The 226222-nt window shown below is 62.9% G+C and carries 217 protein-coding genes and 3 tRNA genes (2 of these 220 running past the window's edge); 83 read left to right on the forward strand and 137 right to left on the reverse strand.

Features of this window, described 5'->3' with window-relative positions:
• Nucleotides 1–1092, forward strand: partial view of a M13-type metalloendopeptidase gene (locus FAX90_RS01180; RefSeq protein ID WP_144094770.1) — the 3' portion only. It extends 807 nt beyond the left edge of the window; 1092 of the gene's 1899 nt are visible here — the last part of the coding sequence; its start codon lies off the left edge, out of view; the stop codon is at nt 1090–1092.
• On the opposite strand, the gene ribH is transcribed toward FAX90_RS01180, so the two are convergent.
• The 8 genes from ribH to FAX90_RS01220 form a co-directional block, all read right to left on the reverse strand.
• Nucleotides 1089–1511 carry a 6,7-dimethyl-8-ribityllumazine synthase gene (ribH, locus tag FAX90_RS01185; RefSeq protein WP_144094772.1) on the reverse strand — a complete coding sequence of 141 codons (423 nt, stop codon included), beginning with the start codon at nt 1509–1511 and terminating at the stop codon, nt 1089–1091. The two genes, FAX90_RS01180 and ribH, sit on opposite strands and share 4 nt — an antisense overlap.
• A gap of 24 nt (nt 1512–1535) precedes the next feature.
• Nucleotides 1536–2825: a 3,4-dihydroxy-2-butanone-4-phosphate synthase gene (gene ribB, locus FAX90_RS01190; protein ID WP_205700602.1), complete on the reverse strand. Its 1290-nt coding sequence runs from the start codon at nt 2823–2825 to the stop codon at nt 1536–1538.
• Between the two features lie 276 nt (nt 2826–3101).
• Nucleotides 3102–5396 carry an EAL domain-containing protein gene (locus FAX90_RS01195; protein WP_144094776.1) on the reverse strand — a complete coding sequence of 765 codons (2295 nt, stop codon included), beginning with the start codon at nt 5394–5396 and terminating at the stop codon, nt 3102–3104.
• A 99-nt stretch (nt 5397–5495) separates the two neighbouring features.
• Nucleotides 5496–6149, reverse strand: coding sequence for an OmpA family protein (locus FAX90_RS01200; protein ID WP_144094777.1), 654 nt, complete (start codon nt 6147–6149; stop codon nt 5496–5498).
• Nucleotides 6146–8008: a cation:proton antiporter gene (locus FAX90_RS01205; protein ID WP_144094779.1), complete on the reverse strand. Its 1863-nt coding sequence runs from the start codon at nt 8006–8008 to the stop codon at nt 6146–6148. The genes FAX90_RS01200 and FAX90_RS01205 overlap by 4 nt, the downstream gene beginning before the upstream one ends.
• A gap of 129 nt (nt 8009–8137) precedes the next feature.
• Nucleotides 8138–9604 (reverse strand): aldehyde dehydrogenase, encoded by a 1467-nt coding sequence (locus FAX90_RS01210; protein ID WP_144094781.1) that lies wholly within the window; start codon nt 9602–9604, stop codon nt 8138–8140.
• An 8-nt stretch (nt 9605–9612) separates the two neighbouring features.
• On the reverse strand, nt 9613–10941 hold the full coding sequence (locus FAX90_RS01215) for a type I glutamate--ammonia ligase (RefSeq protein WP_144094783.1): 1329 nt from the start codon (nt 10939–10941) through the stop codon (nt 9613–9615).
• Nucleotides 10938–12203, reverse strand: a complete 1266-nt coding sequence (locus tag FAX90_RS01220; protein WP_144094785.1) for a cytochrome P450 — start codon at nt 12201–12203, stop codon at nt 10938–10940. The genes FAX90_RS01215 and FAX90_RS01220 overlap by 4 nt, the downstream gene beginning before the upstream one ends.
• 196 nt (nt 12204–12399) lie before the next feature.
• Here FAX90_RS01220 and FAX90_RS01225 point away from each other — a divergent pair, with 196 nt between their 5' ends.
• Nucleotides 12400–13257, forward strand: a complete 858-nt coding sequence (locus FAX90_RS01225; protein ID WP_144094787.1) for a 3,4-dihydroxyphenylacetate 2,3-dioxygenase — start codon at nt 12400–12402, stop codon at nt 13255–13257.
• A 57-nt stretch (nt 13258–13314) separates the two neighbouring features.
• Here the strand turns inward: FAX90_RS01225 and FAX90_RS01230 are convergent, their stop codons facing one another.
• Together FAX90_RS01230 and qhpR are read right to left on the reverse strand one after the other, a co-directional pair.
• Nucleotides 13315–14151 carry a type 1 glutamine amidotransferase gene (locus FAX90_RS01230; protein WP_144094790.1) on the reverse strand — a complete coding sequence of 279 codons (837 nt, stop codon included), beginning with the start codon at nt 14149–14151 and terminating at the stop codon, nt 13315–13317.
• Nucleotides 14152–14175: 24 nt separating this feature from the next.
• On the reverse strand, nt 14176–15186 hold the full coding sequence (gene qhpR, locus FAX90_RS01235) for an AraC-like transcriptional regulator QhpR (RefSeq protein ID WP_144094792.1): 1011 nt from the start codon (nt 15184–15186) through the stop codon (nt 14176–14178).
• A gap of 250 nt (nt 15187–15436) precedes the next feature.
• Here qhpR and FAX90_RS01240 point away from each other — a divergent pair, with 250 nt between their 5' ends.
• The 3 genes from FAX90_RS01240 (at nt 15437) to FAX90_RS01250 (ending at nt 20648) form a co-directional block, all read left to right on the forward strand.
• Nucleotides 15437–16858 carry an NAD-dependent succinate-semialdehyde dehydrogenase gene (locus FAX90_RS01240; RefSeq protein ID WP_144094794.1) on the forward strand — a complete coding sequence of 474 codons (1422 nt, stop codon included), beginning with the start codon at nt 15437–15439 and terminating at the stop codon, nt 16856–16858.
• Nucleotides 16855–18147, forward strand: coding sequence for a 4-aminobutyrate--2-oxoglutarate transaminase (gene gabT, locus FAX90_RS01245; protein ID WP_144094795.1), 1293 nt, complete (start codon nt 16855–16857; stop codon nt 18145–18147). Before FAX90_RS01240 ends, gabT begins: the two co-directional genes overlap by 4 nt.
• 119 nt (nt 18148–18266) lie before the next feature.
• The gene (locus FAX90_RS01250) at nt 18267–20648 is read left to right on the forward strand and encodes a TonB-dependent receptor (protein WP_240704659.1); all 2382 of its coding nucleotides are present in this window, start codon (nt 18267–18269) and stop codon (nt 20646–20648) included.
• A 190-nt stretch (nt 20649–20838) separates the two neighbouring features.
• Here FAX90_RS01250 and FAX90_RS01255 read toward each other — a convergent pair whose 3' ends face one another.
• From FAX90_RS01255 to FAX90_RS01275, 5 genes are read right to left on the reverse strand one after another with little or no spacing between them, the layout of a single operon-like run.
• Nucleotides 20839–22497, reverse strand: coding sequence for an arylsulfatase (locus FAX90_RS01255; protein ID WP_144094797.1), 1659 nt, complete (start codon nt 22495–22497; stop codon nt 20839–20841).
• A complete protein-coding gene (locus FAX90_RS01260) occupies nt 22494–23507 on the reverse strand; it encodes an AraC family transcriptional regulator (protein ID WP_144094799.1) in 1014 nt (337 codons plus the stop codon). Before FAX90_RS01260 ends, FAX90_RS01255 begins: the two co-directional genes overlap by 4 nt.
• A 40-nt stretch (nt 23508–23547) precedes the next feature.
• Entirely contained in the window at nt 23548–23865 is a 318-nt protein-coding gene (locus FAX90_RS01265) for a 2Fe-2S iron-sulfur cluster-binding protein (RefSeq protein ID WP_144094801.1), read from the reverse strand.
• Nucleotides 23862–25271 (reverse strand): aldehyde dehydrogenase family protein, encoded by a 1410-nt coding sequence (locus FAX90_RS01270; protein ID WP_205700603.1) that lies wholly within the window; start codon nt 25269–25271, stop codon nt 23862–23864. The genes FAX90_RS01265 and FAX90_RS01270 overlap by 4 nt, the downstream gene beginning before the upstream one ends.
• Before the next feature lie 4 nt (nt 25272–25275).
• Entirely contained in the window at nt 25276–26160 is an 885-nt protein-coding gene (locus FAX90_RS01275; protein ID WP_144094803.1) for a fumarylacetoacetate hydrolase family protein, read from the reverse strand.
• A gap of 134 nt (nt 26161–26294) precedes the next feature.
• Here FAX90_RS01275 and FAX90_RS01280 point away from each other — a divergent pair, with 134 nt between their 5' ends.
• Both FAX90_RS01280 and FAX90_RS01285 read left to right on the forward strand, forming a co-directional pair.
• The gene (locus tag FAX90_RS01280) at nt 26295–27098 is read left to right on the forward strand and encodes an acetoacetate decarboxylase family protein (protein WP_144094805.1); all 804 of its coding nucleotides are present in this window, start codon (nt 26295–26297) and stop codon (nt 27096–27098) included.
• A gap of 100 nt (nt 27099–27198) precedes the next feature.
• Nucleotides 27199–28371, forward strand: a complete 1173-nt coding sequence (locus FAX90_RS01285; protein WP_144094807.1) for an MFS transporter — start codon at nt 27199–27201, stop codon at nt 28369–28371.
• A gap of 124 nt (nt 28372–28495) precedes the next feature.
• Here FAX90_RS01285 and FAX90_RS01290 read toward each other — a convergent pair.
• From FAX90_RS01290 to FAX90_RS01315, 6 genes are all read right to left on the reverse strand, one after another.
• A tRNA-Lys gene (locus FAX90_RS01290) sits at nt 28496–28571 on the reverse strand.
• A 107-nt stretch (nt 28572–28678) separates the two neighbouring features.
• Nucleotides 28679–29800, reverse strand: coding sequence for a rod shape-determining protein RodA (rodA, locus tag FAX90_RS01295; RefSeq protein ID WP_144094809.1), 1122 nt, complete (start codon nt 29798–29800; stop codon nt 28679–28681).
• Nucleotides 29797–31938: a penicillin-binding protein 2 gene (gene mrdA, locus FAX90_RS01300; protein WP_144094811.1), complete on the reverse strand. Its 2142-nt coding sequence runs from the start codon at nt 31936–31938 to the stop codon at nt 29797–29799. Before mrdA ends, rodA begins: the two co-directional genes overlap by 4 nt.
• Complete coding sequence (gene mreD, locus FAX90_RS01305; protein ID WP_144094813.1) at nt 31938–32495, reverse strand: rod shape-determining protein MreD; 558 nt, start codon at nt 32493–32495, stop codon at nt 31938–31940. The genes mrdA and mreD overlap by 1 nt, the downstream gene beginning before the upstream one ends.
• Complete coding sequence (gene mreC / locus FAX90_RS01310; RefSeq protein ID WP_144094815.1) at nt 32492–33373, reverse strand: rod shape-determining protein MreC; 882 nt, start codon at nt 33371–33373, stop codon at nt 32492–32494. Before mreC ends, mreD begins: the two co-directional genes overlap by 4 nt.
• A gap of 29 nt (nt 33374–33402) precedes the next feature.
• A complete protein-coding gene (locus FAX90_RS01315) occupies nt 33403–34452 on the reverse strand; it encodes a rod shape-determining protein (protein ID WP_144094817.1) in 1050 nt (349 codons plus the stop codon).
• A 168-nt stretch (nt 34453–34620) separates the two neighbouring features.
• Here FAX90_RS01315 and mutL point away from each other — a divergent pair, with 168 nt between their 5' ends.
• Together mutL and FAX90_RS01325 are read left to right on the forward strand one after the other, a co-directional pair.
• A complete protein-coding gene (mutL, locus tag FAX90_RS01320) occupies nt 34621–36474 on the forward strand; it encodes a DNA mismatch repair endonuclease MutL (RefSeq protein ID WP_144094819.1) in 1854 nt (617 codons plus the stop codon).
• Between the two features lie 29 nt (nt 36475–36503).
• The gene (locus FAX90_RS01325; protein WP_144094821.1) at nt 36504–36998 is read left to right on the forward strand and encodes a hypothetical protein; all 495 of its coding nucleotides are present in this window, start codon (nt 36504–36506) and stop codon (nt 36996–36998) included.
• A gap of 1 nt (nt 36999) precedes the next feature.
• Here FAX90_RS01325 and FAX90_RS01330 read toward each other — a convergent pair whose 3' ends face one another.
• From FAX90_RS01330 to FAX90_RS01340, 3 genes are all read right to left on the reverse strand, one after another.
• Nucleotides 37000–37455 (reverse strand): MaoC family dehydratase, encoded by a 456-nt coding sequence (locus FAX90_RS01330; RefSeq protein WP_144094823.1) that lies wholly within the window; start codon nt 37453–37455, stop codon nt 37000–37002.
• A 44-nt stretch (nt 37456–37499) separates the two neighbouring features.
• The gene (locus FAX90_RS01335) at nt 37500–38300 is read right to left on the reverse strand and encodes a DUF1206 domain-containing protein (RefSeq protein WP_144094825.1); all 801 of its coding nucleotides are present in this window, start codon (nt 38298–38300) and stop codon (nt 37500–37502) included.
• A 64-nt stretch (nt 38301–38364) separates the two neighbouring features.
• Nucleotides 38365–39117, reverse strand: a complete 753-nt coding sequence (locus FAX90_RS01340; RefSeq protein WP_240704660.1) for a glutaredoxin — start codon at nt 39115–39117, stop codon at nt 38365–38367.
• Between the two features lie 24 nt (nt 39118–39141).
• Between FAX90_RS01340 and FAX90_RS01345 the strand changes: the two genes are divergently transcribed.
• Nucleotides 39142–39567 carry a MerR family transcriptional regulator gene (locus FAX90_RS01345; RefSeq protein WP_144094827.1) on the forward strand — a complete coding sequence of 142 codons (426 nt, stop codon included), beginning with the start codon at nt 39142–39144 and terminating at the stop codon, nt 39565–39567.
• A 6-nt stretch (nt 39568–39573) separates the two neighbouring features.
• Here FAX90_RS01345 and ychF read toward each other — a convergent pair whose 3' ends face one another.
• The 8 genes from ychF to FAX90_RS01385 form a co-directional block, all read right to left on the reverse strand.
• Nucleotides 39574–40674, reverse strand: a complete 1101-nt coding sequence (gene ychF, locus FAX90_RS01350; RefSeq protein WP_144094829.1) for a redox-regulated ATPase YchF — start codon at nt 40672–40674, stop codon at nt 39574–39576.
• A gap of 100 nt (nt 40675–40774) precedes the next feature.
• On the reverse strand, nt 40775–41344 hold the full coding sequence (gene pth / locus FAX90_RS01355; protein WP_144094831.1) for an aminoacyl-tRNA hydrolase: 570 nt from the start codon (nt 41342–41344) through the stop codon (nt 40775–40777).
• Between the two features lie 115 nt (nt 41345–41459).
• On the reverse strand, nt 41460–42122 hold the full coding sequence (locus tag FAX90_RS01360; RefSeq protein WP_144094833.1) for a 50S ribosomal protein L25/general stress protein Ctc: 663 nt from the start codon (nt 42120–42122) through the stop codon (nt 41460–41462).
• Nucleotides 42123–42246: 124 nt separating this feature from the next.
• Nucleotides 42247–43119, reverse strand: coding sequence for a TraB/GumN family protein (locus FAX90_RS01365; RefSeq protein WP_144094835.1), 873 nt, complete (start codon nt 43117–43119; stop codon nt 42247–42249).
• A 13-nt stretch (nt 43120–43132) separates the two neighbouring features.
• On the reverse strand, nt 43133–44038 hold the full coding sequence (locus tag FAX90_RS01370) for a TraB/GumN family protein (RefSeq protein WP_144094837.1): 906 nt from the start codon (nt 44036–44038) through the stop codon (nt 43133–43135).
• 61 nt (nt 44039–44099) lie between these two features.
• Nucleotides 44100–44744 carry a hypothetical protein gene (locus FAX90_RS01375; protein ID WP_144094839.1) on the reverse strand — a complete coding sequence of 215 codons (645 nt, stop codon included), beginning with the start codon at nt 44742–44744 and terminating at the stop codon, nt 44100–44102.
• Nucleotides 44731–44928, reverse strand: coding sequence for a helix-turn-helix transcriptional regulator (locus tag FAX90_RS01380; protein ID WP_144094841.1), 198 nt, complete (start codon nt 44926–44928; stop codon nt 44731–44733). Before FAX90_RS01380 ends, FAX90_RS01375 begins: the two co-directional genes overlap by 14 nt.
• Nucleotides 44925–45341, reverse strand: coding sequence for a hypothetical protein (locus FAX90_RS01385; protein WP_205700604.1), 417 nt, complete (start codon nt 45339–45341; stop codon nt 44925–44927). Before FAX90_RS01385 ends, FAX90_RS01380 begins: the two co-directional genes overlap by 4 nt.
• Nucleotides 45342–45510: 169 nt before the next feature.
• Between FAX90_RS01385 and FAX90_RS01390 the strand changes: the two genes are divergently transcribed.
• The 3 genes from FAX90_RS01390 to ppdK all read left to right on the forward strand — a co-directional run bounded on the left by FAX90_RS01390 (nt 45511) and on the right by ppdK (nt 51318).
• Nucleotides 45511–46410, forward strand: a complete 900-nt coding sequence (locus tag FAX90_RS01390; RefSeq protein ID WP_144094845.1) for a glycine--tRNA ligase subunit alpha — start codon at nt 45511–45513, stop codon at nt 46408–46410.
• Nucleotides 46407–48545 carry a glycine--tRNA ligase subunit beta gene (glyS, locus tag FAX90_RS01395; protein ID WP_144094846.1) on the forward strand — a complete coding sequence of 713 codons (2139 nt, stop codon included), beginning with the start codon at nt 46407–46409 and terminating at the stop codon, nt 48543–48545. Before FAX90_RS01390 ends, glyS begins: the two co-directional genes overlap by 4 nt.
• A gap of 106 nt (nt 48546–48651) precedes the next feature.
• Complete coding sequence (ppdK, locus tag FAX90_RS01400; RefSeq protein WP_144094849.1) at nt 48652–51318, forward strand: pyruvate, phosphate dikinase; 2667 nt, start codon at nt 48652–48654, stop codon at nt 51316–51318.
• A 34-nt stretch (nt 51319–51352) separates the two neighbouring features.
• Here the strand turns inward: ppdK and FAX90_RS01405 are convergent, their stop codons facing one another.
• Nucleotides 51353–52075 (reverse strand): methyltransferase domain-containing protein, encoded by a 723-nt coding sequence (locus FAX90_RS01405; RefSeq protein WP_240704661.1) that lies wholly within the window; start codon nt 52073–52075, stop codon nt 51353–51355.
• Nucleotides 52076–52215: 140 nt separating this feature from the next.
• Here FAX90_RS01405 and FAX90_RS01410 point away from each other — a divergent pair, with 140 nt between their 5' ends.
• The 4 genes from FAX90_RS01410 to FAX90_RS01425 all read left to right on the forward strand — a co-directional run bounded on the left by FAX90_RS01410 (nt 52216) and on the right by FAX90_RS01425 (nt 55939).
• The gene (locus FAX90_RS01410; protein ID WP_144094853.1) at nt 52216–53019 is read left to right on the forward strand and encodes a ComF family protein; all 804 of its coding nucleotides are present in this window, start codon (nt 52216–52218) and stop codon (nt 53017–53019) included.
• Between the two features lie 305 nt (nt 53020–53324).
• Entirely contained in the window at nt 53325–53690 is a 366-nt protein-coding gene (hisI, locus tag FAX90_RS01415) for a phosphoribosyl-AMP cyclohydrolase (RefSeq protein WP_144094855.1), read from the forward strand.
• 31 nt (nt 53691–53721) lie between these two features.
• Nucleotides 53722–54132, forward strand: a complete 411-nt coding sequence (locus FAX90_RS01420; protein ID WP_144094858.1) for a MerR family transcriptional regulator — start codon at nt 53722–53724, stop codon at nt 54130–54132.
• Between the two features lies 1 nt (nt 54133).
• Nucleotides 54134–55939 (forward strand): acyl-CoA dehydrogenase C-terminal domain-containing protein, encoded by a 1806-nt coding sequence (locus FAX90_RS01425; RefSeq protein ID WP_144094860.1) that lies wholly within the window; start codon nt 54134–54136, stop codon nt 55937–55939.
• A gap of 16 nt (nt 55940–55955) precedes the next feature.
• Here the strand turns inward: FAX90_RS01425 and cysK are convergent, their stop codons facing one another.
• From cysK to FAX90_RS01440, 3 genes are read right to left on the reverse strand one after another with little or no spacing between them, the layout of a single operon-like run.
• Nucleotides 55956–56873 carry a cysteine synthase A gene (gene cysK / locus FAX90_RS01430; RefSeq protein ID WP_144094862.1) on the reverse strand — a complete coding sequence of 306 codons (918 nt, stop codon included), beginning with the start codon at nt 56871–56873 and terminating at the stop codon, nt 55956–55958.
• Between the two features lie 33 nt (nt 56874–56906).
• A complete protein-coding gene (locus FAX90_RS01435) occupies nt 56907–58190 on the reverse strand; it encodes an MFS transporter (RefSeq protein ID WP_240704662.1) in 1284 nt (427 codons plus the stop codon).
• A 1-nt stretch (nt 58191) separates the two neighbouring features.
• Nucleotides 58192–58842 (reverse strand): carbonic anhydrase, encoded by a 651-nt coding sequence (locus FAX90_RS01440; protein ID WP_144094864.1) that lies wholly within the window; start codon nt 58840–58842, stop codon nt 58192–58194.
• Between the two features lie 57 nt (nt 58843–58899).
• On the opposite strand from FAX90_RS01440, the gene lipA reads away from it, so the two are divergent.
• Together lipA and FAX90_RS01450 are read left to right on the forward strand one after the other, a co-directional pair.
• Nucleotides 58900–59850 carry a lipoyl synthase gene (lipA, locus tag FAX90_RS01445; RefSeq protein WP_144094866.1) on the forward strand — a complete coding sequence of 317 codons (951 nt, stop codon included), beginning with the start codon at nt 58900–58902 and terminating at the stop codon, nt 59848–59850.
• Nucleotides 59851–59862: 12 nt separating this feature from the next.
• Nucleotides 59863–60306: a type II toxin-antitoxin system RatA family toxin gene (locus FAX90_RS01450; protein ID WP_144094868.1), complete on the forward strand. Its 444-nt coding sequence runs from the start codon at nt 59863–59865 to the stop codon at nt 60304–60306.
• 16 nt (nt 60307–60322) lie between these two features.
• On the opposite strand, the gene FAX90_RS01455 is transcribed toward FAX90_RS01450, so the two are convergent.
• Both FAX90_RS01455 and FAX90_RS01460 read right to left on the reverse strand, forming a co-directional pair.
• On the reverse strand, nt 60323–60832 hold the full coding sequence (locus FAX90_RS01455) for a CinA family protein (RefSeq protein ID WP_144094870.1): 510 nt from the start codon (nt 60830–60832) through the stop codon (nt 60323–60325).
• A 45-nt stretch (nt 60833–60877) separates the two neighbouring features.
• A complete protein-coding gene (locus tag FAX90_RS01460) occupies nt 60878–62047 on the reverse strand; it encodes a bifunctional 2-C-methyl-D-erythritol 4-phosphate cytidylyltransferase/2-C-methyl-D-erythritol 2,4-cyclodiphosphate synthase (protein ID WP_240704663.1) in 1170 nt (389 codons plus the stop codon).
• A gap of 109 nt (nt 62048–62156) precedes the next feature.
• Between FAX90_RS01460 and dusB the strand changes: the two genes are divergently transcribed.
• From dusB to hflX, 7 genes are all read left to right on the forward strand, one after another.
• Entirely contained in the window at nt 62157–63182 is a 1026-nt protein-coding gene (dusB, locus tag FAX90_RS01465) for a tRNA dihydrouridine synthase DusB (protein ID WP_144094872.1), read from the forward strand.
• Complete coding sequence (locus FAX90_RS01470) at nt 63179–64300, forward strand: two-component system sensor histidine kinase NtrB (protein ID WP_240704664.1); 1122 nt, start codon at nt 63179–63181, stop codon at nt 64298–64300. The genes dusB and FAX90_RS01470 overlap by 4 nt, the downstream gene beginning before the upstream one ends.
• A complete protein-coding gene (locus FAX90_RS01475) occupies nt 64297–65745 on the forward strand; it encodes a sigma 54-interacting transcriptional regulator (protein WP_144094873.1) in 1449 nt (482 codons plus the stop codon). The genes FAX90_RS01470 and FAX90_RS01475 overlap by 4 nt, the downstream gene beginning before the upstream one ends.
• Nucleotides 65746–65817: 72 nt before the next feature.
• Complete coding sequence (locus tag FAX90_RS01480) at nt 65818–68088, forward strand: sensor histidine kinase (protein WP_144094875.1); 2271 nt, start codon at nt 65818–65820, stop codon at nt 68086–68088.
• 22 nt (nt 68089–68110) lie between these two features.
• The gene (ntrX, locus tag FAX90_RS01485; RefSeq protein ID WP_144094877.1) at nt 68111–69490 is read left to right on the forward strand and encodes a nitrogen assimilation response regulator NtrX; all 1380 of its coding nucleotides are present in this window, start codon (nt 68111–68113) and stop codon (nt 69488–69490) included.
• 138 nt (nt 69491–69628) lie between these two features.
• Entirely contained in the window at nt 69629–70189 is a 561-nt protein-coding gene (gene hfq / locus FAX90_RS01490) for an RNA chaperone Hfq (protein WP_144094879.1), read from the forward strand.
• Nucleotides 70190–70202: 13 nt separating this feature from the next.
• The gene (gene hflX, locus FAX90_RS01495; RefSeq protein WP_144094881.1) at nt 70203–71519 is read left to right on the forward strand and encodes a GTPase HflX; all 1317 of its coding nucleotides are present in this window, start codon (nt 70203–70205) and stop codon (nt 71517–71519) included.
• On the opposite strand, the gene mazG is transcribed toward hflX, so the two are convergent.
• From mazG to FAX90_RS01535, 9 genes are all read right to left on the reverse strand, one after another.
• Nucleotides 71508–72305, reverse strand: a complete 798-nt coding sequence (mazG, locus tag FAX90_RS01500; protein ID WP_420810953.1) for a nucleoside triphosphate pyrophosphohydrolase — start codon at nt 72303–72305, stop codon at nt 71508–71510. The two genes, hflX and mazG, sit on opposite strands and share 12 nt — an antisense overlap.
• Nucleotides 72306–72427: 122 nt before the next feature.
• The gene (locus tag FAX90_RS16480; RefSeq protein ID WP_170234817.1) at nt 72428–72601 is read right to left on the reverse strand and encodes a hypothetical protein; all 174 of its coding nucleotides are present in this window, start codon (nt 72599–72601) and stop codon (nt 72428–72430) included.
• Nucleotides 72598–73365 carry an MBL fold metallo-hydrolase gene (locus FAX90_RS01505; protein WP_144094885.1) on the reverse strand — a complete coding sequence of 256 codons (768 nt, stop codon included), beginning with the start codon at nt 73363–73365 and terminating at the stop codon, nt 72598–72600. Before FAX90_RS01505 ends, FAX90_RS16480 begins: the two co-directional genes overlap by 4 nt.
• Nucleotides 73362–74138: a TatD family hydrolase gene (locus FAX90_RS01510; protein ID WP_144094887.1), complete on the reverse strand. Its 777-nt coding sequence runs from the start codon at nt 74136–74138 to the stop codon at nt 73362–73364. Before FAX90_RS01510 ends, FAX90_RS01505 begins: the two co-directional genes overlap by 4 nt.
• Nucleotides 74138–75700 carry a methionine--tRNA ligase gene (gene metG, locus FAX90_RS01515; RefSeq protein WP_144094888.1) on the reverse strand — a complete coding sequence of 521 codons (1563 nt, stop codon included), beginning with the start codon at nt 75698–75700 and terminating at the stop codon, nt 74138–74140. The genes FAX90_RS01510 and metG overlap by 1 nt, the downstream gene beginning before the upstream one ends.
• Before the next feature lie 55 nt (nt 75701–75755).
• On the reverse strand, nt 75756–76718 hold the full coding sequence (locus FAX90_RS01520; RefSeq protein WP_144094890.1) for a DNA polymerase III subunit delta': 963 nt from the start codon (nt 76716–76718) through the stop codon (nt 75756–75758).
• Nucleotides 76715–77347 (reverse strand): dTMP kinase, encoded by a 633-nt coding sequence (gene tmk, locus FAX90_RS01525; protein WP_144094892.1) that lies wholly within the window; start codon nt 77345–77347, stop codon nt 76715–76717. Before tmk ends, FAX90_RS01520 begins: the two co-directional genes overlap by 4 nt.
• A gap of 1 nt (nt 77348) precedes the next feature.
• Nucleotides 77349–78554, reverse strand: a complete 1206-nt coding sequence (locus FAX90_RS01530) for a D-alanyl-D-alanine carboxypeptidase family protein (protein ID WP_144094894.1) — start codon at nt 78552–78554, stop codon at nt 77349–77351.
• A 38-nt stretch (nt 78555–78592) separates the two neighbouring features.
• A complete protein-coding gene (locus tag FAX90_RS01535) occupies nt 78593–79633 on the reverse strand; it encodes a lytic murein transglycosylase (RefSeq protein ID WP_144094896.1) in 1041 nt (346 codons plus the stop codon).
• Between the two features lie 106 nt (nt 79634–79739).
• Here FAX90_RS01535 and FAX90_RS01540 point away from each other — a divergent pair.
• Nucleotides 79740–79829, forward strand: a tRNA-Ser gene (locus FAX90_RS01540).
• Nucleotides 79830–79980: 151 nt separating this feature from the next.
• Nucleotides 79981–80172 carry a hypothetical protein gene (locus FAX90_RS01545; protein ID WP_205700605.1) on the forward strand — a complete coding sequence of 64 codons (192 nt, stop codon included), beginning with the start codon at nt 79981–79983 and terminating at the stop codon, nt 80170–80172.
• 173 nt (nt 80173–80345) lie between these two features.
• Here FAX90_RS01545 and FAX90_RS01550 read toward each other — a convergent pair whose 3' ends face one another.
• Nucleotides 80346–80708: a PilZ domain-containing protein gene (locus FAX90_RS01550; protein WP_170234818.1), complete on the reverse strand. Its 363-nt coding sequence runs from the start codon at nt 80706–80708 to the stop codon at nt 80346–80348.
• 189 nt (nt 80709–80897) lie between these two features.
• Between FAX90_RS01550 and FAX90_RS01555 the strand changes: the two genes are divergently transcribed.
• Entirely contained in the window at nt 80898–81533 is a 636-nt protein-coding gene (locus FAX90_RS01555; protein WP_144094902.1) for a hypothetical protein, read from the forward strand.
• Between the two features lie 19 nt (nt 81534–81552).
• On the opposite strand, the gene FAX90_RS01560 is transcribed toward FAX90_RS01555, so the two are convergent.
• The 5 genes from FAX90_RS01560 to FAX90_RS01575 all read right to left on the reverse strand — a co-directional run bounded on the left by FAX90_RS01560 (nt 81553) and on the right by FAX90_RS01575 (nt 85618).
• Nucleotides 81553–82107, reverse strand: coding sequence for a YitT family protein (locus FAX90_RS01560; protein WP_170234819.1), 555 nt, complete (start codon nt 82105–82107; stop codon nt 81553–81555).
• 142 nt (nt 82108–82249) lie between these two features.
• Nucleotides 82250–82417 (reverse strand): hypothetical protein, encoded by a 168-nt coding sequence (locus FAX90_RS16485; protein WP_170234820.1) that lies wholly within the window; start codon nt 82415–82417, stop codon nt 82250–82252.
• Nucleotides 82418–82523: 106 nt separating this feature from the next.
• Nucleotides 82524–83939 carry a dihydrolipoyl dehydrogenase gene (lpdA, locus tag FAX90_RS01565; RefSeq protein ID WP_144094906.1) on the reverse strand — a complete coding sequence of 472 codons (1416 nt, stop codon included), beginning with the start codon at nt 83937–83939 and terminating at the stop codon, nt 82524–82526.
• 3 nt (nt 83940–83942) lie between these two features.
• Nucleotides 83943–84335 (reverse strand): acyl-CoA thioesterase, encoded by a 393-nt coding sequence (locus FAX90_RS01570; protein WP_144094908.1) that lies wholly within the window; start codon nt 84333–84335, stop codon nt 83943–83945.
• Nucleotides 84336–84346: 11 nt separating this feature from the next.
• Nucleotides 84347–85618 (reverse strand): pyruvate dehydrogenase complex dihydrolipoamide acetyltransferase, encoded by a 1272-nt coding sequence (locus FAX90_RS01575; protein ID WP_144094910.1) that lies wholly within the window; start codon nt 85616–85618, stop codon nt 84347–84349.
• 161 nt (nt 85619–85779) lie between these two features.
• Here FAX90_RS01575 and FAX90_RS01580 point away from each other — a divergent pair, with 161 nt between their 5' ends.
• Nucleotides 85780–86235 carry a universal stress protein gene (locus tag FAX90_RS01580; protein ID WP_144094911.1) on the forward strand — a complete coding sequence of 152 codons (456 nt, stop codon included), beginning with the start codon at nt 85780–85782 and terminating at the stop codon, nt 86233–86235.
• A gap of 4 nt (nt 86236–86239) precedes the next feature.
• Here FAX90_RS01580 and FAX90_RS01585 read toward each other — a convergent pair whose 3' ends face one another.
• A complete protein-coding gene (locus FAX90_RS01585) occupies nt 86240–88510 on the reverse strand; it encodes a ribonuclease R family protein (protein ID WP_144096786.1) in 2271 nt (756 codons plus the stop codon).
• A gap of 167 nt (nt 88511–88677) precedes the next feature.
• Between FAX90_RS01585 and FAX90_RS01590 the strand changes: the two genes are divergently transcribed.
• The gene (locus tag FAX90_RS01590; protein WP_144094913.1) at nt 88678–90708 is read left to right on the forward strand and encodes a M3 family metallopeptidase; all 2031 of its coding nucleotides are present in this window, start codon (nt 88678–88680) and stop codon (nt 90706–90708) included.
• Between the two features lie 4 nt (nt 90709–90712).
• Complete coding sequence (locus FAX90_RS01595) at nt 90713–91939, forward strand: VOC family protein (RefSeq protein ID WP_144094915.1); 1227 nt, start codon at nt 90713–90715, stop codon at nt 91937–91939.
• Nucleotides 91940–91948: 9 nt separating this feature from the next.
• Here FAX90_RS01595 and proS read toward each other — a convergent pair whose 3' ends face one another.
• The 7 genes from proS to radA form a co-directional block, all read right to left on the reverse strand.
• A complete protein-coding gene (gene proS, locus FAX90_RS01600) occupies nt 91949–93493 on the reverse strand; it encodes a proline--tRNA ligase (RefSeq protein ID WP_240704665.1) in 1545 nt (514 codons plus the stop codon).
• A gap of 127 nt (nt 93494–93620) precedes the next feature.
• Entirely contained in the window at nt 93621–94190 is a 570-nt protein-coding gene (gene phaR / locus FAX90_RS01605) for a polyhydroxyalkanoate synthesis repressor PhaR (RefSeq protein WP_144094919.1), read from the reverse strand.
• 88 nt (nt 94191–94278) lie between these two features.
• A complete protein-coding gene (gene alr / locus FAX90_RS01610) occupies nt 94279–95328 on the reverse strand; it encodes an alanine racemase (RefSeq protein WP_144094921.1) in 1050 nt (349 codons plus the stop codon).
• Nucleotides 95328–96974: an MFS transporter gene (locus FAX90_RS01615; protein ID WP_144094923.1), complete on the reverse strand. Its 1647-nt coding sequence runs from the start codon at nt 96972–96974 to the stop codon at nt 95328–95330. Before FAX90_RS01615 ends, alr begins: the two co-directional genes overlap by 1 nt.
• 87 nt (nt 96975–97061) lie before the next feature.
• Nucleotides 97062–97478 (reverse strand): iron-sulfur cluster assembly scaffold protein, encoded by a 417-nt coding sequence (locus tag FAX90_RS01620; RefSeq protein ID WP_144094925.1) that lies wholly within the window; start codon nt 97476–97478, stop codon nt 97062–97064.
• Nucleotides 97475–98005: a CvpA family protein gene (locus FAX90_RS01625; protein ID WP_144094927.1), complete on the reverse strand. Its 531-nt coding sequence runs from the start codon at nt 98003–98005 to the stop codon at nt 97475–97477. The genes FAX90_RS01620 and FAX90_RS01625 overlap by 4 nt, the downstream gene beginning before the upstream one ends.
• A 9-nt stretch (nt 98006–98014) precedes the next feature.
• Nucleotides 98015–99391 carry a DNA repair protein RadA gene (gene radA / locus FAX90_RS01630; RefSeq protein WP_144094928.1) on the reverse strand — a complete coding sequence of 459 codons (1377 nt, stop codon included), beginning with the start codon at nt 99389–99391 and terminating at the stop codon, nt 98015–98017.
• Nucleotides 99392–99486: 95 nt separating this feature from the next.
• Between radA and FAX90_RS01635 the strand changes: the two genes are divergently transcribed.
• Entirely contained in the window at nt 99487–101793 is a 2307-nt protein-coding gene (locus tag FAX90_RS01635) for a patatin-like protein (RefSeq protein ID WP_144094930.1), read from the forward strand.
• On the opposite strand, the gene dnaJ is transcribed toward FAX90_RS01635, so the two are convergent.
• Together dnaJ and dnaK are read right to left on the reverse strand one after the other, a co-directional pair.
• A complete protein-coding gene (dnaJ, locus tag FAX90_RS01640; RefSeq protein ID WP_144094932.1) occupies nt 101790–102908 on the reverse strand; it encodes a molecular chaperone DnaJ in 1119 nt (372 codons plus the stop codon). The genes FAX90_RS01635 and dnaJ overlap by 4 nt on opposite strands.
• A 211-nt stretch (nt 102909–103119) precedes the next feature.
• A complete protein-coding gene (gene dnaK, locus FAX90_RS01645) occupies nt 103120–105033 on the reverse strand; it encodes a molecular chaperone DnaK (RefSeq protein ID WP_144094934.1) in 1914 nt (637 codons plus the stop codon).
• A gap of 224 nt (nt 105034–105257) precedes the next feature.
• Here dnaK and FAX90_RS01650 point away from each other — a divergent pair, with 224 nt between their 5' ends.
• On the forward strand, nt 105258–105734 hold the full coding sequence (locus FAX90_RS01650; RefSeq protein WP_170234821.1) for a copper chaperone PCu(A)C: 477 nt from the start codon (nt 105258–105260) through the stop codon (nt 105732–105734).
• A gap of 5 nt (nt 105735–105739) precedes the next feature.
• Entirely contained in the window at nt 105740–106234 is a 495-nt protein-coding gene (locus FAX90_RS01655; RefSeq protein ID WP_144094938.1) for a vgr related protein, read from the forward strand.
• Between the two features lie 58 nt (nt 106235–106292).
• Here the strand turns inward: FAX90_RS01655 and FAX90_RS01660 are convergent, their stop codons facing one another.
• The 3 genes from FAX90_RS01660 to hrcA form a co-directional block, all read right to left on the reverse strand.
• Complete coding sequence (locus tag FAX90_RS01660; RefSeq protein WP_144094940.1) at nt 106293–106586, reverse strand: YMGG-like glycine zipper-containing protein; 294 nt, start codon at nt 106584–106586, stop codon at nt 106293–106295.
• A gap of 97 nt (nt 106587–106683) precedes the next feature.
• Entirely contained in the window at nt 106684–107256 is a 573-nt protein-coding gene (gene grpE / locus FAX90_RS01665; protein WP_144094942.1) for a nucleotide exchange factor GrpE, read from the reverse strand.
• A 56-nt stretch (nt 107257–107312) separates the two neighbouring features.
• Nucleotides 107313–108374: a heat-inducible transcriptional repressor HrcA gene (gene hrcA / locus FAX90_RS01670; RefSeq protein ID WP_144094944.1), complete on the reverse strand. Its 1062-nt coding sequence runs from the start codon at nt 108372–108374 to the stop codon at nt 107313–107315.
• Between the two features lie 93 nt (nt 108375–108467).
• On the opposite strand from hrcA, the gene rph reads away from it, so the two are divergent.
• Complete coding sequence (gene rph / locus FAX90_RS01675; protein WP_144094946.1) at nt 108468–109193, forward strand: ribonuclease PH; 726 nt, start codon at nt 108468–108470, stop codon at nt 109191–109193.
• Nucleotides 109190–109825, forward strand: coding sequence for an RdgB/HAM1 family non-canonical purine NTP pyrophosphatase (gene rdgB / locus FAX90_RS01680; protein WP_144094948.1), 636 nt, complete (start codon nt 109190–109192; stop codon nt 109823–109825). The genes rph and rdgB overlap by 4 nt, the downstream gene beginning before the upstream one ends.
• Here rdgB and FAX90_RS01685 read toward each other — a convergent pair.
• Entirely contained in the window at nt 109822–110376 is a 555-nt protein-coding gene (locus tag FAX90_RS01685; RefSeq protein ID WP_144094949.1) for a CAP domain-containing protein, read from the reverse strand. The genes rdgB and FAX90_RS01685 overlap by 4 nt on opposite strands.
• Nucleotides 110377–110424: 48 nt before the next feature.
• On the opposite strand from FAX90_RS01685, the gene hemW reads away from it, so the two are divergent.
• Both hemW and FAX90_RS01695 read left to right on the forward strand, forming a co-directional pair.
• Nucleotides 110425–111579: a radical SAM family heme chaperone HemW gene (hemW, locus tag FAX90_RS01690; protein ID WP_144094951.1), complete on the forward strand. Its 1155-nt coding sequence runs from the start codon at nt 110425–110427 to the stop codon at nt 111577–111579.
• Nucleotides 111576–112499, forward strand: coding sequence for a tyrosine recombinase XerC (locus tag FAX90_RS01695; protein WP_144094953.1), 924 nt, complete (start codon nt 111576–111578; stop codon nt 112497–112499). Before hemW ends, FAX90_RS01695 begins: the two co-directional genes overlap by 4 nt.
• On the opposite strand, the gene FAX90_RS01700 is transcribed toward FAX90_RS01695, so the two are convergent.
• The 4 genes from FAX90_RS01700 to rsmI are packed head-to-tail and all read right to left on the reverse strand — an operon-like array spanning nt 112500 to nt 115386.
• Nucleotides 112500–113120, reverse strand: coding sequence for a DedA family protein (locus tag FAX90_RS01700; protein WP_144094955.1), 621 nt, complete (start codon nt 113118–113120; stop codon nt 112500–112502).
• A 52-nt stretch (nt 113121–113172) separates the two neighbouring features.
• Nucleotides 113173–114156: a glutathione synthase gene (gene gshB / locus FAX90_RS01705; protein ID WP_276612103.1), complete on the reverse strand. Its 984-nt coding sequence runs from the start codon at nt 114154–114156 to the stop codon at nt 113173–113175.
• 22 nt (nt 114157–114178) lie between these two features.
• On the reverse strand, nt 114179–114544 hold the full coding sequence (locus tag FAX90_RS01710) for a YraN family protein (RefSeq protein ID WP_144094957.1): 366 nt from the start codon (nt 114542–114544) through the stop codon (nt 114179–114181).
• A complete protein-coding gene (rsmI, locus tag FAX90_RS01715) occupies nt 114541–115386 on the reverse strand; it encodes a 16S rRNA (cytidine(1402)-2'-O)-methyltransferase (RefSeq protein ID WP_205700606.1) in 846 nt (281 codons plus the stop codon). Before rsmI ends, FAX90_RS01710 begins: the two co-directional genes overlap by 4 nt.
• A gap of 40 nt (nt 115387–115426) precedes the next feature.
• Between rsmI and FAX90_RS01720 the strand changes: the two genes are divergently transcribed.
• From FAX90_RS01720 to ygiD, 7 genes are all read left to right on the forward strand, one after another.
• Nucleotides 115427–116593 carry a penicillin-binding protein activator gene (locus tag FAX90_RS01720; protein ID WP_240704666.1) on the forward strand — a complete coding sequence of 389 codons (1167 nt, stop codon included), beginning with the start codon at nt 115427–115429 and terminating at the stop codon, nt 116591–116593.
• Nucleotides 116594–116679: 86 nt separating this feature from the next.
• Nucleotides 116680–118689, forward strand: a complete 2010-nt coding sequence (parE, locus tag FAX90_RS01725) for a DNA topoisomerase IV subunit B (protein ID WP_144094961.1) — start codon at nt 116680–116682, stop codon at nt 118687–118689.
• An 83-nt stretch (nt 118690–118772) separates the two neighbouring features.
• Complete coding sequence (locus tag FAX90_RS01730; RefSeq protein ID WP_144094963.1) at nt 118773–119624, forward strand: AAA family ATPase; 852 nt, start codon at nt 118773–118775, stop codon at nt 119622–119624.
• Complete coding sequence (locus FAX90_RS01735; protein WP_144094965.1) at nt 119621–120661, forward strand: hypothetical protein; 1041 nt, start codon at nt 119621–119623, stop codon at nt 120659–120661. Before FAX90_RS01730 ends, FAX90_RS01735 begins: the two co-directional genes overlap by 4 nt.
• Before the next feature lie 30 nt (nt 120662–120691).
• Nucleotides 120692–121873, forward strand: a complete 1182-nt coding sequence (locus FAX90_RS01740) for a vWA domain-containing protein (protein ID WP_144094967.1) — start codon at nt 120692–120694, stop codon at nt 121871–121873.
• Nucleotides 121870–122520 carry an immunity protein Imm33 domain-containing protein gene (locus FAX90_RS01745; protein WP_144094969.1) on the forward strand — a complete coding sequence of 217 codons (651 nt, stop codon included), beginning with the start codon at nt 121870–121872 and terminating at the stop codon, nt 122518–122520. Before FAX90_RS01740 ends, FAX90_RS01745 begins: the two co-directional genes overlap by 4 nt.
• Before the next feature lie 52 nt (nt 122521–122572).
• On the forward strand, nt 122573–123364 hold the full coding sequence (gene ygiD / locus FAX90_RS01750) for a 4,5-DOPA-extradiol-dioxygenase (RefSeq protein WP_170234822.1): 792 nt from the start codon (nt 122573–122575) through the stop codon (nt 123362–123364).
• Here the strand turns inward: ygiD and FAX90_RS01755 are convergent.
• Both FAX90_RS01755 and FAX90_RS01760 read right to left on the reverse strand, forming a co-directional pair.
• Nucleotides 123361–124557 carry an exo-beta-N-acetylmuramidase NamZ family protein gene (locus tag FAX90_RS01755; RefSeq protein WP_144094973.1) on the reverse strand — a complete coding sequence of 399 codons (1197 nt, stop codon included), beginning with the start codon at nt 124555–124557 and terminating at the stop codon, nt 123361–123363. The genes ygiD and FAX90_RS01755 overlap by 4 nt on opposite strands.
• Nucleotides 124554–125084 carry a DOMON-like domain-containing protein gene (locus FAX90_RS01760; RefSeq protein WP_144094975.1) on the reverse strand — a complete coding sequence of 177 codons (531 nt, stop codon included), beginning with the start codon at nt 125082–125084 and terminating at the stop codon, nt 124554–124556. The genes FAX90_RS01755 and FAX90_RS01760 overlap by 4 nt, the downstream gene beginning before the upstream one ends.
• Before the next feature lie 93 nt (nt 125085–125177).
• Between FAX90_RS01760 and tyrS the strand changes: the two genes are divergently transcribed.
• The 3 genes from tyrS to FAX90_RS01775 all read left to right on the forward strand — a co-directional run bounded on the left by tyrS (nt 125178) and on the right by FAX90_RS01775 (nt 127651).
• Nucleotides 125178–126407, forward strand: a complete 1230-nt coding sequence (gene tyrS / locus FAX90_RS01765; protein WP_144094977.1) for a tyrosine--tRNA ligase — start codon at nt 125178–125180, stop codon at nt 126405–126407.
• A 112-nt stretch (nt 126408–126519) separates the two neighbouring features.
• Complete coding sequence (locus FAX90_RS01770; protein WP_144096789.1) at nt 126520–126870, forward strand: PilZ domain-containing protein; 351 nt, start codon at nt 126520–126522, stop codon at nt 126868–126870.
• 61 nt (nt 126871–126931) lie between these two features.
• Nucleotides 126932–127651, forward strand: a complete 720-nt coding sequence (locus FAX90_RS01775) for an NYN domain-containing protein (protein ID WP_144094979.1) — start codon at nt 126932–126934, stop codon at nt 127649–127651.
• Nucleotides 127652–127728: 77 nt separating this feature from the next.
• Here FAX90_RS01775 and FAX90_RS01780 read toward each other — a convergent pair whose 3' ends face one another.
• Complete coding sequence (locus tag FAX90_RS01780; RefSeq protein ID WP_144094981.1) at nt 127729–128964, reverse strand: tetratricopeptide repeat protein; 1236 nt, start codon at nt 128962–128964, stop codon at nt 127729–127731.
• Between the two features lie 407 nt (nt 128965–129371).
• Between FAX90_RS01780 and gyrA the strand changes: the two genes are divergently transcribed.
• Complete coding sequence (gyrA, locus tag FAX90_RS01785; RefSeq protein ID WP_240704783.1) at nt 129372–132071, forward strand: DNA gyrase subunit A; 2700 nt, start codon at nt 129372–129374, stop codon at nt 132069–132071.
• A gap of 9 nt (nt 132072–132080) precedes the next feature.
• Here gyrA and FAX90_RS01790 read toward each other — a convergent pair whose 3' ends face one another.
• A complete protein-coding gene (locus FAX90_RS01790; protein WP_170234823.1) occupies nt 132081–132800 on the reverse strand; it encodes a lysoplasmalogenase family protein in 720 nt (239 codons plus the stop codon).
• A gap of 36 nt (nt 132801–132836) precedes the next feature.
• Between FAX90_RS01790 and trmFO the strand changes: the two genes are divergently transcribed.
• Nucleotides 132837–134213, forward strand: coding sequence for a methylenetetrahydrofolate--tRNA-(uracil(54)-C(5))-methyltransferase (FADH(2)-oxidizing) TrmFO (gene trmFO, locus FAX90_RS01795; RefSeq protein WP_144094986.1), 1377 nt, complete (start codon nt 132837–132839; stop codon nt 134211–134213).
• A gap of 6 nt (nt 134214–134219) precedes the next feature.
• Here the strand turns inward: trmFO and FAX90_RS01800 are convergent, their stop codons facing one another.
• Together FAX90_RS01800 and FAX90_RS01805 are read right to left on the reverse strand one after the other, a co-directional pair.
• Nucleotides 134220–134690 (reverse strand): EF-hand domain-containing protein, encoded by a 471-nt coding sequence (locus tag FAX90_RS01800; protein ID WP_144094988.1) that lies wholly within the window; start codon nt 134688–134690, stop codon nt 134220–134222.
• Between the two features lie 71 nt (nt 134691–134761).
• Nucleotides 134762–135436 (reverse strand): hypothetical protein, encoded by a 675-nt coding sequence (locus FAX90_RS01805; RefSeq protein WP_144094990.1) that lies wholly within the window; start codon nt 135434–135436, stop codon nt 134762–134764.
• Nucleotides 135437–135565: 129 nt separating this feature from the next.
• Between FAX90_RS01805 and FAX90_RS01810 the strand changes: the two genes are divergently transcribed.
• Genes FAX90_RS01810 through FAX90_RS01820 form a run of 3 tightly spaced genes read left to right on the forward strand, consistent with a single transcriptional unit; the run spans nt 135566 to nt 138030 of the window.
• The gene (locus FAX90_RS01810; RefSeq protein ID WP_144094992.1) at nt 135566–137044 is read left to right on the forward strand and encodes a pilus assembly protein TadG-related protein; all 1479 of its coding nucleotides are present in this window, start codon (nt 135566–135568) and stop codon (nt 137042–137044) included.
• A gap of 9 nt (nt 137045–137053) precedes the next feature.
• On the forward strand, nt 137054–137545 hold the full coding sequence (locus tag FAX90_RS01815) for a TadE/TadG family type IV pilus assembly protein (RefSeq protein WP_144094994.1): 492 nt from the start codon (nt 137054–137056) through the stop codon (nt 137543–137545).
• A 2-nt stretch (nt 137546–137547) separates the two neighbouring features.
• Nucleotides 137548–138030 (forward strand): TadE/TadG family type IV pilus assembly protein, encoded by a 483-nt coding sequence (locus FAX90_RS01820; RefSeq protein WP_144094996.1) that lies wholly within the window; start codon nt 137548–137550, stop codon nt 138028–138030.
• A 73-nt stretch (nt 138031–138103) separates the two neighbouring features.
• Here FAX90_RS01820 and FAX90_RS01825 read toward each other — a convergent pair whose 3' ends face one another.
• The 3 genes from FAX90_RS01825 to FAX90_RS01835 form a co-directional block, all read right to left on the reverse strand.
• Nucleotides 138104–139468 (reverse strand): pyruvate dehydrogenase complex E1 component subunit beta, encoded by a 1365-nt coding sequence (locus tag FAX90_RS01825; RefSeq protein WP_144094998.1) that lies wholly within the window; start codon nt 139466–139468, stop codon nt 138104–138106.
• A complete protein-coding gene (gene pdhA / locus FAX90_RS01830; RefSeq protein ID WP_170234824.1) occupies nt 139468–140553 on the reverse strand; it encodes a pyruvate dehydrogenase (acetyl-transferring) E1 component subunit alpha in 1086 nt (361 codons plus the stop codon). Before pdhA ends, FAX90_RS01825 begins: the two co-directional genes overlap by 1 nt.
• A gap of 123 nt (nt 140554–140676) precedes the next feature.
• Nucleotides 140677–140982 (reverse strand): FtsB family cell division protein, encoded by a 306-nt coding sequence (locus FAX90_RS01835; RefSeq protein ID WP_144095002.1) that lies wholly within the window; start codon nt 140980–140982, stop codon nt 140677–140679.
• 395 nt (nt 140983–141377) lie between these two features.
• Here FAX90_RS01835 and FAX90_RS01840 point away from each other — a divergent pair, with 395 nt between their 5' ends.
• A complete protein-coding gene (locus FAX90_RS01840) occupies nt 141378–143462 on the forward strand; it encodes a M3 family metallopeptidase (RefSeq protein ID WP_144095004.1) in 2085 nt (694 codons plus the stop codon).
• Between the two features lie 47 nt (nt 143463–143509).
• Here FAX90_RS01840 and FAX90_RS01845 read toward each other — a convergent pair whose 3' ends face one another.
• Both FAX90_RS01845 and FAX90_RS01850 read right to left on the reverse strand, forming a co-directional pair.
• A complete protein-coding gene (locus tag FAX90_RS01845) occupies nt 143510–143968 on the reverse strand; it encodes a nuclear transport factor 2 family protein (protein ID WP_144095006.1) in 459 nt (152 codons plus the stop codon).
• A gap of 4 nt (nt 143969–143972) precedes the next feature.
• The gene (locus FAX90_RS01850; RefSeq protein ID WP_170234825.1) at nt 143973–145319 is read right to left on the reverse strand and encodes an aromatic ring-hydroxylating oxygenase subunit alpha; all 1347 of its coding nucleotides are present in this window, start codon (nt 145317–145319) and stop codon (nt 143973–143975) included.
• A gap of 174 nt (nt 145320–145493) precedes the next feature.
• Here FAX90_RS01850 and asd point away from each other — a divergent pair, with 174 nt between their 5' ends.
• The 3 genes from asd to FAX90_RS01865 all read left to right on the forward strand — a co-directional run bounded on the left by asd (nt 145494) and on the right by FAX90_RS01865 (nt 147425).
• Nucleotides 145494–146348 carry an archaetidylserine decarboxylase gene (gene asd, locus FAX90_RS01855; RefSeq protein WP_144095010.1) on the forward strand — a complete coding sequence of 285 codons (855 nt, stop codon included), beginning with the start codon at nt 145494–145496 and terminating at the stop codon, nt 146346–146348.
• A 133-nt stretch (nt 146349–146481) separates the two neighbouring features.
• Nucleotides 146482–146856 (forward strand): cytochrome c, encoded by a 375-nt coding sequence (locus tag FAX90_RS01860; RefSeq protein WP_144095012.1) that lies wholly within the window; start codon nt 146482–146484, stop codon nt 146854–146856.
• A gap of 116 nt (nt 146857–146972) precedes the next feature.
• Entirely contained in the window at nt 146973–147425 is a 453-nt protein-coding gene (locus FAX90_RS01865) for a DUF411 domain-containing protein (protein ID WP_144095014.1), read from the forward strand.
• Nucleotides 147426–147601: 176 nt separating this feature from the next.
• Here FAX90_RS01865 and FAX90_RS01870 read toward each other — a convergent pair whose 3' ends face one another.
• From FAX90_RS01870 to grxC, 6 genes are all read right to left on the reverse strand, one after another.
• A complete protein-coding gene (locus tag FAX90_RS01870) occupies nt 147602–148666 on the reverse strand; it encodes a CHAT domain-containing protein (RefSeq protein ID WP_205700607.1) in 1065 nt (354 codons plus the stop codon).
• A 332-nt stretch (nt 148667–148998) separates the two neighbouring features.
• Nucleotides 148999–149205: a hypothetical protein gene (locus FAX90_RS01875; RefSeq protein WP_144095018.1), complete on the reverse strand. Its 207-nt coding sequence runs from the start codon at nt 149203–149205 to the stop codon at nt 148999–149001.
• Nucleotides 149206–149422: 217 nt separating this feature from the next.
• A tRNA-Arg gene (locus tag FAX90_RS01880) sits at nt 149423–149499 on the reverse strand.
• Between the two features lie 102 nt (nt 149500–149601).
• A complete protein-coding gene (locus FAX90_RS01885; protein WP_144095020.1) occupies nt 149602–150096 on the reverse strand; it encodes a DUF1178 family protein in 495 nt (164 codons plus the stop codon).
• Nucleotides 150096–150953 (reverse strand): carbon-nitrogen hydrolase family protein, encoded by an 858-nt coding sequence (locus FAX90_RS01890; protein ID WP_240704667.1) that lies wholly within the window; start codon nt 150951–150953, stop codon nt 150096–150098. The genes FAX90_RS01885 and FAX90_RS01890 overlap by 1 nt, the downstream gene beginning before the upstream one ends.
• Nucleotides 150943–151215 (reverse strand): glutaredoxin 3, encoded by a 273-nt coding sequence (gene grxC / locus FAX90_RS01895; RefSeq protein ID WP_240704668.1) that lies wholly within the window; start codon nt 151213–151215, stop codon nt 150943–150945. Before grxC ends, FAX90_RS01890 begins: the two co-directional genes overlap by 11 nt.
• A 190-nt stretch (nt 151216–151405) precedes the next feature.
• Here grxC and FAX90_RS01900 point away from each other — a divergent pair, with 190 nt between their 5' ends.
• A complete protein-coding gene (locus FAX90_RS01900) occupies nt 151406–151879 on the forward strand; it encodes an Hsp20 family protein (protein WP_205700608.1) in 474 nt (157 codons plus the stop codon).
• Between the two features lie 197 nt (nt 151880–152076).
• Here FAX90_RS01900 and FAX90_RS01905 read toward each other — a convergent pair whose 3' ends face one another.
• The 4 genes from FAX90_RS01905 to tpiA form a co-directional block, all read right to left on the reverse strand.
• A complete protein-coding gene (locus FAX90_RS01905) occupies nt 152077–152778 on the reverse strand; it encodes a Crp/Fnr family transcriptional regulator (RefSeq protein ID WP_144095026.1) in 702 nt (233 codons plus the stop codon).
• A 149-nt stretch (nt 152779–152927) separates the two neighbouring features.
• A complete protein-coding gene (locus FAX90_RS01910; RefSeq protein WP_144095028.1) occupies nt 152928–154559 on the reverse strand; it encodes a CTP synthase in 1632 nt (543 codons plus the stop codon).
• Between the two features lie 116 nt (nt 154560–154675).
• Nucleotides 154676–155071: a preprotein translocase subunit SecG gene (secG, locus tag FAX90_RS01915; RefSeq protein ID WP_144095030.1), complete on the reverse strand. Its 396-nt coding sequence runs from the start codon at nt 155069–155071 to the stop codon at nt 154676–154678.
• Between the two features lie 96 nt (nt 155072–155167).
• Nucleotides 155168–155911, reverse strand: a complete 744-nt coding sequence (tpiA, locus tag FAX90_RS01920; protein ID WP_144095032.1) for a triose-phosphate isomerase — start codon at nt 155909–155911, stop codon at nt 155168–155170.
• Nucleotides 155912–156104: 193 nt separating this feature from the next.
• Between tpiA and FAX90_RS01925 the strand changes: the two genes are divergently transcribed.
• The 9 genes from FAX90_RS01925 (at nt 156105) to lexA (ending at nt 165375) form a co-directional block, all read left to right on the forward strand.
• The gene (locus tag FAX90_RS01925; protein WP_144095034.1) at nt 156105–158036 is read left to right on the forward strand and encodes a peptidylprolyl isomerase; all 1932 of its coding nucleotides are present in this window, start codon (nt 156105–156107) and stop codon (nt 158034–158036) included.
• A gap of 7 nt (nt 158037–158043) precedes the next feature.
• Nucleotides 158044–159591, forward strand: coding sequence for an anthranilate synthase component I (gene trpE / locus FAX90_RS01930; protein WP_144095036.1), 1548 nt, complete (start codon nt 158044–158046; stop codon nt 159589–159591).
• A gap of 13 nt (nt 159592–159604) precedes the next feature.
• On the forward strand, nt 159605–160564 hold the full coding sequence (gene pip / locus FAX90_RS01935) for a prolyl aminopeptidase (RefSeq protein WP_144095038.1): 960 nt from the start codon (nt 159605–159607) through the stop codon (nt 160562–160564).
• Nucleotides 160561–161160, forward strand: a complete 600-nt coding sequence (locus FAX90_RS01940; protein WP_144095040.1) for an anthranilate synthase component II — start codon at nt 160561–160563, stop codon at nt 161158–161160. Before pip ends, FAX90_RS01940 begins: the two co-directional genes overlap by 4 nt.
• Entirely contained in the window at nt 161157–162122 is a 966-nt protein-coding gene (gene trpD / locus FAX90_RS01945; protein WP_240704669.1) for an anthranilate phosphoribosyltransferase, read from the forward strand. Before FAX90_RS01940 ends, trpD begins: the two co-directional genes overlap by 4 nt.
• Nucleotides 162123–162129: 7 nt before the next feature.
• Nucleotides 162130–162933 (forward strand): indole-3-glycerol phosphate synthase TrpC, encoded by an 804-nt coding sequence (gene trpC, locus FAX90_RS01950; protein ID WP_144095044.1) that lies wholly within the window; start codon nt 162130–162132, stop codon nt 162931–162933.
• Nucleotides 162934–162938: 5 nt separating this feature from the next.
• Nucleotides 162939–163430, forward strand: coding sequence for a cyclic pyranopterin monophosphate synthase MoaC (gene moaC, locus FAX90_RS01955; RefSeq protein ID WP_144095046.1), 492 nt, complete (start codon nt 162939–162941; stop codon nt 163428–163430).
• Nucleotides 163427–164614, forward strand: a complete 1188-nt coding sequence (locus tag FAX90_RS01960) for a molybdopterin molybdotransferase MoeA (RefSeq protein WP_144095048.1) — start codon at nt 163427–163429, stop codon at nt 164612–164614. Before moaC ends, FAX90_RS01960 begins: the two co-directional genes overlap by 4 nt.
• 80 nt (nt 164615–164694) lie before the next feature.
• Nucleotides 164695–165375: a transcriptional repressor LexA gene (lexA, locus tag FAX90_RS01965; protein WP_144095050.1), complete on the forward strand. Its 681-nt coding sequence runs from the start codon at nt 164695–164697 to the stop codon at nt 165373–165375.
• A 16-nt stretch (nt 165376–165391) separates the two neighbouring features.
• Here lexA and FAX90_RS01970 read toward each other — a convergent pair whose 3' ends face one another.
• Nucleotides 165392–167560, reverse strand: a complete 2169-nt coding sequence (locus tag FAX90_RS01970; protein WP_338080227.1) for a ComEC/Rec2 family competence protein — start codon at nt 167558–167560, stop codon at nt 165392–165394.
• Between the two features lie 60 nt (nt 167561–167620).
• Here FAX90_RS01970 and gltX point away from each other — a divergent pair, with 60 nt between their 5' ends.
• Genes gltX through FAX90_RS01985 form a run of 3 tightly spaced genes read left to right on the forward strand, consistent with a single transcriptional unit; the run spans nt 167621 to nt 170655 of the window.
• Nucleotides 167621–169120: a glutamate--tRNA ligase gene (gltX, locus tag FAX90_RS01975; RefSeq protein WP_144095054.1), complete on the forward strand. Its 1500-nt coding sequence runs from the start codon at nt 167621–167623 to the stop codon at nt 169118–169120.
• Nucleotides 169121–169138: 18 nt separating this feature from the next.
• Entirely contained in the window at nt 169139–170425 is a 1287-nt protein-coding gene (locus FAX90_RS01980; protein WP_420810954.1) for a citrate synthase, read from the forward strand.
• A gap of 26 nt (nt 170426–170451) precedes the next feature.
• Nucleotides 170452–170655: a hypothetical protein gene (locus tag FAX90_RS01985; protein WP_144095056.1), complete on the forward strand. Its 204-nt coding sequence runs from the start codon at nt 170452–170454 to the stop codon at nt 170653–170655.
• Here FAX90_RS01985 and FAX90_RS01990 read toward each other — a convergent pair.
• Genes FAX90_RS01990 through FAX90_RS02000 form a run of 3 tightly spaced genes read right to left on the reverse strand, consistent with a single transcriptional unit; the run spans nt 170652 to nt 174199 of the window.
• Nucleotides 170652–171995 carry a sensor histidine kinase gene (locus tag FAX90_RS01990; RefSeq protein ID WP_144095058.1) on the reverse strand — a complete coding sequence of 448 codons (1344 nt, stop codon included), beginning with the start codon at nt 171993–171995 and terminating at the stop codon, nt 170652–170654. The two genes, FAX90_RS01985 and FAX90_RS01990, sit on opposite strands and share 4 nt — an antisense overlap.
• On the reverse strand, nt 171982–172944 hold the full coding sequence (locus FAX90_RS01995) for a hypothetical protein (RefSeq protein WP_144095060.1): 963 nt from the start codon (nt 172942–172944) through the stop codon (nt 171982–171984). The genes FAX90_RS01990 and FAX90_RS01995 overlap by 14 nt, the downstream gene beginning before the upstream one ends.
• A 34-nt stretch (nt 172945–172978) precedes the next feature.
• Nucleotides 172979–174199: a hypothetical protein gene (locus FAX90_RS02000; RefSeq protein WP_144095062.1), complete on the reverse strand. Its 1221-nt coding sequence runs from the start codon at nt 174197–174199 to the stop codon at nt 172979–172981.
• 203 nt (nt 174200–174402) lie between these two features.
• Between FAX90_RS02000 and FAX90_RS02005 the strand changes: the two genes are divergently transcribed.
• Entirely contained in the window at nt 174403–177627 is a 3225-nt protein-coding gene (locus FAX90_RS02005; RefSeq protein ID WP_144095064.1) for a hypothetical protein, read from the forward strand.
• Between the two features lie 11 nt (nt 177628–177638).
• Here the strand turns inward: FAX90_RS02005 and FAX90_RS02010 are convergent, their stop codons facing one another.
• From FAX90_RS02010 to FAX90_RS02120, 25 genes are all read right to left on the reverse strand, one after another.
• Nucleotides 177639–177953 (reverse strand): DUF1467 family protein, encoded by a 315-nt coding sequence (locus tag FAX90_RS02010; RefSeq protein ID WP_144095066.1) that lies wholly within the window; start codon nt 177951–177953, stop codon nt 177639–177641.
• Between the two features lie 11 nt (nt 177954–177964).
• Nucleotides 177965–179614: a ribonuclease J gene (locus tag FAX90_RS02015; RefSeq protein WP_144095067.1), complete on the reverse strand. Its 1650-nt coding sequence runs from the start codon at nt 179612–179614 to the stop codon at nt 177965–177967.
• A complete protein-coding gene (locus tag FAX90_RS02020) occupies nt 179611–180399 on the reverse strand; it encodes a type III pantothenate kinase (protein WP_144095069.1) in 789 nt (262 codons plus the stop codon). The genes FAX90_RS02015 and FAX90_RS02020 overlap by 4 nt, the downstream gene beginning before the upstream one ends.
• 1 nt (nt 180400) lies before the next feature.
• The gene (locus FAX90_RS02025) at nt 180401–181141 is read right to left on the reverse strand and encodes a biotin--[acetyl-CoA-carboxylase] ligase (protein WP_144095072.1); all 741 of its coding nucleotides are present in this window, start codon (nt 181139–181141) and stop codon (nt 180401–180403) included.
• A 12-nt stretch (nt 181142–181153) separates the two neighbouring features.
• Nucleotides 181154–182635 carry an NADH-quinone oxidoreductase subunit NuoN gene (gene nuoN / locus FAX90_RS02030; RefSeq protein WP_144095074.1) on the reverse strand — a complete coding sequence of 494 codons (1482 nt, stop codon included), beginning with the start codon at nt 182633–182635 and terminating at the stop codon, nt 181154–181156.
• Nucleotides 182635–184182, reverse strand: coding sequence for an NADH-quinone oxidoreductase subunit M (locus FAX90_RS02035; protein WP_144095076.1), 1548 nt, complete (start codon nt 184180–184182; stop codon nt 182635–182637). Before FAX90_RS02035 ends, nuoN begins: the two co-directional genes overlap by 1 nt.
• A 21-nt stretch (nt 184183–184203) precedes the next feature.
• Nucleotides 184204–186198 (reverse strand): NADH-quinone oxidoreductase subunit L, encoded by a 1995-nt coding sequence (gene nuoL / locus FAX90_RS02040; protein WP_205700635.1) that lies wholly within the window; start codon nt 186196–186198, stop codon nt 184204–184206.
• Nucleotides 186198–186503: an NADH-quinone oxidoreductase subunit NuoK gene (gene nuoK, locus FAX90_RS02045; protein WP_066762013.1), complete on the reverse strand. Its 306-nt coding sequence runs from the start codon at nt 186501–186503 to the stop codon at nt 186198–186200. Before nuoK ends, nuoL begins: the two co-directional genes overlap by 1 nt.
• The gene (locus FAX90_RS02050) at nt 186500–187117 is read right to left on the reverse strand and encodes an NADH-quinone oxidoreductase subunit J (RefSeq protein ID WP_144095080.1); all 618 of its coding nucleotides are present in this window, start codon (nt 187115–187117) and stop codon (nt 186500–186502) included. The genes nuoK and FAX90_RS02050 overlap by 4 nt, the downstream gene beginning before the upstream one ends.
• Before the next feature lie 24 nt (nt 187118–187141).
• Complete coding sequence (gene nuoI, locus FAX90_RS02055) at nt 187142–187627, reverse strand: NADH-quinone oxidoreductase subunit NuoI (RefSeq protein WP_066762016.1); 486 nt, start codon at nt 187625–187627, stop codon at nt 187142–187144.
• Nucleotides 187624–188667 carry an NADH-quinone oxidoreductase subunit NuoH gene (gene nuoH, locus FAX90_RS02060; RefSeq protein ID WP_144095082.1) on the reverse strand — a complete coding sequence of 348 codons (1044 nt, stop codon included), beginning with the start codon at nt 188665–188667 and terminating at the stop codon, nt 187624–187626. Before nuoH ends, nuoI begins: the two co-directional genes overlap by 4 nt.
• Nucleotides 188664–190685: an NADH-quinone oxidoreductase subunit NuoG gene (nuoG, locus tag FAX90_RS02065; protein WP_144095084.1), complete on the reverse strand. Its 2022-nt coding sequence runs from the start codon at nt 190683–190685 to the stop codon at nt 188664–188666. The genes nuoH and nuoG overlap by 4 nt, the downstream gene beginning before the upstream one ends.
• Nucleotides 190685–191974: an NADH-quinone oxidoreductase subunit NuoF gene (gene nuoF / locus FAX90_RS02070; RefSeq protein WP_205700609.1), complete on the reverse strand. Its 1290-nt coding sequence runs from the start codon at nt 191972–191974 to the stop codon at nt 190685–190687. Before nuoF ends, nuoG begins: the two co-directional genes overlap by 1 nt.
• The gene (locus tag FAX90_RS16490) at nt 191974–192111 is read right to left on the reverse strand and encodes a hypothetical protein (protein WP_170234828.1); all 138 of its coding nucleotides are present in this window, start codon (nt 192109–192111) and stop codon (nt 191974–191976) included. The genes nuoF and FAX90_RS16490 overlap by 1 nt, the downstream gene beginning before the upstream one ends.
• Complete coding sequence (locus FAX90_RS16495; protein ID WP_170234829.1) at nt 192111–192275, reverse strand: hypothetical protein; 165 nt, start codon at nt 192273–192275, stop codon at nt 192111–192113. Before FAX90_RS16495 ends, FAX90_RS16490 begins: the two co-directional genes overlap by 1 nt.
• Nucleotides 192275–192943, reverse strand: coding sequence for a complex I 24 kDa subunit family protein (locus tag FAX90_RS02075; protein WP_144095088.1), 669 nt, complete (start codon nt 192941–192943; stop codon nt 192275–192277). The genes FAX90_RS16495 and FAX90_RS02075 overlap by 1 nt, the downstream gene beginning before the upstream one ends.
• Complete coding sequence (locus tag FAX90_RS02080; RefSeq protein WP_144096792.1) at nt 192943–193266, reverse strand: nuclear transport factor 2 family protein; 324 nt, start codon at nt 193264–193266, stop codon at nt 192943–192945. Before FAX90_RS02080 ends, FAX90_RS02075 begins: the two co-directional genes overlap by 1 nt.
• A 40-nt stretch (nt 193267–193306) precedes the next feature.
• Entirely contained in the window at nt 193307–193531 is a 225-nt protein-coding gene (locus FAX90_RS02085; RefSeq protein ID WP_144095090.1) for a hypothetical protein, read from the reverse strand.
• Nucleotides 193528–194739, reverse strand: a complete 1212-nt coding sequence (locus tag FAX90_RS02090; protein WP_144095092.1) for an NADH-quinone oxidoreductase subunit D — start codon at nt 194737–194739, stop codon at nt 193528–193530. The genes FAX90_RS02085 and FAX90_RS02090 overlap by 4 nt, the downstream gene beginning before the upstream one ends.
• Complete coding sequence (locus FAX90_RS02095) at nt 194736–195278, reverse strand: hypothetical protein (protein WP_144095094.1); 543 nt, start codon at nt 195276–195278, stop codon at nt 194736–194738. The genes FAX90_RS02090 and FAX90_RS02095 overlap by 4 nt, the downstream gene beginning before the upstream one ends.
• Complete coding sequence (locus tag FAX90_RS02100; RefSeq protein WP_144095096.1) at nt 195275–196138, reverse strand: NADH-quinone oxidoreductase subunit C; 864 nt, start codon at nt 196136–196138, stop codon at nt 195275–195277. The genes FAX90_RS02095 and FAX90_RS02100 overlap by 4 nt, the downstream gene beginning before the upstream one ends.
• Nucleotides 196139–196149: 11 nt before the next feature.
• Complete coding sequence (locus FAX90_RS02105) at nt 196150–196716, reverse strand: NuoB/complex I 20 kDa subunit family protein (protein WP_144095098.1); 567 nt, start codon at nt 196714–196716, stop codon at nt 196150–196152.
• Entirely contained in the window at nt 196707–197081 is a 375-nt protein-coding gene (locus FAX90_RS02110; RefSeq protein WP_066762031.1) for an NADH-quinone oxidoreductase subunit A, read from the reverse strand. Before FAX90_RS02110 ends, FAX90_RS02105 begins: the two co-directional genes overlap by 10 nt.
• A 118-nt stretch (nt 197082–197199) precedes the next feature.
• Nucleotides 197200–197955, reverse strand: a complete 756-nt coding sequence (locus FAX90_RS02115) for a prepilin peptidase (RefSeq protein ID WP_144095100.1) — start codon at nt 197953–197955, stop codon at nt 197200–197202.
• Between the two features lie 3 nt (nt 197956–197958).
• On the reverse strand, nt 197959–198435 hold the full coding sequence (locus FAX90_RS02120) for an SH3 domain-containing protein (RefSeq protein ID WP_240704670.1): 477 nt from the start codon (nt 198433–198435) through the stop codon (nt 197959–197961).
• 114 nt (nt 198436–198549) lie between these two features.
• Between FAX90_RS02120 and FAX90_RS02125 the strand changes: the two genes are divergently transcribed.
• Both FAX90_RS02125 and FAX90_RS02130 read left to right on the forward strand, forming a co-directional pair.
• Nucleotides 198550–199581 carry a 2-hydroxyacid dehydrogenase gene (locus tag FAX90_RS02125; RefSeq protein WP_144095102.1) on the forward strand — a complete coding sequence of 344 codons (1032 nt, stop codon included), beginning with the start codon at nt 198550–198552 and terminating at the stop codon, nt 199579–199581.
• 16 nt (nt 199582–199597) lie between these two features.
• Nucleotides 199598–200116, forward strand: a complete 519-nt coding sequence (locus tag FAX90_RS02130; protein WP_144095104.1) for a YkgJ family cysteine cluster protein — start codon at nt 199598–199600, stop codon at nt 200114–200116.
• On the opposite strand, the gene FAX90_RS02135 is transcribed toward FAX90_RS02130, so the two are convergent.
• The 6 genes from FAX90_RS02135 to FAX90_RS02160 form a co-directional block, all read right to left on the reverse strand.
• Entirely contained in the window at nt 200103–201509 is a 1407-nt protein-coding gene (locus FAX90_RS02135; protein ID WP_144095106.1) for an NAD(P)H-dependent flavin oxidoreductase, read from the reverse strand. The genes FAX90_RS02130 and FAX90_RS02135 overlap by 14 nt on opposite strands.
• Nucleotides 201506–202309: a class I SAM-dependent methyltransferase gene (locus FAX90_RS02140; protein ID WP_144095108.1), complete on the reverse strand. Its 804-nt coding sequence runs from the start codon at nt 202307–202309 to the stop codon at nt 201506–201508. Before FAX90_RS02140 ends, FAX90_RS02135 begins: the two co-directional genes overlap by 4 nt.
• Nucleotides 202306–203433 (reverse strand): peptide chain release factor 2, encoded by a 1128-nt coding sequence (gene prfB / locus FAX90_RS02145; protein WP_144095110.1) that lies wholly within the window; start codon nt 203431–203433, stop codon nt 202306–202308. The genes FAX90_RS02140 and prfB overlap by 4 nt, the downstream gene beginning before the upstream one ends.
• Before the next feature lie 120 nt (nt 203434–203553).
• Complete coding sequence (locus FAX90_RS02150; protein WP_144095112.1) at nt 203554–204108, reverse strand: peroxiredoxin; 555 nt, start codon at nt 204106–204108, stop codon at nt 203554–203556.
• 71 nt (nt 204109–204179) lie between these two features.
• Complete coding sequence (locus FAX90_RS02155; RefSeq protein WP_144095114.1) at nt 204180–206693, reverse strand: penicillin-binding protein 1A; 2514 nt, start codon at nt 206691–206693, stop codon at nt 204180–204182.
• Between the two features lie 70 nt (nt 206694–206763).
• Nucleotides 206764–207666, reverse strand: a complete 903-nt coding sequence (locus tag FAX90_RS02160; protein WP_144095116.1) for an N-acetylmuramoyl-L-alanine amidase family protein — start codon at nt 207664–207666, stop codon at nt 206764–206766.
• 623 nt (nt 207667–208289) lie between these two features.
• On the opposite strand from FAX90_RS02160, the gene FAX90_RS02165 reads away from it, so the two are divergent.
• Nucleotides 208290–211043, forward strand: a complete 2754-nt coding sequence (locus tag FAX90_RS02165; RefSeq protein WP_144095118.1) for an Rne/Rng family ribonuclease — start codon at nt 208290–208292, stop codon at nt 211041–211043.
• A gap of 56 nt (nt 211044–211099) precedes the next feature.
• On the opposite strand, the gene FAX90_RS02170 is transcribed toward FAX90_RS02165, so the two are convergent.
• Complete coding sequence (locus FAX90_RS02170) at nt 211100–211816, reverse strand: SDR family NAD(P)-dependent oxidoreductase (protein ID WP_144095120.1); 717 nt, start codon at nt 211814–211816, stop codon at nt 211100–211102.
• A gap of 12 nt (nt 211817–211828) precedes the next feature.
• The gene (locus tag FAX90_RS02175) at nt 211829–212602 is read right to left on the reverse strand and encodes a nucleotidyltransferase family protein (protein ID WP_240704671.1); all 774 of its coding nucleotides are present in this window, start codon (nt 212600–212602) and stop codon (nt 211829–211831) included.
• 119 nt (nt 212603–212721) lie between these two features.
• Between FAX90_RS02175 and FAX90_RS02180 the strand changes: the two genes are divergently transcribed.
• Both FAX90_RS02180 and FAX90_RS02185 read left to right on the forward strand, forming a co-directional pair.
• Nucleotides 212722–213855, forward strand: a complete 1134-nt coding sequence (locus FAX90_RS02180) for a CDP-alcohol phosphatidyltransferase family protein (protein ID WP_144095124.1) — start codon at nt 212722–212724, stop codon at nt 213853–213855.
• Nucleotides 213856–213868: 13 nt separating this feature from the next.
• A complete protein-coding gene (locus tag FAX90_RS02185) occupies nt 213869–214297 on the forward strand; it encodes an HIT family protein (protein ID WP_144095126.1) in 429 nt (142 codons plus the stop codon).
• 7 nt (nt 214298–214304) lie between these two features.
• On the opposite strand, the gene FAX90_RS02190 is transcribed toward FAX90_RS02185, so the two are convergent.
• Complete coding sequence (locus FAX90_RS02190; RefSeq protein ID WP_144095128.1) at nt 214305–215042, reverse strand: phosphocholine cytidylyltransferase family protein; 738 nt, start codon at nt 215040–215042, stop codon at nt 214305–214307.
• A gap of 122 nt (nt 215043–215164) precedes the next feature.
• Between FAX90_RS02190 and FAX90_RS02195 the strand changes: the two genes are divergently transcribed.
• Nucleotides 215165–216511 carry a lipopolysaccharide biosynthesis protein gene (locus tag FAX90_RS02195; protein WP_144095130.1) on the forward strand — a complete coding sequence of 449 codons (1347 nt, stop codon included), beginning with the start codon at nt 215165–215167 and terminating at the stop codon, nt 216509–216511.
• Nucleotides 216512–216519: 8 nt separating this feature from the next.
• Here the strand turns inward: FAX90_RS02195 and FAX90_RS02200 are convergent, their stop codons facing one another.
• Nucleotides 216520–217206: an HAD family hydrolase gene (locus tag FAX90_RS02200; RefSeq protein WP_144095132.1), complete on the reverse strand. Its 687-nt coding sequence runs from the start codon at nt 217204–217206 to the stop codon at nt 216520–216522.
• A 136-nt stretch (nt 217207–217342) separates the two neighbouring features.
• Here FAX90_RS02200 and FAX90_RS02205 point away from each other — a divergent pair, with 136 nt between their 5' ends.
• The 4 genes from FAX90_RS02205 to FAX90_RS02220 all read left to right on the forward strand — a co-directional run bounded on the left by FAX90_RS02205 (nt 217343) and on the right by FAX90_RS02220 (nt 220657).
• Nucleotides 217343–218128, forward strand: a complete 786-nt coding sequence (locus tag FAX90_RS02205) for a succinate dehydrogenase iron-sulfur subunit (RefSeq protein ID WP_144095134.1) — start codon at nt 217343–217345, stop codon at nt 218126–218128.
• Nucleotides 218129–218145: 17 nt separating this feature from the next.
• Nucleotides 218146–218583 carry a PaaI family thioesterase gene (locus tag FAX90_RS02210; RefSeq protein WP_144095136.1) on the forward strand — a complete coding sequence of 146 codons (438 nt, stop codon included), beginning with the start codon at nt 218146–218148 and terminating at the stop codon, nt 218581–218583.
• Nucleotides 218584–218588: 5 nt separating this feature from the next.
• The gene (gene zapE / locus FAX90_RS02215; RefSeq protein WP_144095138.1) at nt 218589–219701 is read left to right on the forward strand and encodes a cell division protein ZapE; all 1113 of its coding nucleotides are present in this window, start codon (nt 218589–218591) and stop codon (nt 219699–219701) included.
• A 251-nt stretch (nt 219702–219952) separates the two neighbouring features.
• Nucleotides 219953–220657: a pirin family protein gene (locus FAX90_RS02220; RefSeq protein WP_144095140.1), complete on the forward strand. Its 705-nt coding sequence runs from the start codon at nt 219953–219955 to the stop codon at nt 220655–220657.
• On the opposite strand, the gene FAX90_RS02225 is transcribed toward FAX90_RS02220, so the two are convergent.
• From FAX90_RS02225 to FAX90_RS02235, 3 genes are all read right to left on the reverse strand, one after another.
• Complete coding sequence (locus FAX90_RS02225; RefSeq protein ID WP_205700610.1) at nt 220654–221097, reverse strand: hypothetical protein; 444 nt, start codon at nt 221095–221097, stop codon at nt 220654–220656. The genes FAX90_RS02220 and FAX90_RS02225 overlap by 4 nt on opposite strands.
• Before the next feature lie 375 nt (nt 221098–221472).
• On the reverse strand, nt 221473–222702 hold the full coding sequence (locus FAX90_RS02230) for a pyridoxal-dependent decarboxylase, exosortase A system-associated (protein ID WP_144095144.1): 1230 nt from the start codon (nt 222700–222702) through the stop codon (nt 221473–221475).
• Nucleotides 222699–224240 (reverse strand): acyl-CoA ligase (AMP-forming), exosortase A system-associated, encoded by a 1542-nt coding sequence (locus tag FAX90_RS02235; protein WP_240704672.1) that lies wholly within the window; start codon nt 224238–224240, stop codon nt 222699–222701. Before FAX90_RS02235 ends, FAX90_RS02230 begins: the two co-directional genes overlap by 4 nt.
• Nucleotides 224241–224303: 63 nt before the next feature.
• Between FAX90_RS02235 and FAX90_RS02240 the strand changes: the two genes are divergently transcribed.
• Nucleotides 224304–224585: an acyl carrier protein gene (locus FAX90_RS02240; RefSeq protein ID WP_144095146.1), complete on the forward strand. Its 282-nt coding sequence runs from the start codon at nt 224304–224306 to the stop codon at nt 224583–224585.
• A gap of 4 nt (nt 224586–224589) precedes the next feature.
• Here FAX90_RS02240 and trxB read toward each other — a convergent pair whose 3' ends face one another.
• From trxB to FAX90_RS02255, 3 genes are all read right to left on the reverse strand, one after another.
• Nucleotides 224590–225552 (reverse strand): thioredoxin-disulfide reductase, encoded by a 963-nt coding sequence (trxB, locus tag FAX90_RS02245; RefSeq protein ID WP_144095148.1) that lies wholly within the window; start codon nt 225550–225552, stop codon nt 224590–224592.
• A gap of 98 nt (nt 225553–225650) precedes the next feature.
• Nucleotides 225651–226091 carry a cupin domain-containing protein gene (locus FAX90_RS02250; RefSeq protein WP_144095150.1) on the reverse strand — a complete coding sequence of 147 codons (441 nt, stop codon included), beginning with the start codon at nt 226089–226091 and terminating at the stop codon, nt 225651–225653.
• Between the two features lie 9 nt (nt 226092–226100).
• A protein-coding gene (locus FAX90_RS02255) for a M23 family metallopeptidase (RefSeq protein ID WP_240704673.1) crosses the window boundary here: on the reverse strand, nt 226101–226222 show its final stretch. 580 nt of this gene lie beyond the right edge of the window; only the last 122 of its 702 coding nucleotides appear in the window; the start codon falls outside the window, past its right edge; its stop codon occupies nt 226101–226103.

The raw sequence follows: 226222 nt of genomic DNA on the forward strand, positions 1-226222 counted from the left end.
GACTGGGACGCATTTCTCGCGGGCGCAGGTCTCAACCGCGCCGACAAGATCGCGGTGCAGTCTGCTGGAGCGGTGAAAGTATCCTCGGCGCTCGTTGCATCCGAACCGATCGACGTCTGGCGCGACTGGCTGTTGTTTCACCGACTGAACCGGCAAGCGGGCCTTTTGCCGAAAGCCGTGTCCGACGCGCATTTCCAGTTCTACGAGCGGGACATCAAGGGCATTCGTGGTCGCCCCTCGCGTGAAAGCGAAGCGGTCTTGCGGGCAGCGAAACTCTACCCCGATGTCCTCGGTCGGCTCTACGTCGAACGCTACGTGCAGGCATCGCAGGTCAAGGACGTGGAGCAGATCGCCGAAGCCGTTCGCGGCGCGATGGGGCAGGCCATCCGCAATAGCGACAACCTCGACGAGGCGAGCGCGGCTAGACTGCTGGAAAAGCTGAAGAGCATTCGTATCTCGGTCGGCTATCCGGACAAGATCGCTCCGGTAAAGCGCCGCGACCTCGAACTGGACCAGGCCTATTCCATTGCGCAAGAGGCGGACCGTGCTCTCTATCTGCAGCAGGCATCGCGTACGGGTACCTCCGCGCGGGCGGGGGAGTGGTGGCTGGCCCCGCATGAGGCGAGCATTCTGACATTGCCGCAGCAGTCGTCGATCCAGATAAGCGCGGCCTTCATACAGCCACCGATCTACAACGCGTCTTCCGATGCGGCCGCCAATTTCGGCGGGATCGGTTCGATCATCGGCCGCGAGATGGCGCGCGTGATAGATCAGCCGGGCGACGACCAGGAGGAATCGGCCGATCTTGCGGGATTACAGGCAGCCCATGGAGCCTACCGCCGATCGCTTGGCGGCAAGGAGCCCGCGGTGATAGAGGGTTTTACCGGCGACCAGCGTTTCTTCATCGCATGGGCGCAGCTGTGGGGCACAAAGTATCCCGAAGGTAGCAGCCTTGAACGTCGCCGGGCGCAGGACGCCCTGCAGGCCCGGGCCAATCTGGTCGAGAACATCGACGCCTGGTATCGCGCGTTCGACGTGCAGCCGGGCTCGCGCATGTACCAGTCCGAAGCAGACCGGCTGAACGCCTTTTAGACCGCGAAGCGCGACTGCAGGTCGAGCAGGGCGAGGGCAGCCTTTGCCGCTTCGCCGCCCTTGTCCTTCTGTGCGGGATCGGCGCGGACGAGCGCTTGTGCTTCGTTTTCGACTGTCAGGATGCCGTTACCGATGGCCACCCCGTCCATGGTCAGCGCCATGATGCCGCGCGCGCTTTCCCCGGCGACGATTTCGAAGTGATAGGTTTCGCCGCGAATGACGACACCGATCGCGACATAACCATCGTACTGTCCGCTTTCCGAAGCCATCGCGATGGACCCCGGCAATTCCAGCGCGCCGGGCACGGTCAGCACGTCTACCGAATGACCTTCTGCCTCAAGCGCGCTGCGGGCGCCGGAGACGAGCATGTCGTTGAGATGTTCGTAGAAACGGGCTTCCACGATGAGAAAGCGGGCCATGTCGGTCTCCGGTAGAAAGTCTGGTCAGTCGATGGGACGTTCGCCCGCGATCGAAAGGCCGTAACCTTCCAGCGCGACGAGCGAGTGGTGCGTGTTGGTCAGCAAGATCATCTCCTGCACGCCCAGTTCGGTAAGGACCTGCGCGCCTACACCATAGTCGCGCAATTCGTCCATGTCGGCCGTGCTCTTTGCCCCGGAATGCATGTCGAGGATGGCCGACCACATGCGCTTGCTGTGGCGATTGATAATGACGACCACGCCCGCGCCTTCATCGGCGATCTGCTTCATGAAGCGCGCCATCAAGCCCGATCGCGACCCTTCCTCGCCAAGCGCATCGCTGAATACGTCAAGCGTATGCATCCGGACCAGAGTCGGCTTGTCAGGGCTGATGTGGCCGAGCGTAAGCGCCAGCGTTTCGTCGCCCGTGGCGGTGTTGTAATAGGCCCGCGCGGTCCACATGCCCCCATACTGGCTTGCGAAACGGGTTTCGGAACGCAGCTCCACGATATGATCGTGCTTGCGGCGATAGGCGATGAGATCGCGGATCGTGCCGATCTTGAGATCATGGCGGCGGGCAAAAGCGATGAGATCGTCCATGCGCGCCATCGTGCCGTCATCGTTCATGATCTCGCAGATCACGCCGGAGGGGTTCAGCCCGGCAAGACGCGAAATGTCGACCGCGGCTTCGGTATGGCCGGCGCGCACCAGGACGCCGCCGTCCCGGGCGACGAGCGGAAAGACATGGCCCGGGGTGACGAGGTCGTCCTTACCCTTCGAGGAATCGATCGCGACGCTGATCGTACGGGCGCGGTCGCTTGCGCTGATGCCGGTTGTGACGCCTTCGCGCGCTTCGATCGAGGTCGTGAATGCGGTTTCGTGGCGGGTGCGGTTGTTGCGGCTCATCAGTTCGAGGCCGAGGTCCTGAACCCGGGACTTGCTGAGTGCGAGGCAGATCAAGCCGCGACCATGCGTTGCCATGAAATTGATCGCCGACGGCGTGGCCATCTGCGCGGGGATGACCAGATCGCCTTCGTTTTCACGGTCTTCGTCGTCGACCAGGATGAACATGCGACCATTACGAGCCTCGTCGATGATCTCTTCCGGCGTGGCGAGAACCGGACGGTCGTCATTGTCGCGCAGGAAAGCATCGAGCTTTGCCAGAGTATCGGACGTGGGGTTCCAGCCGTCTTCGGTGCAGTCGCGCAGCGAGTTGGGATGAAGGCCGGCGGCCCGTGCGATGGCGGAACGCGACATCTGGCCCTTCAATACGAGGGTCCTGATTCGCTCCTGAGTCGTGGTGATCGTGGTCTGCATATCCGCGCTGTCGCACATTAGAATGTGAATGACAACCCGATCAACATTTTAGTGTGAATGCGTTGGAGGATATTAATGGATCACTAGGGGAAACCCGCAGAATTGCTGGCTTTTGGCAATCGTTCAGACCTAATGAAAAAGGCCCCGCCAGAGGGCGAGGCCTTTAGAAATTTGGTTCGTGGATCCTCAGACCCAGTGTTCGAACCAATTCAGACACCAGTCAAACATAATAGGCCTCCGTTCTTGAGGACTACATGTTAACCACAAATTTTAAGGTTAATAAAGGGTTAATTTTGTTGGCTCGTCGACAACCTGGCTTCCGAGCAAGTGTATGAACTGGGTCAGCAACTGCGGTTTGCCCAGCAGATAGCCCTGTCCAAGCTCGCAGCCGAGGTCCAGCATCGTGTTGCGATCGTCTTCGGTTTCGATCCCTTCGACGATGAGCCGCATGTCCGCCATGCTCGTCGTCTTTTCCAGCGCGCCGATGACCATGCGGGCACGGTCGCTATGCTGGGAGAGGATCACGAAACTACGGTCGATCTTGAGTTCATCGCAAGGCAGCGCGACCAGAAGCGACAGGTTCGCTTCGCCGGTCCCGAAGTCGTCTAGCGCGATGTGGTAACCGATCGAACGCAGCTTTTCGAGATTGCGGGCGGCGCGCTCGATGTCGGGGGTGCGGGCGGTTTCGGTGATCTCAATCGTGATGGCGGAGGGGCGTCCGCCGCCCGCAAGGATGTTTTCGTGAACGAACGGGACGAAATCGTCGTCGGCAACCAGCGTGGCGGAGACGTTGACGCTTACACGGATGCCTGTCGACAAGATCCTGTCCGCCGCACGGGCGGCAAGACGCAAAGTGTGCGCGGTCAGCGGCTTGAGGCGGCCAGCACGCTCGATCTGCGGAATGAACTGCGAGGGGCTGATCACCCCGCGTTCCGGGTGGCGCCAACGGACCAGCGCCTCGACCCCGATGATCCGGTTGTCGGCCAAGCGGCATTGCGGCTGAAAGGCGAGGTAAATCTGTTCGCGCTCCATCGCGTCACCGAGCGAGGCGAGCAGTGATAGCTGCCAGTTGGCATCGAAACCGTCCTGCTCGCTCACGTAGGAGATGTGGGTCGGGCGGGATGCAGCGCGGTCTGCGGCGACGATCGTCGCGCTTATCGCTTGCCGCGGTTTGTCGATGGTGCAGTCGAGCAGGCCGAATGCGCAGTTGAAGTCCAGCGTGCGATCACCGGTTACGATCGGCGCGCTGGTCAGGGCAAGCAGTCCTGCGACGTGGCTCTTGGCGTGTTCGAGTTCATCGAACCATGCGAAGTGCCCGGTCGTGTCGGTGTAGATCTGCGTGGAACCACCGATGGAGAGACGCTGGGCGATCTGCTTGACGAAATCGGCGTGATGCGTGCTTTCGAGGCTGGCGAGGATTTCCTCGTAGTTCTCGACCTTGGCGATGATCAGGCGTCCCTTGGAAGCCGTGAAATCGTCTTCGAGCGAGTGGAAATTAGGAAGGCCGGAAAGCCGTTCAACGCCGGCGGCCCGCTCCCGAAGGCCCGAACGCAGGCGCAGGCCGCCATAAACGAAAAGGACACAAAGTCCGGCACCGGAATTGATGATGGGTCCAAAAGGCGCCACGAAAAGAGGCACCGCGATCATCAGTCCGGCAGTGGCGGCATAAGTCTTGCGGCGCATACGACGCGGCAGCAGCGCCGCGATATAGAGCATGATTATCGCGAAGAAGTATCCGATCTCGGTCGGCACGCGGAAGGGGACGCCGCTGATCAGCGTTTCAGCTGCGAGAAGATCGACGAAGATGATTGGAACCCGCCAGTCCCTGGGGACGAGAGCATTTCGCTGCAACGACGTGATGGAGGCAATCACGACCCGTTTGCCGCGTAGCTGGGCCGTCATTTTGGAGCGGCCGGCAAGGTCATCGATCGAGTAGACTTTCAGGTCCGATGCCCGGTGGCGGTAATCGATGGGAAAAACGCCGGGGACATAGTCGACGCCTGAAATGGCGGCACTGAACGAACTCCATCGCTTGCCAGCGACAGTGATCGGCGACTCCGCTTCGCGCACGAAGCCTGTCATCAATTGGCGGTTGGCCTGGGCGGTTTCAGTCACGTCCGGAAATGATGCCCGCCTGTCTACGCGAACTCCGATATAGTTCTCGTCCGCCGTATAGGCGAGCGGCCAGCCAATCGTAACCGGGGTGGACGTGGCGGAAATCGCGTTGGCGAGGGCGGAAATACCCGGGTCGGATTCAGCAAATTGCCCCTCGATGAAGATCGCCTCGGCACCCGCTTTCGAAGCGATCCGAACTGCCTGTGCCTGACGTTCAGCAACCGATTCATCGGAAAAGTTCTGACCGCTACCCGTGTCTATCAGGACGATCTGCCCCGAGATCGGCTCCACCATCATGGCCGAGCCGAACCATCGCGGTGCGTGGTCGATCAGATGGGGCAGGGCGGCCAGACCAAGGATGAACGCGGCAACAGCACTCGCCGCCAGTTGATACAGGCGTACAAGCTCCTGCGAGGAGGCGCGGCGCGCGGAAAGGAGGCGGAGCCCGAACTTCACGCGCGTATCTTTATAGGGAAGTGGTTAACTTTTCGCTGCAAAAGTGACGAGGCGGCTCCTCGTAGCAATGCAAGTTGGATGGTTAACGACGCGCTTACACTATTGGGACGCTGCGTCCTGCGTCTCTGCCGCGTCATCAGATGGTTCGGCACCGGCGTCATCTGACGCTTCGCCGCCGACTTCATCGTCCTGCGGAGGCGGCGCGACCGAGATTTCCACGCGGCGGTTTTTCGCGCGCCCTTCCTCGTCCGGCGTACCGTCGAGCTTGGCGTTAGGCGCGATGGCCAGCATTTCGCCCATCGGCACGATCTTGATCCGTTCAGGGTCGACCCCGGCATCTTCAAGCGCCTGCGCCACTGCTTCGGCACGGCGTTTCGAAGCGCGCAGGTTTGCCTCGTCATGGCCGGAACTGTCGGTGTGGCCCCAGATCGTGATGGCCCCGCCCAATCCGAATTGCTTGGATTCGATCACGGCCTTGATGGCTTCCTTCGCCTCATCAGACAGTTCGCTTCCGCCTTGTGCGAAAGGCACGGTCTGCTCAAACGGTTCGGTCGGCAGCAAGTCCTCGACGATCGGGTCCGGCGTTTCGCGCAGGATGGAGATCGGGGTCTCCGTCGCTTCTGGCAGGGCCGTTTCCGTCGGCTCAGGGTCAGGCTCAGCCGGTGGCTTGCACCCTGCGAGCAGGATGGCTGGCATCGTTGCCACCAGTGCCAGTTTACCGACAGTCCTCATCACGTTCCCCGTTACCTTCATGCAGGTTTGGCCTCCGCCTTGGATTGGCCCCGAGCCTTCTTCTCCTTGCGGGCCTGGACACGTTGCATGTCCGGCTCTTCGGGCGGAGAATAGGACACGACATAGTCGCCGGGCGCAGGGCTGGGCCGCGAGGCGTGCGTGAAGAAGCGCAGTGCCCCTCCGGTCTTCACGACCATCAGGAAGTCCGCCTCGTCCGGAAGCGCGGCGCGGGCGGCATCGAAATTGAACTGTTCGGACAGGCGCGTCTTGCGAAATTCCCAGCCGGCCTGCTGGCGACGGTGCATCTCGTTCATGTCGACGCCCGACTGAAACAGCGAGCGGCCACGGATTGAGGCCGGCAGCGAACGCGGGTCGTCGTGATGGCCCGCTTCGCCAAGCTGGTAGACGGCATCACGGCCGATTTCAGGCGCGAATTCGTTGCAGACGAGCGCATTGTACGCCTCGTTCTCTGTCGCGGCGACAAGGGTCTGGAACTGCGAGAGGTCGAGCGAGTGTTCGGTCGCCTCGGCCAGGATTTCGCCGTGATAGGTTGGCAGTCCCTGCTGCCGCGCGCCGGACAGTCGCCACCAACTGGTGTCGGCGATCGTCACGGGCACTTCCATCTGCTTCAGCTCGCGCGCCAGTGCGATCGACCAGGGCGTCGCGCCGACGAGAAGAATCCCCGGCGTGGTCGATCCGGTAAGCCCCAGCCAGCGTGCCACCGGCGAAATGGTGAAGCCATGCGCGACGATCGTGACGACGCAGACTGCAAAGGACAAGCTGATCAGGATCGTACCGTCGCCATAGCCGAGATCGGACAGGCGCAAGGCAAACAGGCCCGAAATGGCAACCGCGACGATACCGCGCGGTGCGATCCACGCGACGAAGATGCGTTCTTTCCAGGGGATCGAGCTGAAAGCCAGGCTGAGCAGCACGGTCAACGGGCGCACGAGGAAGAGGATCGCTATCAGGAACAGGGTGAATTGCCATTCGAGCGCCCGGAGCGTTTCGAAATTGAGCGAGGCGGAGAGCAGGATGAATATGCCCGAGACGAGCATCACGGCGATGTTCTGTTTGAACGGATGGATGTCCCGCAGGGAATCGACGTTCATGTTGGCGAGCGCAATACCCATGAGGGTAACGGCGACGAGGCCGGTTTCCTGCTGGATCGTGTTCGAGACTACGAAAAGCCCGATCACCATCACCAGAAGGACGGGCGCCTTCAGGAATTCGGGTACCAACCCGCGCGGGAAGCTCCACGCGATGAGCCACGCGGCCGCGTAGCCGAGCACCGCAGCCGCCAATGTCGCGAAGGCCATCTGGGGCAGAACTTCGACAAGGCCCGCGCCATTGGCCGATGCGCGGAAATATTCATAGGCGATGACGGCGCACATCGCGCCGAAGGGGTCGTTTACGATCGCTTCCCATTTCAGGATCGCGGCGGGCCTTTGCGCAACGCTCGACTGGCGCAGGAGCGGCAGGACCACTGTCGGACCGGTGACCACAAGAATACCGGCGAACAGGATCGAGACCGGCCAGACCAGCCCGGCGATGTAATAGCAGGCCAGTGATCCGAAGAACCAGGCGATCGGCACGCCGAATATGACGAGCCGCCAGACCGCGCTGCCGGTCTTTCGCAATTCGCGGAAATCGAGGCTGAGCCCACCTTCGAAGAGGATTATGGCGACCCCGATGGAAATCATCGGTTCCAGCAGTTCGCCGAAAGCATGATGGGGATCCATGATCCCGGTGATGGGTCCGGCGATGAAGCCTGCGGCTAGCATCAGCACGATGGCCGGCCAACCGGTTCGCCAGGCTACCCACTGAGCGCCGATGCCGAGCACGCCGACCAGCGCGATTACGAGAGCCTGTTCTTCCATTACCCCTCAGATGCTGCCACGTGCCGTGCGGTCGTGCAATCGCAACGACCTGACCTGTGCCCAACCTAAATGCCGAGAAGCGATACGGTTCCCGTGCATTCAGGTGTCATCGCGGAGCGAGAGGGGTCGTTAACTGCAATCGCGGACGCTGCCCTCCAGGATTTGCAGGGTCTTGAGATCGGAGTGGAAGTCGAGCGCGTAGTCGCCGCCTTCCCGGCCGATCCCGGAAATACCGATGCCGCCGAAAGGCGCGGTGAGATCGCGGACGAGGAACGTGTTCACCCACACAGTCCCGCCCCGCACCTGACGCCCGACACGTTCTGCCCGTGCCGCGTCACCGGTGTAGATGATGCCCGACAGGCCATAGGCGGTCGAATTGGCCAGAGCCACGCCTTCGTCCTCGGTAGCGAAAGTCTGGAACGTGAGGACCGGCCCGAAGATTTCGCTCTGCACGACTTCGCTGTCGTTGCTTTTCGGTTCGATCAGTGTCGGCTCGATCCAGTTCTGCCCTTCTTTCCAGCGCTTGCCACCGCGAACGATGGTGTCGCCAGCGGCGCGGGCGCGCTCGATAAAGCCCAGCACACGTTCGACGTGGATCGGGTGGATCATCGCCGAAACCGTGGTCGCGGAATCGAAGCTGTCGCCGAGCACGTGCTGATCGGCGTAGTGGTGGAAGCGTTCGAGGAATTTCTCGCGCACGCTTTCCTGCACGATGATGCGCGATCCGGCCATGCAGACCTGGCCGCTGTCGTCATACTGGCCCGCCGCCTTCTTGGCTGCGGCGTCGATGTCGGCGTCTTCGAAGACCAGCAGCGCGCTCTTGCCGCCCAGTTCGGCGGTGAAGGGCACGATGTTTTCCGCCGCGTTCCGGCCGATGATCCGGGCCGTGGGCACCGAGCCGGTAAAGCTGATGCGCTTGATGCGCGGATCGCTGGTGAGCGCATTGCCGATCTCGGCACCGCCCTGAACGATGTTGAACACGCCGGGCGGCATGCCGGATTCGGCGATCAGGTCGGCCAGCACCGATGCCGAAAGCGGCGACCAGTCTGCGGGCTTGAGGATGACGGTATTGCCAGCTGCCAGCGCGGGTGCGCATTTCCATGTCGACAGCATGAAAGGCGCGTTCCACGGGGTGATGATGAGCGCGGGACCGGCGGGCATGCGGATCACCCTGTTGGCGGTGCCCTTGGAGGACCACACGCGCTCTTCATGCTCTGCGGCAAGGTCGGCGTAATTGCGGAAATTGAGCGCACCGCGCGGCACGAGCCGCAGTTGCAGGCTTTCCAGTAGCATCGCCATGTCGAGGCATTCGACCATCGCGATGTCGTTCTTGCGCTCCTCGATCAGGTCGGCCAACCGGTGAAGGTGAGCCGACCGTTCGGCCTGGCACAGGGCTGCCCAGGCAGGGAAGGCTTTGGTCGCCGCTTCGACGGCCTGGTTCGCCGTGTCGGCATCGCCCAAAGAGATATCCGCCAGCTTGCGGTCCCAGTCGAAGGGGCAACGGGTCTCGAAAGTGCGCGGCGACGATACGCGCTTCCCGCCGATGAAATGGTCGGGAGATACGGAAACGCCGCCGATGTCGATACGATCGCGCATGAATGATCCTAGATGTAGTGCAAGTAGTAGGCGATACGCTGCTCATCGCTCATGTCGTTGAGCGTGAGCACCTCCTGCCGCTTGATGCTGACGTAGTTGGCGACGAGATCGGTGCCCAGTGCCTCTGTCAGCGCGGTATCCGCCTCAAGCGCGTCGAGAGCCGATCCCAGATCGTGCGGAGTGTGTATGTCGGTGTTGACGTTTTCCAGTCCGTCCGCCGTTTCCGGTTCGGGAAGGGCATAGCCGTTCTCGACCCCCAGCAGCGCTGCCTGCAACATAGCGGCCATCGCGAAGTACGGGCTGGCCGCGCAATCGGCCATACGATGCTCGATCCGCGCCGCAGGGCCCTGTTCTGCCGAGATACGCACGGTCACCGAGCGATGGTCGATGCCCCAGTTCGCCCAGTATCCCGAAAGGCTGGCCGGTTGCAGGCGGTCATAGGAATTCGTCAGCGGCGCCATGATCGCGGCAAGGGCCGCGTGATGGTGCAGCAGGCCGGCGATCGTCCCCTTCATCGTTTCGGAATAGTTTCCGCTGGCGACATCGGCGGCCAGCACATTGGTGCCGTCCTTGTCCCGGAAGCTGAGGTTGAAATGCATGCCGCTGCCGCTCTTGTCAGCAAAGGGCTTGGGCAGGAACGACAGGAGATAGCCGCGCTTGAACAGCAGTTCGCGGGCCATCTGCCGGAACAGGAAGGCATCGTCCGCCGCTTTCAGCGCATCGGCAAAACGGAGCGTCAGTTCCCATTGCGGTGCATCGAATTCGGCATTGATCGATTCAACCGGGATGTCGCAGGCTTCTGCCGCTGCCCAGATTTCGTCGATAAGGCCCGCGGGATCAGAGAAGGGCCCGGTGCCGTAAACGAAGGCGCCGGGTGACTGATAAGGCCGCCATCCGCCTTCGCCGTCGGGTTCGAAGATATAGGCTTCGAGTTCGACGCCAACCATCGGGTCGAGCCCGCGTTCACGCCACGCCTCGATCGCGCGGATCAGTGCCGACCGGCCGCAGAGTGCGAAGGGCTTGTCTTCGGCATAGACGCGGCCGAGCGCGATGGCGGTACCCGGCTCCCACGACTTGCGCATGTCACTCGCATCGAAGCGCAGTTCCATGTCTGGCAGCCCGTCGAGCAGGCCGCCGCCCGGCGCTGCGACCAGTTGCTTGTCGTAAGTCACGGCATAGGCACCGACGCAGAAGCGGGCGTGGCCCTTTTGCGCTTCGCTCATCGGCACATACTTGCCGCGGGCCAGGTTGAGCTGGTCGGCGAAAAGGATGCGGCAGCGGCGGACATCCTTGTCGGCGCCGGAAACCGGGGCGAACGTGTCGTCGCGCCCGGTCATCGCGGGGTCACCCGGATCGGGAGCTTCTTGATCCCGTGGATGAAGTTGGAGCGCAGATAGCTGTGTTCGGCCGTCTGCTCGATCTTTGCCAGTCGGCGCGCCATTTCCTCCAGCACGATCCTGACTTCCAGCTTTGCCAGCCACATGCCGAGGCAGATGTGCGGACCGCCTTGGCCGAACGAGAGGTGCGGGTTTCGCGGACGGTCTAGCCGGATCTTGTAAGGGTCTTCGATCGCCTCGCCGTCGCGGTTGCCCGACAGGAACCAGAGAACGACCTTGTCCCCTGCGGCAACCTGTTTGCCGTGATATTCGAAATCGCGGGTCGCGGTGCGGCGGAAATGCGATGTGGGGGATGCCCAGCGGATCATCTCGTCCGCCATCGCTTCCCAGCCGGAATGCGCACCGTTCTGCAATGCGGGCAGGAGATATTCGCAATTGGCCAGCGAATGGATCGTCGCCGCGATCGAATAGCGGGTGGTGTCATTCCCGGCCGCGACGAGCAGGCAGAAGAAATTGCGGAATTCGTCGTGGCTCATGCTCGTGCCGTGGCTCGTGGGTTCGAGCACGGTGTTGAGCACGCCGATCTGCTCACCCGCCTCCATCCGCTTCAGCAGGTCGTTGGCGTAATCGAACAGCTCGACCGCAGCGGGCGACCGGAAAGGCAGCATCCGGTATTCGTCGGTATCCACCTTGTCGATGACGAAGTCGGTGTAGTCGGGATCGGCGTTCGAGATCAGGGCATCGCCTTTCTCGACCAGCCATGCCGCGTCGTCGTCGGGAATGCCGATGATCTGCGCCAGCATCTGCATCGGCAGGCGGCGCGCGATCTTGTCGACCGCATCGAATTCGCGGGCATCGAACGCTTCGTCGAGCAGTTCGGTGACGATTTCGCGGATGCGATCCTCGTACTGGGCGACGGTGGATTTTGAAAACGCCTTGCTGACCAGCGCGCGGAAGGCGCGGTGCTGCGGTGCATCGGTTTCCTGGAAGGTCTTGCGAGCCTCGTATTCCTCTTCCGTCTGGTCTTCCATGCGGATGCCGCGCGCCGATGACAGAAGATCGGCCTGGCGGTTGAGGTCGAGCAGGTCGGCGTGACGCGTTACCGACCAGAAGCCGCGATCGGGCCCGTCGAATTCGGTCCAGTGCATCGGGTCTTCCGCGCGCAGCCGGTCGAAAGTCTTGAACGGCGCGCCTTCGTTAAAGGCGTCCTGCGAAGACAGATCGACATATGCGTCGTCGGATCGAGAAAACGGATACGACATCATAACTCCCGCCTATTAAGTCTCTGCTTTGCATGAGCCGGACCAGGGGAGGGGTCATGCGCGGCGTCCCATCGCGGTGTTATGCCGGGGCGGTGCAGCTTACTTGGCAGAACCGGACAAGCTGGCCTGCGCCTATTCATAGGGCGGGGCCGGGCATCTATAGTCGGGCTTCAACAGATGCGAAGGATAAGCAATCATGGGTGAGATCGTCGGTGCCGGAATCGTGGCCCATGCGCCAACCATCATGCTGCCCAGGGAGGTTCGCTATGAACTGAACGAGGGCAAGGAGATCAGCCTCGTGCCCGGCCTGCATCGCCTGCGGGACGAGGTCCTGGACGAAGTGAAGCCGGACACGATCATCGTGCTCGACACGCACTGGCACACGATCGTCGAATTCTGCGTCACCGCGCAGGAGCGGCGCGAGGGAAAGTATACGTCTGACGAACTTCCCCGCGGGATGAGCCAGATACCGTACGACCTGAAAGGCAATCCGCAACTGGCGCATGCCATTGCGGAGCGTGCGACCGAGGCGGGTGTGCGTACCAACGCGATCGAGGATCCGTACCTGCCGGTCCACTACCCAACGGTGAACCTCGCCACTTACCTGAACAAGGGTGAGGAGTGGATTTCGATCAGCCATGCCTATACCGGCGAACCGGAAACCTTCCTTGCCGTGGGCGAGGGACTGGGCCGCGCCATCCGCGAATCCGACCGGCGAGTGGCGATCCTTGCCAGCGGGTCGATGAGCCACCGTTTCTGGCCGTTCCGGCAGATCCCCGACCACGAGGCATCGGATCCGTCGCACATCTCCACGCCCGAAGCGCGTGAAGCCGATCTTGAGCGGATCGCCTGGATGGAAGAGGGCAACCATGCCGCAGTCATCGATACGATGGACGAATACCTGCGCCACCTGCCGGAGGCGCGTTTCGGGCATTACCTGATGATGGCGGGTGCCCTGGGCGGTCGCGACTGGAAGGCGAAGGGTCGGCTCATGTCCGACTACGAAAATGCCACCGGCACCAGCCAGGTCCACGTCTGGTTCGACCAGCCCTGATCTGGAGCGATTGAAGCGGCGTCGGCAGCCTGAGGGCTGGCCGACGCCGCTATGGCATTAGTTCAACACTTCTTCCTCGATCCACGCGATGATCTCGCCATTGCGGCAATGATCGTCGAGAATGTCCCGGTCTATCCCAAGCTGCCATGACAGGGCGAGGTTGTCGGGGTCGGCGTCCAGCGTTTCCAGCTTTGCGACATAGTCGGCAAGATCCTCTTGCGAGGCGAAGAAGCCTTCCTTGACCATGTCGTCGGCATAGAGGGTGTAGAGCTGGATCAGCTGGCGAAGGTCGAATTCGGGATGGTACTGGACGGCCCAGACCACGCTCTTGCCAAGCGGCACCAGTGCAGCCTGAACCTTGCTGTGTATATTCGACGCCAGCAAGGTCGCACCTTCGGGCAGGCGTGTAACTTCGTCGTAATGGATGCAGGGCGCATCGAAGACCGCGGGCTTGTGGCGGAACATCGGGTGTCCCTGGCCCGCGTCGGTCGGCGCGATCTTGCGGCAGATGCCGACTTCGCGGCCGCGCGGATTGTATTCGACGAGCCCGCCCGCTGCCATCACCGCGATCTGCAGGCCCCAGCACGAACCGAAAATGGGCAGGCCGTGATCGGCGGCATCGGCGATCATCGCGATCTGGTTGGTGACTTCGAATTCGGTGTCATAGGCGTGGAGCGCGGATCCGGTGACGACCACTCCATCGTAATCGGTCCAGCCGCGTCCATCGGGAAAGGACCAGTCTTCATCAGCGCCATTGACGATATCCAGCGCGATGTCGGGAAAATGGCTTGCGATCGCCTCGGCATAGATCGTGCTTGAATTGCGTACGCCGAGTTTCGCCGCGCCGGCTCGTTTGGCCGCGGTGTTTCCTTCAAGAAGGACAAGACGGGTCATGATGTGAATTTGCCTTTGTTCGGATCAGTTTACGCGAGTGGCCAGCCGGTTGCGGAAGGCCTGGGGGGATTCGTCGAACCATCGGTGGAATGCACGGGTGAACGTGCTGTGTTCCGAATAGCCGAGGCGCAGGGCGATTTCCGCGATCGGTAATGTGGGCTTGGTCCGGAATTCGAACACCGCCTGCCGCATCCGGCATTCGTCGAGGATCTGCTGAAACGATAGCCCGTCGCTGGCCAGCTTGCGCCGCATCGTGCGGCTCGACATGCCGATTTCGCGGGCGATTTTCTGCTGGTCGATCGCCATCCGGTCCAGATCGCGCAGAACGACGCGGGCCAGTCGCTCGCAAAGCGGGGTATCGCGGTTCTTGCGCACGAGAGAGGCATTGAGCCGGTCAATCGGCGCACTGGCCTGCGGAAATGAAATGGCCTGGTCGAGAAAGCGGACCGGGAACCGCATGGTGTTGGTATCGGCCTCGAAATGGCAGGGGGCGTCGATGGCACGGCTCATCGGTGCGACCAGCTCGGAAGACGGGGTCTCGAACCAGAACTCGGTATGGTCCCAGGCTTCTTCCGATCCCTTGCGCAGGATTTGTGCGACGATACCCAGGCTGAACATCGCGTCCTGGTGGCGCGGCCAGATGTCGGGGTCGAGGATGCGGTAGCTGACGCTGGCATACTCGCCGTCGCACTCCATCCGGATATCGGTATAGTCCTGAAGAAGTTCGTAGAAGGCGACCATCCGCTTGATGGCCGATCCCACCGTGCTGCAGGCGCGGATCGCTGTACCCACGTCTTCGAGCGATCCGAGATCGTAGCGTGTGCCGACCATCCAGGGGATCGAGACGTCGCGCGTCTCGCGCACGATGTTTTCGGAGAAGCTGACAAATTCGCGCAAGGGAATGCGGGAACGGGCTGCGCCGACCTCGTCCGGATCGGGCTGTGCACAGGCGATGGCGGCGGACTCGTGACCGGCTTCGATCAGGTATGAACGCCAGCCCCTCAGGGCAGACCCACTGACGGTGGCTCCTGACATTGTTTCTTCCCCTTTATGCAATGCGCGATGTTCCCTCGCGTCACCATTTGGGTATGCCAGACGTCCTCCTAATAATTGACATTTTGCATCGTTTAATTGTCATTTTGCGATGGCGCGTGGCCATTTTTGAAAGTTTTTGACCGTTCCTGCCAAGAGCGATCGCATCACTCGGCTCAATAGAAACTCGTCGTGACCCACATCGCTCGATCCGGGTCGACGAAGTAATCTTGTCGATGCCGATGGGGCGAATATGCACGAACTGATTGACCGTATTTCCGACGAGCGGGGGGACTTGCCGGTCCGCGATCCCGCCACGGGCAAAACGATTGCCACGGTGCGGACTTACGGCGTTGACGAAGTCGCCGGGATCATCCGCGATGCCGATGTGGCCCGTGGCGCATGGGCTGCCCGAACCGCCAAGGAGCGGGCCCGTGTCCTGCGCGCGTGGTTCGACCTTATCATGGATCGGCAGGAGCAGCTGGCCCGGATCATCACCGCCGAATGCGGCAAGCCGATTGCCGAAGCGCGCGGCGAAGTGGCCTATGGCGCGGCTTTCATCGAATGGTTCGCCGAAGAAGCCAAGCGCGCTTATGGCGAGACGATTCCGACCTTTGCCGACGGCAAGCGGGTTCTGACCATCAAGCAGCCGGTCGGCACCTGTGCCGCGATCACGCCGTGGAACTTTCCCGTCGCGATGATCACCCGCAAAGTGGGCCCGGCCCTGGCTGCTGGGTGCGCAATCGTGCTCAAACCCGCCGAGGCGACACCGCTTTCGGCGCTGGCGCTCGAACTGCTGGCGCGTGAGGCCGGCGTGCCCGAGGCGCTGTTCCGCGTGGTGCCCGCCAGTGAGCCTTCGGCCATCGGCGAGCTGTTCTGCAGCGATCCCTTGATCCGCAAGCTCAGCTTCACCGGATCGACGAGAGTGGGCCAGATTCTGATGGCGCAGTCCGGTCAGAACATCACGCGGTTAAGCCTGGAACTGGGCGGCAATGCCCCTTTCATCGTGTTCGATGATGCTGACATCGATGCCGCGGTCGAAGGTGCCATGGCGTCCAAATACCGCAATGCAGGCCAGACCTGCGTCTGCGCCAACAGGTTCCTCGTCCAAGACGGCATCCATGACGCTTTCGTCGCGAAGCTGACCGAGCGTGTGGCCGCCCTGAAAGTCGCGCCCGGCGCGCAGGAAGGTTCGCAGATCGGGCCGCTTATAAACGCTGCCGGTCGAGAAAAGGTCGCCTCGCTTCTGGATGCGGCCGTGGCGCGCGGCGCGCGGGTCATGACGGGCGGGCATCGATCGGATCTGGGAGAAAATTTCTTCGAGCCGACCGTCCTTGTCGATGTCGCGCCGGATATAGACATCGTCCGCCAGGAAATCTTCGGCCCGGTCGCGCCGGTCATCCGTTTCCGTGACGAGGCCGAGGCGATCCGCATCGCCAACGACACGCCCTATGGCCTTGCCGCCTATTTCTACGCCCGCGACCTGGGCCGAGTGTGGCGCGTCACCGAAGCGCTCGAATACGGGATGGTCGCCGCCAACGACGGCCTTCTTTCCACCGAGGTCGCGCCGTTCGGCGGCATCAAGCAGTCCGGGCTTGGCCGCGAAGGGTCGAGGCATGGCCTCGATGAATATCTCGAACTCAAATACTGTCTTATGGGAGGCCTTTCGGCATGACGACCAATCGCGAACTCTGGGCGCGACGCGAAGCGGCCGTGCCGCGCGGCGTCGCATCGATGCACCCGCGCTTTTTCGAACGCGGCGCGAATGCAGAGGCGTTCGACGCCGAAGGCAATCGCTACATCGATTTCGCCACCGGGATCGCGGTGTGCAACACCGGGCATGGCGATCCGCGCATCACCGACGCCGTCAAGGCGCAGATCGACCGGTTCTCGCACTGTTCGTTCCAGGTGACGCCCTACGAAAGCTACGTCGCGCTTGCCGAACAGCTCAATGCCGTTGCGCCCATCGATGGCGATGCGAAGTCGATCTTCTTCACCACGGGCGCAGAGGCGCTGGAAAACGCGGTGAAGATCGCGCGGGCGGCCACGGGGCGGCGCGGGATCATCACCTTCCAGGGCGGCTATCACGGCCGTACCCTGCTGACACTGGCGATGACCGGCAAGGTCGTGCCGTACAAGGCCAGCTTCGGCCCGATGCCGACCGACGTGTTCCACACGCGGTTCCCGATCGCTTACCATGGCTTTGACGAACAGGCCGCGCTCGACGGACTGAACGCGGTGTTCGCCAGCGCCATCGAGCCGAGCCAGGTCGCCGCCATCGTGCTGGAGCCAGTGCTGGGCGAGGGCGGTTTCTACACTGCGTCCTACGAATTCTTCCGGATGCTGCGGAAGGTCTGCGACACCTACGGCATCCTGCTGATCGCCGATGAGGTCCAGTCGGGCTTCGCCCGGACTGGTGAGATGTTCGCGATGGACTGGGTGCAAAAGGCAACCGGTGTTCGCCCCGACCTGATGACGGTGGCCAAGGCGATGGCCGGCGGATTTCCGATATCGGGGGTGATCGGGCGTGCCGACCTGATGGATGCGCCGGGGCCGGGCGGCCTTGGCGGAACCTATGGCGGGTCGCCGCTGGGCTGTGTCGCGGGGCTGGAAGTGCTCAAGATCATCGAGAGTGACGATCTGTGCGGGCGCGCAAATACGATCGGCGGGCGAATCAAGGACAGGATGCGGTCGCTGCAGCAAGGCGGCATCGCGTCCATCGGCGACATTCGCGGCCCCGGTGCCATGGTGGCGATCGAGCTCGTCCACGACGGCGATCCGAATCGGCCCAACCCTGAATTGACGCGCGAAATCGTGCAGCGCGGCGCGGACAACGGGCTGTTGCTGCTGTCATGTGGCATTCGCGGTAATGTGCTGCGTTTCCTGCCGGCGCTGTCGATGCCCGAAGAGATACTGGACGAAGGGCTGGAACGCCTGTCGCAAGTCATCACGCAGTGCGCCTGAACGCACGCCATTGCCCCTTTGGGGATGGCCGCATCCGCCAAGCGTAACGAGACCGGGTCTGCAATTACATTCGAGAGCCGTTCTGCACGGCCAGTCGGGGCAACCAGGAGGCAAGAAAAATGAGGGATACAGGGATTAAGGCATCGGTTTTGGCGCTGGCGATCGGCACGATCATGGCAACGCCTGCCGTCGCTCAGGAAGCCGGCACGGCGCAGCAGCCCGATGCGGAACAGTCCGGGGTTCTCGGTACGATCGTCGTCACCGCCAGCAAGCGGGAAGAGAACGTACAGGACGTTCCCATCTCGATCTCCGCCTATTCCGGCGACCAGTTGACCGCTTTGGGCGTGACCGACACGACCGGCATCACAGAACAGATCCCGGCGCTGCGTGTGAACCAGTGGTCGCCCAATCTCACCATTTTCTCGCTTCGCGGTGTTTCGCAGAACAACTTCACCGACAACCTCGAAGCGCCCGTCGCGGTCTATTTCGACAATGCCTACATGGCCTCGATCAATGGCGTTAGCGGGCAGATCTACGACATCGCCCGCGTCGAAGTGCTGCGCGGTCCGCAAGGCACCCTGTTCGGCCGCAACGCGACGGGTGGTCTTATCCATTACGTTTCGCGGACGGCGGACGAGGATTCCTGGAACGGCTATGCCGAAGCGAGCTATGCCCGCTTCAACGATCTCTCGGTCGAGGCCGCCGTTGGCGGCGGGTTGACCGAAGGCGTGCGCATCCGCGCGGCCGGTCGTTTCCAGAAGGCCGATGGCTACGTCAAATCGCGCGATGCCATTCCGGGCGTGCTTGAAGGCAGCGGCCAGGATCTGGGCGGCAAGGACGGCTGGGCCGGCCGCGTCACGATGCAGGTCGACGTGGGCGATGATGCGGTCGTGAACCTCTGGTACAAGCATGCAGAGGACAACAACGTCGACACCGGCGGTTACGTCTTCGACAACTGCGATTTCCTCGCCAACGGCTATTGCTCGGTCGACACTGCGGGTCTGGGCAACGGGCAGGGCGGTGTGATCAACGGTATCACCGGCGAACCGGCCTCTCCGTTCGAACATTTCGGCGAACGCCGTGGCTACCTCGATCGCAGCGTCGACATCTACCAGGCCGACCTCGAATGGGACATCGGCTCCGACCTTACGCTGACCTCGATCACCAACTACACCACGCTGGACAAGGCCTATGGCGAAGATGGCGACGCGATTCCGGTCGTGGTCATCAACTTCGACACCTTCAACAAGCACGAGCAGTTCTCGCAGGAACTGCGGCTCAGCGGCGAAACCGATGCCCTGAAGTGGCAGGCGGGCGTCTATTATCTCGACTTCAGCTCCGACGGCTCGATCATCACTCGCGGCGCGCCGGTCCTGGGCTCCGCCATCGAATTCAACGGCAGCGCCGTGGATCCCGCGGTGGCGCAGACCTACAAGATCGATTCGGAGAACTGGTCGGTCTTCGGCCAGGTCGATTTCCTGCTGACCGACCGGCTCACCCTGACGACCGGTGCCCGCTGGTCGCAGGACAACAAGTCGATCGATTACCTTGCTGTCCTGACCGATCCGCAAGTCGCGCCCGATGTCACGATCGCGGCAAGTGACGCGTTCGAGACGATCAATCCCGGCGTCAACGACATCGACTATGGCGACTGGGCGGCACGCGTCGCGCTGAGCTACGAAGCGAACCCCGATCTCCTCCTGTTCACCTCGTGGAACCGGGGCATCAAGGGTGGGAACTGGTCGCTTGGCACCGATGTCGATCCGCTCGACTTCCAGCATGGCCCCGAAACGCTGAACAGCTTCGAGGCCGGCTTCAAGAGTACGCTGGGCAACGGCGCACTGCGCCTCAACGGCACGCTGTTCCACTATATCTACGACGACTATCAGGCCTTCGCACTGACCGGCGGCGTGCCGTTCGTCACCAACAGCGACGCGAAGTCGACCGGCGCGGAACTCGAAGCTTTCTGGTCGCCGTCGCGCAGCTTCGACGCGGTTCTGGGTGCGACCTGGCAGACGTCCAGCGTCGATGAGGTACGCGGTCCGGGCGAACAGTTCGGTCCGGAATTTTTCCCCGGTGCGCCCGATGCGGAATATTGCAGCAACCAGGGCGGGTTCTTCTTCTGCGACTATCCGGACAATTTCATCACGGATGCAGAGTTCCCCAACGCCCCGCGCTTCAGCTTCAACTACCTGCTGCGGTACAATTTCGACATCGCAGACGGCAACACCGCGCTGCAGGTCGACGGGGTGTGGTATGACGACCAGTACCTGGAAGTGACCAACGGCCGCTCGTCGCTTCAGAAAGCGTACAACGTGACCAATGCGTCGATCACTTATACCCACGACGACAGCGGCGCTTCGCTTCAGGCCTGGGTGCGCAATATCTTCGACAAGGAATATCGCGCCTATACCCTCAACCTCGGCATCCTCGGCACGACGTCGTTCTTCGCGCCGCCGACGACTTACGGCCTGACCTTGCGCGTACCGTTTGGTGATTAAGCCTTAGCGATCCAGCCGGAAAGCCCCTTGCACCCATCCCCCCCTTGCGGTGCAAGGGCTTTCCCAAAACGCCGGACGCATCCGCAAGGACGCGGCAGGCGCATGACCCGGGCAAGGCACAGCAGGCCTTGTCCGGGTCAGCTTTTTTTGAACCGGGCCTCGCGGAACTCTCCCGCGCCGGAAGCGAAGATCAGTAACCGGTAACGACGTCGGGCAGGATAATGTTGTGCGTCTGTGCCCAATTGTCCCACTGCGCGACTAGGCGAGCGAGGACGGCCGGTTCACCCGCGGCAAGATCCGTGGTTTCGGCAAGGTCGGTATTGAGGTCGAATAGCTGCCATTGACCCGTGCCATAGGGTGGGGGCAGCAACATCGCCTTCCAGTTCGCCACACGGATCGCCCGCTTCCCGAAAAGCTCCTGCACGAAGGCTTCGCCTGCCGGATGTATCGCGGGGCTCATGCCGGTCAGAACCGGAAGCAGCGATGAACCGCTTGGTCGGTGAAGTTTTCGGTCGGGGAATTTCGCTGGGTCGAACGGTACGCCCGTCCAATCCAGCATCGTTGCAAACAGGTCGGTCACGTGGACGCGGCCATGGTTCAGCCCCGTGCCCGCCACGCCCGGCATGCGGACGATGGCCGGAACGCGGGTGCCGCCCTCTGTCGGAAAGCCCTTGAACAATCGGTACGCGGCGGTCGATGCGCGGGACCAGTCCGGCCCCATCCAGACGTAGGAATTGGGCGCGCCGATGTTTTCCAGCGAATTGTCGCAACATTCCTGCGACCACTGCGCCGCCTCCGGAAATCCGGATCGCATGTCGTGTCCTTCATAACCGTTGTCGGACAGGAACAGGATTAGCGTGTCATCAAGCTGGCCCGTCGCAGCAAGCCGGTCGATCACGCGGCCCAAATGCCGGTCGAGGTCGGATACCATCGCGGCATAGGCCTCCATCCTGCGGGCCTCCCGCGCCTTCTCGTCACCGGGCAGTTCGGACCACGGCACCCCGTGCGGCGCGCGCGGCGCAGCGGTGGCATTCTCGGGGATCACCCCCGCACGCTTGCCCGCGGCCAGTCGGCTGTCGAGCAGGTCGTCATATCCCGTGTCATAGGCGCCGCGGAAGGCATCGATGCTTTCGCGCGGAGCCTGGATCGGCCAGTGCGGGGCGGTATAGGCGAGATAGCCGAAGAAGGGGGCCTGTCGGTCGCCTTCGTCAAGAAACGCCAGGAACTCGTCGGTGAAGTTCTTGGTCGAATAGAAATCGTCGGGCAATTCGGCCACCGGCTTGCCGTCGCGGGCGTAGCGCGCCTTGCCCGGCCCGACCATGGGCATCATGTTGGCAAAATGGCCCGCGCCGCCCTGCAGCATCGTGAAGCTGCGATCGAAGCCCCGCGCCGACGGAACGGTTTCGGGCGTCATGCCCAGATGCCACTTGCCCGCCATGAAAGTGCGATATCCTGCCGTCCGCAGGATTTCCGGCAGCGAGGCGACCGAGAAGTTGAGATAGCCCTCGTATCCGGGCCGCCCCTTTTGATTGGGAGCAAGATCCTCGGCCATGTTGCCAAGGCCGGAGAGGTGATGGTCCACCCCGCTCATCAGCATCGCACGGGTGGGCGAACAGGTCATTCCGGTGTGAAGGTCGCTGAACCACGTTCCCTGCATCGCAAGCCGGTCGAGGTTCGGCGTCGGGATTTCGGAACCGTAGATGCCGAGGTCGGTGAACCCCACGTCGTCGGCCACGATCAACAGCACGTTTTTCGCCCGCCGGGGCGTAAGTGCGTGCGGTGCGCAGGCCGCGGCACTCGCGGCCGCAGCTCCGGCCAGCACCGCGCGGCGCCCCAGTCGGATCGTCATGATTGTTGTCCTTTGCGAAACTGCATCGGTGTTTTTCCCGTCCGTGCCAGGAAAGCGCGCGTGAAGCTGGCGCTTTCGGAATAGCCGGTGGCCAGCGCGATATCGGCTATGCTCCGGCGGCTCTGGCCAAGCAGCCGCTTGGCAACCGTAATACGATGTTCGCCCTTGATCTCGCGCCAGCTGGTATCGTGCTTTTCCAGCCCGCGCTGCAGCGCTGCACGGCTTATGCCTAGGTCGCGGACCGCGTCGTTCAGAAGCAAGGGTCCCGAAACGTCCCTGACTGCGAGCCAGCCCCGCACTGCGGCCACCACATCGCCGCGCGCGACGTCCGATGCCGGTTCGCGGCGGCGCAAGTGGTCCTCGATGATCGGAAAAAGCTCAGCACTAAGCAGGTTTCCGCGCCGGTCGGTCAGTCGCGCGTCGAAACGGATTGCATTGACGGGTTGTTCGAAAAACACGTCGCAGCCGAACAGGTCGCGGTAACGGGCATAGGGCGAGATCATCTCGTGCTCGAACCACACCTCGCGCAGTTCGAAGTCGCCGTTGCAGTAATTGCGGGCGAGGGCGTGTGTGGCGCTGAGCGAGTATTCGGCGTCCTGCCGGCGGCGGCCGATGTTCGGGGCCGTGACGCTGTAGGTCCAGGCGGCGCAATCGCCCTCGATCTCGAACTCGCAGCGCGATCCTTGCTGCATGGCCAGAAGGTGCGCGGCCATCGCCTCAAATGCGCGGCCAAGCGACGGTGCGGCGAGGAACAGGAAGCTGAGTGCGCCCAGGCTGTCCGACCCGGTCAATCGCCCGGCCTGAAGTCCGAAGGCGGGGTTGTCCAGGAACTCGGCCGCCGCTTCGAACAGGGCAAGGAAATCCCTTAGGTCTATCGTTGCTTCGCGGTCTTCGAGGACACTGCGCGCAATGCCGAAACGCTGCAGCAGCGGCTCCGCAGATCGGCCGGTCAGCTCCACGCAATCAAGGATGTGGCGAAGGAACTGTGCTGCGATCTGGGGCCGCTTCATGGGCGCAGGATAAAGTGCCCGCGGCGTTTCGCCAAACGTTTCAGTCCTCGGGCGCAATGGTCACCGTGCAATCTTCGGGCAGGGCCGATACCGGGACCTGACAGGACAGGCGCGAATGTTCGGTCCGGTGGTCGGAACTGTCGAGCAGGTCGTCCTCGTCATCGGACGGCTGGCCCAGCGTCTCGTAGACTTCCGGTGTCAGGAACACGTGGCAGGTCGCGCAGGAACAGCATCCCCCACAAAGCGCCAGAAGTTCATCGACGCCGTTGTCGCGCAAGGCTTCCATCAGGCTCATGTCGCCGTCCGCCTCGATGGTCTGCGTCGAACCGTCGCGCAGGTTTACCTTAAGTGTCGTCATGAATTTGCCTCTACCCCGCCAAAGACGGATTTCACTTCCAGGAATTCCTCCAGCCCATAGACTCCCCATTCGCGCCCATTGCCGCTCATCTTGTAACCGCCAAAGGGTGCCGCGCTGTCCAGTCCCGCGCCATTTACGTGGACCATCCCGGTGCGCAGCGATGCCGCGACCCGGCCTGCCTCGGCGCGGTCGGCGCCCCAGACATATCCGGAAAGCCCGTAGGGGCTGTCGTTGGCGATGGCGATCGCCTGTTCGACGCTGTCGTAAGTCATGATCGCGATGACCGGTCCGAACACTTCCTCGCGGGCGACGGTCATGTCGGGCGTGACCGACGCGAGAACTGTCGGGGCGACCTGATACCCGGTCTGGCCCTCGGCCTTCTCGGGGCCTCCGGCGACCAGCTCCGCGCCTTCGGCAATCGCGCCTTCGATCATGCCGATGACGCGGCCGTACTGAGCCTTATTGGCGATGGGGCCAATGTCGCACGCCTGCGCTGCGGTGCGCGCCGCCGCTTTTGCCTCTTCCAGACGGTCGGCCGGGACAAGCAGGCGCGTACCTGCGTTGCAGCTTTGCCCACTGTTGAACATGCAACCCGAAACGCTGTCCGTGACCGCGCGGTCAAGGTCGGCGTCAGGCAGCACGATGACCGCCGACTTTCCGCCCAGTTCCAGCGAGACCCTTTTTACCGTTTTGGCCGCATTCTCGCCGATCGCGATTCCCGCGCGGGTCGACCCGGTGAAGGACACCATGTCGACCTCGGGATGGCCCGTAAGCGTCGCCCCCATGTCCTCACCCGTGCCGTGGACGAGGTTGAAGACACCCGGAGGAACGCCAGCCTCATCAATGATTTCCGCCAGGATCACGGCGTCTAGCGGGGCCAGTTCACTGGGTTTCAGCACCATGGTGCATCCGGCGGCCAGTGCCGGTGCGACCTTGGTGGCGACCTGGTTCATGGGCCAGTTCCACGGCGTGATGAGGGTGCACACGCCAATCGGCTCGCGCCGGATCAGGGTGGTGCCCATTGCCTGAGAGAATTCGTAGCTTTCCAGAACCCGGATCACTTCGGCAAAATGCTGCGGACCGGACCCGGCCTGTGCCGAACGGGCCAGCGCGGTTGGCGCCCCCATTTCAGCACTGATCGCATCGCCGATCTCGTCCTTGCGCGCGATCAGCCCGGCCAGGATCTTGCGCAGCAGGTCGAGCCGAAGCGCCACCGAACTGTTTGACCAGTCCGGAAACGCGCGCCGTGCTGCAAGGATAGCACGTTCGGCATCGGCGGCACTGCCCAGCGCGATCGGCGCGACCGGGCTGGCGGTTGCCGGATCGACGACTTCGGCCATCCGCGCACTGACCGGATCGGTCCACTGGCCATCGATGTAATATCGGGTCGCATCGGGCAGGGCCATCGGATCAGTCCTTCAGCTTGGATTCGTAGAATTGCGCGCCTTGGCCGCCTGCCGCACGCTTGCCGCGATGTTCCCAGTCGCCGCCCATCGCGGTGGAGATGACCTCTTCGCTTTCGCTGGGCTGCGCGCCGACGTCGTCGCGGATCGGCGTGGGGCCGACGACGATCGTGTTCGACAGACGGCCAAGGCCGTCGACTTCGACGTCCACGACGTCTCCCGGTTGCACGGGGCGGCTGTTGGCCGGCGTGCCCGACAACAGGATGTCGCCCGGCTCCAGCGTTATCGTGCGGGCAATGTCGGCGACGAGGTAGTGCATGTCCCACTCCATGTTCGCCGTCGTGTCTTCCTGCACGACCTTGCCGTTCACATAAGTGCGGATCATCTTGTCGCGGAAATCCCAACCGGTGACGAGGCCCGGCCCGACAGGGCAGAGCGTGTCCGAACCCTTGACCCGCAGCATCGAGCCCGCATCGGTGTCGCGGAAGTCGTGAAGGCCGTAGTCGTTGGCGACCGAGTAACCGAGGATGTAATCGCCCACGTCGGCGGGCGCGACATTGCGGCAGGTCTTGCCGATCACGATGGCGATCTCGCCCTCGTAATTCAGGTACTTGCACCTTTCTGGCCGAACGATGCGGCCCTTGTGCGTATTGAGCGCGGTCAGCGGCTTATGGAAATAGGTCGGCGCGGGCGGCAGCTTGGTGATGAACTCGTCGACCCGGCTGTGGTAGTTCAGATGGACGCAGATGATCTTGCTGGGATTGACGGGCGCAAGGTGCACGGCATCGTCGACACCGATCGATCGCCCGTCCTTGGTCACCAGTTCATCGCCGTGCCTGGTGGTGAGGATCGGGTATCCGTCGAGCAGGATTCGGCGATATTCGGTGGTCATCTGGTAAACTCCGCAAACTTGGTCTGATCCCGTGACTAGCATTGCGTACCGCGACAGGCTTTGGCCATTCCGGCCAAGCTTCGCATGTCGTTTCTTGTCAGTGGGGTTCGACGCAAAACGAGAAAGAGGCGACCATGGCCGAACTCAACGGACTGTTTTATCCCCGCACGCCGACCGGCAAGGCGAGCATCGTGCCGCCGGTTCCGTGGCATTATTCAGGTGAGCTGATTACACTGGAATACCGGACCGACCCGGCCAAGGTCGCCGCGCTGCTGCCCGAAGGTTTCGAACTGGCCGACGAGGATCCCGGCGCGCTTGCCGCGATCTGGGCCGAGTGGCAGTCGACCGGCGACGACCCGGCCCAGCTGCTCGACCCGGTGCGGGTGCAGTACAAGGAGATGTTCATCGTCTGCCGCTGCAAGTACCAGGGCAAGACCTATTCCCGCTGCCTCTACATCTGGGTGGACAAGGAATTCGCGATGCTGCGCGGAATTCACCAGGGCTATCCCAAGAAGCTGGGCAGCATCCAGATGAGCCGCCCCGTCTATGTCGGCAAGGCCGGCCCTCGGCTTGAGCCGGGCGGGACATTCGGCGTCACGCTTGCCGCGTTCGACCGTCGCCTTGCCGAAGGGCGTTTCACCATCCGCGAGGAATGCGACAGCCCCGGCTTCGTGAACGGCCATCCGATGGCGCACAACCGTTGGCTGCCCGCGATCGAGACGGACGGTACGCAAAGCCTGAACGAAGTCGTGACGATGAGCAGCTTCGACGTCGAACTGGGCCGTTGCTTCAAGGGGGACTTCGATCTTTCCTACTTCGACAGCCCGGTCGAGGAACTGCTCGACATCACGCCGGACGAAAAGATCGCCGGTTACTGGCACGAAGTCGGCGCATCCTGGAAGGCGGGTACGACGCTGTCCCGAAACAACCTGGCCTGACCCTATGGCGACGCGCGCGGGGTGAGAGCTTTCCCGACTTGCGCGTCGCCGGATCAGGGCGTGGGGATAAACAGATAAAACATTCATGAAGGAGAGTGGCATGGCGGGATCGGATCGTGCGATTGACGTAAACAGCCCCGGCACGATCGCAGCCGGTATCGTCCTGGGGACGGTCGGCGTCCTGTCCTTCATCGTCCAGCCCGGACTGGTTCAGGGCTACGCCACGTCTTTCGGCATTGGCGAGGATGCCGCGAATTTCCTCGCCTCGGCCGAGGGTTTCGGGATCACCGCCGGGGCGTTCGCATCTGCACTGGCGAGCCGCCAGATCAACTGGCGCTGGATCGTGCTTGCCGCGCTGCTGCTGGCGGGGCTGGGCAATCTGGCTTCGGCGATGCTGAAGTCGCCTGACGCCGTATTCAGCATGGTACGCTTTGTGACGGGGCTAGGCGAGGGCGCGATCATCGCCATCAGCTTTTCCATCGTCGGCCTTACGCGCCGGATAGAACGCAACCTGGCGCTCTACCTCATCCTCTTGCTGACTTACGGCGCATTCGGCCTGATGGCCATGCCGACTGCACTCTCCGCCATTGGCCTGCCGGGCATCTTCGTGGGCTGGGGTATCATCTCGCTCGTCGCGATCCTTGCCGTGCGCGTGATCCCTCGCGGCTCGCATGACCGAGCCGAGCCCAGTCCCACGGCCGCCGACGTCGGATTGCCGATGCTCACGGTAGGGTTTCTGGCCGTGCTGGCCTACAACACCGCGATCGGCATGGCGTGGGCGAACCTGTTCTTCATCGGGCTCGAGGTGCGTAACGATGTCCAGGCCATCGCCAATGCCCTTCTGCTCAGCCAGTTCGTGGCCATCGGCGGTGCACTGATCCCGGTTTTCATGGAATCACGTTTCGGCCGTTGGTTTCCGCTCGTGTCCGGCATCCTGCTGGCCGCCGGAGCCATCGCCTTGCTTTTGGGACGCCCCGATTACGCGATCTTCGTTTTCGCGGTCTGCCTGTTCAACTTCATCTGGAACTTCTTCCTGCCCTTCCTGCTCAGCGCCGTCGGCGACATGAGCACCAAGGAAGTGATGCCGGTTACGATCGCGATCCAGATGCTCGGCCTCGTCGGGCTGGGTCCGTTGCTCGCAGGCACGATTCTCGGCGCTGGCGGCTCGCAGCAGGCGGCGCTGGCTACGGTCGTCGTGCTGCTTCTGCTCAGCCTGGCACTGCTCACCATGGCAGAAACCGCCCGCGGTCGCGCGGCTCGGAATTCGGCCTGACGCACCGATCCTGAACCGTAATTGGTAAGCGCCGAGCGATCGGCGCTGGCCGCTAGAGCATGCGCACGACTTCGCATGCGGCGCAGTCGGCTGCATGATATCAGGCTGTATCCATTTCGAAAAATGGTGGACGCACTAGGGCTCGAACCTAGGACCCGCTGATTAAGAGTCAGCTGCTCTACCAACTGAGCTATGCGTCCACTTCGCCGCTTTTGAGCCGCGAGACGGTGTCTGGCCATTGAGGCCGTCCCCCGTGGGAGCGCCCCAAATAGTCATATGCCTGATTCGTGCAAGGGGTTTTTTGCACTTACTCGAAACTTCCCTTCACATCGCGCTTTCCCCAACGGTCGACCGCCATGATCAGGCCGACACAGATCATGATCGTCATCATCGATGAACCGCCGTGGCTCATGAAGGGAAGGGGGATACCGACGACGGGGGCAAGCCCCATGACCATCATCAGGTTGACCGCGGTATAGAAGAAAATCGTGGCGACAAGACCGGCCGCCATAAGGCGTGAAAACCGGTCCGGCGCGTCGCGCGCAGTGCGCAGGCCCCAGCGCAGCAGCCAGCCGAACACGAACAGCACGAACAGGCCCCCCATGATGCCCCATTCTTCCGCCATCGTTGCGAAGACGAAGTCGGTGTGCGGCTCGGGAAGATAGTTGAGGTGGCTTTGCGTGCCATTGCCGAATCCCTTCCCGAACAGGCCGCCGGACCCGATCGCGATCTTGGACTGGGTAATGTGATACCCCGCGCCCAACGGGTCGCTTTCCGGATCGAGGAAGGTCAGAACGCGCTGTTGCTGATAAGGATGGAGCGCAAAGAAAAACAGCATCGGGACCGCGATTACCCCGGCAACGCCGCAGGTTATGAACCAGATCAGCGGAAGGCCCGCCAGGAACATGACGACGACCGCCCCGAAAACAATGGCAAGGCTGGTGCCGAGATCAGGCTGCATCAGGACCAGGCCGACCGGAACCCCGATAAGCGCACCGGGTATCAGGAGAGAGCGAAACTCGCGCGTCGCGCCGGGGGGAAGCATGTCGTAAAAGCGGGCCAGGATCAGGACGATGCCGGGCTTCATCAGCTCCGACGGTTGCAGCGTCATGAACCCGAGGTTGAGCCAACGCTGGCTGCCGCCGCCGACGAAGCCCATTGCCTCCACCGCCATGAGCAGCAGCACGAGCAGGACGTAGACCGGCACGGCCATCATCTTGATGAAATCGCGGGAAAACTGGGCGATCACCATGGCCATGACAAGGAAGACCAGAAACCGCACGATATGGAGCGCGGACCACGGCATCCAGTGTCCGCCCGCCGCCGAATAGAGCACCGATGCGCCAAAACAGACCAGCAGGAACAGCGGTATGATCACGCTCCAGGGCTGACGGCCGAGCCCGGCGGGAAGGGCGCTGAGCGTGTTCATCGGCGCGGACCGGGCTGATTGAAGGTCGGTGAGGGACTGGCCGATGGCGAGGGGGTCGGACTGGGCGACGGGGTCGGTGTCGGGTTGGGTGCGGGGCTGTCGGCTGCCGCGTTGTCCCCTTCGGGCGATCGGGGGTTTTCCGCCGCGTTCACGGGTTGTGGGGCGGGCGCGCCATCGCCCTGGCTCGTCGCGTTTTCGACTTCGCCGCTTTCAGGCCTGGGCGCGCCGCCGCCATAGGCCTCTTCATAGGCGCGATATTTGCGGGCCAGACGTTCCTGCGCCGTGCCGCCCCACTGCTCTTCATACTGGTGCAGGACTTCGAGCGCCTTTTGCGGATCGAAGAGGTAAGTCATCACGTCGCGCGCCACCGGATAGGCCGAGGACGAACCGGCACCGTGTTCGATCGCAACGGCGCAGGCGTATTTCGGCTTGTCGTAAGGAGCAAAGCAAATGAAGTGGCCATGGTCGCGATATTTCCACGGCACGCCCATGCCGCCGCGGCCATAGGCGAGGCTCACGACTTGCGCCGTGCCGGTCTTGCCGGACAGTTCGATCCCGTCCAGCGGCAACCGCGCGCGGCCCGCCGTGCCCGGCCCGTTGACCACGTCCCACATCGCCTTGCGCACGATTTCGAGATGTTCGTCAGGAATGTCGAGATGGGGGGCAGGGCGCGGGGCCGAGGTCATCAGCAGGCGCGGCTGAAACCGACGCCCGCTGGCGATGCGCGAGGCCATGACAGCCTGTTGTAGCGGGTTCACGAGGAAATACCCCTGGCCGATCGTGGCGTTCACCGTGTCGTAGGCCTGCCATTCCTGGCCATATTTCTTCAGCTTCCACGGCGGATCGGGCACGGTGCCATAGGACTGGCTGGCGACGGGCAGGGGATACTTGTAACCGAGCCCCAATTCGCGGGCCATGTCCGAGATGACCTGCATGCCGACACGCTGGGCCATGGCGTAGAAATAGACGTCGCAGGACTGATATATGCCCTTGGCCATGTTTGTCGTGCCGTGGCCGCGCCTGTTCCAGCAGTTGAACACGCGGTTGCCGACGCGCAGGCCGCCACCGCAGAATACGGTTTCGTCCGGGTCGATCCCCGCCTTCAGAAGGGCAAGGCTGACGAAAGGTTTTACTGTCGAACCGGGCGGGTAGAGGCCGGACAGTACCTTGTTGCGCAAGGGGACGTGATCGTCTTCGGACAGCATTTTCCATTCGACGCGGCCGATGCCGTCGGAAAAGCTGTTGGGATCGAAACTGGGCATCGATGCCATGCACAGAAGGTCGCCGGTTTCCAGGTCCATGACGACGACGGAGCCGGATTCAAGCCCGATACGCCGTGCGGCATAGTCCTGCAGCTTGGCGTTGATCGTCAGTTTGACCGGATCGCCCTGGACATCCTCACGCGTTTCGAGGTCGCGCACGATCTTGCCGTTGGCGGTAACTTCCGCCCGGCGCGCGCCGGGTTCGCCGCGCAATTCGTGCTCGAAGTATTTCTCGACCCCGTCCTTGCCGATTTTGAAACCCGGCGTGATGAGAAGCGGGTTCTTCTCTTCCTCGTACTCCTCGGCAGAGACCGTCCCGACATAGCCGAGCAAGTGCCCGACCGAGGGGCCGGTGGGGTAGTAGCGGGTAAAACCGCGCTGCGGGACGACGCCGGGAAGGTCGGGCAGGCGCACCGAAAGGGCAGCAAACTGTTCCCAGCCCACGCCGGTCGCGACTTCGACGGGTCGGAAGCCCCGCGTACCGTCCATCTTGTCGCGAAGGTCAGTGATGGCCGCGGGCGTCAGTTCGAGCACTTCGCCCAGCACGGCCAGCGTGCGATCCTTGTCGATGACGCGTTCGGGCACGAGGTCGACGCGGAAGTCCGCGCGGTTCGACGCCATAGGGATATTGTTGCGATCGAGGATCCAGCCCCGGCGCGGCGGGATCAGGGTAAGATCGACGCGATTGGATTCAGAGGCGAGATTGTACTTCTCGTTTTCGGCTACGGCGAGATAGCCCATGCGCGCGGCCAGCAGGACGCCGATGCCGCCCTGCACAGAGCCCAGCACGAAGCTGCGCCGGTCGAACCGGTTACGCAGTTCGCCGCTGCTGACCCGCTGAAGCAGGCGCGCACCGCGTTTACGCTTGAAGAGCATCAGCCGAGCACTCGTATCCGGGCAAGTCGCAAGAGATCCAGAATCGCAATCACACGGGTCAGTAACGGAAAGGCGATGAACGAAAGCAGAATCTGCGGAATGATCAGCCCGGGCGCGAATGCCCCACCCGCGATCGAGGCAATAACGTGCGCGAGAAAGAGATAGGAAGCGATCACCACGCTCGCAACCAGCCAGTCCTGCCAGAAACCGCGCCAGCGCAGCCAGCCGTCGATCAATTCCATGCCGATCATGGCGAGGGACCAGAGCAGGATCGCGCTCCCGAAAGGCTGGCCGGAAAAGAGATCGTCGATCAGGCCCAGCGGCGCACCGGCCCAGAGTGGCAGGAGGCCGGGCCGCAACAGGCGCCAGCCCACCAGTAGCATGAAGGACAGCGGCGGCACGACCGGTGCGGACGCGATGACCGGCGACAGCGGAACCAGCGAGGCCAGCGCGATCGTCAGCCACGGCACGATCGTCGCAAGGGTGCGGGACGGTGCGCGGTTGATGCGGCGGGAAAAGAGGCCGGAGCCGGGGAGCCGGTCGCCACCAAGGCTCACGGCGTTGGCCCCTCGGTCGGATCGCGTAGTTCGGTGATCGGCTGCCAGATCGGCTCGACAACGACGAATTCGCTGGCCGCCGGGTCGGACACGATCTGCGCAACCGCGCCATCGCGCGTGACATTGCGAACGATGGCGACCGGCACGTTAGGACGATAGAGCCCGCCCGAACCGGAAGTGACGAAGACATCGCCCTTCTTGAGCGGATTGATGCCGAGATCGATCAGGCGGATGATGAGCGTGCCGTCTGCCTGCCCTTGGGCGAACCCGGAAATGTCACCCCTGACGCGGCGAACCGGCACGACGCTTTCGCCATCGGTGATCAGCAGCACGCGGGCAGTGCGATTGCCGACTTCGAGGACCCGGCCGACAAGCCCCTTGGCCGAACGGACCGGCTGTCCGGGCAAGATCCCGTCCCGCTTGCCTGCACCCAGCAGGGCGAAACGCCGCGTGCTGGTAGAGCTCGAGCCGATCAGGCGCGCGGTGGCAACAGGCGTACCATCGGTTTCGCGCACGTCGAGCAGAGCCTTGAGCCGGGCATTTTCGGACTCGATCGCCTCCGCCTCGGCCAAGCGGGACCGGGCGACCGCGAGTTCTTGTTTCAGCTGCGCGTTCTTGCTCCCTGCCTCGATATAGCCGGAGATGACGTCGATGAAGGTCTTGCCGCCCGAACGCGTCGTGGCCGAAACTTCGCCTGCGGGCGCGGCAAGGTCGTTGGCGGCGGCGCGGGCAAAGGCGAAAGCGGTCGGGTTGAGCAGCGAAACGACAAGCACGACGAAGCCGAGCGCTGCCCCGGCCGAAGCCGCGACATAGCTCGTGAACAGCCCAAGGTGCGCCCTTTTCGAAAAACCCGGACGCCGGTCTTGCGGCGCCGCCATCGCCGTTCCCCTTCAGTTCAGGACAGCCCTCAGGCCGTCATCAGCACGCCGCGGTAGACCGGTTCTTCCAGAGCGCGGCCAGTGCCCAGTGCCACGCACGACAGCGGATCTTCGGCCACGGTGACCGGCAGGCCCGTTTCTTCGCGCAGATATTCGTCGAGGCCCTTGATCAGCGCGCCGCCACCCGTCAGCACGATACCCTGGTCGACGATGTCGGCGGCCAGTTCGGGCGCGGTGTTTTCCAGTGCGATGCGAACCGCTTCGACGATGGCGCCGATCGGTTCGTTAAGCGCCTCAGCTATGTTCGCCTGATTGATCGTGATTTCCTTGGGCACGCCGTTCACCAGGTCGCGGCCGCGGATGTGGATCGTCTCGCCTTCACCGTCTTCCGGGACGGTGGCGACGGCATAGTCCTGCTTGATACGCTCGGCAGTTGCCTCACCGATCAGCAGGTTGTGGTGTCGGCGCACGTAGGAAACGATCGCTTCGTCCATCTTGTCCCCGCCGACGCGAACGCTGGTGGTATAGGCAAGACCGCGCAGAGAAAGAACGGCAACCTCGGTCGTGCCGCCGCCGATGTCGACCACCATCGAGCCGACCGGTTCGGTCACGGGCATGTCGGCGCCGATCGCGGCGGCCATCGGCTCGAGGATCAGGTAGACTTGGCTGGCCCCTGCGTTGCTGGCCGCGTCGCGAATGGCGCGGCGTTCGACCGAGGTGGAGCCCGAAGGCACGCAGATCACGATTTCGGGATAGCGCAGCATCGACTTGCGACCGCCGTGGACCTTGCGGATGAAGTACTTGATCATCTCCTCAGCCACTTCGATGTCGGCGATGACACCGTCGCGCAGCGGGCGGATCGCCTCGATGCTGTCGGGGGTCTTGCCCATCATCATCTTCGCGTCGTCGCCAACGGCCTTCACCTTCTTGATGCCGTTCAGCGTTTCGATTGCGACCACCGAGGGTTCGTTCAGCACGATGCCACGCCCTTCGACATAGACGAGCGTGTTCGCCGTACCGAGGTCGATGGCCATGTTCTGCGAACCGAACTGGAAAAGGCGGGAAAAGAATGAGGACATGATCGGTGTGCGGTCCCTGAAAATTGGCGCCGATTAGCGCATGATGGTTTCGTTGCCGTGTGACTAGCCCAAAAGCATAGCCAGATGGAAAATATTTCGCGGGGATTTGCGGGCTTTTCCACACCGTCCGCCTCGAAAAAGCCGGGCTTCGTCGCTAGACCCGTCCCGATGCCTCAAATTCGCCGTCTTCCCGAAAACCTGGTGAACCGGATTGCTGCCGGCGAAGTGGTCGAACGACCGGCCGCCGCGCTCAAGGAACTGGTCGAAAACGCCATCGATGCGGGGGCTACGCGCGTCGACATCGCGCTCAAACTCGGCGGACTGGACGGGATCGAAGTGACCGACGACGGTTGCGGCATGACGGCCGACGAAATGGCGCTGGCGCTTGAACGCCATGCGACATCCAAATTGCCTGACGAAGCGATCGAACAGGTCACGACCCTGGGTTTTCGCGGAGAGGCGTTGCCTTCCATCGCCAGCGTTGCGCGGCTGTCCATCGAAAGCCGCCCGCGCGGAGCGGATGAGGGGTGGAGACGCGTTGTCGACCACGGGCGCGTGGTGGAAGAAGGGCCTGCCGCCCTGCCGGTGGGAACGCGCATTAGGGTGGATCATGTCTTTGCGAACGTGCCCGCGCGGCGCAAGTTCCTGCGCACGCCGCGCAGCGAATATGCCGCCTGCCATGATGTCGTGCGGCGACTGGCCATGGCGCGGCCCGATGTCGGCTTTTCCTTTTCCAACGATGGCCGCCGTATCGTGCAGGTGCAGCCCGGCGAAGACGTGGCAACCCGCGTATCGCGCCTTGTCGCGCGTGAGCTGGCGGACAATGCGGTCGAGGTGGACGTGCTGCGCGGCCCGGCAGAGGCGCCGATCCGCATGACCGGCATTGCGGGCCTGCCGACCTACAACCGCGGCGTCGCCGATCACCAGTACCTGTTCGTGAACGGACGGCCGGTAAAGGACCGCCTGCTGACCGGCGCGGTGCGCGGGGCCTATTCCGACATGCTGGCGCGCGATCGCCACGCGGTGCTGGCGCTGTTTCTCGACGTTCCGCCCGAAGAGGTCGACGTGAACGTCCACCCGGCCAAGACCGAGGTGCGTTTTCGCGATCCGGCAATGGTGCGCGGGATCATCGTGTCGGGCCTGCGCGACGCGCTGGCCAGTGGTGACAAGCGCAGTGCGCAGACCCCGGATGCAGGCGCGATGGGCGCGTGGATGCGCGAGGGTGATGCGCCGCGCGTTCCCGATGGTGAGAACCTTGCCCGCGACAATCGCAGTGTTTTCGCAGGCCTTGGCTGGCAACAGCGGGAAAGGCCGCAGACCCCACCGGTCTACCGCGAGATGGAAGGGTCCATCCTTTCGGGTCCTGCCACCCTGGATCCCGGATTTGCCCCCCAGGCCCGCGCCGAAGAGGCGCTCGAACAGCCCGGTGATGCCGAACATTTTCCGCTTGGCGCAGCGCGCGGCCAGATCGCGCAGACCTATATCGTGGCAGAGGCCGCGGACGGGCTCGTCATCGTCGATCAGCATGCCGCGCACGAACGGCTGACGCTGGAACGGTTGAAGTCGGCAGGGGCGGAAGAAGGCATCACGCGGTCGCAGGCGCTGCTCCTGCCCGAAGTGGTGGAGATGGAAGAGGCGGACTGCGACCGGATCGAGGAAGCAGCTGAAAAGCTGGGCACTTTCGGTCTTTCCGTTGAACGCTTCGGCCCCGACGCGATGCTGGTCCGCGCCATGCCCGCGGCGCTGAAGCGGGCCGATCCGGGCAAGCTTTTGCAGGACATTGCCGACGATATCGCGCGCAACGGTGATGCCCTGCTGCTGGGCGAAAAGCTCGACCTCGTTCTGGCGACGATGGCCTGTCACGGGTCGGTGAGGGCGGGGCGCACGCTTTCGGTTGCCGAAATGAACGCCCTTCTGCGCGAGATGGAGCGCACGCCCCGTTCAGGGCAGTGCAACCACGGACGTCCGACGTGGGTCAAGTTGTCGATGGACGACGTCGAAAAGCTTTTCGGACGGCACTAGGCCGCGATCGGACGGGGGAGAATATCGAAATGCGCCTGAACCTCGTGATCATCTGCGCCATGGCCGGAACGCTCGCGGCCTGTTCGGATGGATCGGACCCGGCGCAGGACGCCGCCGACGTGGCCGAGATCGAGGCGATGCACGACATGCCCGCGATCGAGCAGATCAGCCCCCAGCACATCCGCTATCCCGATATCGAGAAGAACAACCTTTTCGGTGCCAGCTGCGGCTTTGCGCCGGGCAACAGCATGAAGGTCCTGTTTCTGGCCCAGGACGAACACGGCTATATGAAGCTGGACGACAAGATCGTCACGCTGGCCCCGGACAAAGGCAGCGCCGAACTGCCGTTGACCGGCTTTTCCAAATATGACGGCAAGGAATTTTCGGTCACCATCACGCTCGACGAAAACGGCAAGTCGAGTGAGGGGATCGAGCAGACGAAGTGGCAGGGCCGGATGGTCGTCCGCGATCACAAGGACCGTGTGACTTTCGACAGGGAAGGCCTCGTCGGCTGCGGCGCGTGACCTAGGCCGCGTCGCCGTCCGGTTCGCACCCGACCAGGCCCGCCGATTGCAGCTCCATCACAAGCTCATCGTTCTGATTGAACAGGCGCATCCGGACCACGACGATACCGACGCCCGGCATCGACCGGCTCTTGCGCTTTTCCACGAACGTCCATTCGAGGCTGAGCACGTCGCCGGGATAGACCGGGCGAGGCCAGCGCAGGCCATCGACGCCAAGGCCGCCCTTGCTGTCCGAATTGGAAAGGACATGATCGACGTAAAGCCGCATGGCGATGCTGCACGTCTGCCAGCCACTGATCGAAAGGCGTTCGAACGGGGTGCCGTCGGTGCCTTCGTCCGACAGGTGGAAGGGCTGCGGATCGTACTTGCCGGCGAAGTCGATCGCGTCATCGCGGGTGACTTCAAATGCGCCGGCCCGCATGGTCTGACCGACGACGACGCTTTCGAAATACTGCATCGCCGCCGATTAGACCACGCGGGCCGGTCACTCAATCGATAAGATCAGGCCCGGAAAGAAGGCTTCATACCGGCCGAATCCATTTCCGGAATGATCCGGTACTGCGCAAGGATCAGGCTGAAGATGCCGAACATCAGCAGGCCGACCGCGACCAGCGTGAACCAGATGCCCATGCCCGAAAGCGAGGCGACCGCATCACCCAGCGTTTTCACCTCCTGTCCGCCTGCCGACATGAAACCAGCCTTGAACAGCGACCAGCCGATGATGGCAAAGACGACCGAGCGTGCCAGATAACCGGCGCCGCCAAGCCAGCGGGTGAAATCGGGTGCCTTGGCGCTGATGCGGTGCATGAAGTCGCCGGAGATGCCCTTTTTCGCTTGGAATATGGCGGCAAGGAAGAACGCGATGCCCAGCAGGCCCAGCACGACGCCGCCCAGCGACATCGACAGGATGCCCGACGCCGCTTCCTGAGCGCTGCCGCCCGATGGTTCGGTATTGCTGGTTGCGAACTTGAAGGCCGACCATGCCAATGCAAGGTGTCCGATGGCGCTACCGGCATGGCCCAGGCGCTTGGCGATGCCCTTCTTGTCCGAACCGTTGTTCTCGATATCGAAGAAGGTCGAGGCGAAGCGGAAAAGGGCATAGGCCAGAAGGCCCACGACCATGATCCAAAGGATCACCGTGCCTGCGGGAAAGTCCTCGATCGCGCGGAAGATGCCGTTGGTGCCTTTCCCGATCTTGCCCGCGCTGGTCAGGGCGATAATGCCTAGTACCGAATACAGGATAGCGCGCGAGAGGTATCCCACCCGCACGGCCCAGTTAAACTTTTCTGATTTGTCTACCATTACGGCGTGTCCCCTTTGTCTTGGGTTAGGGAACGGGCGAAGCCGCATTTGGTGCCCAAACAGGTTAGTAGGGGGCAAACAGCATCCATAGCGCCATCGCGATCATGAACAGGTTCTCGGTCAGCGAAACGAAGCCGAGCGGAACGCGGCCCGAACCGCCGACGCAGGCGCACTTCAGCTCCCGCTTCTGGACATAGACGGCGTAATAGACGCTGATCGCGCCGACCGTGCCGATGAACAGGGCGAGCGGGATCGACAGCCATGGGAGCAGGTGGCCGGCCATCAAAATGCCCGCCGTCGCCTCTGCAAAGGGATATATCCTTGCATAGGGCACCCAGCGCCGCGCCAGCAGATCATAGCCCAGGAACATGGTCGCGAACTTGTTCACGTCCTGAAGCTTCAGCATGGCAAGGATCGCCATCGAAAAGGCAACGAACCATTCCGCTGCACGCACCGTCAGCGGCGATCCGAAGACCATCCAGCTGACCGCCAGCGCCAGTCCCGCGGCAATGGCGAATACGGCCAGAACCGGCTGATAACTGACGGCATCGGGGTCCTGAATCTTCAGGCCCAGGTGACGGCGCAGGTCTTCATAGCCGCCGATACGCTCCCCGCCGATGAAGATCTGCGGCGTGGTCTTGACGTCGTGTTGGGTTTTGAATGCCTCTGTCTCTTCCCTCGTGGAGAGGTGGTGATCGTCCACCGTGAAGCCGTGGCTTTGCAAGAGATGCCTCGCCTTCAGGCCGAAGGGACAGATGTGCTTGTCCATCACCATGCGGTAGAGTTTGGCGGTCTTGGGCGTGTCTTGTTTGCTCATGAGGCTAGGTCTACATTGCGTACCATGGTACGGAGTCAACGACAAAACGCGTCATCGCACCGCCCGTTCCGCATTTCGGAACTGGCCGCCGCCGCCGATGTCGGCGTGGAAACTGTGCGTTTCTATCAGCGCAAGGGCTTGATGGACGCGCCGACCGGGGGCGCTACTGGGGGAAGGCACTATGGCGACGATGACGTTCGTCGGTTGCGCTTCATCCGGCAATCTCAGGCGGCAGGCTTCACCTTGCGTGAGATAAAGCGACTGCTCGACCTAGACCGTATCGACGACCGCGCAGAGGCTCGCTCCATGGCGCAGGACCGTATCGCGTCACTGGACACGGAAATTGCCCGCTTGGAAGCGGCGCGGGCATCGCTGAAAAAGCTGGCCAACGAATGCGCGAAGGGCGGGGCGGGGCCTTGCCCTATCCTGTCGGCGTTCGACCCCGCGTGATGCCGGTCAGACGTTGAACTTGAACATCATCACGTCGCCGTCCTTGACGACATATTCCTTGCCTTCCTGACGCAGCTTGCCAGCCTCGCGCGCACCGCTTTCACCGCCGAGCGAGATGTAGTCGTCGTAGGCGATCGTCTCTGCACGAATGAAGCCGCGTTCGAAATCGGTGTGGATTTCACCGGCCGCCTGCGGAGCCTTCGCGCCATCCGGGAAAGTCCAGGCGCGTGCTTCCTTGGGTCCTGCGGTAAAGAAGGTTTTGAGGCCGAGCAGCTCGTACCCTGCGCGGATCACGCGGGCGAGGCCCGATTCCTCAAGTCCCATTTCGGCGAGGAATTCCTTGCGGTCTTCCGGCTCCATCGCGACGATCTCGCTTTCGATCGCGGCAGAGACGACAACGGCCTGCGCGCCTTCTGACTTGGCCTTTTCGAAGACCTTTGCCGAAAGGTCATTGCCGTCCGCGGCGTCTTCCTCGGCCACGTTGCAGACATAAAGCACCGGCTTTGCCGTCAGCAGCTGGGCCTGTGCGAAGACGCGGGCCTCCTCGTCGTCCTTCGGCTCGGTCAGGCGTGCGGGCTTACCCTCGCGCAGCAGTTCGAGTGCCTGTCCCAGGACGCTGGCCGCGATCTTCGATTCCTTGTCGCCGCTCGTCGCACGCTTGGCGGCGGCGGGAACGCGTTTTTCCAGGCTTTCGAGGTCGGCCATCAGCAGTTCGGTCTCGACCACTTCGGCATCGGTCAGCGGGTCGACCTTGTTGGCGACGTGCTGGATGTCATCATCCTCGAAACAGCGCAGAACATGGACGATGGCATCCACCTCGCGGATGTTGCCGAGGAACTGGTTGCCCAGGCCTTCGCCCTTCGACGCGCCTTTGACCAGTCCGGCGATGTCCACGAAGGCAAGCTGGGTCGGAACGATCTTCGCAGACCCTGCAACCCTTGCGATCTCGTCAAGGCGCGCGTCGGGCACACCGACCTGCCCGACGTTCGGTTCGATCGTGCAAAACGGATAGTTCGCCGCCTGCGCCGCCTGTGTTTCGGTCAGCGCGTTGAACAGCGTCGATTTGCCGACATTGGGAAGGCCCACGATGCCGCAACGAAAACCCATGGAATGCTCCGTAAATCTGTTTGGCCGCGCGATAGAGGCAAGCAGGCCGAAAGGCTAGGGGAGAGTTGCCGCAAAGGTGCCATGTCATGGCAGTTGCGGCTTATCCCTGCATCCTTAGCGCAACGTCGTTCATGAAACGCGCGTCGTCGCCCTTGGCCAGCCAGTCAGCCTCTCCTGCCATCGCGCCCAGCATGACGACAAGGTCGTCCATTTCGGCCTTCGCGTAATTGCCCAGGACATGGCCGTGAACGCGGTCTTTCGATCCGGGATGACCGATCCCGATACGCACTCGGCGGAAATCGGGGCCCAGATGCTGGTTGATCGACCGCAGCCCGTTGTGACCGGCAAGCCCGCCACCCATGCGGACCTTCACCTTGAACGGCGCGAGGTCGAGTTCATCGTGGAATACGGTAAGCGCATCTGTGTCGAGCTTGTAGAACCGCATCGCCTCGCCGACGGCGCGGCCGCTTTCGTTCATGAAGGTGCCGGGTTTGAGCAGCAGGATCTTTTCCGTCCCAATCCGGCCTTCCTGAAGCCAGCCGGAAAACTTCTTCTGCACCGGGCCAAAGCCATGCACTTCGGCAATCGTGTCGAGCGCCATGAAGCCGATGTTATGGCGGTTGAGCGCGTATTTCGCGCCGGGATTTCCAAGGCCTACCCAAAGTTGCATGGCTGCCCCCTAGCCAAGGCGGCCGGAAAAGAAAACGGGCCAAAAGAAAACGCCGGCCCCGCGAAGGGACCGGCGTAATTCTTCAAAGCCTGCGTTTGGCAGGGCGAAGGGACGATTACTCGACTTCGCCGTTCTGCTCGGTCGCGGGGACATCGTCCGCTTCGACTTCTTCGCCGCCTTCGGCTGCAGCAGCGCCTTCGGCCTTCTTCAGGGCCGAGGGAGCGACCAGCGTGGCGATGGTGAAATCGCGGTCGGTGATCGCGCTTTCGCTGCCCTTGGGCAGGGTCACTTCGCTGATGTGGATCGAATCGCCCACATCCTTGCCGGTGACGTCGATCTCGATTTCGGTCGGGATCTTGTCCGCTTCGCAGACCAGCTCAAGCTCGTGACGAACGACGTTGAGAACGCCGCCCTTCTTGAGGCCGGGTGCGGCTTCTTCGTTGACGAAGACGACGGGAACCGAAACGTCGACCTTGGCGCCCTTGGCAAGGCGAAGGAAGTCGACGTGGGTCGGACGGTCTGAAACCGGGTGGAACGAAACGTCCTTCGGCAGGGTCTGGACCGGCTTGCCGCCCATGTCGATCATGATGATCGAGTTGGAGAAGTGACCGGTGTTCAGCAGCTTGATGAGAGCACGTTCTTCGACGTGGATCGGCTGCGGTTCTTCCTTGCCGCCGTAGATGACGGCGGGGACGCGACCTTCACGGCGCAGTGCACGGGAGGCTCCCTTGCCTGCCCGCTCGCGCGCCTCGGCCGTCAGGGTAAGCTGATCGCTCATGATTTCTGACCTTCGAAACTGGTTGATACAAGTAACGCTGCCCAGCGCCTCCAGGGATGACCGACAGGGCAAGCGAAGGCGCGCGGCTAAACGCAAACGCGCGCAAAAGCAAGCGCGAAGGCGCCTACTGAATGCGGGTGACCTTCCATCCGCGCGCCTGCAACAGCGCGATAAGGCCGTCATCACCCCCGATGTGCCCCGCGCCAACGGCCACGAACGGCTTTTTGCCGTCCTGCAATTGCCCCACGATCCGACCGATCCATCGGGCATTGCGGCGCGAGAGAAGGGCCGCGCGCAATTCGGGCGAGGCATTGAAGCCCATGTCCATCAGGCCGGCCAGCTTGTCGGCATCGCCCGCGCTCCACGCGTTGGACAGATCGTATGGGCCGATGGTATCCACCTGGTCGACGAACGTTTCCAGAAGGTCCTGCTGCTCATCGCCGCTGAGCTGGTCGAATATGCGCAGCTGTTCCTCGGTCGTCTCGAAGCCGATGATCGGCTTTGTCCAGTCCGCGATCAGGGTCTTGTCGACGCCGAATTCGGGGTCGAGCGTGCTGCGCTGCTGCAACATCGATGACAGGGTGAGAGCGGCAGCCCACGTTTCGACATAATGGAAGTTTTCTTCCGAAGCGCCTGCTTCGTCCAGCACTTCGGCCAGTTCGTCGCGGTATACCGGCGAAACCCGTTCGGACAGCGGCGGCAAGGCCGGATCGACGGCCAGCTGCTGAAAAATCCGCTGGGATTCGCTGGTGTCGAGGTTTTCGATCTCGACCATCAGGACACCGGCATTCGCCAGCGCGTTATCCAGCGTCTCGCCGTGCCATTGGGTGGTGCGGGGAAGGGCGTGGATCGTGCCGAACAGCCAGCCTGCCGGTTCGGCCCCATCGGGGGCATCGGCCGCATCGACCCGCCACAGCGCCGGTTCTGCCGAGCTACCGCAGCCTGCCAGAAGGAGGACGAGCGGAGCAAGCAGCAGGGCGAAGAGGCGGGTCGGCATGCGTCGGATTACCTCAATACTCGATTCGAGTAGCGGTCAGGCCCTTGGCGGACAGCATGGACTGCACGCTGTCGTCGCCCGAAAGGTGGCCTGCGCCAACCGCCACAAAGACGGTGCCGGGTGCCTTCATGCGGGTGTCGATCCACTCTGCCCATGCGGCATTGCGGTTCTTCAGCAGCACTTCGTGAAGCTTGGGCGTGTCTTCCATGCCTTCGTTGAGCAGTTCGGCGGTCGCCGCCGTGTCACCCATGGCCCAAGCCTTTTCCATGTCCGCGAAAGTCTGCTGCATTTCGCCCATGTCGTCGACTCCCGACATCAGGAACGCGACCTGGTCTTCCTGGCTGAGCCCAGTGAAAAAGCCCATCTGCTGTTCGAAGGTTTCGAGGCCGACCATCTGCATCGCGCGTTCGGTCGCCGCTTCCTGAAGGACCTGTTCGGCGCCTGCTTCGGCGGAATAGCCCAGCTGCTGCAGCGGCGCGGTGGCCAGTGTCACGCCGGCAAACCACGGCTGCATCGGTTCAAGCGCCTGCGCCGGAAGCCCGATCGACGATGCCGCGGCTTCGAAACGGGCATATTGATCCGGGGTCAGGACCTTCGAAAGGCCGTTGCCCGGCTTTGCAAGCGCGGCGCTTTGCACGAAGCCTGCCATTTCTTCCGGCGGCGGGGGGAGCATTTCGAGAACAAGCTCATCCGATTTGCCGAATGCCTCGGAAACCGCGTCGTCGAACCAGACCAGGTCGGTCTTCAGCGCATGCATCGTGCCGAACAGGTAGATCGTGGTGTCGTCATCGGACAGGACCCAAAGCGCGGGATCGGCATCGGACCGGTCGAGAACCGCCTCTTCGGCATAAGCGGGCGAACCCAGGCCGAGCAGCGCGGCAAACGGCGCCAGTTTGCGGAACATGGACTTCAAATTCATGGCAACCCTCTTTTGGCTAGAGCGAATATATGGTCGAAGGGGATGAACGAAAAGTGACGGATCAAAAGTATCGCTTCCAGATCCACACGGCGGACCACACCACCATCGTCATTAGGAAGATGGGCATAGCTTCGACCGGGGTGGCCAGCCCGCCCTTGGCGAGCACCCACCACGCTGCGGTCAGGGCGATGTTGCAGTTGAGCGCCACGAGCGCGCCAATCGAATAGGCAGCAGCCTCATGTTCATCGAGCGCGCGGAACCAGACGAGCGTCAGGACCGGGACGACCACCAGCGCACAGACCGCAAGGATCACGGCGACCGTCGGCGAAATGTCGTCACCGGACACCAGGGGGCTGCGACCCGACTCGCCAACGCTGAGCATAATGCCGATCGCCACGCCCAGAGCCAGTGACACCACCGTCAGCATGCGGGCACGCCGCGTGCTTTTGCCGACCGGCTCTGCAAAGATGCCTCGGATCATTCGAAAAGCCTGCCAGAACAGCAAGACGCCGATAACGAGGCATGCCGTGCCGATAAGGCCGGCGCGTATCGACAGGCTGCCCTTTTCCAGCCCTGCCGTGGTTATGCCGGTCACGATGCCGATGCAGAACAGGCCGCCAAGACTTGCGAGCGTGGCAAGGATGGTCTTCGCGACGGGAGAATGGCCGAAACCGTGTTCGGCGGCGGGATCGTTATGCGTTACCATCGTCGAAAATGTCCTCAATCTTCATGTCGAACAGACGGGCGATGCGAAAGGCGAGGGGAAGCGACGGATCGTGCTTTCCGGTCTCGATCGCGTTCACGGCCTGTCGCGATACGTCCAGCCGGGCGCCAAGTTCGGCCTGGCTCCACTGCCGCTCGGCGCGCAGCACTCTCAATCGGTTGTTCACGCCCGTGTCCGCAGCCAGCGCCAGTGGAAAGCGGCATAGAAGGCCAGCAGCGCCAGCGCCGCCTTGTGCAAGCCAAAGCCGTTCGGCGGCGTCGCGTCGAAGGTCGGGCCTGTGATCGACGCGCCAGTCAGGGCGGCAATCAGGTAGGGCAGGAAGAACAGGACGACGACCGCGGCAAAGCAGGCCACAGTGCCCGCGTTGAAAAGGACTTCCATGAATTCGTCAGTGCGGCGGCGCAGCGCGATCGCGACAAGGCTGGCTAACAGCATTCCGACCGACAGCCCTTTCACGAAGTCGGGCCAGCCGAAATCGTAGGCAACGATGTTGAGTAGTGTCGCGAAGCCACCAAGATGCGCGGCGGTCATGAACGCACGAGCACGCCGATCGGTTGAGGAGCGGAAGGGAAGAACCATCGAACAAACTCTTTCTTTGTAAGGTATGCCTGACACAATGTCGCGATTCGCTGACATTGTCAAGATAACCTGACATTACGTCACGATTGCATGACAAGACGCGGTAGCTGTCAGGATTGAGACGCAAGCGCCATTGACGCCCTTGACGCCACGCGTCATTGCCCCGCGCATGACACGCGATCCGACCCGATCCTTTCAGGACATGATCCTCGCCCTCCACGATTTCTGGAGCGCGAAGGGATGCCTCATTCTTCAGCCCTATGACATGCGCATGGGCGCAGGGACCTTCCACCCGGCAACGACGCTGCGCGCGCTTGGCCCCGAACCGTGGAATGCCGCCTTCGTGCAGCCCTGCCGCCGCCCGACCGACGGCCGCTATGGCGAGAACCCGAACCGGCTTCAGCATTATTACCAGTATCAGGTGATCCTGAAGCCGAGCCCGCCTGAGATTCAGGACTGGTATCTCGACAGCCTGCGCGTCATCGGGATCGACCCGTTGAAGCACGACATCCGGTTCGTCGAAGACGACTGGGAAAGCCCGACTCTGGGCGCCTGGGGTCTTGGCTGGGAAGTCTGGTGCGACGGGATGGAAGTGACGCAGTTCACGTACTTCCAGCAGATGGGCGGCTTCGACTGCAAGCCGGTCGCCGGTGAGCTGACGTACGGGCTGGAACGTCTCGCCATGTACATTCAGGGCGTCGACAACGTCTATGACCTTGCCTTCAACCAGCAGGGCGTTTCCTATGGCGACGTTTTCCTTGAAAACGAGCGCCAGATGTCGACCTGGAACTTCGAGGTTGCCGACACCGACGCGCTGTTCGACTTGTTCCGCAAGGCATCGGCAGAGTGCAAGCTTTGCCTCGAAAAGGGCCTGCCGATCCCCGCCTACGAACAGGCGATCGAGGCGAGCCACGTGTTCAATCTTCTTCAGGCGCGCGGCGTGATTTCCGTGCAGGAACGCGCCAGTTACATGGCGCAGGTCCGCGATCTCGCGCGCGGTTCGTGCGAGGCGTACATGGCGAAGTATTCCGACCAGTGGGCCGAAGCTTATCCGGAGTGGGCAGCATGACGGACTTTCTGCTCGAACTGCGCTGCGAGGAAATTCCCGCCCGTATGCAGGCCGGTGCCCGCGCAGATCTGGAACGCCTCTTCCGTGAACAGATGAGCGCGGCGGGCGTCGATCACGGTGCAATCACGGTCTGGTCGACCCCGCGCCGCCTGGCCCTTGTCGTCGCCGACATGCCCGAACGGACCGAGGCAGTCAGCGAAGAGGCCAAGGGGCCGCCCGAGGGCGCGCCGGATCAGGCCATCGACGGCTTCTGCAAGAAGAACGGCGTGACGCGTGACCAGCTGGAAGTGCGCGACGTAAAGGGCCGTGCGACCTATTTCGCGGTGAAGAACATTCCGGGCCGCGACGTGAAGGACGTTCTGGCCGACGCGATCCCCGCGATCGTGCGTGCATTTCCCTGGCCCAAGTCGATGCGCTGGGGCGCTGCTTCGATCAGCACGGAGAGCCTGCGCTGGGTCCGTCCGCTTTCGGGCATCGTGGCGATCCTGGGCGAACAACTGGTCGAGTGTGAAGTCGGCGGCGTTGTCTCGGGCTATGCAACACTGGGCCACAGGTTCCACCATAGCGGCGAGATCACCATCGGCGGGGCCGACGACTATGTCGAAAAGCTGCGTGCCTGCCACGTCGTCGTCGACCACGCAGAACGTCAGGACCTCGTCCGTTCACAGGCCAAGGACGCGGCGAGCGCGGCCGGACTGGTTCTGGTCGAGGACGAAGGACTGGTGATCGAGAACGCAGGGCTTACCGAATGGCCCGCGCCGCTTTTGGGCCGGTTCGACGAAAGCTTCCTCGACGTGCCGCCCGAGGTCATTCAGCTGACCGCGCGCACGAACCAGAAATACTTCGTGTGCAACGACGCGGACGGCAATCTGGCCAACGCCTTCGTCTGTACAGCGAACATCGCGGCGGACGATCCGGCGGTGATCGTGGACGGCAACCGCAAGGTCCTCGCCGCCCGCCTGTCGGACGCGCGCTTCTTCTGGGAAGTCGACCAGAAGACGGCGCTGGCCGAACACGCCAAGAAGCTGGAGCGGATCACCTTCCATGAAAAGCTGGGCACCGTGGCGGACAAGGTCCGGCGCGTTGCCAAGCTGGCCGATTGGCTGGTCTTCGACGCCAAGGCGCCCAACGGCGATCATAAACTCGCCCGTAGGGCAGCGGAGCTTTGCAAGGCCGATCTCGTGACCGAAATGGTCGGGGAATTTCCTGAGCTTCAGGGATTGATGGGCGGCTACTACGCCCGTGCCGAAGGTCTGCCCGACGAAGTCGCGGATGCCATCCGCGACCACTACAAGCCCGCGGGCCTGAACGACGAAGTGCCCACCGCGCCGACGACGGTGGCGGTCGCGCTGGCCGACCGGCTCGACAACCTTCTCAGCTTTTTCAAGATTGGCATTCTGCCGACAGGCTCGAAAGACCCGTTTGCGCTGCGCCGAGCGGCCTTGGGGTATTTGCGACTGGTCCAAGAAAACGGGCTCGAACTTTCGCTCGATACCGTCGTCCATGCCTGGGAAGGCCGCCCGCACGCGGCGCTGGCCGAAAAAATCTCTGAATTCCTGCTCGATCGACTCTCGGTCCAACTGAAGGATCAGGGCGTCCGACACGACTACATCGCCGCATCGCGCGAATGGAAAGGCCGTACCGACTTCCGCGTCGACCGGGTCGAGGCACGCGCACGCTCGCTAGCTGCATTCCTGACCGGCGAAGACGGTGCAAACCTGCTCGCCGGATACAAGCGCGCCGCAAACATCCTGAAAAAGGAAGGCTACGAAGGCACCGACCGCATCGCCAGCACGGGCGAGGAAGACCCGCTCGAAAACGTCGACGATCCGGCCATGCGCGAAATCTACGCCCAGCGTGGCAAGTCCGCCAGCTATGATCGCGAACCTTCCGAACAGGCATTGGTCGACGCGCTCGACCGGGCGGAACCGGCTGCGAACGCGGCAATCGCGGCAGAGGACTTCGGCGCGGCGATGGCTGCACTGGCAACGCTGCGTGCGCCGATCGACGCGTTCTTTGACGACGTGACGGTCAACGATCCGGACCCGGCAAAGCGGTCGGCAAGGCTTGCGCTTCTGGCGCAGTTCGTTGCTGCGGTGCACAAGGTGGCAGACTTTTCCAGAATCGAGGGCTGACTCTTTGCAATTGTAACACTACACGGGCGCCACTGAGGGAGAATTGAACCCGAACGTGTCGTTTTTGCTGCACTGCAGGGTATCGCAACAAGAGGTCAAAGGTATCATGACGCAATATGTCTACACCTTCGGAGGGAACGCGGTTTCGGACGATCCGCGGGCGAAGGACAAGACGGTCACCGGCGGCAAGGGCGCCAATCTGGCCGAAATGGCCTCGATCGGTCTTCCTGTTCCTCCGGGCTTCACGATCACCACCGAAATGTGCGTCAAATACCTTGCCGAAGGCGCGAATTTCGATGACGCGCTGCGCGCCGATGTCGGCTCTGCGCTGGGCCATATCGAACAGACCGTCGGCAAGAAATTCGGCGATGCGGCAGACCCGCTGCTCGTCTCCGTCCGTTCAGGTGCCCGCGTTTCGATGCCCGGCATGATGGACACCGTCCTCAACCTCGGCCTCAACGATGCGACGGTCGTCGGGCTTGCAAGCGTGTCGGGCGACGAACGCTTTGCCTGGGATTCGTACCGCCGCTTCATCCAGATGTATTCCGATGTCGTTCTCGGCCTCGACCACGGCCTGTTCGAGGAAGCTCTCGAAATCGCCAAGGAGGACAAGGGTTACTACAACGATATCGAGCTGACTTCCGATGACTGGAAGGCGCTGGTCGGCGAATACAAGGAAATCGCTGAGCGTGAGCTTGGCCACCCGTTCCCGCAGGACCCGACCGAACAGCTTTGGGGCGCGATCGAGGCGGTCTTCGCCAGCTGGGATTCGGACCGTGCGAAAGTCTATCGCCGGTTGAACGACATCCCGGGCGGCTGGGGCACGGCCGTCAACGTCCAGGCGATGGTCTTCGGCAACATGGGCGATACTTCGGCCACCGGCGTTGCCTTCACTCGCGATCCCGCGACGGGCGAGCGCGCCTATTACGGCGAATACCTGATCAACGCACAGGGCGAAGACGTCGTCGCCGGCATCCGCACGCCGCAGTACCTGACGAAGGCGGCGCGCGAGGCTGCGGGCGCGCAGGCCGAATCGATGGAAGAAGCGATGCCCGATGCCTACGGGCAGCTGGCGAGCGTGTTCGACATGCTCGAAAAGCACTATCGCGACATGCAGGACATCGAATTCACGGTCCAGCAGGGCAAGCTGTGGATGCTGCAGACCCGCAACGGCAAACGCACGGCGAAGGCCGCGCTGAAGATGGCTGTCGACATGGTGAGCGAAGGCCTGATCGACGAGGCGACCGCGATCGCCCGGATCGATCCCATGGCGCTCGACCAGCTTTTGCACCCCACGCTCGATCCCGATGCGCACCGTCATGTCCTGACCGTGGGCCTGCCCGCATCGCCGGGCGCGGCTTCGGGCAAGGTCGTGTTCGATGCCGATACCGCCGAAAACTTGGCCGACCGAGGCGAAGAGGTCATCCTCGTTCGTGTCGAGACGTCGCCTGAAGACATTCACGGCATGCACGCGGCACGGGGCATCCTGACAGCGCGTGGCGGTATGACCAGTCACGCGGCCGTCGTCGCCCGCGGCATGGGCCGTCCCTGCGTATCGGGAGCGTCCGCCCTGTCGATCGACCGCAAGACCAAGACCGCGCGCATCGGTTCGACCGAGATCAAGGAAGGCGATATCCTCACGCTCGACGGCGCTTCGGGCGAAGTCATGCTGGGCGCGGTTCCGACGATCGAACCCGAACTGGTCGGCGATTTCGCAACGCTCATGGAATGGGCCGACGCAAAGCGCCGCATGAAGGTCCGCACGAACGCCGAAACGCCCGCCGACTGCAAGATGGCGCGCCAGTTCGGTGCGGAGGGCATCGGCCTTTGCCGGACCGAGCACATGTTCTTCGACGCGGGCCGGATTTCCAGCGTGCGCCAGATGATCCTGGCCGAAGACAAGAAGGGCCGCGAGGCCGCGCTTGCCAAGCTGCTTCCCGAACAGCGCAGCGACTTCAAGGCGATCTTCACCGAGATGGCGGGGCTTCCCGTCACCATCCGCCTGCTCGACCCGCCGCTGCACGAATTCCTGCCGCAGGGCGATGCCGAGTTCGCGGAGCTGGCCGAAATTACCGGTTACGGCATCGATCACCTGAAGCGCCGTGCGGACGAACTGCACGAGTTCAACCCGATGCTGGGCCATCGTGGCTGCCGCCTTGGCATCACGTTCCCCGAAATCTACGAGATGCAGGCTCAGGCCATTTTCGAAGCGGCTATCGAAGTCGCGGTCGAAAGCGGCGAAGCGCCCGTTCCCGAGGTCATGATCCCGCTGGTCGCAACCAAGCGCGAACTGGCGATCCTCAAGGCACTGGTCGACAAGACCGCTGCCGAGGTGTTCGCGGCCAAGGGACGCACTCTGGACTATCTGGTCGGCACGATGATCGAACTTCCGCGCGCCGCACTGATGGCGGGCGAGATCGCAGAAGAAGGTGCGTTCTTCTCGTTCGGCACCAACGATCTGACGCAGACCACGCTCGGCGTCAGCCGTGACGATGCGGCACGGTTCCTCGGCCCCTACGTCGACAAGGGCATCTATCCGCGCGATCCGTTCGTCACGCTTGATATCGAGGGCGTCGGACAGCTTGTCGAACTGGCGGCAGAGCGCGGCCGGGCTACGCGCCCTGAAATCAAGCTGGGCATCTGCGGCGAACATGGCGGCGACCCGGCGTCTATCGCTTTCTGCGAGAAGGTCGGCCTCGATTACGTATCTGCGTCGCCCTACCGCGTGCCGATTGCCCGCCTGGCCGCTGCGCAGGCGGCGTTGAAAGCCTGACCGAACGGGGCTTCGCTAACCTTGCGGGGCCCGGTTATCCACGCGGCGCTGGGGTCCACCCGCTGAGCGTGACAACTTCGAACCGTTCGCGGATGAGGCCGTCTTCACCGGCTTCGTCCGCGAATGCGTTTCGGGCGCGCTGCAATCCGGCCTTGCTCACGGGCGGCCCCGGATCGGCCAGCACGTTGCCGAGGGCCTGCGCGCGCAAATCGCCGACCAGCTGGTCGAGGCTTTCAAAAGCGACGTCGAACCCCCAGCCATCGACGACGGGACTGGCATAGCCAAGCCGCGTCATCAATTGCCCCGCAGCGCGCACGTCGACTTGAGGATGGATCCGCGGGGCAGGGCGTTCGCCATCGCCCAGGAGCATCGCCTTGCGCAGGGCCGGCAGCGAACCGGCAGCCAGGAAGCTGGCGATCATCAACCCATCGGCGGCAAGCGCGCGGCGCATCAGGATGAGCGCACCGGGCAAATCGTTGACCGTGTCGAGGAGACCCAACGAAGCGATCAGGTCGTAAGGACCGCCGGCAATCGGCTTTTCCTCGTCGATCTCTTCGCCGAAATGCCCGCTCGGGTCCGCGACCTCGACCGTGCTGCCCTGATCGCGCAAATGCGCGGCAAATGCGCCGGTAACATCGCCGATGACCAGCGCGCGATCGAACGTGCGGTTAAGGAAGCCGAGACGGTCGATCGCATCCGCCGCGATTTCACGCGAGATCGTGGAAACCGCATCGCCGCGCTGGCGCAGGGCCGCCATGCGGGCGCGGGAGGCCAGCCGTCGACGGTTTGAAAAGATAACGGGCGGCGAGGGAGGGGTGTCCATGCGCGGACCTGTGCCGTGGATGGGGCAGGGGTGCAAGCTTGCAGCACAGGGGCCGGGCGGGCAATCATGACAAAGTGTCGTTTCGTCAGACCTTTGCGCCGATTCTGGACTTCGTCTATCCGCCGCGCTGCCCTGCTTGCGGCAACGGCATCGCGGGCGGTTCGCCTACGGGTGACGATGCGTTTTGTGCCCCGTGCTGGGGGAAGCTGCAATTACCCGGCCAGCCGTGGTGCGCGACTTGCCAACATCCGTTCGGAGCCGACCATTTCGGTGCCGAGGCGCAATGCGCACGCTGCCTTGCCGACACGCCGATGCATGATGGTATCGCTGCCGCTACGATCTACGGCGATGTCTCTCGAGAAATGGTATTGCACTTCAAGCACGGCGGCAGGATCGCGCTTGCTGGCCCCATGGGCCGGACCATCGCGGCGCGGATCGGGCAGATCGGCGGCGAAAACCCGCTGGTAACGCCGGTTCCCCTTCATCGCTGGCGGCTGTGGAAGCGTGGGTACAACCAGTCGGCGATGCTGGCGAAAGTCGTGGCAGGAACACTGGGGCTGGAATTTCGACCGGACCTGCTGCTGCGCCGCAAGGCTACGCCCAGTCTGGGCGGGCTGGACCCTGGGCAGAGGCGCGATGCGCTGAAAGGGGCCATCGCTTGCAATCCGCGGGTTGAGTTGGCCATTCGCGGCCGTAACATCATCCTTGTCGACGATGTCCTGACCAGCGGCGCGACCAGCGATGCCTGTGTCCGCGTGTTGAAAAAGGCAGGTGCGGATCGCGTTGTAATCGCGTGCTATGCCCGTGTGCGTCACGCACAAGATGTCCCAAAACGCGAAACGCCCGAGACCGTGGGCCTCGGGCGTCCGCGTGACTGACCGGTTAAGCGCTACAGGGATCCCGCCGATCCCGAGCTGCCATCCGGCCCCTCTTTTAGGTGATACCCCCCGGTATCACCGATCCCTGAACGTTGACCGCTTCAGAGGACGTCCTGGACAACGTCTACCGCTCTTTCGAGCGGGTCCGGCTCCCTCAAGCCGTGGGCGCCTTGTGCCCTAGTGATGGGGGTCGTGGAAGGATTCATTGCGTTCGACCATGGAAATTATGCAACGCTGTGCCTATCGTGCAACAGGCGCTATGTGGCGCATATGTCGCTACCTCTTTTCGAATCTTGCGAGGCCCCATGACGACCGATACCGTCGAGACCACTGACCAGTTCAAGCCCCGTTTCGACGAGAAGGGGCTGATCACCGCGGTCTGCGTCGATGCTGATGGCGGACAGGTGCTGATGGTCGCGCACATGAACGAAGACGCGCTGAAATTGACCCGAGATACCGGATTTGCGCATTTCTGGTCGCGTTCGCGGGGCAAGCTTTGGAAGAAGGGCGAGACGTCGGGGCACGTCCTTCGACTGGTGGAGATGCTGGTCGACTGCGATCAGGATTGCCTTGTCCTGCGGGTCGATGCCGCCGGGCCTGCCTGTCACACCAATGCGCCGACCTGTTTCTATCGCCGGGTGACGAGCGAGGGGCTCGAGCGAATCTCTTGACGTTGACGTAAGCGTAAATTAAATCAGCGGCATGACAGATCGTGCCGCCGCCTCCGATGACAGGACATGGACCATTGCCGAATTGTCGGCAGAGTATGGCATCACGGCGCGTGCCCTTCGCTTTTATGAAGAGCAGGGGCTGATCTTCCCCGAGCGTATCGGAACCCAGCGGATCTATTCTGCGCGCGATCATGCACGCCTGCGCTGGATCGAACGCGCCAAGAGCGTCGGGTTCTCGCTCAAGGAAGTGGGCGAGATGCTCGATCTCTACGATCTCGACGACGGACGGACGACGCAGCGCAAGGTGACGCTGGAGCGTTGCCATGAACAGCTCGCGAAGCTCGAACGTCAGAAACAGGACATTGATTGGGCCATGGGCGTGCTTCACGAATTCATCGACAGCGTGAACAGCAGGCTGAACCTGGCCAAGCGAGAGGATTGAAATGCCTACTTATACTGCCCCCGTTCGCGACACGCGCTTCGTGCTGGAAAACGTGATCAACCTGCCTGGCATGGCAGGAAAGCCCGGTTTCGAGGATTTCGACGCCGACATGATCTTGCCGATCCTTGAAGAGGCGGGCCGCTTTTTCGCCGAAGTCGTCGCCCCCACGAACTTTCCTTCCGATCGGCAGGGCTGCACCCGCAACGACGACGGTTCGGTCACCACTCCCGACGGGTTCAAGGAGCTTTACGCCAAAGTGCTCGAATCCGGCTGGACGACGCTGGCGATGCCGGCCGAACACGGCGGGCAGGGGTTGCCTGGCGTTCTGGGTTTTGCCGTCGAGGAATATTTCACCTCCGCCAACATGGCGTTCGCGATGTATTTCGGCCTGACGTCCGGTGCGGTCGAGGCGATCGAGCTGCGCGGGTCGGAAGAACAGCGCGAGCTTTATCTTCCCAAGATGTCGAGCGGCGAATGGTCGGGCACCATGAATCTGACCGAACCGCATTGCGGCACCGACCTTGGCCTGCTGCGCACACGGGCAGAGCCGAACGACGATGGTTCGTACGCGATTACTGGCACCAAGATTTTCATCTCTTCGGGCGAACACGAACTGACGGACAATATCGTCCATCTTGTCCTGGCCCGGACGCCCGATGCGCCGAAGGGGACCAAGGGCATTTCGATGTTCATCGTGCCCAAGTTCATTCCCGATGCCGACGGGAATCCGGGGGAGCGCAATTCGCTTTCCTGCGGTTCGATCGAGGAAAAGATGGGCATTCACGCGAATTCCACCTGCGTGATGAACTACGACGGAGCCAAGGGCTTCCTGATCGGCGAGGAGAACAAGGGCCTTTCCGCCATGTTCATCATGATGAACGCGGCGCGCCTTTGGGTCGGTCTGCAGGGCTTTTCTCAGGCGGAGAACGCTTATCAGAACGGCGCCGCCTATGCGCTGGACCGCCGTCAGGGCAGGGCGTTGACCGGTCCGAAAGATCCGGGCGAAAGCGCGGACATGCTGATCGTGCATCCCGATGTGCGCCGCCTGTTGATGGACGCCCGCGCGCGGACCGAAGGCATGCGAGCGCTGGCCCTGTGGGTCGCGCTGAACGGCGATATCGCCAAGCACGCAACCGGTGAAGACGAACGGCAGGCCGCCGACGACATGGTCCAGCTGCTGACGCCCGTGGTGAAAGCCATCGGTACCGACATCGGCATGCGTGTCGCACAGGACATGCAGCAGGTCTGGGGCGGCCACGGCTACATCGCCGAAAACGGCATGGAGCAGTTCGTCCGCGATGCCCGCATTACGCAGATCTACGAAGGCGCGAACGGCGTTCAGGCGATGGACCTTGTCGGTCGCAAGCTGCCGATGCATGGCGGGCGCGCGATCCAGTCGTTCTTCGCGATGGTCGACAAGGATATCGCCGCAGCTGCGGGCAACGACAAGGTCGCGGAACTTGCGACCGCGCTTGAGAAGGCGAATGGCGAACTGAAGGCTGCATCGATGTGGCTGATGCAGAACGCCGCTGCCAATCCGAACAATGCCGGGTCGGCGGCCTATCACTACATGGAAATTCTGGGCCTGGTTTCGATGGGCTGGATGTGGCTGCGCTCAGCCATGGCCGCATCGGCGGCGCTTTCGGATGGGGCCGAAGACGCAGGCTTCATGGAAGCGAAAATCCTGACTGCCCGTCATTTCGCCGAATCGCACCTGCCCGAAGCGGGCGCGCTACGTCGCAAGCTTCAGGCAGGAGCCGAAACGATCATGGCCATGCCTGCCGAGGCCTTTGCCCGTATGGGCTGAGGCCCGGCAGCGCCGGTCATTCAGGCAGGAAGTCGGGTACCGAAAGGTAACGCTCGCCCGTATCGTAGTTGAAGCCCAGAACGCGTGCCCCAGCGGGCAGGCTTTCCAGCTTCTTCGCGATCGCGGTGAGCGTCGCGCCCGAACTGATCCCGACGAGCAGGCCTTCGGTCGACGCGCACTTGCGCGCCATTTCCTTGGCCTGGGCGGCGTCGACCGGAATGGCTCCGTCGATCGATCGCGTGTGGAGGTTTTCGGGAATGAAGCCCGCGCCGATCCCCTGGATGGGGTGAGGGCCCGGCTGTCCGCCCGAAATGACCGGCGAAAGTTCGGGCTCGACCGCATAGGCCTTCATCTCGGGCCAGGACTTTTTCAGCTCTTCAGCACAGCCGGTCAGGTGGCCGCCGGTGCCAACGCCCGTGATCATGACGTCGATCGGCGTATCGGCGAAATCGGCAAGGATTTCCCTGGCCGTGGTTTCGGCATGAATCTTCGGATTGGCGGCGTTTTCGAACTGCTGCGGCATCCAGCTTCCCGGCATTTCGTCCAGCAATTCCTGCGCCCGCGCCAGCGCGCCCTTCATGCCCAGTTCCCGCGGGGTAAGGTCGAACGTCGCGCCATAGGCCAGCATCAGGCGGCGGCGTTCGATCGACATCGAATCCGGCATGACGAGGATGAGCTTGTAGCCCTTCACCGCGGCGACCATCGCAAGACCGATGCCGGTATTGCCCGATGTCGGTTCGATGATCGTGCCGCCGGGGGAAAGATCGCCGGATGCTTCCGCCGCCTCGACCATGGCCAGGGCGATGCGGTCCTTGATCGACCCGCCTGGATTGGTGCGTTCGGACTTTACCCAGACTTCATGGTCGGGGAACATCCGAGAAAGCCGGATATGCGGCGTATTGCCGATCGTTGCCAGGACACTGTCTGCTTTCATGGATTGGCTCCTATCCCCATGTCCGATACCGGATCATTCGCGATAAACCGGAGCGAACGTGCGAGCGTTCCTGATCTCCGGAAAGGCGAAAGCCCATATAATCGTTACCAATACCGCGCCTGCGCCGCCAAACACAACCGCCCCCGTCGCGCCAAGGATGGCGGCGGCAATGCCGGATTGCAGTTCGCCCAGCTCGTTCGACGCGGAAATCGCCAGGCCGGATAGCGAGGACACGCGGCCGCGCATTTCATCGGGCGTGTTGAGCTGAACCAGCGATCCGCGCACGAAGACCGAGATCATGTCGGCCGCGCCCAAGATGAGCAGCAGGAAGAGGCTGAAGATCAAGTCGTAACTGAACCCGAAGACGGCGGTGGCAACACCATAGACGCCCACGGCCCAGAGCATCTTGACCCCGACGTTGTGTTCCATCGGCTTGACCGCGAGCCAGAGCGCGACAATCCCAGCTCCGGCCGCCGGGGCGGCGCGCATCCAGCCGAGCCCCTCCGGCCCGACTTGCAGGATATCGCGCGCGAAGACCGGCAAGAGCGCGGTTACGCCGCCCAGCAGGACGGCAAACAGGTCGAGCGAGATCGCGCCCAGCAGGAAACGGTCGTGCCAGACAAAGCGGAACCCCTCCGTAATCTGACGGACAGGGTGCTTCTTGCGGTCGACATCGGGCTTTCGCAGCGGTTTAATGAGCAGCACGAGCACCGAGCCAAGGCCGAGCAGCGCGACCGAGACGATATAGGGTAGCGACGGAAACACGGCATAGAGCATGCCGCCCGCCGCCGGACCCAGCACGCTGGCGAATTGCCAGGCAATGGCGTTGGTCGCGATGGCGCGCGGGATCATCGGCGCGGGCACGAGGTTCGGCGCCAGCGAATTCATCGCCGGACCGAAGAATATGCGCGCGACCCCGTGCAGCGCGGCGAGCGAGAATAGCAGCGGCAGGCTTAGGCTCTCGCTCCACGTCGCATAGCCGAGGGCAGCGGCGACGAACGAATCGATCCCCATCGACAGCGCGGCGACCTTGCGCCGGTCGAACCTGTCGGCGACGACACCGGAAATCGGCGTCAGGACGAACAGCGGGATGAACTGGACAAGGCCCAGGATGCCGAGCTGGAACGCGGCAGCGCTTCGGCTCATGCCATAGTCGGAACGCGCAACGTCATAGACCTGCCAGCCCAGCACGACGACCATCGACAGCGTCGCAATGACGCCGGCAAACCGGGTCAGCCAGAATATCCGGTAATCGCGTATCTGGAGCGGATGGCGCGGCAGTGGCACCCCGACCGCGGATTCGGTGGTATCTTCCAAGTCAGGCGACCGGCTGGAAGTTTCCGCTATCCTCGTCGAGCCAGTGGAGCACACCGTCCGAAATCGCGAAGAAGGCACCGCGCAGCCTCAGCTTGCCCTTGCCTTCCTTCACGTTGATGCAGGGGAAGGACCGCAGGTTTTCGATGGAGACACGGACCGCGGCCTGCTCCATCGCGCGTTCGGCCTTGCGCCCTTCGGTGCCATGTTCGGCGGCAACCGATTCGCGCGCCTCGTCCAGAAGGTCGATCCAGTCGGCGATGAAGCCACCCTTGCCGGGTTCTGCGCCCAGCATCTGCTGCGACAGCGCCGCCTGGCAACCGCCGCACATGCCGTGGCCCAGGACGACGATTTCCTCGACCTCCAACACCTGCACCGCAAATTCGAGAGCGGCGGACACGCCGTGATGGCCGGGCGTCGTCTCGAACGGGGGGACCATGGCGGCGACGTTGCGGACCACGAAGATTTCGCCGGGATCGACGTCGAACACCTGCGCGGGATCGACGCGGCTGTCGGAACAGGAAATGACCATGACCTTGGGCGATTGCCCGTCCTTGAGGCGCGCCCAGCGTTCATGCTGAGGATGCCACAGCTTTTCGCGAAAGCGCATATAGCCGGCGTTGAGGGCCTCGAAGGCAGAAGGAGAATCGGTCATGCGTTCCCTTTGCCGCCAAGCATTGCGGCTTGCAAGCGGTGGGCCTATGTGGGGGCCATGAACGAGATACCCGCCGCAGCAGACCTCAAGACCGAACAGCAGGCAGAACGCCGTCGCAAGCCCGACTGGATTCGCGTGAAAGCGCCGACCAGCAAGGGGTATGCGGAAACGCGCCGCCTGATGCGTGACCTGAAGCTCAACACCGTGTGTGAAGAGGCCGCTTGCCCGAACATCGGCGAATGCTGGACCAAGAAGCATGCGACCGTGATGATCCTGGGCGACGTGTGCACGCGTGCCTGCCGCTTCTGCAACGTGAAGACTGGCATGCCGCGCACGGTCGATCCGATGGAGCCGGTGAACGTCGCGACCGCAGCGGCGGAAATGGGCCTTGAGCACATCGTCATCACCTCGGTCGATCGCGACGATCTGCCCGATGGCGGGGCAGGGCACTTCGTCAAGGTGATCGAGGAACTGCGCGCCCGCACTCCGAATACCACGATCGAGATCCTGACGCCGGATTTCCGCGGCAAGATGAAGAAGGCGATCGCCGCAATCGTCGAAGCGCGCCCGGACGTGTTCAATCACAACCTTGAAACCGTGCCGCGCCTTTACCCGACGGTACGTCCCGGTGCGCGTTACTACGCGTCGCTGCGCCTGCTGGAAGAAGTGAAAAACATCGATCCGTCGATCTTCACGAAAAGCGGCATCATGCTGGGCCTTGGCGAACAGCGACTGGAAATCCACCAGGTGATGGATGACATGCGCAGCGCCGACATCGACTTCCTGACGATGGGTCAGTACCTGCAGCCGACGCCGAAGCATCACAAGGTTATCGACTTCGTGACGCCGCAGCAGTTCGATGCGCTGGGTTCGATCGCGCGGGCGAAAGGCTTTCTGCAAGTCGCGTCCAGCCCTCTGACCCGGTCGAGCTATCATGCTGGTGACGACTTTGCCGAAATGCGCGCCGCGCGCGAGGCGAAGCTCGCCAAGGCCGCCGCCCGCAGCTGAGAACCCGAAGCGATGCCGTCCATTCGCGAGAGCCGCGAGCTACCCTATAGTGCCGACCAGATGTTCGCCCTTGTCGCGGATGTCGGTCGCTATGCCGAATTCCTGCCATGGGTCGTGGCGACCCGCGTGCGTTCCGACAGCGACACGGAAATGGTGGCCGACATGATGGTGGGCTTCAAGGCGCTGCGCGAAAAGTTCACGTCGAAGGTCCACAAGGAACGGCCAACGAAGATCGTCGTCGAATATGTCGATGGACCGCTGAGCCGGCTTGAAAACGCATGGCACTTCGAACCGCTTACCGAGACCAGCTGCCGGATCGACTTCTGCGTCGATTTCACGTTTCGCAATTCGGTGTTCGAGGCGCTGGCGGGCCAGTATCTCGACCGCGCCTTTCGCAAGATGGTCGGCGCATTTGAACAGCGTGCACGCGACCTATACGGCCCGCCTGCCGCCTGATGCGGCCCTTCCTCGCCTAGCGGCGGGGCAATAGCAGTTCGAGCGCGCAGATCGCGGCCCGGTGCCGCACTTCGGGCCGCGTCGTGCATTCGAACTTCTTCAACTCTGCATGAGGCTCAGTATCTTCCGCGTCTCTCTTTCGCGCGCGGGCGAAGACGACAGTGCCGACCGGCTTCTTGTCCGTACCGCCATCGGGGCCTGCAATGCCCGTGATTGCCACGGCAAGATCGGCGGACGAATTCGCGATTGCCCCCTGGGCCATCGACCAGGCGACGGCGACCGATACGGCGCCGAACGTTTCGATGAGGTCGGACGGAACGTCGAGCATCTCCATCTTCGCGTCGTTCGAATAGGAAATGAAAGCGCGGTCCAGCACCTGCGAAGAACCGGGAATCTCGGTCAGCGCGGCAGATACGAGCCCGCCGGTGCAGCTTTCCGCGACCACGATCTTCGTGCCCAATTCGCGATGGGCATCGACGACCTTTTGCGCCAGTTCAATGATATCGGTGGGAAGTAGTCCGTTCATGAAATCCGTCAATCTGCTGGTTGGCCGAACACGTGCGTCAAAGCGTCACGCCGATTGTAGCAGGACTTGCGCCTGGGCCGCGATGCCTTCGCCGCGGCCGGTAAAGCCAAGTCGTTCGGTGGTCGTGGCCTTCACGGATACAGAACCAATGTCAACGCCCATCAGTTCCGCAACCCGCGCCCGCATGGCATCGCGGTGAGGCCCGACCTTGGGTTTTTCGCAGATGATGGTGATATCCGCATTGGCGATCGCAAGGCCTGCTTCCCTCACCAGCTTCACCGCGTGCGACAGGAAAATGTGCGATTCGGCACCCTTCCACTGCGGGTCCGAGGGCGGGAAATGCTCGCCGATGTCGCCCATCGCCGCCGCGCCGAGGATCGCATCGGTCAGCGCGTGCAGCGCGACGTCGGCGTCGCTGTGTCCGGAAAGCGTCTGGTTATGCGGGATGTGCACGCCGCAAAGCCACAGGCCATCGCCGTCGACAAGCCGGTGGACGTCGTATCCGCTGCCGATGCGGAAAGCGGGGCGGGCGTGCCGCGCCTCGGCCAATGCGAAGTCGGCGGGGTGGGTCAGCTTTTCCAGCATCGTGTCTCCTTCGACCAATGCCACGTTGCCGCCGATCTGGCGCAGCATCTGGGCATCGTCGGTCGCCTCTTGCGCGGCGGGCCATGCATCGTGAGCCGCGACGATGTCGGCAAATCGAAAGGCCTGCGGCGTCTGCACGCGCCAAAGTCCGTCGCGCGGCACCGTATCGCCCAGCTTATCGCCGCCGCGCGCCAGCGTATCGACAACGGGCAGAACGGGGATCGCACCCGGATCCCTGTCCAGCGCAGCAATCAGGTCGTCGATGACCCGCGCGGGTAGGAAGGGACGGGCCGCGTCGTGGATCAGCACGCGACTGGCGCCGCCATCGCGCGCAATGGCGCAAAGCGCGTTCTGTACAGATTCCCTGCGGCTGGCTCCGCCGGTCACGTTTCGCGGTGCAGGGGCCGGAGCAACGGCCTGCGCCAGCAGTTCTTCCTGTCCTTCGCCGATGACGACAATCACCCGGTCGATCGCAGGGTGCGCCTCGAACGCGCGCACGGCGTGTGCGACGAGGCTTTGGCCCGCAACGTGCCGGAACTGCTTGGGCAAGCCGCCGCCTGCACGTTCCCCCCGTCCGGCAGCGACGATGATCGCGATTGTCTGGTTATCCGAATGCATCGGCGCGGCCATAGCGGCAGGCGCATCGCCAATCCAGTGGCCTCGCGCCCAAGCCTGGGAGGGGCTTGTCCTGCGCCGCGTATTTCTGTAATGGCTGCCCAAATTTTAGGCACATTCGCACATGCAACATCCAAAGCCCCCCAAGCTGGACCCGATCAGCGTCGGTCCGGTCAAAATCGATTCTCCCGTGATCCTTGCGCCCATGACAGGCGTGACAGATCGCCCGTTCCGCACGCTCGTTCGGCGTTTCGGCTCGGGTCTGAACGTGACCGAGATGATCGCAAGCCCGGCGATGATCCGCGAAACGCGCCAATCGATGCAGAAAGCCGACTGGGATCCGTGCGAGGAACCCGTTTCGCTTCAGCTGGCTGGCTGTAATCCGTCCGAGATGGGCGAAGCGGCCAAGCTGAACGAGGATCGCGGCGCGGCGATCATCGACATCAACATGGGCTGCCCGGTAAAAAAGGTCGTGAACGGCGATGCCGGCAGCGCGCTCATGCGCGACCTCCCGCTCGCCGCCAGCTTGATCGAGGCGACGGTCAAGGCCGTTTCGGTCCCCGTGACGGTGAAGATGCGCATGGGCTGGGACCATGCCAGCCTGAACGCACCGGAACTGGCCCATATCGCCGAAGATCTTGGCGCAAAGCTGATCACCGTCCACGGCCGCACCCGTAACCAGATGTACAAGGGCAGCGCCGACTGGGCGTTTGTCCGCAGCGTGAAGGACGCGGTCTCGCTGCCGGTCATCGTCAACGGCGACATCTGCGGTATCGACGACGCGGCCAATGCGCTGGAGCAAAGCGGCGCAGACGGCGTGATGATCGGGCGCGGCGCCTATGGCAAACCGTGGCTTCTGGGACAGGTCATGGACTGGCTGGACGGCAGCGAAGTCCGCCGCGATCCCACGCTTGCCCAACAGTACGACCTGATCGTCGAACACTACGGCATGATGCTGGATCACTATGGCGAGATGACGGGCGTTCGCATGGCCCGCAAGCACCTGGGCTGGTATACCAAGGGTCTGCCCGGATCGGCCGAATTCCGCAACAAGGTCAACTTCGTCGACGATGCGCGCGACGTCGTCGCGATGTTGCGCGATTTCTATGCGCCGTTGATCGAGGGTGAGCCGGAACGGAGGGCGGCTTGATCCTCGCAGGAGGAAACGACGCTCCCGAAGCCGCCCGCCTGATCGCCAGCATGTCACAAGCCGTGATCGTTTTGCGGCCCGGCCTGCGCATCTCTTCGGTGAACGCGGCCGCAGAACAGCTTCTGGGGCAGGGTGCCCGCCGTCTGTCTGGCAAGACGTTGTCCGCAGTTGTCGAGTTCGGCGAAAGCCGCCTGATGGACATGATGGCCGACAGCGACGTGCAGATCAGCGCGCGCGACATCGCTACCAGGATCGGCAAATCCGATGCCGCGCGGCTGAACCTGGCCATCGCGCCGGTGATCGGACATCCCGGCTGGCAGATCCTGACCCTGACCGCCCCGACCGAACTGGACGGTCTTGAAGGCACGGCGACCGAGCGGGAGGACAATACCCTGCGCGCGCCCGAAGTCCTCGCGCATGAGATCAAGAACCCGCTTGCCGGTATCCGCGGTGCCGCTCAGCTGCTCGCCCGCAAGCTGCGCGCCAAGGATCGCTCTTTGGCAGAGCTGATCGCCGATGAGGTGGACCGCATTGCGCAGTTGATCGACCAGATGCAGTCGCTGAGCCGCCGGACGCGCCAACCTGCGCGCCCGCTCAACCTTCACGTTGCGGTGCGCCGCGCGCTTGCCGTGGTGCAGGCCAGCGCGGCGGACCAAGTCCGCATTGTGGAGGAATTCGACCCCTCCTTGCCCGAAGTGATGGCCAACAACGATGCCTTGATGCAGGTCCTCATCAACCTGCTCACCAACGCGAGCGAGGCGTGCTCGGCCATGCCCCGGCCGCGCGTCACCGTTCGCACCCGCTTTGCCAGCGGCATTGCGCTTCATTCGCAAACCCGGCTTTCGCCGCTTCGCCTGCCGATAGAGATTACTGTCTCCGATAACGGCCCCGGCATCGATCCGGCCGTGCGAGAGCATATTTTCGAACCCTTCGTCACGTCGAAAAAGACCGGTCAGGGCCTTGGCCTCGCGCTTGTCCGCAAGCTGGTCCGCGACATGGACGGACGCATCAGCCACGACCGTGACGAAAACGCGGGCATCACCAGCTTCCGCATTCACTTGCCGGTTGCCGAAGTGTCCGCAGCCCCCACCGATACAATCAAAGAGATACAGTCATGAGCCAACCGGTTCTACTCGTCGAAGACGACATTTCCATCGCCATCGTGATCACCGCCGCCCTTGAGGACGAAGGGCTGGAAGTCGTACGCTGCGACACGATCAAGGACAGGGACCGGCTCCTGACGGAACAGGCTTATTCCGTCATGCTTACCGACGTCATCCTGAAGGACGGCGACGGGATTGAGACGATCGGCAGCGTTACCGAAAACTATCCTCAGATGCCGGTCATCATCCTCTCGGCACAGAACACCCTCGATACCGCCGTCCGCGCGACGGAAAGCGGGGCTTTCGAGTATTTCCCCAAACCCTTCGATCTCGATGAACTGGTGCGGGCGGTAAAGCAGGCCATCGGAAGCGGGGCCACGCCGCTGGTCTCTAACGTGAGCGAGGACACGATCGGCCTGCCGTTGGTCGGCCGTTCGCCCGCGATGCAGGCGGTCTATCGCATGATCACGCGGGTCATTCGCAACGATCTTACCGTCCTGATCCTTGGCGAATCCGGCACGGGCAAGGAACTGGTGGCAGAGGCGATCCATCAGCTTGGCGACCGCACGCGCGGGCCTTTCGTGGCGGTAAACACGGCCGCGATCCCGGCAGAGCTTATCGAATCCGAACTGTTCGGTCACGAAAAGGGCGCTTTCACCGGCGCGGTCAGCCGCCATGTCGGCAAGTTCGAACAGGCACAGGGCGGTACTCTTTTCCTCGACGAGATTGGCGACATGCCGATGCAGGCGCAGACCCGGTTGTTGCGCGCGCTTCAATCCGGGATGATCCTGCGCGTCGGCGGGCGCGAGGAAGTGCCGTTCGACGCGCGCATCATCGCCGCCACGAACAAGGACCTTGCCCCGATGATCGAGGAAGGTCGTTTCCGCGAGGACCTGTTCTATCGCCTCAACGTCGTGCCGATCCAGCTTCCGCCGCTGCGCGAACGCGGCGACGACATCAAGGCGCTGGCCCGCCACTTCCTGAATCAGGCAGCCAAGGACGGGCTTCCGTCCCACGCGCTCAGCGATGGCGCGGCTGACCTCCTTTGCAAGCAGCCCTGGCGCGGCAACGTGCGCGAATTGAAGAACTTCATCTTCCGCCTCGCTCTGCTGGCACGCGAAGAGGTGATCGACGAACAGGCGATCCACGCCGCGATGAATGAAACGACGCCGGTCGCCAGCGGTCAGGCCGCGCCCGATGTCGATGCAGGCCCGGCAGGAAAGGACGATCTGGCGACCGCGCTGGGCCGTTGGCTGACCGCAAATGCACCGGAGCAGGGCGAAATCTACGCCAAGGCCATCGCCGCGTTCGAGCGTCCGCTTTTCGAGCACATGCTGTTCGCTACCAACGGTAATCAGCTGCGCGCGGCCCAGATGCTGGGCATCAACCGAAACACACTGCGCAAGCGACTGGTGGAGCTGGAGATCGATCCGGAAGTCTACGCCAACAAGGTCTCGTAAAGCGGCAAGGCGAGGTACAAGTCCCAGAATGCCCTTGCGTTTGCGCAACAGGGGTGTTGTATCTGCGCAACGATGAGCGCGGAAGCATCCGGACAGACCTTCGATACGCCAGAGCGTAAGCCGAATAACGGCTCCGAAGGCGTGGACTGGTCCCGCGTCACCCGCAGGCTGAACCTTTTCTGGCACAAGGCAAACGGCTTCCTCATCCTGGAGGGGCTGCTCGTTATCGTCCTGCTGGTCGTCCTGTTCGGCGGCTGGCTGACGCTGGGCAAGGGGGACACGCGTGGGCAACTGCTCCCGCTGGCCACGACGACCACGCTGCTCGTCGGTACGCTGGTCCCGGCGATGGCCCTGCTCATGCTGGCGGGGCGGCGGCTTGCCCTGCGCCGGGCGCGCAAGCGGATCGGCAGCACCGGGCAGCTTCACGTGCGGCTCGTGTTCTTCTTCTCTCTGATCGCTGCCGTGCCGACCCTGCTGGTCGTGGCGTTCGCATCGTACCTGTTCCAGTCGGGCGTTGAATTCTGGTTTTCAGAACGGTCGCGCGGCCTGCTCGAAGATGCGAACCAGCTTGCCCGCGGCTATTATGAACAGAGCCAGCGCGACATCGGCGACGAAACGGTGGCAATGGCCGGGGACGTGCGCTTCTATCTGAGCCAGGTCTCGATAGCCTCACCCGAATTCGCAGAGGCGTTTACCCGGCAGGTCGTGATCCGCAAGCTCAACGAATCCGCGATCATCGAACGCGGCGAAGATGGTACCGTTCGCACCGCCGCTATCGTGGACCCGGACCAGGAAGCGGGTCCGCAGCGCATCGATGCCAAGACGTTCGACCGGCTGGCGCAGGGCGAATCCGTCGTCGTCACGGCAACCGCTCAGCGGATCGAGGCTGTGACCCCGCTCGACCGCGATCGCGACATCTACCTCTACACCGCGCGAAAGTCAGACCAGGAAGCGCAGGAACAGTGGCAACGCGCGCAAAGCGTGCTGGCCAACTACGACAGCCTGACGCGCAATGCGCGTTCGCTCCAGCTGCAGTTCAATATCGCGCTTATCGGTATTTCGCTGGCGCTTGTCGCGCTGGCGGTCTGGTTCGCCTTGCGCTTTGCCGACCGGCAAGTCGAACCGCTTGCCGCGCTGGTCACCGCGGCGCGCCATGTCGGGGCGGGCGATTTCAGCAAGCGCGTCGACGGGCGCACCGGCAATGACGAAATCGGCCTGCTGAACCGTGCCTTCAACCGGATGACGGAACAGATTTCCGGTCAGACCCGCGCCTTGGTTGAAGCGAACGAACTGCTGGTCGAACGACGCGCCTTTACCGAAGCGGTCCTCGATTCCGCGACTTCGGGCATCATATCGGTCGATGACGACGGTTCGATCCTGCTGATCAACGGCTCTGCCACCGCGATGCTGTTTGAAAACGGGGAAGGGGAGGCAATCGGACGCGGCCTTGGCGAACTGGCTCCTTCGCTCGCCGATCATCTCGAAAGCGGACGCAGCAGCGGCGTGGTTCAGCATACTCGTGGCGGTGATACTCGCACGCTCGCCGTAAAAGCCGCGCGGACACGGCACGGCACCGTCCTGACGTTCGAGGATATCACGCGCCAGCTGCTCGACCAGCGCCGCGCCGCATGGTCCGACGTCGCTCGCCGTATTGCGCACGAAATCAAGAACCCGTTGACGCCGATCCAGTTGGCGACCGAACGACTCGGCCGTCGCTATCGCCGGCAGATCGAAACCGATACCGAACTGTTCGACGAATTGACGCAAACCATTATTCGGCAGGTTGGCGACCTCAGGAAGATGGTCGACGAATTTTCCAGCTTTGCCCGGATGCCCAAGCCCAGCTTCCGCAGCGAGGACGTGTCCGACCTGGTTCGGCAGGCCATGTTCCTGCAGGAAGTCGGCAATCCGGAAATCGGCTATCGCTTCGAGGCCGAGGACGGCGACACGATGATCGCCTGCGATCGCCACCAGGTCGGCCAGGCGATGACCAACGTGCTCAAGAACGCGGCAGAGGCTATCGAAACGCGCAAGTCGCAGGACGGCACGAACTATCGCGGCACGATCAGGGTACGCCTCGCACCGGACCGTGATGGCGTCACGGTCACTGTGACAGACAACGGCATCGGACTGCCCAAGGAAGGCGACCGGATCGTCGAACCCTATATGACTACGCGCGAGAAAGGCACGGGCCTTGGCCTTGCCATCGTACAGAAGATCCTGGGCGAGCATGGCGGCAATATTTCGTTCGAGCCGGCGGAAGAGGGCGGCACGCTCGTCCGCCTGCGTTTCGCCCGCGATCCGCTGAGCGACCTCGCCTCTGAAACAGAGGCCCCACAATGATCACACCAACCGGAGGCGCCCTATGGCACTCGATATCCTGATCGTCGACGACGAACGCGACATTCGCGAACTGGTCGCTGGCGTCCTGTCGGACGAGGGCTACGATTGCCGAACAGCAGGCGATAGCGTGGCCGCCTTGAACGCGATCGACGAGACGCGGCCCAGCCTCGTCCTGCTCGACGTCTGGCTGCATGGCTCACCGATGGACGGGCTCGAAGTGCTCGATGCGATCAAGCAGCGCGAACCGGAACTGCCGGTCATCATCTTCTCGGGCCACGGCAACATCGACACCGCCGTCGCCGCGGTCAGTCGCGGCGCGGTGGATTTCATCGAGAAGCCCTTCGAATCCGAACGCCTGCTCCACATGGTAGAGCGCGCGACCGAGACCGAGCGTCTGCGCCGCGAGAATCAACAGCTGCGCCAAGGCGAAAGCACCTTCGACGAATTCAACGGTGCGTCGACCGCGATCAACCAGGTGCGCGCAACGCTGAAACGCGTGGCGGGCACCGGCAGCCGCGTGCTGATCACGGGCCCCGCCGGTGCTGGCAAGGAAGTCGCCGCCCGGCTCCTCCACCACTGGAGCCCGCGTGCTGACAAGCCCTTCGTCACCATCAATTCCGCGCGCATCACGCCCGAACGCTTCGAACAGGAGCTGTTCGGCGAGGAACAGGACGGAAAGCTGGTGAGGGCAGGGCTCCTCGAAATGGCGGACGGCGGCACGCTGTTCTTCGACGAAGTCGCCGACATGCCCGAATCGACGCAAGCGCGCATCCTGCGCGTCCTGACCGACCAGGCCTTCGTCCGCGTTGGCGGCAATCGCCAGATACGCGTCGACGTGCGCGTGGCGTCGGCCACTTCGCGCGATCTGGAGGAAGAAATCGCGGAACGCCGCTTTCGCGAGGATCTCTATTACCGGCTCAACGTCGTCCCGGTGACGATCCCGTCGCTTTCGGAACGGCGCGGCGACATCCCCGCACTGGTCGACCACTTCTTTGCACGGTTTGCCAGCGGGCAGGGTGTTCCCGCTCCCGAAATCAGCGACGATGCAATGGCCGTCCTGCAAAGCTACGACTGGCCCGGAAACGTCCGGCAATTGCGCAATGTCATCGAACGCACGATCATCTTGGCCCCGCGCGACAGGTTGAGCCGGATCGAGGCCGATATGCTGCCGGCAGAAATCACGCAGGAAGAAACCGGCGAAAGCAGCGGGATTACCGCGATGATGGGCATCCCACTTCGCGAAGCCCGTGAGCAGTTCGAGCGGGAGTACCTGCGTATCCAGATTCGCCGATTTTCGGGGAACATTTCGCGCACCGCCAGCTTTATCGGGATGGAACGGTCGGCGCTGCACCGCAAGCTGAAGTCGCTGGGAATTGCCGATCGTCGCGACGATAACGACTGAATTGCTGCATTTGCGAAATAAGACTTTGCAGACTGGTCCCAAATGATAAACTAGGGCCTGTTCTTCGGTCGATCCGCCCCCGCGGAAAGGCCTGATTGCGGACGGGGAACCCCGCCGCCAACAAAATGGAGGCCAAAATTGGCTGGCAAAACGTTATCTATCAAGACGCCCCCTCCCTCGGCGGCGCCTGAACCTGCACCGGCTCCTGCTCCCGCTCCCAAGGCGGCGCTCAAGGGCAAGAATTTGCAGGATCTTTTCCTGAACCATGTACGCCGCAACAAGACCCCGGTGACGATGTTCCTCGTCAAGGGCGTCAAATTGCAGGGCATCGTGACATGGTTCGACAATTTTTCGATCCTGCTGCGCCGTGACGGACAGTCGCAGCTGGTCTACAAGCACGCGATCAGCACGATCATGCCGACTGCGCCGGTCGATGCCGACCAGTTCGACATCATCGACGATGGCAAGGGCAAGCGTCAGTTGCAGGACGTGTTCCTGTCGTCGGTGCGCGATGCCGAAGTTCAGGTCACGATGTTCCTGATCAACGGCGTCATGCTTCAGGGCCGGATCGCGTCATACGACCTGTTCTGCATGTTGCTGGAACGCGAAGGCTATGTTCAGCTGGCCTACAAGCACGCGGTTTCGACCGTACAACCGGTAACCCACGTCGACCTTTCCGGCGACTGGGACGAGGATTAAGCGAGAAGTTATTCTGGGTGAGGAAATAACCGGGGAGGTCTCACGCGGCGCACGCGCCGTCGTGGTCCTTCCGGACATACGCTCCGCCAACATTGCGGACCCCGAGGCGCGGCTTGAAGAGGGCTGCGGCCTTGCGCTTGCCATCGGGATCGAGGTGGTCGAAAGCTTCATCGTGCCCGTCCGCGACGTGCGTCCGGGTACCCTGTTCGGGTCCGGGCAGATAGAGCGGATCAAGACGACCTGCGACATGGAAGAGGCCGAACTCGTCATCGTCGATGGCGCGCTTTCGGCTATTCAGCAGCGCAATCTTGAAGAAAAGATCGAGCGCAAGGTCATCGACCGGACCGGCTTGATCCTGGAGATCTTCGGCGAACGCGCCGCGACGGCGGAAGGCCGTTTGCAGGTCGAACTCGCGCATCTCGATTACCAGGCCGGGCGTCTCGTGCGCAGCTGGACCCACCTTGAACGTCAGCGCGGCGGTTTCGGCTTCCTGGGTGGTCCGGGTGAAACCCAGATCGAGGCTGACCGGCGCATGATCCGCGATCGCATGGCGCGCCTGCGCCGCGAACTGGAACAGGTGCGCCGCACGCGCGCGCTTCACAGGGCGCGTCGGGGAAGGGCGCCATGGCCGGTGATCGCCCTCGTCGGCTATACCAACGCCGGAAAATCCACCCTTTTCAACCGTGTAACGGGCGCCGACGTCATGGCCGAGGACCTGCTGTTCGCGACGCTCGACCCGACGATGCGGGGCATCACGATGCCGGGTGTCGAAAAGGCGATCCTGTCGGACACGGTGGGCTTCATCTCCGACCTTCCGACGCAGCTTGTCGCAGCCTTCCGCGCAACGCTGGAAGAAGTGACCGGCGCAGATGTCATCGTGCACGTGCGCGACATATCGAGCCCGATGACCGATCTTCAGAAATCGGAAGTCGAACAGGTTCTGGCAGACCTTGACGTCAATACCGAAGAGGAGGGCGCCTTGCGCATTCCCGTGGTCGAGGCGTGGAACAAGTGGGACGTCGTGGACGAGGACCGCAAGGAAGAGCTGCTGGCGATTGCCGAGCATTCGGACATCCCGGTCGTGCCGATTTCTGCCCTGACGGGTTTCGGGGTCGATGATCTGCTCCGCCGCGTGGCCGACATCCTGACCGCATCGGCACGCGTGCATACGTTCAACGTGCCGCTCGGTGACGGCCAGCGGATTGCCTGGCTCCACGCGCATGGCGAAGTCTTGAGCGAACACACGGTAGAGAGTGACAGCGGCGAGCCCGAATTGTCGATCGAGGTCAAACTGGACCCGCGAGAATATGGAAAATTCCTAAGTTTGTGAGGACTTTGCAGATCTTTCTTCAGACTTGACTGCATTCCAAAGGGTGTCTTGTGCCGTCAGGTCGAGCGCCGCGAAATCATCTCCCGATTGAGCCGCCAGCTGCTCCATCCCGGCAAACCGGCGTTCGAACTTGGCATTGGCGGCCCGTAGTGCATCTTCCGCCGCGATGCCGTTCTTGCGAAGCCAGTTCACCATTGCGAACAACATGTCGCCCGCTTCTTCAAGGCGTTCCTCGTCGTTCGTTGCGCATTCAAACTCGGCAATTTCCTCGCGCAATTTGTCGGCAGCGCCGTTCTGATCGGGCCAGTCGAAACCGACGCGCGCGGCGCGCTTTTGCAATTTCTCGGCGCGGAGGAGACCCGGCAGGCCAAGCGCCACGCCGTCCAGGGCACCGTTCTGTGCCTTGTCCTTGCGCTCCGCAGCCTTGATGGCTTCCCATTTTTGACGAACGGCCGCTGTCGATCCATCCTCGGAGCTGCCGAAGATATGCGGGTGGCGGCGCTCCATCTTGTCCGAAATCGCGTTGGCCACGTCGGCAAAATCGAATTGACCCAGTTCCTCGGCCATGCGCGCATGGAACACGACCTGGAGCAATAGGTCGCCTAGCTCGTCCTTCAGGTCCGCCATGTCTTCGCGCGCTATCGCGTCGGCAACCTCGTAGGCTTCCTCGAGTGTGTACGGCGCGATCGTCGCAAATGTCTGGGCCAAGTCCCATTCACAGCCGCCATCGGGATTGCGAAGCTGGGCCATGATGGCGACGAGACGGTCAATTGCGCGGTCCTTCATGGTCATCGCGCTAAGTCATCGAGGCCTCTGATGCAATTGCAGAGACGGGGGAGCGCGGAACCTGAACCGCGCGCCATTGAGCTAATTCGGATAATATATATTATGTTAAGTATGGTGTCGGATCAGGAGAAGCCCAACGCCTTGAAGACCATCGCGATGATCGCAAACAGCGCGACCCACATCGCGATCTGTCGCAGCATCTTCGCGCGAGGAAGATTGTAGGACCGATAGTTCGCCACGACGAGGATCAACCAACCCAGCATGCTGACCAGAGAGACCATCGCCAACGTCGTCATAGCGTCACCATCATCCCATCGTACGCAGGTTCGACATGATCGGGCGTCTCGTCCGCCAAGGTCGCGTAATCCATGCTCTTGTCCAGATGCGTAAGGATCACGCGGCGCGCGCCACACCTCTCTGCAAGCTCTAGTGCCATGCCCAGGTGCGCGTGGGTTGGGTGCGGCTCGCGGCGCAAGCAATCGACGACGAGTATGTCGACATCTTCCATGATGTCCACGAGACCGTCCGTGATCTCGCTGAAATCGGTGGCATAGCCGATGGAATGATCGCCGCTGGAAAAACGGAATGCCGTGCTCTGTGCCGGACCATGCGGGCATTGCGTCCATTCGATGGACATTCCAGCGACAAGCCGCAACCTGTCCAGCGTGTCGACCGTGACGATCGTCGGATAGCCATGCTGACCCGCGAAGACATAGCCGAAACGTTGACGCAGGCGCCTGACCGTCTCGGATGCGGCATAGCCCGGTATCGGTCCGCCGCGTCCGTAACGAAGGACGCGCAGATCATCTATTCCGTGGCAATGATCCGCGTGGTCGTGCGTCCAGAAGACAGCGTCGATTGCCTCGATATCGTTATCCAGCAACTGCTGACGAAGGTCCGTCGACGTATCGACCAGAACCCGTTGGCCATCGTCCGCCTCGACGATGATCGATACGCGGCTGCGCCGGTTCTTCGGATTGTCGGGATCGCAGGCACCCCAGTCGTTTCCGACACGCGGCACACCGGTCGACGTGCCCGAACCAAGAACGAGAAGCCTCACACCTGCGCCTTGCTGAACAGAGCCGCAAAATTCCGGCCGGTTGTCTCGGCCAGTTCGTCCGGCGTTACACCGCGCAAATCCGCGACGAAATTCAGCGTATCGGCCACGAATGCCGGCTCACACGTCTTTCCCCGGTGTGGCACAGGAGCCAGGAACGGAGAGTCGGTTTCCACGAGGATGCGGTCTTCAGGAACGATCTTCGCAGTTTCCTGCAAGTCCTTGGCATTCTTGAATGTTACTATGCCGGAAAGAGAAATACTGAGGCCGAGCGCAAGTACTGCTTCACCGAACGCCTGTGACGCGGTGAAGCAATGGATAAGTGCGGGAAATGCCCCCTTCTCCATCTCCTCGGACAGGATCGCGAGAGTGTCCTCTTCGGCATCACGGGTATGAATGATCAGCGGCAGGCCAGTTTTGCGTGCGACGCCGATGTGCACCCGGAACAGGCTCTTCTGAACCTCGCGATCCGAATGATCGTAGTAGTAATCAAGGCCAGTTTCGCCGATGGCAACGACCTTCGGATGCTCGGTCGCGGCCAGCAGGGCCTCCTCGCCAAGATCCGCGTGATGGTCGGCCTCGTGTGGATGGATGCCGACGCTGGCCCAGACGTCGTCCTCACGCTCGGCCGTGGCGATGATGTCGTCCCACTCGCTCCGCCGTGTGGAGATGTTGAGAAACCCCCTCACCCCGCGTGCCCGCGCAGCGGCCAGCACTTCGCCCTGGCGCTCGACGATGCCCTTGTAATTCAGGTGGCAGTGGGAATCGATCAACATCAGGCGGCGGCTTCTTCGGGCATTTCCAACCTTGGGAACACACCCACCGGCTTTTCGATCCGGAAACTGCTATCGCAAAGCGCGGCAAACCAGTCCGCATCATCGATGGCGGAATAGTCACGCGCGTCAGCTGCGACGCCCATCTGGTCAAGCAGCCGATCGATAGAACCCGGTACGACCGGCCTGACGGCGATGGCAAGATCGTGAACGACCTTGAACAGCGTCATCAACACGCCCTGCATCCGTTCCGGATCGGTCTTGCGCAGGGCCCAGGGCGCCATCTCGTCGACGTATTGGTTGCAGGCGAATACAGCCTTCATCCACGCGTCGAGACCTTCGCTGAAAGCAAGGTCCGCGAAAGACGATTTGAGGCCAGCAATACCCTCGGCCACGTCAGAGAACAGCGCCTCGTCCGCTTCCTCTATCTTCGATGGCATCGAAAGTTCACCGTCCAGATTCTTGAAAATCATGGATAAAGTGCGTTGCGCAAGATTGCCGAAGCTATTGGCCAGTTCCGCATTGGCGCGGGTTACGATCGCTTCGGGCGAATAGGACCCGTCCTGACCGAAAGCGATTTCGCGCATCAGGAAATAGCGGAGCGGATCAACGCCGAACTTGTCGGCCAGATCTACCGGATCGGTGACGTTGCCGAGCGACTTGGATTCCTTTTGCCCACGGTTGAGCAGGAATCCGTGCCCGAATACCTGTTTGGGGAGCGGCACCTTGGCGCTCATCAGGAAGGCTGGCCAGTAGACGGTATGGAACCGCACGATGTCCTTGCCGATCAGGTGCAGGTCCGCCGGCCAGAACTTCGCCATGTCATCGGTTTCGTCCGGATAGCCCAAACCGGTCAGATAGTTCGTGAGCGCATCGACCCACACGTACATGACGTGGTTCTCGGCCCCCGGCACCTTCACGCCCCAATCAAAACTGGTGCGCGAAACCGATAGATCGCGCAGACCGCCCTCGACGAAGCGCATGACTTCGTTCCGGCGGCTTGCCGGGCGAATGAAGTCCGGATTGTCGCGATAGAGCGCGAGAAGCGGTTCCTGATACTTCGAAAGCCTGAAGAACCAGCTTTCCTCCACCGTCCAGTCGACCGGCGTCCCCTGCGGAGAGAGCTTTTCGCCCCCTTCCCCTTCAGTCAGCTCGCTCTCGTCGTAATAGGCTTCGTCACGGATCGAGTACCAACCTTCATACCGGTCAAGGTAAAGATCGCCCGATGACTCCATCGCTTTCCAGATTGCCTCGCTCGCCGAATGGTGACGATCTTCGGTGGTGCGAATGAAGCTATCGTAACTGATGTCAAGAAGGTCGAACAAGTCACGGAAATACTGTGACATTTCATTACAGAGGTCGCGCACGTCGATTCCGAGGTCGCGGGCCTTCTGAGCCATTTTAAGGCCGTGTTCGTCCGTCCCTGTCTGGAAGCGCACTTCGCGGCCCATCGCGCGTTGAAAACGGGCGATCACGTCGGCGGCGATGGTTTCGTAGGCATGGCCGATATGCGGCTTGCCATTGGGATAGTGGATCGCGGTGGTGATGTAATAGGGTTCGGCCATCAGGCCCTGCTTTCGTCAGGCGTTGCGGGAAATTTGCGGCGCTGCAACACGCCGGTCAGCGGCCATCCTTAGGGGCCGCTGCCGCCGCCAGCAAGCCGCCAATTTCGACCACCGCCAACCCGGCATCGAAGTTGGCATAGGGAATCTCCTTGCCAAAGCGGGTCAGGCGCGTGTGCGCTTCGATCAGCCGGGCCTGAAACGGGCGCGAGGCAAGCGCCGCGCTTTCGGCGCAGATCGTGCGCGCCAGTTCGACACTGGCGAGAAGCCTTTCACGATCGGGCCGGGCACCGATCGCCGCCGCCAGGGCGCCGCGGCGGGAAAAGTCGCTGTCGCCTTCCTCTACGATGCGGACAAGTTCGCGCCGGATGGCGGCAAGGTCGTTCTCGATAAACTTGAGCGCCGCACCGGGCGAACCATGGGCCGCGCTGACGGCGGCGGTGCGAGCATCGGCGCTGGCCTGCGGCTCACGCTCGGCGACGATCCGCTCAACCTCGGCATCGGGAAGCGGCTGAAAGCGCAGCGTGCGGCACCGTGATCTGACCGTGGGAAGAAGTCCGCCCGGACGGTGCGAGACCAGCAGGAAAAAGCTTCCCACCGGCGGTTCTTCCAGGCTTTTCAGCAAGGCATTCACGGCAGACTTCTCAAGGTCGTCGGCGGAATCGAAGATGATGGCCCGCTTTGGGCCAAGCGTTGGTCGCGTCGTCAGCCGCCTTTGCATCGCGCGGACCTGATCGACGCTGATACTGCGTTTGGTCGCGTAAGGCTTACCGTCTTCGCGCTTCTTCTCGTCATCCGTGCTGGCGGGAAGACGGCTCAGTACGATGATGTCGGGGTGATGATCGGCCGGCGGTTGTGGCACGCCCGGCTCCGCGACCAGCTCGGCCGCGGCATCCTTCGCGAACCCTGCCTTGCCAAGGCCCGACGGCCCGGTCAGCAGCCACGCGTGGTGCATGCGTCCGCCGTCGATAGCGGCCCGCCATTCCTGCCACTGTACATCGTGCCCGACCAGTCCGCTCATGACTGCGCCGCCATGGCATCCACTGCGGCCAGCACGCGGGCGTGGACGTCCTGTGCCGATCCGTCGGCACCTACGATGGCGAACCGATCCGGGTCGGCGTCGGCAAGCGCCCGGAAACAGGCGCGCACGTCGGCATGATAATCGGTTGTCTTGGCCCCGATGCGGTCCGCCGCGCCCGCATCGCGCGCATCGGCACGGCTTGCCGCCTCTTTCGGATCAAGCTCCAGCAGGATCGTCAGATCGGGAAGCATCCCCTCGCTCCCGATCCGGTGGAGTTCGAGAATGTCGGCATCGCCCAGACCGCCCGCCCCGCCCTGATACGCGCGGCTGGAATCGAGGAACCTGTCGCACAGGACCCAGGTCCCCGCCCCGATCGCGGGACGGATCAGCTTTTCGACATGGTCCGAACGTGCTGCCGCGAACAGGAGTGCTTCGGCACGGTCGCCCCAGTCATGCTCCGGCGAAAGCAGAAGTGCGCGCAGGGCTTCGGCGCCTTTCGTCCCGCCCGGTTCACGCGTGACGACGTGTTCGATCCCGCGTGCTTCGAGAGCCTTTGCAAGCAAGGCGATCTGGGTCGACTTCCCGACCCCTTCCCCGCCTTCGAAAGTGATGAACCGCCCCCGTGCCATGTCAGGTCACCAGAGAGAACAGGCCGTTGCGCAGCCTTTGCCACCAGTTCGCCTCACCCACGGTTTCGGAGGCGACGAGCGGCACCGAGCTCTTGCGGCCATCGGCGGTTTCGATGACGAGGTTGGCGACACGATCGCCCTCTGCGATCGGGGCGAGAGCGGGGCCCTGATAGCGCACGCTGACATGCGCTTTGGGATCGCTGCCTTCGGGTACGGTCACGAAAACGGGACGTTCCGCCTTCAATTCGATCTGCCGCTCCGCTCCGCCCTGCACAGCGACTTTCGCGACAGGCTGGTTCATTCCGTAAAGTTGATGCGCGCGCCAGCCGTCGAAGCCCCATGCAATGAAGTCGCGCGCGATTGCCTTGCGCTCACGCCCGCTTTGCGTTCCGCCGATCACCATGACCAGCCTGCGGCCATCCCGCTCGGCCGATCCGACGAAACCGTATCCTGCCTCGTTCGTGAATCCGGTCTTGAGGCCGTCCGCACCCTCGACAACGCCAAGGATCGGATTGCGGTTCTTCTGCGTGATATCGTTCCAGGTGAACTGCGGGAGGCCGAAATATTGCCGATACTTCTGCGGGTGCTTCGTGATCAGCGCCTTCGCCAGGGTCGCGAGATCGCGGGCACTGGTATAAGTGCGGCCTTCGTCTGGCCAGCCGTTCGGGGTGTTGAAGTGGCTATCGTTCATGCCAAGCTCTTTCGCCTTGGCATTCATGATGTCGGTGAATTTCGCGACGCTGCCTGCTGCACCTTCCGCCAGAACGACGCAACCGTCATTCGCCGAAACGGTGGGTATGGCCCGCAGCAGATCGTCGACCCCGACGCTGGTTCCACGCGCGACGAACATCGACGAACCCTTGCCGCTCCATTCCCGGAACGTTTCGTCCCGAACGGGCATCCGCTGTTCGGGCTGCAATGTGCCATCGTCCAGCATCTCGAACGCGGTGTAGATCGTCATCAGCTTGGTTAGCGAGGCTGGCATGAAGCGCCGATCCGCCTCGCGGCTGAAAAGCACGCGCCCTGATCCCAGGTCGATCATCAGGGCGATGGGCGCGCCATCCATCGACGGTGGAAGCGTTGGGGTGGCACTTTCGGCCGCCGAAACGGCAGAGACTTCGGCCACGGTCCGGACCGGGCTGGCCAGGACAAGGCCCGCCAAGAGCGCGCTGGCTATACGGACGCTGGCCCCGTGGGCGAAGTTCATTGTCAATTCCCGCTAACGGCGCGCACCCGCGTGGGTGTTCAGCGCCGGATTTCGTCTGCCAGAAGGCCTACCGAAAGCGCGTAATAGTTGGAACAGTTGTAGTCGAGTATCACCCGGTAATTGCCGGTGAGAAGATAGGCGGTGCGCCCTTCCCCGTCGGGCTCGAACAGGATGGCCATCGTATCGTCCGCAATCGGCTTCTGAGGCCGGATGCCCATGGCCTTCCATTCCGCCACCGAACGCCACTGGCTATGCCGGGCAAAGACCCGCGGGCAGCGCGGCGAGGTCAGCTGTGTCTTGACGCTGTCGCGGTTGAAACCGGACGGAACATATGCTGGGACGCCCCAGGGTTCTCCCGATCGCCAGCCGGCTGCACGGAAATAGGCGGCGATGGAGGCGAGCGTGTCGGCCCGGCTGTTCCAGATATCGCGTGTTCCGTTGCCATCCCCGTCCTGCGCCACGCGCAGCCAGACGGACGGCAGGAATTGCGGATTGCCGATCGCCCCGGCCCAGCTTCCGACAAGCTGTGAGCGCGCCACGCCGCGGTCGATCATCTTCAACGAGGCGATCAGTTCGTCTTCGAACAGCTCGCGCCTGCGGCCTTCGTAGGCCAGCGTTGCAAGAGAACGGATGGTGTCGAACCCACCCATGAAAGAACCGTAGTTCGTTTCGTGCCCCCAGATCGCGACGAGGATTTCACCCGGCACGCCGTATTCGCGTTCGACCGCCGGAATGATCGACCTGTTCGCCGCATAAGTCCGCTTTCCACCCGCGATGCGGGCCGCATCGACGTGCCTGAGCCGGTAGGGTTCGAACGGCGGCGGCACCGAATTGGGATCGTAAGCCTGAGGCCGGTCGAGTTCGATCACCCGCTGGTTGAGTGTCAGCCCCGAAAGCCCTGAGGCGATGGCACGTTCGGAAACGCCCTCCGCCCTGGCCCTGGACCGCACCTGTTCGAGGTAATTTTCGAAGCCGGACTGTGTGAATACTTGCGCCGATGCCGGGGCGGCGATGCCGACACCCCCTGTAAGCAGTGCAAGCGATTGAAGGATCGGAATGAATCGTCTTGGAAATTTCATGGATGAAGAGTGACACAGTCACGCGCGATTATAAATCCCGAGATGCGATGCATGCATACATAGACGTGACAAAACGAATCTTTGTCGCTAGCGGGCTGTGCGTCGCGGACAGGTGGCCGAGTGGTTTAAGGCAGCGGTCTTGAAAACCGCCGTGCGGGCAACCGTACCGTGGGTTCGAATCCCACCCTGTCCGCCAATTTCCGCGAAATCCGCTAATTCCTGCAGAGGATCACTCGGACCTCATGTTGGGGGAATGCGGAAGGCCGTGGTAATCTGCACCCTGAAAGCAGGTTTGAACGGGGGCGCGTGCTATGGCCAAGGGGAATCTTAAAGGACCGCTCGGTCCCATGATGCTGGCCATGTTGATCGGGCTGGCCGTGTTCATGCTCTTTGCCGTCAATTCACCCGCGATGTCTGCGAAATTCGTACGGCCCGAAGGGTTTTACGACGACATCTTCGGCAAGGTCGGAATGGCCTTGCTTTTCGCAGGCGCGGTGGCGTTCGTGGTTGAAGTCGTTCGCCGTTTTCTAAAGCGGTGATGCCGGCGATGATCGGCTAGAATGGCGACAACCGGCTTCGGCGGAACCGGATATGTGCTGCGACCCAACGAGAAAGGGCGCCAACACCGATGTGTCGACGCCCTTTGAAGCCTTTCGGCCTTTAGAAAAGCAACGGGCGGCAATCCCCACGATGCCGCCCTGCTACCACCCGCTCAGCAGACCGGGCGCAGTTCCGGGCTTTCCAGCCGGATCGGCTCGCGCTTGGCCATGCCCAGAATTGCAGCGTTACGGGCCTTGCGGGTGAGGTCGTCCAGCACATGAGGCTGGAGCGCACGGAGAAAGCGGAGACCAATCCCTTCTCCTGAGCGCATCCAGCGTACCTCTGCCTCGATCGGCCTGGCTTCGCCGATATTCAAAGTGACGATATCGGCGCGGCGAAGCGGAATACGCGTAGCTTCAAGCGAGCATCCGTCCGAGGACAGATCCCTGATCGTGGCACTACGAGCAAGGCCCGGGCCGGTACGGATCCGGCACGGTGCGTTGAGGTTTCGGCGCGTTTCCTGGCGACACTGCATGATATTCCCCCCGGAATTGCATGATTGCTGAATTACGCAGCCCTGATGCCTCGCCACGAACATGGTTTCAATTTCGGTAACCATAAACGCCGCTCGCCTGTCCCGGCACAGCACAGTTTCGGAACGAGTTGATCGACCAGCCGTTCAATCTCGCAACAGGCGGTGGGGGCTCTGCTGAGGAGAATTGCCGTGGAATCCATTAATCCGATAGTCTGGGTCCTGCTGGCGGTCTTTGTGATCGCGGGCCTGATCGTGTGGTACCTCGCCGCGCGCAAGCGTACCGCCCACCTTCGCGACAAGTTCGGCGACGAATACGACCGCACGCTCGACGATGTCGGCCATACCGGCAAGGCCGAAGCGGCGTTGGAAGAACGCGAAAAACGCGTCGCGGCGCTCGATATCCGCCCACTGACCGTTGAAGAACGCGACAAGTTCGCCGCCGAATGGCACGATGTGAAGGCCGTATTCGTGGAAAGCCCGCCCGAAGCGGTGCTTCACGCCGACCGCCTTCTGGCGCGTACGATGAAGACCAAGGGCTTCCCGATGGCCGATTTCGACCGCCGCCACGAAGACCTGACCGTCAATCATGCCGATGAGGCGCGCCACTACCTTGCTGGCCACGAAATCGCCGAGCGTCAGTCGCGCGGCGAGGCTTCGACCGAGGACTTGCGCCAGGCGATGATCCATTACGAGGCGCTGTTCGACAAGCTGGTAGCCGACGTTGGCGAGGGCAGTGTCAGTCGCGCCGATGACATCCACGACACGCGCGGTCCCGTCCGCACCGAAGACGGGGCAGTCACGACGCGGGTCGATCCCGTCCGCTGATCATACTTGATGCGTGCGGTCAGTAGCCGGTGTACCGTCCCGGCTTGTGATAGGCGATGAGAATGCCGCTGACCGCCGCGACGCTGAGTACTGAATAGAGCGCGAGGTCCGAGGGGATCATCAGGATTGCGGTCAGGATGATGGCCGCATCGAGCACGAAGCTTATCCAGCCCACGCTCCACCCGAACTTCTTTTCCATCCAGATCGACAGGATCGTCACGCCGCCCACCCCTGCCTTGTGGCGAAGGATCGCGAGAATTCCCGCGCCCGCCGCAGTGCCCCCGGCAAGTGCACCGAATGCCGGGTGGATCGAGCCGATCTCCATCGAAAAGCGGGTGATGGCCGTGATGATCGAAACAAGCCCGACCGCGACCACTGATTTGATGAAATAGTTGCGTCCCAGCGCATTCCACGCCAGGACGAAGAACGGCATGTTAAAGAGCCAGAAGGCTTGGTCGACGGTAAGCGGGCTGAGATAGGATGCGAGCAGCGCCAGACCGCCCATGCCGGCCGTGACGATACCGCTGGCCTTCATCAGCGTGAGACCGATGGCAAACAGGGTCGATCCCGTCACCAATCCATATACGTCTTCGGCAATGCTGTGGGGTATGGCCTCGGGAAAAGCCGTCTCAGGTACGGTTTTCCCATCTTCGCTAGCGGTCGTCTGCTTTTCCATCGCGCAGCGCTAGACGCTCACGCAAAGCCGGACAAGTCCGTCAGGAAGGGGCTACCGGATGCTCTTCCACGTATTGCACGCCCATTTTCCGGCTGGGCTTGGCCTCGCGCGTGCGCTGACCAATCGTGCGTCGACGCTCAAGCTGCGAAAACGCGGCGCTCTCTCCATGGTTGGGAAGCGTTTCGTGATCGAGAATTTCGAATTCCATCGGCTCTCTCCATCTGTCCCTGACAAGGACGATACTCTGGAAAGAGCGTGAAGTTCCGCCCGCCGCGCCCGGTCGAACCAGGCGTGCGGCAGGCAGAATTTCAGGATCAGATGTGGATCGCGCGCCCGTATGCGGCGAGCACGGATTCGTGCATGGATTCGCTGATCGTCGGGTGCGGGAAGACGGTCTGCATCAGTTCCGCTTCGGTGGTCTCCAGCGTCTTGCCGACGACGAAGCCCTGGATCATCTCCGTCACTTCCGCGCCGATCATGTGTGCACCCAGGAGTTCACCGGTCTTTGCGTCGAACACCGTTTTCACAAAGCCTTCCGGCTCACCCAACGCGATGGCCTTGCCGTTGCCGATGAAGGGGAACGTGCCCGCCTTCACCTTGTAACCGGCTTCCTTCGCTTTCTCCTCGGTCATGCCGACGCTGGCGATCTGCGGGTGGCAATAAGTGCAGCCCGGGATGTTGTTGCGGTCCAGGCCGTGCGGGTGAACGTCCTTGTTGCCCAGTTCCTGCGCAATGGCTTCGGCAGCGCTGACACCTTCATGGCTCGCCTTGTGGGCCAGCCAGGGTCCCGGCGTGCAGTCGCCGATGGCCCACAGGCCCTTGACGCCCGTGCGGCCCAGATCGTCGATCTGGATAAAGCCGCGGTCCATCTTCGCGCCAACGGCTTCGAGGCCGATATTCTCTGTGTTCGGCACGATGCCGACAGCAGAGATGACGTGGCTGAACTCGTGCTCGGCGACTTTGCCGTCCTTGCCCTTGATCTTGGCCTTCACGCCCTTGGCTCCGGCCTCGATTGCCTCGACGCCCGCGCCGGTCATGATGTTCATGCCCTGCTTGGTCAGCGCCTTTTCAAGGAATGCGGACACGTCCTTGTCCTCGACCGGGACGATACGGTCCAGCATCTCGACCACGGTCACGTCTGCGCCCATGTCGTTGTAGAAGCTGGCAAATTCGATGCCGATCGCGCCCGAACCCATGACGAGCAGCTTGGTCGGCATTTCCTTCGGCGTCATCGCGTGGCGATAGGTCCAGATGCGTTCGCCGTCCGCCTTGGCAAAGGGAAGCTCACGCGCACGTGCGCCGGTCGCGACGATAACGTGCTTGGCGCTAATCGTCTCGGTGCCGTCCTTGCCCTTGACCTCGATGCTGGTGGGCGACTTGAGCGTCCCCTCACCCATGTGCACCGTGACCTTGTTCTTCTTCATCAGGTGCGTGACACCCTTGTTCAGCTGCGAGGCGACGCCGCGGCTGCGCTTCACGACGGCATCGAGGTCCGCCTCGATCTTTCCGGCGATCTTCAGGCCATAGTCGCTCGCATGTTCGGCAAAGTGCTTCACTTCGGCCGAACGCAGCAGCGCCTTGGTCGGGATACAGCCCCAGTTGAGGCAGATCCCGCCGAGCAGTTCACGCTCAACAATTGCGGTCTTCAAACCCAGTTGCGAAGCCCGGATGGCCGCGACATAGCCGCCGGGTCCCGAACCGAGGACGATCACGTCATAGCTTGCCGACATCTTTCAAAGCTCCTGCCCAGTCTTCAGCGCCGGGCGGTTCTTGACCGCGCGAGGGCGCCCTGTTTCGTCAATCACCACGAACGTGAATGTGCCGTTGCACACTTCCTTCGTGACTTCGGTGTTACGTTCGCGCGCTATGCCGCGCACCTCGATATTAAGGGAGGTATTCCCCTCCCTTGCGATGGTCGTGTAGATCGACAGCTCGTCCCCCACGTCCATCGCACCGGGAAAGCGAAAGTCCGTCGCCCCGATCACGACCGCAGTGCCATTGGCATGGCGCGAGGCGGTCGAGCCTGCTCCCAATGCCATCTGGCTCATCAGCCAGCCGCCGAACACCCCGCCATAGGGGTTCGTATCGGCTGGCATCGCGGTCACTCGGATGGTTGGCTCGCCCATCCCCTCACTCATCAGGCCAGCAGACCCATCGGCTTTTCGACGAGGTCCTTGAACACCTGCATCAGCTGCGCGCCGTCCGCACCGTCGATGGCGCGGTGGTCGAAGCTGCCGGTGGCCGACATGACCGACGCGATCTGAAGGCTGTCATCGATCACGTAGGGGCGCTTTTCGCCCGCGCCGATGGCCATGATCATGCCCTGCGGCGGGTTGATGACCGCCTCGAACTGCTTGATCCCGTACATACCCATGTTCGACAGGCTGGCCGTGCCGCCCTGGAATTCGTGCGGCTGAAGCTTGCCTTCGCGGGCGCGGGTGGCCAGGTCCTTCATCTCGGTCGAAATCCTGGAAACGGTCTTGTCGCCCGCGTCCGTCACGATCGGCGTGATGAGCCCGGCGGGGATCGACACGGCAACCGAAATGTCGGCCCGGCTGAAGCTGAGCAGCTGATCGCCGGCGAACTGCACGTTGCACGACGGCACCGCCATAAGCGACTTGGCCAGCGCCTTGATCAACAGGTCGTTGACCGAGAGCTTGACCCCGCTGCTGGCGAGGCTGTCGTTCAGTTCGCCGCGCAGTTTCAGCAGCGCGTCGAGGCGGATGTCCACCGTCAGGTAGATGTGCGGGACCTGCTGCTTCGATTCCGTCAGGCGGCGCGCAATGGTCTTGCGCATGCTCGACAGCTTTTCCGAAGTGTGCGGAATGCCGAAGTCCTGCGCCTGTGCGGGTGCAGCAGCCGGGGCCGGAGCCGCGGCCTGTGTGGTCGCAGCAGCGCCGGGCTTTGCGCTTTCGACGTCGGCCTTGATGATGCGTCCGTTCGGGCCGGTGCCCTTGACGGTTGCAAGGTCGATGCCCTTGTCCTGCGCGATACGCTTGGCCAGCGGCGAGGCGATCACGCGACCGCCATCGGACGCCGGCGCGGCGGCGGGCGCCGGGGAAGATGCAGGAGCAGGCGCAGCGGCCTCTGCCTTTTCCTCGGTGGCCTTGGGGGCCGCGGCAGGTGCCGGAGCAGCCGCAGAGGTATCGATGCTGTCGGGGTCTTCGCCTTCCTCAGCCAAAGTGGCGATCACGGTGCCGACCTTCACGCCTTCGGTACCGGCTTCGATAGCAATTGCTGCGACGGTACCTTCATCGATGGATTCGAATTCCATCGTGGCCTTGTCGGTCTCGATCTCGGCGATGATGTCGCCCGGCTCTATCTTGTCGCCCTTCTTCACAAGCCATTTGGCGAGGGTGCCCTCCTCCATCGTCGGGGAGAGAGCCGGCATCTTGAGCTGGATTGCCATCGATTTCCTTATTGGTTTTTGGGCGAGGGATGTTGCGAAGCTTTCTGGGCCAGCTAGGGCCGGTTGGTCAAGACGGGCAACGCGCCTTTTTCTTGCGAAAGGCGAACCTTTCGCCCATCCATCGCTGCACGATCTGAAATCGAGGAGTTATCGCCATCACGATGCGCGTCTACCTTGTGATTATGGACGAAACGCCCGAAGCGCGGGTGGCGCTTCGTTTCGCGTCTCGCCGCGCAGCAAAAACCGGCGGTACGGTCCACATCATCGCGCTCGTTCCCAAGCAGCAGTTCGTCGCTTTCGGCGGCGTTCAGGCCACTATCGAATCAGAGGCCAAGAGCCGTGCCGAAGTGCTGGTCATGGCCGCGGCCGGCAGCCTGCTTCAGGAAAGCGGACGTATGCCCACGATCTCGGTAAAGGTCGGCGACGGTGCGAAAGTGGTGCAGGAATATCTTGTCGAGCACGAGAACATCGCTGCGCTCGTTCTGGGCGCGGCCGCAGAGGGTGCGCCCGGCCCGCTGGTCGCGCACTTTGCCGGAACGCGGGCAGGACAGCTGCCCTGCCCTTTGATGATCGTGCCGGGCGGCCTTACCGAAGAAGAAGTCGACGCGCTGAGCTGACGCGTCAGCGTTTCTTGCCCTGATGCCGGATATTGCCCGGCCTGCCGCGCTTGCCCTTGATATAGCCGGTCTTGTCCTGCCGCTTTGGCCCGCGATTTTGCGGCCTTCCGCCGCGCGGTTCGATACGGCCCTCGAACTCGGGCGGCTCGAACTTGAGCGCGCCGGTAAGCGGGTTCGCCTCGGCCAGACGTAGCTTCATGCGGTCGCCCGAACGGTATGTGGTACCGGTCCGGTCGCCGCGAAGAACCTGCGCCTTCTCGTCATAGAAAAAACGTTCGTCGCCCAGGACCGAGACGGGAACCAGCCCGTCCCCACCGAAACCGATAATCGTCGCGAACAGGCCGAACTTCTGAACGCCGGTGACGCGGGTGTCGAAGACCTCCCCGACACGGCCCGACAGCCAGGCGGCGACATAGCGGTCGATCGTGTCGCGCTCTGCCTCCATTGCCCGCCGTTCGGTCCGGCTGATCGCCTCGGTCACGCGGTCGAGCGACGCGCGGTCGCGATCTGACAGGCCGGATGAGGCGGGGATCGAGTGATCCTTGGGCCGCGGCTGTTCAAGACCATATGCCTCCACCAGCGCGCGGTGGACCAGAAGGTCCGAATAGCGGCGGATGGGCGAGGTGAAGTGCGCGTAGGATCCAAGCGCGAGACCGAAGTGGCCCGCGTTCTTCGGCCCATAATAGGCCTGCGTCTGCGTGCGCAGAACCTGCTCCATTACCAGCGCCTTCTCGGTATCGTCGGCAACGTCCTTCAGCAGGCGGTTGAACAGGCCGGGCGTGATGACCTGTCCCATCGACAGCTTGCGATCCATCGTCGCCAGATAGTCCTTGAGCGCGATCAGTTTTTCACGGCTTGGCGGTTCGTGGATGCGATAGACGACCGGCGCGGCCTTGGCCTCAAGCGCCTTTGCCGCCGCGACGTTGGCCGCGATCATGAAATCCTCGACCACGCGGTGCGCGTCGAGCCGCTCGCGAACCGCGACTTCGGCGATGCGCCCCTGCTCGTCCAGCACGACGCGCCGTTCGGGCAGGTCGAGGTCGAGCGGATCGCGGTCGTCGCGCGCGGAGTTGAGCGCCTTCCAGCAAGCCCACAAGTGCTTGAGGTTGTCGCCAGCATCGCCCGAGTCGATCCGCGCCTGCGCGTCTTCGTAGGCGATGACTTCGCTGATCTGGACGATGGCGCGGGTAAAGCGCCAGTCCTTGATTCGTCCGGTCTTGTCGATGACGAGATGGCACGCCATCGCGGCCCGCGCCTCGCCCTCGCCCAGCGAACAGACGTCGGCGGAAAGGATTTCGGGCAGCATGGGCACGACACGGTCGGGGAAGTAGACCGAGTTGCCCCGCTTTCGCGCCTCGCGGTCGATGGCGCTGCCGGGCCGGACATAGAACGACACGTCGGCAATCGCGACGAGCGCCTTCCATCCGCCCGCATTACCCGGATCGTCGTCCGGCGCGGCCCAGATCGCATCGTCGTGGTCCCGCGCATCGGCCGGGTCGATCGCCACGATGGGCAGCGACCTGAGGTCTTCGCGCTTGTCCTCGCTGAGCGGAAGCTTTGCCGCTACTTCTGCTTCCTCAAGCGAGTCCGAGGCGAATTCGAACGGAATGTCGTACTTGTTGATCGCGATCAGCGAATAGGACTTGGGCGCAAGTGGGTCGCCCAGCACCTGCGTCACTTTCACACCTGCCCGCGGAGAGCGGCCTGCCGCTTCGGCAAGGACGAGCTGGCCCTTCTCGGCCCCGCCAAGGTCCGCGATGGGGAGCGACGAGCGGACCGATTTCTCGATCGGGGCAAGCCAGCCCTTCCCGCTGCCGTCGATCTCAACCACGCCCATCATCGAATCGTGCGTATCGGGCAGCTTCTTCATCGGATGGGCGAGCCAGCCATTGGTCGTCTCTTCCGTCCGCGCCAGCACACGGTCGCCCTTGCGCAGCGCGGGCATCTGCCGCGCCTTGCCGCGGGCCTTGGTTTCCACCATGCGCAGACGCGGTGGCGGTGTCCCACTGTCGGGCTCCCAGTTATCGGGAATGGCGATCGCCTCGCCTTCCTCGATATCGACCACGCGCAGGACCGTTACCGTGGGCACGCCGCCCATCCGGTGGAAAGCGCGGCGGTCGCCGTCGATCAAACCTTCGTCGGCCATGTCCTTGAGCAATCGTTTGAGCGCGATCTTCTCCTGCCCCTTCAGTCCAAAAGCACGCGCGATCTCGCGCTTGCCAGCAGGGGTTTCGGACGACTTGATGAAGTCCATCACCTGCTTCTTGGTGGGCATTCCGGGGGTGCGCTTGGGAGTTTTCGCCATATCCGCCCATGTGGCCATGCCCGCGCCCATGCGCAAGCGCGATCGCTTCATTGCACAGTCAGGCACGGGGCTGTATCTGGTTTCATATTAAACCATCCCCGTGCGACAGAGCACGCTGAGAGAGTAGAAACGCCCTCATGAAGACCCTCATCACCGCAACGCTGATGTCCGCCACGGCCCTGACTGCCCTTCCCGCACAGGCCGGAACAGTGGAAGATTTCCTAGGCGCGCCGATCGCGACGGCCAAGGATGCCGCGGCAATCGATGCCCGGTGCGACATGGTGATGACCGAGCTTGAGCGGCAGTTGGGCGCACTGGAAAACGGCAAGGGTACCGCCAATGTCGCCAACACGCTGAAGCCTTACGACGAGATGATTGCCCTGCTCTATGCAGCGGGCGGAGAATTCGTGGTCTACCGCGAAGTCATGCTCGATGCGGAGCGGCGCGAGGCGGCGGGCAACTGCGAAAGCAAGATCGACAACTTCGATAGCACGATCAAACTGTCTCGCCCGCTTTACGACCGGCTGAAGCTCGTCGACGTCAGCGACGAGGATGCCCAGACCCGATATTACATGGCGGACATCCTGGCGGAGTTCGACCGAAACGGCGTGTCGCTGGATGATGAAGGCCGCGCAAAGGTCGCGCAGATTCAGGAAGAAATCGCGAAGGCCGGGACCGATTTCGACCGCAACATCGCGGAGAGCACCGGTTCCATCAAGGCACTGCCCGCCGAACTGGCCGGTTTGCCGCAAGACTTCATCGATGCCCATCCGGTCGGGCCGGACGGCCTCGTCACGCTGACCACCGCAGGGCCGGACGTAACGCCGGTGCTGGCCTATGCGGAAAACGAGAACCTGCGCGAACGGTTGATGCGGGTCTATTATTCGCGCGCCTATCCCGAAAACCAGGAAGCCCTCAGCCGCCTTATCAATACGCGCGACGAACTGGCAAAGGTGCTCGGCCGGGAGAACTATGCCGCGCTCGCGCTCGAGCCGCGCATGATCGACACTCCGGCCAAGGCCGCCGAACAGATCGAACAGGTCGCCGCCGCGTCCCTGCCCGCAGCACAGGCCGATATCGCACTCAAGAAGGAAGTGCTGGCGGAATTGAAGCCGGACGAGGATCTGGACATCTTCAACACAAGCTACGTCGCGACGCAGGTGCTGAAGGATCGCTACGACCTCGATCCGCAGGAAGTGCGCCAGTACTTTACCTACGACAACGTGCGCGACGGGGTGTTCCAGCTGGTCGAGGACCTGTTCCAGGTCGACATCGTGCCTTGGGAAACCGACGTCTGGCATGAGGACGTGGAGACCTTCGAAATCCGCGATCGGGGTCAGGTAAAGCCGGCCGGGACTGTTCTGGGTCACTTCTACCTCGATTCCCATCCGCGCGACGGGAAATACAGCCATGCCAACCACGTCACCATGCGCGACGGCATGGGAGACAATCCGGCCATGTCGGCGCTTGTCATGAACCTGCCCAAGGGCGGTTACGATACCGGCCTGATGGAGCATGCCGACGTCGAGACGTTCCTCCACGAATTCGGCCACCTCATTCACAACATCCTTGGCGGCGGTCAGCGCTGGTACGGCCAGGCCGGTGTCGCGACGGAACGTGACTTTGTCGAAGCGCCTTCGCAGATGCTGGAAAACTGGGTCTACGACTACGACACGCTAGCGCGGTTCGCGAAGAACGAAGCCGGAGAGACGATCCCCCGCGAGCTGGTCGAGAAGATGAATGCTGCACGGTATTTCGGTCGCGGTCAGTACGAACGCCGTCAGGCCGGATACTCGAATGCCTCGCTGAACTTCTACATGGGCGCCGCGCCTGAGGACTTGTCCAAGGCCTATCGCACCTGGGTCAACGAATATTCGATGCTGCCCTTCCCCGAAGGCACGCACAGCGAGGGACGTTTCGGCCATCTCAACGGATATTCGGCCGGTTACTACACCTATGGCTGGTCGCGCGTGATCGCGGCCGACCTGTTCACTCGCTTCAAGCAGGCGGGCCTGCGCGATCCGCAGACGGCGATGGACTATCGCCTGAAAGTCCTTGGCGCGGGCGGGACAAGGCCTGCCGCCGAACTGGTCGAGGATTTCCTTGGTCGCCCGATCAGCTTTGAGGCCTTTGCCGAAGAAGTGGCGCAAGGCACGAAGAAGGACTGAGCCGATGGCCTTCGTTTCCAGCGACCTTCTGCGCGCCCGGTTCAGCGCGGCGATGTCGGCCATGTACCGCGAGGAAGTGCCGCTCTACGCGACGCTCCTCGACATCGTGGCGGACGTGAATGCGAAGACGGACGCTGACCTGGCAAGCCGGGATGGCGCTCGTCTTGCAGCCGAACGGCATGGCGCGATCCGTGTAGGGACGGCCGCCGAACTGTCGCAGATGCGGCGTTTCTTCGCGGTCATGGGTATGGAGCCGGTGGGATATTACGACCTGTCGCAGGCGGGCGTGCCGGTTCATTCCACCGCGTTCCGCCCGGTCACGAACGAGGCTTTGGCCGCCAATCCGTTTCGCATGTTCTGCTCGCTGCTCAGGCTCGAGCTTATCGAGGATGCCGCGTTGCGCGACCGCGCGGGTGAGGCGTTGGACAGCCGTCAGATCTGTTCCGACCGTCTGCTCGACCTGATCGACAAGGCGGAAAGCGACGGCGGGCTGGCCGACGATGATGCCGCGGCTTTCCTTGCAGAAGGGCTGGAAGTCTTCCGCTGGCATTCGCAGGCGCAAGTTTCCGCAACCGATTACCGCGCAATGAAGGCGCAGCATGGCCTTGTCGCCGACATCGTCTGCTTCAAGGGGCCGCACATCAATCACCTTACGCCGCGCACGCTCGACATCGATGCGGTTCAGGCGGAAATGATTGCGCGTGGGATCGATGCGAAGGACCGGATCGAGGGACCGCCGCGCCGCAAGTGTCCGATCCTTTTGCGGCAGACCAGCTTCAAGGCCCTGTCCGAGGCGGTCACGTTTCAGGACGGCAGCGAAGGCGCGCACACCGCTCGGTTCGGAGAGATCGAACAGCGCGGCGCAGCCCTGACCCCCAGGGGCCGCGACCTTTACGACACATGCCTGAACCGGGCACTGGCCGCTGGCGGCGACTACGAACGCGAACTGGCCGCAGCATTTGCCGATTTCCCCGATGACTGGGAGATGCTGCGCAGCGAAGGGCTCGCCTATTTCCGAGAGGATGAAGGTGGCGTCACGCCGATCGTATGGGAGGATTTCCTACCGGTCAGCGCGGCGGGCATCTTTCAGTCGAACCTTGGCGACGACGCGCGCGACAGCGCGATGGACGGCGGCACGCAAGACGCTTTCGAAGCCTCGCTGGGCCGCAAGGTGCTGGACATGTTCGAACTCTACGCGGCCCAGGCGGAGGGGAGCCCCCTCCCCGCCTGAGGCGCGTGATCAGTAGGCGCGGCCGACGTAGATCGTCTCGACCGCCTCTTCGCCCGTGAAAAAGCAAGGCTTTTCAGGCTTGTCCGCATCCATTGGCGTGTTGCGGATGGTCAGCTTCAGGCTCTTCAACTTTTCGACCACGGCTTCCAGCGCATCGCCGGTCGGCCTTGACCATGCAATCTGGACCCAGCCCGGCTTCTTCGCGCTTTCGCCGAAATGTTCCGCCAGCGCTTCGAACGTTTCGATGTCGTGGCGAATATTCTCGTCCCGGCGCTTCAGTGCTTCTTCGTAAAGTGCCGACTGGATGGATTCGAGCGTCGATGCGGCGCTGAAAATGAAATCGTCACGCTCGGCAAAATCGAAGTCGGGCTTGCCGTCTTCGCGCCACAGGCGATCGCGGCGAAGAACGGCGACTTTGCCGTTTTCCATGTCGCGCGGGCCTACTTCGACGATGATCGGCGCACCCTTGCGGACCCAGTCCCAGCGCTTCTGCGACGACTTGCCGGGGCGGCTGTCGAGCAGGACCCTGACCGGTTCGCGGAAAGCGTCGTGTTCGGCCAGAGCCTTGCGGACGTGTTCGCAATAGGCAAGCACTTCGGCATCGCCTTCCTTTTCGCGCAGCATGGGCACGATCACGATCTGGTGCGGCGCAAGACGCGGCGGCACGCGAAGTCCGTCATCGTCGCCATGCGTCATGATCATGCCGCCGATCATGCGGGTCGACATGCCGAAGCTGGTCGTGTGGCACAGCGTCTGCTGGCCTTCCTTGTCCTGGTACTGGATGTTCGCGGCTTCGGCGAAGCCGGTGCCGAGATAGTGCGAGGTGCCGGCCTGAAGCGCCTTGCCGTCCTGCATCATCGCCTCGATCGAATAAGTCGCGACCGCGCCGGGGAAGCGTTCGTTCTCCGGCTTTTCGCCCGCGATCACCGGCATGGCCATGACGTCTTCGGCAAAGCTGCGATAGATTTCGAGCGACTGAAGCGTATGCTCCAGTGCTTCTTCCTTCGTGGCATGGGCGGTATGCCCTTCCTGCCAAAGGAACTCGCTGGTGCGCAGGAACATGCGCGTGCGCATTTCCCAGCGCACGACGTTAGCCCACTGATTGGTCAGCAGCGGCAGGTCGCGCCACGACTGTATCCAGCGGCTCATCGCCTGTCCGATCACGGTTTCGGAAGTCGGGCGCACGACGAGCGGCTCTTCCAGCTTCGCCTCGGGATCGACGACGAGCGTGCCGTCCTCCGACTTCAAGCGGTGGTGCGTGACGACCGCCATTTCCTTGGCAAAGCCTTCGACGTGTTCGGCTTCCTTGGCGAAGTAGGACAAGGGAATGAAAAGCGGAAAGTAGCAGTTCTGGTGCCCCGTCGCCTTGATCGCATCGTCCAGCACGCGCTGAATCCGTTCCCAGATGCCATAGCCCCACGGCTTGATGACCATACAGCCACGCACGCCCGATTCCTCGGCCATATCGGCCTGAGCGATGACGGCCTGATACCAACCGGCGAAGTCGGCTTCGCGCGTGATGTCGAGAGCATGGCGGATCTTGGAGTTGGACACTGGGGTGTTCTGCCTGAATGCGCGTGTGGAACCGAAACCGGCAAAATGCAGCGGGGCAGCCGAAGCCGCCCCGTCAACCGGACCTTTCGCCCCTATGCGGGGGAAGCCCGTTTGCCAAGAGTTCTTGCTACTTGCCCAGCTTGTCCAGCTGCTTCTGCATCTCTTCCATCTGCTTGCGCAGGGTGTCGATGTCGTCGGTCTTCTTCGCCGGCTCCTCATCAGAGGCATCGCCGGCACCGGGCGTACCGGGACGCGCAGCCATGAAAGCCTCCGTCGCGGCCTGGAACATGGCCATGTTCTGCTGCGCCAGCTTGGCCAGCGGGTTGGTGCCGAGGCTGTCCTCGAGCGCCTTGCGCATCTTGAGCTGGTTGTCGCGGAAATGTTGCATCGACATTTCAAGGTAGTGCGGGATCATCGACTGCATCGAATTGCCGTACATCGAGATCAGGTCGCGCAGGAAACTGACGGGCAGCATTTGCGAGCCGCCCGATTCCTCGTCCATGATGATCTGCGTCAGGATCTGGTGCGTGATGTCCGCACCGCTTTTCGCATCGATAACCTGAAAATCGACGCCGTTACGCGTCATTTCGGCAAGATGATCCAGCGTGATGTAGCTGGACGAATCCGTGTTGTAGAGGCGCCGGTTGGCGTATTTCTTGATGATGATGACATCATCTTTCTTTTCGGACTCAGCCACAGATATCCGTGCCTCCTTTATTGCAGCATGCGTGCCGCGATTATGCTGCAACTGCTATTAGCACACGCACAATATCGGCGGCAACCAATTAGCCGCGCAATCGGGGGCCCGACAACGTAAGCAATTCGTATTGGGTCAGGCCGGTACAGCTCGATGCCTGCGCAAGATCGTACTCGGCATCGACCCAATCTCCCTCGTTCAGGTGCGGCGCGGCCGAGATGTCGATCGCGGTCATGTCCATCGACACGCGGCCAAGCACCGGAAGCACGATTTCCCCGTGGCGAAACGCGCCCTTCCCGCTCCAGGCTCGAAGGTATCCGTCGGCATATCCGATCGACAGGATGGCAATGCGCATGTCGCGTTCGACACGGAAAGTCCCCCCGTATCCCACCGTTTCGCCGGCGGGCACGGTACGGGTCTGGATGATCGCGGCTTGCGGCGTCACAACCTGGCGGATCCTGCCCGCCAGTTCGGGCCGTGCGATCCCGCCGTAAAGCGCAAGTCCGGGGCGGGTCAGGTCGAAGGCGTAATCGGGGCCCAGCGCGATACCTGCGCTGTTGGCAAGGCTGGCCCGGCGATGGGGTATCCTTGCCACGATGTCCCGGAAAGCGGAGAGCTGCCGCGCGCTTTGCGGGCCATCTTCGTCCGCGCAGGACAAGTGCGACATGAGCGTATCGACTTCGAGCGGGTCCAGCGCCGCGTCGCCCAGTTCCTCAGGTCGAAGGCCAAGCCGGTTCATCCCGGTATCGACCATCAGGTCGCACGCACCGCCGCCACTGTTTTGCCAAAGCCGCACCTGGTGCAGACTGTTGAGCACGGGGCGAACCCCCGCCTCCCGCGCGTAAGCGCAATCGGCCGGCGAAGTCGGACCATGCAGGACCGCAATGGAAGAGCCGTCCACATGGCCCAGCACCTCCGGCACTTCGCACCAATGCGCGACGAAAAAGTTGCGGCAGCCGGCATCGAGCAGCGCGGGCATGGCGCGCGAGACGCCGACGCCATAGGCATCGGCCTTAACCGCCGCCCCGGCATCGGCAGAACCCGACAGCGAGTCGAGTGACCGCCAGTTGTCGGCAATCGCGCCGCTGTCGACGCGCAATCGCAAGGCAGGGGGAGGTAGCGCGGGGTCGGAGGGCATCAGGTCGCTGGTTCGCTGTCTTCGAAATCGCGCGGCGGACCGCTTTTCAGGCCCCATGCGCAGATGACCACGGCCATAGCCACGAAGCACCAGGTATACCATAGGCCCGAATAGAAATTGCCCGTCCGCGCAACGATATATGCGGCGATCAGCGGCAGAAATCCGCCGAAATACCCTGCCCCGATATGATAGGGGATCGACATCGAGCTATATCGGATCTTCGGCGGAAACATTTCCGACAAGAGCGCGGCAACAGGGCCGTAGTTCGCCGCCGACAGAATGCCCAGAACGACGATCAGTGCGACGATGCCGACCATGTTCATGTAGGGCGGGGTCTGCTTTTCGAAAGAGTAGCCTTCGTCCTCCAGCTCGCCGCGAATTGCCGAGCGCCGTTCACCAGCATCGGCCCAGTTCACGCCGTCGAAGGATACCGCGCGATCGGCGATGCGCATCGCGACAGCATCGCCTTTCTCCAGTTCATAGCTGATCCCATAACCGGTCAGGACCTCAAGCAACTGGCCGCATTGCGACTGCTTTGCGCCCGTCAGGTCAGAGAACGGGTTGTACGAACAATTCGGCCCGCTCACGCTGACAGGCGCATTGCGCGACGCTTCGGAAAGTCCCGGATTGGCCAGTGCGCCAATGCCCAACATCACCGGAAACAACAGGACAAGGATCGCCGCGTTGCCCCAGACGATGGGAAGCTTTCGTCCGATCCGGTCGGAAAGCTTGCCGAAATATATGTAGAACCCCATCGAAATTACCGCTGCGATGAGAAGGATCAGTTCCACCGCCAGGTCTTCCATTCGCATCGGCCCTTTAAGGAACGACAGCGTCGTGAAGAATGCGGTGTACCAGATCGTTGTCAGGCCCGCCGTCACGCCCAGCGCGACGATGATCCGCTTGAGATTGCCGGGATAGGTGAAGCTTTCAACAAAGGGATTGCCGGCGGTTTCGCCTGCCTCCTTCATGGCCTTGAACACCGGGCTTTCCGACAGTTTCAGCCGCATCCAGAGCGACACCGCCAGCAGCAGCAAAGACAGGAGGAAGGGAATGCGCCAGCCCCAATCGGCGAACACGTCCTCGGGGATAAGCGCGCGGCAGGCCAGCACCACGACGATCGAGAGAACGAACCCGCCGACGACGCTCGCCTGAATGAACGAGGTATAGAATCCGCGCCGGTTGGGCGCCGCATGCTCGGCAACGTAGATGGCCGCCCCGCCGTATTCGCCGCCCAGCGCAAGCCCCTGCAATATGCGCAGGACAATGACGATCGCGGGCGCAAAAAGCCCGATGCTTTCGGCCGACGGCACGAGGCCGACGCCCGCCGTAGCGATGCCCATCAACGTGACGGTGACGAGGAACGTGTACTTGCGCCCCAACTTGTCGCCAAGAAACCCGAAAAGGATCGCTCCAAGCGGCCTGAACCCGAAACCGATGGCGAACCCGGCCCAGACCAGAAGCGTCTGCAGGATCGCATTCTCACCCGGAAAGAACGCCGCGCCGATCAGCCCCGAAAGCGTGCCGTAGATGAAGAAATCATACCATTCGAAAATGGTGCCGACCGAAGAGGCTCCTACGACAAGCCGGACTTCCGATCCGCTCAGATCGCTGGCGTGCCTGTCGGCATCTGCTGCAGTTGTCATGATTTCCCCTCCGGTCCCGTCTTGCGACGAGACTTATGCGGGAGGGATAGCGTTTGCCAAGCGGGAGAAGCGCGCTTTCACCTGTCTTCAGGCAGCCAAGGCCTCGCAAGCAGCGTTCCAGGCGAGCATCATGGCACCGTGCCGTCCCGGGTAATCGACTGCAAGGGCAACGAGTTCCAGCCCCGGCCACTGCGGCATCGAGCCGTTCCCGGCCAGCCAAAGCGACATGGCGTCACGCGCATTGATGATCTGCGAGCCGGTCATGCCCTTGGCAGCGGCGGCGAAAACGGCGGCGCTCGCCTGTCCTATGGCGCAGGCGTGTGATGCCATTCCAACGTTCTCGATCCGGCCATCAGCACCGAGCGCCAGGCCGAGTTCGATCCGGCTTCCGCAGGACGCAGACCGCGCCGAACCGCGCAGCGGCAAGTCCGCGGTCAACGGATAGCCCGCCAGCGAAACCGCGGCGGACAGGACTTCGGGCGTATAGAGCCGGTGCCCGCTCACGCCTCCGCTTCCGGGTCCTGTTCCTCGAACATCTCTTCCTTCCGCTCCGAAACGGTATCGACCAACGCCGCGCTGGCCGCGTTCACGAAAGGATAGGACCGCGCATCCTTCACCCAATCGGGGCGCCCTTCCGCGCTCCACACCGTGTCATACCCCAGGGAGATGATCGAGAAGGTTAGGACCACGAGAATGAAGCCCTTCACCAGCCCGAACCCGAAACCGAGAACCCTGTCGATGAAACCGAGCGCGGAATCGCGCATTTTCGATCCTGCCCAGCGCGCGAAAAGCCGCATGACGATAAGCGGCACGATCAGTAGGATGACAAACGCCAGCAGCGCCGCATTAGTCTGGTTGTCCCGGAAGAACGCCAGGATGATGTCGCTGAGCGGCGCATGGAAAAGGTAGACCGCGACGATCGCCGCAATCCACGCACCAAGCGCCAGTATCTCGTGAACGAAACCGCGTGAAAGTCCGCCCAGCGCGCTGAGCCCGACGATCACCAGGACCGCGATATCAAAGGGTGTCATGACGGGAAGCTATGAACTACCTACAAGCCTGTCCACAAGGTTAAGCAAACTTGCCATGGGGCGGTAGTCGGGGAAATTGTCTTTCCCCTCCTTACCGGCTCCGTTCATCGGACCGGATGCACACTCGAACCCCAGCTTGGCAGCTTCCCGAAGTCGCAGGCCGGCGTGCGCGACGGGCCGGATCTCTCCGGCAAGCGAGACTTCCCCGAACCACACCGATCGCCGCGGCAAGGCCCGGTCGGACAGGGCGGACACGAGTGCCGCGGCAACGGCAAGGTCAGCCGCCGGGTCGGTCAGCCGGTAGCCGCCCGCCACGTTGAGATAGACCTCTGCCGACGAGAAATTGAGCCCGCAGCGCGATTCGAGCACCGCGAGAAGCATGGCCAGCCTGCCATTGTCCCAACCGACCACCGCGCGGCGCGGTGTCGCACCCGATTGCAACCTTACGATCAGGGCCTGTATCTCGACCAGCACCGGCCGCGTCCCTTCCAATGCCGGGAAGACCGCGCTACCGGCCAGTGGCTCATCCCGGCCAGAAAGGAACAGGCTCGACGGGTTCGAAACCTCGGCCAGCCCCTGTCCCTCCATGGCGAAAACGCCGATTTCGTCGACCGCGCCGAACCGGTTCTTGAGCGCGCGAAGAACCCGGTACTGGTGCGACCTTTCGCCCTCGAAGCTCATGACCACGTCGACCATGTGCTCCATCACGCGCGGCCCTGCGATGTTGCCGTCCTTTGTCACGTGACCGACCAGTACGAGCGCGCAATCGCTGGATTTGGCATAGCGGATCAGTTCCAGCGCACAGCCGCGCACCTGGCTGACCGTGCCGGGCGCGCCTTCGATCTGGTCCGAATGCATCGTCTGGATCGAATCGATCACCAGCAGATCGGGCGATTCCATGTTGCCGAGCGTGGTGAGAATGTCCCGAACCGACGTCGCCGATGCGAGCCTGATCGGTGCATCGGCAAGCCCCAGCCGTTCGGCGCGCAGCCGAACCTGCCCTGCCGCTTCCTCTCCGCTTATATAGATGACGCTTCCGCCGCCGCGCGCGATGCTGGCCGCGGTTTGCAAGAGCAGGGTCGATTTGCCGATCCCCGGATCGCCGCCCATCAGCACGGCGCTGCCCGGTACAAGACCGCCGCCCAGCGCTCGGTCAAATTCGGCAAGGCCGGTCTTGCGCCGCACTGGTAGCGGCGTGGGTCCGTCGAGCGAGACGAAATCGATCGCCCTGCCCCCGCCCGACAGGTCATGCTTGGCCGAAAACACCGTCGCTGGTGTCTCTTCCATCAGGGTGTTCCATTCCGCGCAATCGGGGCACTGCCCCTGCCAGCGGTGGCTGACACTGCCGCATGCCTGGCAGACGTATCGACGCTTTGGTTTGGCCATGCCCATCGCCTAACCGGAACATAAAAGGAACGCAATAGCGATTGGCTGGGGAAAAGCGCTTTCCATCCCGCACCTTGCCGTGCCATCCTCACCCGATGCGGGAGAAGGAACTGCGGATCGCGCTTGTCTGTTATGGTGGGGTCAGCCTCGCCGTCTACATGCATGGCGTGACGAAGGAAGTGTTCAAGCTTGCCGCGGCAAGTCAGAAGCACCGGGACGGTCAGCCGAAGCCAACTGGTACCGAAGGCGCCTATTACGGACTGCTCAGCGCTATCGAAAAGCATGGGCAGACGCGGCTGCGCGTCGTGCCCGATATCCTCTCGGGAGCCAGCGCGGGCGGGATGAATGCGATCTTCCTGGGCCAGGCGCTCCTGACCGGGCGGTCGCTCGACCCGCTGACTCACCTGTGGCTGGAATGTGCCGACAGCGACGTGCTGCTCGCGCCAGAGGCCCGGCCCGGACACCGCTTTTCGAAAATCTGGGCGCAGCCGCTCGTCGAATACACCCTGCGCCGTCCGGGGAACGCGGTTTCGCGGACCGTCGCCCCCGAAACCCGTGCGGAAGTGCGGGGAAAGCTTTCGCGCCTCATGCGCAGCCGCTGGTTTGCGCCTCCGTTTTCCGGCCCAGGGTTCTCTCGCCTGATCGATGATGCGCTGGTCGCCATGCAGGCCCAGCCTGCGGGACAGCCATTGATCCCCTTCGGGCATCCCATCGACCTGTTCGTCACGACCACCGATTTTCGCGGTTATCGCGCGCCCTTGCGCGTTCACAGCCCCGCCGATGCCACCGAATCCGAACACCGCCTGCCGATATCTTTCCGAGCCCACGGCGGGGACGAAGTTATGGCCGCTCGCCCCGAACTGGTTCTGGCGGCACGCGCCACAGCAAGTTTTCCCGGTGCCTTTCCGCCCCTGCAGCTGGAGGAAATCGACCAACTGGCGGAAGAGCGCAGCACGGGATGGAGCAATCGGGATCTTTTCCTGCGCCGCATCATGCCGCATCACGTCCATGCCGGAGATCTCGACAGCGTTGCCCTGATCGACGGTGCGGTCCTGGTGGGCGCGCCTTTTGCGGAGGCGATCCGCGCGCTGGATAATCGCCCTGCGCTGCGCGAGGTTGATCGCAGGTTCGTCTACATCGATCCGCATCCTGATTTCCGCATGGCCGAAACGAATAGCGAGACAAGGCCGATCGGCTTTTTCAGCGCGATCTTCGGCGCCTTGTCCTCCATCCCGCGCGAGCAACCGATCCGCGACGACATCGACCGCATCGCCCGCCATTCGGCCGAAGCGGTCAGAGCTCGCAGTATCGTCGATGCCTTGCGCCCTGAGGTTGAGGCAACCATCGACAAGTTGCTGGGTCGCACTCTCTTCCTCGACCGGCCCAACACAGAACGGCTTGGCAAGTGGCGCAGGAAGGCGCAGCAGGCTGCAGCGGAAAAGGCCGGTTACGCCTTTCACGGCTATGCGCAGTCCAAATACGCGCAGATTCTCGACAACCTGACGCATCTCGTGCGCCGCTCGATCGAAAGCGAGCCACCGACGCATGACGCGATCATCGCCAGCCTGACCCGATTCTTCGACGGACAAGGGCTGTCGACGCTGGCCGCGCAAGGTGGCGGCGCAAACGAAGAGGCAATCGCCTTTTTCCGCACGCACGACATCGGCTTTCGCAACCGGCGCCTGCGGCTTCTGGCCAGAAGGCTCGCTCCCGGCGATATCGGAGGGGAACTGGAACCCGAAACGCGCGAAATCGCCCGCGATGCGATCTATCGGGCTTTGTCGCTCTACACCCGCCTGGAACAGCCCGAAGCGCTGGGTCCGGATTTTCCCGCCATCGCGGAAAGTATTATCGACGACCCGGAAACGGTGATCTCGGCGATTGCCGATAGGCGCAATCTTGCGCAAACCGACCCGCAGGTCGATGCGATCCTTGCCGATGGGCTGTCCCCCCTGCCGCGCGAACAGCGTCGCAAGCTGCTGCTCGCGTATCTCGGCTTCCCGTTTTATGACATCGCAACGCTGCCCTTGCTGGGTGCGCGGGGTATGGACGAGTTCGACCCCGTGAAGGTCGACCGTATTTCACCTGAAGACGCCAGTTCGATCAGGAAGGGCGGAGCGGTAGACACACTACGGGGCATCGAGTTCTATAATTTCGGCGCATTTTTCAGCCGTGCCTATCGCGAGAACGACTATCTTTGGGGCCGCCTGCATGGTGCGGAACGCCTGATCGACATCACCGCATCGACACTGGGCGACGAAGGCCCGGTGCCGACTGGTGAAATCATGGCGCTAAAGCGCGAAGCGTTCCTCGGCGTGATCGAGGAGGAGCGTGAGGCAGGTCACCTGAACCGCCACCTGATCTCGCGCATTGAGCGTGAGATTATCGAAAAGCTGGGTTAAAGCTTCGAAAATCCGGCCTTGATGCGTTCGAAAAAGCCCTGCGATTCCGGGCACTGGGCATCGGTCTCGCTCTGCTGGAATTCGCGCAGGAGTTCTTTCTGCTTGGTCGAAAGCTTGCGCGGGGTTTCGACCTTCACTTCGACCACCAGATCGCCGCGGCCACGCCCCTGCAGGACGGGCATGCCGTCACCGCGCTTGCGAAGCTGTTCACCCGACTGGATGCCAGCGGGAATGTTGATCGTGACCCATTCACCGTCGAGCCCTGGAAGACCGACCGTCCCGCCAAGTGCCGCCTTGGTAAACGTGATCGGCACGCGCGTCAGAAGGGTCGTGCCCTCACGTTCGTAGACATCGTGGCGGCGCACGTGGATGAAGATGTAAAGATCGCCCGGAGGCGCGCCCATCGGGCCAGCCTCGCCCTTGCCCGAAAGCCGGATGCGGGTGCCGGTTTCGACACCTGGCGGTATCGTGACTTCCAGCCTTTGCGGCTGATCGACCCGTCCCTCACCGCGGCATGCACGGCACGGTTTTTCGATGATCTCGCCCCGGCCATGACAAGTCGGGCACGGACGCTCGACCATGAAGAAGCCTTGCTGGGCGCGGACTTTGCCGTGGCCCTGACAGGTCGGGCAACGGGACTTGTCGGTACCGGGCTCGGCGCCCGATCCGGAACAGGGCTCGCAAGTCTGCGAAACCTCGATCTCGATTTCAGTGTCCTTGCCATGGAACGCGTCTTCCAACGTGATTTCCATGTCATAGCGCAAGTCCGCACCGCGACGGGGGCGGCCGCCCGCTCCGCCGCCAAAGGCGCTGCCAAAGATCGTCTCGAAGATATCGCCGATGTCGGAAAAGCCGCCGCCGCCACCGCCGCCACCCTGCTGCGCCTGTGCATAGGCGGCATGGCCGTAACGATCATAGGTGGAGCGCTTCTGCGGGTCTTTCAGGCAATCGTAGGCGACGCTGATCGCCTTGAAACGTGCCTCGGATTCCGCGTCACCCGGATTGCGATCGGGGTGATATTTCATCGCGAGCTTGCGATAGGCGGACTTGATCGTCTTGTCGTCCGCCGTGCGCTCGACTTCGAGAAGCTCGTAAAAGTCGACCTCGGTTTCCACTGACTAACCCGTCCTCATGATCTGGAATTCGTTGAATACGCTGCCCTGTCGCAGCTTTGCGGCGTGCGCCCTACGCCCATTGGGTCCGTTCGCGCACATCCTGCTGGTCGTTATATAGATCCGGCCCGCTCTCCCGTTGGTTAACGCTGTTGCGTGTCCCTTGGAAAAAGCGGGCCGGACTAATCACGGTTTCACCGTCGGCCTGTGCCGATCAGTTCTTGTTCTCGCCTTCGTCGACTTCGGAGAACTCGGCATCGACGACTTCTTCGTCGCCGCCTTCGCTGCCCGCTGCCGCACCGTCTGCCGGTGCCGCTTCGGCCTGCTGCTTCTCGTAGATCGCCTGGCCCATCTTCATGGCCTTTTCGGCGAGTTCCTGGCTCTTGGTATTGATCGCATCGGCGTCGTCACCTTCAAGCGCGGTCTTCACTTCAGCAACGGCAGCCTCGATCTCGGACTTGAGCGAAGCGTCGATCGCGTCGCCGTGTTCCTTCAGCTGTTGTTCGGTCGAGTGGACAAGGCTGTCGGCCTGGTTACGCGCCTCGGCACGTTCCTTGCGCTTCTTGTCTTCCTCGGCGAACTTTTCAGCATCCTGCACCATCTGGTCGATGTCGTTGTCGGACAGGCCGCCCGATGCCTGGATGCGGATCTGCTGTTCCTTGCCGGTGCCCTTGTCCTTTGCCGACACATTGACGATGCCGTTGGCGTCGATGTCGAACGTCACCTCGATCTGCGGCACGCCGCGCGGTGCGGGCGGAATGCCAACAAGGTCGAACTGGCCGAGCAGCTTGTTGTCGCTCGCCATTTCGCGCTCGCCCTGAAAGACGCGGATCGTCACGGCCTGCTGATTGTCGTCAGCGGTCGAATAGACCTGGCTCTTCTTGGTCGGGATCGTGGTGTTGCGGTCGATCATCTTGGTCATGATGCCGCCCAGCGTCTCGATGCCCAGCGAAAGCGGGGTCACGTCGAGCAGCAGCACGTCCTTGACGTCGCCCTGAAGCACGCCGGCCTGGATCGCTGCGCCCATGGCGACGACTTCGTCCGGGTTCACACCGGTGTGCGGTTCCTTGCCGAAGAAGTCCTTCACGGCTTCGCGAACCTTGGGCATGCGGGTCATGCCGCCGACGAGAACGACCTCGTCGATTTCCTTGGCCGTCACGCCGGCATCGGCCAACGCCTTCTTCATCGGCTCCTTCGTGCGGGCGATCAGGTGCTCGACCATCTTTTCGAGGTCGGTGCGAGTGATCGTCTTCACAAGGTGCTTCGGACCGTTCTGGTCGGCCGTGATGAAGGGCAGGTTCACTTCGGTCGACTGCGCGCTCGACAGTTCGATCTTGGCCTTTTCAGCGGCTTCCTTCAGGCGCTGCAGGGCAAGCTTGTCGCCGCGAAGGTCGATGCCTTCGTCCTTCTTGAACGCATCGGCGAGGAATTCGACAACCGCAGTGTCGAAGTCTTCACCGCCGAGGAACGTGTCACCGTTCGTCGATTTCACTTCGAACACGCCGTCGCCGATCTCGAGGATCGAGACGTCGAAGGTGCCGCCGCCAAGGTCGTAGACCGCGATGGTCTTGCCGTCTTCCTTGTCGAGACCATAGGCGAGCGCGGCCGCCGTCGGTTCGTTGATGATGCGCAGCACTTCAAGACCCGCGATCTGGCCGGCGTCCTTGGTCGCCTGGCGCTGCGCGTCGTTGAAGTATGCCGGGACCGTGATGACGGCCTGCGAAACGGTTTCGCCGAGGTAGCTTTCAGCCGTTTCCTTCATCTTCTGAAGGATGAACGCGCTGATCTGCGAGGGGGAATATTCCTCTCCGCCAGCCTTGACCCATGCGTCGCCGTTCTTGCCCTTGACGATGTCATAGGGGACCAGCTCCATGTCCTTCTTGGTCATGGGATCGTCGAAACGGCGGCCGATGAGGCGCTTGATCGCGAACAGGGTATTGTCGGGGTTGGTCACGGCCTGGCGCTTGGCCGGCTGGCCGATAAGGCGCTCTCCGTCCTTGGTGAAGGCGGTGATCGAGGGCGTCGTGCGGGCGCCTTCCGAATTCTCGATAACCTTGGGCTTGTCGCCGTCCATCACCGCGACGCAGCTGTTGGTCGTGCCGAGGTCAATGCCGATAACTTTAGCCATCTTGTACTTTCCATCCTTTGTTTGACACCGCGCATTCGGGGCCCCCCTATAGCGGGCAGGCCCGCCGCGCGGCTCGTGACTGCAACGGCGATATAGGGGCGCTTTTCGGTGGCACAAGACCTGTGTCCGTCCTATTTGGGGACCAACTCGAACAGGCTGTGGAACCTTTGAAAATGCGACTGAATACCAAGACCGCACTGCTTTTTGTTACTCTGTGCGCCCCGATGGCCCTGGCCGCATGCGGTTCGGACGCGCCGGAGCCGGTCGAGACCGAAATCGTCGATGTTCCCGCGGCGGCCGATGCGCCCGAAGGTGTGTCGCTGACCGATGCGCAAGTCCGCATGCCCGCCGTATCGGGCCGTCCGGGCGTTGCCTATTTCACCATCGCGTCGGAAACGCCGCGCACCATCGTGGCGGCAAGCGTACTGGGCGCGGGGCGCAGCGAGATCCACGAAACGAACATGGTGGACGGCAAGATGACGATGGCCCCTGTCGAATCGATAGAACTTCAGCCCGGTGAGGCGCTGAACTTTCAGCCGGGCGGCTATCACGTCATGCTGTTCGACATGGACGCCACCATCGCGCCGGGCGGATCGGCAGACGTGACGATCACGTTTGAGGACGGAGACAAGGCATCGATACAGGCCCCCGTGACCGGCGCGGGCGGCATGGACCATTCGGCCATGGAGGACATGAACTGAGCGGAGTGACGAAGCCGGTTCACGCCTGCCCGGCGGGTGCGACGCGAAGCCTGACGGACGGGGAAAAGGCCCTCGTCCGTTCGGTTTTCGGTCATGCCGTCGATGTCGATCCGGTCACGATCCGGCGCAGGCGCTGGTTTCCGTTTCAGCCTGTAAATACCGCGATGGCCCCAATGGGGCACATCCACTTTCCCGCCGAACACGTGCTTTATCACGACGATTTTTCGGCAGGCCCCCTGCAGGCGCAAGGCCTGTTCATTCACGAAATGACGCACGTCTGGCAGGCGCAGGAAAGAGGCCGCTTCTGGCTTCCGCTGATGCGCCACCCGTTCTGCCGCTACGACTATGCCATTCGGCCGGGGCAACCGCTTCGCAAGTACGGCATCGAACAGCAGGCGGAAATCGTGCGCCACGCGTTCCTGTTACGCAACGGCTACGGATTGCGAGGCGCCCCTCCTCTGGAGCAGTTGGAGAGTATACTGCCGTTTACCGGGGCATAGAAAAAGGCGCGGTGCCGAAGCCCCGCGCCTTTATCATAAAGTCCCGTTTACTCGCAGCTCAGTAGCGCGGGTCGACCGGGTAACCGGCGGTTCCGTAGCAATCGTCGTCAAGGCGGCCATCACGGTCATAGCCGTCACAACCGTCGTTCTTGTCGATGAAATAGCCACCGGCGGCACCCGCAGCGGCGCCGACCGCGGCAGCGGTTCCGATATCGGCGCCGGTCACGGCACCCACTGCGGCGCCCGCAGCAGCACCGGCGGCAGCGCCTTCGACGGCATAGTTGTCAGCACAGCCAGCAGTCGCAAGCGCGGCAGCGGCAAGGGCGGGAATGGCAAAAGTCCTGGTCTTCATCGTCACGTCTCCTCTACCCCCGTTCATCGACTCTACGGGGATCGGCGGGCGAAGTTCCGAAAAAGACAGGACTTTTTTGTATCAGCCTGAAAAGCGATCAGGGCTTGCGCGCCACGCCGACCATTGCGGGGCGCAGCAGGCGATCCTTGATCATGTAACCGGCCTGCATTTCCTGAATCACGGTGCCGGGTTCGGCATCGTCGCTGGGAATTTCGACCATGGCCTGATGCTGGTTGGGATCGAGCGGCATGCCCATCGCGGCAATACGGGTAATGCCGTGCTGACCGAACACCTTTTCGATCTCGCGGGCGGTCGCCTCGATCCCGGCGACAAGTCCCTTCATCTTCTCATCCTCGCGCAGATCGGCAGGAATGGCGTCCAGCGCGCGGGAGAGGTTGTCGGAAACCGAAAGGATATCGCGGGCAAAACCGGTCGCGGCATAGGCACGCGCGTCGGCAACGTCCTTTTCCATGCGGCGACGCACGTTCTGCGTTTCCGCGCGGGCATAAAGGACCTGCTGCTTGGCTTCGGCAAGCTCTTCCTCAAGGACGGAGATACGCTCTTCGTCGGCGGCCAGTTCCTCGACCGCGCCGTCATCGTCCAGCATGTCTTCGGGTACGCCCTTAAGTTCGTTTTCAACCGCTTCGTCGCGGGTGCGTTCTTCGCTCATCGCTCTTGATCAGTCCTGTAAGTAATTGAGCCCCGGCCAATTCGGTCCGGCAAAATTCAGCCTGCCCCGGTAAAACGCCCGAGACTGCGACCCAGGCTCCGTGCAGTGAAATCAACCATGGGGACGAGCCGCGCGTAATTCAACCGCGTTGGGCCAATCACCCCTACCACTCCGATGACCCGCCCTTCCCTGTCGCGGTAGGGCGAGGCGATCACCGAAGACCCGGAAAGCGAGAACAGCTTGTTCTCCGAACCGATAAAGATGCGGGCCGAATCGGCATCGCGCGCAGAGGCCAGAAGCGCCGCCACCTGTTCCGAACGCTCGATATCGTCGATCAGCGACCGAACCCGTTCAAGATCCTCGATCGCGGTTTCGTCGAGAAGGTTCGCCTGTCCGCGCACGATAAGAACGGGCCTGCGTGCGGCATCTTCGGTCCAGACCGCCAGCCCGCGTTCGACAAGATCACGCGCCGCCGCGTCGAGCGAGGCGCGTTCATCGGCAAGCTCGCGCTTAACTGCGGCAACCGCCTCGGCCAGCGTCCTGCCGGCCATTTGCGCCGATATGTAGTTACCCGCCTGTTCAAGAGCCGAAGCATCGGTACCCGGCGGCAATTCCAGCACTCGGTTCTCCACCGCCCCGTCCTCTCCGACAAGCACGGCCAGCGCGCGCCCGTTGCCGAGCGGCACGAGGCTCATCTGCGACAGGCTCGGTTCTCTCGCGGGGACCATGACGACACCGGCGCAAGCCGAGAGGCTGGAAAGCATGGCCGAAGTCTTGGCCAGCGCGTCCTCCACAGGCCCTGGCCGAGCAAGCTCACGCTCGATCGCAATGCGCTCTGCCTGGCTCGGCTCTGCAACCTGCATCATGCCGTCGACGAACAGGCGCAGGCCCGATTCGGTCGGCATACGGCCCGCGCTGGTATGCGGGGCGGCCAGAAGGCCCAACCGCTCCAGATCAGCGAGGACCGAGCGGATGGAAGCAGGCGAAAGATTGATGCCGTCCGCCGTCGCCAGTGCCTTCGACCCGACCGGCTGACCCGAATCGAGATAGCCTTCGACCACGAGACGGAAAATCTCGCGGGCACGGCTGTTCATTTCGTTGAGCGGCAAGCTTGGCATATGCCTTATTTAAGCCATCCCCTTGCGGCCTCAACCCCGGCTGGCCTAACGCCGCACGCAATATCTGGATACTTCACAAGGGAATCATCGAAAATGCGCCCATCCGGCCGCGCCGCAGACGAAATGCGGGCGATCACTATCGAGACCGGCTTCACCAAGCACGCCGAAGGTTCGTGCCTGATCAGCTTTGGCGAAACACGCGTGCTTTGCACCGCCAGCATCGAGGAGCGCCTGCCGCCATGGCTGCGCGGCAAGGGCGAAGGCTGGGTCACGGGCGAATACTCGATGCTGCCCCGCGCCACGCACACCCGCGGCAGCCGTGAAGCGGCCAAGGGCAAGCAGTCGGGCCGCACGCAGGAAATTCAGCGCCTGATCGGCCGTTCCCTGCGTGCCGTGACCGATCTCAAGAAGCTTGGCGAACGCCAGATCACGCTCGATTGCGACGTTCTGCAGGCCGACGGCGGTACGCGAACCGCGTCGATCAGCGGCGCATGGGTTGCCCTGCGCCTTGCGGTTCAGGGCCTGCTGGACAGCGGCGCGATCAAGGAAGACCCGCTGACCCGTAAGGTCGCGGCGGTTTCTTGCGGCATCTTCAAGGGCACGCCGGTGCTCGACCTCGATTACGACGAGGATTCGAACGCCGATGCCGATGCGAACTTCGTCCTGATCGAGGGCGGCCAGATTGCCGAAGTGCAGGCCACCGCAGAAGGCGCGACTTATGACGAAGAAGGCCTGCTGCGCCTCCTTCGTCTGGCCCGCACCGGCTGTGACGACATCTTCAAGGCCCAAGACGCCGCAACCCACATCGCGGTTCGATGACCGATAATCCCCGTCTCGGTTCCGGCAAGCTGGTCATCGCTACACATAACGCGGGCAAGCTGAAGGAAATCTCGGCCCTGCTCGCGCCTTATGGCGTCGAATGCATCTCGGCAGGTTCGCTGGGCCTGGCCGAGCCGCCCGAGACGGGGACCACATTCGTCGAAAACGCGCTGATCAAGGCGCGTGCGGCGGCGCAGGCTTCGCAGATCGCCAGCCTTGCCGACGATTCGGGCCTGTCGGTCGCGGCGCTGGACGGACGGCCCGGTGTCTACACCGCCGACTGGGCAGAGCGGCAGTGGTTCGAAGGGACCGCCGGTCGCGACTGGTACATGGCGATGGGCAAAGTCGAAGGGATGCTGGCCGAAAAGGGCGCAGATGCGCCGCGCGATGCGTGGTTCTCGTGCGTTCTGGCAATCGCATGGCCCGATGGGCGCGAAGCGGTCTACGAAGGCCGTGTCGACGGATCGCTCACCTGGCCGCCACGCGGGACGATGGGTTTCGGATACGATCCCGTGTTCGTGCCCAAGGGTCGCGACGTGACCTTTGCCGAACTTCAGCCCGAGGAAAAGCACGCGATGAGCCACCGCGCCGATGCTTTCCGCAAGCTGGTCGCCCAGCAGTTCGGCGCCTAGAGCACCGGCTTGCCGTAAGTGTTGCCTGCGGGCCAATAACGACAGACCAGCCAATCGTTCCCGCCGCCCGGCACGACGGCGCAGCCGACATCGGTCGTCTCGCGCCAGATCACTTGCGTGTAATGCCCTACGTCGCGCCACTGTCCGGTGCGGCTGACGTTCGGGAAATTGCCGCTTCTGAAGTGGCGCTTTTCGTCGATCATGCCTTCGATCATCTCTTCGGCAGAATAGAACCCGGCCCTCCCTGCCCAAAGGTTCTCGCCCGCACCGCCGCGTTCTGCATGGCTGGCATGTACCAGAGAGCGGCCCTTCGATAATTTGCGGGCATAGGCCTGTGCCTCGGCGGCCAGTTTCGGGCTCCACCGCAATTCGGGCACGCCGACGCGGCGGCGTTCGGAATTGTGGGATTCGAGCAGGCGTCCGGCAAAATTGCCGGGGCCGACTTCTTCGACCCAGCCCCGTTCGCGCGACGACGCGACGCCGGCTGCAAATGTCGATATGATGGCGATTGCGCCCGCCACGGCGAGCGTCTTTGCTGTGACCCGTCCCATGGGCTACGATATTGACTCCAGCCGGTTAACAGGCGCTGAAAGGAACCCATGGCGCTCGCGCTCTACATCCACTGGCCCTTCTGTCTGAAGAAATGCCCCTACTGCGACTTCAACAGCCACGTGCGTGCCGAGGTCGATACCGGCATTTGGGAACAGGCGCTTTTGGCCGACATGGCTTTCGAGGCGGAAGTGACCGGGCGGCAGCAGCTCGGCTCGATCTTCTTCGGCGGGGGAACACCTTCACTGATGCCGCCCGCACTGGTCGAAAAGCTTATCCGGCGGGCCAGCGAGCTGTGGGATTTCGCGCCCGATATCGAGATAACGCTTGAGGCCAATCCGTCGAGTGTGGAGGCCGCGCGGTTCGCGGATCTCGCCGTTGCGGGTATCAACCGGACTTCACTCGGCTTGCAAAGTCTTGACGACAAGGCCTTGAAATTCCTTGGACGCCTCCATGATGCCAGCGAAGGCATCGCCGCACTGGAAGTCGCGCAGAACCATTTCGACCGGGTCAGTTTCGACCTGATCTATGCTCGCCCGGAACAGACGATGGCGCAGTGGCAGTCGGAACTGGGAACAGCGCTGGCGTTCGGCACGGGCCACCTTTCGCTCTACCAGCTGACGATCGAGCCGGGGACGCGCTTCGCGACCGATTTCCGGCAAGGGAAATTCCAATTGCCTGACGAGGATCTGGCAAGCGATCTCTATGCCATGACCCGCACCCGCACCAGAACGGCAGGCCTTCCGGCTTACGAGATCAGCAATCACGCAAGACCCGGCGAGGAAAGCCGCCACAACCTCACTTACTGGCATTACGGCGACTACGCGGGGATCGGGCCGGGTGCCCACGGCAGGCGCGGCGGCGTAGCGACGCAGCGCCATCGCAAGCCGGAGAACTACCTGAAAGCCGCGACCGATCAGGGGCACGGCATTTCCGAAGAACGCACGCTCCCCCCGCCTGAGCAGGCTGCCGAAGCGCTGATGATGGGTTTGAGGCTTGCCGAGGGGATCGACGCGCCCGCCCTCGCCCGCCGGTTCGGACTTCGCGAAGGGTCTGTCGTCGATCAGGCCCGCGCCGATCTCTGCACGAAACTGGGCCTGATAGCGCGCGAAGGCGACAGGCTGCGCGTTACCGGGCGCGGCATGGTCGTGCTCGACAGCGTGCTGGCCGAAATCGCCGGACCGGACCTGATGGACACGCCATGACCGGGCCCGACCTCGACTTTCGGGCCGAGCGCATCCTGTCTACATGGCACGGCCATCTTTCGCACAACCTGCGCCGCTCCGAACACACCGTGCGAGCCTATGTCGCGGCGGCGGAGCGGCTGTTGCGGTTCGACGGGGTAGAGCCGGAGTGGCAGCCGCTAGCGGCGTCGGACCAGGCATTGCTGCGCCGTTTCATGGCAGCCCGGCGGGCCGGCGGCCTATCCAACACATCGGCCGCACGGGAGCTTTCGGCCATCAAGAGCTTTTTGAAGTTTTGCCAACAACAAACTGGATCAGAAAGGATTTCCTCGCCGCGCATGCGGGGGCCGCGAGTCAAGAAGGGCATCCCGCGGGCGGTTACTCCTGACGATGCGGTGAACCTTGCCGCGATGGTGGATGAGGACGCGGCCGAGCCATGGATCGGCGCGCGCGACCGGGCGGTACTGCTGCTGCTTTACGGATCAGGGCTACGCATTGCCGAGGCACTGTCGCTGAACGGTGACGCCTTCCCCCTGGGCGACAGGCTGGTCGTGAAAGGCAAGGGCGGGAAAGAGCGGACGGTGCCGATCCTGCCACTCGTGCGCGATGCGGTGGCCGCCTATGTGCAGGCCGCGCCCTATACCCTTAATCCGCACCAGGCGCTGTTCCGTGGCGCGCGTGGCGGGCGGCTGGCGCAAGGCGTTGTTCAGCGCGCAACCGCGCGGGCGCGCAAGGCTCTTGGCCTGCCGCCATCTGCCACGCCCCATGCCCTGCGGCACAGTTTCGCGACGCACCTGCTGGCAGCGGGCGCGGACTTGCGCAGTTTGCAGGAGCTGCTGGGCCATGCCAGCCTCGGCTCTACCCAGATCTATACGAAAGTGGACGCGGCGACCTTGCTCGACGTCTACCGCAATGCGCATCCGCGCGAGGAAGCGGACTGATTACTCCGCCGGTTCGCTTGCGGGCGACTTGGGTTCCCAAGTGATGACGCGGTAAACGTACCAGACAAGGCCGAGGGCGATGAGGCCCAGGACGATATAGCCCAGGACATCCTCAAACCCGGTGATCCAGCCAGCTAACAGCGTCGCACTGCCGATGAGGGCGGCATTCCAGATCGCAGAGCCGAGAAAAGTGAATATCAGGAACCGCCACGTGCCCATGCAGGCCAGTCCGGCCGGCAGCGAGATGATCGTGCGCATCAGCGGCGAAAAACGCAGAAAAAACACGACCCACTGCCCGTGCTTGCGAAAGAAGCGCGAGCTGCGTTCGATATCGCACCATTCGATCGTCAGCCACCGGCCATGTTTCTCGACAAAAGGCTGCAGGCGTTTGTAGCCCAGCTTTTTGCCGAGGTAGAACCACATGTAATTGCCGATGGTCGCACCCAGCGTGCCCCAGATCAGCACCGGCCAGAACGACAGGCGACCGGCGTGCACGCCGATCCCCGCGACGCCCATGATGACTTCGCTGGGAATGGGCGGAAATATGTTTTCCAGTGCCATCAGGAAGGCGATGCCGAGATAGCCGCCGCCTTCGATCAGCCGGATGATGAGATCGTTCATGGTCTTCCAAACGGGTGAGCGCGCAAAAGGCTCCGTCGCCCTGCCCCGAAGGTCAGTCCGCCTGCCGCGCGGCGACCCGGCCCTCGATCGCTTCCCAGATCATGCCGGAGGTGTCTGTGCCGTTGAACTTGTCGATCGCGACAATGCCGGTCGGGCTGGTCACGTTGATCTCGGTCAGCCACTTGCCACCGATGACGTCGATCCCGACGAAGACGAGGCCAAGCTCCTTCAGCTGCGGCCCCATCGCGGCGCAGATTTCCTTCTCGGTCTCTGTCAGGTCCGCCGCTTCGGCATAGCCGCCCTGTGCAAGGTTGGAGCGGAACTCCCCCTCGCCCGGCTTGCGATTGATCGCGCCTGCGACTTCGCCGTCGACCAGCACGATGCGCTTGTCACCCTTGGACACGTCGGGAAGGAAAGGCTGAACCATGAAAGGTTCGGGCCACGTCTGGAGGAACATCTCGACAAGAGCGGACAGGTTCGCCCCGTCTTCGCCCACGCGGAACACCGCCTTGCCGCCATTGCCGTGGAGCGGCTTGATGACGATGCCGCCGTGTTCGGCCATGAAATCGCGCACGTCCTCGATCCGGCGGGTAATCAGCGTGGGCGGCATGAACCGCGCGAAGTCGAGCACGTAGACCTTCTCCGGAGCGTTACGCACCGAGACCGGGTCGTTCACCACCAGAGTTTGATGGCGAATCCGCTCCAGCAGCCAGGTGCCGGTGAGATAGCCGATGTCGAACGGCGGGTCCTGACGCATCAGGATCACGTCGATGTCGCTGCCAAGATCGATCGTGCGATGATCGCCCAGTTCGAAGTGGTCGCCTTCGACGCGCTGGACGGTGACCGGTGCGGCCCATGCCGTGACGCGGCCGCCGCCCTTTCCGTCCGACTTCCAGGCCAGGGTGCGAACGTCGTAATGGAAAAGTTCATGCCCGCGCGCCTGCGCCGAAAGCATCAGGGCAAAGCTCGAATCGCCCCCGATATTGATCGAATCCATCGGGTCCATCTGGACAGCGACGCGCAGCGGTTTGGTCACGGTATCATCCCCAAGTCACCGTTCAGAATTGTCCGGCATTGGCCAGATGGCGTGGCAGGCGGCCCGGCGCAAGGAGAAGGACGTCGATCCTCATGTCGTCGCCGTCCCTCAGGTACTTGTGCGCCTCGGCCTCTGCAGCGGCGCAGACGCGGGCAAGGCGGCGCTGATCGATGGCCGTGTCCAGGTCTTCGGCCCTCGCCCGCCACTTGACCTCCACGAAGATCACCATCGCCCCGCGCCGGGCGATCAGGTCGATCTCACCGGCAGGATTGCGGACGCGCTCGGCGAGGATGCGCCATCCCTTGGCGCGCAGATACATCGCGGCGGTGGCCTCGCCCTTGCGGCCCTGTCTCTCGGCCCTGACGCGTCCTGGCGCGGGACCGGTCATTTCAATTCCATCGCGCGGGCGTAGAGCATCTTGCGGTCGAGCCCATGCGCCTTGGCCAGGCGGGCCGCGGCCTGCGACGGCTTGTGATCGGCCAGTTCGGCCCGTAACAGCGCATCGATGTCGAGATCGGCCTTGCCCTCGTCCTCATCCGGCGGGCCGATCATCAGGACAATCTCGCCTTTTGCGGGCGTTTGCCCGTAATGCTCGGCCAGCTGGGCGGCGGTGCCTGCACGGCATTCCTCGAACTTCTTGGTCAGCTCTCGCGCAACCGCAACCTCGCGCCGGGGCATTGATGCGGCGATGGCCTCAAGGCTGGCGACCAGTCGCGGCGCGGTTTCATAGAACACCAGCGTCGCCTTCAACGGGGCCAGTTCGGCAAGCGTTTCGACGCGCGCCTTTTCCTTTGCGGGGAAGAACCCGGCGAAAAGAAAACGGTCGGTCGGAAGCCCGGAAAGGGTCAGCGCAACGATCAGCGCGCTCGGCCCCGGAACGCTGGTGATCGCGATTCCCCGGTCGCGGGCGTCGCGTACTAGCCGGTATCCCGGATCGGAAATCAGCGGCGTGCCGGCGTCGGAAACAAGCGCGACCGGCTCTTCGGCGGCCATTGCCAAAAGCCTTTCGCGAACGGCATCGTCGGCATGATCGTCATAGCGGATCAGCCGCTTTTTCAGGCCCGCGTGGTGGAGAAGCTTGCCAGTGACGCGGGTATCCTCGCACGCCACCGCGCTGCAACCACCGAGTGTCGCAAGGGCGCGTGCTGTCAAATCCCCTAGATTGCCAATCGGGGTCGCCACTATATACAGGCCGGGTTCAGTCACGGACTTTTCTTGTGCATCAGCCATATCATTACGCATTGCACGGGGTTTTCAGGGAGATGCAAGCATGAACACGCGGACCACCGCCAATCGCAGGGGCATGATCCGCAACGGCGTCGTCGCTTTTACGGCCATGATGCTGGCCGGTTGCGCCGGCGTCATTCCGGATAGCGCGGCCCCGCCGCCACCGCCGACCGACCAGGGACCGACCGCCGGACAGCTTCCGGACCAGGACGAAACCCGTCACCGGATCGCGCTTCTCGTGCCGCAGTCGGGCTCCAACGCGGGCGTGGGGCAAAGCCTTGCTAACGCGACGACGATGGCCCTGCTCGACACCAATACCGCCAATATCCGCATCACGACGTACGACACTGCGACCGGCGCTCGCGCCGCCGCGCAGCGCGCGATCGCGGATGGCAACAGCCTGATCCTCGGCCCGCTGCTGTCCGACAACGTGGAAGCGGTGAAATCCGTGGCCGCACCGGCCCGTGTTCCGATGATCAGCTTCTCCAACAACAAGGATATCGCCGGCGACGGCGTCTACATCATGGGCCAGGTGCCGTCCCAGTCGCTGGAACGGTCGATGACTTATGCCGTGGGTCAGGGGCTGACGACGTTCGGTGCCATCGTGCCGCGCGGCGAATATGGCCGCAGCGCGTCCGACGCGATCATGGACACGGCCCGCGATACCGGCGCCCGCGTTCTGGGGATCGAAACTTACGACCGCGACATGACCTCGCTTTCGGCCGCGATCAGGCGGCTTGCCGAAAAGGGCGACTATCAGGCGATCATCATCGCAGATGGATCGCGCATGGCGGTTCGCGCCGGCCCGCTGATCCGCGACGCCGAACAGGCTGCGAAGATCATCGGCACCGAGCTGTGGAGCGGTGACGAACAGATACCGCAGTCGGCTGCGCTGCGCGGGGCATGGTTCTCGGCGATCAGTGACGGACGCTTCAAGCGGTATTCCGACAGTTATCGCAGCCGGTTCGGCAATGCGCCCTATCGCATCTCGACACTGGGTTATGATGCGGTCCTGCTGACGATCAATATCGCGCGCGACTGGGATGTCGGCACGCGGTTCCCGACCAAGGGGCTGTCGGCAAGCGACGGTTTCGTCGGTCTGGACGGTGCATTCCGCTTTGACGACGGCGTCATCGAACGCGCTTTCGAAGTGCGCGAAGTGACCGGGTCGGGCGTCAAGGTGATCGCCCCCGCGCCGACGAAATTCTGATCGAGCCAGCTGCCTGTTTTCGGTACTGGCGATAACTTGCCCGGCGCGCTTGCCTGACTGGCGCGCCGGGCCCTAGTGTTCCCATTATGTCCGACGACCTTTTCGAGAATGCGCCCGCCGCCTCCGGCGAGGCTTATGACGGCTCCGCGATCGAGGTGCTCGAAGGGCTGGAACCGGTTCGCCGCCGCCCCGGCATGTACATCGGCGGCACCGACGAACGCGCGCTCCACCACCTTGCCGCCGAAGTGCTCGACAACGCGATGGACGAGGCTGTCGCAGGCCACGCCAACCGGATCGAGATTTCGCTCGACGTCGGGCCCGATGGCACCGCCGGCACCGTGACGGTCAGCGACAATGGCCGCGGTATTCCGGTGGACGAGCATCCGAAATATCCCGGTAAGTCCGCACTTGAAGTCATTCTCACCACGCTGCACTCGGGCGGCAAGTTTTCGGGCAAGGCCTATGCCACCAGCGGCGGCCTGCACGGTGTGGGCGTTTCTGTCGTCAACGCGCTGTCCGTCGAAACGCGGGTGGAGGTTGCGCGCAACAAGGAGCTGTTCGCGCAGGTTTTTTCCAAGGGTCTGCCGGTCGGCAAACTGGAAAAGGTCGGTGCTGCGCCCAATCGTCGCGGGACGACCGTCACTTTCACACCCGATACCGAAATCTTCGGCGCGCAGAAGTTCAAGCCCGCGCGTCTGTTCCGCCTCGCCCGATCGAAAGCCTACCTGTTCGCCGGGGTCGAGATCCGCTGGAAATGCGCGCCCGAACTGGCCAGCGACGACGTCCCGGCTGAGGCCGTCTTCCAGTTCCCCGGCGGCCTTGCCGATCACCTGAAGGAACAGGTCGGCAGCCGCGAATGCGTAACAACTGACTTCTTCGCCGGGTCACAGGATTTTCCGGTGGGCGAGGACGGGGCCGAGCAAGGCCGCGTCGAATGGGCGATCGCCTGGCCGCTGTGGTCCGACGGGTCCTATTCCTGGTACTGTAATACCATCCCCACCCCCGATGGCGGCACCCATGAACAGGGCCTTCGCGCCGCGCTGACGAAGGGGCTGCGTTCCTTTGCCGAACTGGTGAACCAGAAAAAGGCCAAGGACATCACGCCCGACGACGTGGTTACGGGTAGCGAGGTGATGCTCTCGCTCTTCATCCGCGATCCGCAATTCCAGTCGCAGACCAAGGACCGCCTGACTTCGCCAGAGGCCGCGCGCATGGTCGAAAACGCAGTCCGCGATCACTTCGACCATTTCCTCACCGACAACATGGAGCGCGGCAAGGCGCTGCTTGGCGCGGTGATGGAGCGGATGGACGAACGCCTGCGCCGCAAGGCCGAGCGTGAGGTCAAGCGCAAGACCGCGACCAACGCAAAGAAATTGCGCCTTCCCGGCAAGCTCACCGATTGTTCGGGAGAAGGTGAAGGCGAGACCGAACTGTTCATCGTCGAAGGCGACAGCGCAGGCGGCAGCGCCAAGCAGGCGCGCAACCGCAAGACCCAGGCGATCCTGCCGATCCGCGGCAAGATCCTGAACGTCGCCTCGGCCAGCGCCGACAAGATCCGCGCCAACCAGGAGATCGCGGACCTGACGCTCGCGCTCGGTTGCGGCATTCGCAAGGACTGCGACGCGGAAAACCTGCGTTACGACCGTATCATCATCATGACCGACGCGGACGTTGACGGCGCGCATATTGCGACGCTTTTGATGACGTTCTTCTTCCGCGAAATGCCGGATATCGTGCGACGCGGACACCTTTTCCTCGCCCAGCCTCCGCTCTACCGCCTGACCGCGGGCAAGGAGAGCCGCTACGCCCGCGACGACGCGCACCGCGCCGAGCTGGAAGAAACGGTGTTCAAGGGCAAGAAAGTCGAAGTCGCCCGCTTCAAGGGCCTGGGCGAAATGAACCCGCAGCAGCTTCGCGAAACGACGATGAGCGTGGAGAGCCGCAGCCTTATTCGCATCACGCTGCCGCAAGAATTCGAACAGCGCGCCAGTGTCAGCCGGCTTGTCGACGAACTGATGGGCCGCAACCCCGAACACCGGTTCAACTTCATCCAGAACCGCGCGAGCGAGATCGATCGCGATCTGATCGACGCCTGAGACCGGCCTGTCCTTGCTGAGCCTTGTCTGGTTGCACTGCACAATCTAGCTTGCAGGCAAACACGCATCGATCAAGGTAGGGCATGGACCAGAAATTCACCGGCACGAAGAATTACGTCGCAACCGATGACCTGAAAGTCGCGGTGAACGCGGCGGTCACATTGCGTCGCCCGCTGCTCGTCAAGGGCGAACCGGGCACGGGCAAGACCGTACTGGCCCACGAAATCGCCAAGGCGACGGGCGCACCCTTGATCGAGTGGAACGTGAAATCGACCACCAAGGCGCAGCAGGGGCTCTACGAATACGACGCGGTTGCCCGCCTGCGCGACGGTCAGCTTGGTGACGAGCGGGTTCACGACATTTCCAACTACATCAGGAAGGGCAAGCTGTGGGAGGCGTTCACGTCGCCCGAACTGCCCGTCCTGTTGATCGACGAGATCGACAAGGCCGACATCGAGTTTCCGAACGACCTGCTTCAGGAACTCGACCGGATGAGCTTCGACGTTTACGAAACCGGGGAGCGGATCACGGCGAAGGAACGCCCGATCGTGGTCATCACCTCGAACAACGAAAAGGAACTGCCCGACGCGTTCCTGCGCCGCTGTTTCTTCCACTACATCAAGTTCCCCGATGCCGACACGATGCGCGAGATCATCGACGTCCACTTCCCCGACATCCAGAAGACGCTCGTCATTAAGGCGATGGAAATCTTCTACGAACTGCGCGAAGTGCCGGGCCTGAAGAAAAAGCCGTCGACGAGCGAGCTTCTCGACTGGCTGAAGCTCCTTCTGGTCGAGGACATGCCGCTCGAAGTCCTGCAGGACCGCGACCCCAGCAAGGCGATCCCGCCGCTCCACGGCGCGCTTTTGAAGAACGAGCAGGACGTCATGATGTTCGAACGCCTCGCCTTCATGGCGCGCAGGCAGGGGCGGTGAGCGTGAAAAACAAAATTCTGTTTGCACTCGCAGCGGTGCTGGTTTCAGCGCCTGCGCTGGCAGAGCCCCGGCAGATCCAGGTAGGTCAAGAGGCATATACGCACGCCGCGACAGGTTTCGTCGCGCCGCCTGACTTGCTGGATTATGCCCGCATCAGAGTTGTCGACTTCGGGGCGAACGAGATCAATCTCCTTGTCCGGTACTGGTCCGAGGCGACGAAGACCGACGTGAGCGTTTACATCTATTCGATGGGCGTCGCCGACGCGAGTATCGAGACGGATCGCGCGATGCAGGCAATTCTGGCTCATGACAGGTATTCGGGCGTAGATGAAGATCATCGTTTGATCACGCGCTTTGGCACGGAAGCGATCGGGCCAGAGAGCGGCTTTCGCATTTCCCTGCCGACGCCCGAAAGCCGATCAACCGCAACGGGCGTCGCGGTGTTCACTGCCGATGAGTGGGTCATAAAGACCCGTATGACCTCCGAAAAGCTATCGGCCGAAGAACTGGATCAAGTGCTCGCAAAATTCGTCGCGGAAATATCCGTGAACGACCCCAAGCGCCGCGCTCCGATGGCACAATTGATAGAGACCTGTCAGGTGGACGCCGACCGCAAGCCGGCAAAGCGCTCCAAGAGCGATGCAACGCAATGGTTGATGGTCACGACGCTATGGAAAACATATCTCGACGCAACGGATGAGGATGAAGGTCCGGCCAAGCGTGAATGGTGTCGCGATACGAATATAAGCCCGCCCCTGTTCGGTTATAAAAACAAATTGAGCGACGAAACGGTTATCGTCTTTGGCGATTCCGGGTTCACCGGTCAGGCCCTTCGGATCAAGACAGCCGAACTTCTCGGTGGAGGCAGGAAATTCTGGCCGATGCTCAGCAACGGTCAGATTACTTATTTCTTTGACCCATTTCGGTCACTTCCCGATCCCGGACAACTTGCTTCCGCCGTGAAGTCCGAAAAACCTAAAGCCAGTTACGCACGCGATCCCGAAGGCAACAGCAATGTCTCTATTCCCGGATCGTAGGACTGCATTCGATGCCAACATGGTTCTGACATGCTCCTGAACTTTCTCGACGAACTGCGCGCCGCAGGTATTCCTGCCAGCCTCAAGGAGCATCTCGTGCTTCTCGAAGCGCTTGAGCGCGAGGTGATCGAGCAGACGCCCGAGGCGTTCTACTACCTGTCCCGCGCAACATTCGTGAAGGACGAAGGCCTGCTCGACCGGTTCGACCAAGTCTTCCAGAAAGTCTTCAAGGGCGTCCTTACCGACTATGGCCAGGAAGCCGTCGACATTCCAGAAGACTGGCTGAAAGCCGTGGCCGAGAAGTTTCTCAGCGCCGAGGAGATGGAGAAGATCAAGTCCCTGGGCGACTGGGATGAGATCATGGAGACGCTGAAAAAGCGGCTTGAGGAGCAGCAGGGACGCCATCAGGGCGGAAACAAGTGGATCGGCACCGGCGGGACCAGTCCTTTTGGCAATGGCGGTTACAACCCCGAAGGCGTGCGGATCGGTGGGGAGAGCCGGCACAAGCGCGCGATCAAGGTGTGGGAAAAGCGCGAGTTCGCGAACCTCGACAATACGAAGGAACTGGGCACCCGCAATATCAAGATGGCGCTGCGCCGCCTGCGCCGGTTCGCGCGTGAGGGTGCGGCGGACGAGCTGGACCTGGACGCCACGATCCGCGGTACGGCGCGGCAGGGTTTCCTCGACATCCACATGCGGCCCGAACGGCACAATGCGGTCAAACTGCTGCTGTTCCTCGATGTCGGCGGTTCGATGGACCCGCATATCAAGCTGTGCGAGGAGTTGTTCAGCGCGGCCAATGCCGAGTTCAAGAACCTGGAATTCTTCTACTTCCACAACTGCCTTTACGAAGGGGTTTGGAAGGACAACCGCCGCCGCTGGGCCGAGCGCACGAAGACCTGGGACGTGCTTCACAAATACGGGCACGACTACAAGATCGTCTTCGTCGGCGATGCGGCGATGAGCCCGTACGAAATCAGCCATCCCGGCGGCAGCGTCGAGCACATGAACGAAGAAGCCGGACATGTCTGGCTTTCGCGGGTAACGCACACTTATCCCGCCTGCGTCTGGTTGAATCCCGAACCGAAACGGCTCTGGGACTACAACCAGTCCAACAAGATGGTCCGCCAGCTGATGAACGACAGGATGTATCCGCTGACGCTGGACGGACTGGATGACGCGATGCGCGAATTGAGCCGGAAGCAGGGATGATCGAGCTTCCCGAAGGAATAGAGCTGGAAGACCCGCGCCCGATCGTGGCCGATGCGCCCTACACCTTCTTCATGCCGTTCGAGGCGGAGCTGGCCGCACTGAAACCGCTCGACGGTATCAAGGCAATTTTCCGTCAGACGGCGGGAGAGCCCAAATATTCCGCCGAACGCATGTGGGTCCTGATCGAGGCTATCGAAGACGGCGACGTCATCGGCACCCTGGACAACGAGCCGGCGGGCATGGACCGCATCAAGCTGGGCGACAGGGTCCGCATCCCCCTCACCCACGCCATCTCTACCGCGTTTCACAAGGACAATCCGCGCCCGCAAGTGCCGGTGCGGCGCGAATACTGGGACCGATGCTTCGTCGACGATTGCGTGCTGGAAGGGCGCAGCCACGTCGATTACCTCTACCGCGAAGTGCCCGACATGACGCGCGAGGGCGACAAGTATCCCGACAGCGGCTGGCGCATCCGCGGGACCGAGGTCGCGGTCGAAGATGACGAGAAGAACGGCCGCGACGCGCACTACATCGCGATCGGCAAGGTGCTGAACGCCGACGACCGCTGGATCGACTTGATCGATGCGCCTTACGACAGCCATTTCGGCTGGCGCGAAGAGGAAAGCTGCTACGTCGAGCTGGAATAGGCACACGATTGTGCCTTCTTGGCCGCGCGTCCGGCCAGACTATATCGGGCGCATGACGAAGCAAGCTGCCCTCTTCATCGGCCACGGTTCACCGATGACCATGATCACCGAAAATGCCGAATGCCGGGGCATGGAAGAACTTGGCCGCCGCCTGCAGAGGCCGGATGCCATCCTCGCCATCACGGCGCATTGGGAAACGCGCGGGGAAACGCGGCTGACGTCCGGCGCGGCGCCGCATACGATCCACGATTTCCGCGGGTTTCCGCAGGAACTCTACGATATGCGCTATGCCGCGCCGGGATCGCCAGACCTTGCCCGACGGGCCGCCGAGCTGATCGGGAAAACGGCGGTGCTGGACGACGATCACGGGTTCGACCACGGCGTTTGGGGCACCCTGATGCCGATGTTTCCCGACGCCGAAATTCCGCTTGTCGCGATGAGTGTCGACATGACTCTGGACGGCGAAGAACACCGCCGGATCGGTGAAAGGCTTGCCCCGCTACGCGATGAAAACGTCCTGATCGTGGGCAGTGGTAACGTGATCCATAACCTGGCGCTATGGCGAGAGGCGAAAGGCACGATGCCCGACTGGGCCGTAGATTTTCGCCGCCGCACCAACACGGCCCTGCTGGAGCGGCAAGATGCCGCGCTCACCCGCTTTGCGCCTGACGACAAGGCGGCGCAGATCGCGATCAACAGCGGTGAGCATTACCTGCCGCTGCTCTACCCGCTGGGTACGCGCCAGCCGGAGGACGATGTCGCCCAGTTCAACGACACGATCGATGGCGCGCTGTCGATGACCTCGGTCATCTGGGGCGATGCCGCGCTGGTCGAAGGTCTTTAGTAGAGCAGCAGCGGCGCGATCTCTTCGCGCCAATTGGCCTCGTCGGCCCCGGCAATCGCCTCCAGGTCGCCCGGCTCGCTCGCCGCGTCGTCGACCCATTCGCGCAAGGCCGCCCCCCCGTTGATCACGTCGATGGCAAGGCGGTCGAACTCGTACTCGTAAGGGAAGTCGCGCCAGATCGGGTAATCGGGATAGAGCCGACGGATCGCCTTGAACGCCAGCGCCTGCAGCCGCCATGGCCGAAAGGCCTGGTGATCGTAGAACGCACCTTCGGCATGGACCATCAGCGCGTTGCAAAGCTGGCCCGCGTGCTTGTGAAAGGTCGGCTCGAAGTGGCATTCGCGCAGCGCGCATCCGGCCAGCCAATGTGGCGCGAAGGCGGTCATCTCCGCCAGCACGGCCTTGGCATCTATGTCGGGCGCGCCGAACAGGATCTCCAGCGGGCGGGTCGTGCCTCTCCCCTCGCTCAGCGTCGCGCCTTCGATCATCACCGTGCCCGCATAGGCGCGCGCCATGTTGACGTTGGCGGCATTGGGACTGGGATTGATCCAGATGCGGCTGTCGGGCCATCCGAACCCTGCGCCTTCCGGCTCCCAACCGTCCATGCCGATCACGCGGTATTCGACGTCGAGACCGAACCGCTTGATAAACCAGTGGCCCATTTCCCCCAGCGTAAGGCCGTGGCGCATCACCATCGGCCCTGCCCCGACAAAGCTTTCCTGCCCCGGCAGCAGCAGCGTGCCTTCGACCGGGCGGCCGGCCGGGTTCGGCCTGTCGAGGACCCAGACTTCCTTGCCCGCCTTCGCCGCCTCTTCCAGCAGGTAGAGCAGCGTGGTCACGAAGGTATAGATGCGGCAGCCCAGGTCCTGCAGGTCGAACAGGAAGACATCGGCCGAAGTCATCATCTGTCCGGTCGGGCGGCGGACTTCGCCATAAAGGCTGAAAACCGGGATGCCGTAGACCGGATCGGTCTCGTCCTCGGTTTCGACCATGTTGTCCTGCTTGTCGCCCTTAAGGCCGTGCTGCGGACCGAAAGCCGAGGTGATATTCACCCCGGCCGCGATCAGCGCGTCGAGCGAATGGGTCAGGTCCGCTGTAACCGAGGCGGGATGGGCGACGAGGGCGACGCGCTTTCCTTCAAGAGGTGCGCGAAGGCTAGCGTCGGCGAGCAGGCGATCGATACCGAATTTCATTTCACCGCTGCTGCTTCAATGGGCAAGGCAAAGCAAGCCGCGTCGTGAAAATCCGGACGATCGGTGGATTGTTCGAGCGCCCAGAACGACTTGGTCCCATCGCTCTCTTCCAGAACCGCGTTCAGTCCCATCGCATCGAACCCGGCCAGATCGCGCGCGCTCAGCGTCACGTTGACCGCCAGCAGCCGGTCACCGGCACGGGCCGAAACTTCGGGCATTGTCGTCGGGTTGAACTCGCTCATCCCCGCCCGATAGCTTTCGAAATCGTAGATCGCCCAGCGGCCCGACGTGGCAAAGTTGTATTCACGGTACGATCCGTCCCCGCGCCTCAGGAACAGTTCGAAGCATGTCGTCTGCCACAATTCGTCCTGACGCCCGCGTCCTGTAAATTCGGGCAGAATCAGGTCGTCGATCCCTTCGACGCGGTACCGCGCCATGGCCATTCCGGGTTTCGGGAAAATCACTTCCGCCTCTACGCTGCGGACGCTGACCGGCGGATGCGCCGGATGGGGGATCAGGGTGTGCATCGCGGCTATCTAGCGCCGGATCGAAGGGGCTGGCAATCGCGCATGTCACAGGTGCTTTGCCTTCTCCACCGCCCGTGCTAGGCGCGCGCCACCATGACCGAATACAAATCCTCCCTGCTCCGCCTTCTCGACGAACGCGGCTACATCCACCAGGTCACCGATGCCGATGCCCTTGACGCGTTGGCCGACAAGCAGATCGTGCCGGGATATATCGGGTTCGATCCCACGGCACCGTCGCTGCACGTGGGCGGGATGGTCCAGATCATGCTGCTGCGCCGCCTGCAACAGGCGGGGCACAAGCCCATTGTCCTGATGGGCGGCGGAACCGGGAAGATCGGCGATCCCAGCTTCAAGGACGAGGCGCGATCCCTTCTCGACGAAGAGCGGATCAAGGCCAATGTCGCCTCCATCCGCACGATTTTCGAACGCTTCCTGACCTTCGGCGACGGCCCGACCGATGCGGTCATGGTCGACAATGCGGACTGGCTGGACGCGCTGGAATACATTCCGTTCCTGCGCGAGGTTGGTCGTCACTTCTCGGTGAACCGGATGCTGAGCTTCGATTCGGTGAAGACCAGGCTCGACCGGGAGCAATCGCTCAGCTTCCTCGAATTCAATTACATGATCCTCCAGGCCTACGATTTCCGCGAACTGGCAAAGCGCATGGGATGCGTGTTGCAGCTCGGCGGATCGGACCAGTGGGGCAATATCGTTAACGGTATCGAGCTTGCCCGCCGCATGGACGGCACCGAGGTCTATGGTGTCACGACACCGCTTCTTGCCACCGCCGATGGCACGAAAATGGGCAAGACGGTCGCGGGCGCGGTCTGGCTGAACGAGGATATGCTGCCGAACTACGATTTCTGGCAGTACTGGCGCAATTGCGACGATCGGGACGTGGGGCGGTTCCTGCGCCTGTTCACCGATGTGCCGCTGGAAGAGATCGCCGAGCTTGAGGCGCTGGAAGGTGCCGCCATCAACGATGCCAAGATCCGTCTTGCCAACGAAGTCACGAGCCTGGTGCGCGGGCCCGAAGCGGCGCAGGCCGCCGAAGCCACGGCCAGGGAGACTTTCGCAGGCGGCGGCCTGGGTGCCGACCTGCCGACGCTGGACCTCCCCGCGGGCGGGATCAGTGTCATGGCGGCGCTGACCGAACTTGGCTTTACCAAGTCCAATGGCGAGGCCAAGCGCAAGGTCGCCGAGGGCGCGGTGAAGCTGGACGATGCGGCCATGACCGATCCGGCGGCGATGATCGCGCCGGACGCGGGCACAACGGCGAAGCTGAGCCTCGGCAAGAAGAAGCACGCTATCCTGAAAGGCTGATCGCACCACTCGCTGGCATGGGCGTCATGCCCGCAAAACATTGCGGTCATTTACCTTTTGTTCGCCATTGCCGGTTACTCTTTGCGGATCGAACGCAATTGGAGTGACGCGGGTGATCGGTGGTGCGCAGCTTTCGGTAACGGACCTTCGCCAGGCAGCTCGCCATCCCGTCGATTATCCCGTGCTTGCAGAGCATCGCCGCATCGGCGACGTCCACATGCGCATCACGAATGTTTCGGCCAATGGCTTCATGGTGGAAAGCGATATTGTTCTCGGCCGCGGGGAACGCGTCATGCTGCGCCTGCCCGAAATCGGCCGGATCGAGGCGCACGTGATATGGGTGTCCGAAGGACGCGCCGGGTTCCAGTTCGAACGCATCCTTCGCCCCGACGCATTTGGCGCGATGGTCGACCAGATGCAGCCACGCGCAAAGCCGAGGCCCCGCCCTCGCAAGGCAAAGTAATACACCGCCCGGATAGCCCACGACTTGTAATCATGGCCGCCAGTCCGCACATCACGCGGCAATGACAGAACAACCATTGCAGAATATCGCGTTGCTTATCGACGCGGACAACACCACCCCTGCCGGGATCGACCCGGTGCTGACGGCGCTGGCAGAGCTTGGGCAGGTCAACATCCGGCGCGCCTATGGGAACTGGGCCAAGCCGAACCTTGCCAAGTGGGCAAAGATCACCAACGAATACGGCATCCGCCCGCAGCAGCAGTTCGACCTGACCAAGGGCAAGAACGCGACCGACATGGCGATGACGATCGACGCGATCGACCTGCTCTATCAGGGCAAGGTCGATGGCTTCGGCATCATGAGCAGCGACAGCGACTTCACGCCGCTTGTGTCGCGCCTGCGCCAGGACGGCTTGCTGGTCTACGGCTTCGGCTGGAAGAACAAGGCACCGCAGGCATTGCAGACCGCCTGCACACGCTTCATCGACATCGATGCCCTGATCCGCGACGACACGGACGACGGCGCGAAGAACGGCACCAAGCCCGAAAGCGAGCCGGTTGACGAAGCGCTCGTCACCCTGCTGGGCAAGGCATGGCGTGCGGCGAACCGATCGGAAGACGGTTTCGCCAAGCTTGGCGAGGTTGGCCAGATCGCGGGCAACCGGTCGAACTTCGACGTGCGCAACTATGGCTACAAGCGGCTCATCGACATGATGGAATCGCTGCCCAACTTCGAGGTACAGCGCCGCGACGGGCAGGCATGGGTAAAACGCCTGCGCTGAAATTCGCTAAGGTACCGGCAAAAGAAAAGGGCGGCCCCGAGAGGCCGCCCTTTTTGTTTTCGTGATGAGCGCGGCGATTAGCCGGCGGTCTTGCTGTCGACGTAGGCGATCCAAAGCTTGGCAAGCGTCGAACGATTGCCGGTCGTGATCTGCTGGAACGTCGACTTGGCTTCGGCGAACTTGCCCTGATCGGCCTGCGCAATGCCAAGCCCCGTCATGGCAGCTGCCTTGTCGGTCACGCCCATCGAGATCGCCTTGTTGTAAAGCGTCTCTGCCTGAGCAGCTTTGCCATAGCCGAGATAGACGTCGGCGATGGCCATCGCCTCGTTGCCGCTTGACGGGTTCTTGGAGTCGGTGTCGATCTCCTTCAGCGTCTGAGCCATGCGGCCCTTGGCCGAATTCAGCTCTTCGCTAACGATAGCGGACGAGCCATCAAGCACGCCGTCGGCAATGCCCATGTCGATGACCGACTTTACTTCCGCCGGACGGCGACGCGAGTCGGCACCCTGCAAATAGGCCATGTACTGCTGACGAACGGTCAGACCGTCGTTACGGGCCATCAGGCGCAGCAGGTCGAGCTCTTCTTCCTTGTTGAAGGGCGAGAGAGCCGAAAGGACCTTGTACGCTTCACCGCGATATTCCGGACGCGGTGAGCTTTCGAGCACGTAAGTCGCCCACTTGAAAGCCTGATCGTTGAGGCCGTTGTTCGCCGCAATCGCAAGGCCGCGGAACGGGGTCGTGTCGGGGATCGGCTGACCGGCGGCGCGGCTCGTCTCCATCGACTTCTCGATCAGGTCGAGAGCCTGCACGAACTGGCCTTCGGCGACGTAAGTTTCAGCGATCAGCGCCGGGACCTGCGGGTCGTTCGGCATCAGCGGCTGTGCCTTCTGAAGGTAGGAACGCGCGGTCGCGTAATCCTTGGCGTTGTAGCCGAGCTGACCGGCGGCAAGGTAGATCTTGCCCACGTTCTCTTCCGGCAGCTTGCCGCTGTCGGCCATCATCTTCACGCCCTGATACTGCAGGGCCTGGTCGCTCGTCTTGGCACCGACGTTATAGATCAGCTGACCGGCGGCGAGCATTTCGTCGGGCGACTTGACCGTAGCGGTAAGTCCGGGCAGCTCCGCTGCAACGGCGGTATCGCCGGCATCGACCTTGGCAGAAATCGGCTGGTAAACGGCGATGAACTCCTTCGAGTACTCTCCGCTGCTACCCTTCTTTTTTGCAGCTTCGGCAGGCGCAGCGACGGCAACCATACCGGTGGCACCCATTGCCAGGGCCACGGCCATCGCAACACGCGAAATCGAACGCTTCATGAAATACTCCTCAACCATCCAGATGCGATACGGCGACCTTTGGGACCGCCAGAACGCGTGAATTTCAATTCCGTGCGGGGCCATGCCGATTTTTGCCAAAAATGGCAACCGGACAGGGGCCTGCACAATTGATATTGGTGATAGGGTACCGCCGCTGAACGCGGATTGAATGGGGTGTTTGCCCACATGCAGCATCGCCTTGTCCGGGCGGGGCCGGAATGTGTGGAAAAAGCGCACTTTACCGGGCGCTAATCCGCCGTTTCGCTAGCCATTGCGCCCCCCCTTCCCTAGGGTGCGGACATACGAAAAATCATAGAGAACAAGAGCCGTCATTCGTGAACGATCTGACTGATACTGCGCCGCTTCCCGGCCAACCCGACATCGAACCGATCGACATCGTCGACGAGATGAAGTCGAGCTATCTCGACTACGCGATGAGCGTCATCGTCAGCCGCGCGCTGCCCGATGTGCGCGACGGTCTGAAACCCGTTCATCGCCGCATCCTTTTCGCCAGCCAGGAAGGCGGCTTCGTCGCCGGACGCCCCTATCGCAAGAGCGCGAAGATCGTCGGCGACGTGATGGGCAACTATCACCCCCACGGCGACAGCGCGATCTACGACGCGCTGGCGCGCATGACGCAGGACTGGTCCATGCGCCTGCCGTTGATCGACGGTCAGGGTAACTTCGGCTCGATGGACCCCGATCCGCCGGCATCGATGCGTTACACCGAAGCGCGCCTTGCCCGCGTCGCCAATTCGCTGCTCGACGACCTCGACAAGGACACCGTCGATTTCGCCGACAACTATGACGGTTCGCGCCGCGAACCCGAAGTGCTGCCCGCACGCTTCCCGAACCTGCTCGTCAACGGCGCAGGCGGCATCGCGGTCGGCATGGCGACGAACATTCCGCCGCACAACCTGGGCGAAGTGATCGACGGCTGCCTTGCCATGATCGAGAACCCGGCCATCACCGTGGACGAGCTGTTCGAGATAATCCCCGGCCCCGACTTCCCGACCGCACCGCTGATCCTGGGCCAGTCTGGCGCGCGCAATGCCTATCGCGAAGGGCGCGGCTCCATCCTGCAGCGCGCCCGTCACAAGATCGAGGAAAAGCGCGGCGACCGCCGGTCCATCGTGCTGACATCGATTCCCTTCCAGGTCGGCAAGTCGAACCTCGTCGAAAAGATCGCCGAAGCCGCCAAGGACAAGCGGATCGAGGGTGTTTCCGACATCCGCGACGAATCCAACCGCGAGGGCGTGCGCGTCGTCGTCGACCTGAAGCGCGATGCCTCGCCCGAGGTCGTGCTCAACCAGATCTGGCGCTACACCCCCGCGCAGTCGAGCTTTCCAGCCAACATGCTGGCGATCCGCGGCGGCCGCCCCGAAGTGCTGAACCTGCGGGACATCCTGCAAAGCTTCATCCACTTCCGCGAAGACGTCATCACCCGCCGCACGAAGTTCGAGCTGAACAAGGCCCGCGAACGCGCGCACATCTTGCTCGGCCTCGTCATCGCGGTCACCAACCTTGATGAAGTGGTCAAGATCATCCGTGGTTCGGCAAGCCCGGCAATCGCACGCGAAAGCCTGCTGTCGCGCGAATGGCCGATGGGCGAAATCGCGCCCTATATCCGCCTTGTCGAAGCGATCGAGGACGACGACGACCTCGACCAGCAGCCGACCTACACGTTGAGCGAGACACAGGTCCGCGCCATCCTCGACCTGCGCCTGCATCGCCTGACGGCCATGGGCCGTGAGGAAATCGGCGAGGAACTGCAGAAGCTGTCCGAAGACATCGCCGGATACCTCGAAATCCTCGGCGACCGGGTGAAGCTGTACCAGGTCATGCAGGACGAGCTGCGCGAAGTGCGCGACGCCTATGCCACCCCGCGCGTCTCCGAGATCGCCCCTGCTTGGGACGGTATCGAGGACGAAGACCTGATCGAGCGGGACGAGATGGTCGTCACCGTCACATTGGGCGGCTATATCAAGCGCACCCCGCTCTCGACTTTCCGTGCCCAGGCCCGTGGCGGCAAGGGCCGCGCCGGCATGGCGACGAAGGAAGAGGACGCGGTTACCAACCTGTTCGTGACCAGCACGCACAACCCGGTCCTGTTCTTCTCCACCGCGGGCAAAGTCTATCGCATGAAGGTCTGGAAACTGCCCGAAGGCGGCCCGACCACGCGCGGTCGCCCGATGGTGAACCTCCTACCGCTTGGCGAGGGTGAAACGATCCAGACCGTGCTACCCTTGCCCGAGGACGAGGAAGAGTGGGGCAACCTGCACGTCATGTTCGCCACCGGCAACGGCACCGTGCGCCGCAATTCGATGGCATCGTTCACGAACGTGCCTTCGAACGGAAAAATCGCAATGCGGTTCGACGACGACAGCGACGACTATCTCGTCGGCGTTCGCCTGCTGACGCCCGATGATGACGTTCTGTTGGCAAGCCGTGAGGGCAAGGCCATCCGCTTTTCTGCCGAAGACGTCCGCGAATTCCAGTCGCGCACCTCTACCGGCGTTCGCGGCATGACGCTGAAGGGTGACGACAAGGTCATCTCGATTTCCGTGTTGAACGGCGCGGAACTTGAACAGCGTGACGAATACCTGCGCGCTGCTCCGTGGAAGGAGAACGAGAGCGAACCCACGCTCGACGCCGAAATCATGACCCGCATGGAAGAGGCGGAGGAATTCATCCTAACCGTCTGCGCCAACGGGTACGGCAAGATGAGCTCCGCCTATGAATATCGCCGCACCGGTCGCGGCGGCCAGGGCATCACCAACATCGACAATATCGCGCGCAACGGCCCGGTCGTTGCCAGCTTCCCTGCCCACAAGGGCGAGCAACTGATGCTTGTCACCGATCAGGCGAAACTGATACGCATGCCGCTCTCTTCACTGCGCGTGATCGGTCGCGGTTCGGCCGGTGTCCGCCTGTTCGACGTGGCAAAGGGTGAACACGTCGTGGGTTGTGCCCGTCTGGACGAGGAAGAAGCCCCCGAGAACGAGGCCGAGGAAGCCATCGTCGAGGAGATCCTCGGTCGTGATGCGGAAGAGACCACGCCCGAAACCACGCAGGACCGCGACGACCCGCCGCCGACCGACGTGTAATGGTCTATATCAGGCTGCGGCGTCGCGCCGCAGCCTGCTGACCACGCCCGTTGCGATCAGAAGCTGGCCCGAATAGTAGAGCGGCCAGACGAGCTTCGTCGCGATCGGGCTATCATGCAAAACCGGTCCCAGCGTTGCGAAAAGCAGCAGGTCGGACACGACGAACAGGACCGCCCCTGCCCCCACCCGGTAACGGGAAAACCGGCTCGTCCATGCCGTCGCGGCCATGATCGCAAGCAGCAACGAGAATCCGGTCGCCAGAAGACGTCCTTCCTCTCCGCGCAGCAGGAACCAGCTGATCACCGGCACCGCGATGACAAGCACGAGAGCCAGAATCTTCTGCGACGTCACCGTGTGATCGCGCCGATTGCGGGCATAGAGCCAGATGCCGAGCAGGAGCGAAAAGCCCATCAGGGTCGCGGCGCTGGCGTATTGAAGCTCGGAAAAACTGTCGGCGACGCCCGCGATCAACAACAACCCCGTCAAGGCATGACCATCGGGACCGAGGTGCCGCTGAAACGCGTATAGTGCGAGCAGGATGAGCGGCAGGCCCTTCCATACGACCTTGAAAAGGCCGGGAATTGCGTGGCTGTCCGCAAAGAACCACCACGAGACCGCACCGATGATGCTGGCGAGCAACCAGGGCCGCCTTTGTGCCAATGCGCGTTTCACGATCTTCGTCTGATGCTCCCCTGCGCCGTCAAACCGGCCTGCGTTGTCTCTTTGCATTTGCATTACCCGATAGGCAATCGCTAACCCGCGCGCATGACACACCAGGTCCACATCATCGGCGGCGGTCTCGCAGGGAGCGAGGCGGCATGGCAGCTTGCGAACAGGGGCGTGAGGGTACGCCTGTCCGAAATGCGCGGGGGCGGTGACACGACGCCCGCACATCAGGGCGACGGGCTGGCCGAACTCGTCTGCTCGAACTCCTTCCGGTCCGACGACGACACGGCGAATGCGGTCGGCCTGCTGCATTACGAGATGCGCCAGTGCAATTCGCTGGTCATGAAAGCGGCGCAAGTGGCGCAAGTTCCTGCAGGGTCGGCGTTGGCCGTCGACCGCGACGTCTTTTCCGAGAACGTCGAAAAGGCGCTGGGCGAACATCCCAATGTCGAAATCGTGCGAGAGAGGATCGACACGCTGCCTTCCGAAGGCATGACGATCGTTGCCACCGGCCCGCTGACCGCGGCCTCTCTCGCCCAGTCGATCGGGACGGCGACCGGCGCGGACAGCCTCGCGTTTTTCGATGCGATCGCGCCGATCGTCTATCGCGATTCGATCAACATGGACATCTGCTGGATCCAGTCGCGCTGGAACAAGCGGACCGAGGCATCGAACGAGGATGGCGACTACATCAACTGCCCCATGAACAAGGATCAGTACCTCGCCTTCTGGCAGGGGCTGATGGACGGCGAGAAGACCGAGTTCAAGGAGTGGGAAGCCGACACACCCTATTTCGATGGCTGCATGCCGATCGAGGTCATGGCATCGCGTGGGGTCGAAACCTTGCGTTTTGGCCCGATGAAACCGGTCGGCCTCGACAATCCGCATGACGTGACGCCCGAATTTCCGCAGGGCCGCTGGCCCTATGCCGTGGTTCAGCTTCGCCAGGACAACAAGCTGGGCACGCTGTGGAACATGGTCGGTTTCCAGACCAAGCTGAAGCACCGGGCGCAGATCGAACTGTTCCGCACGATTCCGGGGCTCGAAAACGCCGAATTCGCGCGGCTTGGCGGTTTGCACCGCAATACGTTCCTCAATTCGCCTACCCTGCTGGACCGTCAGCTTCGCCTGAAAGCCGCGCCGCATATCCGATTTGCCGGACAGATCACGGGCTGCGAAGGCTATGTCGAAAGCTCGGCCATCGGGATGCTGGCGGGCCTGATGGCGGCGAACGAACTGGCCGGTCGCGACTGGACGCCCCTGCCCCGAACGACCGCGCTCGGCGCATTGTTGTCGCACATTACCGGCGATGCGGAGGCAGACAGCTATCAGCCGATGAACGTCAATTTTGGACTGTTCCCGATGCCCGACGACGACGGCGTGAAGAAGAAACAGCGCAAAGCCTATTACACAGAGCGTGCAAAGCGCGACATGGCCGAGTGGCTGGGCACGGCGCGGATTACCGAACCGGCCTGATCCAGATCAGCAGCGGCACTTCGATGCAGGCTGCGCTTTCTTCTTCGGCGCGGTCGTCGCATATTCCGCAGGCGTCAGGCGGCCGTCCCCGTTCCCGTCGGCGCCTTCAAACCGGTTCACGGTGGTTACGGCCCATTCCTCAAACGTCAGCAGGTTGTTGCCGTCGACGTCCAGCTTGCGGAAAGCGCTTACCCGCGTCGAAAGCATTTCGTTACGCGTGATGATGAGATCGCGGTTGATGTCATAACGGGCAAAGCGGCGCTGTTCGTCGTCCATCCTGATCGCGCTGGGCAGGTCCGGCCCCTGCATTTCGCCGACATCGGCCACGGGCAGCGCTTCTGGTTCACGCACTTGCGGCTGCGCGGCCATTTCGGGCGGCGGCAGGCCTTCGACCTCGATGGCGCGGCCCTGCCACCAGAACAGCCCCAGTGCGACAAGCAAAAGCGCGCCGAGCGCGCCCACGACCATGCGATTCATAGATTGCGACCCTCCTGCAGGTTTGGACCCTAACGCACTGACCGTGCAAGAAAAGTTACCGGATCAATCTATCACCGGCCAAGCAGCCCGATCCGCAGGGCAACGGCAAGATCACCCGGCCCGCCGATCCGCCGCCCTTCGGCCAGTGCGCGCTGCGACTGAGCATCCAGCACGACGATCGGGCGCATGACCTTTGTCGCTTTGCCCGAAGGCGCCTCTGCCGAGGCGAGCAGCGCCTCGACACGCGAACGTTCCGTCTCGTCCGAAAGGTTCATCGCGATGTCGGCCAGACCCCAGCGATACGCCGCGCCGCGCGCGCCGTCCGATCCTTTTCCGAAAACCTTGCCAAGTGCCACGACCGCTTCCTCCCGCGCTCCTGCAAGCGATGCGAAAGCAGCGGCATCCAGCGGCGGCTCACCGATCATGGCTTCCCAGCCATCGGCCAGCCTTGCCAGTGCGCCGCGCTCATCATCCCAGGCCGCAAGGGCTGCCAGCAACGGTTCGCCGGCAGGCCAATCCGCGACGGGCCGATGCAGCGTCTCTCGCCACCAGGCGAGCCGCATCTGCGCCAGCATCGGTTCGCGCGCTGTCGCCACGATCGTCGCGAATCGGTGGTCGAGTGTGAAGAACCCGGTCCACAATTGCCGCGCCGCAGCAGGCGCATAGGCTATCGCCAGCCGTGTCGGCGGCGAAAGCTGCGCTTCGGCTTCCTGCCAAAAGGCATGCAAGTCAGGGTCATGGGTCACTAACGTCTCGCTAACCACATCTGTTTAAGGCCCGATTACCAGAATTTACGTAATCTCAACCTGTGTACCCGATCTCTGTCGTGCGCTTACCGCATCGACAGGGCGTAAATTTTGCATGGGAGCCTATTGATGATCCTTCGCCGTTCGGCCAAGAGCGCCAGCCGCTTCCTCAAGCGTTTTCGCCGGGAAACGAGTGCCAATGCCCTGATCCTGACCGCCTTCGGTATGCCGATGGTGATCGGTGGGGGCGGCTTCGCCATCGACTTTGCGCAGTTCTACCTGTGGAAACGCGAACTGCAATACGCAGCCGACCAGGCGGCCATGGCGGCGGCATGGGAACTGGCGGAAAATCCGAACAGCACCGAATACGTGGCGCGCGGCACTACCGAGTTCGACGCGAACGAAGCGGTTACCTCGACTTTCAACACGGCTCCTACGATCGTGAAATCGCACTATGCCGGTGTTTTGAACAACGCGATCACGGTGAACGTGTCCGCGACGAAGCGGCTGCCGTTCACCAGCTATTTCACGAAGAGCGACACGACCGTATCGGTCATGTCCCAGGCCGCCTTCACCGGCGGCGCGACCGTCAGCAACTGCCTCATCGCGACGGAAGAGAGCGATTCGGACGCCATCCGTCTCAACGGTGACGCGGTCTTCACGGCCGAATGCGGTATCCTTGCGATGTCGGATTCGAAAAGGCTTTGCGTTACTTCGTTCGACCTCGACGGCGACTGCATAGACAAGGACGACGGCAGCAGCGGTTGGGAAGGCCGTGATGCCATTGTCGTGAACGGACAGCCGACCATCGACGCAGGCTCGATCACCTCTGCCGGTACGATCGACGACCAGTTGAACGAGATGACGGACGACATCATTCTTGAAAACATTCCGAGGGACCAGCTGCTGGATCCCTTCGCAGGTATCGACGCACCGGTCGACTACGTGACGAACGAAGGCAGCTATACCTGCAAGGCGACCGGCAAGGGCAAGAAGAGCGGCGAAACCGTCGAACTCGGCATTGCGAAGCCCGGGATCTATACCCGCGGCCTCACCGTTGCCTGCGATACCACGTTTCAATCTGGCATTTACGTCATCGATGGCGGCTCGCTGAAGATCAACGGCGATCACCAGGTGATCGGCAACGACGTGATGTTCATTCTGACAGGTGGCGCAAAGCTCGCGCTTGGCGGCAGCTCGACCAACAACTTCGAGAACACAACCGATTTCACCACCGATGGCACTGAAATCAACCTGCAGGGTATCACCTACAATACGCTGATCGGCTATGGAATTCCCGATGCTGAAGCGACCGCCATGGCGGGCATGCTCATTTTCGAAGATCCGACTTCCGAAGGTGCAAACCCTTCCGGCGAAGGTAATGGACACCTCTTCGCCGGTACGAGCAACACCTGGGTCAGCGGCGCGATCTATCTGCCGAAAAGCTCGATCACGATGGCCGGTACCGCGCAAGTCGCGAACATGTGCCTGATGATCGTCGCCAACAAGGTGACGCTGACCGGTACGACCGACATGACTGAATTCTGCCCCTCGGGCCAGAGCCACCAGACGTCGGTCATTTACGGCACTGTCAAGCTGATCGCGTGAGGCAAGAGCATGCTTAGAACCCTTCGCCAGTTCCACCGCGATACTACGGGATCGACGCTGATCGAAACCGCGTTTGTGGCCCCGGCCCTGATCGCGATGACCTTGGGCGGCGTCGAAGTCAGTTCGATGGTCGCGCGCCAGACTGAGATGCAGTCGATCGCGGCAAACGGCATGGAAATCATCCTGGCCGCAGCGCCAGAGGACGATGCCGACGTGGCCCGCACGATCTCGGAACTCAAAACGTACCTTGCCAGCGCAAGCGATCTCACGATCGTCGAAACCGGCAACCAGATCGAACCGGGACAGATCAGCGTCTACAAGCGCTGGCGCTGCGGGAACAACAGTGACCGGCAGGCCACCGAGGGTTGCGCGAATGCGTCGCAGACCCAGAGCGAGTTCCTCGTCATTTACATGAAGGACACTTACTCGCCGATCTGGACCAACTACGGGATCGGCGACGATATGACTTTCGAAGTAAAACGGTCGATCCAGATCGGGTGATCATGATGAAAAAGCACCTCAAGACCCTCCGCACGGACGAAAGCGGGAGCACCATCATCGAGATGGCGGTGCTGATGCCGGTCCTGATCACGATGCTGATCGGCGTTTTCCAGGCCGGCATCTACCTGCAGGCCCAGAACGCGGTGCGCGGCGTGGCCGGTGAGATGAGCCGTTACATGGCGGTCGAAGCGCAGAAGGCCAACTTTCTCACCGACGAGCAGATCGAGACGAAGGCGATGACGGTCGCGGTTTCGGCGCCCTATATGCTGCAGACCAACGACCTGCAGATATTCGTCGAGAACGAGGAAACGCAGAGCATGGACCGCGTGCGCAAGATCGACCTGCACATGATCTATGACGTGCCGAATTTCCTCGGCTTTACCAACGTCCCATTGCTGCAGCTCGAATATACGCGTTCGGTCTTCGTGCCCGGCGCTGACCTGCCCGATCCGACGCCGACGACGACGCCTATAGGCACCGAGTGACCCCTTCATCGGCGTACAAAAGAAAAGGGCCGGCTGCGAAGCCGGCCCTTTCTGTTTGCAGCATGACGGTCGTTCAGCCCGCGTAGCAGACCTTCTTCACCGCCTCGACGATGCGAGGCGTATCGATAAGAGCCGCCTTTTCCAGATTGGCCGCATAGGGTAGCGGGACATCGACATTCGTCACGCGGATAACCGGCGCGTCGAGATCGTCGAAGCCCTGTTCCATGCAGACCGCCGAAATTTCGCTGGCGATCGAGCAAGTCGGCCAGCCTTCTTCGGCCACGACCAGGCGGTTCGTCTTCTTGAGGCTTGCCAGCACCGTGCCGGTGTCGAGCGGGCGCAGCGTGCGCAAGTCGATGACTTCGGCATCGATCCCCTCGCCCGCCAGCTTTTCGGCTGCTTCGAGAGCAAGGCCGACGCCGATCGAGTAGGACACGATCGTCACGTCCGATCCTTCGCGCATGATGCGGGCCTTGCCGATCGGCAGGACGAAATCGTCCATGTCCGGAACGTCGAAGCTCTTGCCGTACATCAGCTCGTTTTCGAGGAAGACCACCGGGTCTTCGCTACGGATCGCGGCCTTCAGCAGGCCCTTGCCGTCCGCCGCGTCATAAGGCGCGATGACGACTAGGCCGGGCACGCTGGCGTACCAGGGGCCATAGTTCTGCGAGTGCTGCGCCGCGACGCGGCTTGCTGCGCCGTTGGGGCCGCGGAACACGACCGGGCAACGCATCTGACCGCCGGACATGTAGTTCGTCTTGGCGGCCGAGTTGATGATGTGGTCGATCGCCTGCATGGCGAAGTTGAACGTCATGAACTCGACGATCGGACGCAGACCGCCCATCGCGGCACCCGTGCCGATACCGGCGAAACCGTATTCGGTGATCGGCGTGTCGATCACGCGCTTGGGGCCGAACTCGTCGAGCAGGCCCTGGGTCACCTTGTAGGCGCCCTGGTACTCGGCGACTTCTTCGCCCATCACGAAAACACGCTCGTCGGCGCGCATTTCCTCGGCCATCGCGTCGCGCAGCGCTTCGCGTACCGTGGTGGAAACCATCTTGGTCCCTTCCGGCAGGTCCGGATCGCGTGCGATCTCGACCTTGGCTGTCGCGGGCTTGGCCGCTTCGGTCGGGGCCTCTTCCTTGGCCTCGGGCTCGCTGGCCGCAGGCGTCGGGGCCGGAGCCGCGACATCGGAACCGTCACCGTCAAGCACGGCGATCACGGTGCCGACCTTCACGTTCTCGGTCCCTTCGGCGATCATGATCTTGCCGACGGTGCCTTCGTCGATGGATTCGAATTCCATCGTAGCCTTGTCGGTTTCGATCTCGGCGATGATGTCACCGGGCGAGATCTCGTCGCCTTCCTTGACCAGCCACTTGGCGAGAGTGCCCTCCTCCATCGTCGGGGAGAGCGCGGGCATCTTGAGTTCGACAGCCATCAGTAGGTTTCCACCAGCACGTCGGTATAAAGTTCGGGCAATTCCGGTTCGGGCGAGTTTTCCGCGAAGTCGGCGGCTTCGCCAACCTTTGCGCGGATATCTTTCTCCATATCCTTGAGCTTCGCCTCGTCGACGCCGCGCTTGATAAGCTCGGCCTTGGCCGCCTCGATCGGGTCATGCTTGTCGCGCATTTCCTTGACCTCGTCGCGGGTGCGATACTTGGCCGGGTCGGACATGGAATGCCCGCGATAGCGATAGGTGTTGAGTTCCATCAGGACCGGACCGCCGCCGCCGCGAACGTGTTCCAGCGCAATTTCGGCCGCGCTGCGAACGGCAAGCACGTCCATGCCATCGACGTCCATGCCCGGAATGCGGAACGCGGTGCCGCGGCGATGGAATTCCGTCTCCGCGCTCGACCGTGCGGTGCTGGTGCCCATGGCGTACTGGTTGTTCTCGATCACGAAAATGATCGGGAGGTTCCACAAGGCAGCCATGTTGAAGGTTTCGTAGACCTGGCCCTGGTTGGCGGCGCCGTCACCGAAATAGGCAAGGCAAACGCCGCCGTCGCCGCGGTACTGATGCGAAAACGCCAGACCTGCGCCCAGCGGCACCTGTGCACCGACGATGCCGTGACCGCCGTAGAAGGCGTGTTCGGTGCTGAACATGTGCATCGAACCGCCCTTGCCGCGCGAAATGCCGGCTTCGCGGCCGGTCAGTTCGGCCATGATGACCTTTGGATCGATACCATAGGCAAGCATGTGCCCGTGATCGCGGTAGCCGGTGATGACCGAGTCCTTGCCCTCTGCAAGAGCGGACTGCAGGCCGACAGCAACAGCTTCCTGGCCGATATAGAGATGGCAAAAACCGCCGATGAGGCCGAGACCATAAAGCTGGCCCGCGCGCTCTTCGAATCGACGGATCAGGAGCATCTGGCGATAGAACTCGACGAGTTCGTCGTCGGTCGCCTGATAGGCACCCTTCTTTTCATAAGCATCCTGCAGTGACCGCAGGGCGAATTCAGGGTCGTCGGTGGGTGACGTTACCGCAGCCTTCTGGCTGCCGCCTTTCGCTTTCCTCGTAGCCAATCGATGTACCTCTATTCTGTCGTCACGCGCGAGGGAGGGTGATGCGCACGATCATTCGCCGTATAGGGGCGAGCCGCCCCTACGCACAAGAGGAGCGCACAATTTAACCTATTTGGAAAAAGGTCAGTCTTCGCGCGAAAGGACGACTTCGTCGGGGTGAGCGACGTTGAGATTGCTGCGCAGCAATTCGCCGACCAGATCGGGATCGGCATGGGCCGGGTCCAGAAGCTCGACACGATTGGCGATCCGGTCACGTTCGGCATGCAGCTCGGCAAGCTCACGCTCCCGCTGATCGAGCATGCGCGAAGATTCGCTCCACGCACGAACGCCTGTGGGACCGACGAGCATCAGCGCGCCCAGAAGGATCAGCGAACCAACCGCGGCCACCCGCCCGAAGCGACGCTTCGGCAGGTGGGGCCTTGCCGCCATTTTGCGGCGCCGGCCAAGCGATGTGAGATCGTTCGCGGACATAGGGTTACCAGAATCACAACCACGGCCACTCCGCAAGCGGAAAACTCCGCTTTTGCGCCGAATGGTGGATAAGTTCGGCCGACCGGTCCCCAGCGTCCGGCGGTCGGGATGCGCCGCTCGTCACAAATTGGTTTCAATTGAAACCAGATTGTGGTTTGAGCGCGCCCGGTCGCTCACTTCGGTTCCCCCAAACACCGGAAATTGCTGACCGTTCCAGCCTGGCCGCGTCCCACCAGCGGCTAACGAAAACGCATGATCGCGGAGAGTTTTCCTTGTACAAACCGGCTTTGCTGATTGGCTCGGCGCTTTGCCTCGCCAGCCTTGGCGCTTGCACCACCACGACGGACACAAACATGGTAACTGCCACCCAAAGCACCACCATCCTCGAAGGTAGCGGCATTTTCGCGCAGCCCTCCAGCCTGCCCTTCCAGGCACCCGACTTCGCCCGGATAAACGATGCCGACTTCAAGCCGGCCATCGAACAGGGCATGGCGATAGAGCGCGCCGAATGGGCCGCGATCGGGGCGAACCCGGCCCCGGCCACGTTCGACAACACCATCGTCGCACTGGAAAAGGCAGGCCGCATGCTGGACCGCGCCCGCGCCGTCTTTTCCGTCAAGACGGGAACGGTAACGAACGACACGCTCGATGCCATCGACGCAGAGCTTTCACCAAGGTTGGCCGCGCACAATGATGCGCTCTACCTCGACGACGCGATCTTTCAGCGGGTCGAGGCCGTTTACAATGCGCGCGACACGTTCGACCTGACGGCAGAGGACCGGGTCCTGTTGCAGCGCACTTACGACGATTTCGTCCATGCAGGGGCCCGGCTGTCACCTGACGCCAAGGTACAACTTCGCGAGATCAATACGGCGCTGTCCTCGCTCAGCACCAAGTTTTCGCAAGTCCTGACCGAGGCGGACCGCCAGCAGGCGCTGGTCGTTGCCGACCGGGCGGCGCTGGCCGGTTTGAGCGAGGCCGAGATCGCCGCTGCCGCGCAGGCTGCGCAGGAACGCGGGCTGAATGGCAAGGAGATCATCACGCTCCAGAACACGACGCAGCAACCCAAGCTCAACGCGCTGACCAATCGCGACACGCGCCGCGAACTGTTCGAAAAGAGCTGGAACCGCACGTCCGACGGCAGTGCCAACGATACGCGAGACATGGTCCGCCAGATCGCCAGCCTGCGCGCCAGGAAAGCCGCGCTGTTCGGCGAGCCCGACTTTGCCAGTTACGAAATGTACGACCGCATGGCCCGCGACCCACAGACCGCGATCGAGTTCATGAAGGGCCTTGCCGGTCCGACCGCCGCAGCGCAGCTGCGCGAAGCGGCCGCGATCAACGATGAAATCGCGGCAGAGGGCAAGAACTTCCCGGTCGAACCATACGACTGGGATTTCTATGCAGAGAAAGTCCGCGCGAAGAAGTTCGACCTCGATGCCGGGCTTATCAAGCCCTACTTCCAGGTCGACCGGGTGCTGGAAGACGGCGTGTTCTTCGCCGCCAACAAGCTTTATGGGCTGACCTTCGAAAAGCGCGACGACATTCCGACCTGGCACCCGACGGTGTCGGTCTACACCGTTTTCGACAAGGACGGGTCGGAACTGGCGCTGTTCTATTTCGACCCGTTCCGCCGCGACAACAAGCGCGGCGGGGCATGGATGTCGAGCTTTGTGTCGCAGTCGCATCTCTATGGCGAAAAGCCAGTGATCTACAACGTGCTCAACATCGCACAGCCTGCCGAGGGTGAACCTGCGCTGGCCACATTCGATGACGTGACAACGATGTTCCACGAATTCGGCCATGCGCTGCACGGCCTGTTCGCCGACCAGAAATATCCTTCGCTGTCGGGCACCGCCGTGGCACGGGATTTCGTCGAATACCCGTCGCAGGCGAACGAGAAGTGGGCGGTGGAGCCGACCGTCCTTGCCAACTATGCCAGGCACTATCAGACGGGCGAGCCGATGCCCGCCGACCTGCTTGCCAAAGTGCGGGAATCGCAGACCTTCAACCAGGGTTATGCGCTGGGCGAGACACTGGCCGCAGCGATGCTGGACATGGACTGGCACACCCTGCCCGATGGCAAAGTGCCGGAAGACGTCAACGGCTTCGAGGCCGCTGCGCTTGCCGCCAATCCGCTGCACACCGACATCGTGCCGCCGCGCTATCGCTCCACCTATTTCCGCCATATCTGGTCCGGCGGCTATTCGGCCGGGTATTACGCGTATCTTTGGACCGAAATGCTTTCGGCCGACACGGGTGAGTGGTTCGACGAACACGGCGGCATGACCCGCGCCAATGGCGATCGTTTCCGCGAAACCGTGCTGTCGCGCGGCGGGACCGTCGATTACGGCGAGGCTTTCCGCGCCATGACCGGCAACGATCCGGAAGTCGAACCGATGCTTCGCCAGCGCGGCCTGCTGGACGAAGCCAACTGAGTTACAGGACAGGGCGGTCCGGCGACTGGGCCGGGCCGCCCTTCCCCTCAGTAATCCATCCGCGCCGAACCCGGTTCACGCGGACTGGTGAGCGGATTGTCGAACAGGGCCCGTTCGGCCAGGGCAGTATCGAAGAAGGCATGCATCTCGATGATCTTGCCGTCTTCGAACCGAAATATTTCGCAATAAGTCTGGTCGTACAGGTCGCCGCTCTTGGTCGGCCCTCCCCCTTCCATGATCGCGACGACGCGCTCGTCGTCGGCGCACATGATCTTCCAGCGCCTTGCGAAAGCTATACCTTCGGGCACCAGCGCACCGTGGACCTTTTCGGCGATCAGGTCGTCGGTCACCATCGCCTTGCCGTCCAGCCTGCCGGAGGCGGGTGTCGTGCCCAGCATGTGGATGACGATCCGATCGTGGTACATCGCCTCTGCCTCAGCCCACTCGCCGTTCTGCATGTGCTGAAAATAGCGGTTCAGAAGATCGATGTTTTCCTGTCGCGACATGAGCTTACTCCTTGACCTTGCCACCGGTTGTAGGTTTGTCCTCGACCGGGTTGGCGGCGATCAGGTCTTTCAGCGATGCGCCGTTGATCAGCGCATCGACATTGCGGTGAAAATGCTCCAGCCGGCGCTCGTCACTGCTCAGGATCGGGGCATCGAAGCCCCTTGAACGCATGCCTTTCTGGACGTGTTCGACAAGATCGACATCCTGCCCCAGCACCTGGTTCACGACCGGATGCGAACGCGCGCCCCATTCCAGCACATCACCGACTTCCTGTTCGCCGCCGCGCACCACGCGGTGTTCGTATGGCGGGACGGTTTCGCCCTCCTGCAAGGGAGCGCACATGATGAAATCGAAATACATCTTTTCCGGATCGCCATCGGGATGCAGGCGATAGCGCATGGCGACGTAGAATTCGGGGAAGAGATTAAAGTGCAGGCTGGGGAACAGCATGAAGTGATAGGCATCGCTAAGCTGCCCGTCGCTCAGGCTGGCATAGGGAAAAACGCTGCTGTCCTGCTGGCCGCGCTTGGCCTGCTGCACCGCGCGGCGCACGTCGGATGCCTTGCCCTCGAACGTTGCGGGATCGATGCCGCTGGCCTGCAACAAGGCCTCCAGCGCGGGGTTCAGCTTGTCGTGTTCGGGATATAGCGTGCTGGGGCTGCCATATTCGTTGTACATGAAGCTGTGAATGCCCAGCAGGCCGATCGGCGCGTCCTCGTTGCCCCAGGCAAGGATTTCAGGGTGCAGCGACTGAAAGTGATAGCTTTCGTTGAACGCGTCGAAAGTCGTCTTCCAGTTACAGGCGAATTCGAACGTCTTGTAATCGACGATCGTCGCCCGCTCCATGTGATAGGGCTCCAGCCACTCGGCAACGGGGCCGAGAAATTCGCGGAGCGGCACCGCGTCCTCGTCCAGCGTGAACCAGATCCAGCCGGCGAAACTCTCGGTCCTGAAACCGCGTAGCGATGTGCAGGCGGCATCGTCGATCTTCGCCGGATCGAACCGTTCACGGTAGGGTACATGGCCCAGCTTGCCGTCCAGATCGTAGACCCAGCCGTGAAACGCACAAGTGAAGTTCCGCGCAAAGGCTGGACCGTCGGCCCCAAGCAGAAGCCGGTTCCCGCGATGCCTGCACACGTTGTAGAAGCCGCGGACCGACCCGTCCCTGCCGCGCGCGAAGATCAGGCTTTCGGGGCCAAGCGAATGAAGGAACAGGTCGCCCTCCTCGGGCAGATCCTCTTCGCGCGGGCCCATGTGCCAGGTGCGGGTCCATACCGCATCCCATTCGGCATCGGCCCGGTCACGCGACCAGTACCACTCAGGGTCGATCCTGAAGCCGCCTTCGCCCATCGCCTGTCCTCTTCCGCATTGTTCTTGTTCGCGCAGGCTAGGCACGAGACGGCGAGGCCTGAAGTAGCGTAAGTGATAGGACCGAGCCGCAGCGAACTTTCGCCGGGCATTGATATCGGGGATAGATCGGTCGCGCATGGCACCAAACCGGGCCGGTCTGCGTTAAGAGGTCATATGTCCGATCGTCTCAAAGTCCTTCTCCAGTATCTCCTGCCCAAGCAAGGCCTGACCACTTTCGCCGGCCGCGTCGCCGGAGCCCGTGGCGGATCGATGACGACGGCGCTGATCCGCACGTTCGTCGGCAAATACGGCGTCGATATGAACGAGGCGGAAAATCCCGATATCGCCAGCTATGCAACGTTCAACGAATTCTTCACTCGCCCCTTGAAGGCGGGCGCCCGGCCGCTGGCCGAGGCCGATTTCGTATGCCCCGTCGACGGCGCGATCAGCCAGTTCGGGGCCATCGACGATCATCATATCTTCCAGGCAAAGGGGCACCGCTTTACCACTGCCGACCTGCTCGGCGGTGACGCGGCGCTTGCGGACCGGTTCCGCCATGGCAGCTTTGCCAACCTCTATCTCTCGCCCAAGGATTACCACCGGCTCCACATGCCGTGCGACGGCACGCTGACGCAGATGATCTATGTGCCCGGCGCGCTGTTCTCGGTTAATCCGACCACCGCGCGCGGCGTGCCCAACCTCTTCGCTCGCAACGAACGCGTAGTCTGCATGTTCAACTCGCCCGAACATGGGGTATTCGCCATGGTCCTCGTCGGCGCGACGATCGTGGGCAGCATGGAAACCGTGTGGCACGGCGTGGTCAATCCGAAACGCACCGGCCGTGTCGCGCATTGGGACTATGCGGACGGCGAAGTCCGCTTGAACAAGGGCGAGGAGATGGGCCGTTTTCTCCTCGGATCGACCATCGTTATGCTGTTCGAACGCGGCACTATCGCGTTCAACAGAGACTGGACCCCGGAACGCCCGGTCAGGCTTGGCGAAATGATGGGCAACGCGCCCGCGTCTTAGCGGCATCTGTCGAGCGGCAAGGCCCCCTTGCCGCGAGCATGACCAAAGTCAAATCGCGCGCCATCCGGATCTGTTATGATCTGTGCTGGCGTCGGCCCCTTGCTGCGCCGCCGCATCCTTGGGGAGGTCCGCCATGTCATTTGCCAGATTGTCAGCCATTCTCACCGCCGGCCTGCTATCCGCATGCACCTACGCGGGAAACGAAGCGCCTTTGCAGAGCCCGGCAATCGCTGCGGCAGGAAGCGAGGAGGCAAAAGTAGCGCGCGGCCTTGCCTTCGTCGATGCGCGGTGCAGCAGTTGCCATGCGGTCCGGCCGGGGGCGGCACCGCCTAACCCGCAGGCCCCCAGCTTCGTAGCCGTCGCGAACGAGATGGATTTCGACCAGGACACCCTTCGCGAATTCTTAACGGACGGCCACGACTTGCCCTTTGCCATGACGATCCTGCTTGAAGAAGACGAAGCAGACATCGCCGCCGCGTACATCATGTCACTGCGTTCGGCGCGGTGACGCACCGTCCGCGAATGGAAGCGCCGTCCAGAGAATTCGCATAAGCCTCAGGGCGGCCCCTCGCGGCCGGTTCGTTGGCATGCTATCGCAGCTCCCGAACGACCCCGGACGAGACGATGAACCCCACAAAACTGAACCGCGCCGCCACCATCGCCACGGCATTCCTGCTCGCTGCCTGCACGACAGCAGCGCAGGCCGCGCCCTACGTGATGTTCCGCGATCCGAACTGCGGATGCTGCCACAAGTGGGCCGAACACGTGCGGCAAGGCATGGATGCAGAAGTGATCGTGCGCGAGGACGTTCCGATGCCTGAGGTAAAGGCAAATCTGGGCGTGCCGAGCGATCTCGTGTCGTGTCATACCATGACGGTCGACGGCTACGTCATCGAGGGTCATGTGCCTTCCCGCGAGATTGAGCGACTGCTCAGCGAACGTCCCAGCGACGTGAAGGGCCTGGCTGTCGCCGGCATGCCGATTGGCTCTCCCGGAATGGAAATGGGCAATCAGCATCAGCCCTATCAGGTCATCGCTTTCGGCGATTTCGGACAACGGGTCTACGCGACGTACTAGGTCGCTGACCTGATATCTGATGCGCCGGACCTGGCAGTAATGGGCGCTCACCTCGTGCGATGCAAAATCGTCGTCGAACGCCACCGTGCATGATCTGGCGAAGGAAGCGCCCTGGCATCCGACTGACAAGGTCTACAGCATGATCGGCAATGCGGCCTCGGATCTTCTCGCGAGCGTCAGTCACCGATGACGATATAAGGTGCCCAGAACGCTGGGTGCGCGAACGCCGTTCCGTCTCTTGCCTCGTCAAGCATCCTGAGCTGCGCCTTCTGCAGGGCGAAAGCAAAATCGCCCCCTGCCGCAGCGGCTTCTACCGCTCCAGCGGTCAACTGCGCCGCCGCATCGTCGCGCACTCGCCAGTGGGACAACATCAGGTTCCGGCTTCCGGCGCTAAGGAATGCGTTGGCAAGACCGGTATAAGCTGGCGCAGTCCCACTGCGGCCCGCAGCGCTGTTGCATGCAGAGAGGATGACAAGGTCCGATCCGAAGTCCAAGGCGGCGATCTCGCTTGCCAAAAGGAAACCATCATCCTCTCCGTCTTCGGCCTCCTCTGGGCGCGACAGGACTAGCGCAGGTTCACGAAGGCCGCCGATCTCGCCGGCTACAAGACCGTGAGTTGCGAAGAGAACGATATCGGCAGGGGTGCGGATCTCATTACGGACCTGTCTCTCGCTCGCCAGCGCGCCTGAAAGGACCCGCGTTTGCGCAGCACGACTGGCCTTGGCAACCGCGGCGATTTCCGCAACCGCGCCGGGCAATGCTGGCAGCACTTCGAGGTCCGCCCCGCTGTAAAGCGCGCCGCGAAAGGCGGGACCGTTGCTATCGATCTCGCTCCCTTGTGCCGGCACGCCGATGCCGAGGAAACTCTCGATGTTCGCGCTCTCGTCACTGCCAGAAAACGCACTCGACGGGGTCAGCGCGGTCGAGAAGGCGTGATGACGCACGGCCCAGTTGATCGCGGCAAAATCGCTGCCATTTTCCGGGCGCGAGGCCAGCAGGACGCTGAAGGGAATGCGCGACAAAGCATCGCTGGTGACGATGGCAACCCTGGACTTGCCGTGCAGCACGGCGCGTATCGCAGGCGGCATGATGAGATCGTGCAGGCTATGTGCGGCCTGTGTGTCGAACTCTCGGCCCAGCGCCGCTGCGCCGTCCAGCGTATCTCGCAAGCGCGCGACAAGTGGGCGGATCGCCGGCCTGCCGCCAGCGGTATCGGCCATGGCGACAGCATCTGACGTCACCACCATGCTGAACAATCGGTGGCGCGAGGGCATGGCGATCAGCACCGCTTCATTGGCGGAAAGACGTTTCTGCAGGCTTTGGACAGTGACTGCCTGAGGGGTGAGCCAGTCGGCATAGTCGGGCCGCGCAGCACTGAGCTCTGCGTGCGCTGCCGCGACTTCGGCTTCGAGACGCGCGATATCCTGCGCGCGGGCCTCGGACTAATCATTGCGTTGGGCGGGAAGGAGCGCCGCCCGCTCCCGGCTCAGCACCCGTAGTCGCGCATTGCCCGATTCCAGCACGTCGACCGCCGCAGCAGCCTTCGCATCGGAGGACAGGCTGGACTTGAGCGTCAGATATTGCCGCGCCTTGGATTCGCATCCCAGCTGGCAAGTTCGAAGGCGCGCAAGGCATCGTCGGCACGGTTCGTGGCGATCGCTGCTTCGGCCAGTCGCATGGCGCTTTCGTAATAGCTTTCCAGATCGGTCCCTAGTTCGAAACTGCGCGCATCTTCGACCATGGCGGAAGTCAGCCGTTCGCGCGCTTCCGCGATCCGCACCCAGCCCTCATCGCCCTGTCCCGCACGGAAAAAGCGTGCGCCGCATTTCGATTGCTTCGGTATGATCTGCGTTTGGGTCGCAACCCAATGGCCGCAATCTTCACTACCGCATCCAAAACCAGACAGTCCGCAATCGCCCCGAAAGCTGCCCAAGGGCGCCTGTTATTATCCGGTTGGGTGAACGCGGAATTCGCAAAACTCTGCGCATCTTTGCAAATGGTGCGCCCGACAGGATTCGAACCTGTGGCCCCCGGATTAGGAATCCGATGCTCTATCCTGCTGAGCTACGGGCGCACTCGAGGCTTCGTTTAGAAGCGCTCTGCCGGGATGACAATGCGCTATGTGACTGGGCGTTAAGTGCCTGGGCGTTAAGTCCCCGACAAAACGCCTGCGTCGTCAGTTGACGACATCGGGCGGTGCGACGGGGAACGGCAAAGGCGCGATCTCGACGCCTTCCTCAAGCAGTTCCTCGACTTCTTCGCCGGTCGCTTCGCCGTGGATGGCCTCGGCCTCCCGCTCGCCATAGTGCATGGCGCGGGCCTCGTCGGCAAAATCGCCGCCGACCCAGCGCGACTTTTCAAGCGCTTCCTTTTGCAAGGTGGCTAGCTTCACCAGTGCCTCGCGCATTTTCGGGGTCACGTTCGCGACCGAAGCGGTCGGCACCATTTCGCCTTCGTCCACGCCGGTTTCTACGCGCATCTCACGCGCGGGCATCTGGTTACCCTTGCGCCCGACAGACGGCGCCATGACCGCTTTCTCCACCTCGGGCGAGCCGCATTCCGGACAGATCAGGAGCCCCGTGTCCTTCTGACGCGCGTAATCGTCCGAGGAGCGAAACCACGCTTCGAAGCGGTGCCCGTTGGGCTGGCAGGAGAGGTCGAAAACAATCATCAGGGCTGCGAATTAGGGATTTTACGGCGATTGGCAAGACTGGGCAACTGTCGGCGCACTTCCTCTATACGGCCAGGATCGATGTCGGCAAAGCCGACGCCCGAAACCTCGCCCATGTCGAGCAGCACTTCACCCCAAGGATCAACGACAAGGCTATGCCCATAAGTCTGCCGCCCGTCCTCATGCGTCCCGACTTGCGCGGTCGCGATCATGTAGGCACTCGCCTCGATCGCACGGGCACGGATCAGCGTTTCCCAATGCGCCTTGCCGGTCGGAACCGTAAACGCCGCAGGCAACGCGATCGCATCGCATCGTTCGTTGCCAAGCGCCTCGAACAATGCGGGAAAACGCAAGTCGTAACAGATCGCAAGGCCAAGCCGGCCAAGCGGAGACTGCACGGTCACCACGCGGTCACCTGCGACATAGGCATTCGATTCGCGCCAGCTTTCGCCCGTCGCAAGGTCGACGTCGAACATATGAATCTTGTCGTATCGGGCGGCGACTTGGCCATCGGCATCGATGAGGAGCGAGCGGTTCGCCCACTTGCCATCCTCACGCTCCACCGCAAGCGAGCCAAGCGCGACCCAGATGCCATGCTCCTTCGCCGCATCGCGAACCCGGTGCAGAACGGGATCGTCGCTCTCGCGGACGATATGGCCCTTCGCGCGGGATCGATCCCGATCCAGCAGCCCGGACATTTCCGGCGTGAACAGCATGCGCGCTCCGCCCGCCGACGCCTTGCCGATCGCATCCACAATCGACTCCGCGTTGGCGGCCGGATCGATGCCGGTAGTCGCCTGGTAAAGCGCGATGCGGGTCGTGCGCTCGTTCACGCCGATACCGTCGTCAAAGGCCAAGCATCGGGTCGAGCTTGCCCGCACGCTCCAGCGCGGCCAGTTCGTCGCTGCCGCCGATGGCCTCATCGTCGATGAAAATCTGCGGCACCGTGCGCGCACCGGGCTTACGCTGCACCATTTCGGCCCGCTTCTCCCTGTCCATCGTCACGTCGTACTCGGTATATTCGACGTCCTTCGATTTCAGCAGGGCGACGGCGCGGTGGCAGTAGGGGCAGCCGAACTGGGTGTAGATCTCGACCTTCGGCTTGTTGTCTTCGGACACGCAATTTCCTTTCGATGACGATGTTCCCGCCCGCTCCGGGGGACTTGAAGCGGACATTACGGCTACCCAGATGTGTGTCGGCGATGCATGCCGCAAGGGTGCAGCGCCAATATCGGATGCGGGCATGCCCGGCGCCTCATGGGCCGGATCAACGCCTGCAGTGAATTGCTTCTCGAGGAGGATTTGCAAGATGAACCGTTTTGATTTTACTCCCTATCGCCGCACCACCGTTGGTTTCGACCGCCTTTTCGACTTGCTCGAAAACAATGCGCGGATGAATTCGGGCGACAATTACCCGCCCTTCAATATCGAGCGCCGCGGCGAAGACAACTATCGCATCACTCTCGCCCTTGCCGGCTTCAAGCCCGAGGATATCGAGATCACCGCGCAACAGAACCTGCTGACCGTGCAGGGCCGCAAGGCCGAGGAAGCCCAGAAGGGCGAATTCCTCCACGTCGGCATCGCCCAGCGCGGGTTTGAGCGCCGTTTCGAACTGGCCGATTTCGTCCTTGTGAAGGATGCCAAGCTGGCCGACGGCCTGCTCGTCATCGATCTTGAGCGGGAAGTGCCCGAAGCGATGAAGCCGAAGAAGATCGCGATCAACGGCGCGAAACAGCTTTCCGTCGTTGAGAGCGAGGATGGCGGCGAAGACAAAGCCGCCTAACTCTTGGTGAAAACACATAAAAAGGGCGCGTCCGGGCAATCCGGACGCGCCCTTTTTAGTATAATTTGATTATTTTATGTAATTTGGGGGCAGGCCGAAGCCCGCCCCCGCGACGTCACCGCCGCATTGCCCCCTAGAATGACCATCCGGGTCGCAGAAAGATAGTCACCCCCGGGAAGCAAACCCTTATAACATTTCTAACATTCTTCCGCGATATCGATAAGAGCATTTCTGTCAACAATTGTTACCTTTCCCTGATTCAGGGAAACAATGTCGCAGTCCGCCCATGCCGAAAGCTGTCGATTGATCTGTTCGCGGCTCATACCGGCAAAGTTGCCAAGCTCCCCCTGGCTGAGCGCCAGTTTGAGCTGGCTTCCGCCCTTTTCATCGCCCTCGCCGATCATAAGGCGCAGCAGGAACCGCGCCAGGCGCGGGCCGGACGTATAGGCGCGCTCTGCCTCGATCGTGAGGTTGGTCTGCCGAAGACGGCGGGCCAGTGCCCGCATGACGCGCAGCGCCAGCGCAGGCTGCTCGGTCATCGCCGCCTCGAACGCAGGGCGATCCAGCCGTAGCGTCTCGCAATCGGTGAAGGCATGAACGCTGGCCGTGCGGTCGCCGCCGTCGATCATCGCGATCTCGCCCAGGATTTCGCCGGCCTCGGCATAGTCGAGCACGATTTCCCGCCCGTTGGCGGCAATCACGCTAACCCGGGCGATGCCCGATACGAGGATGAACAGAGCGTCGCCCTCCTCCCCTTGCGAGAGAATTTCGGCACCGGCCTTGAAGCTGCGCGGACGGGCACGGGCGAGGATATCGGAAAGCTCATCGGCAGAGCAGTCCGCGAACAGGCTTCCGCTCGGCAGAAGGCCGCTCAGTTCGCTTGCGTCTACGGACGACATGATAGTTTCGATAGCCCCGCGCCCTTGCGCGCCGTCCGGGCCATCGTGCCCGGATCCAGCGACCCGCATCACATTAACTTAAGTTAAAGCATGCACCGGGCTATCGGCCGGAAAAGGGGTTTTGACAAGCCCCCTACCCCTTATGCCCATCACATCAGGCGAGATTGTTCCAGAGCGGCACCGATGAAACCGGCGAACAGCGGGTGCGGATCGAACGGACGGCTCTTGTATTCCGGGTGGAACTGCACGCCGACGAACCACGGGTGGTCAGGACGCTCGACGATTTCGGGCAGCAGGCCGTCGGGCGACATTCCGGAGAACATCAGGCCGCCCTCTTCAAGCCGGTCCTTGTAAGCCACGTTCACTTCATAGCGGTGGCGGTGACGTTCCGAAATGTCGGTCGTGCCGTAAAGCGATGCCGCGCGGCTGTTGCCCGACAACTTGGCATCATAGGCGCCAAGACGCATCGTGCCGCCAAGATCGCCGCCGGCTGCACGGGTTTCGAGGCCTTCGGCCGTCATCCACTCGGTAATGATACCGACGACAGGTTCGGAAGATTCGCCGAACTCGCTCGACGAAGCGGCAGCGATGCCGGCGGTGTTACGCGCGCCTTCGATGCAGGCCATCTGCATGCCGAGACAGATGCCAAGGAATGGCACGCCGCGTTCGCGCGCGAAACGCACGCTTTCGATCTTGCCCTCGCTGCCGCGATTGCCGAATCCGCCGGGGACGAGAATGCCGTGCATCGGTTCGAGCTGGGCCAGAATGTCGCTGTCGTCCTGCTCGAACAGTTCGGCGTCGATCCAGTTGATGTTGACCTTCACCCGGTTCGCCATGCCGCCATGGACCAGCGCCTCGTTCAGCGACTTGTAGGCATCGGGCAGGCCGACGTACTTGCCCACGACCGCGATGGTGACTTCGCTTTCGGGGTTTTCGTAGCGGTCGACGATGTCGTGCCAGGTCGTGAGATCGGGCTTGGGAGCTTCGAGGCCGAAGTGGCGCAGCACCTCGTTGTCCAAACCTTCGGCGTGATACTGCAGCGGCACCGCGTAGATCGAGCTTGCGTCAAGCGCGGGGATGACCGCCTCGGCACGCACGTTGCAGAACTGCGCGATCTTGCGGCGCTCCCCATCGGGCAGTGGCTGTTCGCAGCGGCACAGCAGGACGTCGGGCTGAACGCCCAGCGAAGTCAGTTCGCGGACCGAGTGCTGCGTCGGCTTCGTCTTAAGCTCGCCCGCGGCCTTGATGTAGGGGACCAGCGTGACGTGAATCGCGCAAGTATCCTCGCGTGGGAGCTCGTTGCGCAGCTGGCGGATCGCCTCGATGAAGGGCAGCCCCTCGATATCGCCAACCGTGCCGCCGAACTCGCACAGAACGAAGTCCAGCCCGTCGGTGTCGGCCAGCGCGAACTGCTTGATCGCGTCGGTCACGTGCGGGATCACCTGAACCGTCGCGCCCAGATAGTCGCCGCGGCGCTCCTTGGCGATGATCGACTGGTAGATCCGGCCCGATGTGATGTTGTCACCCTGGTGCGCCGAAACGCCGGTGAAACGTTCGTAGTGCCCCAGATCGAGGTCGGTTTCCGCGCCGTCATCGGTCACGAAAACCTCGCCGTGCTGATACGGGCTCATCGTCCCGGGATCGACGTTGAGGTAGGGATCGAACTTGCGGATGCGGACCTTGTACCCGCGCGCCTGCAGCAGCGCTGCAAGACTTGCCGCCATGAGACCTTTGCCGAGCGAGGAGACCACGCCGCCGGTGATAAAAATGTACCGCGCCATGGGAGTCGGGCCTTAATCAATAAAGGTGCATCGCCGCAAGCTAGGCGAGCACCGGTTTGCACAATTGGATGACATTTTTACGCGCGGCCAACCGACCGCGCGACGGCATGCGTGCCTTACTGGCCGACAGCACCCGCAAGCGGATCGTCGCTGGCCGGTGCCGGCGAAGGCGTTTCAGCCGGCTCACTGGGCGTTCTGTCGTTCGCATTGGACGTTCCGGCAAGCGGATCGACATCGAGCGGAACCGTGCGGTCGAGCGAGGTGTCGACGTCGCTGCCCGAGGTCGTATTCACCGAAACGCCGGCAAGCGCGATCGAGAGAACCACGAAAAGCGTTGCCAGAATGGTCGTCGCACGAGTCAGGAAGTCGGCCGCACCGCGCGCCGACATCAGGCCCGACGGGCTGCCGCCAACGCCAAGGCCACCGCCTTCGGAACGCTGCATGAGGACAACCGCCACGAGCCCCGCGCCGACAAGCGCCTGGACCACGGTCAGGAACAGAAAAAGCGACATGACCTGCTAAACTTCCGTCTGGTATCTCTTGAAATCGTCGCCGCCCTTAGACCCATGGCGGGTGCGGCGCAAGGACCGCGACGGTGCGACGTGCAATCAGTCCTGCTCGGCAGCGGCCGCGATGATGGGGACGAAACCGTCCGCAGTCAGGCTTGCCCCGCCGACGAGCGCGCCGCCGACTTCGGCAACGGCGAGCAATTCCTCTGCGTTCTCGCCCTTCACCGAACCGCCGTAAAGGATGCGCACGTCCGCGCCTTCCTCGCCATACTTGTCGGTCAGAACGGTGCGCAGACGCTTATGCATGGCGGCAACGTCGGAAACCTGCGGTACGCGGCCCGTGCCGATGGCCCAGATCGGTTCATAGGCAACCGACAGGCGCTGCGCCGTGTCGGGAAGCGATGCGGCCAGCTGGCGCGCGACGACTTCCTCGGCCTCGCCCGAATCGCGTTCGGCTTCCGATTCGCCGACACACAGGATGACGCCCATGTCGACGGCCTGCGCGGCTTCGGCCTTGGCTTTCACCTGCTCGTTCGTTTCATTGTGATCGGCGCGACGTTCGGAGTGCCCGACGATTACGAAGTCGGCCCCGGCCTCACGCAGCATCGGGGCGGCCAGATCGCCCGTGTGAGCGCCTTTTTCCGCGTGATGACAGTTCTGTGCGCCGACGCCGATGCCGGTCAGCCCCTCGCGCATGGCAGCGATCAGCGTGACCGGCGGCGCGATGGCGACCTCGACCTTGGGCTGGCGCTGGGCGGCGCGATCGATCGCGCGTGCTTCCGACAAAGCGGCACGCATGCCGTTCATCTTCCAATTGCCTACGATGTAATAACGTTGGCTCATGAGCCCCTCTGGTCCTGACCTGCCCTGTTTAGCGAATAGATGCGAAGTGCGCGGCGGCTAGCCGAAGCGGTCCACCGTGTCAAAGCACGAGACGCCGATTGGTTGCAGCCTTGCCTCTAGCCGTTTAGAGCACCGCGCAAACGGGCATCCCCGGCAGGACCGCCCCACTTGATATTTGACAGGCCGGAAAAACATGATCCAAGGTTTTCGCAAGCTTTTTCAATCACCTATCGGCCTTGTGCTCACTCTGGGCTTCGTCGGCCTGATCGCGCTTGCCTTCGCCAGCGCAGATATCACCGGATCGGGCTTCGGCGGCATTGCCGGCGGTGAACGCGTGGCGACCGTCGGTAGCGAACGGATTTCCACAAGTACCTATCGCGAGACGCTGAACGGCGCATACGAACGTGCTCGGGCTGAAAATCCGGGCCTTACGTGGCAGGAATTCCTCGACGGGGGCGCAACCGACGGCGTGCTCGACCAGATGACCGAGCGTCTGGCGGTCTTTGCTTTTGCCAAGGAAAACGGCGTGCGGATCGGCGATTCGCTGATCGGCAGCGAACTGACGCAAATCCCGGCGTTCCAGGGCCCTGACGGCCAGTTCAGCCAGGAAATGTACCAGGCTGCCCTGCAGCAGCGCGGTCTTTCCGAAAAGCTCGTTCGCGAGGATCTTGAGCAGGGCCTTGCCGCCCGCATGATGCTGATCCCGGCGCAGATCGGTTCGCAGTTCCCCGAAAAGATGGCGCGCCAGTATGCGCGCCTGCTCAACGAAACGAGGCATGGATCGGTCGCCTTCGTGCCGTCGTCGATCTTTGCAGCCGACATCAAGGCGACGGACGAGCAGCTTCGCAGCTACCTTTCCGCGAACCGCAGCCGATATTCCCTGCCGGAACGTCGCACGGTCCGTTATGCGATCATCGATCGTAGCGGTCTTTCCGACGTTGCGGCGACCGATGCGGAAATCGCTGACTACTACAAGAACAATCGCGACGAATACGCAGGCTCCGAACAGCGGGTGATGACCCAGCTCGTCCTGCCGACCGAAGCGGCGGCCAATGCCGTGCTGTCCGATCTTTCGAGCCCCGCACAGATGGCGGCCGTCGCTCGTGAAAAAGGCCTCGCGACCACGCAGGTATCGGCCGAGAGCCGCGCCGACCTGTCGGCCAAGACCTCGCCCGCCGTAACGCAGGCCGTCTACGACACGGCCCAAGGCGCGGTAGCCGGGCCGGTTCGCGGTCCGCTGGGCTGGTATCTCATGCGTGTCGATTCGATCACGCGCACGAACGACCGTCCGCTTGCCGCTGTACGCGACGAAATCGCCGGTATCGTGACCGAGGACAAGCGCCGCCAGGCCCTGGCCGAGCTTGCGTCGGAGGCCGAGAACGAGCTAAACAGCGGTGCGAGCCTTCAGGAAGTCGCCAAGTCGCTGAATGCCGAGGTGGCGACGACTGAGGCCCTTCTCGAAAACGGTCAGCCCTTCGATCAGGGCGCCGGCGAAGTGCCCGCACAGGTCCAGCGCGTCGTGCAGAACGTCTTCGCCATGGAACCGGGCAGCGACGCGCAGATCGCCATTGCCGCCGATGGCGAATCCTACATCCTTTACGAACCGGCCGATATCACCCCGTCGGCCCCACCGCCGTTCGACCAGATCAAACCCGCTCTCGAAGCGGCCTACAAGCAGGAGCAGGGTTCGAAAAAGGCCAGCGCCGCTGCGGACAAGGTCCTTGCCGCGATCCGCAAGGGCCAGACCCCGGCCGAGGCCATGAAGCTGATCGATAAGAACACGCCACCCGTCAGCCCCGTCGACATGAGCCGGCAAGAACTTGTCGGTGCGCAGCAGCAGGTTCCCCCGCCGCTCGCCCTGATGTTCTCCATGGCCAAGGGATCGGCCAAGAAACTGGAAGCGCCGCGCGACGCGGGCTGGTTCATCGTCGATCTCGACCGGATCGATACCAAGGACATTGCCAAGGACGATCCGCTGGTCGCGGCGACCGTTCGCCAGCTTGGTCCGGCGGTCGGCGGCGAGATGGGCGAACAGCTTACGCGCGCGATTCAGGCCGATGTCGGCGTGACGAAGAACCAGACCGCGATCGACGCCGTCATCGCCCAGCTCACCGGCAATCGCTGAACCGGTCATGGGGGCACCGACCGCATTGAGTGACGAGGCCGCGCGCGACAGGCTGGCCGAAAGCGAACTGGCAGCAGGCCGCCCCGGCGTGGTCTGGCGCAAGGTCATTGCCGACTGCGACACGCCCGTCGCGGCGGCGGTGAAGCTGATCGAGCCGGGACGCGGCGACTTCCTGCTGGAATCGGTGGAAGGCGGCGAAGTTCGCGGGCGCTACAGCCTTGTCGGGCTGGACCCCGACCTCGTCTATCGCGCACAAGGCACGAAGGCCGAGATCAACCGCCAATGGCGCCGCGACCGCGATGCGTTCGAGGATACCGGAGCCGATCCGCTGACCTCGCTTCGCGCGCTGGTCGAGGAATGCCGGTTCGAAATTCCCGAAGGTCTGCCTGCCGCGCTTGCCTGCCTCGTCGGCTATTTCGGTTACGAGACGATCGGACTGGTCGAAACGATTGGACGCCCTCCGGCAAATCCGCTCGACGTGCCCGATATGCTGTTCACGCGCCCTGCCCTGGTGCTGGTGTTCGACCGGCTTCAGGATGCGCTCTATTGTGTCGCACCGGTGTGGCCGGGGGACGAGGCCGCTGCCAGCGCCGTCGCGAAGGCCCGCGCGCGCGTCGACGAATGCCTTGCGCGGTTGAGCGCGGCACGCCTGCCTGCACAGCCCTATCCCGCAGACGTGCCGGAACCGGCGCTGAACCCGAACCTTGCACCCGGCGCCTACCGCGAAATGGTGCTGAAGGCGAAGGACTACATCACAGCGGGCGACATCTTTCAGGTCGTGCTTGCACAGCGGTTTTCGACGCCGTTCCCGCTGCCGCCGATCGACCTCTACCGCGCGCTGCGCCGCGTGAACCCTTCGCCGTTCCTCTACTTCCTCGACTTGCCCGGCTTTGCATTGACCGGATCGAGCCCGGAAATCCTCGTCCGGGTGCGTAACGACGCAGATGGCACGCCCGAAGTGACGATCCGCCCGATCGCGGGAACCCGCCCGCGCGGCAAGACGCCGGAGGAAGACCGCGCCAATCGCGAAAGCCTGCTGGCAGACCCCAAGGAACGCGCAGAGCACCTGATGCTGCTCGACCTCGGCCGGAACGATGTCGGCCGTGTGGCCAGGGCAGGCACGGTGCGCGTCACCGACAGCTACACGGTCGAAAACTACAGCCACGTCATGCACATCGTATCGAACGTGGTCGGCGCGCTCGATCCCGCGCGCGATGCGATCGATGCTTTGTTCGCGGGCTTCCCGGCCGGGACGGTGAGCGGCGCACCCAAGGTCCGCGCCTGTCAGATCATTGCAGAGCTGGAGCCGGAAACGCGCGGTGCCTATGCAGGCGGCGTCGGCTATTTCTCGCCCGATGGCTCGGTCGACAGCTGCATCGTCCTGCGCACCGCCCTGGTGAAGGACGGGGTGATGCACGTGCAGGCCGGTGCCGGTATCGTCGCCGACAGCGATCCCGAGTACGAACAGCGCGAGTGCGAGGCCAAGGCAGGCGCGCTCGTCGCCGCGGCCCGCGAAGCGCTCCGCGTCTCGCGTGAGCCGGGTTACGGCCAGTAGGACCAACGTGAAGATGACCGAACGACGTACTCTCTACCCCGAAATCGAGCCTTACGAGAGCGGCTGGCTGGACGTGGGCGAAGGGCATTCGATCTATTACGAGCGCGTCGGCACGCCCGGCGCAAAGCCAGCGGTTTTCCTGCACGGCGGCCCCGGCGGCGGCATGTCGCCCAGCCACCGGCGCCAGTGGAATCCCGAGCTTTACGACGTGGTCCTGTTCGACCAGCGCGGTTGCGGGCAGTCGAAGCCTTTTGCCGAGATCGAGAACAACGATACATGGCGCATCGTCGCCGATATCGAGCGTTTGCGCGAAATGTGCGGGCACGAGGCATGGCAGGCTTTTGGCGGCAGTTGGGGTTCGACCCTTGCGCTGGCCTATGCGCAGGAGCACCCAGAACGCGTGACCGAACTTGTCCTGCGCGGGATATTCCTTGCCCGCGAGAAAGAGGACGAGTGGCTTTACGGCCGCGGCGCGAGCGAGATCATGCCCGAACAGTGGGACGCCTTCACCGGACTGATCCCTGAGGAAGAGCGCGACAACCTGGTCGGTGCCTACGAACGCCGCCTCAATAGCGATGACAAGGATGTCGCACTTGCCGCTGCGCGGGAGTGGTCCTTGTGGGAAGCCAATGTCGCGACCCTGCTGCCCAATCCCGACCTGCTCGAAGAATTCGCCGATCCGTCGAAGGCGCTGCCCTTCGCGCGTATCTGCGTGCGTTTTTTCCGCGACCGTTTCTACCTCGAGGAAGGCCAGTTGCTCGCCAACATCGATCGCATCCGGCACATTCCGACCGTGATGGTCCAGGGCCGCTACGATATCTGCACGCCGCCGACTTCGGCCTGGGAAATCAAGAAGGCCTGGCCCGAGGCCGAACTGTGGATCGTGCCCGATGCGGGCCATTCGGCTGGCGAGCCCGGCATTATCGACGGCCTTGTCCGCGCGACCGACATGTTTGCCGGGGGCGCGGCATGATCCTCGTCATCGACAATTACGACAGCTTCACCTGGAACCTCGTCCACTACCTCATGGAAATGGGCGCGAAAGTCGAAGTCGTGCGCAACGACGCGATGACCGCGGCCGAAGCGATCGCGACAGGCGCCGAAGGCTTCCTGCTTTCACCCGGCCCTTGCACACCGAACGAGGCGGGCATCAGCCTCGATCTCGTCGGGGCCTGTGCCGATGCAGGGAAACCGCTGCTGGGCGTTTGCCTTGGCCACCAGTCCATCGGCCAGTATTTCGGCGGCACCGTGGTCCAGGGCGGCTTGATGCACGGCAAGACCAGTCCGGTCGATCATGATGGGACCGGCGTTTTTGCCGGCATCCCCTCGCCCTATCTCGCCACGCGTTACCATTCGCTGGTGGTCGAGGATATTCCGGAAAGCCTTCTGGTAAATGCCACGACGCCGCGACCGGGCGAGGACGGCACCCACGCGATGGGCTTTCGCCACGCCGAACTGCCGATCCACGGCGTGCAGTTTCACCCTGAAAGCATCGCGACCGAACATGGCCACGCGCTGCTCGCCAACTTCCTCAATATCTGCGGCATCGACGCAAGGGTGCCCGCGTGACCTATTCCGCAGCCGAGACCGAGGCGCTGTTCGGGCAAATGCTCGACGGGCTGATGACCGACGATGCCATCGCCGACCTGCTGGTGGAAATGGCCGATCGGGGCGAAACGGCAGAGGAAATCGCCGGGGCCGTGCGCGCGATGCGGGCAAGGATGCTCACCGTTGCCGCACCCGCCAATGCCATCGACGTGTGCGGAACGGGGGGTGACGGGCAGCATAGCCTCAACGTATCGACCGCCGTTGCCTTGGTCGTCGCGGCCTGCGGCGTGCCGGTGGCAAAGCATGGCAATCGCGCGGCGTCCAGCAAGGCGGGCGGCGCGGATACGCTTGAAACGCTGGGCCTCGACCTCGCCCGCGCAGGGATCAGGGCCGAAGAGACGCTGCCCGATCTGGGGATCGCGTTCCTGTTCGCACAGGCGCACCACCCGGCGCTGGCCCGCATCGCTCCGATCCGCAAGGCGCTGGGCCGCCGCACGATCTTCAACCTCACCGGCCCGCTCGCCAATCCGGCCTGCGTGACGCGCCAGCTTGTCGGCGTGCCGCGTCCCGAACTCGTCCCTCTCTATGCAGAGGCGATGCGTTTGCTGGGGACCGAACGTGCGCTGGTCGTGTCGGGCATGGAAGGCCTCGACGAGATGTCGATCGCGGGTCCGACGCGTGTCAAAGCCATCGGCATGGACGTTCCAGCACAGCTTTCCCCTGCCGATGCGGGCCTTCCCTCGCACCCGTTGGAGGCGATCAAGGGCGGCGACCCCGACTACAACGCCGATGCGCTGCGCCGCCTATTGATGGGCGAGACCGGGGCCTATCGCGACGCCGTGGTGCTCAACTCCGCCGCCGCGCTATGGCTGGCGGGAGAGGCGCACGACCTTGCCTCGGGCGCGGAAGAAGCGGGCGAAGTGATCGACAAGGGCCTTGCCAAGGCGCTGCTCGATTGCTGGATCGCGACGGTCAAGGCATGAGGCTGGCATGACGACGGCAAAAAACAAGCTCATCGAAATCTGCGACACCAAGCGCGGCGAAGTCGCCGAACGGAAGACGCGGCTTTCGCTCGCCGATCTCGAAGCGGCGGAACTGGCGCGCGAACCCGTGCGCGGGTTCGAAGCGCGCTTGCGCGAAGCGGCAAGGGACGGCTTTGGCCTGATCGCAGAAATCAAGCGAGCTTCTCCATCGAAAGGATTGATTCGAGAAGATTTCAATCCCGAAGATCACGCACGCGACTATGCCGCAGGTGGTGCGGCATGCCTCTCGGTTTTGACCGATGCGCCCTATTTCCAGGGGCATGAGAATTACCTCCTCGCCGCGCGCAAGGCCTGCACCCTTCCGGTCCTGCGGAAGGACTTCATGGTAGACCCTTGGCAAGTGGCAGAGGCGCGTTCGATCGGAGCGGACGCGATCCTTGTCATCGTCGCCGCACTGGAAGACGCGCAAATGGCCGAGATCGAGGCCGCCGCGATGGAGCGCGGCATGGACGTGCTCGTCGAAGTGCACGACGAGGCGGAGATGGAACGCGCCGCGCGCCTCAAATCGCGCCTCATCGGGGTGAACAACCGCGACTTGCGCACGTTCGTCACCGATATCGCGAATACCGAACGGCTTGCCCCTCTCGCCCCGGACGGCACGCTGCTCGTCGCGGAAAGCGGCATCAATTCGCATGAGGATTGCGAAAGGCTGGCCCGTCACGGCGTGCGCGCCTTTCTCGTCGGAGAAAGCCTGATGCGGCAGGCCAATGTCGAAAACGCGACCCGCAAGCTACTGACCGGAGAGGGTTGAGCGCCATGAGCAGGCTGACCCATCTGGACGATGATGGCGCGGCCCGCATGGTCGATGTCGGCGCGAAACAGGTCACGCGCAGGGTCGCGGCGGCTTCTGGCCGGATCACCATGTCCGCCGAGGCGCTGGGCGCGATCAGGGACGGGCTGGTCAAGAAAGGCGATGTCCTCGCCACGGCGCGGATTGCCGGAATCATGGCGGCAAAGCGGACGGGGGAACTGATCCCGCTGTGTCACCCGCTCGGTCTCGACAGCATTTCGATCGACTTCGCATTTGAGGACGATGCGATCTCGGCTACGGCCATCGCCGCGCTCTCGGCCAAGACCGGCGTGGAAATGGAAGCGATTACAGCAACTTCTGTCGCACTCCTCACAATCTATGACATGGCCAAGGCGATCGACAAGGGCATGGTCATCGGCAATGTGCGCGTCATCGCGAAGGATGGCGGCAAGTCAGGCCGCTGGCGCGCTGCTGGTTTCGAGGACTTTGAACTTTGAGGCCACTCCTCGCGCTCGAAGAGGCGCAAGACCGCCTTCTTGCCCTGGCAAAGCCCGGCGATGTCGAAAGTGTCGCGGTAACTGACGCTCTCGGCCGCTATATTGCCGAGCCCGTCCATGCCGGGAGGACCCAACCGGCGCATCCCTTGTCGGCGATGGACGGCTGGGCACTGCGTCAGGCCGACATGCCCGGCCCCTGGACCGTGACTGGCGAAAGCGCAGCGGGCCACCCTGCCGCGACCGCCATCAGGCCGGGTGAAACCATGCGGATCTCGACAGGTGCGATCTTGCCGGACGGGGCCGACATGGTCCTCGTGCAGGAAGATTGCACGCTCGACGGCAAGACGCTGATTTTCCACGGCAACCCTCCCGCCCCGTTGGGCAAGCACATCCGTCCGCGCGGGCTGGATTTCATGGAAGGCGACGTGGTTCTACCGCCCGGCACCGCGATCACGCCCGCCTCTCTGGCTCTTGCGATCAGCAGCGGGCACGCCCGCCTGCCGGTCCATCGCAGGCCCAGGATCGTCGTGATCGACAGCGGGGACGAATTGGTCTCCGCCGGGCGGCCGCTTGGGCCAGGCCAGATACCGGCCAGCAATGGCCCTATGCTCTGCGCGATGCTGGCCGGCTTGTCCTGCGATGTGACGCTGGCCGGCCCCGTACCGGACCGGCTGGGCGCGATTGTCGCATCCCTTGAACAGGCCTCCGATGCCGACCTGATCGTCACGAGCGGCGGGGCATCGGTGGGCGACCACGACCTCGTCCGCCCCGCGCTCGAAAAAGTCGGCGCAGATCTCGATTTCTGGCGTGTGGCCATGAAGCCGGGCAAACCGATCATGGTCGGCACGCGCGACAGGCAGACGATTATCGGACTACCCGGCAATCCGGTTTCAAGCTTTGTCACGGCTCATCTTTTCGTTCTGCCCTTCGTGCGTGCCCTGCTGGGCGCAGCAGACCCAAAGCCGAGGATTCTGACGGGACGGACCTGCTCCAACCTGCCCGCCACGGCAAAACGAGCAGAGTTTCTGCGCGGGTCGTCAACAGCGCATGGAATCGAGCTTTCGTCCATTCAGGATAGCGGCGCCCTTCTCCCCCTTGCCCGCTCGGATGCCCTGATCGTCCGCGATCCATTCAGCGAAGCCGCAGCGTCGGGCAGCAAGATAAGATATATCCCCATCGGATAGGGTGCCCGCTTGACGGGACTGACTTTGTTTACTAATTGTTCCTCGTTCGTTCACTTATTTTGGCGGATAAGGATCAGGTTATGCTCACCCGCAAGCAACACGAATTGCTCCTGTTCATTCAGCGCAGGCTCGAGGAATCGGGCATCTCGCCCTCTTTTGAGGAGATGAAGGAAGCGCTCGACCTCAAGTCGAAGTCCGGTGTCCACCGGCTGATTTCTGCCTTGGAAGAACGCGGCTTCATTCGCCGCCTGCCCAATCGGGCGCGCGCGCTTGAAATCCTGCGTCAGCCCGATGATGTCAGTGGCAATGCCCGCCCGGCACCGTCCAACGTGGTCGAGATGCCCAAGGCCAAGGCTCCTGCGCCCGCACCTGCCAACGACGTCATCGAAATTCCGCTCCACGGCCGGATCGCGGCCGGTATGCCGATAGAGGCGCTGGAAGATTCGCAGACGCTGCCGGTACCTGCGGCCCTGCTGGGTTCGGGGGAACACTACGCTCTCGAAGTGTCGGGCGATTCCATGGTTGAGGCCGGCATTTTCGACGGCGACTTTGCGCTCGTGCGCAAGACCGACGTCGCCCGCGACGGCGAAATCATCGTGGCGCTTGTTCGCGGAGAAGAAGCGACGCTGAAATACCTTCATCGTGAAGGCAGCATGGTGCGGCTCGATCCGGCAAATTCGGCCTACGAACCGCAGGTCTATGCAGCCAACGAAGTGCAGGTTCAGGGCCGTCTTGCTGGTCTACTGCGCCGCTATCACTAGAGCGTGACGCTCGCCGTTACCAACCGTGAGCGTCCCCGGCGGGGCGGACGTAGCTGACCACTCGCGCATCGACATCGATCGCCGCCCCGCCCCTTCGCGACAACGTCCTACCGTCAAGCTTCAGCCATCGCGGCCGACAGAAATCCGGAAGCGCGTTTTCCGCCACGACGATCTCGCTCGCCGCACAGGCCCGGCGAAGTTCCTCCGATGGCGAATGAACGCGCCCTATGCCTATCAGGATATGGGCATTGCCCGCCTGTCCAATGGGCGCCTTGCAGAATCCCTCATTGCAATGGGCACCTGGCATCTCGCTGATCAAGGGTGGAGACTCCGTCTCAATCGCTGCGCTGTCACGAATACCGGCAAGCTCTCGCAACCTTCCGCCCTCGAACGTGTCGTTGGGCCGCAACCAGTACGTCCGATCCCCGCTGGTCAGGGCCACTTGCCGCCCGCTTCCGGCAACGATCAGGTCGGGCGGAGACAGCGTCGCCAGAGTGGCAAGGCCGACTGCCATGACCGGCAGGCCAAGCAAGCGCCCCTTGCCGTCCCACAGCGCAAGCCAGAGCCCACCCGCGAGTATGGTCATCACGATCCAGACCGGCACCATGGGTGAGATCTTGATCGATCCGGCAGCTTCAGATGTCAGGACCGCAATATCGATTAGGCCACCGGTCGCTATACCCGTCATTGTCCAGAACGGCGCAGCCAGACCCAGCGGTTCCAGCACGAGCGAGAGGCCCAGCAGAGGCATGACGACCAGCGTGGTCAGCGGAATTGCGAAAAGATTCGCCGCCGCCCCGTAAAGCCCCGCCTTGTGAAAATGCATGAGCACCAGCGGAAGCAGGCTCACTTCGATAACCAGTCCGGTCAGGAATAGTAGCAGACCGGCCCTTGCCATCCTGACCGGCCAGGGATGATCCCGTGCGCTCTTGCGAAATCGCACGATCGGCGCGCTGTTGTGCAGGGCCACGATTGCTATGACGGCGGCAAAACTAAGCTGAAAACTCGCTCCGACGACCGCTTCTGGCCAGAATACCATCACCACGATCGCGGCAATCGCCACGAGCCGCATTGATAGCGCCTGACGGCCCAGCGCCATGGCGGCGAGCACCAGCAGGGCCGCAATGCACGCACGCACCGTGGGCAGCGCCGCCCCTGTCAGCAGGGTATACCCGATTCCCGCCATCGCCCCTGCGCCCGATGCCACGAACGGCAGGGGAATGCGCAGCGCCAATGCGGGCCACATTGCGAGGAGGCGCAGGGTTGCAAACCATACGATGGCGATCACCGCGCCCACGTGCAGGCCGCTGATCGACAGAAGGTGCGCCATGCCCGAATTTCGCATGGCCTCGGCATCTTCCGCGCCGATGGACGACCGATCTCCGGTTACCAGAGTCGCCGCGATTCCCGCAGCGCCGGCATCTTCGATCCTTTCGAGGACGAGATCAAGGAGGTCGGATCGCACCCCCCCGTGCCTCCTGACGGCCGGTTTCTCGAAAATCTCCGCTTCGGACATGACCGATCCGGTTGCTGAAATACCGTCGAACCAGGCCGCGCGGGCATAGTCGTAGGATCCCGGCGCCACTGCCCGCGAAGGCGGAATCAGGCGCAATCTCATCCTCGCCAGGGCCCCTGGCGCGAGTTCGGGCAGGTCATACTGTTCGGGTATCGAAACCCGTGCAGTGATGGTCTCGCCCGTCGCCTCGCGGGTCGCGACAAGGATTCGCGCCCGTCTTGGGCCAGAAGCATCTTCGCGTTCGACCACCCGCACGGTCATCTCGCCAACGATAGGGCGCCCAATTGCAGGGGTTCCGATCAGAGTCGAGCGCGCCCAGACAATTAACAGGCCTGCAGCAAGAAACAGAGCCAGGGACACGATGGCTGTCTTGGCGAAAGGATAGGTCTCTTCGTCGAGAAAAAGCAGCGCAAATGCTGCCGCCAAACCACAGAATCCAAGAAAAACAATCCATTGCCAGGTTGATGGCAGGCCAAACCAGGTAAGGATTCCGACCAACATGGCCACGGCCAGCCACGGCATCTTCTCGAACTGGCGCGCTCCGAGGGCCGTTTCAACCCATCGGAGACTGGACAAATCGCGCAACCTTCCCCATTGCCGCACCTGCGAAGGTGGCGGGGCCCGATCCGGTGCCCCATCCGCGACCGGAACGGCGACATCATCTGCCATGTCTAACCGTTCCTTCGTCTGCGGCCACTCCCGGACATTATTGAGAGGAAACAAGGCGATATGGCAAGCGGTTCGGCAGCGGAAGGCAACGGTGCGAATGACGCCCCACGCCCGGTTGTCACCCGTTTCGCGCCTTCGCCCACAGGATTCCTGCACATCGGCGGTGCCCGCACGGCGCTGTTCAACTGGCTCTACGCCCGCCATTTCGGTGGCAAGGCGCTGCTTCGGATCGAGGACACCGACCGTGCCCGCTCGACCCAAGCGGCGATCGACGCGATTCTCGACGGGCTAAGCTGGCTCGGCTTCGACTTTGACGAGGAGCCGGTGCTCCAGTCCGAGCGCGCGCAGCGCCATGCCGAAGTCGCGCACAAGCTGCTCGACGCCGGGCATGCCTACAAGTGCTTCGCCACTGCCGAAGAACTTGAAGCCATGCGGGCGGAACAGCGCGCGAAGAAGCAGCCGATGCGCTATGACGGGCGGTGGCGCGATCGCGATCTGTCCGAAGCGCCGGAGGGTGCGCCTTACGTCGTCCGCCTCAAGACGCAGACCGATGGTGAATCGGTGATCGAGGATGCCGTTCAGGGCCGCGTGAAGGTCAAGAACGCCGAAATCGACGATTATATCCTGCTGCGTTCGGACGGCACGCCGACCTACATGCTCGCGGTCGTGGTCGACGATCACGACATGGGCGTCACGCACGTTATCCGCGGCGACGATCACCTCAACAACGCATTCCGCCAGCTGCCGATCTACAAATCGATGCAGGCGATCGAGGGCGGTTGGGAAGAACCGGTCTATGCGCATATCCCGCTGATCCACGGCGCGGACGGGGCAAAACTTTCCAAGCGCCACGGCGCGATGGGCGTCGATGCCTATCGCGACGAGCTTGGCCTGCTGCCCGAAGCGGTCGTGAATTACCTGCTGCGTCTTGGCTGGGGCCATGGCGACCAGGAATTCTTCACCATCGACGAAGCGATCAAGGTCTTCGACCTGCCCGCCGTCGGCAAGAGCCCTTCGCGCTTCGACTTCAAGAAGCTGGCCAACATGAACGGCCAGTACATTCGCGAGGCAGACGATGCCCGCCTGGCCGAACTTGCCGCGCCGCGCATCGCAAAGCTTGAGCCTGCATTCGACGCGGCACGGCACTTGGCGCTGCTGGTCGAGGCGATGCCCTCGCTCAAGGCGCGTGCCAAGGATCTGGACGAGCTTGCCGCAGGGGCATTGTTCCTGTTCCGGGAGCGTCCGCTTCCCATGGATGAAAAAGCGGAAAAGCTTCTCACCGAAGATGCCCGCGCATTGCTGGGTGAAATATCCGAAAAGTTGAAAGCTGGTTCGGTTTGGACTAGCGAACAGCTCGAAATCGAACTCAAGGCGATGGCGGAAGAGCGCGAGCTCGGGCTCGGCAAGCTGGCACAGCCGCTGCGTGCGGCGCTGACCGGCCAGGCGACATCACCGGGAATTTTCGACGTGCTCGTTCTTCTTGGACGCGACGAGAGCCTGGCGCGTATAGACGCGCAGGCTAACGACGCGACCAAGGCGGACGGTGCGGTGGCCAATTGAACGAATGGAGGCAGACTAGTGGCTGACAACATGGCGAAGCTGAACGCCGGGGGCGGCGAGTACGAATTCCCCGTCAAGAGCGGGACGATCGGCCCCGATGTCGTCGACATCGGCAAGCTTTACGGCAAGTCGGGCATGTTCACGTATGACCCGGGCTTCACCTCGACGGCGAGCTGCGATTCCGGCCTGACCTACATCGATGGCGAGGAAGGCGTTCTTCTGCACCGCGGCTATCCGATCGGGCAGCTGGCCGAAGAATCCAGCTTCATGGAAGTCGCGTACCTCATGCTGAACGGCGAACTGCCCAGCAAGGACGAATACGACAACTTCACTTACACCATCAGCCGCCACACCATGCTGCACGATCAGCTGCGCGGCTTTTACCAGGGCTTCCGCCGCGACGCCCACCCGATGGCTATCATGTGCGGCGTGGTCGGCGCGCTTTCGGCGTTCTACCACGACAGCACCGACATCGCGGACCCCGAGCATCGCAAGATCAGCTCGCACCGCCTGATCGCCAAGATGCCGACCATCGCGGCAATGGCCTACAAGTACTCGATCGGTCAGCCCTTCCTCTACCCGGACAACTCGCTGAGCTACACCGGCAACTTCCTGCGCATGACCTTCGGCGTGCCGGCGGAAGAGTATGAAGTGATCCCGGCCGTCGAAAAGGCGATGGATCGTATCTTCATCCTCCACGCCGACCACGAACAGAACGCATCGACCTCGACCGTGCGTCTTGCAGGGTCCTCGGGCGCCAACCCGTTCGCCTGCATCGCGGCCGGCATTGCCTGCCTGTGGGGTCCGGCACACGGCGGCGCGAACGAGGCGGCGCTGAACATGCTGCAGGAAATTGGCCGTCCCGAACGCATTCCCGAGTACATCGAGCGTGCCAAGAACAAGGACGATCCGTTCCGCCTGATGGGCTTCGGTCACCGCGTCTACAAGAACTACGATCCGCGCGCGACCGTCATGCAAAAGACTGTCCGCGAAGTGTTCGACGCGCTGAAGGTCAACGATCCGGTCTTCGAAGTCGCGCTGCAGCTCGAAGAAATGGCTCTCAACGACGACTATTTCGTCGAAAAGAAGCTGTTCCCGAACGTCGACTTCTATTCGGGTGTCATTCTTTCGGCGATTGGCTTCCCGACCACGATGTTCACCGCGCTCTTCGCCCTTGCCCGTACCGTCGGCTGGGTCGCGCAGTGGAACGAAATGATCTCCGATCCCGGCCAGCGCATCGGTCGTCCGCGTCAGCTCTATACCGGCCCGACGCAGCGCGACTACGTGCCGTTCGACAAGCGCTGAACGGCTGACAGGTAAGGATCAGGGCGATGCCGAAATTCCTATTCAGGGTCTTCGGCGTCGCCCTTTTTCTTTCCGGAATGCTCTGGACCCTTCAGGGCCTGGGCCTCGTGATGTGGCCCGCCGAAAGCTTCATGCTCGGCGAAAGGGAATGGGCCGGTTACGGCCTTATCGCTGCGGCGGTGGGAATATTGCTGCTCTGGCTGACCCGCAGGCGCGGGCCCAGAGACTAAACCGCCGGAAGCGTCAGGGTGCAGCGGTTGCCGCCACCCTCGCCCGCGGACCCTTCCAGATCGCCGCCCATTGCGCGGGCCAGCATGAGGGCGATGTAAAGGCCAAGCCCGCTGCCGCCATCGCCGCTTCGGCCAAGCCGTTCGAACTTGTCGAACATGCGGATAAATTCCTCGGCCGAAAGGCTTTCCCCCTCGTCCGTTACGGACACCACGACATTCAAGCCGTCTCGCGCGATGTCGACTGCGACCTTGCCGCCTTCGGGCCCGTAACTGATCGCGTTGCCGATGATGTTGAGCAGGATCTGCGTCACCCGCTTGCGATCCGCCATGGCGACAGCTCCGTCACTCGACACTTCGAAACGGACCGAACGCGCATCCGCACGCACCTGAAGCAGGCGGCGTACGATATCCGCAACCTCGGACACCATGACCGGTTCGGCCTGGATCGCGATGGTGCCATGTTCGATTGCCTCCGCATCGCCAAGGTCATCGGCCAGTTCGCCCAGGTGGCGACCGGCATTGACCATGTCGTGCGCGTATTCGCGGTATTCGGCCGGAAGCGGCCCTGCCAGCCTGTCGCGGATGGCCTCTGCCTGCCGAATAATGCGCGCGATCGGATTGCGCATGGCGGGCGCCAGTTCGTCGCCCAGCAGGTTGGGCGGAAGGAGATCGGTCTGATCCACCGGTTTCTCACCCTCACCCACAGGACGAAGGAGAAGCTGGAAACCCACGTTCGCCGACGCCAGAAGCAGATGCCATTCGCGCGCGGAACCATCGATGCGCACCGTCATCCCGCTGCGTGCCTGCCAGATCGGCGGCGTGCCTGCGTCGTGACCGGAAAAATCGAACAGGCTGGTCCAGTGCTGGCCGCGCAAGGATCGCGCCTTGCCGACCAGGGGCGCCAGATCGGCAACCTGGCTTTCGACGGCAACGACATGCTGTCCTTCGTCCAGCCAGACGACACCTTCGGCAAGCAGGTTCTCGACCGCAAGGCGCGTCGCCTCTCCATTGCCGCTTCCCGCCGGATGGGTCGTCTGATGCCAGTCTGACAGCCGGATTGCACACCCGTCGCCGTCCGGTTCGACTTCGGCCCAACCTTCGAGGCTGCCCTCGCTGTGACGCATGACCAGCGGGCGACCCAGCTTCATTCCGAAACCGCGCGACTTGCGCACGAGTTCCAGCAGGCCAGGCGCTGCTATCAGTCCGGGAATTTCGCCGCCACAGGCGATCTGCATTTCGGCAAGCGGGCCATCGGCCGACACGAGACGGTCCGCCGCATCGCTGCGCGCGACCAGCGGTTCGACCGCTGCCGTCTCGGTAATGGCTTCAGCCCCTGACATTGTCCGATGCCCCTTGCCCCGTCAGAAGAGCACGGGCGTCACCACCCTGCAAGCGCCCGAAGCCTTCGGGAAGGGTGATTTCAGGGTGGATGGCATAGAACTCGCGCTCGATCTCCCGGTCGCCAAGACCGGCTGCGCGCAGGGACAGGGCAAGACGGGCGAGCTGGCTCTCGCTCGTCGCGACGGCCACCGTATCGCGCGGATCGCCGGTGGCTGCGGCCAGTGCCGAGAGGAATACGGCGACGCCCGCGTGCGTGATCGAAAGCGCGGCAAAGGCCCCTGCCCCCAATGCACCGACAAGGCGATTGGCAAGCGAGATGCGGCAATGCGATTCGTCATAGCTTTCGCGGATCGCATGTTCGGTGTTGCGGGCATGCGCCTCATACGAAAGATCGCCTGCGACCGCGTGGCGCAAGGTTTCCAACAGCGAATGAAGCACTTCGGCCGGAAGTTCGGTCACGGGCAGGCTCATGCGCTGCTGATGCCGGGCAAAGGCTGCCTGAGAGGTGAGCAGGTCCATCGCCAGTGCCGAACTGGTCGGATCGTCCGCGCCAATCAGCGCCTGAAGCAACGGCGAAAGCGCAGGATCGACACCGGCGCGGCGTTGCATGGATTCGGTAAGCTGCCATTCGAGCGCGATCGAGTGAAGGTGATCGACGATCACGGGTTCGTCGATAAGCGCGCCGGACAGAGGCTCTGTAATGGAATTGGCCCACCCTCGCGGATCGGCCTCTCCCGCTGCCTGGGCAAGCTTGTAGCCAACTTGCCGGGCCAGATCTTCGGCGATGGCGCGCACGCGTGCGACGATCGCGTCGCTGAACATGGAACGGTCCTCGGTCGCGATCAGCTGCCTGAGCACGACACCGCGCGCGCCGAGAACGCGGTCACCCCGCTTCAGCTCAACCCGCATAACCGATTGTAGGCCAGTGGCCTTTTCCAGTTCACCCATGCGAACGGACTATCACCTCATGGTTAAAGCCGCGTTATCTCGTCACCTGATTCGCGCGGAAGGTCGCAAAAGCGGCCCATCCGGCCATGACGGCCATCGAAACTGCCATGACGACGGGCGCAGTCCAACCGCCCAGTACGGCCAGCCCCAGTACGAGACAGTGCGTCATCCGGTCCTCGAAGAAGGGCCGTGCATGGGCAACGGGAAAAAGCACCGCGCCAAGCCTGACCAGGCACACGAAAACGGTCGCCACAAACCAAGGGCCGAGCGCGCCCAGCCTTTCGCCCTCGATCCCTCCCGTCAGCGACAGCGCGAGGACGACTAGAAGGAGGATGTCGATCGCAAGGTGGACATAGACCGGCCTGCTATCGGGCATGGCGGCATCGATCCGGCCCTGCCGCTCTGCCTTGTCCAGGATGATCGCACCGCGCACGACCAGCCACGTCACCGCGATGGCAAAAAACGCCGCGGCGAACATCGCGAAACCGGCAAAGGCCACTGCCGCCGCCGCGGGCAGGATCGCGGCCCACCAGACGAGGATCGCCGAACGATCGGCCTCGAACAGGCGGTTGCCGAACTTGCCGACGACAAGTCCCGCGATCTTGGCACCCGGCGTCCGCCCCCGCGCCTCGGACAGGCTGAGCCGCAGGCGGTGCGCCTCGATCGCCTGCCCTTCGCTTTCGCTCCGCACGATGACCCAGCGGCGGTCCTGCAACGCCTGCGGCTCGACGGACCGCTGCGTGACGCCCGCCATCAGCGCAATGCGCAGCAGCGATGATGCTACGTCGCAATCGCGTGGCAACTGGCGCAACCGTTCGGCCAGCGCGCCGGGAATGACGAGCAGACCCGCCCATGCCAGTTCCGCATCGATCCGCTCGAAACCCGCCTCCAGCCCCGCTTCGACCGGCAGCGTTGCGATGCCCGACTGGTTGAGCAGCGGCACGGCAAGGACCGGATCGGCCAGAAGCGCATCGCCGAACACCACCAACTCGTCAGCGGCGGTCACCTCGGAACAGAGCGCCGGGGCATCGGCGATCACCCGTGCCTCCAGCTTCATCTCGCTAGCCCGAGCAACGACGTCGTCGAGCCCGACGGTGCGCCGGTCAGCGAGCAACAGGATCCGCTGCGCGCCTGTGGCTTCGGCCAGTTCCAGCTGCCTTTCGACAACTGCTTCGCCGCCCACGCGCAGGCCCGCGCGCGTCAACAGGCCGTCGACGGCCAGCGGCTCCAGCATGGAAAGTACGGCAATACGCAAAGGTCGTGGTCCCTGGGCCGTCCTGTCGTCGCAGGGCGGCTTTGTCTCGATCAGTTCGATGCCGGTTCATGGATCGCCCCGCGCCGCTCTGCAAGATGGGACTGGGCAATTGTGTCTAACCCTTGGAAATCCGTGGATGAGCCGGGGGAAAACGAACGATTTGCCGCGTGCGCATGCGTTCATTCGGTGTTAGTCATAGCGCCATGACAAAGCGGCGGAACATCGTCCCCTTCGGCGGACAGGGTAGCGAAGAAGAATTCCTGGAAACGACGGCGGCACAAACTGCGCCGGTCGAGGAAGAATACGTGGAAACCGAGGACTGGTACGAAGAACCGGCCAAGGCTCGCAATCTGTCGTGGATCATTCCCGCACTGGGCGTTGTCGCCTTGGTCGCGTGGACCGCGTTCTTCGTCTGGGCCAACATGGCGGCGCTGACTTCCGCTCCCGCGCCCAGCGAATGGACCGCTCTGCTGGCACAGTGGGCCATGCCCGCCGCCCTCGTCGTGACATTGTGGATGCTGGCCATGCGCCACAGCCGGGTCGAGGCGGGCCGTTTCGCTGATGCCGCCGCCAGCCTTCGGGCCGAATCGCTGGCGCTGGAAGACCGGCTCGGCCACGTGAACTCGGAACTCAGCATCGCGCGCGAATTCATCATCGCACAGGGCCGCGATCTCGAAGCGCTGGGCCGCATCGCGAGCGAACGCCTTGGCGAAAGCGCGAACAAGCTCGAAGCGCTCATCTCCGACAATTCGGAACGGGTGGACCGTCTGCAGACGGTCAGCACCGCAGCGCTCGAAAACATGGAAAAGCTGCGCGGTCAGCTTCCCGTCGTCACCAATGCGACCCGCGACCTGACGAACAATATCGGACAGGCGGGCCAGGGCGCGAGCGAGCAGCTTGCACGCCTCTCCGAAGGCTTCAGCAGGATCGGCGAAGCGGGCGAGGCCAGCACGCTGAAAGTCGACGCCATGCGGGAGCGGGTGAACGACGTCCTGAGTGAATTCAATCGCTGTGCCGAACAGCTTGGCCAGATCGCCAAGGACCGCTTCGAAGCACTCGACGCAGAGGGTGCAGCCCTTCGCGAGCGTATGGACGAACAGGAAATCGCCGCCCTTGCCGCCGTTCGCAAGCGCGCGGACGACCTTGAAGGGATGCTCGAAGGCACCCGCGCCAAGCTGGCCGAGGCGGAAGGTTTCGCTCTCAAGTCACTGCGCGAACGCCTCTCCACGCTGGAAAACGATGCCGGCGATCTGGGCGAACGCCTGAAAAGCGGAGAGAGCGGCGCGATCGACAGCTGGCGCGATCGCATCGCCGTCATCGAAAGCGACACGCGCGCCCTCTTCGCGCAGCTCGACAACCATTCGGGCGAAGCGCTCGACGCGGCGGGTGCCCGTGTTGCCGCGCTGTCTTCGGAAATCAGCCGCCTGCACGGCGACCTTCGCCGCCAGGGCGAAACGCTCGATACCCAGATCGAGGAACGCTACGCCAAGAGCGAGGACGCCAATCGCGGCCTGGCAGAGCGTCTCAACGCGCTTGTCGCCGGGCTCGACAGCGAGATCGAGGCCCGCCGCGTTCGCGGTGCACAGGCAAGCCGCGCCCTGGTTGAAGAGCTGGCCTCGACCTTCGCGCAACTCGACAACGGCATTCAGGACCGCATCGCCCGCGGCGAAGAAACGAGCCGCGTTCTGGCCGAAAAGATCGGCGAAGCCCTCGCCCGCCTCGACGAGCAGATCGATGCGCGCACCGAACGGGCGGAACAGCAGAGCCACGCGCTTGCTGCCCGTGTCACCTCGGCGCTTGCGTCCCTCGACGCGGAAATCGCGCAGCGTGCGCAGCGCGGCGAGGAAGCGGGCCGCGCGATGACCACCGGCGTGTCGACCGCCCTCACCACTCTCGACGGCGAAATCGAAATTCGCGAGGAACGGGGCCGCGAGGCAGCATCGCTCATGTCCGAAAGCCTGCGGACCGCACTCGACGCGCTCGATAGCGAGATCGCCCGCCGCCGCAATCACAGCCGCGACGCCGCGCGTGAACTGGCCGAAGGCTATGCCGATGAACTGGCAGAGCTTGACCGCCAGCTTACCGAACGCCGCGAACGTCACGAGGAAGCCGGCCGCGACCTTTCGGGCAAGCTTCAGGACTTGTTGGTCCAGTTCGATGACGAATTCGAAACCCGCCGCGCCCGCCACCTGGAGGCGACCGAGGCACTTGGCCGCCATGCCCAGCGCATTGCCGACCAGCTTGGCGAATACGGATCGCGCATGGACGCGGCCGCCGGTCAGGGCCGCGACGCGGAACAGGCCATCGTCAACGGTCTCAATATCCTGTCAGAAAAGCTTGCCGCAAGCCGCGACGCGCTGGCCGGGACCGACAGTGCCATCGTCGGCCTGACCGACAGTTCAGTCCGCCTGCTCGAACTGATCGAAGCCAGCTCGCGCCACACGCGCGAGGCTCTGCCCGGCGCGCTGTCCGAAGCCGAGGGCCGCCTTGATGACGTATCCGGCCGGATCGAGGCAATGCGCCTCATGCTCAGCCAGGCAGGAGAGCGCGGCGACGAGCTTGGCCGCGCGGTTGACAACACGCGCGAAACAACGCGCTCGGCCCTTACCGAGCTCGAAGGGCTGCATGATACACTCCACGAACGCGGCTCGGCCCACGCCAGCCAGCTTGGCGAATTGCGCGAAACCCTCTCGCAGGCACGCGCCGACAGCGAGGCCATGGCGACTGCGGCGGAAGCCACGCTCAACGGCGCCATCGCACGTCTTGCCGAAGCGAGCCGCGAAGCCGTCGCCAATATCGAGGGTACGTCGTCCGACGCCGTCCGTTCGATCGCGGAAAAGCTCGCCAAGGAAAGCGGCATTGTGGTGACCGAGGCGCTGCGCGAAAGCACGAGCGATGCGCTCGAAGGGCTCGACAGTGCAGTCAGCAAGGCGACCGAAGCGGCGCGCGAGGCCGCAGCAGACCTTCGCGAACAGCTGAGCCGCGTCGACGAGATCACCGGACACCTCGAAGCCCGCATCTCTTCTGCGCGCCAGCGCGCCGAGGAAGACATCGACGACCACTTCGCCCGCCGCGTCGCGCAGATCACCGAGTCGCTGAACTCGACCGCGATCGACATCGACAAGGTGCTGTCGGCCGAAGTCAGTGACGCATCATGGCAGGCCTATCTGAAGGGCGAACGCGGCATCTTCACCCGCCGCGCGGTGCGCCTGATCGATTCCGGCGATGCCCGCCAGATCGTCGAGCATTACGAAGCCGAAGACGAGTTCCGCGAACACGTTAACCGCTACATCCACGATTTCGAAGCGATGCTGCGCAACTTGCTCGCCACGCGGGAAGGCAACTCGCTCGCCGTCACGGTGCTGTCGTCGGACATGGGCAAGCTCTACGTCGCGCTGGCGCAGGCAATTGAACGCCTGCGCCGCTGAGCGCGGGAGTACTAGTCGGCGCCGCCTTCGCGCATCCAGATCTGCTCCTTCACGATCTCCTCGGGAGGTTCCATGAAGTTGATGTCGGAGGCGGTGATCCAACCGTTGACGTAATTGGCGTAGAATATCGCGCACAGCACGGCTGCCAACACGGTGGCACGGATGGCGACCCGGCCCGGGCGAAAGTTGCTCGGCGCGGAATCGGCCTGGCCGGGGATCAATTCCTCACCAGCTTCGCGGTGCGTGCGGATGCCGAACGGCATTACGATGAATGCGCTCATCACCCAGAAAAGCAGGTAGATCGCAAGGACCGAGGTCCACTGCATCGCTCAAACTCCTAGTCGAAATCCTGCACGGTCACTTGCGGGTTCTTGCCCGACCAACGCCGCGCCGCACGCCTTACGGCAAGCCGGACCGCTTCGTGGACCGCTTCGCGATCCTTGGTACGTCCGCCCTTGAGCCTGCCGACGGCCTTTGAGAGATCGTCCTTCGCCTCGGCAAGGAAATCGGCCTCGTCCTCGTCAAGCGGAAGGCCCATGGGCAAAATGATCGGGTCTACCTTGGATCCCGCAGGCGGCAAGGTCACGACGATATGGCCGTTCTGCGAAAGACGCCGACGCTCGGCAATGGTTTCGCCGTCCGCAGGCACGATGATGTCGCCATCAAGGACGAGCCGGCCCGTGCGTGTTTCCCCGATCTTGCCCGGTTTGCCGGGTGCGAGGCGAACGATATCGCCGTTTTTCTGGAAGACCTGCGCCGGAATCCCGGCCTCCGCGCCCACTTTCACTTGCTCGCGCATGTGCCGGACTTCGCCATGGACGGGGACCAGCACTTCGGGGCGCAGCCAGGAATAAAGCGCTTCCAGCTCGGGCCGTCCGGGATGGCCGGACACGTGGATCATTTCCTGCCGGTCGGTCACGATGGTGATCTGCCGGTCGGCAAGCTGGTTCATGATACGCCCGATCTGAAGCTCGTTGCCGGGGATCTGCCTGCTGGAGAAAAGCACGACGTCACCCTTGCTCAGCTCGAGCGGATGCGATTCGGACGCGATGCGCGCAAGCGCCGCACGCGGTTCGCCCTGACCGCCGGTCGCGATGATCAGCACTTCACCGCGCGGCAGGCGCATGGCGGTGTCGAAATCGACGGGTTCGGGAAAGTCCTGCAAATAGCCATTGGCCTTCGCAACCGCGATGATCCGGTCGAGCGAACGTCCGGCCACGCAAAGCTGCCGACCGGAATCCTTAGCCACCTGGCCCAGCGTCTGAAGGCGGGCGACGTTGGACGCGAAGGTCGTCACCAGCACACGCTTGCCGCCGTGTCGCGCGACTTCTGCCTCAAGGGCCGTTCGCACGGCCCCTTCAGACCCCGAAGCCTCCGGATTGAAGACGTTGGTCGAATCGCAAACGAGCGCAAGCACGCCCGCATCGCCGATCTCGGTCAGTTCTTCCGGCGTGCTCGGCTCACCGATCTGCGGATCGTCGTCCAGCTTCCAGTCGCCGGTATGGAAGACGCGGCCATAAGGCGTCTCGATCAACACGGCATTGCCTTCCGCGATCGAATGCGCGAGCGGCAGATAACGGGCCGTAAAAGGCCCTTTTCCACCGGGCGTGAATTCGTCGAGGTGGTCGATCACGTGCAGTTCGACCGCCTCGGTCAGGTCCGCTTCTTCGAGCTTGCGCAGAACCAGTTCTGCGGTGAAAGGCGTGGCATAGAGCGGGACGCCGAGGTCGGCGGCGAAATAGGGCACGGCGCCGATATGATCTTCGTGCGCGTGGGTCAGCACGATGCCGAGCAGGTCGTCGGCCCGCTCTTCAATGAATTCAAGATCGGCAAAGACGAGGTCGACGCCCGGATATCCGGGGTCGGCAAAGCTCATGCCGAGGTCGACCATCAGCCATTTTCCGTCCGCCCCGTAGAGGTTGACGTTCATGCCGATCTCGCCCGATCCGCCGAGCGCGAGGAAAATCAGTTCTTTTTCTGGAGTCATCGCCCGCGTGTAGAGGCCTTTTCGGCCAGAATAGCCAGTCCCTTTAACGTCAGGTCGACATCGATTTCGTCAAATGCGTCGGTATGCCTGTCGAACAGGAGCGCGAGGCCACCGGTCGCAATGACTTTTGCCGGGCGACCGATCTCCGCCTTCAGGCGTGCGACAAGCCCTTCGACCATCGAGATGTAGCCCCAGAAGACACCGATATGCATCTGCGATTCGGTATTGCGGCCGATCAACGTGGTCGTCTCGCCCGGTGCCTCGATGGCGATGCGCGGAAGCTTTGCTGCCGCGCTGACCAGCGCGTCGAGCGAGAGATTGATACCCGGCGCAATGATCCCGCCCTTGTAGGCCCCGTTGAAATCGACGACGTCGAACGTGGTCGCCGTGCCGAAATCGATGACGATCAGGTCTTCAGGATGCCCGTCGTGCGCAGCGATCGTATTGACCGCGCGGTCCGCGCCCAGCGAGGCCGGTTCGTCCACATCGATGGCAATGCCCCAATCTGCTCCGCCCTCACCCGCAAAGATGGGTGCCTTGCCGAAGTACTTCTCGCCCAGCACCTGCAGGTTGTGACGCGCGCGGGGGACAACGGTCGAGACAATCAGGTGATCGACAACGTCGAAGGAAAACCCTTCGAGGGTGAACAGTTGCATCAGCCAGACCGCGTATTCGTCGGCCGTGCGGCGCGCGTCGGTCGCAATGCGCCAGCGGGTGCGTACTTCGCGCCCCTCCATCAGGGCGAAGACGATATTGGTATTTCCGACGTCACACGCCAGCAGCATGTCAGGCTCCCTCTTCGCCGATCAGCGAAACTTCGCCTGCATGAATGGCACGCATGGTCCCGTTGGCCAAGCGCATGAGCAAGGCCCCGTCCTGGTCTATCCCGGCGAATGTCCCGGTCTCGACCACGTCCGTCACGCCGGTATAGCGCACCGCCGCACCGATGTGCGGGCCGCGTATGGTCCAGCGCGAGACCGTCTCTCCAAGACCGGCCTTGCGCCATGTTGACAGTTCGTCCGCCATGGAGCGGGCGAGCTGATCGGCAAAATCGTCCCGATCGACCGATAACCCGTGCGATGCCAGCGAAGCGGTCTTGCGGTCCGGCAAGGCAGGCGCATTGGCAAGGTTCACGCCGATCCCCATGACGACGACATCGCCCGACCGTTCGAGCAGAATGCCCGCGAGCTTCGCGCCATCGAGCAGCACGTCGTTAGGCCACTTGAGCAAAAGCCCTTGCGCATTACCGAGGAACTTCGAAATCGCCTCGTAGAGCGCGACCCCGGCTACCAGCGCCAAGGTCTGAGGTGCAGGGTCGGAACTGCGCAAGTGGACAAGCGTCGAGCCCATGAAATTGCCCGCGCCATCGGACCATTCCCGGCCGAGCCGCCCCCTGCCCTCGCTCTGCCGATCGGTGACCAGCCAGGCGCCTTCTTCCGCCGCTTCGCCAGAGGCAAGACGGCGGAGAAGTTCCGCATTGGTGGAGCCGATCTGCTCGACCCGCTCGATGCGATGGCCGCTGGTCATGCGGCGCGCCCCTTATCCTACGAAGTAGAGGGCGGCGGCTGCCTTGTCGGCAAGCTCGCCCAGCCACGGCGTGAGAAGGTATCCAAGCGGTGAGATGAACAGGCACGCGATAAGCAGCATGACCTTGTGTGCGAGCGCATCGACGCCGCTTTCGCCGCTTTCCGCAACCACGTTGGCCGGTTCATCGAAAAAGACGATCTTCACGACCTTGAGGTAGTAGAAAGCACCGATCACGCTGGCCGCGATACCGATGGCCGCCAAGGCGATAAGATCGGCGTTCACCGCGGCCTGGAAGACCACGAACTTGCCCCAGAAACCGAACAGCGGCGGAATGCCGGCAAGGCTGAACATCACGGCGGCCAGCGCCCATGCCAATGCCGGACGCGTGCGCGAGAGGCCCGCCATGTCGGCGATCACCTCGACCGGGCGGCCTTCGGCATCGCGCAGCATGAGCACGACGACGAAACCGGCAACGCTCATCGCGACGTAGATCGCGAGATAGACGAGCATGGCCGAAGCACCTTCCTGCGTCGCGGCAGCAAGACCGATAAGAAGGAAGCCGACGTTATTGATCGAAGAATAGGCGAGCAGGCGCTTGATGTTGGACTGACCGATCGCACCCAGCGCACCGACCACGATAGACGCGAGCGACACGAAAATCACGATCTGCTGCCATGCATCAACCTGTGTACCGAAGGCACCCAGCGCGACGCGCATGGTAAGCGCCAGTGCAGCAACCTTGGGCGCAGTGGCGAAGAAGGTCGTCACCGGCGTCGGCGCGCCTTCGTAAACGTCAGGCGTCCACATGTGGAACGGCACTGCGCTGATCTTGAAGGCGAGCCCCGCCAGCACGAAGATCAGGCCGAACAGCGCGCCGGTCGCCAGCGTACCATCCATGGCGAGAGCCACGGCGGTGAAGTTGGTCGACCCGGTGAAGCCATAGGTCAGGCTCATACCGAACAGGATAATGCCCGAAGCCAGCGCGCCCAGCACAAAATACTTAAGGCCCGCTTCGGCCGAGCGTTCGTCATTCCGCAGGAACGAGGCAAGGACGTAAGCCGCAAGGCTGTTCAGTTCCAGGCCGATATAGAGCGTCAGAAAGTCGGTGGCCGACACCATCATGTTCATGCCGAGCACGGCGAACAGGATGAGGATCGGATATTCCGCCCGCATCGCGCCGACCTGGCCAAAGAAGCGAGGCGCCACGATCAGGGAGGCGATACCCGAGGCGTAGATGAGCAACTTGGCAAAGGCGGCGAAAGCATCGGCCGTATACTGGCCCATGAAGGCGACGCGTTCCGGCCCCATCAGTCCGCCGCACAGTGCAGGCGCGGCGATGAAGGCGCAGGCGACCAGCGCGGCGACTGCGACGATCGAGATCATGCGCGACGCCTTGTCGCCCATCCACGCGGCACAGAGCAGCAGGACGAGACCGACGACTGTCAGCAGTTCCTCAGCGGCGATCAGCGCCAGCGATTGAGAGAAATCGGTCATCAGTGCGACCCTCCCTCAGCAGCGGCTTCTTCGCCGTGATGCGCCGCGGCAGCCTCCGGATTCGGTTCCGACAAGTGCGCGTCACCGGCAGGGGCAGCCGAGGCGAGACGCTGGTCCAGCCATTCGATATCGGCCCGCATCGGCGCAAGGAAGCTTTCGGGATAGACGCCCATCCACAACACGGCAGCCGCGAGCGGGAGCATCATCGCCCATTCGCGCTTGTCGAGATCAGGCATGGCGGCGGCATCGGCGTTCTTCTGTTCGCCAAAGGCCACACGGCGGTAGAGATAGAGCATGTAGGCAGCGCCAAGGATGATGCCGGTCGTGCCGATCAGCGCGACCCAGCTGGAAATCTGGTAGACGCCCGCAAGCGACAGGAATTCGCCGACGAAACCGCTGGTGCCAGGAAGGCCGATCGAGGCCATCGTGAACAGCAGGAAGAACAGCGAATATTTCGGCATGTTGATCGCGAGACCGCCGTAACGGTCGATCTCGCGGGTGTGCAGCCGGTCGTAGATGACGCCCACAGCAAGGAACAGCGCGCCCGACACGAGGCCATGGCTGAGCATCACGATCATCGAGCCTTCGAGGCCCTGCACGTTGAAGCTGAACAGCGCCATGCAAACGATCGCCATGTGCGCGACCGAGGAATAGGCGATCAGTTTCTTCATGTCATGCTGAACCAGCGCGACCAGCGAGGTGTAAACCACCGCGACCATCGAGAGACCGAACACGAGCCAGGCAAGGTTCGCCGAAGCCTCAGGGAACATCGGCAGGCTGAAGCGGATGAAGCCGTAACCGCCCATCTTCAGCAGGACGCCGGCCAGGATGACCGAACCGGCAGTCGGTGCCTGAACGTGCGCGTCGGGAAGCCAGGTGTGGACCGGCCACATCGGCATCTTCACCGCAAAGCTGGCGAAGAAGGCCAGCCACAGCCAGTTCTGTGCGCCCGCCGGGAAGTCGGTGGCCATCAGCGTCGGAATGTCGGTCGTGCCTGCTTCGCGAACCATCCAGAACATCGCGATCAGCATCAGGACCGAGCCGATGAGCGTGTAGAGGAAGAACTTGTACGAAGCGTAGATGCGGTTGTCGCCGCCCCAGATACCGATGATCAGGTACATCGGGATCAGGCCTGCTTCGAAGAAGATGTAGAACAGGAACAGGTCCTGTGCCGCGAAAACGCCGATCATCAGCGTTTCCATCATCAGGAACGCGGCCATGTACTCGCCGACGCGCTTGGTAACCGAATTCCAGCTGGCTCCGATACAGATCGGCATCAGGAAGACCGAGAGCATGATCAGCATCAACGCGATGCCGTCGATGCCCAGCGCGTAGGAAAAGCCCGCGAAAAGGTCGGCCCGCTCGACAAACTGCCACTGAGCGCCGCCGATGTCGAAACTGGCCCAGAGGACCACACCCAAGGCCAGGTCGACCAGCGTGGCGACGAGCGCGACCATGCGCGCCGTCTGGGCCGGGACGAAGAAACAGATGGCGGCACCGACAAGCGGTACCAGCAGCATCAGCGAGAGGATCGGAAAGCCGTCCATGTCTTTAAACCTGCCCCGCCCTTATCGAACCATGATCCAGCTGATCGCGGCGATCAGCCCGAGCAGCATGACCAGCGCATAGCTGTAGAGATAACCGGTCTGCACGCGTCGTGCGTAGTGAGACCCCTGTGCGACGACCCATGCGGCGCCATCCGGGCCGAACCGGTCGATAGTACCGACATCGCCCCACTTCCAGAACTTGCGGCCCAGCCAGAAGGCAGGCTTCACGAAGATCAGGTCGTAAAGCTCGTCGAAGTACCACTTGTTCTTGAGGAACGTGTACACCCCACCGAACATACCGACGAAACGGGCCGGAGCCTGCGGATCGCGGATGTAGTTGTTCCATGCGATGGCAAGACCGATCAGCATGACCACGCCCGGCGCTACCTTAACCCAGGTATCGACGTTGTGCATCGCGTGGACCAAGTGCTCGTTATAGAAGATCGAGCCGTTCCAGAACGCGGCACTGTCGAGGAAGTAGGGCGACCAGACGAAGCCGGCGAACACCGCGCCAAGCGACAGGATAACAAGCGGCGTCAGCATGACCCACGGGCTTTCGTGCGGGTGATATCCGCCAGTCGTATCGGCGCCCGCCTCTTCCGGCGTCTTGTGGACGGTGTGCTGGATATGCTCGCTCTCGATCCAGCGCGGCTTGCCCCAGAAAGTGAGGAACATCAGGCGCCAGGAATAGAAGCTGGTCAGCAAGGCCGCGACGATGCCCATGAAGAAGGCGAAGCGGCCCATCTCGGTCCCGCTGGCAAAGGCGCTTTCAAGGATCGCGTCCTTCGAGTGGAAGCCCGCGAAACCGGCGTGCAGGAACCAGATACCGACGCCCGTGATTGCCAGCGTACCGGCCATCATGGCCCAGAACGTGATCGGGATGTGCTTACGCAGGCCGCCGTAATAGCGCATGTCCTGTTCGTGGTGCATCGCGTGAATGACCGAACCGGCACCCAGGAACAGCAGCGCCTTGAAGAAAGCGTGCGTGAACAGGTGGAACATCGCCGCGCCATAGGCGCCGACGCCCGCGGCAAAGAACATGTAGCCGAGCTGAGAACAGGTCGAATAGGCGATGACCCGCTTGATGTCGGTCTGCGTCGTGCCGATCGTGGCGGCGAAGAAACAGGTCGCAGCGCCGATGAAAGTCACGAAAGTGAGCGCGGTCTGGCTCGTTTCGAACAGCGGCGACAGGCGGCAGACCATGAACACGCCTGCGGTAACCATCGTCGCCGCGTGGATCAGGGCCGAAACCGGGGTCGGGCCTTCCATCGCGTCGGGAAGCCAGGTGTGCAGGCCCAGCTGCGCCGACTTGCCCATCGCGCCGATGAACAGCAGCAGGCACAGGACCGTCATCGTGTCGACACGCATGCCGAGGAAGCCGATCGTGCTGCCCGCCATTTCGGGCGCGCGGTCGAGAATCTCGGGGATCGAGGTCGTGCCGAACACGAGAAAAACGCCGAAAATGCCCATCATGAAGCCAAGGTCGCCCACGCGGTTGACCACGAAGGCCTTGATCGCGGCGGCGCTCGCGCTCGGCTTCTTGAACCAGAAACCGATGAGCAGGTACGAGGCAAGCCCCACGCCTTCCCAACCGAAGAACATCTGGACGAGATTGTCCGCCGTCACCAGCATGAGCATCGCGAACGTGAACAGCGACAGGTAGGCGAAGAACCGCGGCTGATCCGGGTCTTCGTCCATGTAGCCCCACGAATAGAGGTGGACGAGCGCCGAAACGCTGGTGATCACGACGAGCATGACCGCGGTCAGCGTATCGACACGCAGCGCCCAATCGAAGTTCATGGTGCCCGACTGAACCCATTTCAGCACGGGATCGACATAGGCCGTTTCCGAACCGGTCATGAAACCGATGAAGATCGGCCACGACAGCGCGCAGGAGATGAGCAGCGCGCCGGTCGTCACGATCTTGGCCGGCAGGTTGCCGATCAAGCGATTGCCGAGACCGGCAATGATGGCCGCCAGAAGGGGCGCGAAGACGATGATCTCGATCACTTGGATCAGCCCCTCATGCGATGGATGTCGTCAACCGCGATAGTGCCGCGGCCACGGAAGTAGATGACAAGAATGGCAAGCCCGATCGCGGCCTCGCCAGCAGCGACGGTCAGCACGAACATCGCGAAGACCTGCCCGACGAGATCGCCCAGGAACGCGCTGAACGCGACGAGGTTCAGGTTCACCGAGAGCAGGATCAGCTCGATCGCCATCAGGATGACGATGACGTTCTTGCGGTTGAGGAAGATCCCCAGCACGCCCAGCACGAACAGGATCGAGCTGACGACGACGTAGTGTTCGATACCGATCACAGCGTGACCCCCTTCCCGACTTCCGGCTTCACGTTCACCGTCGCGTCTTCAGCGCGGCGCTTGTTCTGCTTCGACACGTTCTGACCGCGCGTATCCGTCCGTTCACGGTGCGTCAGGACGATCGCGCCGATCATCGCAACCAGCAGGACAAGACCCGCCGCCTCGAACAGGAACAGATATTCGCCATACAGCAGGGCACCGATACTCTCGATGTTGGAACGGCCCGCGATGGTCGCGGCCGTGCCGTCCGCCTCGCCCAGCTTCAACGTACCCGCGCGATAGGCTCCGAAACCCAGCACGAGTTCGGCCAGCAGGACGACGGCAAGCAGGATGCCGAGCGGGAAGTTCTTCACGAACCCTGCGCGCAGTTCGGCAAAGTCGATGTCGAGCATCATGACCACGAACAGGAACAGCACCGCGACCGCGCCAACGTAGACGATGACGAGCAGCATCGCGATGAACTCTGCGCCGACCAGAACCATGAGGCCCGCGGCGTTGAAAAACGCGAGGATCAGCCAGAGCACGGAGTGCACCGGATTGCGGCTCATGATGACCAGAACGGCGCTGGCGATCAGGAGCACTGCGAAGAGATAGAAGGCGATGATATGGATCATGGATAATGTCCCTGCGCGCGGCCCCTAGCGGTAGGGCGCATCGGCTTCAAGGTTCGCGGCGATAGCACGCTCCCACTTGTCCCCGTTCGCCAGCAGTTTCGCCTTGTCGTAAAGCAGTTCTTCGCGCGTTTCGGTCGCATATTCGAAGTTCGGCCCTTCGACGATGGCATCGACCGGGCACGCTTCCTGGCAGAAGCCGCAGAAGATGCACTTGGTCATGTCGATGTCATAGCGCGTGGTACGGCGCGAACCGTCATCGCGCGGCTCGGCCTCGATCGTGATCGCCTGCGCGGGGCACACGGCCTCGCACAGCTTGCACGCGATGCAGCGTTCCTCGCCGTTGGGATACCGGCGCAGCGCGTGTTCACCGCGGAAACGCGGGGACAGCGGGTTCTTCTCGAACGGGTAGTTGATCGTCACCTTGGGCTTGAAGAAATACTTCAGCGTGAGGGCATGCGCCTTCACGAACTCCCAAAGGGTGAACGACTTTACGAGATGGGCGACGCTCATGCGTACCTCGTGAACATAAGCCAACCTGAGATCAGCACGACAAACAGGAGCGAAATCGGCAGGAAAATCTTCCAGCCAAGCCGCATCAGCTGGTCGTAACGGTAACGCGGCACCGTCGCCATGACCCAGCTGAACATGAAGAAGAAGAAGAAGGTCTTCAGAAGGAACCAGATGATGCCCGGCACATAATACAGCGGCGCCCAGTCGATCGGCGGCAGCCAGCCACCGAAGAACAGGATCGTGTTGAGCGAGCACATCAGCAGGATGTTCGCGTATTCACCCAGCCAGAAGAGCGCGAAGCTCATCGAGGAATATTCGGTCTGGTACCCTGCGACGAGTTCCGATTCCGCCTCGGTAAGGTCGAAGGGAACGCGCTGCGTTTCAGCGAGCGAGGAGATGAAGAACATCACCCACATCGGGAACAGCAGGATGTTGAAGACATATCCGTTCACGATGCCGAGGCCGTGGCCCTTCTGGGACATCACGATTTCGGTCAGGTTGAACGATCCTGCGTAAAGGACAACGCAGACCAGGATGAAGCCGATCGAGACTTCGTAGCTGATCATCTGTGCCGATGCGCGCATGGCCGAGAAGAACGGGTACTTCGAGTTCGAAGCCCAGCCCGCCATGACGACGCCGTAAACCGACAACGAAGAGATCGCGAGGATGTAGAGCAGGCCGACATTGATGTCCGCCAGCACGACGCCCGCATCGAAGGGGATCACCGCCCATGCGCCCAGTGCGACCGTGAACGTCACGATCGGGGCAAGGATGAAGATGCCCTTGTTGGCGGCCGACGGAATGATGGTTTCCTGCAGGAAGACCTTCAGACCATCGGCGAACGATTGGAGCAGGCCGAGCGGGCCGACCACGTTGGGCCCGCGCCGCAGGTTGATCGCGGCCCAGACCTTGCGGTCGACATAGATGATCATCGCGACGGCCAGCATCAGCGGCAGGGCAATCAGCAGAATCCCGCAGACCGTGGCGATAAACCAGGCCCACTCGTAATTCATGCCAAGCGATTGGAAGAAAGCAGTCATTCTGCGGCCTCCGCAAGTGGCTCGCCGTGGAGCAATTCTGCCGAGCAGCGCTGCATCGTCGGGCTGGCGCGGCAAATCGCGTTGGTCAGGTAGAAATCGGCAACCGGATAGGCCTCGATAATGCCCGAGGCATCACCGCCGCCTGCCGGGAGCTCGCCGCCCAGATCGGCCAGACCTTCGTTGGCCAGCGCCGGAGTATTGGCAAACATGGCAGCACGAAGCTGGTCAAAGCTGTCGAACCCAACCTTCACGCCAAGCGCATCAGCCAGCGCGCGCAGGATAGTCCAGTCCTCGCGGGCGTCACCCGGTGCGAAGACGGCCTTTTCGCTACGCTGCACGCGGCCCTCGATGTTGACGTAAGTGCCAGCCTTTTCGGTGTAGGCAGCCGCAGGCAGGATGATGTCCGCCGCGTGCGCGCCCTTGTCGCCGTGATGGCCGATGAAGACCTTCAGGGCATCGGGAAACTGGGTGAAGTCCACCTCGTCCGCGCCGAGAGCCAGCAATACCTTCGGTTTCGCCGCCACGAGATCGGCCATGCCGCCCTTCTGCGCGAGGCCGAGCATCAGGCCGCCCATGCGCGAAGCCGAGAAGTGGAGCGAGTTGAACCCGTTCCAGCCTTCACGAACGACGTTCCATTCCTTGGCCAGCGCAAGTGCCTTGCCCAATGCGCCACGGCCCAGCGCCGCACCGCCGACGATGATCGCGGGACGTTCTGCCTTGCCGAATGCGTCGGTGACGTCGGCGGACAGCGAATTCAAGACGCCCAGATCGTTGCCGAGGAACGTTGCGGGATAAGTCGTTTCCCACTCCGGCCCGACGATGAACACCTTCGCGCCGCGCTTCACCGCCTTGCGCAGGCGTACGTTGAGCAGCGGGGCTTCGTGCCGGATCTGGCTGCCCACGATCAGGACCGCGTCCGCGTTCTCGATCTCGGCCAGCGTGGTGTTGAAGTTGACCGCGGCAAGGTTCGACGTGTCGTAGGTCATGCCGGTCTGGCGGCCTTCGATCAGGGTCGACCCCATCGCGCCGAGCAGCGCCTTGGCCGCGAACATCGTTTCGCAGTCGAGCAGGTCGCCATAGACCGCGGCGATGTCTTTTCCTGGCTTTACAGCCTTGATCTTCTTGAACGCCTCGTCCCAGGTCGCGGCCTCAAGCTTGCCTTGTCCATTTTTCTTGGGCTTGCGGATCCAGACCTTGTCGAGACGGCGGCGGGTAAGGCCGTCGACGGCATAGCGCGACTTGTCGGAGAGCCATTCCTCGTTGACGTCGTCATTCACGCGGGGAAGCGCGCGCAGCACTTCGCGGCCGCGGCTGTCGATGCGGATGTTCGCGCCCATCGCGTCCATCACGTCGATGCCGAGCGTCTTCTTCAGCTCCCACGGGCGTGCTTCGAAGGCATAGGGCCGCGAAGTCAGCGCACCGACCGGGCACAGATCGATCACGTTGGCCGAAAGCTCGTGCTTGGCCGCGTGTTCGAGGTACGTCGTGATCTGCATGTTCTCGCCGCGATAAAGCGCGCCGATTTCGTCCACGCCGGCGATCTCTTCGGAGAAACGCACGCAGCGGGTGCAGTGGATGCAGCGCGTCATCGTCGTCTTGATGAGCGGGCCCATGTATTTTTCGGTGACCGCGCGCTTGTTCTCGTCATAGCGCGTCGCGCCGCGGCCATAGGCCATCGACTGGTCCTGCAGGTCGCATTCGCCGCCCTGGTCGCAAATCGGACAGTCGAGCGGATGGTTGATGAGGAGAAACTCCATCACCCCTTCGCGCGCCTTCTTGACCATTTCGCTGTCGGTGCGGATTTCCTGGCCTTCGGTGGCCGGAAGCGCGCACGAAGCCTGCGGCTTAGGCGGTCCGGGCTTCACTTCGACAAGGCACATGCGGCAATTGCCCGCGATGGAAAGCCGTTCATGATAGCAGAAACGCGGGATTTCCTTGCCCGCAAGTTCGCAGGCCTGCAGGACGGTGGCGCCTGCGGGAACTTCGATTTCCTGACCGTCTACCTTAACTGTCGGCATTACTCAGCTGCCTCTGCCATGTTGCCGGCGTCCGCGATGCGGCGCTCAAGTTCGGGGCGGAAGTGGCGGATCAGACCCTGGATCGGCCATGCGGCCGCATCGCCAAGGGCGCAGATCGTGTGCCCTTCGACCTGCTTGGTCACCTGGAACAGCATGTCGATCTCTTCCGGCTGCGCATCACCGACACGCAGGCGTTCCATCATGCGCCACATCCAGCCGGTGCCTTCGCGGCACGGCGTGCACTGGCCGCAGCTCTCGTGCTTGTAGAAGTAGCTGATCCGGCTGATCGCTTTCACGATGTCGGTCGACTTGTCCATGACGATGACCGCCGCGGTGCCAAGACCCGACCCGACCGCCTTCAGGCCGTCGAAGTCCATCGGCGCTTCCATGATCTCGGCCGCGGGAACCAGCGGAACCGACGAGCCGCCGGGAATGACCGCCAGCAGGTTGTCCCAACCGCCGCGAATGCCGCCACAGTGCTTTTCGATGAGTTCCTTGAACGGAATGCTCATCTCTTCCTCGACTACGCAGGGCTTTTCGACGTGCCCGCTGATCTGGAAAAGCTTGGTGCCTTTGTTATTCTCGCGCCCGAAGCTGGAGAACCAGGCCGAACCGCGACGCATGATCGTGGGGGCGACCGCGATCGATTCCACGTTGTTGACCGTCGTCGGGCAGCCATAAAGGCCCGCACCTGCCGGGAACGGCGGCTTGAGGCGAGGCTGGCCCTTCTTGCCCTCGAGGCTCTCGATCATCGCGGTCTCTTCGCCGCAGATGTAGGCGCCCGCGCCGCGATGGACGAAGACGTCGAAATCGTAGCCCGATCCACATGCGTTCTTGCCGATCAGGCCGGCGTCATAAGCCTCCTGCACGGCGGCGAACAGGGTTTCGGCCTCGCGGATGTATTCGCCGCGAATATAGATGTAAGCCGCACGCGCCCGCATCGCGAAACCGGCGACCAGAGCGCCTTCGATCAGCTTGTGCGGATCGTGGCGGATGATCTCGCGGTCCTTGCACGAACCGGGTTCGGATTCGTCGGCGTTGATGACGAGGAAGCTGGGACGACCGTCCTTGCTTTCCTTGGGCATGAACGACCACTTCATGCCCGTGGGGAAGCCCGCACCGCCGCGACCGCGCAGGCCGGAGGCCTTGATCTCGTCGATGATGGCATCCTGCCCCTTGGCCAGAATGTCCTTCGTGTTGTCCCAGTCGCCGCGCGCACGTGCCGCGTCGAGGTTCCACGGCTGATAACCGTAGACGTTGGTAAAGATGCGGTCCTTGTCAGCCAGCATCACAGAACTCCGAATACGAAAATTGCAGCCACGATCAGGATCGCGACAAGCGCCAGCGTTTTAACGACGCCCTTCAGCACCTTCCAGGCGATGAAGACGGCGACGAGCGCCGCGATGATGATCGGCAGCGAGTCCATCAGGAGCGGTCCTTCCGCTTCACCAGGCCAAAGGCGAGGAAAGCCACGCCCACGGCCAGCAGCGTCGCGCCCACCGGGCCGCTGTTACCGGTCGCGTAGAACAGCAGCGCCGCGATCACGAAGAGCGCGCCGGCAAGCACGAAGTTGCGTCCGGTAACCGGCATTACCATTCGCCCCGATAATCGTGGTTGGCATCGACCATCGCGGTAAGCGTGGTCGGACCACCGACGGGTTCGACGGTGTGACGGCCCGGTTCCTGCGTACCGGCCTTGGGCGATTTGCCCGCGGCCAGCGCATCGAGAACGACATCGAGGCGTTCGCCGGTCAGGTCCTCGTAATTGTCGTCGTTGATCTGGACCATCGGAGCGCTGGCGCAGTTGCCCATGCACTCCACCTCGGTCAGCGTCCACAGGCCGTCCTCGGTCGTGTGGCCCTTCTTCATGCCGCGCTTCTTGCACGTTTCCATGACTTCGTCGGACCCACGCAGCCAGCACGGCGTCGTGCCGCAGACCTGCACGTGGAAACGGCCCACGGGCACGAGATTGTACATGGTGTAGAACGTCGCGACCTCGACCACGCGAATGACCGGCATGTCGAGATAGGCGGCCACGTATTCCATGACCGGAATCGGCAACCAGCCTTGCGTATTGGTTTCTTCGCCCACCTGCCGCTGGGCATAGTCCAACAGGGCCATGACGGCCGATTTCTGGCGTCCGTCGGGATAGCGGGCGATGGCCGCCTTCGCCTTTTCCTCCCACGCAGGCGTAAAGGCGAAGCTGCCCCAACGTTCGCGCAGGTCGGCGGTGACGGGTTCGATGTAGCGGTCAGCCATTAGCGGACGAACTCCACACGGGCGCACTTGTCGCCCTCGAAAGTATAGATCGCGACGACGTCAAAAGGCTCGACCAGCGGCGATCCGTCGGTCGAAGGGCCCCGCGTGACGTGTTCGCGGAAAATGACGTAGTTGCCGATCTCCTGCGCATCGCGGATTTCGGCGCGGTTCTGCGGCCAGCGTTCGAAAGCGGCAGCAAGCCCGCTGCGCGTGCCTTCCTTGCCCTCGCGCACAACATCGCCGCGATAGTTCGCCTCGCAGGCGTCGTCGGTCATGTACGAGACGTAAGTGTCCACGTCCTGCGCGTTGTAGGCATCGATCATGGACCGCGCGATCGCGGTGCGGTCGATCAAGACGGCGCTGTCAGCCACGGTCACCTCCGCGCGTATTGGCACGGCGACGCTTCAGCGCCTCCCATTGGACCTGTCCGAACAGGAAAAGCTCAAAACCGGTGATGCCAGCGATCATGTCAGGCAGCCACCGCGCTGTTTCGGCACCGAGATAGAGGCCCACGAAATAGGCCGCGATCAGGATCAGGCCCGTTGCCGAGGCCAGCACGCTGATCTGCTGGGTCGCGTTCAGCCTCACCGGTCACACTCCCCGAACACGACGTCGATCGCGCCAAGGATGGCGGTGGCGTCGGGCAGCATGTGACCCTTGCACATCATGTCCATCGCCTGGAGATGGCTGAACGCGGTGGGGCGGATCTTGCAGCGGTACGGCTTGTTCGAGCCGTCGCTGACCAGGTAGACGCCGAATTCGCCCTTGGGGCTTTCGGTCGCCACGTAGACTTCGCCCGCGGGGACGTGAAAGCCCTCGGTATAAAGCTTGAAGTGGTGGATCAGCGCTTCCATCGAGCTTTTCATCTCGCCCCGCTTGGGCGGGCTGACCTTGCGGTCGGTGCTGGCGATCGGCCCTTCGGGCATCTCGGCCAGGCACTGCTTGATGATCTTGCCCGACTGATAAACTTCCTGAACGCGGACCATGAAACGGTCGTAGCAGTCGGAATTGGTGCCGACCGGAATTTCAAAGTCCATGCGATCGTATACGTCGTAGGGCTGGCTCTTGCGAAGATCCCAAGGGATGCCCGCGGCACGGATCATCGGGCCGGAAAAGCCCCAGGCCAGTGCGTCTTCCTTCGACACGTGCGCGATATCGACGTTGCGCTGCTTGAAGATGCGGTTGCCGGTCACCAGGCTCATCGCATCGCCGAACAGTTCGGGCAGGCGCCCATCGACCCAATCGCCGATGTCGGTCAGCAGCTTCAATGGAACGTCCTGATGAACGCCGCCGGGACGGAACCACGCGCTGTGCATGCGTGCGCCCGATGCGCGCTCGAAGAAATTGAGGCAGTCTTCGCGCAGTTCGAACATCCACAGGTTCGGCGTCATCGCGCCGACGTCCATCACGTGCGAACCCAGGTTCAACATGTGATTGCAGATACGGGTCAGTTCGGCGAACAGCACGCGAAGATACTGCGCACGCTCCGGCACCTCGACGTTCAGCATCTTTTCGATCGCCAGAACGTAGCTGTATTCCTGCGCCAGCGGCGAGCAGTAATCGAGCCGGTCGAAGTACGGCAGCGCCTGAAGATACGTCTTGTACTCGATCAGCTTTTCGGTGCCGCGATGCAGCAGGCCGACGTGCGGATCGACGCGTTCGATGATCTCGCCGTCAAGCTCCATCACCATGCGCAGAACGCCGTGCGCCGCAGGGTGCTGCGGGCCGAAGTTGATCGTGTAGTTGGTGATGACCTCGTCGCCGGTGGTCGGCGACTGTTCGAGCTGCATGGTCATGCCTTGCAGACCCATGTGCCGTTATAGGGATCGCGCTCGCCATCACCGATGTCGACGGTCAGTGTCGCGGCATCGCTGTCTTCGGCCTTGACGACGGTAACCGTCATCCCGGCAAATTCCGCGTCGCCATCACGTGACAACATCGGCGAATTCTTCAGGTAATCGGCGCCATCGTCAAAGGCATAGAGCACGATCGCCGGTACGCCGTTGGGCCGGACCACGCCTGCACCCGCCTTCTCGTTCTCGAGCGGAGCACCGACGGACAGGATGACGGGACCATCTTCCACGGTAAAAGTGCAAAGCCCCGCACCGGTCGTGATATCGGCTATCACCGAACCGTCGTCAGGCTCCAGGGGCAGAAGGTCGATATACGAATACTCGTTCCCGGCATTTGGCTGGGCGTCATCATAGATTTCCTGGTCCGGCGCGACGCTGGTCGCCTCTGCCGCAGGAGTCTCGTCGACGACTGCCGGCTCTTCGGCAGGCTGGTCGCAAGCCGAAACGGCAAGCGCGCAGAGAAGTGCGATACGCAGTTTCATTCGCCTTCCTCCTTCTTCACTTCGGTCGATGCAGGCGTGTCCTGCACTTTGCCCTCGCGGGCCGGACGGTCGGGCCGATCCTCGGTCGCCTCGGGCTCGCCCGGCTTTGCGCCAGCGTCCTTTTCGGCAGGAGCCGGAGCGCTCTGCGTCTTTGCCGCCTTGGCATCGGCCTTGGCGCCCGCGCCGGTCTGTCCGGGCTTTTCCGTCGTCTTGGGCTCGTCCACTTTCGGCGCAGCGGCCTGTTCGGCAGCCTTCTCGTCACCCGGAAGGACGTAGTCGGCCCCTTCCCACGGGCTCATGAAGTCGAAGCTGCGGAAATCCTGGGCCAGTTCGACCGGTTCATAGACGACGCGCTTTTCCTGTTCGGAATAGCGCAGTTCGACATGACCTGTCAGCGGGAAATCCTTGCGGAAGGGATGCCCTTCGAAACCGTAGTCGGTGAGGATGCGGCGAAGATCGTCGTTCCCGGCGAACAGCACGCCGTAAAGGTCGAAGACCTCACGCTCGAGCCAGCCGGCATTCGGCCAGATCGATGTCACGCTCGGCACCGGGGTCGCCTCGTCGGTCGAAACCTTGACGATCAGGCGGTGGTTCTTCGTGACCGAAAGCAGACAATAGCAAACCTCGAACCGCTCTGCCCGGCCCGGATAGTCGACGCCCGCGATTTCCATCAGCTGCTGGTATTCGTGTTCGTCGCGCAGCGTACGCATCACGTCGGCCAGCTGATCGCGAACCACGTTCAGCAGGATTTCGCCATGCTCTTCGTGGATCGAGGCGATCGCAGCGCCCAGCGCGACCTTCATCGCGTCGGCAACGCCGTCGTTGGAGGCATACTTCGGTGCGGAATGGAGAACAGCCATGTCCTTGCCCCTTACCGCGAAACCGTGCCGACGCGGCGAATCTTACGCTGCAACTGCATCACGCCGTAAAGCAGCGCTTCTGCGGTCGGCGGGCAGCCGGGCACATAGATGTCGACCGGCACGATGCGATCGCATCCGCGCACGACCGAGTACGAATAGTGGTAGTAACCGCCGCCGTTCGCGCACGACCCCATCGAGATCACGTATTTCGGATCCGACATCTGGTCGTAAACCTTGCGCAGGGCCGGAGCCATCTTGTTGCACAGGGTTCCGGCCACGATCATCACGTCCGACTGGCGCGGCGAGGCGCGCGGCGCGACGCCGAAACGTTCCATGTCGTAACGCGGCATGTTCACGTGGATCATTTCGACCGCACAGCAGGCAAGCCCGAACGTCATCCACCACAGCGAACCGGTGCGGGCCCACTGAAATAGGTCCTCGGTGCTGGTGACGAGGAAACCCTTGTCGTTCACCTCGGTCTGAAGCGCGTGGAAATAGTCCTGGTCCGGCTGACGGACCTCTCCGGGCTGAGCAGTTGGCATCTGGCCCGCGGGGACGAGCGTTTCGTTCACTCCCATTCCAGGGCTCCCTTTTTCCAGGCGTAGGCAAAGCCGACGACGAGTTCACCCAGAAACACCATCATCGTGATCCAGCCCGGCCATCCGGTAAGATCGAGGCTGACGGCCCAGGGAAACAGGAACGCCGCTTCGAGATCGAAGATGATAAACAGGATGGCGACGAGGTAGAAACGCACGTCGAACTGGCTGCGGGGATCCTCGAACGCGGGGAAGCCGCATTCGTATTCCGAATTTTTCTCGGCATCCGGGTTATGCGTTCCGGTCAGGCGCGAGACGCCCATCGGCAGGAACACGAAGAGGGCCGAGAGGGCCACTGCGACCCCAAGGAACATGAGGATCGGAAGATATTGCGATAGGTCGACCAAGACAGACTCGCTTTAGCTTGTCGCGTTGCGGTTGCGAGAAGCGCCCTAGGCATCTGTCAGGCTACGCGCAAGGGGGACCTTGGCCAAAGTCCCCTTCCGCTTGCATCCGAAACGATTCCTAAAGCGGAAAACCCGCCATTCTGACCGCGATCGCCGCCAGAGCGAGGAACAGCCCCAGCGGCAGGGCAGATTGCGAATCCACCTCTCTTCCCGCGATCTTGAGGACTAGCGCCGCCGCGATTCCCGCAAGCGCGGCAAGGAACAGTGTCGCGATCACCCCCGTCATGCCGAGCCAGAGGCCGATCGCGCCCAGAAGCCAGGGATCGCCTGCGCCCATCCCGTCTTTCCCGCGCAGCCAGCGATAGGCGAGCGCCGGCCCTGCCAGAAGCGCGAAACCAAGCGCGCCGCCCGCCAATTGCGACAACGCCGCCGCCTGCCAGCCCCCTCCCGCGCCGAGGGTGACGAGCACGGCACTGACAGCAAGCAGCGCGACGAATCGCATCGGCAACCAGAAATGGCGCCCGTCCAGAAGCGCGAGGAGCAGGAGCTGCCATCCAAAAACGGCCGTCGCGGCGATCTCCAGCCAGTCCGAACCGAGAGCGACAGCGCCTGCGCCGATGGCAGCCGCGCCGACCTCTGCCAGAATGTGACCGCGATCTATTACCGCGCCGCACGTCCGGCAGCGTCCCTTGCTCAACAGGTAGGAAAAAACGGGAAAAAGATCGCGGACCGACAGGACACGCCCGCAGCCGTCACATTTCGAACGGCCGGTCACGATGCTCTCGCCGCGCGGCAGCCTTAGCGCGACCGCGCCGATGAAGCTTCCGACGAGCAGCCCCAGCCCCGCGCCGCAAAGGACCCACGGCCAGTCCACCGATCAGGGTTCGCCGTCGCCCCAGAGGCTTTCGGCGTTCATCCAGCCCGCCTTCTCGCCGATCGAAACCTTGCACCAACCCGAATCGCAATCGCCTAGCATGACGACGACTCCCGGTTCGGCCCGCCACAACAGTGCCGCGCCCGGTGATGCTTCGGCCCGGATCGGTGAAGGTTCGTCGCCCGTGACGATCGCGCTGCGCTCAAGGCTCAAGAAACGTGAGACGATCCAGCCCCGCGCGCCGTCCGGATCCTCGACCAGACGCCAACCGCTCATCTTGCGAACGACCCTCAGCGGCAGCCCAACGCGCTGATAAACCCATTCGATGGGATAGGCCTCGCTCGGCCCGACGCGCATGTTCGCTTCCTCGGCGCGGAGCGAGACCCAGTAGGGCACCTCGTCCTCTGCATGGGCAGGCGCCGCGGCGAAAGTCATGGCAAGGGCGGCGCAGATCGGGCCGGTAAGGGAAAGACGCGGCATGGACACTCCGGTGCGCGAAAAATCACGGTATGCCCCGCGCATAGCGCCCTGCCCCCGCGACTAGCAAGCTTCGAGCCTTGACCAGCCCCCGCCTGTGGACGTAGCGCATCTGTCATGCCCAATCGCGCCGAACCCAGCCTGTCCAGCTCCGAAACCCGCCGTATCGAGGGCAAGGCCCGCGTCGGGGTCACCCGGCATCTCCTGCCATCCATCGAAATGCGGATGGAAGAATTGTTCGATGCCCGCCTCAACCGGGAAGACCGGCCACTTTCGCGCGACGAGATGGCGGCCTTGATGCAGGACATCGACGTGCTCGTGCCGACGGTCACCGACCATCTCGACGGCGATCTGATCGCCAATGCCGGCCCTTCGCTGAAGCTGATCGCAAATTTCGGCGCGGGCACCGATCACATCGACCTGAAGGCCGCGCGCGCCAAGGGGATCATGATCACCAATACGCCTGGCGTCTTTACCGAAGACACCGCCGACATGACCATCGCGCTGATCATCGGCGTGATGCGCAGGATGCGCGAAGGCACGCGCCTCGTCCGCCGCAAGGAATGGACCGGATGGGCGCCTTCGGCAATGCTGGGCCGCAAGCTGGCCGACAAGGTGCTGGGCATCGTCGGCATGGGCCGCATCGGCCAGGCCGTCGCCCACCGCGCCCGCGCATTCGGCATGACCGTCGTCTATCACAACCGCCACCGCCTTCCCGAAGCTCTGGAAAGGATGCTGGGCGCCGAATACGTGCCGACGCTGGACGGCCTGCTCGAGATGGCCGACATCGTCAGCCTGCACTGTCCGGCAACGAAGTCGACGCACGACCTGATCGATGCACGCCGCATCGCGCTGATGAAGCAGGGTTCGGTCATCATCAACACCGCGCGCGGCGAATTGATCGACTACGAAGCGATGATTGACGCGCTCTGCAAGGGAAAGCTGTTCGGTGCGGGGCTGGATGTCTTTCCGGACGAGCCGAACGTCGACCAGCGCCTGATCGATCATCCCAACGTCATCACCCAGCCACACCTGGGCAGCGCGACCGAGGAAGGCCGCGAAGCATCGGGCGAACGCGTCATCGCGAACATTCGCACCTGGGCCGACGGACACCGGCCACTGGACTGGGTGCTGGAAGGCTGGGCCTGAGCTCGGGGCGGGCCGCGTGGTCCTCGCCGCCGGCCTATGCGCGAACTGCGGCCTGTGCTGCGACGGCAGCCTATTCGGCACGGTTGGAATCGTCGTGGAAGACGCCGACCGGATGCATGATCTGGGCGTCGTCCTGACGCCCTGCGAAGACGACAACTACGATTTCGACCAACCCTGCCCGATGCTGAAGGGCACGCGCTGCACGATTTACGCGCAGCGCCCCGAAACCTGCTCCGACTTCCGCTGCACGACGTTGCGCGAGCTGGATGCCGGAGAGATTGTGCTCGACCAGGCGCAGGATCGCGTGGCCACGGTGCGGCAGATGCTGGCAGACCTGACCCGCCACGATCGCCGCAGCTATCAACAGCTACGTGCGCAGTGGGCCGACGAGAAGCTGGCAGGCGCCGACGCGATGGCGACGGCGCTGCTCAACCTTGGGATGGAAAGCCTCAACCGCTACCTCGACCGGCATTTCCGCCGGGGCGAGGAGCGGGTTTACGCAGACCCGGACGACCTGGAGATCAGTCGCCCGTAAGGATGCGTTCGACCAGTTCCTTCACCGTCGGCGTGTAGCCGTTGGAATAGAACGGGTCCTGCTTGAAGCGATATGCCGCGTGGCCCGCAAAGGCGAGGTTTTCGTCCACCGGACCGCCGTGAGCAATGTCCTGAAGCGTCTTCTGAATGCAGAAGCTGCGCGGGTCGGCAAGGCGTCCCGTGGTGTAATCGTCATGGTCCTTCCACGACGAGAAACCGCAGTGCGACAGACAGCCCATGCAGTCGGCCTGGTCCTTGCGGATGACTTCGCGTTCTTCGGGCGTCACGAAGACCACGGTATCGTCCGGCGTCTTCAGTGCGGTTTCATAGCCTTCTGCGGCCCAGCCACGCGCACGATCGCGATCGTGTTCGGTGACCCAGAAATTCTTGCCCTTCACGCCGACGTCCAGCTGCACCGTGTGATCGCCCGCCTCGACGCGGGAATAGGGGATCTGACGCTCCGACCGCTCCTCAAGATTGCGCAGGAACGGGTTGCGGATGGCCGAGGAGTAGAAGCCCGTCGGCGAGAACTTGTGAAGCAGGACATCGCCCGGTTCCAGATCGCGCAGCGCGTCCTTCCACCCTTGCGGGATCGGGCTTTCCTGCGTCAGCAGCGGGCGCGTGCCGAACTGGAACGCGATCTTGCCCAGTTCGGGATTGTCGATCCAGTTTTCCCACTCGCGCAGGAACCAGACGCCGCCCGCCATGACGATGGCGGTGTCTTCCGAAACGCCTTCCTTGCGCATCGTGGCGCGCAGTTCGGCAACACGGGGGTAGGGGTCCTGCGGCTCACGCGGGTTTTCCGCGTTCGACAGGCCGTTGTGGCCCCCAGCCAGCCACGGATCTTCATAGACGACCGCGGCCATCAGTTCCGGAACCTTGGAATAGGAACGCTTCCACAGCGCGCGGAAAGCGCGGGCCGAGGAGATGATCGGCAGGTAGTGCACGTTGTGATGCTGCGCGATTTCGGCCAGCTTGTAGGGCATGCCTGCGCCGCAGGTTACACCGGTCACAAGGCCCTTGGTCTCTTCAAGAATGCCTTCGAGCACGGCCTGCGCGCCGCCCATTTCCCACAGGACGTTGATGTTGATCGCGCCCTGCCCGTTCGAAAGCTCGTGCGCGCGCTTCACCTGTTCGACGCCGCCGTCGATGGCATAGCGGATCAGCTGTTCGTGCCGTTCCTTGCGCGTCAGCTGTTCGTAGACCTGCGGGACGATTTTGCCTTCGGCGTCGTAGCTGTCGGCGTTCACCGCGCTTACCGTGCCAATGCCGCCTGCCGCCGCCCATGCGCCCGAACTCATGTGGTTCGTCGCGGACACGCCCTTGCCACCCTCGATCAGCGGCCAGACTTCCTTGCCGCCATAATTGATGGGCTGCAACCCCTTGAAACTCATGTGCTTACCGTCCCGGTTTCGGGCGCGCCATCAAGGCGGCCCAGGTGTCTCTCGATATCGCGTCCGGCCGCCACGTCCTGTTGGCAAGCCTCGATATCCTGCGGATCGGGGCGAGGACCCTCGGCCTCGAACCGTGCGTAATAACCGGCCAGTTCAGGCCGGCGGATGAAGGCAGCCAGGCGAAAGCCGACCGCCTCGAATTCACAGAATAGCAGAACCGGCGGGATTCCGTGCGAATCCGTGGGCCGGTCGGTATCGACGACGATCACCTGCCCCTTGTCCTTCAGCGCCGGACGCAGCCGCCACAGGAAGGCATAAGGCTCGGTCACCTCGTGATACATGTGCACGAGGAAGATCCTGTCGAAGCTGTTTTCGGGCAGCTTGGGATCGTCTTCCGATCCGCGCGCAATCGACACGTTGTCGAGCCGTTCGCGCTGAACCCGCGCGCCAAGCCGGTCGAGCACTTCGGGATCAATGTCCTGTGCCAGCACCCGCCCGCGCGGGCCGACGCGTTCGGCAAGGCGGGTTGTGTAATACCCCTCGCCCGCGCCGATATCGGCCACGGTCATGCCCTCGCCGATATTGGCAAGATCCATGACGGTCGCCGCTTCCTTGCGATCGTCGCGCGATCGTTCGGTGGCGGCCTGGTTGCTGATCGTCTCGGACACGGGCCGGTCGGGCTGCGGAAAGTCGCGCGCACTCGCCGCCCGCTGGTCACCGGCGGCCGATATGTCGCACCCGGAAAGGGTGAGAGAGGCCGTCAGGACGAGCGCAGCGGAAAAGGCGCGCGATGCGATCAATCCACGTCTTCCACTTCGACTTCCTCGCCCGTCACGCGCTGCGCCAGGGCCGCGGTGATGAACGGGTCGAGCGCGCCGTCGAGAACGTCGCTGGGGTTGGTCGAGACATGGCCCGTACGCAGGTCCTTCACCTGCTGATACGGCTGTAGCACGTAGGAGCGGATCTGGTGGCCCCAACCGATCTCGGTCTTCGCCTGGTATTCGCCCGAGGCCGCGGCCTCACGCTCTGCCAGTTCCTTTTCGTAGAGCCGCGCCTTCAGCATGTTCATCGCGGTCGCGCGGTTCTTGTGTTGCGAACGGTCGTTCTGGCTGGCCACCACGATGCCGGTGGGCTGGTGCGTGATGCGAACGGCGGAATCGGTCGTGTTGACGTGCTGACCACCCGCGCCCGACGCGCGGTAGGTATCGATCTTGAGGTCGGCCGGATTGATCTCGATCTCGATGTCGTCGTCGATGACCGGATAGACCCAGACCGAGCTGAACGAGGTGTGGCGCCGCGCCGAACTGTCATAGGGGCTGATGCGGACGAGGCGGTGGACACCGCTTTCCGTCTTGGCATAGCCATAGGCGTTCTCGCCCTTGATCAGCAGCGTCGCGGACTTGATACCCGCCTGTTCGCCGGCCTGGTATTCGACCAGCTCGACCTTGTACCCGCGCCGTTCGGCCCAGCGCGAATACATGCGCTGCAGCATTTCGGCCCAGTCCTGGCTTTCCGTGCCGCCGGCCCCGGCATGCACTTCGAGATAAGTGTCGTAGCCGTCCGCTTCGCCCGAAAGCAGCGCGCCCACCTTGTCGCGGTCCGCGCGCGCGACCAGCGAGGCAAGCGTCGCGATACCTTCATTGACGGTATCCTCGTCGCCTTCGGCCTCGCCCAGTTCGACGAATTCGATGGCGTCGGCCATTTCGGCGGAAATCGACTTTACCGCCCCGATCGAGCTTTCGAGGCGGCCACGCTCACGCATGACTTCCTCCGCACCCTTGGGATTGTCCCACAGGGTCGGGTCTTCGACGCGTGCGTTAAGCTCGTCCAGACGGCGCAACGCGGCGTCCCAGTCCAGCGATCGGCGGATGAGTGCAAGAGCCGCTTCGATGCGGTCGATATGGGCCTGCCCTTCGGCACGCATGGTGAATTCTCCGTAAGTCGGCGGTCCGCTTAGCCCAGCGGGTCCGATGTGGAAAGTGGCAGCTGTCGCAAAAGAGCCGTAGCGGTAAAGCTGTCCCCGGCAAGGGAACGAAGCGAAATATCAGCCCTTGCGCTTCAGCGCCTTTACCGCCGCCAGCGTCTTGGCCACGTGTTCGCGCCAGTCCAGGTCCGAATGGACCATGACGATGCGGCCATCGGTCCCGATGACATAGGACGTGCGGTCGGTCAGCCCGGTGGGCACGCCTTCACGCTTCAACGCGACGTCATAGGCACGGATCAGGCCCGGCGTTGCGCGCGCGACGGCAAATTCGTCGCGGCAAGCCTCGGTCGAAAAACGTTTCAGCGTGTCGATGTCATCGTTCGACATCCCCACGACCTGCGCCCCAGCGGCGCGAAAATCGTCCATCGCCTCGGCAAAGGCGTGCGCTTCCAGCGTGCACCCTTGCGTGAAAGCCTTGGGATAGAAGTAGAGTACGACCGGCCCCTTCTTCAGCGCCTCGTCCAGGTTGAAGCGGAAAGCTTTCCCGGCAAGGGCACCCGAAGTCGTGAACAGGGGCGCTTCTGCGCCTTTCTTGAGGGCGGCCTGGGCCGGTGCGGTCATCGTTGCGCCAACGGCGGCAGCCGCGACGACGAGGGAGAGGGCGATTTTCTTCATGCCACCTTCAATGGAGGTTGCCGTGCCGAAAGTCCATTGCCTGACAGTGCGCTGCAACATCGCAGCACGCGTCAGTAGATGCCGCCCTGATCCTCCAGGAAGGTATCGTCGATCCGGCGCGGCCCTCGTGTCTGGACGGCGCGTTCCTCGGTTGCGGCGCGAAGAGCGGCGATCGCGGCGTTGCGGCGTTCCTCCAGCGTCTGGCGATCGAGCGAACGGCGCGGTTCGCTGTCGGGCTTGAACGCTTCCCAGATGATCGCGGGCGTCCATTCGTTCGTCGGCCAGCCGTCAAATACGCGCTTGCCCGAACGGCGGTCGATACGGACCATGCGAATGCCTTCGGGCGCGCGGACCGGCGTCGTCGGCCAGCGGCTCTTCGTTTCCTCGATCAGCTGCTTGATGATGGGACCGGCGGTGTTGCCGCCCTGCACCCAGCCACCAAGGTTCCTCGGCTGGTCGAACCCGACATAGACACCGGCCACCAGATCGGCCGATCCGCCCACAAACCATGCGTTGGTCGGCCCCGAAGTCGTGCCGGTCTTGCCGAAGATCGGCAGTTCGAGACTGCGCAGGCGGACCGCGGTGCCGCGGGTCACGACGCCTTCGAGCATGTGGACGACCTGATAGGCGGTGCCGGGATCGAGCACCTGCTTTCCGGCAGCGGCAAGGCGCGGCATCGGCTTTCCGTCCCAGTCGTCGGCGTTGCACGATTCGCAGCGGCGCTTGTCCGCCCGCCAGATGACCTTGCCGTTGCGGTCCTGCACATAATCGATAACCGACTGGTCGTACTGACGGCCCAGGTTGGCGAGCGCCGAGTAGGCGTTGACCATCTTGGCGACCGTCGTGTCGCCCGCGCCAAGCGCGAAAGACAGGTAGTTCTGGTAATCGCCGATGCCGACGCGGCGGAACGTGTCGGTCACGTTTTCCATGCCTGCATCGTTGGCGATATGGATCGTCATCAGGTTGCGCGACTGTTCAAGGCCCCAGCGCATCGTCTGGTCCCCTGCCCCGCGCGAATTGCCGAAGTTGCGGAAACACTTCTCGCCAAGGCCCGCGCCTTGCCAGACGCAGAACGGTCCGTCGTTGACGAGGGTTGCCGGCGTCATGCCCTGGTCAAGACCTGTCGCATAGACGAACGGCTTGATGGTCGAACCGGGCTGGCGTTCCGCCTGGGTCGCGCGGTTGAACGAGCCGAGGCGGGCATCGAAACCGCCCTGCATGGCCAGTACGCGGCCATTGCGCGGATTTTCTACCACCAGACCGCCCGAAACGGTCGGCACCGTGCGCACCACCCACTCGGACTTGTTCTTGGGCGCGGCGGTAATGACGTCGCCAGCCTTCAGATTGTCGGGAAGGTTGGAAAGCGGATAAGTCTCGCCATCGGTGAAACCGATGCGTGCCGAATTGCCATTGCGTTCCGTTACTACGCCGACTTTCCAGTCCTTGTAATCGATCGACAGGTTGGAGACGATCAGCTGGGTCTGCCAGTTCTCGTCCATGTTGATCTTGGCGATCGCACCGCCCCAGCCTTTGCCGCTGTGATAGCGCATCAGGCCAGCGCGAAGCGCGGCGCGCGCCGCCTTCTGCATTTCCATGTCGAGCGAAGTGCGAACCCACAGCCCCCCAGCATAGACCGAATTTTCCCCGTCCTCGGCGGTTTCGCCGAAACGGTCGATCAGGCGGCGACGGACTTCTTCGACGAAATAGCCGCCGGCAGGATCGTAACTCGCCGAACGACGCGGAACGAGGCCCAGCGGCTTTGCCTTGGCCGCTTCCACCTCGGCGCGGGTCGCCCAGCCATTGTCGACCATCTGCTCAAGCACGTAGTTGCGACGCTCGAGCGCCATGTCGCGGTATTTCTCGCGGCCATAGCGCTCGGGTGCCTTGGGCAGGATGGCGAGAAACGCGGCCTCGCTAAGGTCGAGGTCCGCAACGTCCTTGTCGAAATAGGCGCGGCTTGCCGCCTGTACGCCAAAGCTCTGCCGGCCCAGCGGGATTTCGTTCAGATAAAGCTCGAGAATCTGTTCCTTGGTCAGCACGCCTTCGATGCGGCGGGCAAGAATCATTTCCTTCAGCTTACGGGTGATCGAATATTCGTCACCGACAAGGATGTTCTTTGCGACCTGCTGCGTAATCGTCGAGCCGCCCTTCGCACGCTCACCGGAACCCAGCTTGCTGACATAATCGACGACGGCGCCCGCAAGACCGCCGACATCGACGCCCCCGTGGGTCCAGAACGTCTTGTCCTCGGCAGAGAGGAAAGCGTCCTGCAATTGCTTGGGAAAATCGACATAGCGCAGCTGAACCCGGCGTTCGCGCGCATAGGAATTGACGATCTCGCCATCGATTCCGCGCACCATCGTGGGCAAAGGCGGCTGATAGGTCAGCAGCCTGTCGGCCGAGGGAAGCCCCGCGCCGATTGCGTAATAGGCGCCGATAACGACGACTATTCCCAGGGCAACAAGCCCCGAGAGCCAGCGAAACAGCCGGCTTTCGCGCCAGCGCGTGCGCAGGTTCCCACCCAGCGCGGACATGTCTGCGCGCGCACGGGTCCAGTACGTTTCGAATTGCGATCCAACTGTCATCGACGCCGCCCTAGCACGGTGTTTTGCGATCAGGAAAGACGATTGGCGACAGGGCGTTGAAACTTCGTGTTCAGCGCGGCTGCGCAGCGAGCAGATCAGTAAGGATCGCACGGGCCAGCGCCTCGGCCACGATCTGCCGCGTGGCGGGGTCGGCAAGCCGCTGGGCATCGTCGGGGTTGGTCAGGTAACCGGCCTCGAAAAGAACCGACGGCATTTCGGGGGACCGCAGGACGACGAAGTTGGCCGAACGGCGGAACGGGGCGTGGCGCGGCATCGCACCTTGCGATTCCTCGTCTATCGCCGTTGCAAGCCCAACCGAAGCCAGCGCCGTTTCGCGGCGCATCAGGTCGGCAAGGACGTGCGCCACGTCGTCCGCGCCGTCGGGAAGGTCCAGCCCGCTCGCGCTTTCGTTCGCGATCCGCGCCAGGGCCTGCGCCTCCCTGTCCGACGCGCGTGCGGACAGGACATAGACGTTCGCCCCTTGCGCTTCGGGCACAGGCGCGCTGTCGGCGTGGATCGACACAAAGGCATCCGCGCCGAGCGCCTCGGCAATGCGGGGGCGTTCCTCGAGCGGGAGGAAGCGGTCGTCCTCACGCGTCATGGCGACACGCACGCCGCCAAGGTCCAGCAAGACGTCGCGTACCGCTGTCGCGAGGGCAAGCGCAATGTCCTTTTCCCGCGCGCCGCCAGTGCTGCTGGCCCCCGGATCGAAACCGCCGTGCCCGGGATCGAGCACGACGAGAGGCGCATCCGCCCCTGTCCGGCCGGATACCGCGATGCGGGGCAGCTGAGCCTCCCGCAATGGCGGCAACTCGCGCGAAACAACCGCATCGCCGCCGCCCGGAAAGGCCGCGCCCAGCCCGAAGCCCGACAACGCGCCAACAAGGACCGCACCCGCTATCAACAAGGCGACCCGCCAACCAGCAGGCCCGGTCGTCCCGTCCGTTTCGTCGTTGTTTCCCGCCCGGTCCATCGCCGTTGACTATCGCCGGGCCATGCCGGCAGGCAAGGATCGAGGGCCCTCCATGCTCAGATTGTTGCGCGACCTATTGCTTTTTGTTGCCGCCGCCGATCACTGATGCTAGCGTCGATGACGAACCGGGACAGCGAGGTCCTTTCGGTTTTCAAGCCCTTCCCCGGATGCGCATCTGTTGCGCCGGGGCGGAAGCGGCGCCTTCGGAAGGAGGCAGGAAACCGGGATGCTATCTCGTCTGATGTTCTCCCGGTGTGCCGAGTGGCAGGCCCGTATCACGGCATCGCGCTGATTTCACAGCTGCGTGCCGATCGCAAAGCCGCCCGGATGAATTAGGTAAGTTCTTATGGTCGAAACATCGTCGATTGCAGTGAATAGCCTGCCCACCGGGCCGGCCGCTGCTCTCGCCGTGAGCGCATTTTCGCGCGTCTTCGACTATCCCGACACAAAGATTTCAACTTCGGCAACGCGCATCGCGCGTCCTGCCGTCCTTAACGTAGCTTTCGCGCCGAACGGCGGGCCATGGGCCCGGCCGGATCGGCGCGTTTTCACAAACAGACGCGCAGCACCGGCACAGCGGCCCGCCGCTCCACCCGGCCTATTGCGCGCACGGAGAATAATCGATGTCCACGCGTATGCTAATCGATGCGCGCCACCAGGAAGAAACCAGGGTGGCAGTGCTCAAGGGAAACAGAATTGAAGAGTTCGACTTCGAGTCGGCCGAACACAAGCAGATCAAGGGCAATATCTACCTGGCCAAGGTGACGAGGGTCGAACCCTCTCTCCAGGCCGCTTTCGTCGATTTCGGGGGCAACCGTCACGGTTTCCTCGCCTTTAACGAAATCCACCCCGACTATTACCAGATTCCCAAGGAAGATCGCGAAGCACTGCTGGCTGAAGAAGCCGAGCACGCCGAAGAGGAAGCGCGCCTGCGCGCCGAGGATGACGACGAGGATCACGGGGAAGACGGCGCCGACGAAAACCACGACGACGACGACGATGATCGCCACGACGAATCCGATTCGTTCGCCGAGGAACTGGCCGAAGGCGAAGATGGCCTCGAAGAAGTAGACACTTCCGAAAAGGACCACGTCGCCACGATCGAGGACGGCAACGTCTCTGGCAACGAAGACGACAGCGACGAGACCGAAGACCGTCGCCCGCGTCGCCGCAAGGGTCGCCGCCAGGGCGGAAACCGCGCCCGCGCCGCCGACGAGGCTCGCGCAAAGCGCCTTGCCCTGCGTCGCCGCTACAAGATCCAGGACGTCATTCAGCGCCGTCAGGTCCTGCTCGTGCAGGTCGTCAAGGAAGAACGCGGCAACAAGGGTGCGGCTCTTACCACCTACCTGTCGCTGGCGGGCCGCTACTGCGTGCTCATGCCCAACAGCAGCCACGGCGGCGGCATCAGCCGCAAGATCTCAAGCGCGAGCGACCGCAAGCGCCTGAAGCAGATCGTGTCCGAAATGTCGCTGCCCAAGTCGATGGGCTGCATCGTTCGCACCGCCGGGCTTCAGCGCACGAAGACCGAGATCAAGCGCGATTTCGACTATCTGGCCCGGCTGTGGGACGAGATTCGCGAAAATACCCTCAAATCCAGCGCGCCCAACCTGATCCATTCGGACAGCGACCTGATCAAGCGCGCGATTCGCGACATCTACAACCGCGAGATCGAGGAAGTGATCGTCGAGGGCGAGCAGGGTTACCGCTCGGCCAAGGAATTCATGAAGCTGCTGATGCCGAGCCATGCGCGGCGCGTGAAGCAGTATGCCGACCCCGTGCCGCTGTTCCAGCGCTATGGGGCCGAGGACCAGCTTTCGGCGATGTACGACCCGGTCGTGCAGCTGAAATCGGGTGGCTATCTCGTCATCAACCCGACCGAGGCGCTCGTCTCGATCGACATCAACTCGGGCCGTTCCACCAAGGAACACGGGATCGAGCAGACCGCGCTTTCGACCAACCTCGAAGCGGCCAAGGAAATCGCGCGCCAATTGCGCCTGCGCGACATGGCCGGTCTCGTCGTGATCGACTTCATCGACATGGAGCACAATTCCTCGATCCGTAAGGTCGAGAAGTGCATGAAGGAGTCGCTGAAGAACGACCGCGCCCGCATCCAGGTCGGCCGTATTTCGGGCTTCGGGCTCATGGAAATGAGCCGCCAGCGCCTGCGGACCGGCGTTCTGGAAGCAACCACCCGCGAATGCCCGCACTGCGACGGCACCGGCCTTGTCCGCACGGCATCGAGCGCGGGCCTGTCGGCGCTGCGCCTGATCGAGGACGAGGCGGCCAAGGGCAAGGGTACGACGATCACACTCTATGCCTCGACCGAGGCGGCGATCTACCTGCTCAACTCCAAACGCGCCGATCTGGCCGAGATCGAGGAACGCTACGGCGTCCACGTCGAAGTCATTCCCGAGGGTGAAAACGAAGGCGCGAAGATGCGCGCCGGATCCAGCGGCCCCAAGCCGAAGGATGCGCCCAAGTTCGAAGTCATCCATGACGATGACGACGACGACGATAGCGACGTCGAGGATGAAGACGACAACGATAACGACAGCGACCGCGATGACGAGCGCGGTGATGACGGCGATCAGCCCCGTCGCAAGCGCCGCCGCCGCCGCCGGGGTGGCCGCCGCAACCGCAATCGCAGCCGTGAAGACGGCAGCGACGACGATGGTTCGGACGATAACGGCAGTGACGACGATGACGTCGACGGCGGTGACGACCAGGGCGAAAGCCAGTCCGAAACGGCGGACGACAACACCGATGATGGCGAAGGCGCGCCGAAGAAGCGCCGTCGCCGCCGTCGCGGTGGCAAGAAGCCGGCGGACAATGCCGACGACAACGGCAATGCCGATGGCAATGCGGACGATGGCGAAGAGGCGACAGAAGCTCCTGTCGACGACAAGCCCGAAACCGTGACCGAGGAACCGGCAGCAGAAGCACCTGCGGAACCGGCACCCGCCGAAGCGGAAGCAGAGGAAAAGCCCAAGAAGCGCCGCACGCGTCGCAAGAAGGCCGAACCTGCCGCCGAGGAAGCGACCGAAGCCGCAGAAGCGCCTGCAGAACCTGCCGCCGAGGAACCCGCCAAGGCCGAAGCCGAAGCCGAGGAAAAGCCGAAGAAGCGCCGCGCGCCGCGAAAGAAGGCTGCACCCAAGGCTGATAAGGCCGCGGTTGCCGAAACGGCTCCGGAACCGGCGGTGAGCGAAGAACAAGCCGCACCCGCCGAAATGCCTGCTGACGAAGCTCCGGCACCGGAGGCTCCGGCTGCGGAAAGCGGCGCTGCCAACGATGTCGAGGCGCAGGGCAGCGATGCCGAGGCGCTGGACGAAAACGGCGAACCGCGCCGGGGCTGGTGGCAGCGCACGTTCGGCAACTGATCGCCTGAACCATGGTATTCAGATCGGCCGGATCCGCCAGGCGCGGGTCCGGCCGATTACCATTCTATCGCCTGCCCATCCCACGCGAAGAAGCCACCGTTGTCCTTGGGCCCAAGGCCATCGAGAACGGACAGCAGGCACGAAGCGGAATATTCGGGCGTGAACAGCTTGCCTTCCGGCACGTTGCTTTGAAACGGCTGCGACAGGCCCGTATCGACCGTGCCGGGATGCAGCGATACCACGATAGCCTCCCGGTTGCGGCGCCCCATCTCGATCGCGAAATTGCGCATCATCATGTTCAGCGCCGCCTTTGACGCACGATAGGAATGCCAACCGCCCAACCGGTTGTCTCCGATCGAACCCACCCGCGCCGATATCGCCGCGAATCGGCACGGTCCGTCCCGTCGCATGAGCGGCAGGAAATGCTTGCCGATCAGCGCGGGGCCGAAAGTGTTTATCGCAAAGACCTCCTCCATCGCCGCGGGTTCGATTGCCCGCCAGCTGCGTTCGGGGCGCACGTCGGGTTCGCGCTGCAAAATACCGGTGGCCACGATGACAAGGTCGAGCGGACCACCCTCTCCAATCGCTTGCGAGGCTGCTTCGATCGATGCCTCGTCCCGAAAATCGAAGTGAAATGGGTGCATGCGCACATCGTTGGAAACCGGCGGATTGCGGGAACCGACGTGGACCACGTCAACGTCGTCACGGGCCAGCAAGAGAGAGGCAAAGGCCTGCCCCAGCCCGCCGCTTCCACCAAAAATTGCGCAACGCATCGGCCGCTCCCGTCAGGAAAGTTCGGGTCGAGCCTCTACGAGCGAACGCACGAGGGCAAGGTCCGAGGCCTTGTCGACGTCGACTGCGGCCAGTCCGTCCCGTGCCGCCACGATCCGCGCCTCGATCCCAACACGCCTGCCCAATCGCGCAACGATTCCCGCAAGGCCCAACCTGCCGAACACATAACCGACCAGCATTCCAAGCCCCAGGCGCGCCGCGATGCGCCAGGGTTTCTTGCGGTTGGCCTCGACCTCGCTCCACAGGGAAAGGGCCCGCGATGCCGCCGGCGTGGCAAGGAGAAACATGTTGCAACCCGACCAGTGACCGTCGGCAAATCGCATCCACGTCCGCTGTGCACCGGGCACCGCCCGTTCCACCGCTTCGCGCCGGGCGAGCATGACGGCAAGGTCCGCATCTGCCGGACTGTCGGTAGCGAACTGGCGCACCCATTCCGGTTGCAGCAGCGCATGATCCGACGTCGTCACCAGCATCGGCGCGCCATAGGCAGCGAATGCAGCCCCGACGCTGGCGCTGGGGCCAGCTTCGGACGCGATCACTTCGGCCCCAAGGCTGCGGGCCATCGCCGTGATCGCCTCGCAATTGGTCGACACCGCGATACGCCCCACGCCCGCCGCTTTCAGCGCCGATACCACGCGGTCCAGAATGGGTCGTCCGCCAACATCGATCAGGCCCTTGTGCGCAACGCCGACCTCTTTTGCAAAAGGGTCGCCGCCCGGTCGCGTGCCGGCAAGGATCAGGGCGGTCGTTTCGGCCAGTTCGGTCATCGCCGACATCCTTAGCCAGCCTGCCGCGCCGCGCCCAGACCCTGTGGCGTGCTTATCCCTGTGAATGGCACTGCTCAGGCTTGTTGCGGTATGCGCCCCTTCCCCCTAATCGCTGGGCGATGAATACGACCGCCGTGAAACCTGCCGTCCAGTCCGTGGGCGAAAACGCGACGAAGCTCTGGGGCCTGTCCATGGCGGAGCGGACGCGCCGCCTTGCCAAGGCATCCGAACTGGAACTGGGCGACGGGGCTCCGCTCGTCCTTGCCAATGCGCGTTTCGCGTTCGATCCGGCTTGGCTGCGCCATGTCATCGCGGCGCCGGGACTGGTGCTGACCATGGACGGCGTGCCCGCACTTGCCCATGCCACGGACGACGCACAGGTCCGTGCCATTCGCGAAGCGATGGAGCAAGATGCCCCGCTTGGCGACAGCCCGGGGCTTACCGTCTGGCGTTACGAAGACGGCCCGACGATCGAGAACAAGCAGCTTCGCAAGCGCGAGACCCCGTTCCTGAAGGACCTGACGCCGCAAACCGTGCGCGAGATCGAGCGGGCCAGCTATTTCGGTGCCTACAAGGGCGTGACCGATATCCTGACGAAGTATCTATGGCCCGAATGGGCGCTGGTCATCACGCGCATCGCGGCCAGGATCGGCATGACCCCCAACATGGTGACCGCCATCGGCGCGGTCCTGTGCGTGGCGGCCACGTTCGCCTTCGCCTATGGCCATTACTGGGCGGGCATGGCGATGGGACTGGTGTTCATGGTGATGGACACGGTCGACGGCAAGCTGGCGCGCTGCACCGTCACGTCCAGTTGGTGGGGCAATGTCTTCGACCACGGTATCGATCTCGTCCACCCGCCGTTCTGGTGGTGGTTCTGGTGCACGGGTCTCGTCTATTGGGGCCTCGGCTTCGACGATACGACGTTCTGGCTGGTCCAGGGCGCGATACAGGGCGGATACGTGGTCCAGCGCCTGATCGAAGGGCTGTTCATGCGCCGCAACAACCTGATGCACATCCACGTTTGGCGCCGGATCGACAGCCAGTTCCGCCTGATCACCGCAAGGCGCAATCCGAACATGGTGATCCTGTTCGTGTCGATGCTGTTCGCCCGGCCCGACATCGGCATCATCGCAGTTGCCTGGTGGACGGTTATTTCCTTGCTGGTTCACGTGGTACAACTGGTACAGGCCGAATTTGCCCGCGCGAAAAAGGGCGCTCCGCTGACCAGCTGGCTCAGCGGCGATGCCTAAGGGAGAAAATTCGATGAACGAGACGATCGAGAAATTCGGCTATCCCGGAACGCTGGTTCGCGAATACGACCACTGGGTCGTCCTGCTGCGCCCGGCACAGCCCACGTTGGGCAGCCTTGTGCTGGCCGCAAAGTCCGACTGCACCGATTTCTCCGCCCTTCCGGCAGAGGCGTTTGCCGAATTGGCCTCGGTCACCAAGACGGTCGAGGATGCCCTGAAGGGCTTCGTCGATTACGCGAAGATCAATTACCTGATGCTGATGATGGTGGACCCCAACGTCCACTTCCACGTCATCCCGCGCTATGAAGGCGCGCGCGAATTTGCCGGCACGGAATATGTCGACGCCGGCTGGCCCAAAGTGCCGGACCTTGGCAGCGCAGTTGCGCTGGACGAAGCGGCGAAAGCGGCGCTGCGCGATGCGCTGAAACACCTATTCGCCTGATCGGGGTTCAGACCCAGCGGTCGGTAAGCTCGGTCGCGATCTCGATATCGTTGAGGAAATCGACCTCGGCCCAGTCGAGACCTTCGATCGACTTCGTGCCCACCTTGCCGCTGTCGGCGATCATGTCGATCACTTTCAGGTACCAGTGATTGACGCCGTCGGGCGTTCGCATCGTCTGGCGCACCGTTTCGCGGAACAGTTCCGCACCCTCGCCCCGAAAGGCAAGGAAGCCAATCGATTCGGCGTTCGAGACTTCGGCGGTCAGCGTCTTGCCGATACGCGCAAGGCGGCCGTTCTCACCGCGCGACACTTTCATGTCGTCGCTGTCATAGGCGTCCTTCACGTCGACGGTAACGGCGATGGGCCAGTCAGACCCTTCCTGCACGCGCGTCACGATGTCTTCCGACACCAGCGTATCGCCGTTGAGAATCATGAAGTCGCCCTTCATCTCCTCTCGCACGATCCAGCAGGAACCAAGGTTATCGGCGACCTTGAAGAAGGGATTGAAGTGGCAGGTCACCTCGATCCGCGGATCGTCGATCTTCGCCAGATGCGCTTCGACCATGTCTGTCATGAAGCCGGTGACGACGTCGACCCGCTTGACCCCGCCGCGGGCCAGCATCTCGATCTGCCATTCGATCAGCGAACGGCCGGAAAAGTCGATAAGGCACTTGGGCCGTTCAGCGGTCAGCGGCAGCAGGCGCGAGCCCTGCCCTGCACTCAAGAGGATGGCATGTTCGATCATGGCGCAGCCCTTTAGGACGCGGTTCCTTTCACCGCAATGACCGGAAGGAAATGCCGCACAAGTCGCGTCGATGGATCGCGCGACGCTTGCCGTTTGCGCCGCGCTCGTTCAAAGGCGCGATGATGGGTGCCAAGGGTCCAGACAATACGGGCACACGCTCGCTGCTTTCGCGCATGCTAACCAATGTCGCCTGGCTTGTCGGCGGCAAGGGATTCGGCGCGATATGCTCGCTCGTCTATCTCGCCATCCTCACCCGCTCGCTTGGCCTCAAGGACTTTGGCCACTTCGCGCTGATCTTCGGAACGTCGCAGGCGCTAATCGCCATCGCGGAATTTCAGACTTGGCGAGTCGTCGTGCGGTTCGGGGTCGAACACGTGCACGAAAAGGACTGGGGAAAGTTCGGGCGGCTTTCAATGATGGCGGGCCTGCTCGATGTCATCGGGGCGATCCTGGGCTGCGTAATCGCCTATTTCGCGTTCTATGAATTCGCCGAAGTTCTGCATCTCAATCCCAACCTGATCGACACCGCCTTCTGGTTCAACGTCGCGGCGCTCTGGGCACTGGTTTCGGCACCTACGGGCATTGTCCGCGCGCTCGACCGGTTCGACATGGCGGTCTATATCGAGGCGATCGTCCCGCTGGGCCGTCTGATCGCCGCGATCGCGATCTGGCTGACGGGGCCGAGCCTGGTGCTGTTCCTGATCGCATGGGCCGTGATCGACCTTCTTGAGGCGGCGATCTACTGGATCGTGGCACGCAGGCTGTGCCCGCAGGCGATCCGCCTCTCGCATTTCAAGGATGCTTTTCGCGCACGGGACGAAAACCCCGGCCTCGTTCATTTTTTCATGGTCACTTACGCCAGCGCCACGCTTGAGGCGATATTGCGGCAGGGCCCCCTGCTTGCGGTCGGCTATCTTGTCGGCACCAGCGCGGCGGGCCTGTTCCGCCTCGCCAATCAGCTGTCGCAAGGCCTTGCCAAGCTGTCGAGTTTGTTGAGCCGCGCCGCCTATGCCGAAATATCGCGGGCAAAAGTCGCCTCGGCGGCACAGGAATTCCGCAAGCTGGCAGCGCAGACCAGCAAGATCGCCGGGGCCGGCGGCGCGATCGTCGTGCTGCTTGCGGTGGCGCTTGGCGGGCAGATCATGGCCCTGCTGGGCGGGGACGAGTTCCGCGCAGGATACGTGATCCTCATCCCGCTGACCGTGGCGGCAAGTTTCGAACTGGCAGGGGTCGCTTTCGAACCCGTTCTCCACTCGACCGGCAAGGCCATGCTCTCGCTCGTCTCGCGGCTGGTGGCGGTCTTTGCGGCGGCGGCGGCGATGCTGGCACTGGTGGGCCCCTTCGGCAGCCCGGGCATCGCCTGGGCCGTCGCGGTCGGCGGTGCGGTCGGTTACGTGGTGATGGGCATCCTGGCCATGGTCACCCTGCGCCGTCTGGATGCAGAGCACGCAACCCTTCCGCCAGCCTGAAGGCCAGGTTAGCGGAAATCGGCGACCTGCCAGCCCCGCGCCAGCGCCTTGGCGTTCTTGCCCGGCCCGCCGTTCACGAACACTGCCTCGTCCGACCAGTCCAGAAGCGGCGCATCCGCCATGGAATCCGAATAGAACCGTATCTCGCAGTCTTCGCGGGCAAGTCCCATCGCGTCGAGCATGCCCTCGACCCTCGGCACCTTGTTCGGACCGTAGTTGTTGCCGCCGCGGATCAGGCAGCGGCCATCGACGACCTCGCTGCGCGTGGCGAGAACCTCGTCGAAACCGGCGCGGCGTGCGATACCCGCCGAATAGAATTCCATCGCCGCCGTGGCGAGGACAAGCAGGCGTCCCTCTTCCCGGTCCCTTGCAAAAGATTCGGCTGCGCCTTTGCCGATCCAGCCGGGTATGACGCGGTCGGCGAATTCTTCAGAAATCGCTGCCAGCTCGGCCTGATTTATCGCCCCTGTGAAAAGTGACAGGCCCAGCTGCTTTAGCTGCTCCCGCGTGAAAAGCCCCGCCTTGTAAGCGATCATCGCGCCGATCCACGCGGGCGCGAAAATCAGGCGCCACTTTGCACGCCGAACGGCCGCAAACAGCAGGAAAGGCGTAAAAGTCGCGCGCGACAGGAAGGTGCCGTCGAGGTCGTAAATGGCGATTTTGCGGCGCGAGGCCAGTTCTTTCCCGTCCGGCATGACGTCCGGTTAAGCCCTGGCAGTCACGTTGACAACGTGCAAAGAATCGCCATGTCGCACCGCAGCACCCTTGACTTGTCGGGGCTGCTGCTGTTGACGCAACAGCGCAAACACATAGTCGGTAGGTTTATATCCCATGGCCCAGTTCGCTTTGCCGAAAAACAGCAAGATCAGCGGCAAGACCCGCACCCACAAGGCTGAGACCGGTGGAGCGACGAAGAACTTCAAGGTCTATCGCTACGACCCCGACAGCGGTGAGAACCCGCGCTACGACGTTTTCGAGATCGATCTCGACGCCTGCGGCCCGATGGTCCTCGACGCGCTGATCAAGATGAAGAACGAGATGGATCCGACGCTGACGTTCCGTCGGTCCTGCCGCGAAGGCATCTGCGGTTCCTGCGCGATGAACATCAACGGCCGCAACGGCCTTGCCTGCACCACCGCGATCGAGGATTGCGGTTCGGGCGAAGTCCGCATCACGCCGCTGCCGCACATGGAAGTCATCAAGGACCTCGTCCCCGACTTCTCGCACTTCTACGCACAGTACGCCTCGATCCGTCCCTGGCTGCAGACCGTGACCCCGACCCCGTCGGGCAAGGAACGCCTTCAGTCGCCGGAAGAGCGGAACAAGCTCGACGGCTTGTACGAATGCATCCTTTGCGCCTGCTGCTCGACCTCGTGCCCGAGCTACTGGTGGAATTCGGACAAGTTTCTCGGCCCCGCGATCCTGCTCCAGGCCTATCGCTGGCTGGCCGACAGCCGCGATGAAATGACGGGTGAGCGTCTGGACGAGCTGGAAGATCCCTTCCGCCTCTACCGCTGCCACACCATCATGAACTGCGCCAACGTCTGCCCCAAGGGTCTCTCGCCCGCCAAGGCGATCGCCGAGATCAAGAAGATGGAAGCAGAGCGCCTCGTCTGAGGCCGCTGGCCTTCGAGATGTCTGACAGGTTCATCGCCGCACCGGACCATCCCGGTTGGCAGGAATGGTGCATCGGCACGCCGGAACAGTTCAATCGGGCGGTTCTGGGGCGGATGCTCGTCAGGTTCGAAGACGACAAGGTGCGTGTCCGATTGCTGGAACCTGCCGAACGTCATTCCAACCTGAACGGCGTATTCCACGGCGGCGTGCTCATGGCCTTTATCGACACCGCCATGTTCGCGGGCGCCAACCTGCTGGCGGGCAAACCCGATCAGCGCGGCGTCACGGTGGACATGCACACCCAGTTCCTCGCCCCAGGCAGCCTTGAAAAGCCGCTCGACGCATTGGTCGAACTGACGCGGGAAACCGGGAAGATGTTCTTCACGCGCGGTCTCCTGGTTCAGGAAGACGTGACGGTCTGCTCGTTTAACGGACTTGTCCGCAAGATATCGTAATCAACATGGCTGGCCTGCTCCAAAGATACGAAGACCTGATCGCCGCAGGCGAACTGCGCCCCGACGAGGAACAGCGCGCCGCGGCAGAGCGTCTGGATGCCCTTCAGCGGCAACTGGAATCGACACCGCGCAGTGGCGGTTTCCTGAAGCGCCTGTTCGGTGGCGAAACCCCGGCTCCCCGCGGCGTTTACATGTGGGGCGGTGTCGGGCGCGGCAAATCGATGTTGATGGACTTGTTCCATGACACGCTGGACGTGTCGGAAAAGCGCCGCGCGCACTTCCACGAATTCATGCTCGACGTGCACGCCCGCCTTCGGGAAGAGCGCAAGAAGGAAAGCGGCGATCCGGTCGTGCCCGTCGCCAATCAGATCGCAGCAGAAGCGCGCGTGCTGGCCTTTGACGAAATGGTCGTGAACAATTCGGCCGATGCCATGATCATGAGCCGTCTTTTTACCGCCCTGATCGAAAGCGGCGTCACCATCGTCACGACGTCGAACCGCCGGCCGTCGGAGCTTTACAAGGACGGCCTGAACCGGGAACATTTCCTGCCGTTCATCGCGCTCATCGAAAGGGCTCTGGACGTCGTGACCCTGAACGGCCCGACCGACTACCGGCTTGAACGGCTTGGCGGGGCGGATGTCTGGTATACCCCGAACGGCCCCGAAGCGACCGCGAAGGTGCGCGAGATTTTCTTCCGCCTGACCGACTACCCGCCAGAAGACGCCGAACACGTTACCGGCTGCGATCTCCAGGTCGGCGCTGCGCGCACGATCTGGGTGCCCAAGAGCCTGAAGGGCGTGGCGGTGTTTTCGTTCAAACGGCTCTGCGTCGATGCGCGCGGGGCTTCGGACTATCTGGCCATTGCGCGCAATTATCACTCGGTCATCATCGTCGGCATTCCCAGGATGGGTGCCGATATGCGCAACGAGGCCGCGCGCTTCGTGACCCTGATCGACGCGCTCTACGAACACCGCGTGAAGCTTATCGCCACCGCCGATGCCAAGCCTGCCGAGCTTTACGAAACGGGCGATGGACGGTTCGAATTCGATCGTACGGTCAGCCGCCTGATGGAAATGCAAAGCGCGGACTACCTCGCCCTCGGCCACGGCGAAGAATAAACCCTTCTTGCCAGCCTCTCCGCGCGCCTTGGACCTGCGGCGGTGGGAAACTTGTCGGACATCTCGATCGCGGCGCTTGTCGTACTGACGTGCCATTACCGTGCGCCGTTCTGCCCCCTGTTCGGGCTGGACAGTTAGGGCACACCACTGTGCCTTCTTGAAGACGTTTGCGGCGCCATCCATCTCGATCCTGTTCCGGCGGACCCTGCCCCTGATGCGGCAGTAACTTCCCCGCCGATGTGGAATAAAACATGATTGAGATCAGGCCCTTCGACAATCTCGGGAAGGCCAATCACGGCTGGCTCGACACCAGCTACCACTTCTCGTTTTCCAACTACTACGATCCGGAGCGCATGGGCTGGGGTGCGCTGCGCGTGTGGAACGACGACTGGATCAAGGAGCGCGCCGGCTTTCCGCCTCATCCGCATAGCGACATGGAAATCATCACGTACGTTCGCAAAGGCGCGATCAGCCACCGCGACAGCCTCGGCAACGAGGGACGCACCGCCGCTGGCGACGTCCAGGTGATGAGCGCGGGCACCGGCATCACGCACGCCGAATACAACCTTGAAGACGAGGCGACCGAACTGTTCCAGATCTGGGTCATGCCCGATCGAAAGGGGCTTGCACCCAGCTGGGGTCAGCGGGAGTTTCCCAAGGGCACGCGCGCGGGCCGTTGGGTCACGCTGGCCAGTGGACGCAGCGGAGAGGCGGACGATGACCTGCTTTCGATGAATGCGGATGCACGCGTCCTTGCCGCCACGCTCAGAGAAGGGGAAACCGTCGATCTCGAACTCGTCGGTGAACGGCACTATTACCTTGTGCCTATCGGCGGATCGGTCGAAGTCAACGGCAAGACAGCACAGGCGCGCGATGGCATCGCGATCACCGGCGAGGATACCTTGTCGGTGACCGCAAGAACGCCCGTCGAACTCCTGATGGTCGATTCGCGCTAACAGTCCATCTCCGCACCGGGCGCGGCGTCGGCATCGCTCGCAAAGATGGCGAGTATCCGGCGCTGCGCCCTCAGCCGTGCTTCTGCGCGGGCGATTTCCTCACGCAAGGCGCTGACTTCGCCTTCGAACCGGGGTGCCCCGCCCTCAAGCGTCACCGCAACCCCGACAAGGCGCCACAGATCGGCGAATTCGGGCCTGCACAAGCGCGGCATGAGCGTCACGCCGCCGCCCAGGATCACCTGAACCGGATTGCCCGAGCGGCGATCCTGCAACGCGCAAAGAGAGCGGCAGGCCTTGTTATCGAGCAATTCCGCCTCGTCCACGATGAGCAGGGTCCGTGCCTCCTGCCATGGCGCAAGAACAGCAGACCGGCCGTCTTCTTGCACCGTCAGGCCCGAACGTTCCAGCTGTCCTAAAAAGCCAGAGCCAACCTCTCGCACATTGATCCAGATCGTGCGGGAAAGATATCGCCCGGCAAGCCGCTCTGCCTGTGTCAGAATGGCCTTTCGTTCCGACCGCACCGAGGCTGACAGAGCGACCAGACTGTCCCCCCGCCGCAAGGCATGAAGAAGCGCCTGAAGAGCGCGGGCGGGCCCTGCCCTGACGTGACTGAAACGAAGACGCCGGCCCGGTGGCGGCAAAGTCCCTTCGGTGTCCTGCATGACCGATAACTCTTTTAGCTCCGATGCTTACACGATCGTGCAAGATCGCATCGAGCGAAAGGCCATGTGAATCCGTATCGGGATAACGCCGACCGTTAACCGGCGTCTTGCCGGCAATTCTGCGCATCAACTTCATCCGAACCGGACAAATCGTTAAACCAGCATCTCCTTCGCGGGGCCATGACCCAGGAACATCGCCGGGCTCGCGCTGGCGCCATAGGCCCCGGCACAGAACACCGCGATCACGTCGCCTTCCGCCATCGGCGGCAGTGCGACCTTTTCGGCCAACCTGTCGATGGGCGTGCAAAGCCTGCCGACGACCGACTGGGCATATTGGGCAGGCTCCTCCCCGAACCGGTTCGCCACCGCGACGGGATAGTTGCGGCGAACGACGGTGCCGAAATTGCCGGATGCGGCCAGCTGGTGGTGCAAACCGCCATCGACGACGACGAAGATCTCTCCGTGGCTGTCCTTCACGTCGATGACGCGGGTCAGATAAACCCCGGCCTCTCCGACAAGCCAGCGGCCCAGTTCGATGGCAAAGGCGCAATCCTGCAGGACATCGGGCAGATTTGCGAACGCGGCCCCCAGTGCATCGCCCACCGCCCCGATGTCGAGCGGTTCGTCGCCGGGGAAATAGGGTATGCCGAACCCGCCACCCAGATTGCAGTGTGGCAGCGCGACACCGGCCTCATCGGCCAGACGCGCCGCCAGTGCGAGCGTCTGCGCCTGAGTTTCGATCACAGCCTCGGCCGAAAGCGCTTGGCTTCCCGCAAAGATGTGAAAGCCGCGCCAATGCGCCCCGCTTTCCGCGATTTCACGGGCGAGCGCGGGTACGCGTTCGGCATCGATGCCAAAGGGTTTGGCACCGCCGCCCATCTTCATGCCCGATCCCTTGAGATCGAAATCGGGATTCACGCGGATCGCAAGGCGCGGTGCCATGCCCAGCCTGTCGCCGATGGCAAGCGCGCGGCGCATCTCGCCATCACTCTCCAGATTGAGCGTCACGCCGTTCGTGATGGCCGCTTCCAGCTCGCGGTCGTCCTTGCCGGGGCCTGCGAAGCTGATGCGGTCTGCGGGAAAGCCCGCATCGCGTGCCATGGCCAGCTCTCCGCCCGACGCGATATCGAACCCGTCAACCAGACCCGCCATGTGCTTCAGCACCGGCCCGAAAGGATTGGCCTTAATCGCGTAATGGATTGCCAGCCTTTCGGGCATTGCGGCCCGCAACCGGGCAACCCGGTCGGTCAATCTGGCACTGTCGTAGACGAAAAGAGGTGTGGCCCCGGCCTTTGCGATCCACTGCGAAACAGGCTTTCCCGCGATCGCCAGTTCGCCATCGACGCCTGCGTATCCCGCGGGGATCGGTCCCATCGCCTTCATGCCGCTTCCCCTGCGATTTCCCGCGCGAGCCCGGCGCGGTCGAGTTTTCCGGTCGCTCCGCGCGGCAATTCACTGCGCCAATGGATGACTTGCGGCTGCATATAGCTGGGCAGTTCCTTGCGTAGCATTTTCACCAGTTCGGCAGGTACTTCGTCGCCGCCGACGCCGCTTGCCGGTCTTGCGACAAGATGCACCGCCTGGCCCAGCTTTTCGTCCGGCACGCCAAGCGCCACGCATTCCGCGACCAGCCCCGTGGCTAACGCGGCGTCCTCGATCTCCTGCGGACTGATCCTCTGCCCCAGCGACTTGATCATAGCGTCACGGCGTCCGACGAAATGCAAAAGCCCTGCCGCGTCATAGCGCGCCCTGTCGCCTGACCAGACCGCGATCCCGCCGTATTTCGAGCCCTTGGGTGCGGGCCTGAACCTTTCATCGGTGCGCGCCTGGTCCTGCCAGTATCCTTGCGCCACCAGCGGCCCTGCATGGACCAGCTCGCCTTCCTCACCCGGCCCGGCCAGTTCGCCATCGTCCTTCACCAGCATGATCTCCGCATGGGGGATGGCCCCACCGATCGAGGTCGGATGGTCATCGATCATGGCGGGCGGCAGGTAAGTCGATCGGAACGCCTCGGTCAGGCCGTACATCGCGTAGAGGTCCGCCTGCGGGAACCGGCTGCGCAGCGCACGGACCAGCGGTTCGCCAAGCGCGCCGCCGCTGTTTGTGAGCCGGCGTAAGGGAGCGACCGCCTCTTGCGGCCAGTCCTGTTCCAGCAGTTGGGTCCACAGCGGCGGAACCGCGGCAAGTGTCGTGATCGCATGGCCCGCCACCGCCTTCACCACTTCACGCGGCAGCAGGTAATCGATCGGCACGACCGCACCGCCCGCATACCACGTCGAGAAAAGCTGATTCTGCCCGTAATCGAACGCCAGCGGCAGCACTGCGAGCGTCCGGTCGCTGGCATCGAGCGAGAGGTAGTTCGCCACAGCCTCGGCGCCCAGCCACATGTTGGCATGGCTGAGCATCACGCCCTTGGGCCGCCCTGTCGAACCGCTGGTATAGAGAATCGCGGCCAGCGCGTCGGTATCACCCTGCGAAGGAGCAAGACCGCCGATTTCGGCACAAGCCGGCCTGACGTCCACCTCGTCCCTAACCAGACAGGTCTGCGGGACATCGCCTTCTTCCAAACCGCCAAGCCGCCCCTTGTTGCCGATCAGCAGCGATGCCGAGCAATCTGCAAGGATATGCGCGACTTGCGCGTGTTTCAGCAGCGGGTTCACCGGAACATGGACCAGCCCCGCCCGCGGCGCGGCCAGCGGCATAAGAGCGGTCAGCCAGCCCTTCCCCGCCCAGGTCGCAATCCGCGCGCCCGATGCGAAACCGAACGAGGCCAACCAGCCCGCAAGGGACGCGACATCGTGCTCCATCCCGGCGTAGGACAGCGTCTCGCCCTTCAGCACGATCGCCGGTGCATCCGGCCGCCCGCGCAAGGTCAGACGGTCTATCGGTTCGGGATTCGCGTCCATCATGATCCCGCGCATAGCATGCTCGCCTGATGCCGCCACGCTTGCCTAGGCCTGATACCACGGCTAAAGGCGGGCCGCATGAATGAGGCCGATCCGACCGAGCTGCCGTCGACAGACGTACTTCTGCGGGAAATCCTTGCCGACGTGCTGGCGCTTTCGCCAGAGCGCGTCGCCGAATTCGACGCAGAGACGGAACTGTTCGGCGCCCTTCCCGAACTCGATTCGCAGGCCGTTGCCGGGCTGCTGACAGAAATCGAGGATCGCTGCGACATCGTGATCGAGGACGAGGACGTCGACGGCGAGATGCTGGAGACTTACGGCGCGCTGCTCGCCTTCGTCGACGAGAAGCGCGCGCAGTAAGGCCTTACTCCGCCGCTTCTTTCGCGAATTCGAGAGTGGCGAGGAAACGTTCCGCATCTAGCGCGGCCATGCATCCCGTGCCCGCCGCGGTCACGGCCTGACGATACGTGTGATCCATCACGTCACCGCAGGCGAAGACGCCGGGAACGGCGGTCTTGGGCGTGCCCGGTTCGACCAGCAGGTATCCGCTGTCGTCCATCGGCAGCTTGCCCTTGAACAGTTCGGTCGCCGGGGCATGGCCGATGGCGACGAACGCGCCCTCGGTCTCAAATGTCGATTCTTCGCCCGTAACCGTGTCCTTGAGGACGAGGTGGGTCAGCCCCTTGGCCGGGTCGCCTTCGAACCGTTCGACCGTCTTGTTCCACAGGGTTGAGATCTTGGGGTTCTTGAACAGGCGTTCCTGCAGGATCTTCTCCGAACGCAGCTCGTCACGCCGGTGGATCAGCGTCACGTCATCGGAATGGTTGGTAAGGTACAGCGCTTCCTCGACCGCGGTATTGCCGCCTCCGATGACCACGACTTTCTTGCCGCGGTAGAAGAACCCATCACACGTCGCGCAGGCCGAAACACCCTTGCCGGACCATTCCTGCTCACCCTCTACGCCCAGCCACTTGGCCTGAGCGCCGGTGGCGATGACCAGCACGTCACCGATATATTCGTCGCCGCTGTCGCCCTTGGCCGTAAAGGGAGAGCCGCCTTCGATGTCGATTTCGGTGATCGTGTCCCACATCATCCGCGTACCGACGTGTTCGGCCTGCGCCTGCATTTCCTGCATCAGCCAGGGCCCCTGGATCACGTCGCGGAAACCGGGATAGTTTTCGACGTCGGTGGTAATGGTCAGCTGCCCGCCGGGCTGAAGCCCCTGCACGACGATCGGTTCCATACCCGCGCGCGCGCCATAGATCGCGGCGGAAAGCCCCGCCGGGCCGGAGCCGATGATGAGCATGCGGGTCTTGTGGGTGGCCATTTTACGATTTCCCCTGAGTACGCGGGTTCGGATCTACACGGGTTCGGAAATAGGCGGACAGGCACCAAATGCAATGCCGCACAAGGCGGCTTTCCCCGTCAGCGAAGGACCAGCGGCTCCCAACCGGGCGGAGCAAGTTCGAAACCGGAAAAATCAAAGCCGGGCGTGACGATGCAGGTGACCAGTGTCCATTCGCCCAGCGGCTCGGCCGATTGCCATGCATGAGGCAGGTAGAGATGCTGCATCTCGTGCCCGCCGGCGAGATCGGGGCCCAGGATCGTATCGGGTAGCCCGATTTCCCCGTGCGCGCCCTCCGCTCCCCGCAACAGCAAGGGGCCGCCTGCGTTGTAGATCCACATTTCCGCCGCATCGACGCGATGCCAATGCGATCGCTCGCCCGTTTTCAGCAGGAAATGGATGCCGGTCGCCAGCGCGCGGTCATCCGAGGGCGAAGGCTCTCGCCATGTTTCGCGATACCATCCGCCTTCGGGATGCGGTTGCAGGCCCAGTTGCCTGATGACCTCGTCAGCGGTGTCCATGGGCGAAGCCTAGTCCGCCGTACCGCCTGTCAGCAAGGGATACGGATTTCGCGGCGTGCCTTCCCACCACGATTCGTCGGGGCGCATCTGCATGACCGCGAAATGAAGGTGCGGCGCGGCAGGATCGGCAT

Origin of the sequence: Croceicoccus sediminis, from assembly GCF_007570835.1 — a bacterium.
Taxonomy (GTDB): domain Bacteria; phylum Pseudomonadota; class Alphaproteobacteria; order Sphingomonadales; family Sphingomonadaceae; genus Croceicoccus; species Croceicoccus sediminis.

What these genes read in the sequence shown, in the direction of transcription:
- FAX90_RS01545 (WP_205700605.1), top strand. Translation starts at nt 79,981, where the DNA reads ATGATGCTGGCCATGTTGATCGGGCTGGCCGTGTTCATGCTCTTTGCC.
- FAX90_RS02235 (WP_240704672.1), bottom strand. Translation starts at nt 224,240, where the DNA reads ATGCGCGGGATCATGATGGACGCGAATCCCGAACCGATAGACCGTCTG.
- FAX90_RS02075 (WP_144095088.1), bottom strand. Translation starts at nt 192,943, where the DNA reads ATGGCTGACCGCTACATCGAACCCGTCACCGCCGACCTGCGCGAACGT.
- FAX90_RS01925 (WP_144095034.1), top strand. Translation starts at nt 156,105, where the DNA reads ATGATCCAAGGTTTTCGCAAGCTTTTTCAATCACCTATCGGCCTTGTG.
- FAX90_RS01575 (WP_144094910.1), bottom strand. Translation starts at nt 85,618, where the DNA reads ATGGCAATCCAGCTCAAGATGCCGGCTCTCTCCCCGACGATGGAGGAG.
- FAX90_RS01780 (WP_144094981.1), bottom strand. Translation starts at nt 128,964, where the DNA reads ATGAAGCGTTCGATTTCGCGTGTTGCGATGGCCGTGGCCCTGGCAATG.
- FAX90_RS01615 (WP_144094923.1), bottom strand. Translation starts at nt 96,974, where the DNA reads ATGACAACTGCAGCAGATGCCGACAGGCACGCCAGCGATCTGAGCGGA.
- gabT (WP_144094795.1), top strand. Translation starts at nt 16,855, where the DNA reads ATGACGACCAATCGCGAACTCTGGGCGCGACGCGAAGCGGCCGTGCCG.
- FAX90_RS01740 (WP_144094967.1), top strand. Translation starts at nt 120,692, where the DNA reads ATGCTCCTGAACTTTCTCGACGAACTGCGCGCCGCAGGTATTCCTGCC.
- FAX90_RS01475 (WP_144094873.1), top strand. Translation starts at nt 64,297, where the DNA reads ATGAGCCAACCGGTTCTACTCGTCGAAGACGACATTTCCATCGCCATC.
- FAX90_RS01420 (WP_144094858.1), top strand. Translation starts at nt 53,722, where the DNA reads ATGACAGATCGTGCCGCCGCCTCCGATGACAGGACATGGACCATTGCC.
- rdgB (WP_144094948.1), top strand. Translation starts at nt 109,190, where the DNA reads ATGACCGATAATCCCCGTCTCGGTTCCGGCAAGCTGGTCATCGCTACA.
- FAX90_RS01790 (WP_170234823.1), bottom strand. Translation starts at nt 132,800, where the DNA reads ATGCAAAGAGACAACGCAGGCCGGTTTGACGGCGCAGGGGAGCATCAG.
- FAX90_RS01530 (WP_144094894.1), bottom strand. Translation starts at nt 78,554, where the DNA reads ATGAACTTCGCCCACGGGGCCAGCGTCCGTATAGCCAGCGCGCTCTTG.
- FAX90_RS01970 (WP_338080227.1), bottom strand. Translation starts at nt 167,560, where the DNA reads ATGGCAGATGATGTCGCCGTTCCGGTCGCGGATGGGGCACCGGATCGG.
- FAX90_RS01700 (WP_144094955.1), bottom strand. Translation starts at nt 113,120, where the DNA reads ATGAACGATCTCATCATCCGGCTGATCGAAGGCGGCGGCTATCTCGGC.
- FAX90_RS02120 (WP_240704670.1), bottom strand. Translation starts at nt 198,435, where the DNA reads ATGCCGCGTCTTTCCCTTACCGGCCCGATCTGCGCCGCCCTTGCCATG.
- FAX90_RS01240 (WP_144094794.1), top strand. Translation starts at nt 15,437, where the DNA reads ATGCACGAACTGATTGACCGTATTTCCGACGAGCGGGGGGACTTGCCG.
- ribH (WP_144094772.1), bottom strand. Translation starts at nt 1,511, where the DNA reads ATGGCCCGCTTTCTCATCGTGGAAGCCCGTTTCTACGAACATCTCAAC.
- FAX90_RS01990 (WP_144095058.1), bottom strand. Translation starts at nt 171,995, where the DNA reads ATGTCAGGGGCTGAAGCCATTACCGAGACGGCAGCGGTCGAACCGCTG.
- trpE (WP_144095036.1), top strand. Translation starts at nt 158,044, where the DNA reads ATGGGGGCACCGACCGCATTGAGTGACGAGGCCGCGCGCGACAGGCTG.
- FAX90_RS01535 (WP_144094896.1), bottom strand. Translation starts at nt 79,633, where the DNA reads ATGAAATTTCCAAGACGATTCATTCCGATCCTTCAATCGCTTGCACTG.
- hemW (WP_144094951.1), top strand. Translation starts at nt 110,425, where the DNA reads ATGGCGCTCGCGCTCTACATCCACTGGCCCTTCTGTCTGAAGAAATGC.
- FAX90_RS01940 (WP_144095040.1), top strand. Translation starts at nt 160,561, where the DNA reads ATGATCCTCGTCATCGACAATTACGACAGCTTCACCTGGAACCTCGTC.
- FAX90_RS01850 (WP_170234825.1), bottom strand. Translation starts at nt 145,319, where the DNA reads ATGGGCGAAGGCGGCTTCAGGATCGACCCTGAGTGGTACTGGTCGCGT.
- FAX90_RS01280 (WP_144094805.1), top strand. Translation starts at nt 26,295, where the DNA reads ATGGCCGAACTCAACGGACTGTTTTATCCCCGCACGCCGACCGGCAAG.
- nuoN (WP_144095074.1), bottom strand. Translation starts at nt 182,635, where the DNA reads ATGACCGATTTCTCTCAATCGCTGGCGCTGATCGCCGCTGAGGAACTG.
- FAX90_RS01815 (WP_144094994.1), top strand. Translation starts at nt 137,054, where the DNA reads ATGCTTAGAACCCTTCGCCAGTTCCACCGCGATACTACGGGATCGACG.
- FAX90_RS02125 (WP_144095102.1), top strand. Translation starts at nt 198,550, where the DNA reads ATGCCCAATCGCGCCGAACCCAGCCTGTCCAGCTCCGAAACCCGCCGT.
- FAX90_RS02095 (WP_144095094.1), bottom strand. Translation starts at nt 195,278, where the DNA reads ATGAAACTGCGTATCGCACTTCTCTGCGCGCTTGCCGTTTCGGCTTGC.
- FAX90_RS01215 (WP_144094783.1), bottom strand. Translation starts at nt 10,941, where the DNA reads ATGACCGGGCGCGACGACACGTTCGCCCCGGTTTCCGGCGCCGACAAG.
- FAX90_RS01685 (WP_144094949.1), bottom strand. Translation starts at nt 110,376, where the DNA reads ATGGGACGGGTCACAGCAAAGACGCTCGCCGTGGCGGGCGCAATCGCC.
- FAX90_RS01370 (WP_144094837.1), bottom strand. Translation starts at nt 44,038, where the DNA reads ATGAATTTGAAGTCCATGTTCCGCAAACTGGCGCCGTTTGCCGCGCTG.
- FAX90_RS02230 (WP_144095144.1), bottom strand. Translation starts at nt 222,702, where the DNA reads ATGAAGGCGATGGGACCGATCCCCGCGGGATACGCAGGCGTCGATGGC.
- FAX90_RS01520 (WP_144094890.1), bottom strand. Translation starts at nt 76,718, where the DNA reads ATGAGCGGACTGGTCGGGCACGATGTACAGTGGCAGGAATGGCGGGCC.
- FAX90_RS01480 (WP_144094875.1), top strand. Translation starts at nt 65,818, where the DNA reads ATGAGCGCGGAAGCATCCGGACAGACCTTCGATACGCCAGAGCGTAAG.
- FAX90_RS02100 (WP_144095096.1), bottom strand. Translation starts at nt 196,138, where the DNA reads ATGGCTGTTCTCCATTCCGCACCGAAGTATGCCTCCAACGACGGCGTT.
- rph (WP_144094946.1), top strand. Translation starts at nt 108,468, where the DNA reads ATGCGCCCATCCGGCCGCGCCGCAGACGAAATGCGGGCGATCACTATC.
- FAX90_RS02010 (WP_144095066.1), bottom strand. Translation starts at nt 177,953, where the DNA reads ATGCAGTGGACCTCGGTCCTTGCGATCTACCTGCTTTTCTGGGTGATG.
- FAX90_RS02170 (WP_144095120.1), bottom strand. Translation starts at nt 211,816, where the DNA reads ATGCGTTGCGCAATTTTTGGTGGAAGCGGCGGGCTGGGGCAGGCCTTT.
- FAX90_RS01695 (WP_144094953.1), top strand. Translation starts at nt 111,576, where the DNA reads ATGACCGGGCCCGACCTCGACTTTCGGGCCGAGCGCATCCTGTCTACA.
- FAX90_RS01820 (WP_144094996.1), top strand. Translation starts at nt 137,548, where the DNA reads ATGATGAAAAAGCACCTCAAGACCCTCCGCACGGACGAAAGCGGGAGC.
- ntrX (WP_144094877.1), top strand. Translation starts at nt 68,111, where the DNA reads ATGGCACTCGATATCCTGATCGTCGACGACGAACGCGACATTCGCGAA.
- FAX90_RS01710 (WP_144094957.1), bottom strand. Translation starts at nt 114,544, where the DNA reads ATGACCGGTCCCGCGCCAGGACGCGTCAGGGCCGAGAGACAGGGCCGC.
- lipA (WP_144094866.1), top strand. Translation starts at nt 58,900, where the DNA reads ATGAACGAGATACCCGCCGCAGCAGACCTCAAGACCGAACAGCAGGCA.
- FAX90_RS01585 (WP_144096786.1), bottom strand. Translation starts at nt 88,510, where the DNA reads ATGCCCACCAAGAAGCAGGTGATGGACTTCATCAAGTCGTCCGAAACC.
- FAX90_RS02165 (WP_144095118.1), top strand. Translation starts at nt 208,290, where the DNA reads ATGTCCACGCGTATGCTAATCGATGCGCGCCACCAGGAAGAAACCAGG.
- rsmI (WP_205700606.1), bottom strand. Translation starts at nt 115,386, where the DNA reads ATGGCTGATGCACAAGAAAAGTCCGTGACTGAACCCGGCCTGTATATA.
- hisI (WP_144094855.1), top strand. Translation starts at nt 53,325, where the DNA reads ATGACGACCGATACCGTCGAGACCACTGACCAGTTCAAGCCCCGTTTC.
- prfB (WP_144095110.1), bottom strand. Translation starts at nt 203,433, where the DNA reads ATGCGTGCCGAAGGGCAGGCCCATATCGACCGCATCGAAGCGGCTCTT.
- FAX90_RS01345 (WP_144094827.1), top strand. Translation starts at nt 39,142, where the DNA reads ATGGTACGGAGTCAACGACAAAACGCGTCATCGCACCGCCCGTTCCGC.
- FAX90_RS02080 (WP_144096792.1), bottom strand. Translation starts at nt 193,266, where the DNA reads ATGATCGATGCCTACAACGCGCAGGACGTGGACACTTACGTCTCGTAC.
- secG (WP_144095030.1), bottom strand. Translation starts at nt 155,071, where the DNA reads ATGTCGCTTTTTCTGTTCCTGACCGTGGTCCAGGCGCTTGTCGGCGCG.
- FAX90_RS02035 (WP_144095076.1), bottom strand. Translation starts at nt 184,182, where the DNA reads ATGGACGGCTTTCCGATCCTCTCGCTGATGCTGCTGGTACCGCTTGTC.
- FAX90_RS01335 (WP_144094825.1), bottom strand. Translation starts at nt 38,300, where the DNA reads ATGGTAGACAAATCAGAAAAGTTTAACTGGGCCGTGCGGGTGGGATAC.
- grpE (WP_144094942.1), bottom strand. Translation starts at nt 107,256, where the DNA reads ATGAGCGAAGAACGCACCCGCGACGAAGCGGTTGAAAACGAACTTAAG.
- FAX90_RS01635 (WP_144094930.1), top strand. Translation starts at nt 99,487, where the DNA reads ATGCGGGAGAAGGAACTGCGGATCGCGCTTGTCTGTTATGGTGGGGTC.
- FAX90_RS01825 (WP_144094998.1), bottom strand. Translation starts at nt 139,468, where the DNA reads ATGGCTGTCGAACTCAAGATGCCCGCGCTCTCCCCGACGATGGAGGAG.
- FAX90_RS02185 (WP_144095126.1), top strand. Translation starts at nt 213,869, where the DNA reads ATGAACGAGACGATCGAGAAATTCGGCTATCCCGGAACGCTGGTTCGC.
- asd (WP_144095010.1), top strand. Translation starts at nt 145,494, where the DNA reads ATGTCCGATCGTCTCAAAGTCCTTCTCCAGTATCTCCTGCCCAAGCAA.
- FAX90_RS16495 (WP_170234829.1), bottom strand. Translation starts at nt 192,275, where the DNA reads ATGCCGGTTACCGGACGCAACTTCGTGCTTGCCGGCGCGCTCTTCGTG.
- FAX90_RS02160 (WP_144095116.1), bottom strand. Translation starts at nt 207,666, where the DNA reads ATGGACCGGGCGGGAAACAACGACGAAACGGACGGGACGACCGGGCCT.
- FAX90_RS01390 (WP_144094845.1), top strand. Translation starts at nt 45,511, where the DNA reads ATGACACGCGATCCGACCCGATCCTTTCAGGACATGATCCTCGCCCTC.
- FAX90_RS01900 (WP_205700608.1), top strand. Translation starts at nt 151,406, where the DNA reads ATGAACCGTTTTGATTTTACTCCCTATCGCCGCACCACCGTTGGTTTC.
- FAX90_RS01810 (WP_144094992.1), top strand. Translation starts at nt 135,566, where the DNA reads ATGATCCTTCGCCGTTCGGCCAAGAGCGCCAGCCGCTTCCTCAAGCGT.
- FAX90_RS01995 (WP_144095060.1), bottom strand. Translation starts at nt 172,944, where the DNA reads ATGGGTGAACTGGAAAAGGCCACTGGCCTACAATCGGTTATGCGGGTT.
- FAX90_RS01580 (WP_144094911.1), top strand. Translation starts at nt 85,780, where the DNA reads ATGCGCGTCTACCTTGTGATTATGGACGAAACGCCCGAAGCGCGGGTG.
- dusB (WP_144094872.1), top strand. Translation starts at nt 62,157, where the DNA reads ATGCAACATCCAAAGCCCCCCAAGCTGGACCCGATCAGCGTCGGTCCG.
- FAX90_RS01625 (WP_144094927.1), bottom strand. Translation starts at nt 98,005, where the DNA reads ATGACACCCTTTGATATCGCGGTCCTGGTGATCGTCGGGCTCAGCGCG.
- glyS (WP_144094846.1), top strand. Translation starts at nt 46,407, where the DNA reads ATGACGGACTTTCTGCTCGAACTGCGCTGCGAGGAAATTCCCGCCCGT.
- pth (WP_144094831.1), bottom strand. Translation starts at nt 41,344, where the DNA reads ATGCAACTTTGGGTAGGCCTTGGAAATCCCGGCGCGAAATACGCGCTC.
- FAX90_RS01510 (WP_144094887.1), bottom strand. Translation starts at nt 74,138, where the DNA reads ATGTTGATCGATTCCCACTGCCACCTGAATTACAAGGGCATCGTCGAG.
- FAX90_RS01220 (WP_144094785.1), bottom strand. Translation starts at nt 12,203, where the DNA reads ATGTCGTATCCGTTTTCTCGATCCGACGACGCATATGTCGATCTGTCT.
- FAX90_RS01275 (WP_144094803.1), bottom strand. Translation starts at nt 26,160, where the DNA reads ATGACCACCGAATATCGCCGAATCCTGCTCGACGGATACCCGATCCTC.
- pip (WP_144095038.1), top strand. Translation starts at nt 159,605, where the DNA reads ATGACCGAACGACGTACTCTCTACCCCGAAATCGAGCCTTACGAGAGC.
- FAX90_RS01590 (WP_144094913.1), top strand. Translation starts at nt 88,678, where the DNA reads ATGAAGACCCTCATCACCGCAACGCTGATGTCCGCCACGGCCCTGACT.
- FAX90_RS02190 (WP_144095128.1), bottom strand. Translation starts at nt 215,042, where the DNA reads ATGATCGAACATGCCATCCTCTTGAGTGCAGGGCAGGGCTCGCGCCTG.
- FAX90_RS01755 (WP_144094973.1), bottom strand. Translation starts at nt 124,557, where the DNA reads ATGAAATTCGGTATCGATCGCCTGCTCGCCGACGCTAGCCTTCGCGCA.
- FAX90_RS01440 (WP_144094864.1), bottom strand. Translation starts at nt 58,842, where the DNA reads ATGACCGATTCTCCTTCTGCCTTCGAGGCCCTCAACGCCGGCTATATG.
- ppdK (WP_144094849.1), top strand. Translation starts at nt 48,652, where the DNA reads ATGACGCAATATGTCTACACCTTCGGAGGGAACGCGGTTTCGGACGAT.
- FAX90_RS01660 (WP_144094940.1), bottom strand. Translation starts at nt 106,586, where the DNA reads ATGAAGACCAGGACTTTTGCCATTCCCGCCCTTGCCGCTGCCGCGCTT.
- FAX90_RS01285 (WP_144094807.1), top strand. Translation starts at nt 27,199, where the DNA reads ATGGCGGGATCGGATCGTGCGATTGACGTAAACAGCCCCGGCACGATC.
- FAX90_RS01905 (WP_144095026.1), bottom strand. Translation starts at nt 152,778, where the DNA reads ATGTCGTCCGTAGACGCAAGCGAACTGAGCGGCCTTCTGCCGAGCGGA.
- FAX90_RS01360 (WP_144094833.1), bottom strand. Translation starts at nt 42,122, where the DNA reads ATGAGCGATCAGCTTACCCTGACGGCCGAGGCGCGCGAGCGGGCAGGC.
- FAX90_RS01250 (WP_240704659.1), top strand. Translation starts at nt 18,267, where the DNA reads ATGAGGGATACAGGGATTAAGGCATCGGTTTTGGCGCTGGCGATCGGC.
- gltX (WP_144095054.1), top strand. Translation starts at nt 167,621, where the DNA reads ATGGCAAGCGGTTCGGCAGCGGAAGGCAACGGTGCGAATGACGCCCCA.
- tyrS (WP_144094977.1), top strand. Translation starts at nt 125,178, where the DNA reads ATGACCGAATACAAATCCTCCCTGCTCCGCCTTCTCGACGAACGCGGC.
- FAX90_RS01260 (WP_144094799.1), bottom strand. Translation starts at nt 23,507, where the DNA reads ATGAAGCGGCCCCAGATCGCAGCACAGTTCCTTCGCCACATCCTTGAT.
- FAX90_RS01455 (WP_144094870.1), bottom strand. Translation starts at nt 60,832, where the DNA reads ATGAACGGACTACTTCCCACCGATATCATTGAACTGGCGCAAAAGGTC.
- zapE (WP_144095138.1), top strand. Translation starts at nt 218,589, where the DNA reads ATGGCTGGCCTGCTCCAAAGATACGAAGACCTGATCGCCGCAGGCGAA.
- FAX90_RS01450 (WP_144094868.1), top strand. Translation starts at nt 59,863, where the DNA reads ATGCCGTCCATTCGCGAGAGCCGCGAGCTACCCTATAGTGCCGACCAG.
- FAX90_RS01375 (WP_144094839.1), bottom strand. Translation starts at nt 44,744, where the DNA reads ATGGTAACGCATAACGATCCCGCCGCCGAACACGGTTTCGGCCATTCT.
- FAX90_RS02150 (WP_144095112.1), bottom strand. Translation starts at nt 204,108, where the DNA reads ATGAAGAAAATCGCCCTCTCCCTCGTCGTCGCGGCTGCCGCCGTTGGC.
- FAX90_RS02020 (WP_144095069.1), bottom strand. Translation starts at nt 180,399, where the DNA reads ATGCTGCTGGCGTGTGACGTCGGAAATACCAATATCGTCTTCGCCCTG.
- FAX90_RS01840 (WP_144095004.1), top strand. Translation starts at nt 141,378, where the DNA reads ATGGTAACTGCCACCCAAAGCACCACCATCCTCGAAGGTAGCGGCATT.
- lexA (WP_144095050.1), top strand. Translation starts at nt 164,695, where the DNA reads ATGCTCACCCGCAAGCAACACGAATTGCTCCTGTTCATTCAGCGCAGG.
- FAX90_RS02025 (WP_144095072.1), bottom strand. Translation starts at nt 181,141, where the DNA reads ATGACCAGCGGCCATCGCATCGAGCGGGTCGAGCAGATCGGCTCCACC.
- FAX90_RS02135 (WP_144095106.1), bottom strand. Translation starts at nt 201,509, where the DNA reads ATGAGTTTCAAGGGGTTGCAGCCCATCAATTATGGCGGCAAGGAAGTC.
- FAX90_RS01550 (WP_170234818.1), bottom strand. Translation starts at nt 80,708, where the DNA reads ATGCAGTGTCGCCAGGAAACGCGCCGAAACCTCAACGCACCGTGCCGG.
- mazG (WP_420810953.1), bottom strand. Translation starts at nt 72,305, where the DNA reads ATGAAGGACCGCGCAATTGACCGTCTCGTCGCCATCATGGCCCAGCTT.
- FAX90_RS01760 (WP_144094975.1), bottom strand. Translation starts at nt 125,084, where the DNA reads ATGCACACCCTGATCCCCCATCCGGCGCATCCGCCGGTCAGCGTCCGC.
- FAX90_RS02250 (WP_144095150.1), bottom strand. Translation starts at nt 226,091, where the DNA reads ATGGACACCGCTGACGAGGTCATCAGGCAACTGGGCCTGCAACCGCAT.
- FAX90_RS01365 (WP_144094835.1), bottom strand. Translation starts at nt 43,119, where the DNA reads ATGCCGACCCGCCTCTTCGCCCTGCTGCTTGCTCCGCTCGTCCTCCTT.
- FAX90_RS01650 (WP_170234821.1), top strand. Translation starts at nt 105,258, where the DNA reads ATGGCCCTGGCCGCATGCGGTTCGGACGCGCCGGAGCCGGTCGAGACC.
- trpC (WP_144095044.1), top strand. Translation starts at nt 162,130, where the DNA reads ATGACGACGGCAAAAAACAAGCTCATCGAAATCTGCGACACCAAGCGC.
- FAX90_RS01325 (WP_144094821.1), top strand. Translation starts at nt 36,504, where the DNA reads ATGCGCCTGAACCTCGTGATCATCTGCGCCATGGCCGGAACGCTCGCG.
- cysK (WP_144094862.1), bottom strand. Translation starts at nt 56,873, where the DNA reads ATGAAAGCAGACAGTGTCCTGGCAACGATCGGCAATACGCCGCATATC.
- FAX90_RS01315 (WP_144094817.1), bottom strand. Translation starts at nt 34,452, where the DNA reads ATGTCCTCATTCTTTTCCCGCCTTTTCCAGTTCGGTTCGCAGAACATG.
- FAX90_RS01340 (WP_240704660.1), bottom strand. Translation starts at nt 39,117, where the DNA reads ATGAGCAAACAAGACACGCCCAAGACCGCCAAACTCTACCGCATGGTG.
- FAX90_RS01835 (WP_144095002.1), bottom strand. Translation starts at nt 140,982, where the DNA reads ATGGCGGCAAGGCCCCACCTGCCGAAGCGTCGCTTCGGGCGGGTGGCC.
- parE (WP_144094961.1), top strand. Translation starts at nt 116,680, where the DNA reads ATGTCCGACGACCTTTTCGAGAATGCGCCCGCCGCCTCCGGCGAGGCT.
- FAX90_RS16490 (WP_170234828.1), bottom strand. Translation starts at nt 192,111, where the DNA reads ATGGACTCGCTGCCGATCATCATCGCGGCGCTCGTCGCCGTCTTCATC.
- FAX90_RS01270 (WP_205700603.1), bottom strand. Translation starts at nt 25,271, where the DNA reads ATGGCCCTGCCCGATGCGACCCGATATTACATCGATGGCCAGTGGACC.
- lpdA (WP_144094906.1), bottom strand. Translation starts at nt 83,939, where the DNA reads ATGTCGGCAAGCTATGACGTGATCGTCCTCGGTTCGGGACCCGGCGGC.
- rodA (WP_144094809.1), bottom strand. Translation starts at nt 29,800, where the DNA reads ATGAACACGCTCAGCGCCCTTCCCGCCGGGCTCGGCCGTCAGCCCTGG.
- trmFO (WP_144094986.1), top strand. Translation starts at nt 132,837, where the DNA reads ATGACACACCAGGTCCACATCATCGGCGGCGGTCTCGCAGGGAGCGAG.
- FAX90_RS02155 (WP_144095114.1), bottom strand. Translation starts at nt 206,693, where the DNA reads ATGACAGTTGGATCGCAATTCGAAACGTACTGGACCCGTGCGCGCGCA.
- FAX90_RS02015 (WP_144095067.1), bottom strand. Translation starts at nt 179,614, where the DNA reads ATGACTCCAGAAAAAGAACTGATTTTCCTCGCGCTCGGCGGATCGGGC.
- FAX90_RS01910 (WP_144095028.1), bottom strand. Translation starts at nt 154,559, where the DNA reads ATGGCGCGGTACATTTTTATCACCGGCGGCGTGGTCTCCTCGCTCGGC.
- FAX90_RS01265 (WP_144094801.1), bottom strand. Translation starts at nt 23,865, where the DNA reads ATGACGACACTTAAGGTAAACCTGCGCGACGGTTCGACGCAGACCATC.
- alr (WP_144094921.1), bottom strand. Translation starts at nt 95,328, where the DNA reads ATGCCCTCCGACCCCGCGCTACCTCCCCCTGCCTTGCGATTGCGCGTC.
- radA (WP_144094928.1), bottom strand. Translation starts at nt 99,391, where the DNA reads ATGGCCAAACCAAAGCGTCGATACGTCTGCCAGGCATGCGGCAGTGTC.
- nuoH (WP_144095082.1), bottom strand. Translation starts at nt 188,667, where the DNA reads ATGACTGCTTTCTTCCAATCGCTTGGCATGAATTACGAGTGGGCCTGG.
- FAX90_RS02240 (WP_144095146.1), top strand. Translation starts at nt 224,304, where the DNA reads ATGAATGAGGCCGATCCGACCGAGCTGCCGTCGACAGACGTACTTCTG.
- nuoG (WP_144095084.1), bottom strand. Translation starts at nt 190,685, where the DNA reads ATGCCGACAGTTAAGGTAGACGGTCAGGAAATCGAAGTTCCCGCAGGC.
- metG (WP_144094888.1), bottom strand. Translation starts at nt 75,700, where the DNA reads ATGGCCGAACCCTATTACATCACCACCGCGATCCACTATCCCAATGGC.
- FAX90_RS01225 (WP_144094787.1), top strand. Translation starts at nt 12,400, where the DNA reads ATGGGTGAGATCGTCGGTGCCGGAATCGTGGCCCATGCGCCAACCATC.
- mreC (WP_144094815.1), bottom strand. Translation starts at nt 33,373, where the DNA reads ATGGCGGCGCCGCAAGACCGGCGTCCGGGTTTTTCGAAAAGGGCGCAC.
- ygiD (WP_170234822.1), top strand. Translation starts at nt 122,573, where the DNA reads ATGACGAAGCAAGCTGCCCTCTTCATCGGCCACGGTTCACCGATGACC.
- FAX90_RS01745 (WP_144094969.1), top strand. Translation starts at nt 121,870, where the DNA reads ATGATCGAGCTTCCCGAAGGAATAGAGCTGGAAGACCCGCGCCCGATC.
- moaC (WP_144095046.1), top strand. Translation starts at nt 162,939, where the DNA reads ATGAGCAGGCTGACCCATCTGGACGATGATGGCGCGGCCCGCATGGTC.
- FAX90_RS01425 (WP_144094860.1), top strand. Translation starts at nt 54,134, where the DNA reads ATGCCTACTTATACTGCCCCCGTTCGCGACACGCGCTTCGTGCTGGAA.
- FAX90_RS02090 (WP_144095092.1), bottom strand. Translation starts at nt 194,739, where the DNA reads ATGACCATGCAGCTCGAACAGTCGCCGACCACCGGCGACGAGGTCATC.
- FAX90_RS01210 (WP_144094781.1), bottom strand. Translation starts at nt 9,604, where the DNA reads ATGCGCGATCGTATCGACATCGGCGGCGTTTCCGTATCTCCCGACCAT.
- FAX90_RS01460 (WP_240704663.1), bottom strand. Translation starts at nt 62,047, where the DNA reads ATGGCCGCGCCGATGCATTCGGATAACCAGACAATCGCGATCATCGTC.
- FAX90_RS02050 (WP_144095080.1), bottom strand. Translation starts at nt 187,117, where the DNA reads ATGATCCATATCATCGCCTTCTATCTCTTCGCAGTGCTCCTGATCGCC.
- FAX90_RS01570 (WP_144094908.1), bottom strand. Translation starts at nt 84,335, where the DNA reads ATGGGCGAGCCAACCATCCGAGTGACCGCGATGCCAGCCGATACGAAC.
- FAX90_RS01800 (WP_144094988.1), bottom strand. Translation starts at nt 134,690, where the DNA reads ATGAATCGCATGGTCGTGGGCGCGCTCGGCGCGCTTTTGCTTGTCGCA.
- FAX90_RS01845 (WP_144095006.1), bottom strand. Translation starts at nt 143,968, where the DNA reads ATGTCGCGACAGGAAAACATCGATCTTCTGAACCGCTATTTTCAGCAC.
- FAX90_RS16485 (WP_170234820.1), bottom strand. Translation starts at nt 82,417, where the DNA reads ATGGAATTCGAAATTCTCGATCACGAAACGCTTCCCAACCATGGAGAG.
- FAX90_RS01720 (WP_240704666.1), top strand. Translation starts at nt 115,427, where the DNA reads ATGAACACGCGGACCACCGCCAATCGCAGGGGCATGATCCGCAACGGC.
- tmk (WP_144094892.1), bottom strand. Translation starts at nt 77,347, where the DNA reads ATGGCACGGGGGCGGTTCATCACTTTCGAAGGCGGGGAAGGGGTCGGG.
- FAX90_RS01595 (WP_144094915.1), top strand. Translation starts at nt 90,713, where the DNA reads ATGGCCTTCGTTTCCAGCGACCTTCTGCGCGCCCGGTTCAGCGCGGCG.
- gyrA (WP_240704783.1), top strand. Translation starts at nt 129,372, where the DNA reads ATGAAGTCGAGCTATCTCGACTACGCGATGAGCGTCATCGTCAGCCGC.
- FAX90_RS16480 (WP_170234817.1), bottom strand. Translation starts at nt 72,601, where the DNA reads ATGACGACGTTGGCGATGGTCTCTCTGGTCAGCATGCTGGGTTGGTTG.
- FAX90_RS01200 (WP_144094777.1), bottom strand. Translation starts at nt 6,149, where the DNA reads ATGAAGGTAACGGGGAACGTGATGAGGACTGTCGGTAAACTGGCACTG.
- FAX90_RS02205 (WP_144095134.1), top strand. Translation starts at nt 217,343, where the DNA reads ATGGCCCAGTTCGCTTTGCCGAAAAACAGCAAGATCAGCGGCAAGACC.
- mrdA (WP_144094811.1), bottom strand. Translation starts at nt 31,938, where the DNA reads ATGCTCTTCAAGCGTAAACGCGGTGCGCGCCTGCTTCAGCGGGTCAGC.
- FAX90_RS01230 (WP_144094790.1), bottom strand. Translation starts at nt 14,151, where the DNA reads ATGACCCGTCTTGTCCTTCTTGAAGGAAACACCGCGGCCAAACGAGCC.
- FAX90_RS02220 (WP_144095140.1), top strand. Translation starts at nt 219,953, where the DNA reads ATGATTGAGATCAGGCCCTTCGACAATCTCGGGAAGGCCAATCACGGC.
- hrcA (WP_144094944.1), bottom strand. Translation starts at nt 108,374, where the DNA reads ATGCCAAGCTTGCCGCTCAACGAAATGAACAGCCGTGCCCGCGAGATT.
- trxB (WP_144095148.1), bottom strand. Translation starts at nt 225,552, where the DNA reads ATGGCCACCCACAAGACCCGCATGCTCATCATCGGCTCCGGCCCGGCG.
- FAX90_RS02200 (WP_144095132.1), bottom strand. Translation starts at nt 217,206, where the DNA reads ATGCCGGACGGGAAAGAACTGGCCTCGCGCCGCAAAATCGCCATTTAC.
- FAX90_RS01775 (WP_144094979.1), top strand. Translation starts at nt 126,932, where the DNA reads ATGACAGAACAACCATTGCAGAATATCGCGTTGCTTATCGACGCGGAC.
- ribB (WP_205700602.1), bottom strand. Translation starts at nt 2,825, where the DNA reads ATGCAGACCACGATCACCACGACTCAGGAGCGAATCAGGACCCTCGTA.
- FAX90_RS01330 (WP_144094823.1), bottom strand. Translation starts at nt 37,455, where the DNA reads ATGCAGTATTTCGAAAGCGTCGTCGTCGGTCAGACCATGCGGGCCGGC.
- tpiA (WP_144095032.1), bottom strand. Translation starts at nt 155,911, where the DNA reads ATGAGCCAACGTTATTACATCGTAGGCAATTGGAAGATGAACGGCATG.
- FAX90_RS01865 (WP_144095014.1), top strand. Translation starts at nt 146,973, where the DNA reads ATGAACCCCACAAAACTGAACCGCGCCGCCACCATCGCCACGGCATTC.
- FAX90_RS02195 (WP_144095130.1), top strand. Translation starts at nt 215,165, where the DNA reads ATGGGTGCCAAGGGTCCAGACAATACGGGCACACGCTCGCTGCTTTCG.
- nuoF (WP_205700609.1), bottom strand. Translation starts at nt 191,974, where the DNA reads ATGCTGGCTGACAAGGACCGCATCTTTACCAACGTCTACGGTTATCAG.
- FAX90_RS02105 (WP_144095098.1), bottom strand. Translation starts at nt 196,716, where the DNA reads ATGGGAGTGAACGAAACGCTCGTCCCCGCGGGCCAGATGCCAACTGCT.
- FAX90_RS01860 (WP_144095012.1), top strand. Translation starts at nt 146,482, where the DNA reads ATGTCATTTGCCAGATTGTCAGCCATTCTCACCGCCGGCCTGCTATCC.
- qhpR (WP_144094792.1), bottom strand. Translation starts at nt 15,186, where the DNA reads ATGTCAGGAGCCACCGTCAGTGGGTCTGCCCTGAGGGGCTGGCGTTCA.
- FAX90_RS01985 (WP_144095056.1), top strand. Translation starts at nt 170,452, where the DNA reads ATGCCGAAATTCCTATTCAGGGTCTTCGGCGTCGCCCTTTTTCTTTCC.
- FAX90_RS01385 (WP_205700604.1), bottom strand. Translation starts at nt 45,341, where the DNA reads ATGGTTCTTCCCTTCCGCTCCTCAACCGATCGGCGTGCTCGTGCGTTC.
- nuoI (WP_066762016.1), bottom strand. Translation starts at nt 187,627, where the DNA reads ATGAGCGTCGCCCATCTCGTAAAGTCGTTCACCCTTTGGGAGTTCGTG.
- dnaK (WP_144094934.1), bottom strand. Translation starts at nt 105,033, where the DNA reads ATGGCTAAAGTTATCGGCATTGACCTCGGCACGACCAACAGCTGCGTC.
- FAX90_RS02005 (WP_144095064.1), top strand. Translation starts at nt 174,403, where the DNA reads ATGACAAAGCGGCGGAACATCGTCCCCTTCGGCGGACAGGGTAGCGAA.
- FAX90_RS01885 (WP_144095020.1), bottom strand. Translation starts at nt 150,096, where the DNA reads ATGATTGTTTTCGACCTCTCCTGCCAGCCCAACGGGCACCGCTTCGAA.
- FAX90_RS01730 (WP_144094963.1), top strand. Translation starts at nt 118,773, where the DNA reads ATGGACCAGAAATTCACCGGCACGAAGAATTACGTCGCAACCGATGAC.
- FAX90_RS02180 (WP_144095124.1), top strand. Translation starts at nt 212,722, where the DNA reads ATGAATACGACCGCCGTGAAACCTGCCGTCCAGTCCGTGGGCGAAAAC.
- mutL (WP_144094819.1), top strand. Translation starts at nt 34,621, where the DNA reads ATGCCTCAAATTCGCCGTCTTCCCGAAAACCTGGTGAACCGGATTGCT.
- FAX90_RS01205 (WP_144094779.1), bottom strand. Translation starts at nt 8,008, where the DNA reads ATGGAAGAACAGGCTCTCGTAATCGCGCTGGTCGGCGTGCTCGGCATC.
- FAX90_RS01405 (WP_240704661.1), bottom strand. Translation starts at nt 52,075, where the DNA reads ATGGCGGCCCTGCGCCAGCGCGGCGATGCGGTTTCCACGATCTCGCGT.
- FAX90_RS01255 (WP_144094797.1), bottom strand. Translation starts at nt 22,497, where the DNA reads ATGACGATCCGACTGGGGCGCCGCGCGGTGCTGGCCGGAGCTGCGGCC.
- FAX90_RS02210 (WP_144095136.1), top strand. Translation starts at nt 218,146, where the DNA reads ATGTCTGACAGGTTCATCGCCGCACCGGACCATCCCGGTTGGCAGGAA.
- ychF (WP_144094829.1), bottom strand. Translation starts at nt 40,674, where the DNA reads ATGGGTTTTCGTTGCGGCATCGTGGGCCTTCCCAATGTCGGCAAATCG.
- FAX90_RS02175 (WP_240704671.1), bottom strand. Translation starts at nt 212,602, where the DNA reads ATGACCGAACTGGCCGAAACGACCGCCCTGATCCTTGCCGGCACGCGA.